Source organism: Thalassospira sp. NFXS8, from assembly GCF_040148805.1.
GTDB lineage: Bacteria > Pseudomonadota > Alphaproteobacteria > Rhodospirillales > Thalassospiraceae > Thalassospira.
Window position 1 is genome coordinate 288,358 of record NZ_JAGEMF010000003.1, and the last position, 230,686, is coordinate 519,043.

A 230,686-nucleotide genomic window follows, 5' to 3' on the forward strand; every position below is an offset into this window, starting at 1 on the left:
GGCGGCAAAATTACGTTCTGCTGCCAGGGCAGATTTAAGACGCGCCAACAGGTTGTTAACGGCTGTCACAATCGGGTGTAATTCGTCGGGTAGTTCGGGGCGGTCAATCGGGGCCATATTGCCACTGCCGCGATTGCGGATGTCATCCTGAAGCAGGGTCACAGGGCGCAATCCGCGCCGGACACTCCACCAGATGCCAATGATGCCAAGCGGGATGAGAACAAGCAGCGGGGCAAGGATCGCGGATGTGCTTTCGCGCAGGGCTTCGCGGCGATGGGCAAGCGGTTCTGCAACCTGAATATACAGGCTGTTGCGCAGGGTTGATTCTGTATAATAGCGAAACCTGTCATCTTCGGAAAAACCCGGTTTTAACGGGGCAGAGAACGCATCTGTCCCCCCTTCATAGGATTGCACCAGAACTTTGCCGTCAGGGTCGCGGATTTGATAGGCGACAAATTCGTCCGCTGTTACGCGGCTTCCGGTTGGCATGCGGTGCGGGGCGTTTGCATCGCTATGTTCGAATAAATAATCAACGGCAAGGGGTAAAATACGGTGCGCTGTTTGCTGCAATCCGCTGTCAAAGGCTTCGCCCATTTCATCTTGCATCACCAGCAAGGCAAGGACACATCCCAAAAGCCAGGCCAGCGTCATTACCACTGTAACCCGCGTGACAATGGCAATGATCAGGCTGTTTTTCATTTTTAGCAATGCCATCCGCTTTTATCCCTCTAGGCGGTAGCCGACACCGCGCACAGTTCGGATGGGTTCAGGACCGATTTTTTTGCGCAGGCGGCTGATATATACCTCGACTGTGTTGCTTTCGATCTCGGCACCGAATTCATACAGGGCATCTTCGAGCTGGCGCTTGGACAGGATAGCACCGGGGCGTCGCAAAAGCTGGTCAAATACAGCCCATTCGCGTGCGGTCAGATCAATCTGACGGCCCGAAACAAACACAAGGCGACTGGCCTGGTCAATTGCAAGGTTACCGATTTCGATTAAAGGATTTGGATTGCCCGAATATCGCCGCGAAACCGCCCCCAGCCGTGCGATCATTTCCCCCAGATCAAAAGGTTTGACCAAATAATCATCCGCCCCGGCATTCAGCCCGGCGATACGATCGGAAATCTGGTCTTGTGCTGTGAGGATAACGCACGGGGTGACATCGCCGCGTTTGCGAATATTCTGTAGAAATGTGATTCCATTGCCGTCCGGCAGGTTCAGATCCAGCAGGATAATATCGTAACGGGTGCTGCGCAGGGTATCTTCGGCATCAAGAAGGGCTGGCAACCAGTCCACAGCTTCGCCCTGGGCCATTAAATGATCCTTGATCGCCTGTGCCAGCGATGGTTCATCTTCTATCAGCAATATGCGCATGTTACCTGACGGGCTTCTGTTTTACCTGTTTGTACAGTGCCACAAGGAACAGAGAAAATCGTGCAAACAATTTGTCAGGGCTTCAGTTAGTTGTCAGCTTTCCCTGCCAGAAGCCCTGCCACCCTAATCATATCAGACCAAGAGTTTCCTTGCGGTACGGGTCGGAAAATATTATCAACACCGCTAACGGCAATGCGGGACGACGTCGTTATTTTCACATCAGATCGTAATACAATGGCCAACTGGCCCTTATTGCAGGACCATTCGTGAAAATGGCGAATTTGTTACTGTATTTGTGAATAGTTGTTTGTGCATAAATATTTGACGTTTCAACAGAATAAGGACATTGGCGCATCTGTAGGCGCGGTAGCCCCGATCGGGGGCGCGATACAGAAAATGCGTTGATCGCCACGACGGTTCATCAGAATGACATTTAAAAAAAACGCACTGCCCGAAGACCCGGCCCTGTCACAGGCGGCGGTTGCCAACCAGGCTGAAACGATGGACGGTTCTGTACCGGAACTTTCGGTTGTGGTGCCGGTTAAAAACGAGGCTGAAAATATTGAGCCGCTGGTGAACGAAATTGTCGCAGCGTTGCGTGGCAATGTTGCGTTTGAAATTATCTATGTTGATGATGGCAGCACCGACGAAACCACGACCATTGTGCGCAAATTGCGCGCATCGGTGCCGGAATTGCATTTGATTTGCCACGAGAAAAGCTGTGGCCAGTCGATTGCGGTTTTGACCGGGGTTAAAAATGCCCAGGGCGATTTGATTGTGACACTTGATGGTGATGGTCAGAATGACCCGGCCGATATTCCGCAAATGCTGGAACGGTATCGTGCCGAGGGTGTTAATGCCCGTGCGCTGATTGCCGGTTGGCGGGCCAATCGTCATGATACGGCAATGAAACGTGTTCAGTCCCGTATTGCCAACAAGGTACGTGGTGGTTTGTTAAAAGATGAAACACCTGATACCGGATGTGGCATCAAGCTGTTTCGTCGGGATGACTTTTTGGCATTTCCGCGCTTTAATCACATGCACCGTTTTTTGCCGGCCCTGATGTTACGCGATGGCGGCAAGGTGTATTCGGTTGCGGTTAATCACCGGCCCCGGTTGCGAGGAACGTCAAACTACAGCATGATGAACCGGCTTTGGGTTGGTATCGTTGATATTATGGGTGTGATGTGGCTGCAGGCACGCGCCAAAACACCTGTTGTGAAATCAAAGGAATAGGGGGCGGCAATGCATGAATGGTTTGCACGTTTGTTCGCCCATATGGATGCCTGGTTTGTGCTGGGCATTGTGGGTCAGGTCATGTTTTCCGGGCGGTTCCTGGTGCAGTGGCTGGTAAGTGAAAAACATGCCAAAAGCATCGTTCCGGTTGCATTCTGGTATCTCAGCATCCTTGGCGGTATCTGCCTGATGGTCTATGGTCTGAAAAGGGCAGAACCGATCATTATTCTGGGGCAGTCTTTTGGGCTGATTGTTTATGCGCGGAATCTGTATTTTATTCACCGCGAAAAACGTAACGCCCAGACGGAAACCATTTCGACGATCGTGGCAGAATAACCCCGCAATCAAATTTACGGATTTTACATGACCCTGAACAATCGTAGCGGCGCAAAAACGGCTTCGTTTGGCGTGATCCTGATATTGTGGGTTCTGATCGCGGTGGTAGGGGTTAGTGCCCGGCCGTTATTACCCGTTGATGAAACCCGTTACCTGTCGGTGGCGTGGGAAATGTGGGTGCATCATAACTGGCTGGTGCCGCATCTGAATGGTGAACCATATGCGCATAAACCGCCTTTGCTGTTTTGGTTAATCAATGCCAGCTGGGTGGTTTTCGGCGTCAATGATTTTACGGCCCGCCTGATTGCCCCGTTATTTGCCGGGCTTAACCTGATCATGGTGGCAGTACTTGCCAAACGTATCTGGCCTGACAAAACAACGATTGCACATGTGGCACCGATGTTTCTGGTCGGGGGGACATATTATGCCGGGTATGGCACGCTAACCTATTTTGACATGTTGCAATGCTTTTTTGCCTTGCTGGGGTGGTATGGCGTTTTTGTTGCCCGTGATGGCGATGCAAAAAAAGGCTGGATTATAGCGGGCATCGCAATAGGCCTTGGCGTTTTGGCCAAGGGGCCGGTGATTTTGCTTTATGTTTTGCCTGCGGCTGTTTTTGCGCCGCTCTGGCACAAAAGCTGGTCTGGTTTATCGTTTGGCGGGCAAAAAGCAGCCCGGGTCGGGGGTGGCAGCAAGACTGCTTCTTCGTCCGGCCCTGTTACAAATAACGTGTCGGGCACGGATCGTGGTGGTAACACATTCACCGGGCGTGGTGCCTATAAGCGTTGGTATGCGGGGATGGGGCTTTCGGTCCTGCTTGGTGCGGTTATTGCCCTTTTATGGGCGGTGCCTGCTGCCGTTTTTGGCGGCGATGTTTACCGTAATGCCATTTTCTGGGGGCAAACAGCGGGCCGTATGGTCGATAGCTTTGCCCATGTTGAACCATTTTATTATTACCTGGTTGCTTTACCGGCCATGTTGCTGCCGTGGATGTTCTGGGGCGGGCTGTGGCGGTCGGTAATCGGGTTTGGCTGGCGTAAAGATTTGGATGCCGGGTTACGGTTCTGTCTTTTGGTAGCGGTCTTTTTGCTGGTGGCCTTTAGCCTGATCTCAGGTAAGCGCGTTCATTATATTTTGCCGGTTTTACCGTTGGTGTCGCTGATTTTTGCCCGCGTTATTGCCGATTTGCCAACCCGGCGAATTGATCAGATTCCGTTGGCGGTATTCGTGATCATACTGGGTGTGGCAGGCCTGGCTGCACCGTTCCTGCCGGGCTTTTTTGACAAGATCCCTGCATGGGTTGGTACACTGGATGGCTGGTGGGGGGCATTCTTGCTGGCAGCCGGTATTGCTTTGGTGCTGTTGCAGGCACGGCGCGTTGCCACCGTCGGTGTTATTGCCGGGGTTAATTTGTTGCTGGTGGCGATGGTGTTTATGATTGCCGCACCCCGTTTGCAAACCGATTACAATATGCGCCCGATGGCCGTGTATTTGAAAAGCCAGCAGCAGGCAGGGCATGATGTTGCCTATTGGGGCAAGTATCATGCACAGTTCCAGTTTTTAGGGCGGCTTGAGAAGCCAATTCCGGTGTTGCTGGCGGCTGATGAAGTACGTGACTGGGTTGATGCCCATTCGAATGGCGAAATTATTGCCCGGCGTGATAACCCCATAACGGGTTCCAAACAGCCCCTCGCACGGTTTGATTACAAAAATGACCATCTGGTGATTTGGGACGCGGGCACCGTTAAAAGTGACCCGGAAGGTGTCTTGGCGCGTTAGGATTTTAATTTCGCAACCGTCAGATCCATTTGTAAACAGGCAGTGCCAGGGTGTGCTGCCTGTTTTATTTTGGGACCATTTCAAATGTGATGTGCCGAAAATGTGAAATTTCGGCACGGTACTGGCGCATCCGGTTTTACTGACCTACCTCAAAGGCAATCGCGTATCGGCCGCGCCGTCATTTGCGGCGAATGATCTGGAAAACCCGGATCTTTGATCGTTGCACTAACGATAATGCCGAAAACAACAAGGAGGCCCTATGAGCCAGAATCTTAATATTGAAACACCTGATGGTACATTTAATGCCTATGTGGCCAAACCGGCAACATTGCCAGCCCCGGTTGTTGTGGTCATTCAGGAAATATTCGGTGTGAACGCGGTGATGCGCGGCGTTGCCGATGAATATGCCAAATTGGGCTATATTGCCGTTTGCCCTGATTTGTTCTGGCGGATTGAACCGGGTATTGAACTGACCGATAAAACCGATGATGAATGGCAAAAGGCATTTGGCTATTTGCAGAAATTTGATGCTGACAAGGGCGCAGAAGATATTCAGGCAACCTTGACAGCAGCACGCGCCTTGCCTGACGCCACCGAAAAAGCGGCGGTTGTTGGTTATTGCATGGGCGGGATGATGACATATCTGGCCGCTACGCGTACCGATGGTGATGCCTTTGCATCCTATTATGGTGCCGGAATTGATAATTATCTGGGTGAAGTCGGAAATATTAAAAAGCCGCTGATCATGCATCTGGCCGGGCAGGATGAATTTATTCCGACCGAGGCGCAGGATAAAATCAAAGCCGCCGTTAAAGATAAAACCGACGCTACGATTTATCAGTACCCCGATCGTAACCATGCTTTTTGCCGCAAGGGCGGCAACCATTATGACGAAAAAGATGCAGCAACAGCAAATGCCCGCACAGCAGAGTTTTTGAAACAAAACCTTGCCTGAGCGGATTTGATATTACCGTTTAATGTAATACCCCCCGTCCAGTTGGGACGGGGGGTATTTGGTTTCTGCTATGGGTTATTTTCTTTGCTTAACCTTCGCTCAGTGCGTCAAGTTCCTGGCGATGGGCATGTAATTTGTGGAAAATGGCATAGCGGCGGTCGTGGTCTGCCTTGGCGGTGGTATCGGGTGTTTTAACCGTGTCAGCCGCCGCCATTGATTTTGAAGCTGCCTTAAGCCCGCCTTCCGGGTCAAGTGCTGCTGCCGCTAGCATGGCCGAACCCAAAAGTACCGGTTCAGGGCATTCGGACATAACAACTTCGCAGCCAGTGACATCGGCGTAAAGTTTGACCAGAACCGGGCTTGCCGTGTGGCCGCCACTAAGATGGATATAACGAATGTCATAGCCGGTTGCATTAAGCGCATCGATGATATGGCGGGTGCCATAGGCAATAGCACAGGCAGTTGCCCAATACAGGTCGAGAAAGCTGTCTTCACTCTGGTCAAGTGACAGACCGCTAATTACCCCCAGTGCTTCGGGGTCGGCAAGGGGCGAACGATTACCGTGGAAATCGGGTAACATATGCAGGCGCGGGGCCAGGTCAGCCTTTTCCATCATGCGTGGCAACAGTTTTTCGCCTGCCAGGCGGTGGGCATCGCGGCCCATGTCGCGGGCAAAGGGATGCATGGCACAAATATGGTCCAGCAAGGCCCCCGTGGCCGATTGCCCACCTTCGTTCAGCCACAGGCCCGGGGCAACCGCACCAAAATAAGGCCCCCAAACGCCTTTGATAAAGCGAGGTTCAGCCGACAATGCCATATGGCAGGTCGATGTCCCCGCAATCATGGCGAAGCGTTGATCAAGATTGCCACCCAAATGCGCGCCAAGCGTGCCCAGCGCACCGGCGTGGGCGTCAATCAGGCCGGCACCAACCATGCAATCGGTATTTAAGCCCAGTTCCGTTGCTGCCTTGGCCGACAGTTTGCCAACCGGTGTGCCGACAGCAACCGCAGGGCCGTCTATGCCGACTTTTTCAATGAAATCGTCAAGCCCGACGGATGACAGGAAATCCTGGTTCCACGGGCTATCTTCATGGGCAAGGTGCGTCCATTTGCATGTGACGGTGCAGCAGGACCGGGCATTGTCGCCGGTTGCGCGGAAGGCCAGAAAATCGGCCAGGTCGTAGGCCGCGGTCATTTTGCTCCAGACGGCAGGACTATGGCGTTTTAGCCACATCAGTTTGGGAATTTCCATTTCCGGTGACATGGTGCCACCGATATATTCCAGAACTTTTGATCCGGTGGCGGTGCATTGTTCGGCTTCGCGGGTGGCGCGATGGTCCATCCATACAATGACATCCCAGTTTGCCGGTCCATCGGGGGAAACCGGCAAGGGTTGATCATTGGCACCGCGAATAACCAATGAACAGGTGGCATCAAAACCGATTGCCGATACTTTGCTGCCATCGACGCCGGATTTTATCAGGGCATCCTGAACCGATTTACAAACCGATTGCCAGATATTTTCAGAATCCTGTTCAACAAAATCAGGGCGCGGGCGATTCATTGCGATCGGGTGGGATGCGCTGCCCAAAAGTTTGCCAGTGCCATCAAACACGCCAGCACGCGCACTGCCGGTTCCCACATCGACACCAATAATTGCTTTATCTTTCAGGGTCATGGCGATTATATCCTCCCGCCTTTTGACGTTGTTTTCCCGAACCACGCTTATACCCGATCCGGTGCGCCCAACAGAAGGATAGTCTGCCTTCTTGCGCTGTTATCGGGCAAATTGAACAAAAGACCATCAATTGGTCAAATGTTCATTTTTGTTGACGCGAATATTCTCGATTGGATAGGGTTTAAGAATTAAAAAAATAACGTCCGAGAAACAAATGCAAAGCAAACCCGTGACCCCTGCGTCGCGCATTGAACTGCCCGCCGCGATCAAGGCGGTCCTGTTTGATTGCGATGGTGTGCTGGTGAATAGCGAACCCATTTCGTTATCGACCCTGGTTGATGTTCTGGCCCATTTTGGGGCGCCGTTATCAGGCGAGGAAGTTGCCCGCCGATTTACCGGCCGTTCCAGTGCTGCGCCGATTGAACATATCCATATTGAAACAGGCCGCGATGTAAGCGCGGAATTCAAACCGTATTTTTATGATCGGCTGTTTGTGCGCTATGAAACCGAACTGCACAAAATTACCGATATTGATAATGTTTTGGCAGCCTTGAAAAAGCGCGGTATTCCCTTTTGCATTTCGTCAAGCAGTTCAGTCCAGCGCCTTGAAACCACCATGCGTATTACCGGTTTGGGGCACTGGTTTGGCAGTCGCATCTATAGTGCCGATTTTGTCCAAAATGGCAAACCCGCACCGGACCTGTTTTTACATGCCGCCAATGATATGGGGTTTGATCCGGCAGGGTGCCTGGTGATTGAGGATTCCGTTGCAGGTGTTCAGGCTGCAATTGCAGCGGGAATGACATGCTGGGGCTTTGTTGGCGGAGGGCATTATGAGGGAACCCGCGATGTTGCCACGCAACGCCTGATCGAGGCAGGTGCCCATCAGGTATTTGAAAATATGGCTGATATTGCTGTGGCTATTGCCCGTTAACGGTTTTGTATTGTGGGACGCGTGTTCTGGCGTTACGGGTGGGTGTCATATTAACGATGCTGCGTGTCATAGCGATAGACGGCAGTCATTAATAATGGCGTTTGTTTCGTTTATGCCAGAAAATCAGCGATCAACTGTCCCCAGTTGCGCACATCATTTACATGTTTGGCGATATGCAGTTTTGCACCGGGAATGATGCTGGAAAGGCGTTCGGCCGAGGCAATGGGGTGGGTGGGATCACTTTCCCAGGCCAGTATCAATACGGGCAGGGCCAATTTGGCAATAGCGTCGGCAGATGGCAGGTCGGATTGCCCCGCGCCGCGCAGGATGGAAGGTAACAGATTTCTGTTAACTTCAACCGGAAATTCGGGCAGGTCGGTGAAAATGGGGGGCGGGGCCATATTGGTAACCAACGCATCAACGGCGGGTTGTCCGTCGCGTTCAATTGTGGCTGCCGATGTTTCATATACCGATGCCTGCGCCTTGCGGGTTTCCCATGCGGTTGGCGGTGCCGTTAAAATCAGTTTGGAAAATCGTGAAGGCGTCGTTGTTGCAGCATGAAGAATGGTCGCTGTGCCCATTGAACAGCCGATTGCACAAACCGGTTGATCCGGTGACGCCTGATTAGCAACAGCGAGAAAATCACCCGCCAGGTGGCGCCAGGTAAAATGGGCAGCAATGGCTTCGGCCACAGAGCGCCCATGTCCGCGCGCATCATAACGTACCAGCCGCGATCCAGCGGCAGTAATCGGCGCGAAATTGTATATGCCTTTTTGTTCCAGTGAATAACTGTTCGACATAAGACCATGCGCCCAGATCACGGCGCGCCCGGTGCCTTCTTCCGTCCAGGCAAGGGTTGCGTCATCGCGGGCAAGGTGATGTTCGGCAAGACGTTTTACTGTCATCAAGGCGGGTTCCGTGGCGGGCAATGGGATGCCCATGACTATGGGCCAATAAAGATTAATCTTTATTATAATCGATGATTGGTAAAGATATGACAACGCCCGTTACAGGGTGCTGATTGTTGTTTCCGGGCGGCCAAAACAAAACCCGCCCATATGGTGATGTGGCGGGTTTTGCCGGGTTAAGAAGCGTGAAAGGTGCCGTTGGTCACAACGTAACGATAAACTTATCTGTTCCGCAGCAGGCTTTGATAACGGGCCTGACTTTGGCTAAGATGTTCGCGCATGGCTTCCCGGGCCCCTTCGGCATCACGCAGCGATATGGCATCGTAAATGCGATGGTGTTCAGCCAGAATTTTTTCCATATAGGCTTTCTGGTCTTCGGCCTCGGTCGGTTTGCGGCGTAACTGCGCGCGCGGAATGGTTTTATCACCGAGATATTCCAGAAACTCGCCATAGCGGCGGTTATTGGTCGCATCGGCAATCGCGCGATGAAATTCATAATCAGCTTTTTCTGCCGGGCTGCCGGACTGAACCTGAAATTCCATTTCGCGTAGTGCTTCGTAAATTTTGGCCTGTTGCGCAACCGAGCTTCGTGCGCAGGCAAGGCCCGCGGCCTCGATTTCGACGGCCATGCGTAATTCCAGAATTTCCAGAACATCGGAAATCTGCGCAAAATCAACATCAAAAATCGATCCGGTATTTTTACGCGGTGCCGGGGCCAGCACAAAAACGCCTGCGCCCTGGCGCGGTTCAAGCAAACCGTCGGCCTTAAGGGCTGCAATAGCTTCGCGGACCACGGTTCGGCTTACGCCAAATTGTTCGGTCAGGGCCGGTTCAGTCGGCAGTTTCGAGCCTGGCGTCAGATTGCCACTTTCAATTTCGCGACGCAGGCTGGAAATAACCTTTTCGGTCAGTGAAACTTTACGTTGTGCTTTTTGCGGGGCGTTATTGTTCATGGAATCTCTTTAACTGACGTTTGCATGCCATATAATCGACAGGCGGCCTTTTGCTTAAACGCGATAAATCGTTTATGGCTAAAGTCATAGTATGATTTAACGATATATGGGACTGATTACCATGCAAAAAAAGCCAATACAGGAAATGTTTTGGGAAAGTGGTGATTTTCGACTGGGTTTTCTGCCATTTGGCGGGGCAATTACCCGGTTGGAATGGTGCCGCCCTGATGGGGCCGGTTACGCGCATTTGTTGCGCCCGTCTGATCAATCTGCATTGGAATCGGGTAATCCATCATATCTTGGCTGTTTTCCAATGGTGCCGTTTGCCAACCGTATGGCCTTTTCGCAGTTCGAGTTTGATAACCGTGTTATTGGCGTACCGGCAAATCGTCCGCCGGGGCCACACGCCATTCACGGTTTTTCATCGCGCGAGGAATGGGTGGTTGGCAAAAGCGACGAAACGACCTTGCGGTTGGAAACCCGCCATGCCGACATCCACAATAACGGATTTGATTATGCGGCCTGGCAGGAATTTCGGGTCCGGGATGGTTTCCTGGAATGGGAACTGGGCGTGCAGCATTTGGGGCAAGGTGCGATGCCCTATGGGATTGGCTTGCATCCATGGTTTTATGCGACGGAAGATGTCGAAATCGAATTTATTGCCGAAGGGTGCTTTAACACTGATGACGATATGCTGCCGGTTGCGGCCACTGTTGTTGATTTAAGTCGTGACTTTTCTGCGCCCAGGGTCGCCCGTCGCCATCGGGGGCTGGATTGTCATTATAGTGGTTGGGACGGGGCCGCGCGAATTTTGTGGCCCGAAGCTGGTATGGTTTTGTCGCTTGGCGCGTCAACAACGCTGCGCAATATGCAGCTTTATTTACCCAGGGATGGCGGGGCTGTGTGCCTGGAGCCGGTCTCGCATGTGCCAAATGTTCATAACCGGGTGGATTTTAAAGAGTTTGGCGATGTTCTGGTGCTGGCAAAAGGCCAAAACCTGATCGGAACCGTAACGTTGGCACCTGAATTGCTGGCGCGTGTGTGAAGGTGCCCGATAAGTGCTGGCTAATTGGTTTGAAATGATAAACGGGCCCGTATCAATGGGCCCGTTTGCTGTTTCGGGGCGGATAAAATCTGTGCCGTAACGCTTATCGGGTGGCAGCACAGGGTTAGTGAATTTCAGGGTCTTCAATCGGGGCAGTCCCGGTCAGGAAATCAAAGTCGCACCCTTCATCGGCCTGGGTGATATGGTTGGCATACATACGGCCATAACCCCTGCCATAATCGCGGCTGGGCGGGTTCCACTGTGTCAGCCGTGATTTGATTTCATCATCGCTTAATTCGACATGGATGCTGCGATTTTCAATGTCGACCGAAATCATGTCGCCAGTTTGAACCGCAGCCAACGGTCCGCCAATATAGCTTTCAGGGGCGACATGAAGGATGCAGGCACCATAGCTGGTGCCGCTCATGCGGGCGTCGGATATGCGCAGCATATCGCGAACACCCTCTTTCAACAGTTTTTTGGGAATGGGTAACATACCCCATTCGGGCATCCCTGGCCCGCCAACGGGCCCGGCATTTTGCAATACCAGAATATGCTCTGCGGTAACGTCCAGGTCATCACGGTTGATTTGGGCATTCATATCGTTGTAATCGCGAAAAACCAGGGCCGGGCCGGTGTGTTTTAACAGGCGCGGATCGGCGGCACTGGGTTTCATCACACAGCCACGTGGGGCGATGTTGCCATATAAAACGGCAGTGGCACCGGCACTGTAAATGGCGTTTTCAGTACCCCGGATGACATCAGCATTATAAATCGGGGCCCCTGCAATATTATCGCCCAGGGTTTTGCCATTGACCGTCATGCAATCGGTATCAAGGTGGGGTCTGATGTTTTCAAGCAAACCGATCAGCCCGCCGGCATAAAAGAAATCCTCCATCAGAAATTCGCCAGATGGGCGCAAATTGGCAATTACGCCCATGCGCCGCGATGCGGCTTCAAAATCTTTCAGGCCAATATCAAGACCTGCCCGTTTTGACATGGCAATCAGATGCGGGATGGCATTGGTTGACCCGCCCAGTGCCATTTGCACCGTCAGGGCATTTTCAAATGAACCCCGGGTTAAGACGTCCGATGGTTTGCGGTCCTGCCAGATCATTTCAACAATCTGTTTGCCGGTATTGGCCGCCATCCGGGGATGGCCGGAATCCGGTGCCGGGATAGAGGATGCATTGGGCAGGGTAAAGCCCAGTGTTTCGGCAAGAGATGTCAGGGTGGAGGCGGTGCCCATTGTCATGCAGTGGCCATAAGACCGGGCAATACCGGCTTCCATTTCTTCCCACTGCGCCTGGCTGATATTGCCAGCTTCTTTTTCCGCCCAGTATTTCCAGACGTCAGATCCGCTGCCAAGGGTTTTACCGCCCCAGTTGCCGCGCAACATTGGCCCGGCAGGCATCAGGATGGCGGGTAAATTCATGCTGATGGCGCCCATGAGCAGGGCGGGGGTGGTTTTATCGCAACCACCCATCAAAACAACACCGTCCACCGGGTGGGATCGCAACAGCTCCTCTGTTTCCATTGCCAGCAGGTTGCGGTAAAACATGGTGGTGGGTTTAACATAGGTTTCGGCAAGTGAAATTGCCGGAAGTTCGACCGGGAAACCACCTGCTTGCAAGATGCCGCGTTTAACATCTTCAACCCGGTTTTTAAAATGGGCGTGGCAGGGGTTTATGTCGCTCCAGGTATTGACGATGGCGACAATCGGCTTGCCTTTGAAGTCGTCAATCGAATATCCCATTTGCAACATGCGTGACCGATGGCCAAAGGCGCGCAGGTCCTCCACACCAAACCAGCGATGGCTTCTCAGCTGCTCGGGCGTTTTTTTCCTCTCCATGATCCCTCTCGATTCTTGTAAAATTTTATAACAGGATGGTGATCGTCAATGCGGTATGGTTCAAGCAGAACCCGCTATGTGCGGGCAAAATTAATTTAAATCCGTGTATTTGATGATGTTGTTCTGATTGTCGGGCTTTACCCGCCTGTCATTTGGCGTTAACTTCCTGCAACGATAATTTACAAGATGACAAGTTGGTTCAGGGGCACGCCATGGCGGGATTGAAACTTAAAATTCAGAAACGCGAAAAGCTGGCAGATCAGCTTTACGGGCAAATTCTTGAACAGATTGTATCGGGCAACCTTGCCGAAGGGGCAAAGTTGCCATCGGAGAACGAAATTTGCGCATCGTTTGGGGTTTCGCGCCCGGTTGTGCGCGAGGCCCTGCGCAAATTGCAAACTGATGGTCTGGTATTTGCCCGTCAGGGGGTTGGTTCGTTTGTTAAAAAGCGTCCACCCCAGGGATTGATAGAGTTTGCCCAGGCCAGTGACGTTGCGGGTTTGTTGCGCTGTTTTGAAGCCCGAATTGCCATTGAAGGGGAAACGGCGCGCCTTGCTGCTGAACGTGCCGGAACGCGCCACCATAAGGAAATCGAATATGCCCTGCGTACGCTGGAACAGGGCATTGGCAGTGGCGGTATTGCCAACGAGGCCGACTTTGACTTTCACCTTGCTATTGCCCGGGCCAGTGGCAACGATATTTTTGTTACCATGCTGAATTCGCTTCATACCATCATCGCCAGTTCAATGGGGGTCGCCCTGAGCATTACGCGCACGGGCTCAAAAGAACGGATGCAAAAAGTGTTTAGTGAACATCAGCAAATTTTCGACGCCATTCTAAGTCGGGATTCTGCCGCGGCAGATTTGCTGATGCGGTATCATTTGATGCAGGCCCGTCAACGCGTTACCGATCATGCACGGGACCGTTAATTTACAGGTTGCGCTTAAAGCCGGTCGTTACTCCGGTGCTTGCCCGAAGGGGCGGTCATCGGGTTTTATTGGTAACGCCATTTTGTCGCCGTGCATAAAGTCATGTTAAACGCCTGGTAAACATGGCGTGCCAGATAAAGTAGTCTGGCACGCCTGCATTTTGCTCAGGCAGCGTTATTTGCAGCAAGAAGTTCTTTTGACGCAACTTCAAGGTCTGCCAATACCTTGGGATCGTCAATGTTTGACAGATACGGGTACATTGGCCCTGTATCAGCAATACCAGCCAGGCGGACAGCTTCGTGCAGGATGCGCAAGGGCGAAAATCCGTCGCGTAGATCCTCCAGTGCAATAAATTTATCGCGAATGCTGGCGGCTGTGGTGATGTCACCGGCCTGAAGAGCTTTTAGCATTGCGGTTGACAGTGCTGGCGCGACACAAACCGAACCGGATGTGAAGCCGGTTAATTTAAATTCCATCAAATGTTCAATCGCCGGGCGTTCGCCAATGCCCGAAATAATGCGATCTGTACCGGCATAGCCAACCAGTTCGGTCAGGAAAGCGTCAATTGACGGGTTTTCACGCACAGCGGCGTATTTTACCGCACAGGCAACACCATCGGCCAAAAGATCGGCCACCAGACGCGGTGTCAGGTAATTGTCGGATTTTACATATACAATCAGCGGTTTGCCATACGCATCGGCAAGGCGGCGGATACCTTCGTTTACACCTTTTGGTGTCGACGGGAAATTTAAAGGTAGTGCCATGGCTGTTGGAAAGTCACGATGTTTCAGGATGTTAACCTGGTCCAGTGCCTTGCCGTAATCGGCACCAATGGATGGGATAACCCAGTCATCCTCGCCAACCCAGCTTTCTAGCTGGGTCAGAACTCCATCGTATTCGCCAACCGATATGTTGTAAAAATTGGCGTTGCCGCCATACATGAAGGTACTGACACCGCCTTTTTTCAAGTGGTTGACCAGTTTTTTGTTTTCTCCGTCCGGCACACTCAAATCCGCAGCGCGCGCCAGTGGTGGGACGGAAAGGATCGATTTCCCCAGATCTGCCGAGGTGACGGCACTTGTTTTCATTGTTACCTCCGTGATGTCTAGTTGTATTTTTAAATTACAAGTTTGCGCTTGGCAATCTCTTTTCCCCGGGGGGACGGCATATGCCGAAAGAACGAGTGTTATATTGTTGATTTTGTTTAAGATAAAAATGAAGGATCGTTGTCGGGAACGTGACGTTTGTAAGGGTGATACCCGGTTGTGAACCGGAACGTTGTTTCAAATAAACTAACAACATTGACAAGTTTCGGTGCGGGGGGCATGACAGAAGCAAATATATTGTAATGACATGTGATGAAAACAGGAGCGCGGAATGGCAGCACATAAACAGCAGCAACTACCCGATGTGGATATTGCTGTGCGCGAACGTTTTGTCCTGGGGGAATGCCCGAACTGGGATGCGGAAAATAACCGTTTGTTGTGGGCTGATATTATGGGTCAAAAAATCCATGCTTTGTCGTTGGCCGATGGTGCGCGGCAAAGTTGGGGTTTTGAAAGTGAAGTCGGGTGTTTTGGCCTGACTGACAAGGGACGTTGGGTGGTGGCGCTGAAAAGCGACGTTATCCTGTTTGATCCCGAAACAGGGGCGCGCGACAAGATTGCTTCGGTTGATGGGAATAACCCGATGAGCCGGACAAACGATGGAAAAATCGGGCCAGACGGGGCATTCTGGATCGGCACGATGGATCAGAATGCAGAAAAGAAACCTGTGGCCGGGGTGTACCGGGTGACGGGCGATGGCACCGTCGAGCATAAAGTTGGCGGTGTTAAAATATCCAACGGGTTGGCGTGGTCGCCCGATGGGCGTGCGATGTATCATTCCGATTCGCGCGGGCCGTGGGTTAACCGATGGGAGTTTGACCCGCAAACAGGGGATATTGCCAAATGTGCCCGGTTTCTCGACCTTGATGACACATTGGGGCGGCCAGATGGGGCGGCAACCGACATAGAGGGATGTTATTGGAGTGCAGGGGTTTCCGCCGGAAACCTGAACCGCTTTTCCCCTGACGGTACATTGTTGATGTCTATACCTGTTCCGGCACCCAGCCCGACAATGCCGTGTTTTGGCGGGCCGGATATGAAGACAATCTTTCTGACCAGCCTGACGGAAAATTATGATCAGCAAAAGCTGGACGCTTATCCCGAAGCAGGCATGGTGTTTTCATTACGTGTCGACGTGGCAGGTGTGCCAGTCACTAAATTTCGCGAAGCATAATCTTTGAAACAGGTGTGCCTATCCAGACCCGGTTTTGCCGGGAATGCAGGGCGGATTTGCAATGGGAATGGCCAGCAACCGGACAAAAATTGTCGGGTTGCTGGCTTTTTTTGTGCGGAAGTTGCCCCCTTCTTGAGGGCAGTTCGATTGCGGGGACTTATCACGCATGATTCAATGCGGTCGGACAGTGTGGTTTGTGTGGTGTAATCGGCTTTTTGGTGTGGATTTATGCGGGTAATGCCTGGGATGAAAAAACGTAGGCCGGGTAGTTGTTAATGATTCATCATCATACTATTTAACAAGATGAAATCTTAATGCAGGGTCCTTTCAAAGCATAAACTCCATTTAACTAATTGATATAAAGTTATTTTATGTGAAATTCGTCAGGTTATGGAAAGATCGTTCTATAATATAACAATTGACATAAAGATATGATGAGTTGTTAAATTTCCCTACAAGAATACGAAACAAGAAATTTGGGGATGGAAATGGATTTTTCCGAATTAAAGTCAGCGATCGGGCAGGGGCTGTTGTCCTTTCCAGTTACGCCGTTTGACGCGGAACAACGCCTGGATATTGAAGGGTATCGCACCCATGTTTCATGGTTGGCGCAGTACCCTGCGGCGGCGTTGTTTGCGGCAGGGGGCACTGGCGAGTTTTTTTCGTTAACCCATCGCGAAGTGGTTGAGACCGTAAAGGCAGCAAAAGATGTTGCCGGTAAAACGCCGATCATTGCCGGGTGTGGATATGGAACGGCAATGGCGGTTGAACTGGCGCGGGAGTGTCAGGCTGCCGGCGCGGACGGCTTGCTGCTGCTACCACAATATTTGGTTGGGGCAGAGCAGGCCGGGCTTTATGACCGGGTGAAAAAGGTTTGTCAGTCGGTTGATATTGGCGTGATTGTTTATAACCGCGACAATTCGATCCTGAGTGCGGAAACGCTGGCAAAATTGTGCGAGGAATGCCCAAACCTTGTCGGTTTTAAAGACGGGCATGGGAATGTGGAACTTGTAACCCGTATTTGCACCCTGATGGGGGATCGGCTTAGTTACATTGGCGGGATGCCAACGGCAGAAGTTTATGCCAAGGCCTATAAGGCGGCTGGTGTGACGACGTATTCATCTGCAATTTTCAATTTCTTACCGGCACAGGCCCTGACCTTTTACGATGCGCTATGTGCCGACGACGATGCAACGATGAACAGAATGTTGCGCGAGTTTTTCTATCCATATCTGGCCATCCGCGATCGCGGCAAAGGATATGCTGTTTCGATTGTGAAGGCAGGAATGAAAGTTATCGGCCGCGATACCGGGCCAGTACGATCCCCTTTAACAGACTTAAGTGCGCAAGAAGTAGCCATGCTGACTGATGTTATCGCGACAGCCTTTGGCACAGAGGTGGTGAACTAACGGGCTGCCAGATTGGTTAAATGGCTGTTTTGCTGCCGTTTGACCCCCGACGGCGCCACAATAAAAACCCGGCCCGTCATTTGTTTTGAAAACGTATAAACACTGTCTTGTAATTACAAGTTACAAGTTGTACGCTTTTCTCACAACAAGAAGGCCCCGAACACGGGGAAGGTTTATCCGACGATTAACGTCACGGGAGGATTCCTATAATGAATAAATTCTTGAAGACCACGACCCTGACCCTTGCTGCTTGCGCATTTAGCGCATCACTTGCTGCTGGTTCGGCCTATGCCGGTGAATGGCGCGGCTGGAATATCCACCCGCCGGGATACCCGGTAACCATCGGCATGGAAAAATTTGCTGAAATTATCAAGGAAAAGTCGGGCGGGGAACTGTCGGCAAAGGTATATAACAACGGCGTTCTGGGCGATCAGCCCGATGCGATTCAGCAGGTTCGTCTTGGGGGGCTGGACTGGGCGGAATTTAACCTTGGGCCACTTGGCGAAGTTGCACCGGAAGCAAACGTCGTTTCGCTGCCGTTTATTTTTAACAATATGGATTCCATGCATAAGGTGATGGATGGACCGGTTGGTGAAAAAATTTCGGCGGGCCTTGAAAAGGTCGGCTTGCAGCCACTGGCATATTATGACTCAGGTGCGCGGTCATTTTATAATACCAAACATCCGATCGAAACTCCGGCGGATATGAAGGGCCTGAAGTTTCGGGTCATGAGCAACGATCTTTATGTGCAGATGGTTGATGCCCTGGGCGGCAACGCAACACCGATGCCGTATGGGGAAGTGTTTCAATCCCTGAAACTTGGTGTGATCGACGGTGCGGAAAACAACTATCCGTCTTATGATTCCTCGGGGCATTATGAGGCGGCCAAATATTATTCGGTCACCCAGCATCTGATCTTGCCGGAATGCCTGTGCATGAACAAAAAGCTGTATGATGGTCTGTCGGATAAAGACAAGAAAATCGTCAATGATGCCGCTATGGAATCAGCAAAAGTTCAGCGCGTTGCATGGGCGGAAGGGGCTGAAAAGTCCCGCAAGGAAGTTGAAGCTTCGGGCGTGAAAATCAACGAGATCAAGGATAAATCGGCTTTTCAGGCGGCAATGAAGCCGATCTATGACAAGTTCATGGAAGAAAATCCCGATGTGGCTCCGCTGGTCAAGGCGATCCAGGACGCCCAGAAATAAGATGGTCTGATTAACCGGGGCGGCGAAATATTCGCCGCCCCTTTTGTTCCTTCCCTGATTAATTATCATTTCCAGATGGCGGCGCAATGCTGACGCAATGTACCCGAATGCTTGATCGCCTTGGCGCGGTTCTGGCAAAAATTCTTAATCTGATCGGCGGTATCGCGCTGGTTTTGCTGATCCCCAGTTTTGCCTGGCTTGTGTTCGGGCGTTATGTCCTGAATTCAACGCCAACCTGGGTTGAGCAGGTTTCCCTGTTATTGATGGTGTTTATTACCTTTCCTGTGGCGGCTGCCGGGGTTCGGGCAAACAACCATCTTGCTGTTTCCTATGTTCGGGATTCAATGCCGCCGCGGGTTTCGGCTGTTTTGGCCATCATCAGTTATATCGGTATGGCGGTGTTTGGGTATTTCATGGTGGATAGCGGCCTTTTACTGGCCAGTTTCAACTGGACCAAAAGCATTCCAATTATCCATATCTCGGACGGTTGGCGCTTTACCCCGATGGTTTTATGCGGCTGCGGCATGGTGTTTTTTTCAATTGTCCATATCCTGCGCATTTTGTGTGGCTGGCAGAAAATTTCCGAAAGTACCTTTTACAGTGACGACCTGCTTGACGAGGATGCGAATTAAATGGGCATGACACTTCTTTTGGGGCTGTTTGCGCTGGGTATTGTCATCGGTATGCCGGTGGCCTTTGCGCTCGGTCTGGCGGCCCTTTCGGCGTTCTTTTACGAAGGTTTGCCGCATTTTGTCGCCTTCCAGCGCCTGTCATCCGGCGTTGGTACTTTTTCATTGCTCGCTATTCCGTTTTTCATTTTTGCCGGTGAATTGATGCTGCACGGGGGCATAGCCAACCGTCTGGTGCAATTTGCCACGGCCCTTGTCGGTAGTCGCCGTGGCGGGCTTGGCATTGTGAACGTGTTTTCCTCAATGCTGTTTGGCGGTATATCGGGCTCGGCTGTTGCAGATACCTCGGCGCTGGGATCGATCCTTATTCCGATCATGAAAAAAGAAGGCTACCGTGCTGATTATGCAGTGAATGTCACTGTAACATCGTCAATCGCAGGCATCATGATCCCGCCTAGTCACAATATGATTTTGTATGCCGTGGCGGCTGGTGGCGGTATTTCGATATCCAGGCTATTTATGGCCGGGGTTGTGCCTGGCGTGCTGATGTGCGTGTTGCTGGGGTTTGCCGCCTGGATTGTTGCGGTGCGCCACGGGTATCCATCAGTGCCGTTTCCCGGCTGGAAAGTGGTCGGCCAAACCGCCATTCGCGCATTGCCGGGCTTTTTTACCGCCGTCATTATTGTTGGCGGTGTGTTAAGCGGTATTTTCACGGTAACAGAATCAGGTGCGATTGGCGTGGCCTATGCCATGGTTGTTACCGGGCTTGTCTATCGGGAACTCACCTGGGAAGGCTTTGTTACTGCGGTTCGCCAGGCATCGAAAACAACCGCGCTGGTTATGATCCTGGTGGGGTGTGCCGCCGCCTATGGTTATATGCTGGCATTTTATCAGGTGCCCGAGGCATTGGCCGGTTTTATCACCAGCTATACCCAGAACCCGACCATGATCCTGCTTTTGATCAACGTTATGTTGCTGGTGGCAGGTATGGTCATGGATATGGCGGCCCTGATCCTGATTTGTACGCCGATCTTTTTGCCTTTGGCGGTGCAGTTTGGTATGGATCCGATCCAGTTCGGCATGGTTTTAATGATGAATTTGGGGCTTGGTCTGTGTACACCACCTGTTGGATCGTGCCTGTTTGTGGGCTGCGCCATTGGCGGAGTTAAAATTGAAAAAGCGGTTTTAACGATCTGGCCGTTTTATCTGGCAATTCTCGTGGCGCTGGCATTGACGACATATGTTCCTGCTGTGTCGATGACATTGCCCAATCTGGTTTTTGGTAACTGATTGTTGCCGATATTTGACTGAAATTTACGAACAGGGGATCGTTATGAAACGGCTTCTCATCACCGGTGCAGCCGGTAATTTGGGTAAAATTTTGCGCGACGGCCTTAAGGGCTATGCCGATGTGCTGCGTCTGTCTGATATTGTTGATATGGGCGATGCCGGGCCAAATGAAGAAATCGTCAAATGTGATTTGTCAGACCGTGCTGCTGTGCATGAGTTGGTCAGGGATTGCGATGGTATTGTGCATTTGGGTGGCATTTCAATTGAAGCTGCATTTGATGATTTGCTTCAGGCCAATTTCCTTGGCACCTATAATATTTACGAAGCGGCACGCAAACACAGTGTAAAACGCATTATGTTTGCCAGTTCCAACCATGCTATCGGGTTTCACAAGCGTACAGAAATGCTCGATGAAAAGGCTGAATTGCGGCCAGACAGCCTGTATGGCGTAACCAAATGTTATGGCGAGGCCCTCGCGAGTTATTATTACGACAAGTTTGATGTTGAAACGGTCAGCGTGCGCATCGGTTCGTGCTTTCCTGAACCCAAAGACCGTAGAATGCTGTCCACCTGGATGAGCCCGCGTGATTTTATTTCGTTGATTGAAGCAATTTTTAATGCGCCGATGACCGGCCATACTGTGATGTACGGCGTTTCGCCCAATAAAACCGTGTGGTGGAAAAATGATCATGCAGCATTTATCGGCTGGCAACCGCAAGATAGCTCGGAAGCATTCCGCGCCGATGTCGAGGCCAAATTCCCCGAAGAAGACCGCCACGATGCCGCTGTGATTTATCAGGGCGGGGGCTTTGCCGCCCGTGGCCATTTCGAGGACTGATCACCACTGGGTTTGCACCTGGCGTGCGTGTTAAATGCCAAAACAAATCGGGGCCTGCCTTAATCCATGGCAGGCCCCAAGCTGTATGTGTCCCAAATATTTCATAGCGGGTGTGATTTATTCGGGTTTTGTATCTGTCACCAGACGGAAACCGAGGTGGGCAGGCGGCGCACCAACAGCACATCCACCCCGTGCCGGGTCCCTGACAAGATAGGGAATAACGGCGATATGTTCCCCGGCCACAATATAGGCGGGGCATCGGTCATTATTTGTTGGGGCGTTGTTGCCTGCATAACAATCGTTGGTCCATTCCCATACACTGCCATCAAGGTCGACAATGCCTTCGGCAGTTGTTGAAAAGCTGCCCTGATCGCGTAAAACGCGCGGCGTTAACCCCTCAGTGAGATAGGCTGAAGCCCACCTTAAATCAGGATTGGTAAAAATCGGGTCGTGCTTTTTTGGCAGGGCGTTGCTTGCCATAAATTCCCATTCCGGTTTTGTCGGCAGGCGAAAAATGTGCCGGGAACTGGTATTCACCCAATCAAGATATTGTGCGATATCAAGGTGGTTCAAACCGGTTGCAGGCACTTTTTCCGGGTCGCGCCCGGCAGGTGGACGCAGGCTTTCGCTGCAGGCACCATCGCTGTGACAGGTATTCCATTCAGCGATGGTTATTTCGTATTTCTGAACATAAATTTTATGTCCGTCGGGCAAGGTTACCGGGTGTTCAGCCATTTGCGGAACATATCGTAAATCGATGCTGTGATCTTTACAGGCGGCGCCAACCAACATGAAGGCCGCCAGCACCCCGGCAATGCCGATGCGTTTTGCAAGGAAACCAGGTGGGCTGGCGGCGGTTTTCATCTGTGATACCGTTCTGTTTTTCAGGCCTTAATCGGGCGTGGCGCGATAACCTGTTCCATCAAATTGTTGTTCCATTCACCTTCGACAACAAAATGTGCGGTTGCACCCAGAAGGGCGGCTTCGATCAGGTTGTGGTTGACATAGGCGTAGACGCCGGGCTGTTTGAACGTATACATGGCCGCCCCGGCACTGCCGCCGCGGACGAACCATGTTTCAAGCCCGGTTTGCGGGGCATCGCCAAACGCGCCGGTTTCCCAAACATAATCACCATGCCCGCCAATCATGTGCGGCCGGGTGTCGCGGTTTGCCTGGTTATGAATGATCAAAACCGTTTCGCCGACCTTGGCACGCAAGGCATGATCGCCCGTCAATGCCCCAACCGCCCCGTTGAAAACAGAATGGGTTGGCGTCAGGGTGCGCATCGCATCAATGCTGTCCGCATAATCATCGCCTGCGGCCTTATAGGTTTTATAATCACCGTTTTCGTCGCGCGGCAGATAAAAATCCTGTTCGCCGACATAGGCAATGCTGTCATAGCGAAGTGCCTTGCCATCGCGGTCCTTTAAGCCGGCGCGCGGTAAAATCATCACGGCACCGTTCATGCCATGTGTAACGTGATAGGGGATCATCGCACCGCCGGGTGCGCAGTGATAAGTGAAAACACCGGGTTTTGTTGCCTTAAAGCGCAAAACGGTTTCTTCGCCGGGGTAAACATGGGTCAGCCCGCCGCCGCCAAGGGCACCAGTTGAGGCATGGAAATCAATGTTATGTTCCATTGCGCTGCTGGCAGGGTTGCGCAGCGTCAGTTCGATATAATCCCCTTCATGGGCAATGATGATGGGGCCGGGGACCGATCCGTTATAGGTTAGGGCCCAAATGCTGGCCCCGGTGTCTTCGTCAACAGTCAGCAGTCTTTCATCAATCGTCATCGTGACTTCAATGATTTTCGGGTTCCCGGTTGCGACCTGTTCGTGTTTGGGGGCAAAGGGCGGGGCGACAAGTTCCTGTTTGACGCGGGTATAGCCGGTCAGGTCGGCAGGTTTTGCTTTCGCCTGGCTGTTGGCTTCGGCCTTTGCCAGATGCAGAGGCACATTGCGCGGGGTTACCAGTTTGGGACGGGCGGCGATGGGTTGGGCGTTGGCACTTGTCACAAGTGTGGCAGCAGCGGCCCCTGCCAGAAACCCGCCTCGCAGCATGTTGCGACGGTTGATTTTCAGGACTTCAGGATCAAACAGTTTACGCATTGGTGCCTCCAGTAATTCAATTTTGCAGCGCGAGTGCAACGTGATGGTGGTATGTGAAAGGGGCCGTATCAGAATTTTGCAAGTTGGGCTTCGAACCGTGCCTTCGCCTTGGGCGGAATACGACCAGCCAGGAAATCTTCGGGGGCGTTTGCGACGTCGCCGACAACAACTGTCATCACCATGCCCATTGCATAGTGGGGTTTGCATTCGATGCCATAGACCCCGCTAGTATCAAATGTAACGTCAAGTTCCTTGCCCAGGCGTCCTGCAAACGGCTCTGCGCCAGCCGGGGTCATGTTTTTGATGCTCTGGGCGTTATGGCCTTTGTCGGTCGGGACAAACTTAACTGTGTCGCCAGGCGCAACCCGCAAAAAGTCGGGTTCGAAAACCATGGTTTGGTCGCCGTTTTTATTCAGCATTTTGACCTCAAAGGTGTCGGCCAGTGCGGTTCCACCCATGAATGCGGTAAAAAGAACTGCTGCGGTAATTGTTCGAAGCATTTTCAGACCCTTTCGGAGTTATTTTTCGTTTCCTGGGGTGAAAATACGCTGTGGACGGATATAAACTTTGCGCTAGCACAACCTTTGTTGCGAAATTTGTGGCGACAGTTACAACAGCTTATGAGAGTTTCCATTTCGCAAGGGGGCGATGGACAGGTCATGGACGATTATATTGCGCAGAGGTCACTGACCCGGCTTGATGAAAGCCTGCTTACCCATATTCCGCCGTTTTCGCTGCTTTCACATGAGCAGATTCGCGAAATCCTTGATCAGGCCACGGTGCGTCGTTACGGCGAAGGCACAACCGTTTTTAACGAGGGAGACCCCGCTGACCGTTTTTTTATGGTGCTGGATGGTTATATTCGGGTTGTGCGGGTAACACCGGCGGGTGAACAGATTATTTCGCTGCATATTCCCAGTGGGCAGTTGTTCGGCATTGCCCGGGCGATTGGCCGTGAAACCTATCCGGCAACAGCCATTACCGCGTCGGAAGCAATTATTCTAAGCTGGCCCACAACCGTCTGGGACCATTTTGTCGTCAGTTATCCCGGATTTTCATCCGAGACCTATAAAATTTTGGGTCTGCGGATGGGCGAGTTGAATATGCGCGTGGTTGAAATGGCAACACAACAGGTTGAACAACGCGTGGCCAACACGCTGTTGCGGCTGGTGAACCAGACCGGGCGCAAGGTGGCAGACGGAATTGAAGTTGATTTTTCCATTACCCGCCAGGATCTATCGGAAATGACGGCAACCACCTTGCATACGATCAGCCGGTTGTTAAGTGCCTGGGAAAAGCACGGTCTGGTGAAAAGCCGTCGTAAACATATTGTTGTTAGTAACCCCCAAGGCCTGGTCGCGTTGGCGCGCGATCACGGGTAAATCGGATCAGGCATTAGGGGCCGTGGCCGTGCGCATGGGCATTTGGCCTGTGTTATTGGCGGCGGGCAGATAAAATCAGGAAATAGGCCGTGCCAATCAATGCGGCAATAAGCCCGGTGGGCAATTGCTGGGGGTACAGCATGTTGCGGGCCAGCCATTCAGCCACCATCATGACATTAGCCCCGATCAGGATAGCACCAATCAAATGTGCGCCCGCCAGCCTGAAACCGGCAATACGGGCCAAATGTGGTGCCATTAACCCGACAAAGCTTAGCGGCCCGACCAGCAAGGTTGATACTGCTGCCAATATGGCCGCTGCCATCATCATGGCCAGACGGAATAACGATATTCCAAGCCCTAGCGACATCGCCTGATCAGCCCCCATCGATGCCAGTTCCAGCGGGCGGCGCGCCAGTAAGGTTAACAGCGTAAGGATTGCGGTAATCAAGGCAACAGCGATTACTTCGTCCATTCGCGTAAAATAGGTTGTGCCAGCCAGCCAGGAAATCAGCATGGTGGCCTTTGTGCCACTATGGGTTAAGGCAATGCGTACGACTGAACCCAGAATGGCGGTAATCGCCAGGCCATTAAGCAGCAGATAATGGGGGGCATGGGTAAAATTGCGGCAAAGACCCAATAATACAAGCAGGGCAATAATTCCGCCAATGGCGCCGATCATCATTAAATCGGTTCGCCCTTCAAACCCGAAGTAAACCATCGCGATAATCATCGCCAATGCCGTTGCTGAACTGACACCGGTTATTTCGGGGCTGGCCATGGGATTATGCCCCACCCGTTGAATAAGCGTACCTGATACAGCAAGTGCGGCCCCGCAGACAATGGCCGCCAGGGTGCGCTGGGCGCGGTCGCCAAGGGTGCTGTTTAAAGTGAACAAATCCGATATCGGGGTGAAGATAACCTGGCTTTGCTCGTTTAGTGAAACCATCAACGACAGCGCCAGCCCAATTAGCAGCACCGCAAACAGAACGGCCATTAACATGTGTTTGGGGGCCAGACTATAATCTGCCGGGTGATCCTGTCTGTTGGCATTGCCATCGGGCATGATGCGGGCTTTGCGCAGGATAACAATTACAAATGGCGCGCCAATCAGGGCGGTTGCAGCCCCGGTTGGAAAAATATCGCCACCAGTGCCGGAAAACTGGCGCAGAACATAATCAATCAGCAACAGGCTGCATCCACCAATCAGCAGCGACATTGCCAGTAATGATTTTGACCGGTTAAAACCCAGAAAACGCAAGGTGGCGGGAACAGCAAGGCCGATAAAACCAATCATGCCGACGGCCGAAATGATGCTGGTGGTAACAAACACTGCCAGGGTTAAAATCGCCAACCGAAGCCATTTTACCGGCGCGCCTAACGAATTGGCGGTATCATCCCCCAGGGCCAGAATATCAAGCGGCCGTACAAGCGCGAAAATGGCGATGATGCCCAACACCAGCCGCGGAGCCAGATAAAAGGTTGAATCCCAACCGTTTTGGGCCAGGTCGCCCGCCCCCCACATAAAAATTGAATCCAGATATTGCTGGTGAAACAGCATGAAAATTTGCGTTGCCGAATGCAGCAGCAAATTGACAATCATACCCGCCAGGATCAGCCACAGGGTGGCATTGCTGCGCCCTGATGCAATGAGATAGACCACGCCGAGCGCCACCATGCCACCGGTAAGGGTGAATATATCCTGATACGGGGCAAGGCTTGCCGGGGCCATCACCAGAAAAATGGTTAAAGCCAGTTCAACCCCGGCACCCACGCCCAATGTCGTTGGTGATGCCAGCGGATTGCGGAAAATGGTCTGGATTGCGCCGCCGGCAACAGCCAGGCCCGCCCCGCACATAAAGGCCATAACGGTGCGGGGCAGGGTGCTGAAATGGAAAAATATTTGATCAAACCGGGTTTCGTCGGGTTTAAACAGGGCTTGCCATGCGGTGCTGTTTTGTAAAAAAGGCAGCAGATCGGCGAAGATGCTGGCCACTGCCAATACAATAAACAGGGCAGAAACCACAATTGTGACATGGGCCGGGCGCATGATCATTTATAGGGGCCATTTTCAATTTGTGTTGCCAGCAAATCGGCAAAGCGCATGGCCGAATAAAGGCCGCCGTATGTCCAGACAGACGGTATTTGATAAACCCTGTTATTGCGGGCAAAACCCTGCATCTTCCACAGTGGCGATGTCAGAATGCGTTGGCGTACCGGGTCCGGTGTTGGTTCGATAAAGGCAATGGTGTCTTTGGCAAAAGGTGCCAAAAGCTCCAGTCCGCCGCGGGCGAAACCCCAGCCTGTGGTTTCGCCATTATATGCGGTGGGAATGTTCATGGCCGCCATGACCGTATTGGGAAGAGACGGGGGGCCAAAAACATTGATTTGCGCGTCGGAATTGATGCGGATAACAGCGATCCGCTGGTCAGGGCCAAGAACCGCGCGGATGCGCGCGCCATCATGGGCCAACGTGGCATCCACCTGTTTCAGAATTTCTTCGGCGCGCTGTTCACGGCCGGTTATGGCGGCAATTGTGCGCGTTGCCTTGCGGATACTGTCAAGGGCGGGCTGGTTGTTGTTATAGGTCGAAATTACAATGGTCGGGGCAATTTCCGATAACGCCTCATAGGCTGCCGCAAGTTCGCCACTGATGAGAATCAGGTCGGGTTTTGCGTCCCGCAGGGCTTCCATGTTTGGAGACTGACGCTGGCCGATATTTACAAAATTGGCGGGCAGATCCGGTTTGACTACCCACTGGCGGTAATCGTCAGGGTCGGCAATTGCGACCGGGTTTATGCCCAGTGCGATGACGGTTTCTGTCAGGGACCAGTTGGTAACAGCGATCCGGGTCGGGGGTGTTTCAAATGTAACGCTGCCCATTTCATGCGTGTAGGTTTTGGCTTGTGCCAGGGCGGACAAAGGATGGAACGCCACAGCGCATATGGCAAAAATGGCAATTAGAAACGAACGGCGCATTGTGGCCCTCTATGCGATATAGCTTATGGAAATATTGGATTGCGGGACGGTGATAACGCCGATATCCGCGTTATAAATTTTTTGCAAGGTGCCTGCTTGCATGAAATTTCGGGCATCGCCTTGCCAACAGGTTTGGCCGTGACGCAATGCAAGAATATGGTCGGCAAAGCGTCCCACCATGTCGATATCGTGCAAAACGGCAATAACCGTTAATCCAATGGTGTTTTTCAGGTCTGACACCAGATGTAAAATGTCGCGTTGATGACCCACATCAAGTGCGCTTGTCGGTTCATCAAGCAGCAGGATCGGCGCATCCTGCGCCAACAACATAGCCAGCCATACCCGTTGGCGTTCCCCGCCCGACAAACTTGCGACCAGCCGGTCGGCGAAGTTTTCAATATGCGTCAGGGTCATTGCCCGGTCGATCTTTTCGAAATCGACCGGGCGGTAACGGCCAAAGGCACCGCGCCATGGATAGCGGCCAAACCCCACAAGTTCCCGAACGCTAAGATGTGGCGGGACCGTCGGGTTTTGCGGCAAATAGGCAACTTTGCGGGCGAAATCGCGAATGGAATGATCTGTCAGTGCCTTTTCGCCCATATGAATATCGCCGCTAAACTGGCGGTATTTCCGGGCGAGAATTTTAAGAAGGGTGCTTTTCCCCGATCCATTATGCCCGACAATGGCCGAAAATGCCTGCGTTGGAAACGACACAGAAATATCCGACAGCAAGGTTTTTGCGGCTTTGCCTTCGGTCCGGAAGCCAACATCTTTCAGATCAAACATCGCATATTAAACTCGGTTGGGCATGGCGGTATCGCGGGAAACCGGCGCATGGGCGCTATCAGCTGTATTTGTGAGAATGCTTATCAATAACGCAAGTTAATTGCAACCGAGTTGCGATTGCAGCAATGAGAAGGTGGCAATCCGCCCTTTATCTTATTTTATGTCTTTTATAAATCCGGAGGCCGCGCTAGCAATGGATTGACGGTATGGTGATGTGCCGTAACGTGCGGCCGCACCTCATGGTAGCGGGCATGTTGTTTAAAACCAAAAAACCAAAAAATCAGGGAAACGCGATGACGCAAATCCATACCCCGTTACAGGATATTCGTTGCCAGCTGGGCGAAGGCCCATTTTGGAACCAGCAAAATGCGACTTTATATTGGGTGGATATTATTGGCAAAACGGCCTTTGGCTGGCAACCGGCCAGTAATGATCTGCAAAGCTGGCACTTTGACAGCGTTATTTCGGCAATTGTGCCGCGCCAACAAGGTGGATTTCTGGTTGCCTTGCGTGACAAGCTGGCGTTTTTCAATCCGGCAGACGAAACAGTAATGCCTTTTGTCGCTCCGGATGGCGATCACCGTCAGAACCGTTCCAACGAGGCCCGGGTAGATCCGATGGGCCGGTTTTGGCATGCAACGATGCAAAACAATATTGGGCCGAATGGTGAAGACGTGGCCATAACCGAGCATACCGGTACATTAAACCGCGTTGACGTCGATGGCACGGTAACCCGGTTTGGCGAAAATATCGGTATCTCCAATACATTGTTGTGGTCTGCCGACGGTACAAAAATGTTTTTTGGCGATACATTGGCAAATCGTATGGATGTCTATGATTTTGACATGGCAACCGGTGACGCTACCAACCCACGCCTGTTTTGTTCGGTCGAGGGATATGGCGGTATGGATGGCTCTGCGATGGATAGCGAAGGGTATATCTGGAATGCCCGATATGGTGCGTCCTGCCTGATCCGGTTTAATCCGGCGGGGGAAGTTGATCGTATTATCGATTTACCAGTGACCAATCCTACAAGTTGTGTTTTTGGCGGACCGGATATGACCACATTGTATATTACGTCGGCCGCAGCTGGTACATCGGCTGAACGGCCCCTTGAAGGGGCGTTGCTGGCAATTGAAACCGGTATTGTTGGTATGCCGTGCCATGCTTTTGCCGGCTAGGGGCCAGGTGCGATCATTGTTAACAGCAGGTTAAGAAATGTTGGCGGGAAGTACTATTTTTCACGTGGCAGTTTTGTAATGTTTTAGAAAAGAAGCAATTTTACTGTTTTTTGGTCTTGGTTTTCTTGTCTTTTGCGATCACCATTAGAGGCGGGTCTAAAAGAACGAGCAAATCCGAGGACAAAAATGAAGATCTCACCTTTCCGATGGGACAAGGTGCGCGCTGTTATGGCGCTGGTTGCGGTTTTAATGATTGCAGCTTGCGGTTTTTCAGTGCCACGAACAGATACAATTGCCGGGACGGTTTCCTATCGCGAACGTATTGCGATGACCCCGTCAAATATCCTGACGGTAAGGTTGCTTGATGTTTCACGGGCGGATGCTCCCGCGCGGGTGGTTGCATCCCGGTCGCAACCGGCAACAAACCCGCCGATGTCTTTTGCGCTACCATATCAGACAGCAGACATTGACCCGGCACATCGCTATGCGGTTGAGGCGATTGTAACAGACGGGGCGGGGAATAACCTGTTTCGGAATGAAACATCCTATCCGGTTTTGACGGGGGGAAACCCCGATGCGGTAAACATTGATGTTATGTTGCTGCGCCAGCAGCCCGGTGTGGACAAATCGCATGACGAAAAAAAATCAGCGACAGATAAACTGACAACCCAGATCGACAAAAGTCTGTCGAAATATCGCAAACTTGTCGGGCAACATGCGGGGAACGATGGCGAAGGCAGTTTTGAAGCGTATGTTACTGAAAACGGAACACCGGTTCTGATCCGCCAAACCCGTGATCTGGGGGATTACGGAAAATCCGATGTTGCGTTTTATTTCCGCAAGGGGGCTTTGTTGCGGTTTGACGAGCGCGCGACACGGGCCAATTTTGGAAGTACCGTCGCAAATGCCGGTGCCAGTGCCGACGGACTTGAATATGAATTGCAGCTTGATTTTGCCAAAGGCAACTATCAGACCGGTGAAAAGCGTATTAACGGGCAGATCACGGCACCGGATAAACACGAAATCAGCGGTGCGCAAACCCAGGCAAAACTGGTGCAAACTCGGCTAAAAGCAGAACTGGCCGCCACTGAAATGTCGGAACCTGATGGACGGCAAACCTTTGTTTGTGACAATCAATCGCGGTTTTATGCCACCTTTGACCAGGAAAAACATCAGGTCCGGATCGAGTTTTTAGGGCGAGATCCCCTGTATTTGCCGCAAAAGCGCACGGCATCGGGCTTTCTGTACGGCAATGACGATTATACATTGCAGGGCAAAGGCCAAAACGCGACATGGTCTTCGTTGGCAAATGAAAGCAAAACCGGGTGCAGTGTCTCGGCTGAAATTGCAGGATTGATCCTGGCGCCCGGTGATTTCCCCGTTGTCAGCGTTGCTTCCTTGATGCAGGCGGACAACACGGAATGGACCCGTTATTTCGATGATATGATGCCCGCGATCAAGGCATGCCTGCAACGCCCGGTGGGCGATTTGCCATCTGTGCTAAAGGCATGGCCGATGAGCCACGGCACTATCGGGGTGCGAACAGTTAATATTAATGGTGGGCGCTATGACTGTCTTGCTCCCTCGACAGGGTTGGGGGACATCCATGTTGAAGCCGTCGAGGGGCCAACCAACATTTTACCTGGCGAACGCGATGTTCTGTTTACACCAGCATCGGGCGCGTATCCGGCGGATGATTGTTATCAACATAAAAAGCTCGAAAAAGACGGCGTTTTTATCGGCTGGTTGTCACGCAATGCCTGCGGTAGCTGATAAACACGGCGATTAACTGTGCGGCATTAAGACGCGGTTGCGACGAAACTCACCCCCGAAAGTTGGATATCAACCTTCGGGGGTTTTTATTTTTAATAACGATTGGGTTGTGTGCGTCTGTTGCGCAGGAAAGATGTTGGCTAAATCATAAGGCCGGCATGTCACTTGCCCTTGCTTTTGCCAAGTGGCCGAAACCATTGTCGCGACACGGAAAATTGGCGTTATTGTTTTGCTTGGTCCCGATTTCCTTAAGGTGTATCGGGATTAAATTGTGACTTCATTTTTTGCACAACGACATGCGAAATTTCCGCTTCAGCATTTCAGCATCAGGGGCGGTTTCCGAATGGAAAGGGTGGGGCAGCCCTTGCGTTGATGTTTTTATGAATACTGCCTTGTGCGGCCCCCGTAAGTGGCAGGGCCTGATTATCCGGTGTGAAAAATTACCATGTCATTCATGACACCCTTGGAAAAGACATAAAAATCAGATGCTTGTTTTCCCTGATCTCATCCTGAATGGTGCACATCGATGTGAATTTATTATAAAAGGTCAAGCTGCCTGGCTGGAAGCCCCTTGTTAAACGTTCCCGTTTGGCTTGATGTTGCAAAGCGGTTCGCAAAAGTTTGTGTGATGTTGTTATGGTTTTGCGATGCTGCAGCAGGCATCTTTGAAAGCTGCGATGATGTCGGCGGGGTAAGTTTATATTCTGCGATCCGTCCCTTGGCAGGGGTGCCGTAATATTCACCCTGGGCATCAACATATCGTGCCGACAACATACCGGCCCGGATAAATTCGTTAATTACCCGCGATACATTGGCAAGGGTCGGGGACCGGACCTCTTTTAAAAAACTGTCTATGGCACGTTCGCGGGCCTGTTTCATTTCACCATAGGTCAAGCGACCTTTGGTATGGCTCGTTTCAAGCTGCAACAGATATTGGTCAAGCTCTTTTTGCCGGTTTACAAGGCGTTCTGCCCGCGCCTGATTGCGGGCGGGGTAAGCATGGCTTCGGTCTACCGCAGCGGCCAGTTCGGCCCGGCTGGCATCGATCTGGCCGTTTTCACGAGCATGGGCCAGTAATACTAGAATAAGGGCGCTGGCAAAGCGGGGGCGGGTACTTTGTTGTGCTGCGGCCTGAAGCCGGTCGAGATAAGGATTTTGCATGTTCTCACCTTGAAAACCTAGCTGAATCCTAGAGTCGGGCCATCTGCAATGCAAGACAAATCATGAACATTTTAGGGTGTCATACCCGGCATCGTTACGGTACAGGCGTGACATGGATGCAAAATGTTTGTTCTGAAATGCTTGTGCCGATTGTGTCGGGGCCGGGTAAGATGCGTGATTTATGCCATTTCTAACGGACAATCAATTTTACTTGCCAGTTCCGGGGCGCACTGCTGGTCGGTGCAAATCATGTCAAACTGGTCCAGTTTGGCGAAAAGCATGGGTTTGATGACGTTAAACTTGGTTGAATCAACAACAAGTATCTTGTTCGCCGCCGTTTCTAAAACAGCCTGTTTGATATCAACCTCATGCGGGTTGGAACAACTCACCCCACGTGTGATGTTGACCCCGCCCGCCGACATAAACGCTGTATTGATATTCAGGTTTAAAATGGCATTTACACTGTTGCTATCGGCGAAGGATGCAGACGAAGCATGGTACATGCCGCCCAGCATGATCACCCGCAATCCGGTTTTTTTGCACAGTATTTCGGCCACATTAATTGAATAACAAACCACTGTAATATCGCGATTTTCCGGCAGGGCATTGGCCAGATAGGGGATCGTCGTGCCACAGTCGAGAAAAAGGGTGTCGCCGGGCTTAACATGACGTGCTGCGATCTGGCACGCTGCCCGCTTAAGGTCGGTATGTTCCCCCCGTTCCCGGTCCATAATATAACCAAGGCCGCCCGCTGCCGGCGACTTAAGGGTTATGTAACCGCCGAGATAGGTAAAGGTATTGTCGCACGCGGCAACATCACGGCGCACGGTCATTTCCGACACGCCAAGCAGATCGGCGGCATCCTTTAACCGGATAACATTGCTGACCTCAAGGCTGCGGGTCAGTGTTTCTATTCGGTCCAGCGATTTGGTCGACATTCAGTCTCCGTTCATGGCAGTACCAGGCAATGGTTCATATGATCTTATTGGCACCTTGCAGGCACGCATAAAATCAAATTGGCACAAAACAATTTGTGCCAGCGGTGTGGTCTACCAACAAAGCAGCGTGACCTGGCAGGAAATTAAATGGTTAGGTTCTACCAAAGTATGTTTTTGGCTTGACCTGATGTTAGCCGGATGACAGGATCATTTCAACAAATGTTATAAAGTTAACAAAATGGTTGCGAACATTGTTCAAAACCAAGGGAACCGTCGAAATGTCAAATGGTCAGAATCCACTCGCTGCACGTGACCTTGCAGCTTATATTGATCACACTCTTCTGGCCGCAGATGCGACGCCTGAGCAAATAATTTCCTTATGTGCCGATGCGCGCACTCATTCGTTTAAGGCTGTGTGCGTTAATCCGATTTACGTGCCGCTGGTTGTGCGTGAACTGGCAGAAACCAGCGTTTTGACCTGTTCGGTTGTTTGTTTTCCCTTTGGCGCAGACCCGGTGTCGGCCAAAGTTTCTGAAACCCGCTGGGTTGTTGAACAGGGCGCTGGCGAAATGGACATGGTTATTGCCCTTGGCCTGCTTAAAAGTGGTGATACCGATGCCGTACGTGCCGACATTGCGGCAGTTAAGGAAGCCTGTGGTGATGCTGTTCTTAAGGTTATCATTGAAACGGCCCTTTTGACTGATGAGCAAAAGGTGTTGGCATGCGAGCTTTCCAAACAGGCCGGTGCCGATTTTGTTAAAACATCAACCGGTTTTGCCGGTGGCGGTGCCACGGCGGAAGATATTGCTTTAATGCGTAAAACCGTTGGCCCGGATATTGGGGTTAAGGCATCGGGTGGCGTTCGTACCACGGAAGATGCCTTTAAAATGATCGCCGCAGGTGCATCGCGCATCGGCGCCAGTGCCAGTATCAAAATCATCGGTCAGTAAATAGGTTAACAGGCAGGGGTTCCGTTCAACCTGCCGGGTTATTTACCTGTCTTTTTAACGGATTGCATAAATCGCATCCTTGCGGTCTGTGCCAATAAGATGCAGAAAACTGCCAGACAAAAAACTGATTTAATTTGGAGGTAACAATGAACAAGTTTCTTTCGTCGCTTCTCATCGCGGGGGCCCTGTTTACGGGGGCTGCACACGCCGATGAAGCGGTAAAAACGCCGGACATCATCCAGAAATTCACATCGGAAGCCACTGGCAAGGAATATTCCATTGCCACCGTGGTCAAGGTTGATGGTATCGCCTGGTTTGACCGTATGCGCGAAGGCGTTAAACAGTTTGGCGCAGATACCGGCCACGACACCTGGATGGTTGGACCAAGCCAGGCTGACGCAGCCGCACAGGTTCAGTTGATCGAAAATCTGATCGCCCAGGGCGTTGATGCGATTAACATCGTGCCGTTTTCTGTCGAAGCTGTTGAGCCGGTTTTGAAAAAAGCCCGTGATCGTGGCATCGTCGTTATTGCACACGAAGCATCGAACCTGAAAAATGCTGATTACATCCTTGAAGCATTCGACAACAAGGCCTATGGCGCCAAGTTGATGGAAGTTCTGGGAAAATCCATGGGTGGCAAGGGCAAATATGCTGCGACCGTTGGCAGCCTGACCTCCAAATCCCAGAACGAATGGATTGATGGTGCCGTTGAGTACCAGAAAGAACATTTCCCGGATATGGAACTGGTGACCAAGCGTCTGGAAACCTATGACGACGCCAACACCGATTATACCAAACTTAAAGAAACCCTGACCACTTACCCGGATCTTGCCGGTATTGTTGGCGGGCCGATGCCGACTTCTGCCGGTGCAGGCCGTCTGATTGCTGAACGCGGTTTGCAGGGTAAACTGCACTTTGCCGGTACGGGCCTTGTTTCGGTTGCCGGTGAATATCTGGCAAATGGTGACATTCAGTACATCCAGTTCTGGGATCCGGCCGTTGCCGGTTATGCCATGAACATGCTGGCTGTTATGGCGCTTGATGGCAAAGGTGATCAGATCAAGGCTGGTCTGGATCTTGGCCTGCCGGGTTACACCAAACTCAGCACTCCTGAAGGTGGCAATGCCAACCTTGTTTATGGTCAGGGCTGGGTTGGCGTGACCAAGGAAAACATGGACAAGTATAACTTCTGATTTCATCAGATGATGAAGGCGTCCTTTTGGGCGCCTTCATTTTATTTTTGAAATCGGGCCCTTTGTTTCACGTTGACGGGCTTGTCATGTCTGAAAATTTTATTGAATTGCGAAACGTCCGTAAGGAATTTGCTGGCGTTGTTGCACTTAACGATCTTTCGCTGACGATACGCAAAGGCGAAATTCATTGTTTGGCCGGCGAAAACGGGTCGGGGAAATCCACCTTGATCAAGGTGATGTCGGGTGTATATCAGCCTGATTCCGGCGAAATTTCCATAGATGGAAAAGCAGTCAGCCAGTTGTCGCCAATGGCCTCGATCGAGCATGGCGTTCAGGTTATTTACCAGGATTTCTCGCTGTTCGGCAATTTGACAGTTGCTGAAAATCTGGCGATGAACGTGCAATTACGCGAACAGCGCCATATCTTGAACTGGCGGCGAATGCGCGAAATCGCCAGGGAAGCGGTAAGCCGTCTTGGTGTTGAGCTCGACCTTGATACTGACGTTGAAAAACTTTCCACTGCCGGAAAACAGCTGGTCGCGATTGCCCGTGCGCTGATGTCCGATGCCCGTCTGATTATTATGGACGAGCCGACAACGGCCCTGACCGGCAAGGAAATTGAAACGCTTTTTCGTATCGTCAAGGATATCCAGTCGCGCGGTATTGCCATTTTGTTTGTTAGCCACAAAATGCGCGAAATGCTGGAAATCAGTGATCATATCACGGTTATTCGCAATGGTGAAAAAGTGGCCGATGGCCCGACGCGCGATTTTGACGAAGCCCTGATTACGCGCCATATGACCGGCCTGGACATTGTTTCCGAACCCTATATTTGGGATCGTGAAAAATACGGGCTGATGCCGGCACGTGTTGAAACCAGAAATCTGTCATTCGGGACGGACCTTGACGACATTAACCTGGCGATCAAACCCGGTGAAATTGTTGGTCTTTCCGGCTTGCTTGGGTCGGGTCGTACAGAATTGGCGTTGTCATTGTTTGGTATGATGCCGGGTTATCGTGGTTCGATCATGCTGAACGGGCAGGAAACATCGCTTGATACACCACAGGATGCGATCAAGGCAGGTGTTGCCTATGTGCCTGAAGACCGGTTAAGCGAAGGTTTGTTTCTGACTCAGGGGATTGACCGCAACATGCTGTCGACCAGCTATGAAAAGCTGGCGCCGGGCTTGCTGATTGACCGTAAAAAGGCCGAAGATTGGGTTGATACCATGATCCGCGATATGCAGATCGCAACGCCCACCGGCAAAAAACTGGTTAAGGAACTTTCCGGCGGGAATCAGCAGCGCGTGGTCATTGCCCGCTGGCTTTTAACCCATGCCAAGTTCTTGATCCTTAACGGTCCCACTGTTGGCGTTGATGTGGGGTCAAAGGCGGAAATCCATCGTATCATTCGTGAACTGGCCCAAAAAGAAGGGTTGGCCGTGTTGATGATTTCCGATGACGTACCGGAACTGGTCCATAACTGTAACCGTATTGTCCTGATGCACCGTGGGGCCTTTGTCGAGGAAATGGCGTCTGTCGATACCTCCGAAGACCAGATCAGTGACAAGCTCAAGAACTTAACGTGAGGAAAAACTCGATGGCCTGGTTTCAAAAATCAGAGGTGGTCATCGCGGGCATTCTTGTGCTTGCCATGGTCATTATCGGGCTGGTCAATCCCGCCTTCTGGAGCCTGGACAATATGTTCAGCCTTCTGCGCAGCAATGTCATTATCGGCATTATGGCGCTGGGGGTTTTGCTGGTGATGATATCGGGCGGGATCGATGTTTCTTTCCCCGCCTTTGCCGTTGCGGCAATGTATCTGACCGTCAAAGGCATGATCTATTTCAACTATGACGGCGTGGTTCTGCCTTTTGTTGCGGCTGCGACAATGGGAGCGCTGTTTGGCTGCCTGAATGCGTTTTTTGTTTATAAATTCCGCATGATTCCGCTGATCGTAACATTGGGTACGGGCAGTATGGTCCGTGGTTTTCTGTTGGGCATTGTTGGTACCAGCATGATCAACATTAACAAAATGCCTGATGCGCTGATCGATTTTGGTAAATCCGACATCGTTAATATGGTCAAAGCCGACGGAACCACTTATGGCTTGACCGCCATGATCCTGGTTTATTTTGGACTGGCCGTCGCCCTGCATCTGGTGCTGCGCCATACCATGATTGGCCGTGGGGTTTATGCCCTTGGCGGCGACCCGGAAGCAGCAAGCCGGGTTGGTTTTAACATTCGTAAAATCACGTTTTTCATTTATTGCGTTGCCGGGGCATTGGCAGGTTTTGCCGGCCTGCTTCACAGCGGCATGATCTGGCTTGCCAATCCCCGCGATTTTGTCGGGCTGGAACTTGACGTGATTGCGGCTGTCGTTCTGGGCGGGGCTTCCATCTTTGGCGGGCGCGGTTCGGTTCTGGGCACCATGCTGGGCGTATTTATGCTGGTGATGGTTAAAAACAGCCTGATCATTATGAAAATCGACACGACCTGGCAGCGCGTTGTTGTCGGTGTCATCATTGTTATTGCCACTGCCATCACGGCTTGGCGTGACCGCCGTGCGAACGCGTGAGGAGGCCGATATGAAACGTCAAATGGATTTTCGCAGCCTGCTCAACCGGGACAATAACATTGTTCAACTGATAGCAATGACGATCCTGATCTTTGTTGTCATGACAGCACTTAGCCCGGACAAGTTCCTGCGGTATTATAACTTTGAATCCATCACCTACATTTTTCCCGAACTGGGCCTGTTGTCGATAGCGATGATGATCGCAATGTTGACCGGCGGTATCGATTTGTCCGTCATTGGCATTGCCAATCTGTCGGGTATTTTTGCCGGGGTGATGTTTAAAAAGTTTGCCACCGATGCCGGTGTTGCCGATACCGGTTTTGGTATTGTGCTTCTGGGGGCGGTTATTGCGCTGGGCACAGGGCTTGTTGCCGGTGCATTAAACGGGCTTTTGATTACGCGGCTTAAAATTACCCCAATTCTGGCAACCCTTGGCACCGGGCAAATCTTTACCGGCCTTGCCATTGTCATGACCGGTGGTCCTGCCATTGTGGGTTTTCCCAATGCCTGGGCCTTTATTGGCAACGGCAAAATTCTGGGTCTGGCAACACCGTTTGTACTGTTTATCGTTCTCGCCTGCCTGATCGCCTTCATTTTGCGTCGTACCACTTTTGGCATCAACCTGATGCTGATCGGGACCAATCCCAAGGCGGCATTGTTCGCCGGTTTGAAACGCGAAAAAATGGTCCTGATGAGCTATATGCTGACCGGGGTTATGGCCTCTATTGCCGGGATCATCCTTTCGGGGCGGACCAATGCAGCAAAGTCTGATTATGGTACGTCCTATCTGTTGCAGGCCGTGCTGATTGCCGTTTTGGGCGGGACAAACCCGGCTGGTGGCCGTGGCACCGTTCTGGGTGTGTCAATTGCGGTTGCGGCCTTGATGCTGTTATCCAGCGGATTTCAGATTTTACGGTTTTCCAACCATTTGATCGATTTTATCTGGGGCCTGTTCCTGCTGCTGGTTATTGCCATTAACGCCTATAAAAACCGTACACGTTAAGGGATGCAGAAAAGATGAGTGTTTCGACCCAAATCAATCTGCGCAAAGACTATTTCGGTGATGCCGAACAGGTCATTGCGGCCCATGGCAACATGTCGGCAAGCCTGTTTCGGTATGAAAGCGGGATAGAGGCTGTTCGTTTGAAAAACGGGCGCGGTCATCTGGTGATTTTGCCCTATATGGGGCAAATGATCTGGGATGCTGTGTTTGATGGCGTTGATCTGACGATGCAAAACATGTTTCGCATGCCGCGCCCGGCGGAGGTGATTGTTGGCACCTATGGCTGTTTTGCGTTTCATTCCGGTCTTTTGACCAATGGGTGCCCCGGGCCAACCGATACCCATCCGTTACACGGTGAAATGCCCTGCGCCCCAATGGATCGTGCGGCTATCGAATTTGGGTCTGATGACGAAGGGGCCTATATGGCCATCACCGGCACGCGGGAATATGTCATGGGCTTTGGTGCTCATTATGTCGCCCGTCCTCGTGTGGTTTTGCGGCCGGATGCCACCCTTTTTGATATTCAGATGAATGTTGAAAATCTGTCGGGTGCGGCCATGGACCTGATGTATATGTGTCACGTCAATTTCGCGTTCTGCGAAGGTGGCCGTATCATTCAACCGGCAAAATTCACGCCCGATGAAACCATCGTCCGTACCGAGGTTCCGGCCCATGTGCCGCGGAACCCCGATTACGATGCCTTCTTGCAAACGCTGGCCGAAAACCCGGCTGCAATGGAAACCATGAGCGAACCGCACCGTTACGATCCAGAACAGGTGTTTTACATTCGCAATGGCAGGGCCGCTGCCAACGGCGACACATCCTATATGATGCGTCGAACCGAAGGAGATGCCTTCCATATTACCTATAATACCAACGATTTCCCCAAAACTGTGCGTTGGGTTATGGCCAATCAGGACCAGAAGGTATGCGCGTTTGCCCTGCCGTCAACCTGTGAACCCGAAGGTTTTACCGCCGAGCAGGGCAAGGGCAATGTGATTTCGTTGCCAGGTGGCGAAAGCAGGCATTATTCCGTACGTCTTGGCTATCTTACCCGTGCCGATAGCGACGCGGCCGAACAGGCGATCCGTTCGCTGTAAATCAGGAGAACTATCATGGCAGGCAAAATTGCCATTGTCGGCAGCAATATGGTCGATCTGATCACCTATACCGATCGGATGCCGTTGCCGGGCGAAACCATCGAGGCCCCGCGTTTTGAAATGGGCTGCGGCGGAAAAGGGGCCAATCAGGCCATTGCAGCGGCCCGCCTTGGTGCCGATGTGATGATGGTGACCAAGGTTGGTGATGATATTTTCGCCGATAACACCATCCGTAACTTTGAAACATCTGGCATCGATACCCGGTTTGTAGATCGCGTTCCCGGCACTTCCAGCGGTGTTGCCCCTATTTTTGTCGATCCGTCGGGCGAAAATTGCATCCTGATTGTTAAGGGGGCTAATGCCGAATTGTCCCCCGCTGATGTGGATCGCGCTGCCGATGCATTGAAGGAATGCGACCTAATTCTGATGCAACTCGAAGTGCCGCTGGAAACGATTTATTACACCATCGCTTTCGGCGCGAAACACGGCATTAAAACACTGGTCAACCCGGCTCCGGCCCCCGCCGATCTTGATAGTACCAAGATTGAACAGGCAACGTTTTTGGTGCCGAACCAGACGGAACTTGCAACGATTTCGGGCATGGAGGTCAATTCGCTGGCTGATGCCGAAGCCGCAGCACGCAGCCTGATCGCACGCGGTGTTAAAACCGTGATTGTGACTTTGGGCGGTGATGGCGCGCTTTTGATTGATGGTAATAACGAAGCCGTTCATGTTGATCCGGTATCAGTCAAACCGGTTGATACAACCGGTGCAGGCGATGCCTTTATCGGTAGTTTTGCGCGCTATTATGTCGAAAGCCACGATATCAAGGCTGCCCTTAATATGGCTGTGCGCTATGCTGCCGACAGCATCACCCGCCCGGGTACGCAAAAGTCCTATGCGACTGTCGATGAATTTTCAAAATTCTGTGATGCTCTTTAATCGTCACGTTTAAATATTAAAAACGGGTTCTGCATGGCAGGGCCCGTTTTTTAATTTTGTTAACTCGTCAGCATGTTTTCGACCATTTCCGATAGCCAGCGGGTAATTTGGCGACGTGCAGCTTCATTGTTAAAGGCCAGTTCGTGGTCAAACGAATATCCGCCTTCACTTTCAACATTTGCATTATTGATATGCCCTGCAGACGCAGGAACCGTTCCGTCACCGTTGGCTTTGGCAGGCTGTATTTCTGCGACATGGCTTGACCGGGCACCGTTTTTAAAAACGATTTTTCCCCGGTAATTGTCTTGATACGTCACCCCGGTTCGCAAGACCTCCTGTGGGGGGCGTCGCCATTGTCAGGCAGGGTGAACCGTGGATCGCGGACTTTCCAGTTTACATCGTGCCAGCTTTTATGCTGCTTGGAATCTCCGTAAAACATCTTTGTCTGAGAATGAAAGCCGGACTGTCCCAATTCCCCGGCGAAACTTTGCGCAACAGCAAGATGCGATCCATAAGCATTTAACGCCGCATTCTTGTCGCCTTCGGGGTTGATTAGTTCCGGCTTTACCAACCGCCACCAGTTTCCGATGTCGCGGTAAATTTCGTCAAACGGGTTGGCAGATGGCAGCTGTTTTAATGTGCCGCCATTTTCATCGGTGATTTTTAACCAGTTGGCGCCGTAAAACTGGTTCGGAAGTAGTTCAAGTCCGCCAGGCATGTTCGCTAAAAGGGCTGTCACTTGTGGTGCATTCCGGCCAAGGATAAAGGATGAAACGCCTTCAAAACCTCCTTTCAACCGTTTATAGGCCGCTGCAGCACCGTATGTTGGCATTGCACCGTGAATAATGGCGTGGCAGTTGGTATCCCCACCAAATGACAAAGCATAGGATCGACCGACAAGGCCCCCCATTGAGTGTGTGATGATTATAGGGTCGAGGATTTTTTTATCGCTATTGGCCCATGCCTGCCGGGTGCTTGTTTTGGCCTGTGTTACCGTTTTTGCCAGTTTTTGGGCGGCATTTTTATTGTCGTCGCTCCAGTTATAAGGATGCGCCCAAACCTCGGTTGTTAGGTCGCTGCATTCCGCAGGCAAGGGAATTATGCCCGGCAGGTTATATTCCAGCCAGCGCAAGAACCCTCCATATGACCCCCAGGCAACACCACCCCAGCCCCGATTCAGTTTTTCGTCCACCAAATGCTCGACGACGCGATCCTCAAGGTCATCACGGGTACCAAAATGCACCGAAAGAAAACGGGACGAAAATTGTTTGCCAGGGGGGCCGATCATGCGATTTCGGCGCTCTGCTGCATTGGAAAAACCCCAGTTCCAGGCGGTCGATGCGATATGCTTAACCGACCGAATATCTTCCATTCGGGCCAACCTGTGCCGTGCTGCACTTTCGGTATGCGGGCCAGGGCCGCCGGTGTAACCAAAACGCCTTATGTCTTCGTCATCTAGTTTCGGGTCACTGGCGCGGGACCGTTCGGCTTTGTTCGGTGAAGTTGACGGTGGATCCCATACAATTTTGTTACTTGATGTAACTTTCAGGCGCGACCCCATGATACCGGGTACAAAAACGATCGGTAACACGCAGGAACGCGGGCATTGCCGGGGATTGGTCGGGGCCATGTTATTGCTCCGTAATAGGGCGGACACTTTCAACAATGGTGTTCCAGAATGCCAGGTTGCGTTCCAGCGTGTAGGGTTCCGAATTTGGAAAGTCATTTTGCTTGAAAAGCTGCAGATTCACATGAAGGGCAGGATCGTTTGCCGACGGAGCTTTGACCGTTTCCAACCAGAAAAAGGTTCCGCTGTCGCGGGCGTGGTCGTTTGTCACTTCTTCCAGCGATTCTTGTGCTTTCATGCCTAGGAACGGGCGTTCCTTGGCGTGTTGTGGGTCCAGTGCCATTTCAGGTGCTTGTTCGGTATAGGAAAATTGCAGGCTGATGCCATAGGGGACGTCCTGATCGGGCAGGTTAAAACCTGCGGTAAAATCGGACCCTGCCATTGGTGGCATGGCAACAAATGCATCCGCAAGGCACGAACCGTCTATATCGGGAATGGACCCTTCTGCGCGGTATTGTGTTTTGGTAATGATGTTTTGAAGATGATGGCTGGCTTCATCAAAGTTGACATTGATGGCGCTGTAATCAAATTGAAAAACATGGTCATCGATACGGCTAAATGCACGCATCTCCCACGACGTAATATCGCCAATCGTATTATATTTTTGACCGGAAATGATGACGTTCCGGTTCTCTTTTTCCCGATTTTCCAGTGGTGTCAGGCCTGTTTTGGCCGGTATCTGATTTTGACGGGCTATCGTTTCAAGATTAGTGTCGCCGGCAGGGTCAAGTAATCTGATCTCGACACCGTTTATGATGTCATCTCTGCCCTTAATGGTGAAGTCATTGGGTATGTCGATTAAATATCGACCAATACAATAGGTTTTGACGGAAACATTGTTTGAATTTTCTGCCATTTCTGTCCTCGCCTTGTGGAGCCGGGCATCCATGAAGAGTGTAACAACGATGAACCCGGTAACGATGAACCCGGTAACGATGAAAACGGATAAAACGATTTTTTTGGCTGTCATCATGCGCTAACGGTCTTTTCAAGTTGGCGGATTTTGGTGGGCGCGTTGTTTCGCTTGTGCATCAGAATGTCGCGCTGCTCCGGGGATAACTTCCCCCCGGTAAGATCGTTACGGATTAAGAAGACAAGAACATCATGAAGATATTGTGTTTTTGAAATGCCGCAGGTTTTTAGAAACGGGATTTCATTTTTCAGTAACTCCATACTGGCATCATCTGGCCCCGGGGCAGTGAACAATGCTTCACGGTGTGCTTCAATTATCAGGCGTTTTTCGGTTGAAACCTGTGTTTCTGTTTCTAGTTGCACAGTGTCAATCAGCGCGGCTGGTGTGACCGGTTGTTTTTTTGCGCCGGCAAGCCGTTTTTGATCGATGATAAATCTGTTTGCTGTGTCGGTCAGTGGGTCAATAGTTATGAAAGTAAGGGTTTTCGGGCATTGGGTAAATGTTGCCACATGGCTGGGTTTGCTTTTCATGCCGCGTAAAAGAGCGTTTAAAACCGGACCATCCCAAAAACGGAAATATACCCAGTCGTTTTTGCCACGGTTAATACGGGTAAACTTGCGTAAATGTTTGCGTAATTCGGTTAAGGTTGCCGCTGTGCGGATAAATATTCCTCCGGCGCGATCCCACAAAAACCATGGTTCTTTGCCACGGCTAAAAAGCTGTCGGGTAAAGCTGTTGTTATCTTCAAGTTTAACCAGATAGGGCGCAACCTCCGCAAGCTCACTGGCCGTTTTCCCGTTGAAAAGGCATTGATATTCCAACCCGGATGATGACAATAATTCGCCAAGGTTGGGGATTTTGCCTGCATCAAGTACGGCATAGAGACGGGATGGGTTGTCATCTGTGTTGCCCGTGTCAGCCCGGTTGGCAAAAATGTTGGGGGTGGCTGGGCCAAAGAACCATTCGGTTAAGGCCTCTGGCAGGGTTTTGCGGGGAAATACGCCAAACTGTGCATCTAGCGGCTCAACACGATGCAATGTGGTTGTTACAATAACCTTCAGGGTTTTGTCGTCCCCCACGTTGTCATCCTGTGAGATCGGATTATTCTCAATCAGATCCAGGGCGAAGGGGAATTCTGCAGAAACCTGTCGCGCCAAAACAGGGCCGGTACGGTTGCGGGCTTTTAAAACCATCCATGCCGGTGCGGGCATAATGTCGTCGACCTGAATAATGCCGTATCCGTAACGCTCCATGCGAAGCGATAGCACGTTTAAATATTGTTCTTCACTATCCGCCCAGATCGCAACCACGGCTTTACATTCTGTCGGGACTGCTTGTGAACCGAACACGGTTTCACCATTGTCGGCCGGTTTTGAAAAACGGCATGTGCCCAACCATGATCGAAATTCTTTTTGATCTGACTGTAATGTCACACGCGTCCCCTTTTTAGCAGGTCGGAGTGAAATTTGTTTAATTCAAAAAGTCATTTTCAGTCTGTCAGAACTGTTGAGCAGAATAATATTTGTTTTAAGACAAAATAAAGACAGCATGAATTTTGCCAAGTAATTATTTTTCAATGTTTTTAAATATTTAGTTGAATATTAAAGCTTTATTTTTCAGGCGACATTTCGCCCGATCAGGCGGAATGTCGCCTGGTCGGGCAAAAACAGGGCGACAGGCGTTATTACAAATCAACAGATTTTCTGATCATTCCTGCCTTGAAGTTGCGGGTAAATAATGATGTGGTGTTTGGCATGTTTGATATGAATTTCAAGGAGCCACAATGTCATTTCCCCTGTTTGATCTGACCGGACGCCGCGCCCTTATTACCGGATCGGGGCAGGGGATTGGGTATGCGCTGGCGCGGGGGTTGGCACAGCATGGGGCCAGCGTTGTTATTAATGGACGCAACGAAGAACGAACCAATGCCGCAGCCGATGAACTGCGGGCGGAAGGGGCTGATATTGGGGTTTCCGTTTTTGATGTAACCAGTTCCGATGCCGTTTCTGATGCCATTGACCGGATTGAAACCGATCAGGGGCCAATAGACATCCTGATTAATAATGCCGGTATGCAGTTCCGAACCCCGTTGGAGGACTTCCCGCTTGATCAGTGGGAAAAGCTGATGCAAACCAATATTTCCAGCCTGTTTTATGTTGGACAGGCGGTCGCCAGAAAAATGATTCCACGGGGTGCCGGGCGTATTATCAATATGGCATCGGTGCAAAGTGCTTTGGCGCGCCCCGGGATTGCACCCTATACCGCGACCAAGGGCGCTGTTCGCAATTTGACCAGTGGTATGGCAACTGACTGGGCCAAATATGGCTTGCGGGTTAATGCCATTGCGCCGGGCTATTTTAAAACACCGTTAAACGAAGCCCTTGTGAATGATGCCGAATTTACCACCTGGCTTGAAAAGCGGACCCCGGCCGGGCGTTGGGGCAATGTAGATGAACTTGTTGGCGCCGCCGTATTTTTAAGTGGCGATGCTTCAAGTTTTGTAAATGGTCATACATTGTTTGTAGATGGCGGAATTAGTATTTCGTTATAATTGATGTTCAATTTTCAAATTCCCGGCAACAGGCATAAGGGTTGCCGGGCGTTTTGGTCTTTACACTGGCAATCGTGAAACGACATCAAGAACCGGGCGCAAATGGCGTGAAATAATGCCCAGTGCGGCTTCTTCATCAAAATTTTCCAGCGCAACAAGCAGATCGTGATGTTCCTGGTCAATTGTTTCAGCCCGCGCCGGTTGCACGCGCATTGCGGCAATTGCCACCCGTTGTTGACGCACTTGCAATGAACCATAAAGTTCCACCAGAACGGCATTGTTGATGGTCGCTACAATATTGCGGTGAAAAGCCTGATCATATTCCGCACGCTGGACAAAATCCTGACTTTTGCTGGTAATGCACATTTTTTCGTACAGGTCGCGCAATATCGCCGGGATTGGCAGCCGTTCCTGACAAATCCGTTGCATTGCATGGCTTTCAATCAGACGGCGACTTTCATAAACTTCAATCAGTTCCTGTGCCGTAATTTGCCGCACAACCGCGCCACGACGTGGTGTAAGGCTGATATAATGGTCGCTTTGCAAACGGTGCAGGGCTTCGCGCACCGGTGTTCGCGATACACCAACCGCGTCGGAAACGATTTTTTCTTCGATGAAATCACCGCCACGCCATTCGCCATTTAAAATTTTCCCCCGAACATAGTCATAGACAAGGTCCTTGGCCGGTCTTTTGGGGCCGTCGTCCGTGGTTTTTGTCTTGCGGGCTGTCTGCGTCATGTTTCCTCGTTCGGGTTCGTTTTTGTCCCAAAGCAGAATTACACCACACAGACGGGGTAGACAACGAAATATTTTTTTTGTACATGTCATGTATACACGGTGAATAACGTTTGTCGAAAAGGACAGGAAATGCGCGTTGCAATCTGCCAGCTGAACTCTCAGGACGATAAGGAACTAAACCTTGCCACCGCTGAAAAGCTGGTGCGCGAGGCGGCGGCTGATAAGGTCGACTTGGTTGCTTTGCCCGAATACACCGATTACCAGGGACCAAAAGAAGGTGCGCTGGCATCCGCCGAGCCTGAAAATGGCCCCACCACCCAGCGGTTTTCGGCCCTGTCGGCTGAATTGGGTGTGAATATCTTGCTGGGTTCGATCCGCATTCAAACAGATGATGCCGCACGCTGTAACAACCGCAGTTTCCTGTTCGGCCGCGATGGCAAAGTTGTTGCGCAATATAACAAGCTGCATCTTTATGATGTCGATCTGCCGGGCCGTATCACATACCGTGAATCAGATACCGTTATGCCAGGCCAGGATATTGTGATGGGCGAGGTCGATGGTCACAAGGCGGGCCTGTCGATTTGTTATGACGTTCGTTTCCCGGAGCTGTTCCGTTTACAGGCCCTTCAGGGGGCAAAAATTCTGTTCGTTCCGGCGGCCTTTGCCCTTTATACCGGGCGCGATCATTGGGATGTTCTGTTGCGGGCCCGCGCCATTGAAAACCAGTGTTTTGTGATTGCGCCGGGGCAGTTTGGCCCGTATCCGCCCGCCGGGGCGTGCAATGGCCGCAGCATCATCATCGACCCATGGGGCAATGTTTTGACCCGCATGGCCGATAAGGTGGGTTACGCCATCGCCGATCTGGATTTTTCCATGCAAACCAAAACCCGCGAAGAATTGCCGTCACTGGGCAATCGCCGGGCTGATATTTACGATTTGAAAACAGCGTAAACACCCCACCGGTGCGTCCGGTACGGGCGCACCGCTAGGTATTTCAAACGCCCTCACGTCACCACTTGAATATATAAAAAGGTCCCTGCAATGAACGCTTCCAAATACGGTTTCTGGATGTCATCGCCCAGTTTTGCTGCCGCCGAAATGGCGCGGCTTGCCGGGTACGAGTTTATTATTCTTGATATCGAACATGGCTCGTTCGATTTGCAGGACCTTGAACGTCTCATTCCGTTTTTAAAAGCTCTCGGGTTTGAAGTGCTAGCAAAGGTGCTTGGCCCCGAACGGGGGCCGATCCAGCAGGCCCTTGATTTTGGCGCTGACGCCGTTGTCATCCCGCATATTCTTAGCAAGGCCCATGCCGAAGAGATTTGTGCCTTTGCCAAATTTCCGCCGTTGGGCGACAGAAGCTTTGCAGGGGGTCGCACATCTTCTTATGCCGGGTTTAACGACGAATGGGTTGCCACTCAGGATACCAAAACCCGTTGTTACCCCATGATCGAAGATCACGGCGCAATTGAAGAAATCGAAGGCATTTTGTCTTTGCCAACTGTTGATGGCGTTTTTGTCGGCCCGTCGGATTTATCATTGCGTCGCGAACGCGGAGCCTATTCACGCAAACAAGGCGATTTCGATGATCTCGCCCGGGTTGCTGCCGCGGCCAAAGCCAGTGGAAAAGTCTGGGCGTTACCGGCATGGAGCCCCGAAGAAAAAGCATTTGCCCATAAGAACGGAGCTGCATATTCCGTTTTGATAATGGAGCATGGCGCGATATTTCAGGGGCTGAAAACAGCCATGAACGACATGAACGAGATATCGGGAAAATGACGGAACAAAGCACGTCTTTCATTGCGCGCCTGGATGGGGGTATGACCCGGTTGGGGCGCTGGTTATCGTGGGTTTCGGCGGCGCTGATTGTTTATATGCTGTGCCATATAACGTTGGAAATTGTGCTGCGGGCCTTCTTTGATACATCGACCTTCGTTTTGGAGGAATTTGTGGGTTATGCGTTAGGGGCGATGATTTTTCTCGCCCTTGCCGCAAGCCACACAGAAGACCGGTTGATCCGCGTGAACCTGTTAAAAAACATTCTGGGTCCACGCGGACGTGAAATTGCCGATGCCTTTGCCAATCTGGCGGCATTGGCGGCGTGTCTTTTGTTATTTGGCGCGCTTTACAACATTTTCACGCGCAATTTGCGCTTTGGAATTACCAGTTCCAGCTTTTCCGAAACGCCGCTGTGGATACCGCAATCGCTGATCATTCTTGGCCTGGGGTTTTATATCCTGCGTCTGGCGGTCAATGTGCTGCGGCACGCCGAAAAATCACTAAAGGCTTAAAAAAGCCAATGCTTCAGGTGAGGTTAAATTGGACCCGTTAACATCTGCTGCGGTTGTTCTGGCCGCCATTCTACTGGTTCTTGCATCGGGCATCTGGATTTATGTCGGCCTTATTCTGGTCGCGGCCGGTTCATTGATGTTTCTGGGCCACATGCCGCTTGACCGGGTCATGAATATCTTTGGCTCGATCATTTTGCGCAGTGCCGGGTCGTGGGAGCTTTCCGCCATTCCATTGTTCATCTGGATTGGTGAACTGATCCTGAAAACCGATATTTCGATGCGCATTTTTCGCGGTCTGGCCCCCATTGTCAGGCGGTTGCCGGGCGGGTTAATCCATTCCAATGTCTTTGGCTGTACCCTGTTTTCCGCCATTTGCGGGTCCAGTGCTGCCACCACGGCGACGGTTGGTAAAATCACCATTACCGAGCTGGGCAATAAAAACTACCGTGAAAGTCTGGTGCTGGGATCTTTGGCCGGATCGGGCAGCCTGGGTCTGCTTATTCCCCCATCCATTGTCATGATTGTTTATGGTGTTCTGGCCGAGGTGCCGATTGACCGGCTGTTTGCGGCCGGTATCCTGCCCGGTATTTTCATTGCGCTGGTATTTTCGGCTTATGTCGGTATTCGGTGTTTGATTTCGGGGGATCAGAACGCACCCGGTTCAGCGCAATATCGCGAAGTTGCCCCGGTCGAGGACCCTGCCGAGCGTTACACACTCTGGAACAGCGTTCAGGACCTGGCGCCGATCATGCTGATTGTCGGTCTGGTTCTTGGGTCGATCTATACCGGTGTGGCCACCCCGTCCGAGGCCGCAGGGATTGGTATGATCTGTGTGCTGGTGTTAACCGCTGCCACCCGTGCATTGACATGGGAAGTGTTTCAGTCGTCCCTGATGAGCACCCTTCACACCAGCATCATGATTTTTACCGTGGTGATTGCGGCGTCGCTGATCTCAACTGCTCTTGGTTATCTGCATATCCCGATTGAACTTGCCAATTACATTGTCGGATCAGACATGTCGCCCGGCCAGTTCATCTTGCTGACTTCGGTGTTTTTCCTGTTCCTTGGCATGATCCTGGATGGTGTTTCCATTATTGTGATGACCCTGCCGATCCTGTTTTCCATCGTGCAGGGCCTGGGCATCGATCCGATCTGGTTCGGGATTTATCTCGTGATCATGGTCGAGGTTGGGCAAATCACCCCGCCAGTTGGCTTCAACCTTATGATTATCCACTCAATTTCCGGTGTGCCTATTTCGCGCATGGCGCTTTATGCCTTGCCGTTCTGTTTTCTGATGTGCCTATGCGTGGCGATTTTCTACTTCATCCCTGAAATCGTCATGTATTTGCCAAATACACTGTTCAACTAAAAAAATGGAGGCTTCAAAAATGATCAAATCAATGTTGTTCGCTGCTGTTGCGTTTGTCCCGTTATGTCTGGGGCAGGCACAGGCCGCCGAATATAACTGGGACCAGTCCACCGAATATGGCCCCAATTCGATCAACACCAAAACCGACGTTTTCTTTGCCGACCGGCTTAAGGAACTGTCGGATGGTAAAATCGCCATCACCATCCATTCGGGCGCGGCGCTCGGCTTTCGTGAAAAAGATCATCTTTTTGCTGTCGCCGATGGTGCTTTGCCGATTGCCACCACGGTTAGCGGTACGCTTGCCGGTGTTGATCCGATCTTTTTGCTAAGCTCGCTTCCGTTCGTCGCCAAGGATTTTGACGATGTTCGTAAATTGTGGGATATCGCACGGCCGTATTACGAAAAAGTATTCGAAAAATACGACCAGAAACTGATCCACGCCGGCTGGATCGATCCGTCAGGCATCTGGGCGGAAAACGAAATCAAATCACAGGCCGATTTGAAAAACCTGCGCATCCGCACTTATGATGCCACCGGCACCCGGGTACTGGATGCTTTGGGGGCATCGCCGCTGCAAATTTCGTGGTCGGACGTGGTGCCGCAGCTCGCAACCGGTTCTATCTCGGCTGTGTTGACCGGGGTTGATGGTGGGGCGGCTGCCAATTTCTGGGATTACACCAGTGTTTTCACCCAGATCAATTATGCCATGCCGCTGACCTTTGTTCACATGAACATGGATGCCTATAATTCCCTGCCACCGGAATTGCAAAAAGCAGTGATGCAGGCCGGTGAAGAGGCCACCGAATGGCGCGCCGAGCAGATCCGCCAAAATCAGGCTGCTAAATATGACGAATTACGTTCGCACGGCATGACCGTGGTTGAAAAGGTTGATCCCGAATTTGCCAAGGCCTTGTCGGAAGCCGCCCAGCCTGTAATTGAAGACTGGAAAGCAAAAACCGGTTCACGGGCTGACGAAATTCTCACCAAATTCGCAGCAGAATAAAACGGTTCTGGTCCCGGCTTGGCGGTATTTGCCATTGCCGGGACTGCCTTTTAAAAGGCATGCCTATTTTATAGTCATTTATTTCTTGTTGTTTCAAACTGCTGAAATTTTAACACAGGTGTTTGCACCAGATCGCGCATTCCGGCATGGGGTAAATGTCGGCATCATCGTTTGATAAAATTGAAATCTTTATGTCTGCGGCATTCCTGACTGTGCCGCAAAACGTCTGATAGCATCAGGGGGCTGTATTTTGCATTCTGCATCTGGCACCGGTTTTAACCGGTTTACATTTCCTGATTTGAAAACAGTGCTGGCCAAAGCAAGCCCGCTGCGTTCGGGCGATTTGCTGGCGGGGCTGGCCGCCGAAACAGACGAAGAACGGGTCGCGGCGCGCTACGCTCTGGCCGATATCCCGTTAAAACGCTTTCTGTCCGAAGCGCTGGTGCCCTATGAGCGTGACGAAGTGACCCGCCTGATTATGGATAGCCATGATTATACTGCGTTCATGGCTGTATCGTCGCTAACGGTGGGCGATTTTCGTAACTGGTTATTATCGGATGATGCAACCCCCGCCGCGCTAAAGGCGCTGGCACCTGGGCTGACCCCGGAAATGGTCGCCGCTGTTAGCAAACTGATGCGCAATCAGGATTTGATCGCCGTTGCCCGCAAATGCCGGGTTGTTACCTCGTTTCGCAATACCATTGGCCTGGAAGGGCATTTGGGCGTGCGCCTGCAGCCCAATCACCCGACGGATGATCCTGCCGGGGTTGCGGCCTCCATTCTTGATGGTTTGATGCACGGGGCAGGGGATGCCGTTATTGGCATTAACCCGGCAACCGACAGCCCCGATGCCATGATTGAACTTTTAAAATTGATCGATGATGTGCGCGACCGGCTGCAAATCCCCACCCAGTCGTGTGTTTTATCCCATGTTACCACCGCGATCGAGGCAATGAACCGCAATGCCCCGGTTGATCTGGTGTTTCAGTCCATCGCGGGGACCCAGGCCGCCAATGACAGCTTTGGTATTAATTTGGCCATATTGGCCGAAGCCCAACAGGCGGCGCTGTCTCTTAACCGGGGTACGGTGGGCACAGACGTAATGTATTTTGAAACCGGGCAGGGGGCCGCATTATCGGCCGATGCGCATGAAGGGCTGGATCAGCAAACCGTTGAAACACGGGCCTATGCGGTTGCCCGCGCGTTTTCGCCCTTGCTGGTTAATACGGTGGTGGGCTTTATCGGCCCGGAATATCTGTTTGATGGCAAACAAATTACCCGTGCCGGTCTGGAAGACCATTTTTGTGCCAAGCTGTTAGGCGTGCCGATGGGGGTTGATGTTTGTTACACCAACCACGCCGAAGCCGATCAGGATGATATGGATAATCTGCTAACCCTTCTCGGTGTGGCGGGTACCAACTTTGTTATTGGCGTGCCTGGCGCAGATGACATCATGCTGAATTATCAAAGCACCAGTTTTCACGATGCCATGTATCTGCGATCTGCCCTTAATTTGCAGCCAGCACCGGAATTTGCCCAGTGGCTGCGTAAAATGGAAATCTTTGATCAAAGCGGACGTACCCGCCCCAAACTTGATAGCAGTTTGACGCAGGATTTACTGGCATGGTCGGGGGCCGCGTAATGAGTTTATCTGATAATCCCAACGTTCCCCGGCTGGACCCGTGGTCGCGTCTTCGCGTGCATACCAGTGCGCGGATCGGCCTTGGCCGGGTGGGTGATGGCTTGCCCACCAGCCAGTTGCTGGAATTTCAAATGGCCCACGCACGCGCACGCGATTCCGTTCATATGCCGTTTGATGCACCCGCAGTTGCGACTAGTCTGATGCCGCTGAAGTTGCCGGTTATCACGGTTCAGTCCGCTGCCGCCAACCGGTCCGAATTTTTGCAACGTCCCGATTATGGTCGGACACTGGCCCCGCAAAGCGAAGCTGATCTTGTGAATGCGGCAAATAGTGCAGATGCCAATCCTTCATTCGATGTTGTCTTTATCCTTGCTGATGGCCTCTCTGCCCGTGCCGTTCATGAAAATGGTGCCGATATGCTACGCCAGACAATTGCGTGTTTGGGGGATGACTGGTCCATCGGCCCACTCGTTCTGGCCCATCAGGCCCGCGTGGCACTAGGCGACGAAATTGCCACCCGGTTGAAGGCTAAAATTAGTGTGGTTTTAATCGGCGAACGTCCCGGTCTTTCCAGTGCGGATAGTTTGGGTGCATATCTTACCTTTGCGCCCAAACCGGGGTGCAGCAACGCGCAGCGTAATTGTATTTCAAACATCCGTCCTGCCGGCTTTCCGGTTGGCGATGCGGCGCACAAGCTGGCTTACCTGATGAACGAGGCGCGCAAAAACAGCATTTCCGGTGTCAAGCTGAAGGACAATTTTACCGCCCGTAATCTGGTCGAAACCATGCGTGCCTTACCGAAATAAAACAAAACCCCGGCAGGGTACCAAATTGCCGGGGTTTTATTTGTGGGGTAAGGTGCGCCTAAAATGCTTCGCGGTACAGCGCCAGCGCATCTTCTTCGGTAATCTCAACCGGGTTGTTAACCAGCAGGCGCGATTGTTTCATCGCATCTTTTGCCAGCATCGACAGGCTGTTGTCTGTCACTTTGACATCGCGTAATCGTCGCGGTGCGCCACTTTCATCCATTAACGTCAGCATATGGGCGACAAACGCATCTGATCGCGCTGTAACATTGCCCGTTCCGGGTACTGCCATCACATCGGCCAGTTCGGCGTAAAGCGGGGCGGCGACTTTGGCGTTATAGCGTAATACCGGTCCCAGCATCAGCGCATTGGTCAGCCCGTGGGGCAAATGGTAATGCCCGCCCAGCGGATAGGCCAGTGCATGGACCGCCGCCACGGGCGAATTGGCAAATGCCTGCCCCGCCAGCATCGCACCCAGCAACATTTTTTCGCGCGCTGCACGGTTTGTGCCGTCCTTGCAAGCCGCGATCAGATTGTCGCTTAACAACCGAAGGGCTTCGCGGGCCAGCGCGTCGGATAACGGGTTCTTTTTGAATTTGGATGTATAGGCTTCAATGGCATGTACCATGGCATCAATGCCGGTGGCCGCGGTGTGAATTTGCGGCAAGCCCACGGTCAATTCCGCATCTAGCAAAACAAAATCACCGTAAAGCTGCCGGGAAACAACACCCATCTTGGTCGTTTCTCCGGTGGTGATAATGGAAATATTTGTTACCTCTGACCCGGTACCCGCAGTGGTCGGTACCAAAGCCAGCGGTAATCGGTTTCCCTTAACATTGCCAATGCCATACATTTCAGTCAGCGGTTGGTCATTGGCAATTAGAACCGCGACCAGTTTGGCAATATCAAGCGACGATCCTCCGCCCAGGCCAATCACAATATCGATCTGTTTTGTTTTCGCCATATCGGCACAGCCCAGCACGACTGATTCGGGCGGGTCTGCCACCACTTGATCAAAAAGGGTAACGTTAAACCCTGCCGCGACGAGCGATTTTTCTACCGGTGCAATCAGGCCCGCGTCAATCAGGCCACGATCCGTTATCAGCAAGGCCCGGCGCACGTCAAAACGGCTTGCAAGCAACGCACCCAGTTGTTTTGATCCGCCCCATTCCACAAAAATGTCGGCCACAGTGGTAAAACCAAACGCGTTGCTGGTCATTATTCCCTCCTGATATTTATATGTTTTGGGCAGCAGGCTTTGCCGACGGCCATTTTGCGCTATTTGACCCTAAACCATTATATGTTGCAACAAATGCCGGGTTATACTTTGTGGCGGTTTGATCGTGATCGCTATGAAGATAAAGGCTGATAAATGACTGTTGCCGATAACCTGAAATCTGATCACGCAGATACACCCGGCGATGATGAATGCCGCCATTTGATTGGCATGGCGATGCCCGGTGTATCCCTGCCATCCACTGACGGTACCGGGTTTGATCTTGCTGTGGCCCGCCCCGGCTGGTTGATTGTTTATTGTTATCCGCGCACCAGTTCACCCGACACACCTGCACCGACGGACTGGGATGTTATCCCCGGCGCGCGCGGTTGTACCCCGCAAAGCTGCGCCTTTCGCGATCATTACCGCGAATTACAGCAAAAGGGGGCCGATGTTGTTGGCCTTAGCACACAGTCAACCGGCTACCAGGTTGAAATGGTCAATCGTCTGCACTTACCGTTTGTGGTTTTAAGTGACGAAAACCTTGAACTGGCCACCGCACTGCGATTGCCGGTTTTCCAGGTTGATGGCATGACGTTGCTGCGCCGTTTAACGCTGGCGATCAGGGATGGCATTATTCGCCATGTATTTTATCCGGTTACGGTGCCCGAAAACCATGCCGATGAAATTCTTTTATGGCTGGATCAGAATTAGGTCATGCCGGGGTGGCATAACCGGTGCGAATGGCATGGGCCCAATCCTCTCGTCCGTTATCGGCTGCTCGCCGGGCGGCCCCTTCATGGTCATAAGGCACCGCAATGAAGTCTACGTTTGGCATAGAGGTCTTTTCCGACAAGGCGATAATGGCATAACGTGCGTGGGGGCTGCAGCTTTCTGATACATGGGCCGGGGCGTCGTCGTTGTAGGCCGGGCACCCGACAGAGCCGGGATTAATAATCGTTATATCGCCTTTGGTCCGCAATAGGTCCGGGCGATGACTATGACCGGTTAGCACAATATTGGCACCGTTAACCGGCCCCAGGCGTTGCGACACTGCCGGTTCGTGATCACGTACCAATCCGCCATTTTCAATGCGTTCCAGCAAATAGGTGGCATCATTGTTCGGTGTGGCATGGCAGGCAAAAATGCCGGGCACGGGCATTACGGTTTGTGGCAATGCACCCAGCCAGTTTTTGTCCACCGTTGTTATTTCCTGCACGGCATAGCTGTCAGATGCGATCATTGTTTCCAGGGGCAGGGTGGCAACCTGCCGGTCATGGTTGCCGCGCACGGTAATAGCGCCAAGCCGGTGTAAAATTTCCATGGTTTCGCGCGGCCATAACGGGCCAGATACACAATCACCCAGGTTCACCACAATGTCGGCGCCGCCCCGGTGCTTTATGTCCGCAATGACAGTTTCCAGCGCCAGGGCATTTCCATGAATATCGGCAATTACAGCTATTTTCATTTTATTCCTGTCGGTCAGTTACATTGTCTTGCGCCACTTTTATGCCCAGAAAAGCGCTGCCGTCAGCGCTGCAATTCCGGCCATTGTCCGGTTAATCAGACGCAGTTTTTTGCGGTCATGTAAAATGCTTTTCAATGCGGATCCAAATATAGCCCAAACCGCCATGCTGGGAACGCCGGTTATTGTAAAAACCAGGCATCCTAACGCAATTTGCAGCCAGTAATGATCCCCTGGTGAAATAAATGTGGCAATAACTGTAATCGCGATCAGCCATGCTTTGGGATTGATAAATTGAAATGCAGCCGCCTGTAAAAACGAAATCGGTCGGGCGGCTCCGGGTTCTTTTAAATCGCCCGCACGCCAAAGTTTAACGGCCAGCCACAATAAATACAGGGTGCCGCAAATTTTTAAAACCAGCTGCAATCGTGGTTCAACGGCAAAGACAGCGCCAAGTCCTGCGCCTGTCAGACAAAGTTGCAGGGTAACGCCAAATGGAATACCCAAAATATGCGGAACCGTGCGCCGAATACCAAATAACAGGCCCGATGATGTCAACATGACATTGTTTGGCCCCGGCGTTATGGACATCACGAAAGCATATAGTGCCAGGGAAAAAATGGTGGCAATGTCCATGTTGTTCCTTGCAGAATGAACCGGCAATGCGGATCGCATTTTAAAAATTTATCTGATCTGGAACAGCAGATTGACAGCACATTTTTGTTTTGGCGAATGAGAATTCATCAGCAAAACGTGAAAACATTTCAGGGCCTGGCGGGGAACATGCCGGTTTGATGTTACCTTGCAGGCAATCTTAAAAACCATTGATGTCGATAGTTTGTATATCGCGCACCGGTCAGTTCCCTGTCAATTTCGTGCAGCAGTTCGTCGGGGGCAAGTGTATCATTTTCTGCCAATGCCAGCAGGGCCGCCCCATGGCTGGTCCCGCCACTGCCCGATGCAATATGCACCGGTTGTTCGGCCCGAAATAACGCCAGAATTTGGCATAACAGGGCATTTTGGGCAAAGGGACCATCCAGTATCAGCGGGCCACCCGCCCCGATCATGCCCAGGCAATAATCGATCATTAATGCACTATAAAGCGTTGCAAGTGCCGCATGGTGGGCCGGTGTTGTAAGGAGGTCGTGATTTTCAATTTTGCCATGATGCCCGGCAAAAGGCCCGCCTGCCGTTGCAAAGGATGGAATGGCAAAAACACATTGATCAATCACATGGTCGATATCATCGATGTTAAAGTCGGTTCTTGCATCCGCGCACAGGGTTTCATATTCGCGCCCGCCCATAAATCGCGCACTGGGCACGGCATGCCCGTCCAGGTCAACATTGCATAATGTATCGCGATCTTCGCGCAAATTGCGGGTAGCGGTACTCCCCACGCCAAAACAGATTACCCAGGTGCCACTTGATACCAGCGTAAAGGGTTTGGGCATTGTTTGAATATAGGGCACAAGCGATGCGTTGCTGTCGTGGATACCGCATAAAATTTCGCATTGAGGTGATATGCCGGTTTGTGCCGCAATGTCGGGCAAAAGGGTGCCTATCACGGCATCTGCCCGTTTGACGTCGGGAAATTTTCTGTGCCAGCCCTGTTTTTTTGCCAGGTTGGACCATTCCCCCGTTTCCGGGTGCCACAAATCGCTATGGCACCCCAATGACGTGCACTCGCTGGCTTTTACCCCGCATAACCGCCACGCCCAATATTGCGGATACAGCAAAAAATCGCTGGCGGTATCAAACACATCACCTTGCGTTTGGCTTAATGCATAAATTTGCCGCCCGATATTAAGCCCGGCGGGCAAATCGGGGCTTAGGCTTTGCACAAACGGGTCTCGCAGGGCGGCGTAACGGGCGTTAATGGCGGCCGGTATTTCATTTTCATAATCAACTACCGGCATAACAACTGTATCGTCGTGCAAAACAACAACCGTTGCCCCATGTGTGGTTACAACAATGCGGGTAATGTTAAATTCGTTTGCTGCTTTTTGTAATTGTGCCAGGCAAAACTGCCATAATCCATCAATGTCATGATGGCGATAGGGCGGGCCGGGCAGGGGTGTATTAGCCTGCTTTTCTTCCCAAAACAGCTGCGCATTTCGCGCATCATGGATGCTGATTTTGGCGTTGGTTTTGCCAATATCAAAAACGGCAATGGCATCGGGTCTTGTATGTTTCATGGCGATTACGGCATATGAAATACGGGTAAAAGCGGGCGGCTGACAGGGCTGTCATCGGCATTGGTTGCCATAATGTCCCCCATATAGGCCCACCATTTTTGCATGATGGCAGTATCAGGCAGGGTATCCATGCCATGATCCGCCTTGCGCCTTAAAACAGCAAACAGAACATATGTTTCTTCGTCAATGAAAATGCTATAATCGCAAATTCCGGCGTCTTTTAAAACCGTAACAAGTTCGGGCCAGATATCGTCGTGGCGGCGTTTATATTCGGTTGCCTGGCCGGGGTTCAACTGCATCTTAAAGGCAATCTGTTCCATTTATCCGCCTCGCATTTTTGAACGCATTTTTTGAGCTTGCACAACCCGTCGCCATATAATGGGTGTGCCAATGACTGCGATCAGCAAAATGCCGGTAAAAATGGACATAACGATACCTGGCACATTCAAAAGTCCCATGCCAAATGTCACCAGTCCCATCAAAAAGACAGCAATAAATACGCCGGCAATGCTGCCCGCCCCGCCCATGATGCTGACCCCGCCCAAAACCACCATCGTGATCACTTCCAGTTCCCAGCCCATGGCGATGGACGGGCGGGTGGAACCAATGCGTGATGTGAGCAAGATGGCGGCAATCCCGGAAAAAAGCCCCACCAGTGTAAACAGTACCATGCGATGCCGTTTTACATTGATGCCCGAAAACAACGCCGCTGTCGGGTTGTTGCCAATGGCAAAAACGCGGCGCCCAAAGGTTGTCTTATGCAGAATCACGGCGAAAATCACCGCGAGCAACAGAAACAGGGTAAATTCAAACGAAATCACCCCGTAAACATAACCCTGGCCGAAAAAGGCAAAACCTTGCGGATAATCGCGATACACCCCGTCGCCCAGCACGATATAGGCGATGCCGCGATACAGGCTCATGGTGCCGATGGTCACAACAATGGCAGGAATGTCAAAGCGGGTGATGATATAGCCATTAAAAAGCCCGGCGAGTAATCCTACGCCTGCGCCAATTGCTACCATTCCCGCAGGGTCGATACCGGCGCTGTTGGCCGCCCCCATTGCAACGGATGACAAGGCAATGGTCGATGCCACCGACAAATCAATGTCGCGGGCAATAATCAGCAACGCCATTGGCAAGGCGATGATTGCTTTTTCCGTGAAGTTAAATGTCGCATCCGACAGGCTCCACGGGTCAAGGAAATAGGGGGATAATTGTGTGTTGGCGAAAAATGCCAGCGCCACAAATACCAGCAATAATGTTTCCCAGCGCAGCAAACGGCTGCGCCAGGCCCCGTTCAGATTGTCGGGTAAAAATCGCTGGTTTCCGGTTTGGTGTTGTGTCGTGTGCGGTGCGGTTTGTTGCAGGGTTTGACGGTTCATTGGTGCACCTCTCGCAAAATGCGGCGTCCCACCTGTTTTTCACTGCGCGAATTAATAATAACGGCCAGCACAATCACGCCCCCGGAAATTGCCATTTGCCAGAACGGTGAAATACCTAAAACCGGCAGGGCGTTTTTGATCAGGCCCAAAAAAATCGCGCCCAATGCCGCCCCCCACACAGAACCAATACCCCCGGCAATGGAAATACCGCCAATTACACAGGCGGCAACCACCTGCAATTCAAACGCCAGGGCCACCTCGGTATAGGCAACTGCAAACCGTGATACCCACAAATACCCGCACAAACCCGCCATCGCGCCAGAAATGCAAAATGTAATGAACTGGTATTTACCCACATTCAGTCCGGCATACACGGCGGCCTTGGGGTTGCCGCCAATGGCAAAAATGGCGCGGCCAGTGGCGCTATAGCGGCAAAACAGCGCAACCAGCACAATCATGATGATTGCCAACCACGACAGTGTTGTCAGGCCCAATGTCACTTCACGGGGAAACGCCAAAAATTGCGGTGTCATTTCATGGGCATTTACCCATTCGCCACCGCTTAGCAAAAAGACCATGCCGCGATAAATGCTCATGGTGCCAAGGGTTACAACGATGGATGGAATGCCGACCATCCATACCAATATGCCATTGAAGGCGCCCAAAACTGCACCAATACCAATTGACATCACAAGGGTGACAAGGGCAGGGGTTTCGGGGTGCGCCACATTGATCAGCGCAACAATCATCCCGGTCAATGCCAGATTGGACGCAACCGATAAATCAATGCAACGTGTTACAATCACCAGCATCTGGACCATTGCCAGCATGATCAGAATGGCCGTGTCATCTAACAGTTCAGACAGGTTATCGGGGCTTATAAAAAATGCTTCCTGTGTGCCAATTCCGACGGTCATTAAGACAATAATCACCGCGAGGATCCATTCGCGATGGGCCAGAATTCTGGCAAGGGGTGTTGGGGTGTTTGTCATTTATGCAGCCCCCGTTGCAGCGGTTACGATTGCTTCAGCGCTGGCCGTGTCGCGGTCAAACCGGGCGGCAATGCGGCCTTCATGCATCACTATAATCCGGTCGGACATGCCCATAATTTCGGGCAATTCAGATGACACCATAATCACCGACAATCCCTGTGCCACCAGATCACCCATAAACTGGTGAACGGCGGCCTTCGACCCGATATCAATACCCTTGGTCGGTTCATCAACGACAATGACATTGGGGTTGGTCGCCAGCCATTTGCCAATCACCACCTTTTGCTGGTTCCCGCCCGACAGGTTTTCAACATTCTCGCTTAGGCTGGCGGCCTTTAGATTCAGGCTTTGTGCATAATGGCGGGCAACGTCATATTCGCGTGCCATGTCAATAAACCCGTGGCGCGACAGGCCGCCTAACCGGGGCAGGGTAATGTTTTGAAAAATGGGCAGGCTCAGGATCGCGCCTTGATGCTGGCGATCTTCGGGCACATATACCAGCCCGCTTGAGATGGCCTGGCTGGTATTGGCCGGGGCATAGGGTTTGTTCTGCAGTGTCATGCTACCGGTACTGGTTTTTGTCAGCCCAAACAGGGCCTGCATCACTTCGCTGCGCCCGGCCCCCACCAGCCCGTAAAAGCCCAAAATCTCGCCTTTGCGCAAATCAAACGAAATATCGTTAAATTCAGTCGGGTGTGACAGGCCCTGCACTGTCATTACAACCGGGCCAATCTCGGCGTCGGTTTTGGGGTAAACCTGCTCAACTGTGCGGCCAACCATCATGGCAACCAGGTCATTCTGGGTTACGTCGCCGATCATGCCCGATCCCACAAGTTGCCCGTCGCGAAACACGGTATAGCGGTCGCAAATTTCAAAAATTTCATCAAACTTATGGCTGATAAACAGGATCGCCTTGCCTTCTTCTTTCAGGCGGTGCACCAGTTTGTATAGATCGTTGATTTCCTGATGCGACAGCGATGCTGTCGGTTCATCCATGATCACGATATTGGAATTGTGCGAAATGGCCGATGCAAACGACACCATGTGCTTGTGCGCAACACTCAGGTTTTTAAGGGGTGTTTGCGGGTCAACCGGCACATCAAGATATTCCAGTAATTGCCGGGCGCGTTTGCGCATCAAGGGCCAATCCAGCATCCCCAGCCAGTTGCGGTCCTGATTGTTGATAAAAATGTTTTCAGTGACGCTAAGTTCATCGAACATCACCGCTTCCTGATGAATGGCTGAAATGCCCGATTTTACGGCATCGGTGGCGGCATGAAATTCAACCACAGTGTCACCCACCCGTATTTCGCCGCCGTCCGGGGTGTAAATACCGGTTAAAACCTTAACCAGCGTGGATTTTCCAGCACCGTTTTCCCCAATCAGCGCGGTGACCTGGCCGGGAAACAGCCGCAGGCCAACACCGTCCAGTGCCTTAACCCCGGGAAAGGTCTTGGAAACGTTTTTAAGTTCTAAAACAGGCGTGTCCATGAAACGGACCCTTGTCGCTGTCACTATCGAAAAATGTGGAAATGGTGCGTATGGCGCAGTTGTGCCGTTGGCTGTGTCTGCGCGACATATGTTTACGCCACCAAAAACCGTTGCAGGAAAAAATGGAAACCGGCACAGGGAGGCAAAAACCGGTTTCCATCAACCCTTGCGGGATCAGAAAATTTTGGCGAATTTTTCAACATTGCTGGCGTCGTAAACAAACGGTTCCGACATGGCGCCATCACCATTTTCGTCAAACGAAATAGTCCCCATACGACCCGCTTCAATCCTGGAATTCGGGCCACCTTCGGCACCGGTTGCCAGTTTGTACGAAATCATCATGGCGCTGTAACCCAAATCAATCGGGTTCCAGATGGCAAAACTTTTCACCGATCCTTTTTCAACATGACCCGCCAGTTCAGATGGCAACCCAAGGCCGGTGACAAATACTTTGCCCACCATGTTCTGGTCTTCAACTGCTTGCGCGGCGGCGACAATACCCACCGATGTCGGGGCAACAATTGCTTTAAGGTCCGGGTATTTCTTTAAAAGAGCCACGGTTTCGCGATAGCTTTTATCGGCCAAATCATCGCCGTAAACTGTATCAACCAGCTTTAAACCGCTATAATCGGGCAGGGCCTTTTTCATCTCGCCAATCCAGATATTCTGGTTGGTTGATGTTGGGGTTGCACTCAAAATGGCGATGTCACCGCCGCCATCACCTACAACATCGGCGGCCAGTTTAACGCAGGTTTTACCGATAAGTTCATTATTGGACGGGTTAAGATGCACAATGCGGGCATCCTGAGCCACGCCACTATCCCACGAAATAACCTTGATGCCACGTTGCATGGCGCGCTTCAAAATCGGGGCCAGTGCGTCGGGGTCATTGGCTGATACGGCAATGGCATCCACATGCTGGGCCATCAGGGCATTGATGCTTTCAATCTGGCCTTCTGCCGTGGTCGATGTCGGGCCGGTATAAATAACCTCGGCATTGCCAACTTCCTTGGCGGCTTCCATCGCGCCATCGCGCGCGGCTTCAAAAAACCCGTTCCCCAGCGATTTCACCACCAGGCCAACACGAACGGTGTCTGCCGCCTGGGCCGATACGGTTGCCAGGCCAAGAACAAGGGCAGCAGCCGCCAAAAGGGACTTCCTGAATTTCATAGCGTTTCCTCCATGATATGATGTTTGTTTTCATTATCCGGCGTCACGCACAGGCTCTGGCGGCCCTTATGTTATGCGCTTGCCGTTTCTTCCGTGGCGTCTTCTTCACACTCCGCAATCACAACATTCACACCCGCCTTATCCAGCATTGTGCGATCTTCGTCGCGAATGCCATCATCGGTAATCAGGGTGTCAATGCGGTCCAGCCGGCACAAAAACATGTTGCTGCGCTGGCTGAATTTCGAACTGTCAATCATCACCACCAGCTTTTCGGCCTGCTCGATCAGGCGTTGCTCGGACTGAATGATTAACGGGTCACTTTCCATAAGCCCCATCGCGTTGATCCCTTGTGCGCCGACAAAGGCCTTAGACGCATAAAAATTGTGGATCACATCGCTTTCAAACGGGCTTAAAATAATATTTTGCTCGCGGTAAATGGTGCCGCCGGGCAACACAACATTGTTTTCGCTATGCTTGATCAAAAATTCGGCCAGCAAAAACGAATTGGTCAAAATTTGCATTTTGCGCGATTTTAACAAAGGCGCCATCTGATAGGTCGTTGATCCACCGTGGATCACAATGGAATCACCAGCACTGCACATCTCAACCGCTTTGGCAGCAATGGCCGATTTTTGCATCACCTTCATGGTTTTGCTGACAAAAAACGGACGCCCCAGAAGCGACTGGTTCGATACCGGATGCAAGGCTTCCGCCCCCCCGCGAATACGGCGCAGCTTGCCATCCTGATCAAGCGCATTGATATCCCGGCGGATGGTTGCCTCGGACACATCAAGCATATCGACAAGCTGCGTCACGGTAACTACCGGGCGCTCGCCAACTGCGCGCAAAATCAATCTGTGTCGTTCACGTTCGTGCATTCTGTCTCTCCATTTGCCAGATATCCGTGCAAAATCTGTCATTGTCAATCGTAAAATTGTCACAATCCGTCATATTGCGGTGCAATATTGAAAGTTTATGATCGTTATTGATTGACTGTGATCGGAAACGGCGTTAGGCATTTTAAAAAATCGGCTGGCATTTAACGCTGGCCCTCATGGTGTAACGTCCAAACAACAGGTTATCAGGTCATGGCTTCTGTTTCGTCTGATGTGCTTCTTCCGAATAAATGGGATGCCGCCCACGCGGCGAAACTAAGCGAACCTGAACGGCTTTTATACCGTTCCAATCTATTGGGTTCTGATTTGAGAATTACCAACTTTGGCGGCGGAAATACATCGGCAAAGGTCTTTCAAAAAGACCCGCTTACCGGCGCCGAGGTCGAAGTATTATGGGTCAAAGGTTCAGGCGGCGATGTTGGCAGCATGAAACTGGACGGTTTTTCGACCCTGTATATGGAAAAACTGCGCGCGCTAAAGGGCATTTATCGCGGACCGGACTATGAAGACGAAATGGTCGGCTATCTGCCTCATTGCACGTTTAACCTGAACCCCCGTGCTGCAAGCATTGATACCCCGCTTCATGCCTATATCAACAAACCCCATGTGGACCATATGCACCCCGATGCGGTTATTGCCATAGCCGCATCCAAGGACAGCAAGGCCATAACGCAAGAAGTTTTTGGCAGCGATATTGGCTGGTTACCGTGGAAGCGCCCTGGTTATGAACTGGGCCTGATGCTGGAAAAATTCTTTACTGATAACCCCGATACCAAGGGTGTTGTTCTTGAATCGCACGGCCTGTTTACCTGGGGTGACAGTGCGGAGGAATGCTATACCACCACCATCAACATCATTAACAAGGCCATTGCCTGGTTTGCGACCAAAACTGACGGGGTAACGGTGTTTGGCGGGGCAAAACATCACAGTCTGGACGCCTCACAGCGTCGCGCCATTGCCTCAACTTTAATGCCCCGTATTCGCAGCTTCATTGATCGTGATGAACGTAAAATCGGCCATTTCAATGATGATCCGGCGGTACTGGAATTCGTTAATTCGCAAAAACTTAAAGATCTGGCTGCCCTTGGCACATCCTGCCCGGACCACTTCCTGCGCACCAAAATTCGCCCGATCATCATTGATCTGGACCCGGCACAGCCTGATGTGGACGGTATTATTGCTGGTCTATCCGATGCCTTTGCGGCCTATCGCGAAGATTATAAAGGCTATTATGATCGCTGCAAACGCCCCAACAGCCCGGCGATGCGCGACCCCAACCCGGTAATTTATCTGATCCCGGGTGTCGGCATGTTGTCGTTTGCCAAGGATAAGGCAACGGCGCGCATTGCTGGCGAGTTTTATGTCAATGCCATCAATGTGATGCGCGGTGCCGATACTGTTAGCACCTATATGGGGCTGGACGAACAGGAAGCCTTTGACATTGAATACTGGCTGTTGGAAGAAGCCAAATTGCAGCGCATGCCCAAACCCAAAAGCCTGGCCGGACAGATTGCCGTGGTCACGGGCGGGGCAGGCGGCATTGGCCGCGCTACCTGTGCACGATTGTTGCGCGAAGGAGCCTGTGTCGTTGCGTGCGATATTGATGCCGACGGTCTTGCAACGGCGGTTTCCGATTTGCAATCGGCCTTTGGCAAGGATGTTGTGCGTGGTTTGCCGGTAAATGTGACCGACGAACAATCGGTGATCAAGCTGATGCATGATAGCTGCGCGGAATTTGGCGGCATTGATATTCTGGTTTCCAATGCTGGTATTTCATCTGCCGCACCGATTGATGAAACATCCTTGGCGGTTTGGCAGCGCAATATGGATATTCTGTCCACCGGGTATTTCCTGGTATCGCGCGAAGCCTTTAAAATTATGAAATTGCAGGACCGCGCGGCCAGCATGGTTTTTGTTGCCAGTAAAAACGGCCTTGTGGCCTCGCCGGGTGCATCGGCCTATTGCACGGCAAAGGCATCGGAAATTCATTTGGCCCGGTGTTTGGCCCTGGAAGGCGCGCCCTATGGTATTCGTGTTAACGTTGTTAACCCTGATGCCGTGTTGCGCGGGTCCAAAATCTGGACGGGCGAATGGCGCGAACAGCGTGCCAAAGCCTATGACATGGAACCTGACCAACTTGAAGAACATTATCGCAAACGCAGCATGTTAAAGCTCAACGTTCTGCCCGAAGACATTGCCGAAGCCATCTATTTCCTTGCATCTGATATGGCGGCAAAATCAACCGGTAATATCCTCAATGTTGATGCCGGGCACGCCCCGTCCTTTACGCGCTAAACCCATATAATGGCCCGAAAAAGATAATAACGGGCCAGGGAGGAAAAACAAATGGCGACCAAACAGATTGATCCGGCGCTGATTGCCGATCACAACCAAAACGCTGTTGGCGATATGCAGGCGGATTACGATGCATTGGGCGCAAAACTTGCCCGCCAGAATGTTGATATTGAACAATTAACGCAAAAGGCGGTTGATTTTGGCGTTGCCATACCGTCATGGGGTGTTGGCACGGGCGGCACGCGCTTTGCCCGTTTCCCCGGCATTGGCGAACCGCGCAATATTTATGAGAAACTGGCTGATTGCGCGGTGATTGCGCAATTATCGCAGGCAACCCCCACAGTGTCGCTGCATATTCCGTGGGACCGCCCCGATGACCCGGCCGAGCTTCGCGATATGGCGGCATCGTGGGGTCTTGGCATTGATGCCATGAATTCCAATACCTTTCAGGATCATGACGACATGCCATTGTCATTCAAATTTGGCAGCTTGTCTCATGCTGACGAGGCCGTGCGCGAACAGGCCATAGCACATAATATTGAATGTATTGAAATCGGCCAAAAGCTGGGGTCAAAGGCGTTAACCGTCTGGATCGGGGATGGCACCAATTTCCCCGGTCAGCAAAGTTTTACCCGCAGTTTTGAACGCTATCTGGATGCGATGAAAAAGGTATATGCCGCCTTGCCCGATGATTGGCGGGTTTTCATCGAACATAAAATCTATGAACCGGCCTTTTATTCTACCGTTATACAGGATTGGGGCAGCAACTATCTGGCGGCAAGGGAACTGGGCGACAAGGCGCAATGCCTGGTCGATCTGGGCCATCACGCGCCCAGTGTAAATATTGAAATGATCGTCGCCCGCCTGTTCCAGTTTGGCAAACTTGGGGGATTTCATTTTAACGACAGCAAATACGGCGATGACGACCTTGATGCAGGGTCGATCAATCCGTATCAGTTGTTTTTGGTGTTTAACGAACTGGTTGATGCCGAGCTTGCAAATCCGTCCGGCTTCAATCCGGCCTATATGCTTGATCAATCCCACAATGTAACGGACCCGATCGAAAGCCTGATCATAAGTGCGATCGAAGTGCAGCGCGCCTATGTTCAGGCGTTGCTGGTGGACCGCGCCAAACTGGCCGATTATCAGGATGCCAACGACGTGATGATGGCAAACCGGACCCTGAAATCAGCCTACATTACCGATGTATCGCCCATTTTGGCTATGGCACGGCACCGGGCAGGGGGCGCAATCGACCCGCTTGCAACTTATCGCGCCACCGGGTATCGCGAAAAGGTGGGTAAACAACGCCCGGTCAGCAAAGGCAGTGGCGGCGGGATCGTCTCATAATTGTGTCTATTCGCCGGGTTGATGTCGGCATATTGCGTGGGCTGTTGAATGATGCTTGTTTTCAAAACGGGCGCGCCGTTTTGAATTGTAAGGTTCTGCTTTGGGCGCATCATTATAACTAAGAACACATCAAAATAGCAGCATGCAGACTTGAAATGGAACTTTATGTCATCTCGTCGCGTTTAAATATTGGCGCCTTGTTGCGTCATTTTTTGGACGAAAATAAGGAGATGGTTATGGCTCCAGCTCAAACCGTTTCATCTCGATATCCGCATGGGATTGGGCACTGGCTGACAGTTGCGCTAGGTGTCGTGGTTCTGATCTTTGGTCTTCCCATTTTAGCAGGGGGTCTCTGGCTCATTTCGCTGGGCGGTTCCTGGTATTATCTGTTTGCAGGTATCGGGCTTGTTGCAAGTGGGGTTTTTCTGCTTCGAACGTCGCTTTTTGGTTTCTGGATTTATCTTGCAACCTATCTTGGTACCGTCGTGTGGGCCTTCTGGGAGGCCGGCTTTGACTGGTGGGCCCAGGTCCCCCGTTTGGTCGCGCCAAGTGTCATTATGGTGCTGGTCCTGTTGTGTTTGCCACAACTGCTGCATCGCGGTTCAAAGCACCAGCCAGTTCAAAAGCAAAATACCGATCCCCACTCGCAAGCAGCCTGAACAGACAATTCCATATTGGCAAATGCTCAATGCAGGAATTGTGTGAGGCTGAAAGGACAATCATGTATTCGAGACATCTTTTCAGGGCATGTGCCGCAATGGCGGGTGCAGCCCTATTCTCGATTGCCGTTTTCCCTGACGTACAGGCGCAGGAAATTGACAGTCAAAATTCTCAAAATCAGTCACCACCCGACACAAATGTAACTCAGCCCAAAAATTCCGGTTCGGCTGTTCATAAACTTCCTCCGGTTGGCAAAGATTGGCCGTTTTACGGGGGCGGCGGTAATGCGGCGCGCTATTCGCCGCTTGATCAGATCAATGCCGGGAATGTTGGCAATTTAAAAAAAGTCTGGTCGTATCGCACTGGTGATATGCCAAATGAAAAAACAGAAGGTAAGTATTCGCCAGAAAACACGCCGCTAAAGGTTGGCGATAGCCTGTATGTCTGTTCTGCGATGGACATTCTGATATCGCTAAATGCCAAAACAGGTAAGGAACAGTGGCGGTTTGACCCAAAAGTGTCTGATCAGTCTATTCCCTATGGCGCGACATGTCGTGGTGTTGCATTTTATAAAAATTCCGATGCAAATGACGGCGATTTATGCGCCTCACGCATTGTTGCGGGTACCCTTGATGCCCGGCTGATTGCTGTTGACGCCCAAAACGGTAAACCCTGCCCCGAATTTGGTGATGATGGGAATGTTGATCTGACCAAAGGCATTGGTCAGACAGTGCCGGGCTGGTTATCGGTTACTGCCCCGCCAACGATCGTTCGAAACATCATTGTAACCGGCACCCAGGTAAAAGATGGTCAGGCGGAAGACGCTCCGTCCGGAGTGATCAGGGGGTATAATGTCCTTACCGGTGATCTGGTATGGGCATGGGATCTGGCCAAACCTGACATGAACGGTATGCCGCCCGAAGGCGAACATTACACCCGTGGCACCCCCAATATGTGGACCGCGGCAGTCGGGGATGAAAAGCTGGGTTACGTTTATTTGCCGCTTGGTAATTCAGCGGTAGATTATTATGGCGGTAACCGCAGCAAGGCTGAAAACGAATATAGCAGTTCACTTGTCGCCTTGGATGTCACCACAGGTAAACCGGCCTGGCATTTTCAGACAGTCCACTATGACTTGTGGGATTATGATCTGGGGTCGCAACCGACCTTGATCGATTTTCCCGGTGAAAATGGTTCGATACCGGCATTGGTTCTGCCAACAAAACAGGGTGATATTTTTATTCTTAATCGGGAAACCGGGGAAAGTCTGTTTCCGGTGGAAAATGTCGATGCGCCCACCGGGGGTGTTGAACCCGAAAATCTATCGCATGTACAACCCGTGTCCACCTATCACAACCTGCGTAAACCGCGCCTGACGGAACGCGACATGTGGGGGGCAACCCCGCTTGATCAATTGTGGTGCCGCATTCAGTTTCGCCGGGCTTCCTACGAAGGACGCTTTACACCGCCAACCACGAAAACGCCCTGGATTGAATATCCGGGTTATAACGGCGGCTCTGACTGGGGTAGCGTCGCGGTTGATACCAAACGGGGTATTTTGGTTGCCAATTATAATGACACGCCAAATTTCAACCGTTTGATCACGCGTGACGAAGTTGACAAACGCGGGTTAAAAGCAATTAACGAACAGCCTGGCACCGAAAGCGGTAGCAACGCCGAAGGTGATGGCGACCCTCAGGTTGGATCTCCTTATGGGATTGACGTTAACGCGGGCTGGCGTGTGCCTTTTACGGGTTTGTTATGTAAAGAACCCCCATATGGCTGGATCACAGCAATTGACCTTAAAACCGGTAAAACCCTGTGGGATCATCCTCTTGGCGAAGCGCGTAAAAACGGTCCATTCGGGATCCCGTCTCACTTACCGGTTCAAATCGGCACGCCAAATAACGGCGGACCGCTTGTTACGGCGGGCGGCTTGATTTTCATTGCTGCGGCAACAGATGATTTGATTCGGGCAATCGATATCGAAACAGGTGAAGTCGTCTGGAGCGATGAATTACCTGCCGGTGGGCAGGCTAATCCAATGACGTATGAAGTTGATGGTCAGCAATATATCGGTTTTATGGCTGGCGGCCATCATTTCATGGAAACGGATATTGGTGATTATGTTATGGCGTATGCCCTTCCCACGGGCGAGGGAACGAAATAAACCACGAAATAATCACTGCCAGGATTATCAATATCTTACGCAGTGCCTAGCAGACTGGGCGTCGATGTTGCCGTTTTGGCAACATCGACAGATCTGGTAACCTTGATGCCGCAAATGTTTTTCATATTTGCGGCATCAAGGACCAACTGCAAAAATTTGCCCGTATCTGGAAAATGCAGGGATTATGTACACCCGGCAAAACAACATCCTCGAAAAGATCGCTGACATTTCATCAAACATATAGGTGATGAGGATGTCTGTAACGACCATCAAGCCGTTGATTTGCTAGGAATTAAGCTGCATTTTCCATGATCGTCCCGTTTTAATGGGACATTTCGTCAGCAAAGGCAAAATGAACCTTAACCGCCTTGCTGCGATCCCGTGCCATATCAAATGCGGCAACGGCACCTTCCAAATCAAAGCTTGTCGTAATGATCGGGCGGACATCAATCTTGCCGCTGTCGATGGCATGAACAGCATCGGCATATTCGGTATGGAAACGATGGGTGCCAATAATCATCAATTCCTTGGCAACAACCGGGTTGAACGAAACCGGAATGTCGCCTGCAACGCCAACCTGTACCAAAATACCTTGCGGCCGTAGCATTTTAATGGCCGATTGAATGGCCGGGGCCGCAGCCGAGCATTCAAAGCACACATCAATCTGGCCTTTGCCGTCTTCATATATGGCAAGGTCCCTGGCGTGGGTGGCAATATTTACGGTTTTGGTGGCACCCATTTGGCGGGCCACACCCAATGCGTAATCTTGCAAATCGGTTACAATAATTTCGGCAGCCCCTGCCTGTTTTGCCGCCGCCGCGCATAATGCGCCAATCGGCCCGGCACCTGTAACCAAAACACGCTTGCCCGTCAAATCGCCAGCCCGGCTAACTGCATGAAGGCAAACAGCCAACGGTTCGGCGCAGGCGGCCTGGGCCAAACTGGTGCCTTGGGAAACCGGCACGCATTGTTTAGCATCCAGCGTAATCACATCGCGAAACGCACCTTGCATATGCGGCAACCGAATGGCAGAGCCAAAGAACCGCATATTCAGGCAATGCTGTTGCAAATCCTTCTTACAATATTCGCATTCACCGCAAGGATGACTGGGGTTAAGGGCAACCTTCTGACCAATGGCAAGGTCGGTAACGCCATTGGCAACGGCAATCACGGTTCCGGCAACTTCATGACCCAGAATAATTGGTTCACGCACACGGATCTGGCCGATACCGCCTTCATAAAAATAGTGAATGTCCGAACCGCAAATGCCACCGGCACCTACGCGTACAGTGACCTGTCCATTTTCAGGTGTTGCGACGGTATCGGTTTCAATTCGAACATCTTGCTGCCCATACAGGCGGCAAACACGGGTTTCCATAATTTGATTACTCCATCAAAGACGGCAGCCAGGTCGAAAAGAACGGCACGTAAGACACCAAAAACAGGATAATGATGTTTGTGATCAGATAGGGCACAAGGGCCTTGATCACGGGGCCGAGCGGCGATCTGGCAATATTGGCGCAGATAAACAGGCAGATACCAACTGGCGGGGTTGTCAGACCGATCATAAGGTTCAACACCGCAAATACGGCAAAATGGATCGGGTCAATGCCGACATTCTGGGCCAGCGTCAGGAGCGGCACGAACAGAATGATCAGGGCGGCAATGGTTTCCATGAACATGCCGACAATCAGCAACACCAGATTGATCAACAGGATCACAACATATTTGTTGTCGGTGATGGACAGTACGCCGTCTGAAATCATGGTCGGGATGCGTTCGGAAACCAAAATCCAGCCAAAGACATTGGCAAAGCCAACCAGGGCTAAAATTGCTGCCGCTGTAATGGCACTGTCTATCAAAATTCCCGGAACCGCGCGAATGGGCAGGTCGCGATAGACAAATGCGCCAACGACAAAGGCATACAGGCTGGCAATAACCGCCGTTTCGGTCGGGGTGGCAATGCCGCTGAGCAATCCGCCAATGATCAGGGCGGTCATGGCAAGTGCCCAAAAAGCCCCTAAAAAGGATTTTCCAAGTTCGCCAACACCCTGCCAGGGCTGATGGGGAAAATCGTTTTTAACGGCGATGATATAGGTGGTTACCATCATCGCCAGGCCCATCATCATACCGGGCAAGGCCCCGGCGATAAACATTTTACCCACCGAAATGCCCGATAGGGCACCAACAATAATCATGGGCATCGAGGGCGGAATAATGGGGCCAACGGTGGATGACGCAGCAGTAACCGCGGCCGAAAACGGCGCAGGATAACCTGCACGTTTCATGCCGGGGATCATCATGCCGCCAATGGATGCTGCATCGGCAACGGCGGTGCCCGAAATACCCCCAAACAGCATGGAGCCGGCCACGTTGGTGAGGCCAAGGCCGCCGCGCATCCAGCCAACCATGGCATTGGCAAACCGCACAATACGCGGTGTAATGCCACCACCATTCATCAGGTTGCCCGCCAGGATAAACCCGGGAATACACAGCAAAACGAACACATCCATCCCGGCAAACATTTTTTGCGGAATGATCACAAGTGGCATGCCCTGCATAAGCAGATAACACATTGAAGACAGGCCAAGCGTAACGGCAACAGGCAGGCCGATGATCAGGCCAAGAATAAATACACCCAGCAAAACAGCAAGGCTCATGGCAATTCTCCGGTCTGGCCTTCGGGTTTGCCATTCGAAACCCCGGCAATCATACGCACGACACGCAACGCAGCAAATAACGACAAAAGAATAAGTAAAACAAAAACCGAGGCATGAACAAAATCCATGCGAACCCCAAGGGCAGGGGACGTTTGCCATTTACCAATCGAGACAAACTGCCATGCCGGCATCACCAGTAGCCCGGCAAAAACAGTGGTCAGAACAGCGGATGCAAACAACAGTGTTTTCTGGATCGGGGCTGGCAGAATATCTGTTACCAGTTCCACATTGACCAGTTCGCCATTGCGGTAAGACAGGCCCACACCAAAGGCTGCCATATACAGCAGGCACTGACGGGTAAATTCCTCGGTCCATACCGGTGATTCAGGCAGAAAAGTACGGGCAAAAACCTGGATCAGCACGGTCGCAAAAAGCAATCCAAAGGCAACGCCGGTCATAATCCGGCACAGGGCAATCAACAGGGCATATAAACGGGTGGCGATCACGATAACTCCCCTATGTCGGGAATAGCCCGGTTGCGCCTGGCAACCGGGCTGTTTGGGTCTTATTTCTTTTTGGCAAACAGGTCTTCGACAATCGGGCGAATGTCGTCAGACACGTTTTTCAAAACCGCAGCTTCGGCTTGCTTGGCGAAGGCTGCCTGGTCCACATCAACAAAGGTCATGCCTTTGTCCTGCAATTCCTTGGTCAGGCGTTTTTCGTCATCCAGGAACAGGCCACGTTCAAATTTCTGGGCCCGGTTGGCAGCTTCCATCACGGCTTTTTTGTCCTCATCAGACAGTTTCTGCCAGGTGATTTCCGAAATGGTCAGATAGATCCAGGACCGGACATGTTCGGTCTTGTTCACATATTTCTGCACTTCGTTAAAGCTGGCCGATTCAATAAGGGCCAGCGGGTTTTCCTGTGCATCAATGGTACCAGCCTGAAGAGATGTGAACACTTCGGAGAATGCCATCGGGGTCGGGCGGGCACCAAGGGTTTTCCATACGTCCACAAACAGCGGAACGTTCGGGACGCGCAGTTTCAAACCGTCAAGGTCGGCCGGTGTTTTGATCGGGCGGTTTGATGTCAGGTCACGCGGGCCACGGGCAAAATAGGCAATCGGGCGGATGCGCGCACGTTCAATAATCTGTTCTTCAATTTTCTTGCCAATGTCGCCACTGGCAACTTCGTCCATTTCCTCAAGCGAGGAATAGGCATAAGGTACCGCCAAAAGGGCAGCCATCGGCGCCCAGTTTTGCAGGCTTTCACCGGTAATGGTCATATCGACCGATCCCAGTTGCATGCCGTTGATCAAATCGATTTCCTTGCCCAAAGTTTCGTTCGGGAAAACCTGCACATCAATACGACCATCGGTCAGCTTGGACAGTTCTTCACCAAATTTAACAGCGGCTTTGTGCCAGGCGTTCTGTTCGTTGGCAAGGTGCCCCAGTTTCAGGGTCATTTCGGCGGCCATTGCACTGTGCGTCATCAGCAGTGCCGCAGCCCCGGCCATAAGCATGGTTTTTGTTTTCTTGAACGTAAGCATCATTTTTCCTCCCGTTATGTGGTGATGCCTCAGGGGGACAATACCGGATCGGCATTGTCGAATAGTTCGGATCTTGATTTGGCAATGTCAGGCAGGGTCAGCAGGATTTCGCGGGTATGGCGGCGCATGGCAGCACCGGCCTGTTCCGGGTTTCCTGCCTCGATGGCGGTTAAAATGGCCTCGTGCTGGGCCACAATGTCTTCCATCGAAAACTGAAAATAACTCAGGAAACGAACGCGATCCAATTGCGCACGCACGTCTTCAACCACTTTCCACGCATATGTTTTGCCCGCAGATTCCGCAAGGCAACGGTGAAAATCGTGATCCAGACTTAGAAATGATTTGGCGTCGTTTTTCATGGCGTTGCGCTGGGCCGCGATCAGCTCGCGCAGGCGGTCAATTGCACCGTCGGCCGGGTTGCTGGCAACGTAACTTGCAATGTCGGCCTCAATTGCTTCGCGTACAAAGCGCGCATCAAGCACAGATGAAACCGAAATTTTGCGCACATAAGTGCCGCGTTGCGGGCGAATTTCCAGCAATCCCTCATCGGCCAGCTTGATAAAGGCTTCGCGGACCGGCTGGCGGCTCACATCATAGGATCGTGCCAGTTCAGCTTCGGAAATACGAGCGCCGGGCAAAAGATCGGCGCAGACAATCCGCTCGCGAATAATGCGATGGATCTGCGGGCCAACCGCCTGATCCGGGGAAACGGACCAGTTATATTCGCCGGGATCGGTCATATTTTAACTCCTTGCGTTTTTTGCTTATGATGCATACTACCATACTAGTCAACCATAATCTGTCATGTTATGATGACCATCAGACTTATAGACCGTGGACATGCAGCCACGCCAACACAGAGAGAACAGCATGAAACAAACCTGGAGATGGTTCGGCCCGCACGATTTGGTCAGCATTGACGATATTTGTCAGGCAGGGGCCGAAGGGGTGGTTTCCGCCTTGCATCATATTCCCAGTGGTGCCGTCTGGAGCCCGGCCGAAATCACCAAACGTCAGGCCGAAATTGCCACTATGAAAGACGGTGTGGCGTCCGGTTTGAAGTGGGATGTGGTTGAAAGTCTGCCGGTTTCCGAGGCCATCAAAAAGCAGGAAGGCCCGTGGCGCGACCATATCGAGGCGTATAAACAAAGTTTGCGCCACCTTGCCGCTGCCGGGATCGACATTGTCTGTTATAATTTCATGCCGGTTCTGGACTGGACCCGCACGCACCTGAACTGGCGGTTGCCCAATGGCGCGACCTGCATGCGGTTTGATCTGATCGATTTTGTTGCCTTTGACTGCTTTATTCTGGCCCGTCCGGGGGCGGATGAAGGTTATGAAGCGGCCTTGCTGGCTCAGGCCAAAGAACGCTTTGCCAATATGGATGATGCGCGTCGCGAACAATTAACCCGCACGGTGGCCTTTGGCCTGCCCGGGTCGGTCGAAAAACTGACACTGGATGATTTGCGCGGCTTATTGGCCAGCTATGCCGGTATTGATGCCGAACAACTGCGCCGCAACCTGATCGATTTTCTGGCCGAAGTGGTGCCGGTTGCCCGCGAAGTGGGCATTCGTATGTGCTGTCACCCCGATGATCCGCCCTTCGAACTTTTGGGCCTGCCACGCATCATGTCGACCGAGGACGACTATCGCCGCGTTATTGAAGCGGTTGATTTGCCCGAAAACGGCATTACCCTGTGTTCAGGCTCGCTTGGTGTTCGCGCTGAAAATGATTTGCCAGGCATGATGAAACGTTTGGGCCATCGTGTGCATTTCATTCATTTGCGCAATACCTTGCGTGAAACCGAAGGTCTGCCATGTTCGTTCCATGAAGCCGACCATCTGGGTGGTGACACCGATATGGTGGATCTGATCGAAGCCATTTTGGACGAAGAAACCGCCCGTAAGGCTGCAGGGCGTGCGGACTGGAACATTCCGTTCCGCCCCGATCACGGGCATGACATTTTAGATGACCTCAACCGTCAGGGGCAGCCGGGGTATCCGGCAATTGGTCGCCTGAAAGGTCTGGCCGAATTGCGCGGTATCATGACGGCCCTTATGGCGCGCCCCAATCGCAAACCGGCAGGCTGATGATGACAGTTTCTTCATTAACTCAACAGGATGGCTGGCCGGAAAATTCGCTTTCCAATCGGGGCAACGGCATTGTTCATATCGGGGTAGGGGCTTTCCATCGGGCGCATCAGGCCGTTTATACCCAGCAGGCAATGCTGGCGGCTGGGGGTGATTGGCGCATTATTGGCGTTTCACCGCGCAGCACCGATATTGCCGATCAGCTAAATGCGCAAAACGGCGCTTATTGTGTTGTCGTGCGCAACCCGGCCGGGGATGAATGCCAAACCATTCATGCCATTTCCCATGTTCTGGCCGCTGCGCGCGATGGCGATGCCGTTATGGCCGCCTTGTGCGACCCGGCAATCCGGATTGTGACCTTGACGGTGACCGAAAAGGCTTATGGCATTAACCGTCACACCATGACGATGACAACAGACCATGCCGCCATCGCCCATGATCTTGCCGATCCGCATCATCCAACAGGTGTTTTGGGATTGCTGACCGAAGCCTTGCGCCGTCGCCGGGATGCTGACGTGGCCCCGTTTACCTGTCTGTGCTGCGATAACTTGCCGGAAAACGGCGTTGTGCTGCGCGCCGGAGTGATGGATTTTGCCCGTCATATCGACCCGGACCTTGCGGGCTGGATCGAACAGCACGTCCATTTCCCAAGCGCGATGGTCGACCGTATTACACCAGCTTCAACTGCGCACACTTTTGAAACCGTGCGCGCCATGACCGGGCATGACGATGCCTGTGCTGTTGAAACCGAACCTTTTTCGCAATGGGTGATCGAGGATGATTTCCCAACCGGCCGTCCGGCGTGGGAACAGGCCGGGGTGTTGATGGTCGACGACGTGCGCCCGTTTGAGCATATGAAACTAAGAATGCTAAATGGTAGCCATTCACTGATTGCCTATTTAGGCCAGCTTGCCGGTTTTAAATATGTACGCGATGTCATGGCGGATGACGATTGTGTTGCAATCGTGCGCCGTCATATGGCCGCAGCGGCCAAAACACTTACACCAGTTGCCGAACTGGATTTTGCCGTTTACAGCGACGATCTGATCGCCCGGTTTAAAAACCCGGCCATAGCCCATGAAACCCGGCAAATCGCGATGGATGGTACTGAAAAACTACCCCAACGTTTGCTTGCGCCGGCACACGATGCCTTGTCACAGTCCGACGATATCGCGACGTTTGCTTTCGCGGTTGCCATGTGGATGGCTTATGTTCACAAACTGGTGGCAACGGGCCGTGGCGATGAAATATCCGATCCGAAAAAGGATGCGATCATATCGGCGCTAACGGGTAAGGATAATGCCGCTGCGATTTACGCCGCACTTGTGGCTTTACCCGCGCTGTTTGACCCGCAACTTTTGGCTGTTCCACAATGGCAGCAGGCTGTCATTGCCAGGTTGCATATCATTATCGAAGACGGTGTCATATCAACGCTACAGGCAGAGTTGGCAGGTAAAATCGCCTAGTTCTGGCCTGTTAACGTTGTTGTATTTTTCCATGCCCGCCCGGTTTTGCCTGGCGGGCATGTTGTTTTGTGCAGGCAGGCATATGTACCGATCTGACAGGCCAAGTTGCAAAGGGGGGCTAAAAACACTATTTGCACGCATCAGGCCCTGGTGGTGTATCACGGACAGGCACCTGTGATTATATTGAACTGGAACGAAATTGATGGCACAGCCTTCGCCGCAAATTTTTACGCAGTCCGACGATGCTGTTGCGTTCAAGGCGCAAAAACTGGCGCGTAAAAAACGGCTTGCCTTGTTAACGTTGCTTCTGGCTTGTGGCTGTTTTATTGGTCTGACCATTTATGATCCGGGACATCATAATGTGTGGGTCGGCCTGTTTGTTGCGATGGCCGAGGCTGCGATGGTGGGGGGCCTGGCCGACTGGTTTGCCATTGTTGCCCTGTTTCGCCATCCATTGGGGTTGAAAATTCCCCATACGGCCATCATTCCGCGCAGCAAGGATAAAATCGCCCGCAACCTTGCCGATTTTATTTGCGATCATTTCCTTGGTAAAGACCATGTAATTGATAAAATTCGCGAATTTGATCCGGCGGACCGGTTGGCAAAATATTGTGCTGCGCCCGAAACATCGGCACAAATCGCCGATCTGGTGGTAAAATTTGCTCCGCGGCTGATGTATTTGCTCGACAGTGCCGAATTACAGGAATTTGTTCGGACAACCACGCGCGAAAAACTGCGTGATATGGATGGCGGAAGGCTTTCGGCCCGGTTTTTAACGATCCTGACCCAGGATGGTCGTCATCACGAATTAATTGACAGCTTGTTAAATGACATTGCTGATTTTACCAACAGCGACGAAACCCGCAATATGCTGGCCGATAAAATTGCGGGCGAACTATGGTCGGTTTTGCGCTGGGTTAATCTTGATAAAGCTGTGGCCGATAACATTACCGAAAAGGTGGCCGTCGGCCTGCGCGAACTTATTCAGGATCTGGCCGAAAACAAGGATCACGAACTGCGCCGGAAATTTGAAAGCAAAATACCGCTTTTCATCGATCGTCTTAATACCGATCCGGTCTTACGGAACCGGATAGACCAGTTTCGCGACCGGATGCTGGAAAATCAGGAATTATCCGATTATATCGGCCATATCTGGCGCAAAACCCTTAACTGGATCAAGCAGGATTTTGCCAACCCCAATTCCGAAATTCGCAGGGCGGTGATGGGGGCATCGCGCAATATCGGCACCAAACTTGATGCCGATCCCGACATGAAAATGTGGCTCAATACCTGGATTGTCGGAACAATTGATCCTTATATCGAAGAATATCGCGAAAAAATCCGCAGTTTCATTATGGAGCGGGTAAAGGCCTGGAGCGCGGACGAACTGACAAGCCAGCTGGAACTGGCAATGGGAAGCGACCTTCAGTCGATCCGCCTGAACGGGACCCTTGTTGGTGCCCTTATTGGGGGTATTCTATTTGGGTTGATGCAGTTTATCGGCTGGGCAGCGGGGCAAATGTAACGCCCGAATGCAGGTTTTGCATCCGGGCGTTTGCAACGATGATCAGCCAGATTGAATTAAGCTATATCGTCGTCCCATCGGGGCCAAAAACATGGCAATGCGCAATGTCAAAAAAGGCGGGGACCGTGCTGCCATTAAAGATAACCTGTTGCCCTGCCAGCGACATATTAATGGTCTGTCCGTCCGGGCTTCGGGCGTAAAGCAAGGTTTCATCGCCCAGGTTTTCCACCAGGTCAACTTGCAGGTCCGCCAGTTTGATTCCGCCGGTTTCCTCGCGGTTCAAATGTTCAGGACGAAGGCCCAATGTCACTGGCATGTCGCTTTCAACCGCACGCAAGGCACGCGGCAATTTTATGCTGGCACCACAGGCACGAATAACGGTGGCATCCGCGCTGGTGCTTTCAATAACACCTTCTAAAAAGTTCATTTTCGGGCTGCCGATAAACCCGGCCACAAACCGGTTGACCGGATGATTATATAAATCAAGCGGTCGTCCCACCTGTTCAATCCGCCCGGCATTTAAAACCACAATTTTATCCGCCATGGTCATGGCTTCCACCTGGTCGTGGGTAACATAAATCATGGTGTTGCCCAGCTGGCGGTGCAGGCGGGCAATTTCAACCCGCATTTGCACGCGCAATTCGGCATCCAGGTTCGATAATGGTTCATCAAACAAAAACAGCTTTGGTTCGCGCACAATCGCACGGCCAATGGCAACCCGCTGGCGCTGCCCGCCCGATAATGCCTTTGGCTTGCGCTGTAATAACGGTTCAATTTGCAATACGCGGGCGGCCTGTTGCACACGGGGTTCAATCTCGGCTTTTTTATAGCCCGCCGTTTCCAAACCGAATGCCAGGTTTTTATAAACCGACATATGCGGATACAGTGCATAGGACTGAAAAACCATGGCAATGCCGCGTTCGGATGACACAACCTCGTTCATCCGTTCGCCGTCCATCATCAGGGCGCCGCCGCTGATTTCCTCCAATCCGGCAATCATGCGCAGCAGGGTCGATTTGCCACAGCCCGACGGGCCAACAAAAACGGCAAATTCACCTGGGTCGATTTGCAAATCTATGCCATGGATAACGTCAAATACGCCGTACCGCTTTTCAACTTTTTCCAGAACCACGCTGGTCGTCATGATAGGCCTCCTCCCGAAGGGCTGGTCGTTTTGACCAGTGTTATTTGGTTTTTGCGCGCCATGACGCGTATTTGGGGCTATCGGCATTTACCGGTAATGCGACCTGCGCCCCACTGTCCGATGACTGATAAATGGCCGTTACAAGTTCCAGCGCACGCCTTGCATCAATGCTGCTAACGGGCAGGGGGCCATTGCCGCATAAATAGCGATGGAAATGTTCCATTTGCGTTGTAAAACGCGGGCTAACCGGTTGCCAGTCGCCAATAACCTCGTCAATCTGGCGCTGAACGGCATCATTCGCAGCCAAAATTTTCCACGGGTCCTTGCCCGGGGCATACGGTTCGTGGCTGCTTTCAAATGTCACATTTTCAAAATGTAACCGTAACCGGCTGATCTGTTCCTGTGATCCAAGGGTGCAAGACAACGAAACAAACGCGCCATTGGCCATTTCAAGGCTGGCGCTGGCGCAATCTTCAACCTCAATATCATTAACCCGTGTTGCCACCCGGCCAAAAACCTTGGTAATCGGGCCCATCAGGTGCATCATCATATCGTGCAAATGCAAAGCGTGCGTAACCAGTACGCCGCCCAGTTCCGTATCCCATTTGCCCCGCCATGGCACGGCATAATAATCCGCTGTGCGCAGCCAAAATGTCTCGACCGAACCCATATAGGCTTTACCGGCAATGCCGGCATCGATAATGCGCTTGGCTTTTTCAATGCCATCGCCGTACCGATATTGAAAAATTGGCATCAGGGTGCCTTTGGCGGTTTTCTCGGCTGCTATAATTGCATCCACATCGGCGAGCGACCCGGTCAGCGGCTTTTCGCAAATCACGTGTTTGCCACTGGCAAGGGCCGCAACCACCTGTTCGCGGTGAATGCCCGGCGGGGTGCAAATGTCGATAATATCAATATCGTCGTTTTGCAAACATTCCTCGAACGATGTGGTCCGAACGGGAATGTCAAATTCATCGGCAACAGCGTTCAGGCGGTCTTCATTTAAATCGCAAATGGCAGCAACTTTGAATTTGTCGGGGTGGGGCACATATCCTTCAATAATGTGCGATTTACCAATGCCACAGCCAATAACGGCAACGTTTTTACGGGTCATGTTATTTATCCTCCGAACTGGCAATGTCTTCGGCCATTTTTTGCGCGCTTAAGGCCAGTTCCATGGCATTAAAAACCCGGCTTTGCGGAATGGCGGTTTCGGTGCGGTCGCGAATGTCGGCTAAAAACTGTTTGCCAAACGGCAATTCGATATCGTTGCAATCAATATGGCGCACACCTTTCCTGTCGGTCAGGAACAAATGGTTTGGCCCCTCGCGCCCGCCAATATCTATGTTTTTGCGAATTTCAATTGCCCCATAGGTGCCGGTAATCATCAATCGGCCGTCACCCCAGCTTGGCAATCCTTCGGGGGTAAACCAGTCCACATGGATCAGGCCATTGGCATTGTCCGTCGCCATGTGAATATCGCCAGTATCCTGTAATCCGGGCGTGTCGCTATTGGCGCGGTTGCTAACGCTGGCAGACAGTATTTTGGCGCTGTTGCGGTTGGCAAAAAACAGAAACTGTTCACATTGATGCGATGCAATGTCTGTTAAAATGCCACCATAAAGCGAGCGGTCAAAAAACCAGCCCGGGCGGGTGGGTTTGCGTAAACGATGCGGGCCAATGCCCACGGTATGAATGACTTCGCCAATGGCCCCATCCGCCACCAGTTGCCCGGCCTTTACCGTGGCGCGGTTCTCAAAATGTTCGGAATATAAAATGTTATATATTCGCCCGGTTTCGGCCTGTACGCGCTTGACATCGGCCAGTTGATCAAAGCTGATCATGCCGGGTTTGTCGCTTAAAACGTCTTTGCCATGCTGCATTGCTTTAATTGAAATACCGGCACGTTCGGTCGAAATTGCCGCAGTGACAACAATGTCAATGCTGCCATCTTCCAATATTGCGGCGGGGTCCGTAACACGTTTGGCATCGGGGTATTTTTCACCAAATTCCCTGGCAAAAGCCTCGTCTGTTTCAAAAAAAGAAACCAGTTTTGCGCCAGCCCGGATCAGGCAGTTGCACTGTCCGTAAATATGGTCGTGCTGAATGCCAATGGCGGCAAATTTTATGTCAGTCATGATTACTCCACATCGATTGTGGTTACATCAAAGATGTATGAGGGGTCAGCGTTTCAGGCCGGTTGTGGCAATGCCTTCAATCAGCAGGCGCTGGAAAAACAGAAAGAAGAAAAACACCGGCACCAGCGACAGGGTCGACATGGCAAACAAACCGCCCCACTGTGATGATCCCGAGCTATCGACAAAGGATCGCAAGCCAAGCTGCACCGTGTAATTGTTCATATCGTTCAGATAGATCAGCGGGCCAAAGAAATCGTCCCAGGTCCACAGAAAGGAAAATATCGCCGCTGTTGCCAAAACCGGTGTCGAAAGCGGCAGCATGATTTTCCAGTAAATGCGCCAGGCACTACATCCATCCATGCGGGCGGCTTCGTCCAGTTCACGGGGAATACCGCGAAAAAATTGCACCATCAGGAAAATGAAAAACGCATCGACAGCCAAAAATTTTGGCACCACCAGCGGCAATATCGTGTCGACCCATCCCAGTTTTAAAAACAGCACATATTGCGGAATCAGCGTTACATGATACGGGATCATCAACGTGCCCAGCATGATCGCAAACCAGAAATTGCGGCCGGCAAATTTTAACCGGGCAAAGGCATAGGCGGCTAACGAACAGGCAATCACATTACCGGCAACCGACAACACCGAAATCACCAGCGAATTCCAGAAAAACTGCCCAAATTCAACGCGTAACCCGGTCCATCCCTTCCAGTAGGATGAAAGGTCAATCGCGGATGGCAAAAGCGACGTTGAACTGAAAATCTCGGCTTCGGGCCGAATGGAGGCCGACAGCATCCATAACAGCGGATAAAGCATGATGATGGAAACCACCATCAGCAACGTATGGAAAAGCAGGCTGACAAACCGGCTGCGGCGCGGCGAAATGCTGTCATCCTTGCTGAAAATAGCCAGACTAGTCATCGTAATGCACCCAGAAACGCGCGGTCAAAAACGAGAAAGCGGTAAACAGCGCAATGATCACCACCAGCACCCATGCCAGGGCGGAGGCATAACCCATACGGAAAAACCCGAACGCTTCCTGATACAGATACAGGGTATAAAACAGCGTCGAATTGATCGGGCCCCCGGTGCCGCCTGAAATGATGAAAGCTGGTGTAAAGGCCTTGAAGGCATCAATCGTTTGTACAACCGCGTTAAAGAAAATCACCGGCGTTAGCAGGGGCAGGGTAATTTTGAAAAACTGCCGCCATTTTGAAGCGCCATCAAGGCTGGCTGCTTCATACATGTCGCCTGGTATCTGGCGTAAACCCGCCAGAAAAATAATCATCGGCGATCCAAACTGCCAAATGCTCAGGATAATCAACGTCCAGATTGAATAACTGGGATGGCTGATCCAGCTTGGCCCCTCGATCCCGAATTCAGCCAGAATGCTGTTAACCAGGCCGTCGCTGGCAAAAAGCTGCCGCCATAAAACGGCAATCGCAACGCTGGTTCCCAACAGGGACGGCAGGTAAAATACGGCCCGGTATACCGGTAATCCGCGAATGCCCCGGTTTAAAACCACGGCCACACCCAATGCAAATGCCAGTTTCAACGGAACTGAAAACAGCACGAAAAACAGTGTGACACCCATCGATGCCGCAAATTTTGGATCAGAAGTTGCGATCCGTACGTAATTTGCCATGCCGACCCAGTTTGGTGCGCGCAACAAATCAAAATCGGTGAAAGAAAGATAAAGCGATACAATCGCCGGGCCCAGCGTCAGCCCGAAAAAACCAATGAACCACGGCAATAAAAACATATATCCCGGCCCGCTGCCTTGCCATGCCCGGCCAAGCCAGCTGGTCGGCTGTGGTTTGCGTTGCGGGTGGTGCGGGATGTGCGTTTTCTGGTGTGGCGGTCCTGCTGCGGCGATATTTGCCGCAGCAGGACCTGTCATCTTGTTACCCATAATGCCTAGCTCCGCTCAAGGATCGCCGCTGCATCTGAAACAAAGGCGGCACCGGCATCTTCGGGAGACGTTGTATCAAAGCCGACTTCTTCGTTTTTACGTTTGATCATAAGCTGGATTTCGCCCGCACCCTTTGGCGGGGGTGGGGGCAACGGCCCGGCAAATTTGTCGCCCAGCGACCCGATATATTCAATCTGGATACGGTCAGCTTCCTGTGACTCTTTCTTAAGAACCTCACGCATTTTCGATGATTCCGGTACGCCGCGCTCGACATCAAGCACACGGGCCGCATCCGGGTTATTCACAAAAAAGCTGATGAATTTGGCCGCCGCCTCTGGGTTTTCGGTGTCGCCCGCAACACTGAACAACATGGATGGCTTGCGATATTGCCCCGGTCGGGAATCCCCTGATTTAACCGGGTAGGGGCCCATGGTTAGCGGGTCCTTGTTAATTGCCTGATAGCCAACCAACTGGTTCGAATGGGCAAAACATGCACCCGCACGGCCCTGTGACAATGGGCTGGTTTCAATCGTCAACTGGTCAAGTGATTGCACATCGGCCGGTACGCACGCTTTGCGCTCGCGCATATCAACCCAAAATGAAAACCATTCACTGGCGTCTTTCTCATCAAAACCCAGCTTGCCGTCGGCGGTATAAAGCTGCTTGCCGCGCTGGCGCAACCATGTCTCGAAGGCTGGTTCAAGCCCGCCCTGATCTGCACAGCCGTAAAAACGGCTACGTTTGGTGGTATTGGTCAGTTTTTCACACTGGTCACCAAATTCTTCCCATGTCTGGCCAGGCTGGGGCATATCCATGCCCGCTTCTTCCCAGGCAGCCTTGTTAATCATCATGGCAACCGAATTTGCCCCCAGGCTAATGCCATAGGTTTTGCCATTCACCTGGCCGCCAGCAACGCTGTCCTTGCTGAAATTCGACACATCAAGGGTGCCGTCCGCCATGTATTTATCAAGTGGCAGCAAAACATCCCGGCGGGCATATTCAAAAATGTAGCGGTAATCCATTTGCATCACATCGGGCGCATTGCCGCCGGATGTCTGGGTTGCAAGGCGCGACCAGTAATTGTCCCAGCCTGCACTTTCACCATCTACCTCGATATCGGGGTTGGCGTCCTGAAAAAGGTCCACTACCTTATATGTCCGCTCGGACCGGGCCTGGGACCCCCACCATAATAACCGCAAGCGAACATCCCGGGCAAAGGCGATCCGGGGGTTTATCACGCCAAGGGCAAGGGCACCCGCCCCACCGGTCAGAAATGCACGCCTGTTTATCGAAAACGTCATCGTCATCCTCCCTGCTGGTTCGCCATTCAAGTGGCGTTTTTGTGGGTATGGTTGTTCTAAATAACTATTTAGTTACAATTAGGGCAATTGAGATCCGAAGTGTCAACTGTTTCTTGCAAGTAATTTGGCAAACAAAACCTACGTATAGGTTCCGGGTTTATTTGTTCGGACAGACTCTGCCAAATACTGAAAATATCATTGTCAGTATGCAGATTTGGCATTCTCTATGGCGGCGCAGCATTGTTTTGTGCGCTGCAAATGATCACGGCATTTCGGCCTCGATAAAATGCCGTGATTTGATTGTTTGTTTTGGAACGTTTAGTTTCGGTCCAAAATTTGCGAGGCTTCCTCAACAAGTCGCGCACCGGCTTCGGCGGGGCTTAAAACGTCAAAACCCACCTGTTCGTTAACCTGTTTGAACAGTACCTCAATTTCACCCGCACCCAGCGGCGGTGCCGGAGGCAATGGCCCAACCAGATCATCGCCAAGCGAAGCGATATATTCGACCTGCATTTTGTCGCCATCCCCTAGCTCGGATTGCACGCTTTTACGGACAGCAGCCGACACCGGCACACCCCGTTCAACGCCTAAAACCTTGGTCGCGACCGGGTCGTTAACAAAAAAGCTGATAAATTCGGCTGCTTCCTTGCCATGGTCTGAGCTGTTCGCAATCGAGAAAAATTGCGATGGCTTCAGATATTGTCCTGGGCGGGATTTGCCCGCCTTGACTGGATAGCACGTCATTGCCAGTGGATCCTTATTGATCGCAATATATCCAACAATCTGATTTGAATGAACAAAACAGGTTGCCGCGTGCCCGGTCGAAAGCGGATTGGTATCAATGGTGTCTTTTGACAGGGATTGAATATCGGCGGGAACACATGCCTGTCGTTTTCGCATATCCGCCCAGAACTCAAACCATTCGGTAATTTCCTTTTCACCGAAATCAAGTTTGCCGTCATCAGTATAAAGTTCTTTACCGTTCTGGCGCTGCCAGCACTCAAATGCCTTGTCCTGGCCGCCTTCATCGGTACAGCCATAAAAATTACGACGTTGGGTTTTGCGGGTCAGTTTTTCGCATTGCTCGCCATAATCTTCCCAGGTCATTCCTGCATGGGGAATATCCAGGCCGGCTTCCTGCCACGCGGCTTTGTTAATAACAACAGTGGCCGAATTTTGCCCTAAATTGACACCATAAAGTTTATTATCAACCCGTCCGCCATCCAGGCCGATCTTGCTGAAATCCGTAACATCAAGTGCGCCCGATTCAATAAACGGGTCCATCGGGGCTAATACACCACGCCGGGCATATTCAAATATATAGCGGTAATCCATCTGAATAATATCTGGTGAATTGCCGCCGGATGTCTGGGTTGCCAGCCGGGGCCAGTAATTGCTCCAGCCCGTACTTTCGCCTTCAATTGCAATGTCGGGGTGCGACCTGGTGTATAGGTCAATCACTTTAAATGTGCGTTCAGCGCGGCTTTGTGACCCCCACCATAATAAACGCAAGGCGGTTTTATCCTGGGCAAAGGCACGCCGCCCGCCCAGCATGGCAAGGGACGTAGCACACATCCCACCGGCTATAAATTGCCGTCGATTAATGGTTAAATTCATTGGTTATCCTCCCTGATTAGCCGTTTTTTGTTGTGAGGCCTGCGGTAGAACTTGAATTAAATAACCAATTGGTTACAATTAAAGGGAAGGGCCAAACGCCTGTCAAGAAGATGTTTGAAATTCAGCCATGTGTTGTTGATTTTTTTTACAAGTGTGCTGTTTTCTGGGGCAATCACAATCTGTGGCAGCTGTTTTTCTCAAAAATATTTATCAACCGGGGGATGAATGACCGACTCGCAATCCAGGCCGAAGCCAGCCAAAACCAAATCAAAAACAGGCCAGCGTGACCCTGAAAGAACCCGTGCCCTGATCCTTGAGGCTGCGACCAGTGAATTTGCCGAAAAAGGTATTGGCGGGGCGCGAGTCGATGCCATTGCCGCCCGCGCCGGTACCAACAAAAGAATGCTCTACCATTATTTCGGCGATAAGGATCAGCTCTATACAGCGGTTTTGGGCAACGCCTATGCCGGTATTCGAAATGCCGAAAAAAAACTTAATCTTTCCGGGCGCACACCAGAGGACGGAATCCGCGAACTTGCTTTATTTACATGGCATTACTTCGTTGATCATCCCGAATTTCTAAGTCTTTTGGGCACCGAAAACCTGCACCGCGCCGAATACCTCAAACAGCTTTCCTACATTCCCGAAATGCATTCGCATTTTATAACCGAGCTGGCACAGGTTCTGAAACGAGGCGAAGCCGACGGCGTTTTTCATGCGGGCATAGATCCGCTGAATGTTTATCTGACAATGGCCTCGATGACCTGTTTTTACCTGAATAATCACTACACGCTTTCAACGATTTTTGGCCGCGACCTTATGTCCGGCGACAATCTGGACGCGTGGATGCAGCAAATCGTCTCTGTCACCCTGGCATCTATTCGCGCGCGTTAAAATTGTCGCGCTGTTGTTTTTCTGTTGACAAGGGCGTCGTCGCTTGGCCTTCTTGTAACCAGTTAGTTACGTCGCGATGGTGATGGTGAAAATTGCTCATCTGCCAAAAACAAGCGACCGGACGGGAGGAAAAAATGACACGTATCGGGATTATCCTGCACGGTGTAACCGGGCGCATGGGCTATAACCAGCATCTGGTGCGCTCCATTCTCGCCATTCGCGATCAGGGGGGGATTGATCTGCCATCGGGTAAACGCCTTGTCGTCGATCCGATTATTGTTGGTCGTAATGCCGACAAAATAGAATCTCTTGCCAAAAAACACGGTATCGAACGCTGGACTACCGATCTGGACGCCGCCCTTGCCAACCCCGAAGACAGTATCTTTTTTGATGCCGGTACGACGCTGATGCGTGCGGAATTACTGTCAAAGGCGCTTGATGCAGGCAAGCATGTTTATTGTGAAAAACCGATATCCGATGATTTGCAAGTTGCCATAGATCTCGCAACCAAAGCTCGAAATTCCGGTCTGAAACATGGTGTAGTACAGGATAAATTGTTCCTGCCCGGTTTGCGGAAACTCGCTCTTTTGCGGGATTCCGGTTTTTTTGGGGAAATCCTCTCGGTCCGTGGTGAATTTGGTTATTGGGTTTTTGAAGGGGACTGGGGTGTTCCTGCCCAGCGACCGTCCTGGAATTATCGCAAGGGGGATGGTGGTGGCATCATTCTCGATATGCTGTGTCATTGGCGCTATGTCCTCGATAACCTGTTTGGCAATGTCAAATCGCTGTCGTGCATCGGGGCAACCCATATTCCCAAACGTATTGACGAAAATGGTCAGCCTTACCCCTGCGACACCGATGACGCGGCCTATGCCACGTTCGAACTCGAAGGCGGCGTCATCGCGCAAATCAATTCATCCTGGGCGGTGCGGGTGCGCCGGGATGATCTGGTAACGTTTCAGGTCGATGGCACCCATGGTTCTGCCGTTGCCGGGCTTACCAAATGCTGGACCCAGCACCGGGTAAATACGCCCAAGCCGGTCTGGAACCCCGATCAGCCGCAAACGATTGATTTTTACAAAACCTGGGACGAAGTGCCCGATACCCAAAATTTTGATAACGGGTTCAAGGCCCAGTGGGAAATGTTCCTGCGTCATGTCGCCGAAGATACACCATGGCCCTATGGCCTGGAAGCCGGGGCCAAGGGCGTGCAACTGGCTGAACTGGGCCTTAAATCCTGGGCCGAACGTCGCTGGCTTGATGTTCCCGATCTGGAGTTTTAAGCCATGCTTGCACTTGATCTTCCCCGGGATGGTAAACTGGTTTCCTACCAGCTGACGGGTGACCCAATAGTCGTTAAAAAACGCGAGGCCGCGGATTTTCCCCGCATTGCCTATGCGGCGGCTCACATCGTTGCCGATCCGATGGTGGCGCATGATCCATGGCTGGAACCTGCCATCGACTGGGACCGAACGCTGGCTTTTCGGCATCGTTTGTGGGATCTGGGCCTTGGTGTGGCGGAATCAATGGATACCGCCCAGCGCGGTATGGGCCTTGGCTGGAATGAAGCCCGCGAACTGATTATCCGCTCGCTGGCCGAAGCCAAAAATCGTCCGGGCGCCCGTATTGCCTGTGGCGCCGGGACAGACCATTTGGCACTGGACCCCAGGGTGACAATTGAAGATGTCATCGCCGCTTACGAACATCAAATTGAAGCCATCGAAGCCCATAACGGGCAGATCATTTTAATGGCCAGCCGCGCCCTTGCCGCGATCGCCAAAGGGCCGGAGGATTATGCCCGCGTTTATGGGCGTATTCTGTCGCAAGTCAAACAACCCGTCATTATTCACTGGCTTGGCGAAATGTTTGATCCTGCCTTGCAAGGATATTGGGGCGGTGATGACCATATGGCGGCAATGGAAAACTGTCTGGCGATCCTGGCGGACAATGCGGCGAAAATTGACGGCATCAAAATTTCCCTTCTTTCAAAAGAAAAGGAAATCGTCATGCGCCGCAAACTGCCCGCCGGGGTGCGCATGTATACGGGCGATGACTTTAATTATGCCGAACTGATTGCCGGTGACGAACAGGGCCATTCCGATGCGTTGCTGGGCATTTTTGATGCAATTGCGCCAGCGGCATCCATGGCACTTGCCGCTTTAGGTCGTGGCGATAACGACCAGTTCTTTGATGTGTTAAATCCGACTGTGCCGTTATCACGCCATATCTTTCGTGCGCCCACACGGTTTTATAAAACCGGCGTTGTTTTTCTGGCCTATCTCAATGGGTTGCAAAACCATTTCACCATGATCGGTGGTCAGCAATCCACGCGCTCTATCCTGCATTTGGCCGAACTTTTCCGTCTTGCCGATCAGGCCCGTGTTTTGGCCGATCCGGAAATGGCCGTTGCCCGAATGAAACCGGTTTTAGCCCTGCACGGCATTGAAAGCGGGCGTTAGGGGGTAATCATGGCCGACTATCCAGACATTCGTGTCATTAACATTGCCGCATTTGAACGCACAACACCGTTCCGCTTTCCTTTCCGGTTTGGTGTGGCAAAGGTAACGCAGGCGCCGCAACTTTTTGTTCGTGTCGTCATCGAAGACGGGCAGGGGCGATCCGCCATGGGTCAGTCGGCCGAAATGATGATGCCCAAATGGTTTGATAAATCCGCCGATCTGACAACGGATGATAACATCAACCAGCTACGCCGGTCTGTCACACTGGCGATGGAGGCCGTTCAAACTGCGGGGCAGTCAACGCCTTTTGGTTTGCATGCACGGATTCTGGCCGATCATGGCGAGGCCTGCCGTCAGCATAACCTGCCGGGGCTGGTTGCATCCTATGGTCTGGCACTGGTTGACCGCGCCATTATTGACGGGTTCTGTCGGTTGCACGGTTTAACTATTGCCCGTGCTGTGCAAACAAATGCCCTTGGCATCACCAGCGAGACGACGCCGGATCTATCCGGTTTTGATCTTTCCGGCTTTTTGGCAAAACGGGTGCTTCGCCCGTCAATTGCCATTCGCCATACCGTTGGTTTGGGCGATGTTCTCTGGAACCGCGACCTTGCCAAGGCAGACCAGCTTAACGATGGCCTGCCACAAACGCTGGAAGATGTCATTGCCACCTACGGTCATCGTTTTTTCAAACTAAAGGCATCGGGTCATATTGATCAGGACATTTCCCGCCTGCTTGCCATTGCCAATGTGCTGGACCAAAAGGTCGGGCAGTATCAATTAACCATTGATGGCAATGAACAGTTTGAAAATGACGACCATGTTGCCAACCTGATTGGCCGGATCGAGGGCGAAGGCGGGCTTAAAAATCTGTGGCAATCCACGCTGTTTCTGGAACAACCCGTTGCCCGTGCTGCCGCATTGTCACAGCCCCTGGGGGATTTACGCACAAAAATTCCGTTCGAGATTGACGAAAGCGATGATGCAATCGGGGCTTTTCTTGCTGCAAGGGATTTGGGATATCGCGGCATTTCGTCAAAATCCTGCAAGGGGTTTTATCGTGCCATTCTAAATTGTGCCCGTGTTGCCAGCTGGAACAATACAGCCGGTTCGGATCAATACTTCATGTCCGCCGAAGATCTGACAACCCAGGGCGGCCTTGCCCTGCAACAGGACCTTGTTTTGGCAAATCTGATCGGGGCGCGCCATATCGAACGCAACGGCCATCATTATGTCGCCGGGATGGCTGGCGCATCACCCGCCGAGCAGGCGGAATATTTAAACCTTCATCCCGATCTTTATCACGCCACAGCCAACGGCCAGGCACGGTTATCGATCCAGAACGGGCAGGTTTCCCTAGCCAGCAGCAACGATGCCATTGGTCTGGGCTGCGCCGTTACGCCGGACTGGAAAGCAATGGCACCGCTGGCATTTTGACACATTAAAAACCAACAAAAATGCCCGGCCAAACCGGGCAATAAGGGAGGATAACAATGTCTGCCGATGGGTTATCGATTAATCTTGCAACCGTGCGCGAACAATGGGGTTTTGCCGAGGCCGTCGATGGCTGTTTACGCCACGGCATCACCGCCATTGCCCCGTGGCGCGAACAAATCGCCAAAATTGGCCTCGCTGAAGCCTCACGCATTGTGCATCAAAACAACTTGCATTTAACCGGTTTGTGCCGGGGCGGTTTTTTCCCCGCCGCCACAGCCGATAAACGCGCCGCCGCAATAGATGATAACCGCCATGCCGTGGATGAAGCCGCCGAACTGGGGGCGGATTGTCTGGTTTTGGTGGTTGGCGGTCTTCCTGAAAATTCCCGTGATATTGTTGCTGCCCGGCAAATGGTGGTTGATGGCCTTGATGCCCTGTTGCCCCACGCCCGGGCCTGCAATGTCCCCCTGGCAATAGAACCCTTGCACCCGATGTATGCCGGCGATCGTGCCTGTGTAAACACGCTGGGCCAGGCCCTTGATATGTGTGAAATATTGGGCCCGGGAATTGGCGTTGCCATAGATGTGTATCACGTCTGGTGGGATCCAAGCCTGGCCACCCAAATCGCGCGTGCCGGAAAGATGAATGCCATTCTCGCCCATCATATTTGCGACTGGCTGGTGCCCACCCGCGATATGCTGACCGATCGGGGCATGATGGGCGACGGCGTCATCGACCTTCCCGCCATTCGCCGCATGGTCGAGGCCGCAGGGGTAAAACCAAAACAGGAAGTCGAAATCTTTTCCGCACAAAACTGGTGGTTAAAACCCGGTGACGAGGTTTTGAAAACCTGCATTGAACGTTACGAAAACAACTGTCAGGCCGATAGCCCCGCCTAGTTCATATGTGAATATAAACAAAATCCATGCCGTTGCCTGGCGCGCATGAAAAAACAGAATTTCCGGCCCGCACCCTGACCGCATCTTTTGGCAACGGGGTGTATTTACGTCGCCCCCAAAAGCGGCGACCTGTCAGAGAGGATCAACGTCATGGCCCAAACCGAAACAACATCCAAAACAGAAAGAAGAAGTTACGTTTTAATTGGCACGGGCAACCGGGGCACAACCATGTGGGGGCGCGATTTGCTGGCCGGTTGGTCCGAGCATGTTGATCTGGTTGCGATCATAGATAAAAATGAACTGCGTGCCCGGCGGGCCCGCCATATGATCAAAAGCAACGCGCCAATATTTTCCAGCGTCGAAGAGATGCAAAAAGCTGGCATTGCCCCGCAAATGGCAATGGTCTGCACACCGGACGATACCCACGACGAAATCGTTGTGCAAATGCTTCAGGCCGGTGCCGATATCATTACCGAAAAGCCGATGACAACAACGGTCGAAAAAATTCGCCGGATGCTCGAGGCCGAAGCACGCAGCGGCAAACGTATTGATGTGTCTTTTAACTATCGTTATTCGCCAACGGCCGCCCGTATCAAGGAATTGCTGATGCAAGGTGCCATTGGTAAGGTGACATCGGTTGATTTCCACTGGTATCTTGATACCGCGCACGGGGCCGATTATTTCCGCCGCTGGCATGCTTACATTCGCCATTCCGGCAGCCTGTTTGTCCATAAGGCGACACATCACTTTGACCTGCTAAACTGGTACCTCGACAGTACCCCGCAAACAGTTTCGGCCTTTGGCAAATTGTTGAATTACGGCAAAAACGGCCCGTTTCGCGGCGACCGCTGCCAAACCTGCCCCCATACGGTGGATTGCAATTATTTCTTCGATATTTCCAGCGATCCGTTTCTGGATGCCCTTTATGAAGACCCGGCAAAAGAAGACGGTTATTTCCGTGATCGCTGTGTGTTTCGCGAAGATATCGATATCCCCGATACAATGGTCGCCAATATCGGATATGCCAATGATGTGCAGGTGTCCTATTCGCTAAATACTTTCCAGCCCATCGAAGGGCATCATATTGCTTTTAACGGCACCAGGGGCCGGATTGAACTGCGCCAACACGAAGATCAGCCATGGGATATGCCCGATCAGGACGAAATCCTGTTAATTCGCAATTTCCCTAATGATGGTGAAGAAAAACTGGAACGCATTATTGTCCCCCATGCGGAAGGCGGCCATTACGGCGGTGATAACCGGATGCGCGATATGATTTTCAAGCCCGGCCAAACCGACAAATTGCACCAGCGCGCCGGGGCCAGGGCAGGGGCCTATTCGGTATTATGCGGTATTGCCGCACTCAAAAGCGCAAAAACCGGTGAAGTCGTAAAAATTGACGACCTCATGCCCGATATCGCCACGTCATAAGGCATTCAAACAGGGGCATATCAAAGGGTATGTTCCTGTTTTTCCAGGCTGGAACGCGGCACGCCAAAATCATCGGCAAGAACGGCAAGCTGATCATGGATTTCTTCCAGCAAATCCATCTTGGCCGATGAAACCCGCTGAACAATGCCAATCTGACGAAATACCTGTGGTTCGCCAAATGGCCGGATCAGAAATTTTTCCGGGCTTTCACGCACGGCAATATTTGGCACAATCGTTGCCCCCAATCCTGCCGCAACACATTCAACAATTGCCGAAATCGTATCAATTTCGGCGGTGTCGTTGGTCACGATGCCCATTCGGGCCAGTTCCATATCAATCAGGTGTGCAAGTGGCACATTGCTGCGAAACCGTACCATCGGCAATGTTTCCAGCATTTGGCGCGCCGACATTTCCGGGGTGCCTTGCGGTGCAATCACCACAAGCGGTTCGCGAATAAAGGGCCGCCACACCAGATTTTGCGGAATTCCCAGTTGCTCGGCAACAATCGCCATGTCAAGCCGCCCGGCCTGTACATCGCTGATCAATGTGCTTGAAAGCCCCACCCGTAAATTAATCCGCAATCCCGGATATGTATTGCGTAACGCCACAATCGCGCGCGGTAAAAGACCAATTGTACTGGTCCGAACCGACCCGATGCTTAACGTGCCGGTTTTACGCTGGCCTTGCAGGGCGCTTTTTGTATCCTCCACCATATGTAAAATGGAATGCGCTGTTTCCAGTAATTGAAGGCCATGTGTGTTCAAGGTCGGCGGGCGGGTTTCCCGGTTAAAAAGTTCCACCGCAAGCTCGGTTTCCAGGGCATGCATTTGCTGGCTCACGGCCGATGGCGTTAAATATACCACCTCTGCCGCCCGGGCAAATGTGCCATGTTCGGCAATTGCAACCAGGGTCCGAAGCTGGCGTGTATCCATTTTAACTCCAGATAAACTTAATCTATTCGGAAATATTATTCGCTTTCATAAAATATATCTACCGCTAATCTCTGATCTCATAATCAACATGTCAATCAGACAAAAATACTGGGAGGAACGATGTCGGGTTTTTTACACCGCATCAAAACCGCTGGGGCCATTCATGACTAAAAATGGAACCATCGTTGTCACCGGCCCCTTTCTTGACGAAGCCGCATCCGCCCTGATTTCCCAGGCAGATTTCAGTGTAGTGCATACACCGGCCTATCCGTCCGACGAGGTGCTGGTAAAATTCATGAAAGACCACGCCCCCAAGGGGATTATTTCGCGGATGGGTCAGTTTGGGCATGTCGCAATGGACGCGGCCCCAAATTTACAGGTCATTTCCAAACATGGTGCCGGTGTCGATAATATCGACGTTGCTGCCGCCAGCGAACGGGGCATACTGGTGTTGCGTGCCCCCGGTGCCAATGCCCTGTCTGTTGCTGAACACACACTTGCCCTGTTACTGGCAACGGTTAAACAGATCGTCCCCCTGGATCAAAGCCTTCGGGCAAACCGCTGGGACAAACCAGGTTTTGTTGGTCGCGAAATTGCCGGTATGTGTCTGGGGCTTGTCGGTTTCGGGGCCATTGCACAACATACGGCCCGGCTCGCTCGTGGTTTTGGGCTAAACGTTTTGGCCTACGACCCGCTTCCCCACGACGAGATGTTTGCCAATGCGGGCGTTACCCGCTGTCATACGCTGGAAAACCTGTTTGAAACAGCCGATATTGTTAGCCTGCATTGCCCGCTTTTGCCTGCCACCCGTTATTTGATAAATGCCGAAACCATCGCCACGATGAAACCGGGCAGTTATCTGATTAACACCGCACGGGGCGGGCTGGTAAACGAAGCCGATTTGTTGCTGGCTTTGCAAAGCGGGCATATCGCTGGTGCAGGGCTCGATACGTTTGAACACGAACCCCCCGTTGCCGATAACGCGCTTTTGCAGCATCGCGCAATTGTTGTCACCCCGCATGTTGCCGGTGTTACCGCAAGTGCAGGGCAGCGTGTCGGTATCGCGGCGGTTTCCGGTGTTATCGCGCTGTTGTCGGGGGGCGATGTAACGCCTGATCGAATTGTGAACCCTGAAATCCTGAAAAACGGCTCTGCCCGCCTGCAACGCAGCACAGCAGCCGAATAAATAATTACGCAATAAAGGGAAGAACCATGCCAGTTGGAAACCGGATTTTGCCGCGCACGCGCAAGGTTGCCGATACTATTGTCGCCGATTTTCGGCAATTGCCTGTCGCAAATATCAGCGACTGTATGGGGCGTGTTTTTGCCGGCGGCAGTCGCCTGCGCCCCATGCATCGCGACGGGGTGCTGGCAGGTCCGGCCTTAACCGTTCGCAGTCGCCCGGGCGATAATCTGATGTTGCACAAGGCCATCGACCTGGCCGAACCGGGCGACGTTATTGTGGTTGATGCCGGTGGCGATGTCACCAATGCCCTGATCGGCGAACTGATGCTGGCCCATGCCATTAACCGGGGGGTTGCCGGGTTTGTTCTTTACGGTGCCTTGCGGGACCTGGACGCCTTTCGTCGCGTTAACCTTCCAACCTATGCCCTGGGTGTTACCCATCGGGGGCCTTACAAACATGGCCCCGGTGAAATCAACACCGCCATCGCAATTGAAGGCATGGTAATCGAACCGGGTGATCTGATTGTGGGGGATGCCGACGGTGTTGTGTCGGTTCCCTATCATGATACGGCATATGTGTTACAGGCTACGCGTGAAAAACAGGCAGCCGAACATCGGCAAATGGCCAATATTGAAAACCGTACCAACGACCGTAGCTGGGTGGATAAAGCACTTCTTGCCGCCGGGTGCGAGATTGTCTCGGCGTGACCATTCGTGAAACGTTGCGCCCTTTGTCAAATACCGGTTTTGCCTGGTATCTGGCGGGGAATACCGGCTCAATTGTCGGCACCTGGGCGCAGCGGGTGGCCCTGTTATGGATTGCATGGGAGCTAACACAATCAACAACGGTGCTGGGCCTACTTGCCATGGCCGATCTGTTGCCTTCAGTTGCCATTGCGCCGCTTGCCGGTACCATTGCCGATCGTTACGACAGGCTCTCGCTGGCAAAAATGCTGCAATGGGTGTCGGTTTTGCCGCCGATGTTATTGCTCGGCCTGTCATTATCCGGGCAGCTTGGGATTGAATGGATCGTTGCTGTTGCGGTTGCAACAGGGGTGATCAACGGGTTTGATCATCCAATACGGATGGTTCTTGTGGGCAGTCTGGTTGAACGCGCGCGTGTTGGCGGGGCTGTTGCCCTTAATTCGATGACGTTCAATCTGGCGCGCATGATCGGGCCGGTTTTTGGCGGGCTGGCGATCGCAGAAAAGCTGTTCTGGCCGCTTTTTTTGTTCAATTGCCTTAGTTATATCGGTTTTGCGATTATTTTGGCGCGGTTGAAATCAAGTACCGTGCCCCAAAAGGCAACGGAACATATGGTTGCTACGGGAAACTGGTCGGCAGTTTTTTGCAGCCTCAAATCTGTGCAGAAATATCTGCTGGCATATTTCCTATTAATTGCCTTGTGCTTTCGCCCGGCATTTGAATTGTTGCCTGCATTGGCCGAAAAACTGAATGTTTACGGGGTTACGGCTGCCGATGGTTTTTCAATCCTGACTTTTTTTCAGGGGTTTGGCGCCACGATCGGGGCGATCTCGGTGTCATTTCTTCTGACCCGGTTTTCGCCCCTCTATCTGATCATTGCCAGTGGTGGCGGGGCAGTGGTCGGGATGACCCTGTTCCTGTCATTTGACGGTTTGTACATGGCCGCAATCTGCCTTGCCATGTTGTCCGGGGCCATTTTGGCTAACGGTATTGTCACGCAGGTCGTTTTGCAAACCGGGGTCCCTGATCATGTCCGGGGGCGGGTTCTGTCCCTCTATACCATGATTTTCCGGGGGATCCCTGCGCTTGGGGCGCTGGCTATAGGTATTCTTGCCGATGCGGTATCGCTCCATGTTCTGTTCCTGGCAGGATGCCCGCTTGTCCTTGCGATGACCTTTGTTATCGCTCGCTTAAATCCGCAATCTTTGACTGAAAGAGAGGTGTAAATAAGAAATTCTAATTTAAAGATGAATTTATATTCTCTTTCATAAATAAAAACTGCTGTTATAGGCTTATACCTGAAAAAAGGGAGGAACAAATGAAACTAAAAACACTCATCGTTTCCGTATGTCTGGTCGCGGGATTTGCCACCAGTGCAATGGCTGAATACCCGGAAAAGAAAATCGAAATCATTGTCGGTTATTCGGCTGGCGGCGGAACAGATGTTATGGCGCGCACAGTTGCCCCGTTTCTTGAACGTTATTTGGGAAATGACGCCACTGTCGTCGTCAAAAACATGCCCGGTGCCAGTGGCCAGATCGGGGTAACCGAAGTTGCAAATGCCAAACCCGACGGTTACACAATTGGCACCTATAACCTGCCGGGCATGATGGCCCGCACACTGGACCGCAAGGCAGGTTATTCGGCAGACAGCTTCACGTATCTTGCCAATGTGGTTGATGACCCCAACGTCATTGTAACGCCCAAAGGCAGCGATATTACATCAATGGACAAACTGGTTGCTGCCGCGCGTAAAGAACCGGGCGGGATGACGGTTGGAATGTCCAGTCTGGGCGGGGATGACCATTTTTTCCTCATCCGCTTGCAAAAGGAATCCGGGGCGGAATATACAATTGTTCCGTTCAAAGGGTCGGCACCCGCCCGCACTGCGGTCATGGGCGGGCATGTCAATATGGGTATTTTCAACCTTTCCGAAGTTCTTGGGTTTCGCGATGACCTTAACATTGTTGGTGTTGCCCGCCCGGAACGGTCTGATCTGGCCCCAAATGTTCCGACATTTGCCGAACAGGGTTTTAACGTTGTAAATGGCTCGATGCGGGGTTTCGTCGCACCCGCCAATTTGCCAAAGGATGTCGAGGACAAACTGGTCGACGCCTTTAAAAAAGCCTATCAGGACCCGGAATTTACCAAGGCGATGGTCGCGTCGGGCAACCCGGTAAGTCTGGCTGCCGGTGCCGACTTCAAGGCATTGAACCAGGAACAGTTTGAATTTGCCAAAAAGGTTTGGGAAACCACTCCCTGGAAATAGGAAACAATGATCTGAACGGGGCCTTCGGGCCCCGTTTAAACCCCGTATTGTCTTTGGGTTTTCTCCCATTGTTTCTGTTTGCTACCCCATCTCACCACATATGGTTGCTTTTGATGCCGTCAGTTGGCACCAGGCCGTTTTAATACTGCAGCAATGTAATGTTGGGTGTATGGGCTGTTTTCCCTAAACCGAAAGACTAGCAATATGAAGAACCCTGCCGGTTCCCGTATTTTGCAGGCTGACATCATCGCCGGCCTTGTAATTGTTGCATGTAGTGTCTGGTTGCTTACCGAAACCCGCGACATGCCCCCCATGAGTGCGCTTTTACCTGTCGTTATGTTATGTGCGATGGCGTTGATGGGCATCATTTTGATCGGGCGTACTTTTTTGAAACCCGATCTCAGGTCTGATCGTGCGGTTTTTGTCGCACCACGGCGTTTTTTCCTGGTCGTTTTTGCTATTGGGGCCTACGCGCTCGGCGTTGCCACGTTAGGTTTTTATACGTCAACCACCCTGATGGTGCCCTCGGTTGCATGGTGTTTTGGCTATCGCAAACCGTTTGGTCTGGCCCTTGCCACTGTCATTTTCGTCGGCGGAATTGCGCTGATTTTTCTGGTGTTGATGAACCAGGATTTGCCAACCGAATTTTTTGCCAGCTAACCCGGGAGACTATGGATGTATGGAAATCTGATCGATGCCCTGCCCAGTGTTCTGGGGTGGGCCAATCTGGCCGCTGTTGTCGTGGGGGTTCTGGCCGGTATTTGCGTCGGTGCTTTGCCCGGGCTTAGTGCCACGATGGCAATTTCAGTGTTAATACCGTTTACATTTGGGCTGGACCCGCTTGTGGCACTTGGCATGATGGCCGGTATTTATAATGGTGCCATGTATGGAGGGGCCATTCCCGCGGTTCTTTTGCGTATTCCAGGTACACCAGCGGCTGTTGCCACCAGCTTTGACGGTTATCCAATGGCGCAATCGGGGCGGGGTGGTTATGCCTTGCAAGTGGCTGTGGTTTCCTCGGCCATTGGTGGCATTGTCTCGGCGGTTGTTCTGATGCTGCTAGCACCACCCCTGGCAAAGGTAACCCTGCTTTTTGGCCCCGCCGAAATTTTCTGGGTCGCTGTCTTTGGCTTGTCGTCGATTGTCTTTTTACTGGGCGGGGATCCGCTAAAAGGGCTTATTAGTGCTGCTTTTGGCGTCACGGTTTCGTTAATCGGATCAGACACCATAACCGGCTATGATCGTTTGACATTCGGGCATCTTGAATTGCTCGATGGGATTAATATTGTTGTTTTGCTTGTTGGCCTTTACGCCTTGCCACCGGCAATTGACTTGCTTGAAGATCCGTCCTTTGAAGGAACCGGTAAGCGTTTTACACTTGGCACTGGAAGTATCTGGAAAGCCATTCCCAGCATGTTGCGGTTCTGGAAAACCTGGATCCGTTCCAGTTTTATTGGTGTTCTTGTCGGCATTTTGCCTGGTGCCGGTGGTTCGATGGCTGCTTTCCTTAGTTATAACGAAGCCCGCCGTGCCGCCAAAAACCCCGATGACTGGGGGAAAGGCGAACCTGAAGGCGTTGCCGCAGCTGAAACAGCCAACAATGCCGATACCGCATCAGCCATGATTCCGGCCCTGACACTGGGGATTCCCGGCACATCTGTGGCGGCGGTCATGCTGGGTGGGCTTTTGATTCATGGTCTACAACCTGGTCCGCTTTTGTTTCGCGATAATCCCGATCTGGTGTTCGGGTTTATGTGGCAGTTTTTGTTTGGCGCCATCCTGCTTATTTTCCTTGGCGGGTCGCTTGCGACCAACAGTTTTGCCCAGGTTCTGCGCATCCCGCGCCCGTTACTTGGGGCGATTATTATCGCGTTGGTTTTTATCGGTGTTTATTCGATCAATGGACGAATGTTTGATGTTTATCTGACATTGGGGTTTGGTCTGGTTGGCTATTTTATGGATAAACTTCGCTTTCCGCTGCCGCCCGTTGTGCTGGGTCTTATTCTGGGTAGTTTCGCCGAGGAAAACCTGCGTCTGGCTTTGCGCATTGGCCGTGGCGACTGGTCTACATTGTGGCATAACACCACCAGTCAGGTGATTATTGCCATCACGATTGCGGTTGTCGTTGGCCCCATGATTTTACGTGTTATCCGTTCCCGAAAATCCGACACGGAAGCCTAACCATGGGGCGGGCATTATCTGTCGAGGATTTCGAAGTCGTTGCGCGCCGTCGCTTGCCGCGTCCCTTGTATGTTTATATCGCCAGCGCTGCCGAAACCGGGGCATCGCTGGCAGATAACCGCAATGCCTTGGCCGAATGGGGCTTTATACCACGTGTCCTTGCCGGTGTTTCCGGGCGAACAACCGAAACATCCCTGTTGGGTCATCGCTATGATGCCCCCATCGGGATTGCCCCGATGGGGATATCGGCACTAATGGCACTTGATGGTGATGTGGCATTGGCCCGGGCCGCCTTTCAGCACAATATTCCCATGGTCCTTAGCGGGTCGTCGCTGACCCCGATGGAAGAAGTCTTCAACGCCAACCCTGATTGCTGGTTTCAGGCCTATGTCCCCGGCGAGGAGGCAAAAATCCTTGGCCTTCTTGACCGGGTCAGGGCAACAGGCTTTAAAACACTGGTTACAACGGTTGATACTGCCGTATTGGCAAACCGCGAAAACAATATTCGTAGCGGGTTTTCAACACCATTGCGGATGACGCCGCGTCTGGCATGGGATTTTGCCAGCCATCCTGGCTGGTTGCTCGGAACCATGGCCCGAACCATTTTACGGCGCGGAATGCCTCATTTTGAGAATTCCTATGCCGAACGGGGCGCGCCGATCATGTCGCGGAATGTTATGCGCGATTTTGGCCGCAAGGATCATCTAACCTGGGAACATTTGCGGTTAATCCGGTCACGCTGGCCGGGCAAACTGGTGGTCAAAGGCGTTTTGGCACCGGAAGATGTGCAAAGGGTTGTTTTGCTAGGCGGCGACGGGGTCATTTTGTCCAATCATGGTGGGCGCCAACTTGATGGTGCCATATCGCCCCTTCGCATATTACCGCGCGTTGTCGAGGTCGCCGGCGCCATGCCTGTTATGATTGATGGTGGTTTTCGTCGCGGAACCGACATACTCAAGGCTCTGGCATTGGGGGCTTCTTTTGTTTTTGTCGGTCGCCCGTTTTTATATGCGGCTGTGGCGGGTGGCAGCAGTGCCGTAGAACAGGCAATCGCAATTTTAAAAACCGAACTGCATCGTGATCTTGGTCTGATGGGCCGGTCATGCTTGTCTGAACTGGACGCATCGGCTCTTTATCGGCTTTAATTTCAGTCTGGTTTTATTATTTTTCCGCAATTGGCTGTTTATGCGACAGCATCACCCTATATAGGGCAATCTTCCTTTATCTGGCCCTGTCTTGTCCGTGCCGTCTTTGGCCTATTAAAAGAATTTCACAAGATTATTTCCTAACGAACTGGCAAGAAAAGGTTTTCTTAGGGGGAATAGTTTCAGGCACCACTGCTTTATGGGGGTGCCGATGCTCTATCTTTGGTGTGATGTTTCATATTGTTGTTGCGCGTCATACCCAAAACCGCAGGAAATAATATTATGACCGACAAACCTGTTCTTATCCCCGGCCCGGATCATCCTATTGATATCGCCCCTGCCACAACCCGCATAACCGTAACATTTGCCGGTCGTGTCATTGCCGATAGTGCGGCAACCCTGGTTTTGCATGAAGCCCGATATCCGCCGGTTTATTATTTTCCGCGTGGCGATGTTGATGCCACCATTCTCGTATCGTCCGATAAAACCACCTATTGTCCCTATAAGGGTACAGCTGGCTACTTTACGATCCAGGCTGACGAAAAAACGTCAGTTGATGCGATATGGACATACGAAAACCCCCACGATGCCGTTATCGCCATTAAGGATCACGTTGCATTTTATCCGGATCGTGTGACGATTACGCCAGTCGCATAAGGTGGCAATAAACGCATAAAACCAGGAAAATTTGCTCGAAAATGGCGGATTTCTGCCTGTAATGGGACGTTACGCAGGCTGTCTGAAACCTCCTGACATAACGGTGGCAGTTTTGCATCGATGCTGTGAAAATCTTGCACGATCCTGCAATCAGCTTAGTTCCTGCTTTGTACTTTTTACCGTCTCGGGCATTCTCGCCCTCTAACCTGATCGGCGGAGGACTGTTTGAACCAATCTGAATCCCTTGCAGAAATTGTCCGTATCATTGAACGCTTCGTTAACGAAGATGGCCAAATCCCGACAGCGATCGACAATCTTATGATCGGTCGCAAAACAGCAACCAATCAACCCGTTCATACCGCTCAGTGGCCCTGTTTCGCCATGATTGTACAGGGGTCAAAACAGGCGACAGTGGGCACACAAAAATTATCCTATGGGCCGGGCGATTATGTGGTGGTCTCGCTTGATATGCCGGTTGAGTCATGGGTTGTCCAGGCAAGCCCCGAAAAACCGATGTATGGTTTGGGCATGGCAATTAACCATGATGCCCTGAAAACCGTGATGACGCGGATCGCCTTTGATAAACGGCATCTCGATAAAAATCCCGGTTTTGGCATTGCCGTGCACAAAGCCCCTGATGCCTTGCTTGATGCGGTGTTGCGGATGATGCGTTTGCTTGAACGCCCCGACGATGTCGCAGGTCTGGCCTGCCTGATAGAGGAAGAAATTCTTTATCATTTGTTGCGCGGGCCGTTTGGGGGCACGTTATTACAAATTGCCACCGCACAAAGCCCGGCCAATCGCATCGCCGGCGCAATTGCCTGGCTGCGCGAAAATTTCAAGCAACCCCTGCGTATTGAAGACCTTGCGAAACATGTTGGTATGAGCGCATCATCCCTGCATCACCACTTTAAAGCAATCACCGCGATGACGCCAATGCAGTATCAAAAGCAGTTGCGTTTGCGAGAGGCACGCCGGTTGATGCTGGTGGAAAAACAGGATGTCGGCATGGCCGGGTTTTTGGTGGGGTATGACAGCCCGTCACAATTCAGCCGGGAATATAGCCGGTTGTTCGGCCTGTCGCCGTCGCGCGATATTGCCGCCCAGCACCGCCCTGCGCACACGTAACGCGGCATCCTGCACAAACCGTTTTGCAGGATCGTGCAAGAAAAACAGCCCAAAAAGGGCGAAAAAACCTCAATTAAGCTTGAATTTGTGTCTTTTTAGACCCCGGTTAGTTTGTAAACTGGCCGGGGTCTGTCATTGGGGCTGTCTCGTTTTCCTCGGTCCAGCGTTTTACGACGGGCAGGTGAATGTCGAGCAGGTCCAGGGCGCGGCCGGTGGTTTGAGTGACCATTTCATCGATGGTTTGTGGGCGGCTGTAAAAGGCCGGAACCGGAGGCATGATGATGGCACCGTTTTGGGTGGCTTGCTGCATAAGGTTTATATGCCCGGCATGAAGCGGGGTTTCGCGCAGCATAAGGACAACCCGGCGCCGTTCTTTCAGGCAGACATCGGCAGCACGGACAATCAGTTCGTCGTTATAGGAATTGGCGATACCGCTAAGCGTTTTGATCGAGCAGGGGGCAACCAGCATTCCGGCGGTGCGAAATGAACCTGATGACACAGCGGCCCCGATATCGCGGTAATTATAGACCACATCGGCATAGGAACGGATTTCGTCGGCATCCATGTCGATTTCGGCAAGGGCGGTGCGCAGGGCCGAGGGGGAAATAATGGCATGGGTTTCGATATCGGGGACATCACGTAAAAGCTGAAGGGCGCGCACGCCATAGATAACGCCCGAGGCCCCGGTAATGGCGATGATAACCCGCTTCATGTGATGCTCTTTTCAACTGTGATCCTGTATTTACCGACGGGCGGTAGACAGGTGGTATCCTTGTTACGCGCAATCTTGTCGCAGATGGCACCGGTTTCAACCATTTTCTTGTTCAATGTGAAAATGATGGCCGTTCATTACCCGGTGAATGAACCACATTATGGCCAGAAATACGACAGGTTACAGATACGACAAGGCCGCCGCCCTGCGAAGGGCGACGGCCAGAAGTGTTTTTTGGGTAGCACTGCTACAGGATAGCCCCGTCCGGATCAGGACGTTGAGGCGACCATAACAGGTTTGCCTTTGAGGGTGCCGTTAGCGAAATCATTAAAGACAGCGATGCTATCGGCAAGGGCGAATGTTGTGATATTTGGTACGGCAAGGGGCGAGGCAAGCGCCGTATTGGCAAGGTTTGCCAGAATGGCGGGATCTGTTTGCAGGAAAACAAAGCCTGTTTTAAGTGCCTTGGCGGTTGCCGTGGCTTCATCAATCGGGACGGAGACAGTGGCAATATGGGTGCCGGGCTGCACGTGATTTAAAACAGCTTTTTGCAAATGCCCACCGGCTGTATCAAGCACATGGGCGGTTTTTGCCATGATGTCGGCAAGGGCGGGGTCGGTTGGTGATACTGGCGTAGCACCAAGATTTGCAACACGGTCCAGACCATCGCCCAAAACATAAATTAGACCCGGACCTTGAGACCGTGCCAGCAAGATTGCCGCACGGGCCACGGCCCCTGTGCCTGTAATCAGCAAAGGTGTATTTGGCCCGGAATTTAACGTATTAAGAGCCAATTGCGCAACGCCGGCCGGGGTCGGCAGGCAGGCCGCCGTGGCGGGCGCCAGCCCGGACGGGCACAGCGCGATTAGAGTGTGGTCGAGACAGATTATGTCGGCCATTGCGCCGCCTGCCGTGGGATCAGCACGGCCCAAAACAGTATCACCAATGGCAAAGTTTTTGACCTTGCCGCCCACTGCGATAATTTCACCGGCGAAATCGGTGCCAGGAATGTAGGGGAAGGTGAGCGGGAAAAAGGCCTGCATGACGCCTTGGGACAGTTTGGCGTCAAGCGGATTGAAAGCCGCCGCCTGAACCCGCACGAGAACGTCGTTTTCGCCGGGTGTCGGGTCGGGCAAGGTAACAAGTTGGGCAGACGAAGCCGGTTGGTAGTTTACGACCTGAAGGGCCTTCATTATGCGTCTCCCTGTCCGAGGTTGGGCCATGTACCGATTTGGGCGAACAGGCCAAGCAGGTCTTCGAGGTGCCAGGTGCGTGACAGGCGGTCGCCGGTAAATTCGTGAAATTCATGAATAACGATATCGATGGGCTTGCCAGTCGGGGCGATGCCCATAAGCGGGCCATTATGGGTGCCGGTCATGCGCAGGCGCACTGCGGCGCGGTCGGCCTCGGCGATGATGTTTTCGATGGTCAGGGCCAGGTCGGGAAGGGCAGTGCGAAACATGCGAAAGACGGGTTTGATACCGTCGCGGCCCGGTTGCTGGCCGGGGCCCAGCGGGATGTCATCCCAGTTTTCGGTCAAGGCATGGTCAACAAGATCGACATCGTCGGTTGCAAGGGCCGCATACAGATTTTCCAGGGCGCGTTTTTGGCCGTTGGTAAGTGCCATTGCTTGGGACGAGGGAACGGTTGGAAGGGTTGGAAGGGTCATTTCAGGCTCCGGTTCAAATTATGATGACCTGAAGGTAGGGAATGAATTACCATAATTGAAATCAATAATAGTTATTTGGAATTATCAATTTTATGAATTATGCGGGATTTGATTTAAACCTGATTGTTGCGTTTGATGCCTTGATGGCGGAACGCCATGTGACACGGGCCGCCCAGCGGATTGGACTGACGCAACCCGCCCTTAGCGCCGCCCTGAACCGGTTGCGTCATATTACCGGCGACGAGCTTTTTATTCGGGCACCAAAAGGGTTAATGCCCACGCCCCGCGCGATGGACCTGGCACCGGCCTTTCGCACCATACTGGCAACGGTGGATGGTGCCTTGTCCTTGCAAACCGATTTTCAGCCTGCGGTGTCACAGCAGGTGTTTTCGCTGGCTTTGGCGGAACATCCTGCGCAGTTATTGCTGGTGCCACTGGAAAAGATGTTGCGTGACGTGGCCCCCGGTGTGGATTTGCGTATTCGCGCCTTGCGTAATCGTCAGGATGCCATTCGGATGCTTGATGAAGGGCAGGCTGATTTGGCGATTGGGGTATCGCCGGGCAATGAAGCCCGTATTTTATCGCGACATTTATGGTCTGAGGAATTTGTTGGCATTGCCCGCAAGGGAACCGATGTTTCGCGTTTTGCCCGGTCGATGCGGGAGTATGCCGAAGGGCGGCATGTGCTGTTTTCGCCCGAAGCCGAAGATCGCGGCCTTGTGGATGCAGCCCTTGCCAAAGAGGGGCTTAAGCGCCGCCTTGCTGTAACAGTGGCTTATACATATGCGGTGCCGTCGCTGGTGGCGCAAAGTGACATGCTGGCAACTGTTTTAAGCGGAATTGTGCATGCCAGCGGGTTTTCTGATCGGTTAACTGTTTTTAAGCCACCCTTTGAATTGCCGGGTATTTCCTATCAGTTGCTTTGGCATCGCCGTACCGATGCCCACCCGGCACATTGCTGGTTCAGGGACGTGATTGGACAGCTATGCAGCAATTTTTAGGAAAACCGGCGGGGACGGGTGTTATACCCGCGGTTATGCCGATGGCCAGGTAGACAGGGCCTGTTCCACGATTGTTTCCAGTTTTTCGCGGCTGAACCCGGCCTTTGCTTGCACGGCCATGCCATGTGTTACCGTCATCAGGAATGCGGCCAGGGCGGCGGGTTTCGCTGTTTGAGGCAAATCGCCTTCGGCCTGGGCCTGCTCAAACCGTTTGCGAACTTTTTCTTCGCCATCGGTGCGGGCGTCGATCAGGGCCTGACGCACGGGTTCGGCGTCGTCCGAACCGGCAAGAACACCATTAATGCCCAGGCAACCGGGATGTTCGGGATAGCGGGTATTGAGATCGATTGTTTTATAGAGCAGGTGGGTGGCAACTGCGCGTGCGGTTGGCAATTGTAATGCTTCGGGGATGAAATCCAGATAACGGTCATAATAACGCGTCAGAGCGAGGCGAAACAGTTGTTCCTTGTTGCCAAATGCGGAATACAGCGCCGGGCGTTCAACGCCGGCAGCTTTTGTCAGGTCGGCATAAGACGTGCCTTCATAGCCTTTGCGCCAGAATACGCACACGACGGCATCAAGTGCTTTTTCTTCGTCTATCTTGCGAGGACGTCCCATTAATTCGCACCAATCATTTTCATAAGGACCATTATTAAACTGCTTGACAGCCTATGTCCAGTTTCGTAACAGTCATTATATTAATGATCGTTACGAAACTAAATCCCGGATTTTTCCCGTCAGGAACGCCGGGATTTTACAGATTAAGGATTGGCTATGACCAAATCTCTGAACGGAAAAGTTGCTGTTGTTACCGGTGGATCACGCGGGCTGGGTGCTGTGATTGCCGAACAGCTGGCCGAGCGCGGGGCCGCTGTTGCCATTACATATGCGACATCGGCGGACAAGGCAGAAGCCGTGGTGGCAAAGCTGAAAGCTAAAGGGGCGCGGGCCATTGCGATTAAAAGTGATCAATCGGACCTGGCATCGGCAAAGCCGTTAATTGATGCTGTAATCGCCGAGTTTGGCCAGCTTGATATTCTTGTTAACAATGCCGGTATCGCCATTCAGGGCCACAAGGTTGATGATCCGGCATTGGACGGTGATGCCTATAACCGCCAGTGGCAGGTCAATGTACTGGGCGCCATCGCCAATACCCGGGCTGCTGCCCCAAAAATGAATGATGGCGGGCGTATTATTTTTATCGGATCGCTTTTGGGGGCATATGTGCCATTTCCCGGTGTGGCTGATTACGCGGGAACAAAAACCGCCCTTGTTGGTTATGCCCGCGGGATTGCCCGTGATCTTGGCCCGCGCAACATTACCGTGAATGTTATTCAGCCCGGCATTATGCCCACCGACATGGCAGCCGACGTTGCCGGTGAACTGCCCAACCGGGATGCCATCCTTGATATGCACCCGATCCGGCGCATTGCCACCCTGGAAGAAGTGGCCGATGCCGTTTGCTTTATGGCCGGGCCATCGGCCGGTTATATTACCGGTGAAACCCTGAATATGGCGGGTGGCTTGGGCATTTAAGGGCCACTGATACCCTTATTTCCTGAAAATAACATGACTGAAAAATGCGATGCAACGTTAAGCGCGCACGCGGGCTGGCCCCGAGGTGCCTGACCTGGAAAATGCCGAATTGTCGGTGCCGAAGGCCGAGGCGATGATCAAGGTAACAGACTGGTTTCAGGCAATCAGGGTTAGTTGATGTAAAACAGTCAGACTTTAATAACCTTGTGTTGGAAGCGGCAGAAACCCAATGGTTTCTGCCGCTTTTTTGTATCTGGAAACCGGCGTGAAAGCGCTTTCACCTTGTTAATCGGTATGGATGATACCGTGACGTTTACGATAGTCAGCCGGGGTGATGCCGACCCGCCGGACAAACGCGCGTCGGAACGTATCGATATCGCCAAATCCACACAGGGATGCGACCTGTTTGGGGGCAAGATTACCATCGTGGAACAGGGTTTTGGCATGTTCGATCCGCACATTTTCAATCCAGTCGGCCGGGGTGAGGCCCACTTCATCATGAAACAGCCGGGAGAAATGGCGCGGGCTTAAGCCGCTGCGTTCGGCGAGGGAGGCGACGGTGTGTTTTTGGTCTGGCCGGGTGCTGACCCAGCGCTGTACTTCCTGCAAGGCGGCGCGACCGGTTGGTGCGAGAGTGCGGTTGCGGCGAAACTGCATTTGCCCGCCCGGACGTTTGAAAAACATTACCAGTTGAGCCGCGATATCCTGGGCGAGGGCGGGGCCCAAATCCTCGGTTACCAGCGCAAGGGCCAGATCCATGCCAGCGGTTACACCGGCAGCTGTGCGTAACCGTCCGTCGCGGGTATGGATGGCATCAATATCGAGAATGATATCGGGAAAGTGCAGCTTTAAGGTGTCGGCGACGGCCCAGTGCGTTGTAACCCGGCGATGGTTGAGCACCCCGGCATGGGCCAGAAAAAATGCCCCGCTGCACACCGACCCGTAACGACGTGTTGTTTTTGACATATGCGTTAGCCAGTTTTTAAGTGCCAGCGAGGGTGTGATCTGATCAGCATGCGGGGCGCCTGCTACCAGCAGGGTATCAATGCCGGTGCATAGAGTATCGGCAATGGTTAAATCCGGCAGGATTTTTGTGCCTGATGACGTAGTAAGTGGCCCCGTATTTTCGGTGATGATTTTCAGGTCATAATAAACCCTGCCACGTTGGCGGTTGGCTTCGGCAAAGACATCCAGCGGGCCTGAAATATCAAGCATCTGGGCACCATTTGCAGCAAAAATGGCCACGGTTCTGGCTGACGGGGGCATGGCGACCGTATTTATCCTGTTTTGGCGGAAATCGTCGTATTACGATAATTGAGGACAGATTAGGCAAGGCGATACACTTTGGCAATTCACAATTAACGGAGTTGACCATGACCGCTTCACTTGCCGAAATCGCCATTCCTGATAGCGCCCTGACGCGCGAGATTACGGAATTTGTGCGCGACACCGAAACCGATCTTTTGTTTCACCATTCCAGCAGGGTTTATTATTTCGCCGCCGCGACGGGCCAGCGAAAGGGTATGACATTTGATGCCGAACTGCTTTATGCCGGGGCGATGTTTCATGATATGGGCCTGATGCCCGGTCACAGTAGTGCTGATCAGCGATTTGAGGTTGACGGGGCCAATGCCGCGCGACAGTTTTTAAAGGCGCGCGGCATTTCGCAGCAGGATATTGATATTGTTTGGACATCCATTGCCCTGCATACCACGCCGGGCATTCCGGAACATATGCACCCGGTTGTTGCGCTGGTCACAGCCGGTGTCGAGATGGACGTGCTGGGTATGGAATATGAAAAATTCCCCGATGATCAGCGTCGCGCCATTGTAAAGGCCCATCCACGCCAATCCCGTTTCAAGGAAGAGATTATTCAGGCGTTTTACGATGGCATTTGCCACAAACCGCATACCACCTTTGGCAATGTCAAAGCGGACGTGATCGCCGATAAGGAGCCCCATTTCCACCGGCATAATTTTTGCCAGGTTATTCGTAATTCACACTGGGCAGGCTGAACATGATACGGCCCCGCAACCGGGTAGTTGCGGGGCCGAGCAGGCACGTTTGGCCAATTTGTTTTACCGCGTTGCGGGTATCAGCGCGGTAAAACAAGCCCTTCGGTTTTTGTGGCTTTTGCGTGTTCGGCGGCCTTGATCAGGCGATCAAATGTAAAGGCATCCACGGGTAAGTCGGTGCCGCCTTTGGTGGCCTGGTCGGCCAGAATTTCGCCGATGACGCTGGTAAATTTAAAGCCATGGCCGGAGCAGGGGGACGCGACGATAACGCGGTTTTCGCCGGGGAGATGGTCCAGCAGGAAATCTTCGCCCGGTAACATGGTGTAGCGGCAGGTGGTTTCGTTTACCCGCCGACCGTTCATGCCGGGCAGGCTTTTGGCGGCAAAGGTGTCAAGAAGGGCGCGGTCAGCGTCGTTGACGGCGGGGTTCGGGGCATCGGGGTTGATGCTTTCCATGAAATGGGCATGGCGGCCAATTTTTACACCATCCGGGCCGATTTCGGGAAAGCCGAAGAACGAACCGTTTTCGCCTTCATCGCGCAAGAACGCGGGCATACGGACCGGGTCGGTGGCGAAACCGTTGGCCGGACGATACCATGCCACCACCTGGCGGATTGGATTGGCGATGTTTTGCAAGGCTGGAATTAATTGCGAGATCCACGACCCGGTGGCAACAATGACCTTGCCGGCACGATAGGTATGTTCGCCCGCAACAATGTTAACGCCATTATCATCGGGGTCGATCTGATCAACCTTTGTACCCATGTGCAAGGCGGCACCATCGGCAGCGGCCATGCGCAGATAACCCCAGATGGCGGCTTCGGGTTTCAACCAGCCACCTTGGGGGTCAAGTAAAGCAATTTCATCGTCTTCCAGCCCGAAAACCGGAAATCGTTTGCGCATTTGATCTGCGCTAAGTTCATCGCAGGATAAATTGTGCATGCTGCAAGAGGCGCGCGTGCCGGTGATGATTTTGCTGTCGGGTTTGCCGATTTGCAACACGCCGGTAACGTGCAAAATGCGTTCGCGCAGGCGGGTTTCAAGGCTGCGCCAGTTTTCATAGGCACGGTGTAGCAAGGGGACGTAGCTGGGGTCTTCGAAATAACCAAGGCGGATCAGGCGGCTGTCGCCATGCGACGAGCCAAGGCCATGAGCGGGGCTGGCCGCCTCGAACCCGATAACCCGGACACCGCGGGCTGCCAGAAACGAGAGAGCGGCACTGCCCATGGCACCAAGGCCAATTACGGCAACATCATAGCGGGTAGTCATGGGGCAATCCTTTTGGTTTTACCGGTTATACCCGGTTTGATGGCAGCAGGTTTTGATGACCCGGATTTTATAACTTTGCCAGTGATAACAGCCAGTTTTAATTAAGCAGGCACAGCAAACAGGGAAGCGTCGGCTTTGCCCTGCTTGCACGGCACATACGATTTAGGCTGGCGCCGGTATGGGGGCCGGTTCGCTGGTTGCAATAAGGTGGCGCAAGGTTTCGAGGTCGTTACCAAGGGCGTGGTCGTCGCCATAGCTTGGCAACAGATTGCGGACCTGATCATAGATGGCGTTCGTACCTGGCGCGCGCATTTCGGCCCCGTTTTTAACATCGGCAGCAACCAGATCGGCGGCCTGAACGGCAGCGAGCAATTCGATTGCCAGAACCTGTTCGGTATTATCAAGCACCTGAAGCAATTTGTTGGCCGCCGCCGTGGGATGGGCAAGGTAATCTTCCTGAAGGGCGGAGGTAATGCCGCCATCAAGGCTGGCGGGGGCGCCCAGACGGCGGTTTTCGGCGGCAAGGGCGGCCGCGGTATATTGCGCGATCATAAGGCCGGAGCCAACACCGGGATCGTTGGTAAGAAAGGCGGGAAGGCCGCTGACCAACGGATTTACAAGCCGGTCCAGACGCCGTTCAGACAACATGGAAAGCTGGGAAATGGCAATGGCCAGACCATCAAGCGCCAGAGCAAGGGCCGGGGCAACGGCGTGGGCCTCGGAGGCGACCTTGGGGTCGTCCGGGGTGCCATGAACGATGGGGTTGTCGGTAACGGACGCCAGTTCCTGATCGACGATTTGGGCGGTGTTGGCAAAAACATCGCGGACAGCGCCGTGGGCGTGAGGGGTGGCACGCAGGCTGAGCGCATCCTGGGTGCGTTTGCCCAGGGAAAGATCGATCCGGCGGCTATGTGCCAGGCGCGCCCGCAGGGTTTTACCAACATGCTGAATGCCAGTTGATTTGCGCAAGGCAAGGATATTTTCATCAAACGCGGCCATTTGCGCACCTGATGATTCAAGTGTGATGGCCGCAACCGCATCGGCCCAGTCAGCCAGACGATAGGCGCGTGCAAGTGCAAACGAGCCCAGACCGGCAGAACAGGATGTGCCATTTACCAGACTGAGCCCTTCCTTGGCTTGCAAGGTAAGGGGGGCAAGGCCGATTTTTGCCAATGCGTCGGCACCCGGCATGGTTTCGCCGTTCAGGGTGGCCTGACCGTGCCCGATTAATACCAGGGCGATATGGGCCATATGCACCAGATACCCGGCCGACCCTTTGGACGGCACCGAGGGAATGCAATTGTAATTTAGCAAGGCCTGAAGGGCGGCAACCGTGGCCGGGCAAACCCCGGAATAGCCATGCGAGAAATTGTTGATTTGAGCGGCAATAATGGCGCGAACGGCAGGGGCGGGCAGCAACGGCCCGGTGCCACAGGCATGGCTGAGGATGATATTGCGTGAAAGCTGTGCCTGTGCGCTGCGGTCCACCACGTTATCGGCCAGCGCGCCAACGCCGGTGGTAATGCCATAGGCGCGAATACCACGACTGACCAGCGCATCGACAATCTGGCGACCGTTGGTGATGCGATCGGCCGGGGCGCGGGCAATTTCAAGCGGGGCGCCATGGGCAATGGCGGAAACATCGTGCCAGGTCAGGCCAGTGTCGAGAACAACATTATGCAGCGTCATTTTCGGTTTCCATATGCCGGATGAATTGCTGGAAATAAGGGGAGCCTTTGCCGCCAAACATATCTTGCGGGGTGCCGTCGCAATCGATCTGGCCTTCGCGCATGAAAATGACACGGTTGGACACATTGCGGGCAAAGCCCATTTCGTGGGTGACGACAAGCATGGTCATTTTTTCGGCTGCCAGGTCGCGCATCACGCGCAAAACTTCGCCCACCAGTTCGGGGTCCAATGCCGATGTCGGTTCGTCAAACAGGATGACTTTTGGTTTCATCGCAAGGGAGCGGGCAATGGCGGCGCGCTGTTTTTGCCCCCCTGAAAGATGGGCGGGGTAATAATCCTTGCGATCGGCAATGCCGACTTTTTCCAAAAGGGCCTCGGCCTCGGCAACACATTCGGCGCGGGGGCGTTTTTGCACATGAACCGGGCCTTCGATGATGTTTTCAAGAATGGTCATATGTGACCATAAATTAAACGATTGAAACACCATGCCGAGGTTGGTGCGGATGCGGTCCAGCTGTTTGCGGCTGGCGGCACTGCGACCGTGCGAGGTGGTTTTCATGGTGATTTCTTCGCCGTTTACCACAATGTCGCCGTCATCAGCGGTTTCAAGCAGGTTAATGCACCGCAGGAAGGTGGATTTACCCGACCCGCTGGCCCCGAGCACACTGATAACATCGCCGTCATGGGCATCAAGCGAGATGCCGCGCAGAACTTCGTGGGCACCAAAACTTTTGCGGATGTTGCGAACGGAAAGCCTGGGAGTGGCAGACATGGGTCGATCCTTTTGAAGAATGGCCGATTTTGGTGGAGGCCGGTTACATCCGGGACTGATGACGGGGCATGGCGGGATGAAACCGGCATTGACGGGTTAAAGGCAGTTGTGGCGTTTTTAAGCGCGTGAGCCGAAAAAAGCCGATAGCACATATGGTTTGCGTTCTGCCGGGCGGCGGTCATGGCGGTTTAGCCGGTGTTCGATCAAAGCCAGGACCTGCAAGATCAGGAAATTAAGGATCAGATACAGGGCGGCGGCGCACATGAAAACTTCCATTGTGCGGTAGGTTTGCGAGATAAGCCGCTGGGCGACACCGGTGATTTCCCAAACCGTAACCAGGCTTGCCAGCGCGGTTGATTTCACCATCAGGACGATTTCGGTGGAATAGGCGGGCAGGGCATGGCGAAAGGCGATGGGCGCAATGATACGGCGCAACAACAAAAAGCCCGACATACCCGCAGCCCGTGCCGCTTCGACTTCGCCTGGCGGAACAGCGCGCAGGCCGCTTCGGAAAATTTCGGCGGAATAGCCACCGGTACAAAGGGCCAGGGACAGGACCGCACAAACAAATGGTTCACGAAGGGCTGGCCAGACAAAGCTGTGACGAATGACACCAAATTGACCAAGGCCATAAAAGACCAGAAACATCTGGATCAATAGCGGAGAGCCGCGAAAGACAAAAATGTAACCCTTGGCGAAATTGCGGGCGACGATGTTATTGCTAACACGCATGGTGACAATCAGCAGGGCCAGCAAACCACCAAAGAAAATGGACAGCGAAAACAACCCAAGCGTGGTGGGCGTTGCCGCAAGCAGGGCCTTCATCGTGGAAAGAAGAAATGGAAAATCCATGACCGGCCCCTATACCTGACCCATGCCGCGCGGCATGGATTTGTTGCTGCGACGTTCGGCGGAATTAAACACCCGTTCGGAGAAGCTGGTCAGTACCAGATAAAGCAGGCCACCAACGATATAGAACATGAAATATTGCCGGGTAGAGCCAGCAGCGACCTGTGTGGTGCGCATAAGCTCGGCAAGGCCGGTAACCGATATAAGGGCGGAATCCTTAAGCGAAAGCTGCCAGACATTGTTTAGCCCCGGAATGGCAAAGCGCAGGATTTGGGGTAAAATAATGCGGCGAAGACAGCGCATCGGGGGCATGCCAATGGAAGATGCGGCCTCGATCTCGCCTTTGGGAATGGCGCGATAGGCGCCCCGATAGACCTCGGCCTGATAGGCCGCCGAAATAAGGCCAACGGCAAGCGCACCGGCCAGGAAGGACGGCATACCAAGGAAGCCCTGAATGCCCATGGCCTGACCAATGGCGGTAACGGCACTGGAGCCGCCAAAATAGATCAGATAAATGATCAGCAGTTCGGGAACGCCACGAAAGATTGTTGTATAGGCGGTACCAAGGGCGCGCGCCCACCAGCGATTTGAAAGTTTGGCCGCGGCAATGATGGCACCAATAACGGCCCCGATTGCCAGCGATGCCAGGGTCACACAAAGGGTTAGTGCCATGCCGGTCAGGATGAGTACGCCCCAGCCTTTTTCGCCAAAGCCAAGTAAAGTGAAGATTTCCATGTGCCAGGCCTTCATGTTTCAGGACGGCTTGGGGGCGATACTGCGGACATGGCAGTAACGGGGAAGAACAAGGGCAGAAAGCGCGGTGTTAGGGCAAGGGAGGGGCGCGCTTTCTGCTTTTTGGATATGCGCGGAATTATTCCGGGCTGACGTCGGTGCCAAACCACTTCATCGAGAGTTTTTCAAGGGTGCCGTCGGCAATGGCGGCCTTGATTGCCTCATCGAACATGGCTTTCAGTTCGGTATCTTCCTTGCGCAGGCCCAGGCCTTCGCCGGTGCCAAAAACGTTACCGGCGATTTCGGGGCCGGTGATGGCCATTTCTTCGTCGGCAGTTTTAAAGGATGCCAGAAGATTGGTGGTGTCATCGAAGCCAAGGTCGATACGGCCTGTTTGCAGGTCGAGGTCGCGTTCGGCACCGTTTTTGTATTCGCGGATGGTGGCGACATCCTTGAAATTGTCATAGATGAATTTGGCATAGACCGTACCGGCCTGAATGCCGATGGTTGCGCCGTCAAATGCCTTGCGCATGGCCGCAATCTGGTCTTTGCCACCGGAATAATCCGGGGCCATTTTGACAACATCACCAGTGCCGACAGCTTTGGCATAATCGCTTTCGACCGGGGCGGCAAAGGCGGCGTGGGTGTTGGCATAGGGAATGGAGAAAGCGATGACTTCCTGACGTTCCGGGGTGATCGACAGGGCATCCATGACCACGTCAAATTTGCCCGCATTCAGGCTGGTGATCATGCTGTCCCAGTCAGATGCGACCAGGGTGCATTCCACTTTCATGTGGTCGCACAGATAGTCGGCCAGTTCGGGTTCAAACCCGCCCAGTGATCCGTCGGGGTTGGTGCTGTTCCAGGGGGCATAGGCCCCTTCGAGCGTGATCGTCACATTTTTCCATTCTTTGGCCTGTGACGGCGTAACACCGGCAACCGCGCACAAAGCACAAGCTGCCAAAAGAACTTTTTTGAACATCATTGGTGAAGTCTCCTTCGAACGACTGAAGCGAATTGGCCCTGATAAGATTCCGGCATACTCTGATATGTTTTTTATAACGGCTTGTCAGCGTCAGAGGTGAGGCCGAAACATTTTCGTCTGTAGTTGTATATGTAACATATGACACTTTTTTGCGCGCATCAAACAAAAAGTGTATTATATGTGCAGTGCAAAAACTACGCAGGAACGGGTTAAAATGACAAAAATCAACGGACAGCGGCCAACCCGACAGAAAAAAGCAACTTCGTTGTTTGCTGGCGAGACTTTGCGCGAGGGGAAAGACGGCGGCGGACCTTTGTATCTGGAGGTCAAACAGATGATTCTGGGGCGAATCCATCGCGGAGAATGGCCGCCCAATCATCGGATTCCATCCGAAAATGAACTGGTTTCCGAACTGGGTATTAGCAAGATGACGGCCAACCGGGCTTTACGCGAACTGGCCCATGAAGGCGAACTGGTGCGGGTGCAGGGGGTGGGGTCTTTTGTGGCCCAGAAAAAGGGTTATTCCGCCCTGTTTGAAGTACGTAATATTGCCGAGGAAATCGCAGAGCGCGGCCATATTCATGCGGCATCGGTGGTGGTTTTGGCCGACCAGGCTGCGTCGCCCGATGTTGCCGATGCCCTGGATATCGAGATAGGTGCGCCGGTGTTGCATTCGCTGATTGTGCACCGTGAAAATGATGTGCCGGTGCAGATAGAGGACCGGTTTGTGAACCCCGAACTGGTGCCCGATTATTTGGCGCAGGATTTTTCGGTAATTACGCCGAATGTGTATTTATCGCAGATCGCGCCATTGACCGGATCGGAGCATGTGGTTGAGTCCATTCTGGCCCAGCCATGGGAGGCAAAATTGCTGGTTATTTTGCATAATGAGCCGTGTTTGATGATCCGGCGGCGGACATGGTCGGCAAATGGAATCGTTTCGGCAGCCCGGTTAATTTATCCTGGTACGCGTTATCGGCTTGAAAGCCGGCAGGGCAAAACAACTTCCAGCTAAGATTTGTGCAAAATATTGGCTTAGTTGTATATGGAACTAAAAACCCGAGGATTTTCCTGTGGGGTCGGTGGGGGTAAATCGGGCAACCAGGGCATGGCGGTCGCCCGGATATGTAAGGCGCACATGAGTGACGGGGCCATTGTGGCTCCAGGTGCGACGTTCAATCACCAGGCAGGATGTGCCAGGGGTAACGCCCAATGCGTCACTATACCAGGTATCGGCCCCAACCGATTTGATCAGATGTTCGGCCGTGGTCCAGGGAATGTGACTGGTTAACCATGGGCCGGGCGCATCGGCAACGAAGTCTTCCTGTTTTGCTTCGGGCACAACGGCAAGGTTGATCAGCCGTTCTTCAAGGCAGAAAACACGGGGGCCTGCATAATGCTTGCCAACCACTTCAACAATATCGGCTGCGTCGGGCAGATCGAGGTTTTTCATGTCCCCGGGGCTGCTGATACGCTGGACGCGGCTGGTGCGTGAATAGCGGTAGGGCAGGCCAAGCGACTGGACCTCGGATTTGATATCGTGAATCTCGAGGATGGCGGATTGTGCCTGGGGCTGGGTAACAAAGCTGCCCGATTTTTTGCGCCGTTCAATCAGATTGGCCTTGGCAAGCTGACTTAGGGCCTTGTTCACGGTCATGCGCGAGCAATTATATTGTTGGGCCAGATCCATTTCATTGGCGATACGGTGGCCCGGCGGCCACGCGCCGGAAAGTATGCATCCTTCGATATCACTGATGATCTGCTGATGCAGGGTGGGGGTTTTTGGTGCCCGCATGGATCCTGTTTCATTCCCGTCTGGTGTGCCTGCACCCCTTTTAGCTGATCGGAAAGAGCAAGGGAAAACAAACTCGTAAAAAAGCGGCTGGGCCGGGGTGGGCGTTATGACGCAAGCAAGTTGCGCATGGTTGTTTGAAAACGCGGTGCAATATGATTGCGGGCAACATGGCGACCATTTTGCACCACTTTTTTACCGCGTACCCACACATCGCCAACTGTTATGGTTTCGGCAAAAATCCAGGCGTCAAGTATGTGATCTTCGCTGAGATAAGATGCCTCGTCAGTATTTAGCGAAATGAAATTGGCGGTTTTTCCTGCTGAAATGCCGGTATCGGCTGCCAATGCAGTGGCCCCACCAACAAGGGCATGATCAAACAAGGTGCGCCCGGTAGACGAGGATACATTGGCAATGGCATTGCGCGAATGGTGATGCAGACGCTGTGAATATTCCAGCTGGCGCAATTCGGACGGAATGCTGATTTGCACGTTTGAATCCGAGCCAATGCCAAATTTACCGTTTTGCGCCAAAAAGGTTTCGGCGGGGAAAGTGCCATCGCCAAGGTTGCCCTCGGTAATCGGGCATAACCCGGCAATGGCACCGGTTTGGGCCATGCGGGCTGTTTCATCATCGGTCATGTGGGTGGCATGGATCAGGCACCATTGCGAGGACAGATCGGCGTGGTTTAGCAGCCATTCAACCGGGCGCTGACCGGACCAGGAAATGCAGTCGTTTACTTCAAGAAGCTGCTCAGCAATGTGGATATGAATTGGGTTGGCGCCGACCATTTGCGAGACAGCGGCAAGTTCATCGGGGGTGACAGCACGCAGGCTGTGCGGGGCAACGCCAACGACCATACCATCGTGATTTTTCGCCGTATTGTTGCAACCGTTAATCAGCTTTTCAAACTGATCGAGGGAATTGATAAAGCGGCGCTGCCCGTCGGTTGGGGCGGTGCCACCAAAACCGGCATGGGCGTAAAACACCGGCAGCAAGGTTAAATCGATGCCGGTGGCGACCGCGGCGCAGGCAACACGGTCGGCCATTTCGGCAATATTGGCAAACGGGCTTCCGTTTTTATCGTGATACAAATAGTGAAATTCGCCGACGCGGGAAAAACCGGCTTCAAGCATTTCCATATATAACTGGCTGGCGACGGCCTCGACATCATCGGGCGTCATTGACAGGGCAAAGTGATACATGTTGGTGCGCCAGCTCCAGAAGCTGTCGCTGCCGGTGCCGCGCATTTCGGCAAGACCAGCCATTGCGCGCTGAAAGGCGTGACTGTGCAGGTTGGGCATGGCCGGGACAATAACGTTATGGTGTTCGTCGCCTGGCCGGGCGGCGCAACCGGTTTCAAGGCTGGCGATTTTACCGTTAGTCACGGTCAGGCGGACATCCTTTAGCCAGCCATTTTGCCCCAAAAGCGATTTTACATGCAGCGTGACTGTACCCATAGCCGTGTCCCTGATCTTTTGTTAAGGCCCGATTTTTGCGGAGCGCAAGAAATATGTTGTTTTGCTTTCTATTATGTATATACATAAAAACAAGTAAGGAAAAGACTCAATTCCAATCAGGTGATCGCAATTTTTTTAATCGTCGTTATAGCCGGGCTTTAAAAGTCGGTATTTTAGATGGTTAAGGACACGCAAACGAGGCGGGAGACATTCCATCATGAGTGTTTTTGACGTTAAATCCGGTTCGTCGCCGGTGATACTGGCATTTCCCCATACCGGCACTGATGTGCCAGAGGATGTGTGGGCAAAGCTGAACGATAATGGCAAGATCCTTGCCGATACCGACTGGCACATTCACGAGATGTATGGGGATTTATTGCCCGGCAGTTCGTTGGTCCGCGCCCTTTTTCATCGTTACGTGATTGATGCCAACCGCGACCCGTCGGGGCAAAGCCTGTATCCCGAGCAAAACACCACCGGGCTGGTGCCAGATACCGATTTTGACGGTAAACCGATTTGGCGGGACGGGGCAGAACCCGATGAAGCCGAGATCAAACGCCGTTATGAGCTGTTTCATGTGCCCTATCATCAGGCGTTAAAAGCCGAGATTGACCGGGTGAAAGCACAGCATGGCGTGGTGGTACTTTATGATTGCCATTCGATCCGATCGCATATTTCGTTTTTGTTTGAGGGCAAGCTGCCTGATTTTAACATTGGCACGAATAACGGCACCACATGTGACCCCCGTATCGAACAGGCCGTTGTGGATGTGTGCGAACATGCCAACGGGTTTACATCGGTGTTAAATGGCCGGTTTCGAGGGGGCTGGACGACGCGGCATTATTCGGACAAAGCCAATAATATTCACACCATTCAAATGGAACTGGCGCAATCATCGCATTTGGTGAGCGAAACACCACCATTTGATTATGACCCAGCCCATGCTGCGCCGTTGCGCGCACATTTGAAAACCATTTTGCAAAACATTGAAAAGATCGCCTTTGATCTTGCCAAGGGGAACTGAACCATGAGCAATCCGCGCCACAATATCCGTGAAATCATCGCGCCGCATGGCAGTGAAATTACTGCCAAGTCCTGGCTGACAGAAGCACCGATGCGTATGTTGATGAACAATTTGCACCCCGATGTTGCCGAAAACCCCCATGAACTGGTGGTTTATGGCGGCATTGGCCGGGCGGCACGGACCTGGGAAGATTATGATCGTATCATTGCGTCGTTAAAATCGCTGGAAGATGACGAAACATTGCTGGTGCAGTCGGGCAAGCCGGTCGGCATTTTCCGCACCCACAAGGATGCCCCGCGTGTTCTGATTGCAAACTCCAACCTGGTGCCGCATTGGGCAAATTGGGACCATTTCAACGAACTCGATAAAAAGGGTTTGATGATGTATGGCCAGATGACCGCCGGTTCCTGGATTTATATTGGCAGCCAGGGCATTGTACAGGGGACGTATGAAACCTTTGTCGAGGTCGGACGCCAGCATTACAATGGCGATTTGAAAGGCAAATGGGTTTTAACCGCCGGTTTGGGCGGCATGGGCGGCGCACAGCCCTTGGCCGCTGTGATGGCCGGTGCTTGCTGCCTTGCGATTGAATGTAATCCTGACAGCATCGATTTCCGCCTGCGTACCGGCTATGTCGATGCCAAAACCGACAGCCTTGATGAAGCCCTGGAAATGATTGACCGCTGGACCAAGGCAGGCGAAGCCAAATCGGTTGGCCTGTTGGGCAATGCGGCGGATATTGTGCCCGAGCTGGTGCGCCGTGGCGTGAAACCGGACCTTGTGACCGACCAGACATCGGCCCATGACCCGGTAAACGGATACCTGCCCAAGGGCTGGAGCATGGGCGAATGGAAAGCCAAGCGCGAAAGCGACCCGAAAGCAGTTGAAAAGGCCGCCCGTGCATCGATGCGGGTGCATGTTGAGGCAATGCTGGCCTTCCACGAACAGGGCATTCCGACCATCGATTACGGCAATAATATCCGTCAGATGGCGAAGGAAGAAGGGCTGGAAAACGCCTTTGATTTCCCCGGTTTTGTCCCGGCCTGCATTCGTCCGCTGTTCTGCCGTGGTGTTGGTCCGTTCCGCTGGGTGGCCCTTTCAGGTGACCCGGAAGACATTTATAAAACCGACGCCAAGGTGAAGGAAATCCTGCCCGATAACCATCATTTGCATAACTGGCTGGATATGGCGCGTGAACGCATTTCCTTCCAGGGTTTGCCCGCGCGTATTTGCTGGGTTGGTTTGGGCGACCGTCACCGGTTGGCGCTGGCCTTTAACGAAATGGTGGCCTCGGGCGAGTTGAAGGCGCCGATCGTGATTGGCCGTGACCATCTTGACAGTGGATCGGTTGCATCCCCGAACCGCGAAACCGAAGCCATGCAGGATGGATCGGACGCGGTTTCGGATTGGCCGCTTTTGAACGCCCTTCTGAACACCGCATCGGGTGCAACCTGGGTCAGCCTGCATCACGGGGGTGGTGTTGGCATGGGCTTTTCGCAGCATGCCGGTATGGTGATTTGTGCTGACGGCAGCGAAGATGCCGCCCGTCGCCTGGAACGTGTTTTGTGGAACGACCCGGCAACAGGTGTGATGCGCCATGCCGATGCCGGTTATGATATTGCGCTGGATTGCGCCCGTGAACATGGCCTGCGTTTGCCCGGTATTTTGGGTAACTGATCATGAATGATCGTTCGGCCATCCGCGTTTTGCGGGCAAATAACTATCGCCGAATGCCGTGGAAGAACGGCGGCGGGGAAACGGTGGAAATCGCCGTTTTCCCCGCCAATGCCGGGTTGGATGATTTTGCCTGGCGGGTCAGCATGGCAAGCGTTGCCAGTGACGGCCCGTTTTCCAGCTTTCCCGGCATCGACCGCACCTTGTCAATTTTGCAAGGGGCGGGGATGATGTTGACAATTGGGAATGAAGGGCCGGTAACCCTGACACCGGGCGCACAGCCATTTGCATTTCCGGCAGATGTTGCAACATCGGCAGTTTTGATTAAGGGCCCGATTACCGATTTGAACGTAATGACCCGGCGCGGCACATGCAATCACCGCGTAACCCGGCATGAATTTGACGGCAAATGCCAACTTGAAACGCCTGGCAGGAGTGTTCGTATACTCGTTTGCCAAAGCCCGGTCACCATTGCCTGCGGTGATACCGGCCATTATGATATGGGGGCCGACGACGCCCTGATCAGCGAGGATGGGTCCTTGCCAGTTCTGATTGAGAGTTCCGGGTTATCAGTTGTTTACGAGACTGTTTTAACATATCACGACTGACAGATTTAGCGATAAATCACCAGACACTGCACCCGAAACAGGTTGTGCTATATGGTGTGACAGGCTGGAATTCACCGTCATTCAAGCGCGGCGATTGCGACCTGTAATGATTTGTGGCAGTTGTTAAAAGCTGCAACAAATTGCGGCGCCAAATGCGCAGCCGAATAGACAGTGCCCGGGCCGAAATGCCCGTGACTGCCGACATTTCGGCCCGGTTGTAAAACCAATTTTACCCGCGTTACCACGGAACCGTGCGCCCCTGATAATCCAGATATTCCAGCCCCGGTTTGCCATGTTTCTCCAGCAAAACATTAACAAGGCCGGGGATACTTTCATCAATTGACAGGCGACCTTCCGGTCCGCCCAGATCGGTGCGGACCCAGCCTGGTGCCATTGTGACCAGGGCGCATGATGTATCGGCGTTGGCGGCCTCGCGGGCGGCAAAGCTGCGCATGAACATGTTAAGGGCGGCCTTGGTGCCGCGATAAAGTTCGCGCAGGCCGGTTTCATTATTACTGATGCTGCCTTGCCCCGATGACATAACCCCGATGGTGCCGGTGGGGGTGACACAGGCTTTTAGTGTTTCAATTACCCGCATCGGGCTTAGGGCGTTAGTGATCATAAGGTCGGTGAAGTCTTTGGTCGATATTTCGCCGATTGTCTGGCTGGGGTCCGGGTTAGCCGTGCCCGCATTCACAAACAGAATGTCGAATTTGCGATCAGACAGGCGCTGATGCAAAGTGCTGAGCTGGTCAGGTTTGCAAATATCAAGAATTTCGATTTCAAGCTGGCTTTGATATTCCAATTGTAAATCGTGCAGCAATGTATGGCCGCTGCCTTCACGGACTGTACCAACGACGTTCCAGCCTTTTTTCAGAAATTCTGCTGCCATGGCATGACCGAGGCCGCGTGATGCGCCAATGAGAAGAATTGTTTGTGCAGGGGTGTTGGGGGTGGTGTCTGGCATAAAACAATGTCCTTTGCGAGTGGGGTATAGCGCAAATATAGACAATGATAGAATGGGCGCCAGACGCCTTGAAGTCATAATATAGTTGCATCAAACGCTATGTCATACATCACAGATAAGATAGGCTGAGGACATGAAGAATGTTGATATTGATTTGAACCTTCTTGTCGCGCTGGATGTGTTGCTGGCCGAAGGCAGTGTGACGGCGGCGGCGCAGCGCCTTGGCCTGAGTATTTCGGCGATGAGCCGCACCCTTGCACGATTGCGCGCTGCAACCGGTGATCCGTTGCTGGTGCGTGCCGGTAGGGGGATGGTGCCAACACCGCGTGCAAAGGAGTTGCGCGAACATGTTCATATCCTGACGCGGGATGCGCAGGCTGTGTTGCGCCCGCAAATCGACGAACTCGATGTCGGCGCCCTTGACCTGACATTTACGATACGGGTCAGCGAAGCGTTTATGGAGTTTCTTTCAGCCCGGGTTGTGGCGGCGGTGAGCACGGCAGCACCGGGCGTGTGCCTGCGTTTTGCACCAAAACCCGACAAGGATGCCGGACCGTTACGCGACGGAATAATAGACCTGGAAATAGGGGTGATTGGCACAACTGCACCCGAAATTCGCACCCGGTTTTTATTTAATGACCGTTTGGTCGGCCTTGTGCGAACGGGGCATTGGCTGTTGACAGGGGGCGATGGGATCCGCCCGGAAGCCTATGCCGCGTGTCACCATATTGCGGTATCAAAAGATGGTAATACGGCGGGGCCGATTGATACGGCGTTGCACGCATTGGGGCTTTCACGGTCGATCAGGGTTGTTGTTCCCGGATTTCCCGATGCAATGCGAATTGCGCGGCAATCCGATCTGGTGGCGCTGGTGCCGCAATCCTGTGTCGGGAATCATCAAACCCCGGATCATGATGCGATGGTGGGGCTAACCAGTTTTGATCTGCCCGTTGCCACACCTGATTTCAGGATATCGGCAATGTGGCACCCGCGCATGGATGCCGACCCGGCCCATAAATGGTTGCGAGATACCGTGATCGGGGTATGCCGGACGGCTTATCGGCACCGATAGTGGCGGGCCGGTTTGCATGTTGACGGCATGTTGAATAGAGAATGGAAGCACGTTGTTTTAAATTCTGTTCACATCGGAAAACCGGTTTTGTTTGATCAGATGGCCCAGACCAAGACGTTGCAGGCGACGATAGATGGTGCTGCGATTGACATTGGCATGACGGGCAACAGCGGAGATATTGCCATCGCAAGCCATGATCAGGGTGCGCAGCGTTGTGGCTTCGTTTTGATCGGTCGCGGGCGGCAACTGGTATGAGGGATGATTGCCATTGGCGGCCAGCAGCGACAATGTTGCAGTTGGCCGGGATTGCGCAACATCGGTAATATCGGCGGGTAAATCATCGGGTGTGACCATGTTGCCATCACAAAGGGCCGCACATAACGCACACAGATTGACAATTTCGCGCACATTGCCCGGCCAGGCATGGGACAACAATATTTCCATGGCATCGGGAGAAAAGCTTGGGGTGCCATCGGTTGTAGCGGCAATGCGCAGGATCAACCATTGTAAATCGGCCCGGTTGCGGACCGCCGGAATATCAAGGGTAAGGCCATTCAGGCGGTAATACAGATCCTGGCGAAATTCACCGCTTGCGACCAATTGGGGCAGATCGCGGTGAGAGGCCGAAATAACGTGGATATCAACCGGTTCGGGCCGGTGGCCGCCCACCGGCATAACTTCGCGTTCGGATAAAACGCGCAACAGTCGGGCCTGCATTGCCAGTGGCATATCGCCAATTTCATCGAGGAACAGCGTGCCGCGGTGAGATTCACGGATCAGCCCCTTTTTGCCCTTGCCACTGGCCCCGGTAAAGGCATTGGCGGTATACCCAAACAATTCGCTTTCAATCAGGCTTTCGGGCAGGGCAGCGCAATTAATGGCAATAAACGGACCACGCCGTTGGCTGGCCATATGCATGGCGCGGGCGATAAATTCTTTGCCGGTGCCGGTTTCGCCGCGCAAAATGACGCTGATTTGTCGGTCCACCAGCTTGGATGCCCGTTCGGCCAGTTTTTGCAAGGCCGGGTCGCCACCATGAATATTTTTCAACGGTGCCGGAAGCGGATTAATAACCCGCTTTTTTATCGCCGCAACCGGAGGAACCGAGCGGGCAAAGGTGATTTCGCCACTTTGGAGTTCGATCATGCCATCGCCATTACCGCGAGATCGTGACAGTTTTGGCAGGTCTTCGGGGTCAAAGGCAAAAAGATCGGAAAAGGTACGTCCCACTAAATGATCGGTGATTGAAGTATGGTTTTTGGCAACATCAGAAGAGTCGGGCAGGGATCGTAGCAAGAGTTTGTGCGCATTATGCGTCATGCCGCGAATGCGCCCGTCTGTGCCAATGGCGATGGCGGCCATGGGGTCGACATCTAAAAACTCGGCTGAGGGGTGAAGCCGCAAAATCCAGTCTTGTCGGTGGGTGCGAACCAGATTGGCCATTTCGATCCGCCGAACGCAGGATTTCATGACTTCAAGGGTCAGCGCCTGGCTCATTTTATCTTGCGGGGCCTGAAGGTGTGACAGGTCCAACACCCCGATCAGTGTTCCCTGTGTGTCATGAATGGGCACTGCGGTACAGGAAAGCGGGGTTAAGGTCATATCAAAATGATCGGTGCGGTGAACAATGATTTCACGGCCCGTCATCAAACAAGCCCCAACGCCGTTGGTTCCCACATGGCGTTCATGCCATTCGGAACCGGCGATCAGCCCGGCATGGCGTAATTCACGGTCCAGATCTGCATCGCCAATGGTATCAATCGCCACACCCTGTGCATTGGTAAGCAGCAATATATATCCCATGGCATTCACCCGGCGATAGAGATCCTCCATCCCGTGACGTGCCATGCAAAGCAATTCTTCGGATTCCTGGCGATGATGGCGCAGTTCCTGTTGGGTTACAATACGTACGCCTTCGTACCGGGTCGGATCCAACTGGTGTTCGTTTAAACAGCGCCGCCAGGAAGCCTGCACATCCTCGTCGCGTTGGGGGCTTTTTTGCCCTTCTGCTACGCGCAGAATTTCGAGGGTATGGGGCTGATTGTTATTTAGCCTTCCCATCGTTTCCTCCCATAATATGGGACGACCAAATTATCACCTTTGGTCGCCCCATAGCAAAGGTCTTGTGCGTCGCCACGGCGACGGTGTGGCAGGAAGGATCAGGAAGCCAGATCTATCAATATCTTAAGCTCGGATCCGGCAGGATCAAGCAGGGCATCGAACCCGTCACTTACCGCGCGATCGAGCGTAATTTTTTTGGTCACCACGCGCGATGCCGGCACGGCCCCTGACGAAATAAGATCAATCGTGCGCGGCCAGCTATGGGTCGGATAACACCAGGAGCCGCGAATTTCGGCATCCTTGAAAGTAAGCTGGAAGAAATCAATGCTGCCCTTGCCGGGATGCAACCCGGTCTGGACAATCACCCCCTGTTTGCGAATGGCATCGAGGCAGGATTGCAGGGCATGTTCATTGCCAACGCATTCCAGCGCAATGTCACAGCCCACACCATCCTGGCTGTGTGCGCGCACCACATCGCCGATATTGTCGGTTTTGGGGTTGATGGTGATCACACCGGGCACAATCTTGCGCGCCAGTTCCAGCCGGGTTTCATTAAGGTCGGATACAAACAGTCTGGTCGCGCCATAGGCCCGCGCACATAACAAGGCCAGCATACCGATGGGGCCGGCCCCTGTAACCAGCACACTATCGCCCGCCGTAATGCCCGCCCGGTCACAGGCATAAACACACACCGCAGTCGGTTCGACAAGGGCGGCTTCCTCGTCGCTCATGCTATCGGGGATTTTTTCGACATTATAGTCATTTAACAGGGCCATTTCCGACATGCCGCCGGAAATCCAGCTCAGCCCGACCAGCGCCAGACTGCCGGAAAGATTGAACAAACCACGGTCGGCAAAATATTCGTCACTGCGCGGCATGATCAAAGGTTGCACCGAAACACGATCGCCAATCGTCACCTTGGTCACACCGTCGCCAATGGCGATGACTTCGCCGCCAAATTCATGCCCCAGAACCTGCGGCGATGTTGCGCCGGTAAAGGGGTGGGCGTCGGTCGGGACAAAAATGGGGCCGCTGGCATATTCGTGCAAATCGGTGCCACAAATGCCAACATAGCGGTTGCGAATAACAACCTGGCCGGGGCCGGGGGCGGGTGGTTGGTCGATATTTTCAATCCGCAGGTCTTTTGCGGCGTGGAAACGTAGGGCTTTCATCCTTGTTCTCCGTTTTGCAGGGCGTCAAACAGGCTTAATGCCTTGGCGGCATAAACGGTGCCGGGGCCGCCGGCCATTTCAATGCTGACAGCCAGACTTTCGACAAGCTGTTGCCGGGTGGCACCATGCTTAAGGGCTTCACTGACATGAAACAGGATGCAATCCTCGCATCCCTTGGCGACCGCGATGGCAACCGCCATCAGTTCCTTTAGGGCAGGGGAAAGTTCGCCTTTTCGGGTGGCGGCCTGCATGACACTGCGAAAGGCGGTCATGGTTGTTTTTTCGGCGGTATAAAGGGTCATGGTGCGGGCGTTCAGGGCATTCAGCTTGTCTTGTGCGCTGATCTGGTTTTCATCTTGTGCCATCAGATCAACACCATCCCGCCGTCAATCATCAGGCTTTGGCCGGTCATGTAATCGGAACCGGACGAGGCAAGAAACATACATACCCCCACCATGTCATCGGGGCGCGAGGGCCTGCCCATTAAAATATCGGCCGAAAAGCCGTCAAAGGCTTCGTTGTCCTGTTCGGTCAGGCCTTCATCGACAAAGCCCTTGTCGATCAGTTTCCACATATCGGTGGCAACCACACCGGGGCAGATGGCATTGACATTGATTTTATGTTTGCCAAAGGCCCGTGCGGCGGCCTGGGTGAGGGCAACAACGGCAAATTTGCTGGCGGAATAATGGGCCAGGGGCTCGTATCCCTGTTTCCCGGCAATCGAGGCGGTATTGATGATTTTGCCGCCCGTGCCCTGGGCGATGAAATGCTTGGCGGCTTCCTGGGTGCCAATCAAAACACCCATCGCATTCACATCCATCACCCGGTGCCAGTCATCCTCGGTGATGTCGTTGAATTTTTTGACGTGCGCGATGCCGGCATTGTTAAACATCGCATCAAGCTTGCCATATTTCTCGACGGTCCTGGCGATCAGCTCGCGCACACTTTGGCGTTTGGTAACATCCACTGTCATGCCAATGGCCTTGCCGCCCGCCGCCGAAATGTCTTCGGCGGTTTTTTGGGCGGTATCGGCATTGATGTCGGCGACAATCACATGGGCGCCTGCCTTGGCAAGACCGGCGGCAATGGATTGGCCGATGCCCTGTCCCGCACCGGTGACGATGATGGAACGGTCTTTTACCGAATTAGTCATATCGTTTCCTCCCGCATTATGGGGTGAACCAGGTGCCCACACGGGCGGGCGACCTGGTATTTGTTTGTTTTGGGATGGTTTGGTTTGGTTTGGTTTCAGGCCGGTTTAACTGATGGCGCGTGCGATAATTTTATTAACCTCGCCGGCATGTTCCATCTGGACCATATGCCCGGCACTGCCCAGTACATGGGGTTTGACGTTTGGCAGATTTTCCGCATGGCTGGCGGGGATAATGGCATCATTTTCGCCCCAAATAACCGTGATCGGCAGGTCAAGTGCGGCGAGGTCATCGGCAATGATCCGGGCCTGTTTGCCCGCATTAAACGCCGCTGCCGACAGTTTCGTCAGGAAGTCCTGCACGCCATCAAGGCGTTTATATTTCAGAAGGTCCTGCACCATCGCACGCGACACCAGGCTTTGATTATAAAACAGGTGGGTTAGAACCGGTTTCAAATCCTTGCGCCCGGTCGCATTGACAAAGCCATCAATATAATCGGCATTGATGTCTTCGCCCAAACCGGCACTGCATATCAAGGTAAGCGAGGCGACACGGTCCGGGTGGTCAAGTGCGGTTGCCCCGGCAACCAAACCGCCCATCGAATGGCCGACCAGATGGGCGCGCGTGATGTCGCAATGGTCCATGAAATCAAGCAGGGTTTTGGTAAAAATCGCCGGGTCTTGCGGATCAACCGATTTGACCGATTGTCCGTGACCGGGCAAATCAATTGCGTATACCGGGGCATGTTCGGCCAGGGCATCAATGTTAAACAGCCAGTTATCCAGATCACCGCCAAAGCCGTGGATTAAAACAATCGGCGTTTGATCGGCATTGTCACCGGTTTGTTCGGAATAGCGGACTTTCCCAATCGGCAGATCAACAAAATGATAGGCCGGGCCGGTATCTTCGTCTTCCGTGTCATTGGCCGGCATTTCATAGGCACTGACATAGGCCTCGATATCGGCATCGGAAACCGATGATGGGGCCATAACGGCCAGCAAGGCGCGGACGGGGTAAACCTCGCCTGCCATCCCGACAATCCGGCGTACGGTGCCGCCATCGGCGGCCTCGACCACATTGGTGATTTTGTCGGTTTCCACATCCATGATTTCGTCGCCGACGGAGACCTCGTCACCTTCCTTGATGTGCCAGTCGGTTAATTTGCCTTCTTGCATGGAAAGGCCCCATTTGGGCATCAGGATCGGGGTAATTTCGGTCATACTTAACCCTCCATTGTTTTTCTGGCAGCGTCAGCAATGCTTTGCGCTGACGGGATGTAGATGTCTTCTAACGAAGGGGAGAACGGCACGGGCGAATGCGGGGCCGTGACCATCTGGATCGGGGCCTTCAAGTCGTTAAATCCGTCCTGGGCGACATTGGCGGAAATATCTGCCGCAATCGAACAACGCGGGTTGGCTTCATCCACGCAAACCAGTCGTCCGGTCATTTCGACACTTTCCAGCACGGTATCCATATCAATCGGCGACAGGGTTCTCAGGTCGATGATTTCGGCTTCGATCCCGTCTTTTTTCAATATGTCAGCGGCCTGTTCGGCGCGTTGGACCATTTGCCCATAGGTGACAATGGTCACATCGCCGCCTTCGCGTACGATATTGGCCTCGCCAAAGGGAATGGTATAGGGCTCTTCGGGCACGTCACAGGTGCTGGCATAAAGGTTTTTATGTTCCAGAAAGATCACCGGGTCGTTATCGCGAATGGACTGAATAAGCAGACCTTTGGTGTCATAGGCGTTTGACGGGCAAACAACCTTCAATCCCGGAATATGGGTGAAAAGCGGGGTCAGCATCTGGCTATGCTGGGCAGCGGCGCGAAAACCCGCCCCGCACATCGCCCGGATAACAACCGGCGTTTCTGCCTTGCCACCAAACATGTAGCGGAACTTGGCTGCCTGGTTAAAAACCTGATCCAGGCAGACGCCGATAAAATCGACAAACATCAGTTCCGCAACCGGTCGCAGGCCTGCCGTGGCCGCACCAATGGCCGCGCCGACATAGGCACTTTCCGAAAGCGGGGTATCAAGCATTTGATTGGGATGTTTATGATAAAGGCCCTTTGAAACCCCCAAAACACCGCCCCATGCGTCATCTTCGCCAGGCGCGCCCGATCCGCCCACAATATCTTCCCCCATCATGATAACCGTGGGGTCGCGGCTCATTTCCTGGTCCAGGGCTTCGTTGACCGCGTCTTTCATGCTGATGATCCGTGCCATTTTGCACTCCTGTTTTTTCTGTTTTCATTGGCCGTTCAGGGCCGTTTCCTCTGGCCGTTCGGGCCTTGGCTCAGTTCACATAGACGTCGGTGGTTAACTTGGCGGCCCCGGGTTCGGGGGCGGCAATGGCAAGTTCGACGGCTTCATCAATCAGCTTGCCGACTTCGTCATCAATGGCATCAAATTCGGCTGCACTGATGACACCGGCATCGCTGACTTTGGCGCGAAACAGTTTCAGGCAATCATTATGTTCGCGGTTATGCTCGTTTTCGCCCGGGGCCTTGTAGGTTTGGGCATCGCCTTCGAAATGGCCGAAAAACCGCACGGTTTTGCATTCCAGCAAGGTCGGACCCGCCCCTTCGCGCGCACGTTTGATGATTTCACCCGCCGCTTCAAACACGGCAAAAAAATCAATGCCATCGACGGTCATTCCGGGCATACCAAACCCGGCGGCGCGGTCGACATAGCTATCGGATGCGGTTGCGTAATCGACCGATGTGGCCTCGGCATAACCATTATTTTCGACAACAAAAATCGCTGGCAGGTTCCAGATGGCGGCTAAATTCATGCTTTCCAGCACAGTGCCCTGATTGGCGGCACCATCGCCAAAAAAGGTAATGCCAATGCCGTCATGGCCCAGTTTTTGTGCCGCAAGTGCCGCACCACAGGCCAGCGGTGCCCCGGCACCCAAAATGCCATTGGCCCCCATCATGCCCAGGCTCAGATCGGCGATGTGCATCGACCCGCCTTTGCCGCCACAACACCCGGTGGCCTTGCCGTAAATTTCGGCCATCATCGCCTTGACATCAACGCCCTTGGCAATGCAGTGACCATGCCCGCGATGGGTGGAGGCAATGCGGTCGCGGTCATGCAAATGCATCATGATGCCAACGGCAGCGGCTTCTTCACCGGCATAGAGGTGCACAAAGCCGGGGATTTCGCCACGGGCGAAATCCACATGCAAACGTTCCTCGAAATCGCGGATCGTTTTCATTTTGCGATAGGCATCCAACAGCCGTTCTTTGGGTAACGGGAATGGACTGGACATGAGGAGAACCTCCCTGTGTTTGTTTTCAGTTTCTGGTTTGAATAAAAAGCCCGGCCTGGGCGGCAAAGCGCATACATGCCGGGACATTGATGGTGCGAAAGGCATTGGCGACCAGCCGCACCGAAATGTCGTCATCCTGATCAAAGGTAACTTCGCGTTCGCCATCAAAGGCCAGTGTTCCCGCCGGGATCGACGGGGCATGAACGCTGTCAGGTGTCATTGTGGTGATGGATTGAATGCCGACTTTTTCCATTAGCCCGGGCGCAATCGGGGCGTTTAAAATCCGGTCGGCATCGGAGGATAAAACGATATGTCGGCCCTCGGGTTCACAGCGATCAACCGGGTCGGTCAAGCCGACGATAGACGACATGCCAATGGCGCCGGGCAGGCCAAAGGTGACAAAAAGATCGCGGAAACTTTGTGTTTTCCAAATCGCACGCGCGCCGACAAAACGATCATCGACCACCGCCATATCAACCAGTGCAATATGCCGGTCGCCATTCACCGAAATTTCCAGCCATTTATTGGCTTGATAAGCCTGATCGGCGGGCACCTTGCCTGTGGCGGCAAGGCCAACAGCCAGGCCGGTAATGGTAGGTTCGCGCAAATCGGGAAAGGCATTGTTGGTGCCGGTTGACACTCCGGCAACGGGAATATCGGCGCACGCCTGCAAAACGACCCGGTGGGTGCCATCGCCGCCCAATACGATAATGGCGGCAACGTCCTGTTCGGCCATGATGGTGGCGGCACGCGCACTATCACTTGCCGTCATGGTAACAGGCATGTCGATATAGGAAACGCGCGGGAACCCGTGATGGCCCATTTTGCGTTCGCGTTCGATGCTGCGCATCAAATGAAACCGGATGCCGCTATTTTCCGGCATCATCAACACATCCTCGACACCGGTTGCGCCAAGGGCAGCCAACATGCGCAATACGATATTGGCACGGTCATTGATGGGCAGGTTGCCCGCATGTGATATGACCCGTCGAATGTCCCGGGCCGAGACTGGATTGGCAATTATGCCTATTTTTTTCATGGTTTCCTCAAACTTTCCTCCCTGAGGTAAAACCATGAATTGCAACTGCTGTGCCAAACAACAATTTAATATTTTCAGATACTTATATGTTTATCCTGTTGCATGAAATGCAACAGGTGTTGCGCAATGAGTGCTGCAACACCGCCTTTGTGCGACAGGTTGCGCATATCAGGGGCGATAAAAACTGTGCCTGCATTATGGGCGGGCAAAACACATTAATGCCGCCGACACATGCCGTATTTCTTGTTTGATTATAAGGAAGGAAAAACGCCCGCCAGGTGAGCGGGCGCGTATTGCGGACATATTGCCATCCGTACGAAACATTTGGGCATAACGCTGTATCGTTATTTATTGAAAGTACGTCGCAGGGCGCGGACAGTTTTTGCAAATGCGATAAAGTTGCCCGTGCGACGGTGCTGTACTGGTATGTTTGCTGTCGTGTGCGGGCAGTTTATTGTGGTTTAACCACACAAGGGCGCCACGGTTGCCACGGTTGGTAACTGGCGAAAAAATCATGCAGGAATGTGTCGACTTTTTCGCGGTTGGTCGCGCGGGCTTCGGGTTTCATATCGGCATCAAGATGGGCGCAGTTTTTGGTAATTGCGGTGCCAATTTTTTTCCAGTCGATATTGGCGTTATGGCCGGGCAAACCCGATGCAACAGCACACCAGCCAACAGCTTTGACGCGGTCATCGGATTTTTCATAATCCTGTGCGAGGTATGCCGCGGCGTGTAATTCGCCATGTTCGGCAGCCTGGGTAAGCCATTTTTCACGCTCGACCGGGTCGGTGGTGAAACGGGTGGCGATCATGGTGGCAGCACGGGGGTCGCCGGCAGCCCAGGCGTTATCCAGGTGTTGTCGGGCGTCTTCTTTGCGGTCATTTTGCAAACTATCCAGGGCCAGCCACATCGACGCCTGGGCGCTGCCCTTGTTGGCTGCATTTTCATATAGGGTATGAATATCGTGGCGGGACCCTTGCAATGCCTCAAGGCGGCGAGCCTGCAAAATCTCGGCATCGGGGTGGCCCGCCTGTGCGGCATGGTCCAGCATTTCCCAACCGGAATCCTGATCGGCGGGGATACCAATGCCATTGATCATTTGGCAGGACAGCAGATATTGCGCTGTTGCATTGCCATTCCTGGCCAAAGGTGTAAAAACGCTGGCTGATTTTTTGAAATCGCCATTGCGATAGGCATTTACCCCGTCATCAAGCGGGGAGGCGGCGATTGCAACGCCGGAAAAAGTCAAAAGCAGGACACCCGCAAAAGCCGTTTTGCCAAGGGTTGCTGTAAAAGTACGTTTCATGGTGTTTCCTGCGGGGTCATGGTGGCTGGGATCATGTGTTGTGGCCGGGCGTGGAAATGCTGTGTTCGGCGCGAATGGAATTTAAAAATTCGCGCACCCGGGCCGACAGATCGTCGGACTGATGGCGCAAGCGGGTTGTTGCCAGTTGCAAACCATCCATAGCGGCAAGGTTATCGTCGGCAGAACTGCTGACCTGGGCGATTGTAGCGTTCATTTCCTGTGCTGCAAGGGCTGATTGTTCAACATTCGTGGCGATTTCGGTAACGAAATTTTGTTGTTCGCCCACGGCCTGCGACATTTCGCTGACGGTATCGTGGATGCCCGAAATGCTTTGGCCGATGGTGGCAATGGCTTGTACTGCCACACTGGTGGTGGATTGAATATCGCTGATACGCCGCGCAATGCGGTCGGTGGCGGCACCGGTTTGACTGGCAAGGTTTTTAACCTCGCTTGCGACCACGGCAAAACCCTTGCCGGCATCGCCCGCACGGGCCGCCTCGATAGTGGCATTAAGGGCAAGAAGATTGGTTTGGGCCGCGATATCCTGAATGAGACTAAGGATTTCGCCGATTTCATTGGCACCGGTTTCAAGTTCACGCATGGTTTCGTTGGTTTGGCCGGCCGTATCAACCGCATTTTGCGCCGCATTTAACGATTGGCGGGCGCGTTCGCCGGTGTCGCGGACCCGATCTGACAGGGATTGAGTGGCATGGGAAACCGAGGCCATATTGATGGATATTTCTTCGGATGCCCCGGCCACCCCGGTGGCATTCCCCGATGCAATTTCAGCGCGATCCCGAACATGATTTGACGTTGCTTGAATGTCCTCGGCTTCAGTCGAGACATGTTTGGCGACACTTGATATGGAAGCCTCGAACGCATCGGCGAGGGCCAGCATGGCCGCGCGTTTTTCGTCTTCGGCGGCGGCACGTTCACGGGCAACCTGTTGTTCGGCCGCGCGTGCGGAAAGGGCGGTTGCGCGAAACTGGCGCAAAATTTCGGCCATAATGCCAATTTCATCGCGGCCATTATCGTTAACTTCGGCATCGAGATTGCCATTGGCAACCTGGCGCAACCCCGCAATGACGCGCAATAACCGTTTAATAAGGTTACCGCGTACATAAAAAACTAGCACCAGTAACGAGACAACAATGACAGCAACGCCGATAAGGGCGATGATGCGTTGATCCCGGGCGACCTTTTGCAGGGTATTGGCGGCTTTGGCATCAATTTCGGCCCGTTTGGCACCGACAAGTTCGGCAATGCTGGCACCTAGTTGTTCGGAACTGGCAAGGGTTGCGTTCAGGGTTTGCTGGGTTTGGGACTGATTTGACCATTCGGTTTCACGCAGGGCAAAAACACCATCATCGCCTTTGCCAAAAGCCAGCAGGGTTTTGGCAAGATCGCGGATTTTGTTGCCGTCGTCATTGTCGGGCAGTTTGGCCAGCGCATCGGTAATGCGTAATTCGGCCCAGTTCCATTTGTTGCGAACCTCGTCCATTGCGTCCCCTTCGGGAACGGCAATGGCAGCGGTAAGCATGCCAAAGGCAAGGTTTACATTCGCACGGATATCGGCGAGCAATTGTGAAAAGGCGATGGTTTCTTTCAGGGCGTTGGCGGCATTGCCATCGGCACTCGCAACCCGGCTGATACCCCGTGATACATCAATATCTGTAACCTCGATCAGCGGGCTTAGATAATCGGACAGGTCGGCATAGGCGTAAACCATATCCAGGGTTAAATCGCCACGTTGTTTTTCAAGGGCAAGGCGGGTTTCGGTAAGGTTTTGCAGGGTTTGACGCCGGGCAACAATATCGTCAAGGCGGGTTTTAAGATCGTCCAGGGAGGGTGTATTGCGGATTTCTGCATTGGGCGCAGCTGCAATGTCGGCCAGGCGGGCACGCGCACTTTCGATTAACGCATCAAGGCGTTGTTCGGTGGCGGCCAGGTCATCGGCATTGCGCGAAGCCGCCAGAACCGGCGCCTGTGCGGCCAGACCGGTGCCATCCATTGCCAGTTCCATTTGTTTGATAATGGCAGGCAAACTGTTGGTGGCAATTTCGCCAACCAGTTGGCGCGTATTGCCAAAAGACACCCATGCGACAACCGATGAAATGCTGGCAAGGATCAGAATGACGGCAAACGAGGCCATCAGGCGGCCCTGAATACCAAGGGCAATCCCCTTGCGCCGGGGTTTTGGCCCCCGCGACGATTTTTTCGACATGCTGGAAGGCAGGTTTGTGGTAACCGCACCCGACGGGCGCAGCGCAGATGTGGCTGTTTTCATGAATTCCTCCCTGTCGAGCCCGCATATTTGATATGGCGGTGATCGGCTTTCCCTGGTCTTTCAGGTACGGTGCATCCGGTTTGCCGAATGTCTTGGGTGGTGCCTGCCAAAGCAGGGCTGCGTAATAGCCAGATTATGAATATGTTACGCGATCGGGACGGATGACGGTGTGATGTCGGAATATTGATAAGGCGGTTAAGCCGAAGGATGTTTTCTTCGGCTTAACCTGTAGATGTTTCGGGCTGTTAGTTTGCCCGACCTTCACGCCAGGCCTGGATCAGATCGTCATATTTGACGGTCTCGCCCTGGGGCTTTTCGTTATCGATTTTCGGTTTCGGCGCACCGGGCTGGTCAAACCAGTACTGGGCGTCTTTTTCCTCGTTCAGTTTCGGGGCGCAATCGCCACCGATACCGGCACGACCAAGACGTTCCATCACGCGGTCCATCGAATTGGCAAGGTTGTCCATTGCTTCCTGCGGGGTCCGTTCGCCGGTAACGGCTTCGGCCACGTTCTGCCACCAAAGCTGTGCCAGTTTCGGATAGTCAGGCACGTTGGTACCGGTCGGCGACCAGGCAACACGCGCGGGGCTGCGATAGAATTCAACCAGACCACCCCATTTCGGGGCGATGTCGGTCATGGCCTGGGTGTCCAGGTCAGACTGACGGATCGGAGTCAGACCGGTCAGGGTCTTTTTCAGCGAAACCGATTTGGAGGTTACGAACTGGGCATAAAGCCAGGCAGCCTTGCGGCGTTCAAGCGGGGTGGACTTCATCAGCGTCCAGGAACCCACATCCTGATAACCCAGTTTCATGCCTTTTTCCCAATACGGGCCGTGCGGCGAGGGGGCCATACGCCATTTCGGGTTACCTTCGTCATCGACAACAGGCAGGCCTTTTTTGGTCATATCCGCGGTGAAGGCGGTGTACCAGAAAATCTGCTGGGCGATGTTGCCCTGTGCCGGAACCGGGCCGGCTTCGCCAAAGGTCATACCGGCAGCTTCAGGCGGCGCATAAGCCTTGAGCCAATCGATATATTTGGTCAAAGCATAAACAGATGCCGGGCTGTTGGTGGCACCACCACGGGTGACACTGGCACCAACCGGTGCGCAACCGTCAACGCGGATACCCCATTCATCCACCGGCAGGCCGTTCGGCAGGCCCTTGTCGCCTTCGCCAGCCATTGACAGCCACGCATCGGTAAAGCGCCAGCCAAGGGACGGGTCTTTTTTGCCATAATCCATATGACCATAGACTTTATGGCCGTCGATTTCCTTGACGTCATTGGTAAAGAATTCGGCGATATCCTGATAGGCAGACCAGTTAACCGGCACGCCCAGATCGTAGCCGTATTTTTCCTTGAACTGCTTTTGCAGGTCTTCGCGCTGGAACCAGTCGTAGCGGAACCAGTAAAGGTTGGCGAACTGCTGGTCGGGAAGCTGGTAGAGTTTGCCATCCGGGCCAGTGGTGAAGGACAGACCGATAAAGTCCTTCAGATCCAGCGTTGGCGAGGTGACATCCTTGCCTTCGCCATCCATGAAATCGCTGAGCGGTACAACAGCATTATAGCGGAAATGCGTGCCGATCAGATCAGAGTCATTGATATAGGCATCATAGATATTGCGGCCAGATTGCATCTGGGTTTGCAATTTTTCAATGACGTCGCCTTCGCCGATCAGATCATGGGTCAGCTTGATCCCGGTGATTTCGGAAAAGGCCTTTGCCAGCGTTTTGGATTCATATTCATGCGTGGTCAGGGTTTCTGACACCACATTGATTTCCATACCGCGAAATGGTTCGGCTGCTTTAATCAGCCATTCCATTTCTTTCATTTGATCTTCTTTACTAAGGCTTGAGGGTTGAAATTCACTATCGACCCACTTTTTTGCCGCATCGGTATACTGGTCGGCCATCGCCGGGTTGGCAAGAACTGCCAAACCCAGTGCGATTGCAACTGCGCTACCCCTGATAACGGCAGAGGAGCCTTTGGCTGTAACGATCATGTCGTTCCTCCCTGTTGGTCTTCCATTAAATTGCCAGCTTTGAATCCGGCACACCAGAACGGGGGAAGACCGATGCCCGCCATGGTGAAGACTGAAAGGTGTTTGCGCTGGTGTAGGACACAGCGCAAACACCCGATGATTAACCCCAGCGCATCACGACAAGCAGCCAGACGATCGCAATACCCGATGCGACCAGGACCGTTATGTCGGTAACAGCAAGCCAGGCAAGATGAATATAAGCCGCGCCAAGAAGGCTAATGAAAAGGCGGTCGCCCCGTGTGGTAACCAGCGGCAAAAAGCCCCGGCGTGGAATGGTAGGCGAAACTGCCTGCCAAATTCCCATGCCAATCAGCATTAGGGCGATACAGATGAAGAAACCCGCTGTAACCGGTGTCCAGGCCATCCATGACATTGTTTTAATTCCTTTCTTTACCGATCAGACCCGGCCCATCGCAAAGCCTTTGGCGATGTAATTACGCACAAACCAGATCACCAGCGCCCCTGGAACAATCGTCAACACGCCAGCGGCCGCAAGCACGCCCCAATCCAGCCCCGATGCCGAAACCGTGCGGGTCATGGTCGCAACAATCGGTTTGGCGTTAACCGAGGTGAGGGTGCGCGCCAGCAGCAATTCCACCCAGCTGAACATGAAGCAGAAGAAGGCCGTTACCCCGATGCCCGACCGAATGAGCGGAATGAAGATGGTGGCAAAGAAACGCGGGAAAGAATAACCGTCAATATAGGCGGTTTCGTCGATTTCCTTGGGAATGCCCGACATGAAACCTTCGAGGATCCAGACGGCAAGTGGCACGTTAAACAGACAATGTGCGAGGGCAACCGCAATGTGCGTGTCAAACAGCCCGACCGATGAATACAACTGGAAAAATGGCAACAGAAATACAGCAGGCGGTGCCATGCGGTTGGTCAAAAGCCAGAAAAACAGGTGTTTATCGCCGGTAAAATTATAGCGCGAAAACGCATAGGCTGCAGGTAATGCCACCACCAGCGAAATCACCACGTTGATTGCAACATAGATCATCGAATTGATATAGCCCGAATACCATGCCGGATCGGTCAGGATGGTGGCGTAGTTTGCCAAAGTCGGGTTATCGGGAAACAGGGTCATGGACCCGAGAATTTCGGTATTGGTTTTGATCGACATGTTGAACAGCCAGTAAATTGGCAGCAACAGGAACAGAATGTAAACCAAAAGGGCGATGTGACGTTTCTGGAACTTCATTTTATTGTTCCTCCCGCTGTCCGGCGTTCATAACGACGGTATAGAAAACCCAGCAAACCAGTAGAATGATCAGGAAATAGATCAGCGAGAATGCCGCCGCCGGACCAAGATCAAACTGGCCCACAGCCATGCGTGTTAAATACTGGCTTAGGAAAGTGGTAGCATTACCCGGACCGCCGCCTGTTAAAACAAAGGGTTCGGTGTAAATCATGAAGCTGTCCATGAAGCGTAACAGCACGCCAATCACCAGAACCGACTGCATTTTTGGCAATTGAATGAACCGGAAAACCGCCCAGCGTGATGCACCATCAATTTTGGCAGCCTGATAATAGGCATCGGGAATAGAGCGCAAACCGGCATAACACAGCAGCACAACCAGGCTGGTCCAGTGCCAGACATCCATCACCAGAACCGTCAACCAGGCATCAACCGAGCTTTGGGTGTAGTTATAACTTACGCCCAGCATGTTGAGGATATAGCCACCCAGGCCGATATCGGCGCGACCAAAGATTTGCCAGATCGTGCCCACGACATTCCAGGGAATAAGAAGCGGCAATGCCAGCAGAACCATACAGGCCGATACGCCCCAGCCCTTGCGTGGCAAGGTTAAGGCAACACCAATGCCCAGTGGAATTTCGATTAAAAGAACGCTGAAGGTATAGCCGATCTGGCGCAGCAGGGCTTCGTGCAGGCGGCTGTCATCAAGAACCTGCTGGAACCATTCAGTGCCGACAAAGAACCGGCTGTCTGGCCCGAAAATGTCCTGTACCGAATAGTTTACCACCGTCATTAGCGGAATGATCGCGCTAATCGCGACGATGCAAAATACCGGCAGCACCAGAAACCAGGCTTTGTTATTGGTGATTTTATTCATTTTCCAAGCCCCCCTTACGCGACCAGCTGACTGTCGGCATAGATTTTGGTCCATTCTTGCGGCAATCGCAGAACACCGCTTTGCCCGACAACTTGCTGGTCTTCACCAACCTTTACCTTTAGCTCGGCGTTGCCAAACCGGGTGGTGGCGATTTTATACTGCCCGAGGTCTTCGACCTTGACGATATTGACGGGAATGCCGTCGTCGCCGACGGTGGCGTTTTCGCTTTCAAGGCGAACAAATTCGGGGCGGATGCCAAGTTCAAGTTTGCCCGATGCGTTGCCTAGCGCGGCCAGTTGCGTATCGGACAGGGCAATGCGCTGCCCATCGATCCAGGCGGCACCGGCATCTATATTGCAGGGCATGATGTTCATGCCGGGGCTGCCGATGAAATAACCGACAAAGGTGTGGGCCGGGTTTTCAAACAGTTCCTGCGGGGTGCCAAGCTGCACGACCTTGCCGCCATACATGACGACAACCTTGTCGGCAAATGTCAGGGCCTCGATCTGGTCGTGGGTGACATAAACCATCGTCGGGCGCAGTTTATTATGAATTTCCTTAAGTTTGCGGCGCAGCACCCATTTCAGGTGCGGGTCGATCACGGTAAGCGGTTCGTCAAACAGGATGGCTGAGACATCATCGCGCACCAGGCCACGGCCCAGCGAAATGGTCTGTTTTTCATCGGCCCCAAGACCACGCGCCTTTTGTTTCAGCTTGCCGGTTAAATCGAGCATATCGGCAATTTCGTGAACGCGGGTTTTAACCTGTGTTTCGGCAATACCACGATTGCGCAACGGGAATGCAAGGTTTTCAAAGACTGTCATTGTGTCATAAATGACTGGAAACTGAAAAACCTGGGCAATGTTGCGCTGTTCCGGGGCCAGATTGGTAACATCTTTGCCATCAAACAGAACTTTGCCGTGGGATGGTGTGAGCAGGCCGGAAATAATGTTGAGCAATGTTGTTTTGCCACACCCCGACGGGCCAAGCAAAGCATAGGCGCCACCATCTTCCCAAACATGCTCCATACGGCGCAGGGCATAATCCTCGTCGCCTTTCGGGTCCGGGAAATAGGAATGGGCCAGGTTATTAAGATCAATACGTGCCATTTTACGTCTCCGGGCTCAGGCGGCCTTGCCGTTTGCGATTTCAACAGGTGGGGCGGCCTTCAGCCGGTTATCGGCATCAAAAACAAACAGGCGTGACGGATCGAGATAGAAAGTGGATGTTTCGCCCAGGCGCGGATTGTGGACGCCTTCTTCCTGAATAACCCAGGAAACGTCGCTAAAATGCACATGAACAAAGGTTTCCGACCCGGTGATTTCAGCCAGTTCAACATGTCCTTGCAAGGCAACGGCATGTGCGCCGGGATTAACCACGGATAAATGATTGGCCCGGACGCCAACAGTGCAGTTGCCGGTGTTTAAACCCGACAAATGCCCGGAAAGTGGAATGGTATGACCGCTGGCAAGCGACAATGTGTCGTTGCTGATATGGGCCGGGATAAGGTTGATGGGGGGGTCGGAAAAAATCAGACCGGTTTCAACCGTGGCCGGATTATGAAAAACACTGGTGGTGGGGCCAAACTGGGTGACACGGCCTTCATGCATAACAGCGCATTTGCCGCCCAAAAGCAGGGCTTCCATCGGTTCGGTTGTGGCATAAACCACAATGGTGTCGCGTTCGGCCAACAGGTTGGGGATTTCTTCACGCAGTTCTTCGCGCAATTTATAATCCAGGTTAACCAGTGGTTCGTCGAGCAAAAGAAGCGTGCAATCCTTGACCATGGCGCGGGCCATGGCGGTGCGCTGTTGTTGCCCGCCCGAGAGTTCCTGTGGCAAACGGTCCAGCAGATGTTCGATATGCATTAATGCAGCTGTCGAACGCACCCGGCGGTCAATTTCAGCCTTGTCAGTGCCCTGCAATTTTAACGGCGATGCGATGTTGTCATACAGATTCATCGACGGGTAATTGATAAATTGCTGATAGACCATCGCAATATTGCGTTTTTGCACACGCTGGCCGGTCACATCGGCACCATTCACCAGAATACGTCCGCTGCTGGGCGGTTCCAGCCCGGCCATGATCCGCATCAATGTGGTTTTCCCCGCCAGGGTTCGGCCCAGCAAAACATTGAACGAACCCGGTTCCAGCGTCATCGACACATCGTCGATATGGGTGACACCTCCCATGGTTTTGGTAATATTTTCAAGTGTTAGGGTCATTTGTCTTCATTTCCTTCGCCCATTGGGGCGGTTAGGATGGAGGGGGCGGTTTTAACAAACCAGTTGGCAATGGCGGATGCGGTATCCCCTGAAACATGCAAGCCGAGTTTGGAACGCCGCCACAAAACGTCTTCCGCGCAGCGAGCCCATTCGTGTTGAACCAGATAGCGCAGTTCGTTTTCGTAAACGTCATTCCCCAGATGCAGGCCCAGACCGGAAATATCTGATGCATCAGCGATTATTCTGTTGGTCAGTGTGCCGTAATTTCGCACGTAACGGTAGAGCTGTGCAGCAGGAAGCCAGGAAAATCGTTGCTGCATTGCGGCAAAATAGGCATCAAAATTGCCATCCGGCATATCGCCGCCCGGAAGCGGGGTGCCGCTTGTCCAGGGGCCCCGGGAATTGCCCAGATAGGGTGACAGGCGGGCAAGGGCGGATTCTGCCAGTTTGCGATAGGTGGTTATTTTGCCACCATAAATGTTAAGCAGCGGGGCTTCATCGTTTTTCTGGTCAATTTCCAGAACGTAATCGCGGGTAACGGCAGAGGCGTCTTCGTCGGCATTGCCATAAAGCGGGCGCACCCCGGAATAGGACCAGACAACATTGGCAGGCGTTATCTTATGGGCGAAATAGGTGTTTGCCAGTTCGCACAGATAGGAAATTTCACCATCGCTGATGGCAACTTTTGCGGGATCACCCTTATAATCGCGATCGGTAGTGCCGATCAGGGTGAAATCCTGTTCATAGGGAATAGCAAAAACAATGCGCCCGTCGGGATTTTGGAAAATATAGCAATAATCGTGATCAAACAGTTTGGGTACAACAATGTGGCTGCCCTGCACCAGACGAATGCCCTGTTTTTTATGGGCATCGACCTTGTTTTCCAGCAATTCGGCACACCATGGCCCGGCGGCATTAACCAGGGACCTGGCCCGAATTTGCCGTTCTGTTCCGTTTTGACGCACGGTGACAATCCATAAGTCACCGTCGCGCCGGGCAGAAAGGCATTCGGTGCCAACATTGATTTCAGCACCGCGTTCCTGTGCATCGATTGCATTTAGAACAACAAGGCGGGCATCCTGTACCCAGCAATCGGAATAAACAAAGGCCTTGTTCATGCCCGGCGCCAGTGGTGCCCCGGCTGGGTGGGCGGCCAAACGTACACCTTGTGACGCAGGCAGTTTTTTGCGGCCCCCGAGATGGTCATAAAGAAACAGACCAAGACGGATCATCCATGCCGGCCGCAAGCCTTTGACATGCGGCAGAACAAAGCGCAACGGCCAGATGATGTGCGGGGCAGCGTTTAGCAGAACTTCGCGTTCGATCAGGGCTTCGCGCACCAGCCGGAATTCATAATATTCCAGATAGCGCAAACCACCATGAATGAGCTTGGTGCTGGCCGAAGACGTGGCGGAAGCAAGGTCGTTCTTTTCGCACAGAAAAACCTTAAGCCCGCGTCCTGCTGCATCCCGCGCAATACCTGCGCCATTGATGCCGCCGCCAATAATGGCCACGTCATATGTGTCTGAAGTGAGCAACCTGTTCCTCCCTGATTGCCCGGATTGTTGACAGCTGGTGTTAGCTGTCGTTCTTTATTTTCACAAACGTTACAAACAAGACAAATTAAACGCAAGTGAAAATATTTCATTCGCGAAATTTTCAGCTTTGCCATGCTTTTTTGTCCTTTCAACGTATTGTTCCTGAACTATTTTTTGATTCGGAAATTTATGCGTTTTTCCGGCATAACGGACGTGAGACGGTGTGTAATCGGCCGAATTTTCACTGGAATCGTTGGAAAGTGAAAATAACAGACCGCGCCGATATTTCATTTTTGGACCCTGCCGAGGGTGTGTGTTTTTGTAAGTTTGTTGCAGAAAATTGATCCGCAAGCACGGCATTGTCGAAATCTCAGTTTTATAAATAATCATATTTTTCAATTATTTATGTTAGTTTCATGATGTGAAATGAACCAGGATTTCGTGGATTTTGTGCAATAAAACCCCTTCTGACCATGTGCGACCAGCAAACGAACGTTCATCAGGACGTTGCTGCCTGAACACGGGAAAACAGAGGTAATCGCGACATGTTAAGGGGTAGGGCAGGTCATATTTACGTCGTCGAGGATACCTGGCCGCGTATTCACCATTCGCCGGGGATGTTGAACATTCGGGGCGGGATGCGAATTTCGTATAAGAAAGCACTGAAAAATTTTCATAAACGAAATTTTATGCGTAATTTTCCTGACGAAACGATTGCCGGGGTTGAACTCGTTCTCATCATGTTGATGAAGGGGGGATCATTTAACGGTGTAATTTCTTTTGGTTGAATGTTTTTGGTTGTATTTTAAACTGACGCGCCAAGAAGGTGTGCTGTTAACTGTTGGTCTGTCTGGCCCGTAAATTTGCGTGCAGATGTATTGATTTACGAAGTGGAGAATGCATTTGCAGCCGATATTCGTGCCATGCCGCCTGAAACCCATTGCGGTGACAATGCCGGAGCAGGCTGGCGGCTGGATCAAAAATATCGTTAAAAATTCCGCATTTATGCTTCTTGTGCTGGCGTTTTTGCTAGCTGTTCTGGATGTTGCAAATGCGGCGGCTTACGAGCGCACGGCACGTTATGTCAATGATTACGCGTCTCTTCTTACACAACAGAAAGCGGGTGCCCTTACGGCGTCCCTGAAGACATTTGAAGATAAAGAACTGATCGAAATTTCGGTGCTGACGGTTGAAAAGTTCCCGGAGAACGAGGAGGGCATTGATGCATTGCTTGACGATACTTACCGGGACTGGAACATGGGTAAAACGGAAACAGAATCCAGTTCGTATAAACAAAGGGTTCAGGCATTTGCCAAAGAACAGAACCTTGCGGAACAGGTCAGAACCAAATCACTGGAAGAAGTCATTAAGAAATACGCCGGAGTGATGCCGGAGGAACGCCCAGGTGGTCGTGCTGTTTTGGTCATATTTTCAAAAGAAGACAAAGCGGTTCGGGTCATAAATGGTAACGGATTTGGTTTGGCCAAAGGCGAGTGGCGGGAACTTGGCATTTATCAGTTCAGCCCGATTTTGACGCACAACGATATGGCCAAAGCAATCGAATTGATTGTCGATATCGTACAGCGTCGTTCCCTGAACATGTTGGAAACAGCAGATAATTTTTCTGCCGATTATCCGGGGTTTCGTGCGCCGCTTCACCGCTTTTCGTTAAAACGATATGACCGGTATGTAAATGATTTTGCCGGGTTATTGTCGCCTGCAGTAACAGCCAGCCTTACCAGGGACCTGCAAGACTACGAACAAGAAAGCGGCACGGAGATATCGGTGCTGACGGTTCATTCCTATCAGGCGGTTTCGTCTCAGAAAAGTTGGGAAGGTTTTGCCACCGAGGTTTTTCGCGATTTTGATATTGGCGGGAAGAACATTTCTCATTCCGAAAACAAGGGTGTGTTGTTTATCGTTTCGGATGAAGACCGCAAAGTTCGGATTGAAATGGGTGCGGGTTATTCAGGCTTATACGACACCGTTATGAAGCAGGTGGTCGATAACGTTACGCCGATCCTGAGTGATGCAAATTACATTGGGGGAATTACCTATGGCGTCGCGCAAATAATTGACGCAACCCGGGCTAATGTCACCTATTGGCAGTGGTATAAGTGGCCAATTTTCGCAGGCAGTGTTGTTTTTCTATCGCTTGTTGTCGCAATTCGAAATCGCTTGCAAGAATATGTCGCAATTCATTGGCTAATTGCTGGCTGTATTGGCTCGGTTGTCATTGTTGTCTGCCAAGTGCTTTTTAAGGTCTTGAAGGCAATTCCGCATGGAAACCGTAATCGCAATTATCATTATCACGGCGGCATTGATGGTGGTTTTAACGGCGGCGGCGGAAGCGGCGGAAGTAGCGGCGGCGGTGCATCCGGCAATTTTTAACTGTCAAAATGCCGTCATTTGCCAGGTGCGATTTGGGGGCCGCAACAAATTCGTTGCAGGTATGCTTCACTTCCTAACGCCCCGGCATTTCAATTTCCAGCATGGCCGATGCCAGGCATTTGCCATGCGCATCAAGTGCCAGAGACCGTGTAACGCCACCGCCAAGGGCGTTATGCAAAACGAAGTTCAAAGCCCCTAATTGTGGCAATTCGTAGCGTTCTACTGCACCATTGGCGATGCCCACGAGACACTGTTTGACATATGCCGGTGTCAGCAGATCTGCCAGCATTGCGAAATCACGATTGTCATAGGCAATGACGGAAATGTTGGAGATATTGCCCTTATCACCGGTGCGGCAATGGGCGATCTGGTGCAGACGCATGGTTAAACCTCCAGCATTGTAATGGTGGGCATGATCAGGGTTTCGTCGATCAGGCCTGATACAATGCCAACAATTTGCCGGGCGGACCGGGTGACGCCGCCGCCTGCCGCCGGGCCATTCAGATACAGGCTTTCGACCTCTTCGCCGATCCGTTGGGCATTAGCCAACGAAGATGTGCGGGCGGTAAAGCGGGCGCGGATTTCGGGGATGGTGGCTATATCGCCGGTATAGGCCCCCAAAACGGCATCGAGCCCTATCAGATCGCAGCGTATTTCCTGACAGTCGACTGCGGTGATTTTCAGGCGTTCGCGCACGATATCGAGCGCGAGACGACCGCGCGCAACACAGCCCACACCGGCATAGGATATTTGCCCTTCGCCAATGAATGAATCGACATAGCCAACCGAAACTTTCAGTGTGCCGGTACGGGCATGACCAGATCCGCCGGTAATGGCAATGCGGTTTGGCGCGACCTGTTTAATCATCACACCGGAAAAATCGGCAATGACGTCGGGTTGTAAATAGCTGGCCGGGTTGTGGACTTCGTATAATAGTTGTTCGGTGCAGGTCGCAACACTGACAATGCCGCCCGTGCCGGGGGTTTTGGTGATGATGGCATCGCCATTTTCAGATACTTCGGCAAGGGGAAAGCCCAAACGGGCGATGTCGGGCACATCCTTTACCCCGGGGTCGGCGAAATAGCCGCCGGTAATTTGTCCGCCACATTCCAGCAAATGCCCAACCAATGTGCCACGCCCGAGTTTTTGCCAGTCATCCATCGACCAGCCGAATTCGTAAATTTGCGGGGCGAGAAACATGGCCGGGTCAGCCACGCGGCCAGTCAGAACAATATCGGCACCGTTTGCCAAAGCGTCAACAATTGGTCCTGCGCCAAGATAGGCATTGGCCGAGATAACCGGTTTGTTAAAGGCCGCCAGTGTTTCGCCGGTTTCCATCAGGGTGAAAGTGTTGGCATCAAGCTGGTTGTGAACATCGTCCCCGCAGACCACGGCAATGCGCAGGCCGGTTAACCCCAGTTCACGGGCGATTTCCAGTGTCCGTTGACCGGCCATAACCGGATTGGCCGCCCCCATATTGGAAATGATACGGGTTTTGTTGCGATGACAAATGGGTAAAACCGCCCGCATCCGGCGTTCCAGCAAGGGATCATAACCCGCGTTCGGGTCGGCCATCCGGGCCTGTTGGGCCAGGGCGATGGTACGTTCGGCCAGGCATTCAAATACCAGATAATCAAGATTACCATTTTGCGCCAGTTCGACGGCAGGTTCAATGCGGTCACCGGCAAAACCGGCCCCGGTACCAATGCGCAGGGTTTTCATGACCGGGCCTCCTGTGCCGGTTTATGGGCGCGGGACCAGTAATAACACCCCGCCAACACGGCAACGGCAATGACGGGTGCCAGCACAAATGACCAAATGGCAAGAGCGATGCATACCAGCAAAATCGCGCGATCCAGCCAGACATGCCCCAGCAACCGCTGCCCGCCCAAAAGGGCCGGAATGGCGAAGACCAGCACCAGCCCCGAGATGCAGGCATTGCCAATTTCAAGGGCACCACCACGCCCTGTCATGCCGGGATAAATCAGCAACAGGAACGGCACGATATAGGTGACGGCACCCAGGCGAACCGCCTCGACCGCTGCAGGCAACCAATTGGTATTGGCAATGCCGGAACCGACAAAAACCGCCACGCAAACCGGCGGAGTGATCACGGAAATGGTGGCGAAATAAAACACGAACAGATGCGCTGTTAACGGATCAACCCCAACATTGATCATGGCGGGGGCCAAAACCGCGGCAACCAGAACATAAGCCGCTGTGGTTGGCAGCCCCATGCCCATGATCAGACAGACAAGGGCAACAATTAACGCAACCAGCACAATGGAATTACCGGCAATGGCAACGATCATGGAACTCAGCGAGACGCCAATCCCGGTCATGTTGATCATGGAAACCAGAATTTGTGCCCCCGCCAGCAACACCCCGATAATGACCATGCCCTTACCGGCATCGGCGATGCCATCGATCACGCGTTGGGCCATGTCAGCCGCGGTGAGTTTGCCAAGTGATGTGACAACAAAGGCTATAAGCAGGCCGACAATGCCATAAAAGGCAGATGTAGCAACCGACCGGCCCATAAAAATGCCAATACCCAGCCCGGTAAGCGCAGCAATGATGGGCAGAACGCGACGCCATTGCAAAATATGCGACCAAGCGGGTAATTCATCATCGGGGACAAGGCGCAAGCCGCGCCGTACCGAAATGATATGTACAGTCACAAAAACCGACAAATAAAACAGCAGCGCCGGGATAACGGCTGCGACCATGATGTCGACATAGGAAACACCCAAAATTTCGGCCATCACAAAGGCGGCAGCGCCCATAATCGGCGGGGCAATTTGCCCGCCGGTGGAGGCAACGGCCTCGACCGCGGCCGCGAACGGGGCAGGGTAGCCAAGACGTTTCATCATCGGGATGGTGAAATTGCCGGTGGTGGCGACGTTGGCAACGGCAGAACCGGAAATCATGCCAAACAGGCCGCTGGCGATGGTGGCGATTTTGGCAGCACCGCCTGGTTGGCGACCGCCCATGCGCATGGCAAGGTCCATAAAACTTTGCCCGCCGCCGGTATGAAGCAAAAGCGCGCCAAACAGCACAAACGCAGCAATGACCGTGGCGGCAACGCCGGTTAGCATGCCCCAGATACCCAGATCGCCGAGAAAAATGGTTTCGGTGACAAAGGCACTGTCAAATCCGCGATGGCCCAGAATGCCCGGCAGGTTTTGACCAAACAGGGCATAGGCAAGACCAATGACCACCAGCAATGGAAAAATGATACCAACCGCCCGGCGACCAATTTCAAGAACCGAAATGACAAGGCAGGTTGTTAGCACCATGTCATAGGATGTGGCCCAGGGCAGGGTGGTCATGATTTTATCGTAGTTAATAACGATATAGCCACAGGCGGTGATCGTAAGGGCAGCAATGAGGATGTCAATCAACAGCCCCATTGGCCGCCATTTTGTATCCTTGCCCAGCGGATAGATCGCCAGACCAAGACAGACCACCAGGGCGAGGAAAATCGCACGCTGTATCAGACTTTCAAATGGGCCAGAGGCGGCAGTATAAAAGACAAAAGCCCCCACAAGCACAGCAAGCCCGTTTTGCACACGCAACAGCATGGCGAATTTCCTCCCGGTTGGTCGTTATTTTTATTGTTATGATTATTGTTGGTTATGCACGATCAGCTTTTGGCAGGGTCCAGACGGGCTGGAATATCGTACCCGTGTTCGCGGAACCATTTGGCCGCCCCGGGATGAAACGGGATGGTGCCGTATTGTAACGTCAGTTTTGCCAGATCGGCCCCCTTGACGCTGGCCATGGCTTCGCCCTGAACAGTTTTGTCGGACATGATCGCATCAACAATTTTATAGGCGGCATCTTCGGACAGTTTCATGCCCGCAGCGACACCGACACCAAAGCTCCAGGTGGAATAGGCCGGGATGCCATCGGATGCGCCAGCAGGAATATCGACCAGCGAAATGTCGGGCATTTTTTCCGTCAGCGTTTTCTTTTGATCGTCGGTCAGGCTGAGAACACGGATCGGAGTGAAGGTGGCAATATCGATGGTGGAACTATCGAGTTTTTCGCCAGCACCGGATTTTACATAACCCGCCAGACGGTTATCCTTGATCATGTCGACAACATCGGTGGTAGAGCCACGAACATAATCGGCCGTCAGACCCAGGGTCTTAAAGACGGCTTCGGTGGTGCTTTCGGTGGCAGACCCCTTGATGCCGGGGTTAAAGCGGACTTTCGCCAGATCGGTCAGGGATTTGACACCGGAATCTTCGCGAACAATAACGTTTTGCGGCGCACCGGTATAAACCCACAACAACCCGATATCGAGCGGATGGCCCTCAAATTTGTTGGTTCCGGCCACTGCGTGCTGTGCCACATTGGTGGTGACAAGGCCAAGGTCGATCTGGTTGCGTTCAATGCGACGTAAATTATCCATCGTGGCGCCGGTTTCAACAACCGAGGCTTCCAGACCATCGGCCTTTTCGTTGATCAGTTTGGAAACGGCAACGAAATAACCATAGTGGCTGGACGAGGCAGAGGTGGAGCCAACAAGCAGTTTTTGCTGGGCCATGGCGGGAAAAGACAGGCCAATGGCCAACGCGCCCGCAAGCGCAAGTGATTTGAGTTTCATAATTATTCCTCCCGAGTGCCCGGCTGGCGGGCTTTTCTGTTTATTACGACAGATTATTGGTTTTGTTATTCGTAATGTTCAAAAGTGTGCCTGATATATTTTATTGCCTGAAGTGAAAAAAACGCGATAATTGATGCATGAAACGCATTAATGCCGATATTGACGAAATGCGGGCCTTTCGGGCCCTGGTGGACATGGGCAGTTTTCGAACGGCCGCCGAAGATGTTGGCATGTCGCCATCGGCGTTAAGCCGACAGATTACCCGATTGGAAAACCGTGTAGGTAGCCGCCTGTTTGACCGCGATACCCGCAATGTCGCACTGACCCCGCAAGGGCAGGTTTTTTTGCGATTGGCAGAACGCATTTTAAACACTACCGAAAATGCCATGCTTGAATTTGCAGCTTATCAGGCGGCACGACGAGGACGGTTAACCATTGCCGGGTTGCCATCGGTAACGGCAGGGTTATTGCCCAAACTGGTGCAGCAGTTTCTGGATGCGCACCCGGATATCGATGTACAGATTAATGATGTGCTTTCGAATGGTATTATTCGGGAAGTTGAACTGGGCGAAGCCGACCTTGGATTTACCGCCGGTGCGGTTGAGGTTTCGGAACGGTTATCGTTTCAAAAACTGTTAACCGACCGCTTTGTTGCCGTGGGGGCAGCGGGCGGACCGCTGGAGGAACGCCGGACATATGGCTGGCATGAACTGGTGAATCAGCCTTTTGTGGCGATGGCGACGGGCACCAGTGTGCGAACATTGACCGATGCGGCCTGCGCCCAGCAGGGATTGCTGTTTCGGCCCCGGTTTGAAGTATCGCATCTGGCAACAGCAGGGGCATTTGTATCGCAAGGGTTGGGGGTAACCGCATTACCCGCCCTGACCTTGCCGGTATTAGGGCGCGAGCCGCTTATATTTCGGCCGCTGGGCCAACCGGAATTATTACGTGATATCGGCCTTATCTGGCGGTCTGGCAGGACATTGTCGCCTGCGGCGGTTGCCTTTCTGGAGCTGGTGCGCAAAAGCGACCTTGCGGCACAGATCCCGGACCCGTTCGCGCACTAGATTAATTTACAAACCAGCATGCCGTAACGGCAACAGGTGTTTCAACGGGAAGGACATGTTTGAAGTTCATGGCGTTTTCGTTGCAGGGCGACGTTCAACCGCAAGTGCCGCCAATTTGTAAAATTTATCAGAAGGGCGAAAAGATGTTGAACAAATGGGGTAATTTAGACCATCTTCGCGCAGGATTGGAATTGATTGTAATTAAAAAACTCAGAGGGCGTTCATCATGAAAAAAATTGCCATGGTCGCTGCCTTGATGGCAGCGGTAGGAGTGAGCGGGGCAGCACAGGCCGCCGATGTTACCTTGCGGATTGCATCGCAGCTTCCGCCGAAAAGCCACATTGTTCAGAACCTTGAGCTGTTTAAAAAAGAAGTAGAAGAAAAATCGAACGGCGATATTTCTGTCGAAATTTATGATTCAGCGACCCTGTATAAAGACAAGGAAATTCCCAGCGCGGTTGGTTCCGGGTCTATCGAAATGGGTTCGGCCTCGCTAACACGTTATGCTGGTGATGTGCCCGCTGTTGACGTTTTTTATCAGCCGTTCCTGATTGATTCCGAGGCAAAGGTGCGTGCCGCAGTCGCGCCGGACTCACCGGTACGTGGCCCGCTTGACAAAGCCATTGCCGATACCGGATCGACGGTTTTGTGGTGGCAGGCATATGGCGGCACTGTGATGCTGTCCAAAGGTGCGCCGATCCACACACCGAAAGACCTTGAAGGTAAAAAAGTACGCGTATTTGGCAAATCGCTGGGCCAGTTTGTTGAAGCGGCCAATGGCGCACCGACCCTTATTTCAGGTTCGGAACAGTATCTGGCCTATCAGCGTGGCACGGTTGATGTGGGCATGACCGGCATTTCCGGCGTGAAATCGCGGAAATTGTGGGAAGTGATGGACACGGTTACCGTTACCAACATGGCCGATGTCGAGTTTCTGGTCATGATCAATACCGATTTCTGGAAGGGCCTGACCGAAGATCAGCGTGGTATTATTACTGCTGCGGCGCGCGATGCCGAAAAGGACGTTCGCGACCGGATGAGCGCGATTGAAGCCGAAGCTTTCAAGGAATCTGAAGAAGCCGGAATGACAATTTACACGCCAACCGAAGAAGAAGTGAAACAGTGGCGTGCTGTTTCCCAGCCGGTATATGATTCCTTCCTGAAAGAAGCCGGCCCGCTGGGCAAGGAAGTATTTGACGCGGCGAAAAAACTTTAAGCCTTAATCATTTGGCTAGATGATGATGAAGGGAACACCGCCCATGCCATCGGGCTGGCGGTGTTCCTGTCTGTTTCGTTCCGTATATTCACCATAGGAAAGGTGAGGGTGGCGTTTTGGGCCGCCCGTCACGCATTGTCCCACGATGTATAAAAGATTTATTGTTTCGCTGGCCTGGATCGGAGCGCTGCTGTTTGTGGCATCTGGACTGATGCTGAGCTGGGAAGTGGTTGCCCGATATTTCTTTGTCAAGCCGACCATCTGGGCGGCGGAGCTATCGCAGCTTTGTCTGATTTGGGGCGCGCTGATCGGGATGCCGTGGGCGTTGGCGACACGGCGTCATATCGCAGTAGATGCCATAACCCGCCTGTGCAGCCCAACGATGCAGCGTGTGCTGGAAATTCTGGCGATGACGATCATTGCGCTTTTTTCAATTATGGTGATGTGGAAAGGCTTTGGCATTTTCTTTGAAAGCCTGGAACGGGGACGGACAACCGGGTCTATGCTGGATTTGCCCACCTGGATTTCGGAGTTACCGGTTGTGATCGGTTTTGCCTTGCTTGCTGTTCAGGCCGTGATTGAAATTGTGAATGTCCTGCGGGGCAGGGAAATTCCGCAAGGGGCGCACGAATGACCATTATTCTGACGCTGATTGCGCTTTTTGCGATTTTGCTGATCCGTGTACCGGTGGCGTTTGCCCTGGGCGGATTAGGCCTGGTGATGTTGATGCTGGGCGGGTTTTCGCCCTTGATGGCGCCCCAGGCGATTTTATCGACGCTGGACGGCTTTATTTTGCTGGCTGTGCCGTTATTTTTGCTGATGTCGAATGTGCTGCTGCAAGCCGGGGTTGGCAAGGATTTGTTCGCCGCCGTTAGTGCATGGGTTGGACATTGGCCGGGCGGGCTGGCTGTGGCGACAATTTTGTCGTGCGGCGTGTTTGCGGCTATTTCCGGGTCATCGGTGGCAACGGCGGCGACCATTGGCACGGTGGCGATCCCGGAAATGATTAACCGGGGTTATAACAAACGCTTTGTTTATGGCTTGCTGGCAGCCGGTGGCACATTGGGCATTTTGATTCCGCCGTCCATTCCATTAATTATTTACGGGTTTGTTACCGAAGAATCTGTGATTTCGCTGTTTTTGGCCGGGATTGGACCGGGCATTGCCCTGTTGGTATTGTTTATCATTTTTTCAATGATATATGCCCGTTTTGGCGGCCAGACGCCGGAGCCGAGAAAAAGCTGGAACGAGCGCTGGACAGCCACATTCAAGGCCTTTCCGGCAATTTTGCTGGCTGTGTTGATTATTGCCGGCATTTACGGCGGGGCCTTTACCCCGACTGAGGCCGCCGCAATCGGCTTTTCGGCGTCACTTGCGATTACGGTACCGATTTTACGCCTGCCTGCAACCATGCTGGTGGCGGATGCGGTTTATTATCTGGTTTTTGGCGGGCAGGGGCCGGTTATTGGCTATTTTATCGTGCCGGTGCTTGTTTTTGGCCTGTTCCGGGCCTTTGGCGGGTTGACCACCCGCATGAATATCCGCGTGACCATGCCTGCGCTTGACTGGGAGGGCATTAAACGGGCCGCGTTTGAAAGCATGGCGACGACGGTGGCGGTGATTTTGATCATTGCGGGGGCCAAGGTATTTGGCAAGGCGATTACCCTGTATCGTATACCGCAGGATATTTCGGTTTTGATCAGCCACAATGTTGATACCCAGCTGGGCTTTGTGCTGGTGGTATCGGTTGTGTTGTTGTTGATGGGGCTGGTGTTTGAAGCCCTGTCAATGGTGTTGATCATGACGCCGGTATTGTTGCCTGCGGCCATGGCACTGGGCATCGATCCGATCTGGTTTGGTGTTTATATGGTGATCATGGTTGAATGCGCCCTGATAACGCCGCCCGTCGGGATGAATTTATATGTTATTCAGTCCGTGGCAAAAACAGCATTGGGTGAAGTGTCAAAAGGGGTGTTTCCGTTCATCCTGTTGATGTTTTTTACTGCTTTCCTTTTGTATGTCTGGCCTGATCTGGCCCTGTATATTCCGTTTAAAATGTGATGAAAATGACACCTGCAAATACCCTGCGTGCGATGCTTGCACGCGATGAACTGATTACCATGCCGTGCTGCTTTGATGCGCTTTCGGCCAAACTGGTTGAACAGGAAGGTTTTGGCCTGACATTTATGTCCGGCTTTTCGGCTGCGGCAGCGCGCATTGGCGAACCGGACCTTGGATTGATGTCCTATGGTGAAGTGCTGGACCAGGCACGCAACATTACCGATGCAGTTTCGATCCCGGTAATTGGCGATGGCGACACCGGATATGGCAATGCAATGAATGTGATGCGCACCGTTAAGGGTTTTGCCAAGGCGGGATGTGCAGCAGTGATGATTGAAGACCAGGTTGCCCCCAAACGTTGCGGGCATACCAAGGGCAAGGAAGTGGTGGGGCGCGATGAAGCGTTTGACCGCATTCGCGCCGCCGTTGATGCCCGCGACGCCGGGGCCGATATTCTGATTTTGGCGCGGACGGATGCCCGCCATGAACATGGCTTGAGCGAAGCCATTGACCGGGCCGCCAAATTTGCCGAACTGGGCGCGGACATTCTGTTTGTCGAGGCCCCCAAATCGGTTGATGAAATGCGCACCATTTGCGATGCCCTGCCGGGGGCAAAAATGGCGAATATTTTAGAAGGTGGTGAAACGCCGGATCTATCGCCAGTCGAACTTCAGGAAATCGGTTTTAAAATTGCCGCATATCCATTGTCCCTGATGGCCGCAGCTATGAAAGCAATGGTGCAAACCCTGCAACTGTTAAAAGCCGGGTCACCGCGCGACCAGATGTTGATGCAATGGCCGGAATTGCGCCAGCGGATCGGGTTTGATGACTATTATGACCGATCGGCCCCTTATGCAACGTCGCGACGCGATAAATAGGCCAAGATAAATTTTAAAAAAATCCCCGTATGGCAATTGTCTGCGGGGATTTTTTTATGCATTGCATCAGATGCAGCGCGGCTATTTGGAAACTGCCGGATTTCCATGACATTGGCATTTGCAAGTGATTATCATTACTGATATTGTCCGATGCAAATTGAATTGATTTATGCCTTAATGCCGTGGATTTGAAATGAAACTGGCGATAACGTTCTGGCGCAAAAACCTTGCGCGGCTGTTTGAAGACCATCGTCGCCAACTGGTATCGATGGCGGTGCGGCGGGTGCGGGACCGTGACGTTGCTGCGGAACTGGTTCAGGATGTTTATGTCCGTCTGATGCAGGCAGGCAGTGCCGGTGCCAATGACGCCGACACCAAAATGCTATATGCGTCGGTTCGCAATGCCGTGATTGACCATCATCGCAGTACGGCCACGCGTAACCGGGTTATGGACCATTTAATGCCCAGCCAAATGTGGGTGCGCGAAACCAGTTCACCCCAAGACCATGCCGAAGCGCGCCAGGCCTTAAGCGCACTTGATACCGCCTTAAAGGAAATTACCCCACAGGCCCGCGACATGTTTATTGCGCACCGGATTGAGGGCATTTCTAACGCCGAACTTGCCAAAAAATATGGCATTACGGTAAGTGCAGTTGAAAAACAGCTGGCCCGGACGATGCGCCATTGTCAGGAAAAACTGGCGGACCATCTGGATAGGTCGTGATGCCAGATTGCGTTGATCGACGCCGATCGACCGGACACATGATGAGCAAACGAGCTTTTTTAACACCGGCCAGATGCGTCGCAGGTTACCGGGTAACATATCCGGGACGTTATTTTGCAACCAGTTCCTATGGCACGGATGCGGTTATTTTCTCGTCATTCGTTTTCGGTTATAGAAGAACAATCGGAGACAGGTTGCGGATACGACCCTCACCGATTTTCAGTGTTGTTTGACCGGAAGCCCATGCGAAGCGATTGCCAGCCGAGTGAAGACCAGAAGGACGAAGCAGCACTATGGCATGCCAAACGTGCGGGCGGGTCCATGTCTGAACAGGATGAAGCCGATTTTGATGCATGGATGAATGCCGATAAAGCCAATCGGCTTGCGTTTGACCAAATGCGGGTTTTGTGGGCCCGGATCGAACAACCGGCACAGCGTGCGGCACAAAGCCGCAAACGGTTTGGCTTATCGGGTTTGAAACGTGTTTTCACGAAACGACGGTCGCTTGCGGGTGTTGCTGCCATCGCAATGGTGTGCGGGGTGATATGGGCGGCCAACCCGAACATGATCGTAAACTGGCAGGCCGATATTGTGGCCGGGACAAATGATATTACCACAATAACCCTGCCAGACGGGTCGACGGCGTTACTAGGTGCAAACAGCGCCCTTGCCACTGATTTCACCGGTAATCATCGCGAAGTTCGCCTGTTACGCGGGCAGGTACTGTTTGATGTTGTTCATCGGGACGGAGACGCCTTTCGCGTGCATACCCCTGATACCGACATCGAAGTGGTTGGAACGCGGTTTAACGTGGATAGCCTGAGCGATAAAACGGTTGTGACAGTTGAACGCGGCGCGGTGCGTGTAAGCAACCAAAAAGACAGGCACGGTGTGCTGCTAGGCCCGGACCAACAGGCACGCAGCAATGGCACCCGTGTGGTAATGACCGACCATGTTGACAGCACGCTGGCCCTGTCATGGATGAAGGGACGGTTAAGCGTTCAAAACAGCCCTGTTCGGGATGTTGTCGCCAAGCTGCAAAATTACAGCACAGCCCGTTTAATTGTATTGGGAGATGCGGGAAATAGCCGGGTTTCCGGCAGCTTTCCAACCCGCGATGTTGATGGATCGTTAAAAACTGTGGCGGATGCGGTTGGGGCAAAAGTGATAGAAACATCGCCTTGGGTCACCATTTTATATTGAGATTGCGAAAAATTCGCAAAAAGTGATTTTTCGATGTGTGGGTTTGCAAGCCCCGCTCGTTTGTCTTGTTAGAAGCAGGGGATCTGCTTGGGAAGACAGATATTGAGGAGTGGGAAATTGCGATCCGCACAAGAAATAAAAAAATCACGTTCCGTTATTGCAGCCCTGTTAATGTCAAGTGCACTGGTTATTCCTGTGCTGGTGGCACCGGCCAGTGCCGACGCCCAGCAACAGAACCAAACAGCAACCTACCATTTTGATATTACGGCACGGTCATTGGCAGGGGGAATTGCCGGGATCGGTGCGGCATCGGGCTGGCGTATTGCCTATACAATTGACCTGCCAGCGATTGAAAACGCGCGGGTCATTCGTGGCGACATGAGTGTGCCAGCCGCAATCGATACGTTGTTAAATGGTACGGGCCTTGGTTATCGCATGACCGGCGAAAATGCCCTGATCCTGATTGATCCCGCCGACGGGGCAATACCGGGCGAGGGTGCCATGCTGGACCCGATCCGGGTGGAAGCCGATGCACAAACAACCGATTTACCGGCTGTTTATGCCGGTGGGCAGGTGGCAACGGGCGGCCAGATGGGCCTGTTGGGCAATACCGATTTTATGGACGCCCCGGTGAGCATTACCAGCTATACCAGTGAAAAAATTGCGGATCAGCAGGCAACAACCATTGCGGACGTTTTAAAAAATGACCCGTCAGTCCGTACGCTTAGCAGCAGTGGCGGTATGCTGGATGCGTATTCCATTCGCGGATTTGCGATCAATACCGGTAATTCAGGTGAAGTTGCGTTTAACGGATCTTACGGGGTGGCGCCGACATATCGGGCGTTGTCAGGTTTTGCCGAACGGATAGAGGTACTTAAAGGCCCGGCAGCCCTGTTAAATGGCATGGCACCCAATAGCGGTGTTGGCGGTGTGATTAACATTGTGCCCAAGCGCGCGGGTGACACCGATTTAAACCGCGTAACGGCCGATTATGGCCCTGGCGAACAGGCAGGCGGACGTGTTGATTTTAGCCGCCGATATGGGGACAACAAGGAATTTGGTGTGCGATTTAATGGCGGGTACCAGGGCGGTGATACGGCACTGGATCATCAGCACCGCGAAAGCACGCTTGGGGCTTTGGCCCTTGATTACCGGGGGGATGATTTTCGCGCCACATTGGACCTGATTGATCAGCGTGAAGATTTAAATGCACCGTCGCGGGAATTTCTGGTTGCCAGCGGCATTTCCATGCCAAACGCGCCCGATGGTGCCAAAAACGTAAGCCATGCCTGGGAATGGTCCGAAGCGGTTGATCAATCGGTGGCGCTGGGGGCTGAATATGATGTGAACAACGAAATCACCCTGTTTGGCCATGTTGGCGGCGGCAAAACCCAGGTTGATCGCCTGTTCGGTTACCCGAAAATTCAAAATTCGGCAGGGGATACACTTGACAGTGTATCCTATATGAAATTCCAGACCGAACGGTGGTCGGCCGATGGCGGCGTGCGCAGCAAGTTTGAAACCGGCGCAATTGACCATACGGCGACCTTTCAGGTCAGCCGGTATCAGGATATTTTCCGCCGCGGGGCGGTTTATGACAATACCAGCCTGGCATCTAACATTTATGCCCCGGTGGCAAACCCTGCTGTCAATATCAGCGGGCCATCCTCGAAACCGAAATTATCGGAATCCTCGCTAACCGGGATAGCCATTGCCGATACGATGGGCGTGTTTGACGACCGCGTGTTGCTAACCCTTGGCGCACGGCATCAGCGTGTTGAATCTGACAATTATACATCCGGTGTGGTTTCGTCGTCTTATGACGAAAGCGAAATTACGCCGATGGTGGGTGTGGTGGTCAAGCCATGGGAACATGTCTCGCTTTACGCCAACTATATTGAAGGGCTTAGCAAGGGCGACATTGCACCAAACACGGCATCGAATGCCGGTGAAGCGATGGCGCCTTACGTTGCCAAACAATATGAAACCGGTGTGAAGCTGGATTTCGGCACCATTGGCGGCAGTTTGTCAGCCTTTCAGATTACCAAGCCGTCGGGCCAGACCACCAACAACGTTTATAACAGTGATGCCGAACAGCGAAATCGCGGGTTGGAACTTAGCCTGTTTGGTCAGGTTACCGACGATGTTCGATTATTGGGCGGGGTTATGTTGCTTGATGCGGAACTAACCAAAAGCAGCACGGCGGCAAACAAAGGCAATCGTCCGGTGGGTGTACCCAAAATACAGGCGAATTTAACTGCCGAATGGGATACGCCTTTTGTTGACGGCATGACGGTTAGCGGCACGGTGAACCATACATCAAGCCAGTATATCGACAGTGCGAACACACAGGAAATTCCCGACTGGACCACGCTTGACATCGGTGTGCGTTATAAAACCGTTGTTTCACAAACACCGATTACGGTACGCGCCACTGTGCAGAACGTTACCAACGAACATTACTGGTCCAGTGTGAACAGCTATAGCATGGTGTCGCTTGGTGCACCGCGCACGGCGTTATTTTCCATCACGGCGGATTTTTAACCGGTCACATACAGGATGATTTTTAAACCTGATATGTGGTTGTCAGTACGATGGCAAATACATGTGTTATTTGCCATCCAGCTGACCTCGATGGGTGCCATGGAAATGAGCGGGCCTTTTTGGCCCGTTCATTTGCGCTCGCTCGCCACATCTGACAGCCAGTTTACCCTTGCCAGTATCGCGGTTTATATCGGCCCGATGCTGGGCATTATGCTGACCAGTACCTTCTGGGGGCGGCTGGGTGACCTATATGGTCATAAAGCCATGATGATGCGGGCGTTGTTTGGTCTGGCGGCAACGCAATTTGCCCTGGCTTATGCCAATGATGTACCAACAATTTTGGCCCTACGGTTTTTACAAGGGGCATGTGCGGGCTACATTGCCCCCGCGCAGGCTTATGGTGTTAGCATCGAAGCCCCGGCGCGTCGGGCAAAACTGTTTGCCTATTTGCAGGTTTCAACCAATTTGGGATCGCTTGCGGGGGCCGTGATTGGCGGTGTTATCCTTGATCATGCGGCGTTTTTCTGGATCAATTTTTCCGCAGCTATAATGTGTCTGGCCTGCTTGGCGGCCGTTTGGCGAATTTTACCTGCCGTTGCGCCACAACATGCAAAAACCGGCGCAAAGGCACAAAAACCAGCCCTAACCCCCGATAAACGAACAACAAGCGTTTTAAAATCACCGCAAATTTTCTCGCTTTTGGCGATTTTGGGCCTGTTATTGCTATCGCGCATGGTGACCCAATCGCCGTTTTCGATTTATGTGCTGTCGATTTTCAAGGTCGAAAACTGGCTTGTCGGCTTTTGTTATGGCGTGCTGGCATTGGGGTTTGTTTTTTCGGCATCCTTATGGGCGCGCTATTTTGAAGGCAAAAACAGGCAAGCCATTTTAACCCGGTTATGTGTCATCATTGCAGGCTGCATTGTGGTCACGGTGCTCGCGGGGTTAACCCGGTCTATCGTGGTTTTTGCCAGCCTGTATTTTGTCTGGGGGGTGTTGCTGGGTGCAACAACTCCGGTTTTAACCACCTTAATATCACGCGCAACACCCTACGACCGACAGGGGCGTATTTTAGGCTTCACACAAAGCCTGTCGCAATTTTCGTCCATTGGCGGCATTGCCATTGGGGGCTGGTTTGCCCAGGTGGCAGGATTTTCCAATTTGTATTTTCTGGTGGCAGTTTTTTACGCCCTTGGTCTGGCAGTAACCATACTGGCACGTGCTAAGGCTGCCATAACAGCCCCAGGACAGGAGGCGATACATGATCGTTAAATTAACCAAGCGCCTGATCGTTACGGCAGGTTTTATGCTGATCGGCGCAGGCATGGTATGTGCCAAGCCAATAACCATCACCGATATTGCCGGGCGCACGATGACGGTTGATGCACCGGTACAACGGGTGGTTTTAGGGGAAGGTCGGCAGCTTTATATTATTGCGGCACTGGACCGTGAAAATCCGGCCAAACGCATTGTTGGCTGGCGTAATGACATGATCGAGGCAGACCCGGGAACCTATCGACAATATCGCAAGAAATTCCCTGATTTTGATAAAATACCGACCTTTTCCGGGCTTGAACAAAGTCTGATCGATATTGAAACCACCATCGCGCAAAAACCGGATGTGGTTTTTCTAAACCTTGAAACGCAAAAGGCGGTCGAAGAAGCCCGTTATGTTGAGAAGCTCGGCGCATTAGGTATTCCTGTGGTTTATGTCGATTTTCGCCATGACCCGGAAAAAAACACCAACGCGTCCATCCGCCTCTTTGGTGAATTATTTGGTCAACAAAAGCGGGCCGAGGCATTTATTGCGTTCAGGACTGAACAGATCCGTCGCGTAACCGACAGGTTAGCGACAGGCACATTCACCCGCCCCAATGTGTTTACCGACCGCGCAGGCGGTTTTTATGACGATTGCTGCCATTCATTTGGCAAGGGCAATTTCGGGGCCATGGTAGAAATGGCGGGCGGCCATAATGTTGCCAGTGATATTATTCCGGGTACATTCGGGCAGGTAAATGCCGAACAGGTGCTGGTTTCAAACCCGGACCACGTGATTGTTACCAGTGCCAACTGGGAAGCCTATGTTCCTGGCGGGCACTGGGTACCCGTCGGGCCGGGGGCCAATTGGGATGAGGTGCAAAAAAAACTGGCTTTTTATCCAACCCGCGCCGCCTATCGCGGGATTAATGCACAAAAACAGCATGGTTTTCACGCCATCTGGCATCAGTTTTACAACAGCCCCTATCAATTTGTGGCCCTTCAACAACTGGCGAAATGGTTTCACCCCGACCTGTTTGCCGACATTGATGCCAATGAAACGTTTCGTATGCTGCATGAACGATTTTTACCGATTGATTACCAACCGGGATATTTCGCCACCTTGCAGGTTTCGCCATGACCGGAATGAAAACAGAAGCAATGACTATGGTTGGTGGCGGCAATTACCGTAAATCGGTGCGTCGCCGGGTGTGGTTGCTGGCCGGTTTGGGCATGTTGCTGTTTATATCAATGTGCCTGGATTTATCGCTGGGACCAGCGCGGTTTGCCCTGGCGGATGTGATCCGTGCCGTTATCACGCCGTCGGAGGTTTCTGATCAGCTTGCCGTGGTGATATGGGATATTCGGATGCCCATTGCGGCAATGGCCGTTGTGGTGGGGGCCGCATTGGCGATTGCCGGTGCCCAAATGCAAACGATATTGAACAATCCCCTTGCCAGTCCCTTTACACTGGGTATTTCAGCCGCCGCCAGCTTTGGTGCCGCCCTTGTTTTGGCATTCGGGGTGTCGATATTGCCGGTTGCCAGCGCCTTTATGGTGCCGCTAAACGCATTTTTTATGGCGATGCTGGCGGCTTTGCTGATTCATGTTTTAAGCATGCGCCAAGGTGTTAGTGTGCAAACCATTGTGCTGTTGGGCATCGCACTGGTGTTCAGCTTTAACGCCTTATTGGCACTGGTGCAGTTTTTAGCATCGGCCGAAGCCCTTAGCGCTGTTGTCTTTTGGACCATGGGTAGCCTGACCAAGGCAACATGGCCGAAGTTTTTTATGACATCGGGTTTATTGATTGTCATTTTACCGTTTTTTGTGCGCCGTGCATGGGCCTTAACCGCCATGCGGCTGGGCGATGACAAGGCAGCCAGTTTTGGCATTAATGTTGGTCGATTGCGACTTGAAACCTTGTTATTGGTCAGTCTGTTATCGGCCATTCCGGTTGCATTTGTTGGCACAATTGGCTTTGTCGGGCTGGTAGGGCCGCATATTGCGCGCCTGATGATTGGGGAAGACCAACGGTTTTTCCTACCGGCATCGGCGTTATCGGGGGCGTTGTTATTATCGGTCAGCTCGGTTGCCAGCAAAATGATTATTCCAGGTGCGATATTACCGATTGGCATTGTCACATCACTGGTGGGCATTCCGTTCTTTATTTCCCTTATTCTGTCGAATTCGAAAAAATCATGGTGACATTGCAACTACACAAACTGGGCGCCACATTTGGCAAACGCAGTATTTTGACCGATATTTCGGCGGGACCGTTTCAGAGTGGCGATGTTGTTGCCGTGATCGGACCCAATGCAGCGGGGAAATCGACCCTGTTTAAACGCATTGCCGGTTTAACCGCAGGGACCGGCACGGTAAAGCACACCATTGAGAATATAACAGACCGCCAAACCGGCACCCCACAGCCAGGCAGCATTTGTTATATGCCACAAAACCTGACAGCAAATGCGGTTTTATCGGTTTACGAAGCGGTTTTGCTTGCCCGCAAACAGGGGGCGTCGTGGCGGGTTAACGACGGCGATATTGCAATCGTTGATACAACACTGGCCGCCCTTGGGATCCTTGAGTTATCGGAACGCAATATTGGCGCATTAAGTGGCGGGCAACAGCAACTGGTCGGGATTGCACAGGCACTGGTACGTGAACCTGATATTTTGCTGATGGATGAGCCGACATCGGCACTAGACTTGTCACGCAGCCTTGAAGTGCTGGAATTTGTGCGCGATTTGGCCAAACAACGGGGCATGATCATTTTTGTCGCCATCCATGATTTGAACCATGTTTTGCGCTATGCCGATAAAACCATGATCATTGCCGATGGCAAACTGGTGGCAAGTGGTAATACCCATGATGTTATTACCGACACGATGCTTGCGGATGTTTATGGCGTACGGGCCAGGCTTGAGGAGTGCCGATTAGGCATTCGCCATGTGATGGTTGACGGAACCTTGAAATCCCGGATCGGGTTTCGAGGTTAACTCGATGTGGAGGGAGTGGGCGGCAGTATATGCTGCCTGGTACTGCCGCCCGCCGTAGTTAGCTTGTTTCAAATCGTCGCAAGGTTACTTTTTAAAGCAGAATGGGGGCTGATCGACGTGGTCGTTGCGGGTGTTAACGCGACAGCCAGGCAGAAGCGTGATGTATCGTCCCTGTTTTTTTGCGGATCGGTCGCGCAGGAAACAAGGATCGTTTCGCCGGAATGAAGCCTGATCCAGTTTGGTGATGAAGACGGATCAAACACCAGTGGGGCATCAGGGCGTAATCCGGCTTTTATCAGGGCTTCGCGCAGGGACCAAACACGGGTCGCGGCAACATTTAAAGGTTCGAAAAAGGTTTTCTGGATGAATTTGGCCTGTGCCATACCGGTTTCACCCAAAAGAGTATGCCAGTCGGTTTCGGTTTTTTGCAGGACGTTTTGCAAATCGCAACCTGCCGATTGTGCGCTATCAATAACGCATTTCCAGCCATTACAATAAGACGACGACCTGAAGCGGGTATCGATGGAAACATCCGGTTTACCATCCGGGCGCTGGTTATGTGCCTTAGGATTTTGGCGTTTGTTCCAACGATCATGAAACGGGAATATGGAGACGCGCAGGTCGGCTTGCGGCAGTTCATCCGCAATTTTGCGTTCAATATAAGGAGCCATCAAGGGCAGGGCGGTTAGTTTCAAACTGGCCGGGGTGCCCATGGTACGAAGTTTGAGACCACGCCAATGTTCGACAATTTTGCCATCCTGATTAAAAATAACCATATCGTAGACCAGTTCGGCACCGAGATCGGCGATTTCAGTTGCGAACATGCGATAGGCTTGGTCCGGGTCCAGGGCAGAGAGGGCAATTTCGTCGACGGACACCGGAATAACAGTTTGATGCGGAATGCAGGCCTGAATGGCATGAAGTGATGCGTCCCGCGCACCGGCATCACCCAGCACCAGATTTGTTGGTAAATTATTATCAAACCAGCCAGTTTTATCGCCCGGCGACAAAGACACAAGACAGCGGCGTGCCGCAATCAAATTATAGCCCTGTATGCGTTGAAAGCGCCCCTTCTGAAATAGAATATTCTGGTAAAGGTCGAATTCCGGGTCAAATGGCTGGATCAATTTTGTCGCTGCGAGAGACTGAATTTCACGATCAATCGCGGCAAGTGCCGGTGTTTTGGTAAAGCGGCAGTAAGCAGTGATGTGGTTTACCTGGAAATCTGTTGTCGAGCAGCGAAGAGCGAGTGAAAATTCATCATTCGCCACGGCCTGTGCCACAATACGGATCGTAACCGGGGCATCTGATTGCGTTACAATCGCCTTGGAAAAAATAACATCCCTGAAGATTGGCGACAGGTTTTGGGTTTTGTCGTGATGCAAGGCAAGGGCCGCCTGGCTCATGGCTTCAAGCGCCATGACAGCAGGGAAAATCTGTTCCCCGTTCAGGCAGTGATCGGCAAGATAAAGGTCAGATCCGGACGAAATTTCAACATCGCTGATCAGTTCTACTTCGGGGTAACGGACCCGGATATTTTGAAGAAAACGGTATTGATATGTGGGCAAGGCGGGATGATCGAGCGTTTTTGCCGTACCATAGCGCCCTGAAACGACGATGCTATCTAGTAAGTTAACATCGTTTACAATATGCAAAAATTCGCGCACACCATCATCAATGGTAATGGGCGCAATACCCTGTGCCATCAGCGCATCGAGGCTGCCGACACGTTGACCCATACCAACCCCGGCCCAAACCGACCATTCGATGGTTTTGCAATGGCAGGCAGGATGACGCGCCTGAAAATCGGCAATTTTTTGGCTTAGCCATTCATTGCACAACGCATAATCAGCCTCGCCGTGCAAGCCCATACGCCCAATGATTGAGCCAAACCCGACCAGCATTTTTAACTGTTTAGGGTCTACAGCAGTTAATATATTTTCAAGACCCTTGATTTTAGGGGCAAGGGTGGCCTGAATAGCGGACAGGGTGAGGTTCGCAACCGTTTGGGGAGTATTAACACCAGCCCCATGCAAAATAGCGGTTACCGGCCCGCCCAAATCCGCTGTGCCATGGGCAATTGCAGCTTCGATATCGGCCTTTTGGGTAATGTCGGCACACTGATAACTGGTTTTAAGACCGGCATTGGCGAAACGTTGCAGATTAGCAGCCAGTTCGACGTTGTCCGCCACCGATGACCGACCCAACACCAGCAGGGCACAGCCGGATTTCCGGGCCAGTTGAAAGGCGCATTCGGCGCTAATCCCTTTGCCACCCCCGGTTACCAGCAGAACATCATTTTGGTTCAATATATGATGTTTTGGTGCTGGCCCCGGTTGAACCAGGTTCAAATGCGGAACAAGACGCTGGTTGCCGGTTTGTAAAAATACCTCGGCAAAACCGGGTTTGGCGCAACTGATTTCGTCAAGAATACGCGCAGGCATATTTGACGATGTGGGCGATGGCAGGTTTAGAACAAGCGTATCGATCGTGGTGTTTTCAAGAAAAAACGATTTCACGAAACCACTGGCCGACCAGCCTTTTTGCAAGACAACCAGTTGAACAGGAGAGTTGGCAGCGTTGTTTTGAATGATAGCATTTTGCGCAGCCGCAAGCAGGGCGGCGATATCGTCATCGCCGGGATGATCACTGATTACACCTAAAACACCATTGCCATAAGAACCGCTGTTGAGCTGTGCCAGGATGGTATTTTCCAATGGCCCCAAATGACCAAACCCGGTCCATTCGCCGGAAATGGCCGCAGCGCGAAGCGGGGGTATCGGGGCCGCATGATTTTGAAATTGAAAATAGCGTACCCAATTGGAAATGCCCGCCGGGGCTGCTTGATGTGACTTACGATCATTATTGGCGGAATTGGCCATTTCGGTAATAGCCGTCGCAATATCGCCAATTTTACCATCGGCAAATTCGGTTGGGTCAACAAGCAGCGATACGCCGATAGTGGAACTTAACCGCGTTACGATTTCACCAACGGTGATAGAATTTAAATGTAGATCGGAAAGCATCCGGCTGCTTTCTTCCAGCGACCAGGACGGCAAGCCGGTCCGATCGGCAATGATGGTGCGCAAATGTGCAAGGATGCCGTCGCGGTCCCGCGTGGTAGATAAAACGTCGTCAACCGGGGAAGGGGGTGTCGCTGGTTCCGCTTCGTCATCAATGGGGGGCTGGGAGGCAGCGGGAACTGTTTCACAAGGATTTGCGATAAAAACAGGGTTCCAGTCCCAGTCAAATTTTTTGGTGAAGCGGTTTTGATAAAGGTTGCCAATATTAGGCGCACAACCAAGAATATAGGCCGCCGCAGCGGCGCACAGATATGGTTCAAAACCGGCCCCGCCCACATCTATCGAAATTGCCGGAAGGTTACAAAAACTGCCGGTTATTTTTTCAAGCAGGGCACCTGGGCCAACCTCGATTAAAAGGTCCAGATTGGGGGCTGCGTGTTTTACTGCATCCATAAAACGGACCGGCGATGATATTTGCTGGCACAGATAGTTGGGAATGTTTGTGTCGGCAGGCATGATTGTGCCCGAAACAGTTGACACAATTTGCCGGTTCGCCGGTACAAAGGCAAGTGTACGGAGCATGTTTGCCAACGACTTTGCCACCGGTGCCATTGCCGGTGTGTGGAAAGCCTGACGAACCCCTAAAATGGTGCAAGCCGTTCCCTGGGTGCGAAGATCTTTGACAAAATCATGAATGGCATCGTGATCGCCTGAAATAATGGTTTGGCGTGGCCCGTTAAGGTTGGCAACAAAGATATCTTTACGTGAGCCAATGGCGTTCAGGGTTGTTTTGTCGTCGGCGGCAACCGCAGCCATTGCGCCCGATGCATGAATATCGGCCGCCATTGTCTGGCCGCGTAAAGTTGCAATTTCAAGCAGTGTTTGACCATCATAATGCCCGGCCCAATGCAGGGCTGCGAGTTCGCCAAGACTGTGACCAATGGCAACATCACCAACGATGCCAACATGTTTTAGCATCTCCAACCCCGCAAGTGAGGCCGCCGCAATAGCAGGCTGGGCAAAATCGGTGTTGCTGCGATCCCTGAAACCTTCAAGTTTGGCGAGGTCAAAAGCCTGCCGGATAATGGGAAAACGACGTTCGTAAATGCCCCCATGGCAGCGGGCCGGGGCCCCCTGACCTGAAAACAGCAAACCAATTTTACCCGTTTCCCGTTTGCTGGAGACAAAAATGCCATCGGCGACGAAAAAATGAAGACAATTATCGTCCATCGCCAGCACGGTTTCGCCAAGTGTTTTTAACTTTTGCGCCAAGGCGTCTGGCGTACTGGCAACAAGGGCGGCCTTCCAGATGAATTGGGAATTAAGCGATGCACGATGGGCCAATTCGGCCGCTAGGTCGATAAGCTCGGCGCGCGAGCATTTATCAGCAAATGCAGCAACGTGATTAATCGTCCATAACAAGTCCGACTGCCGGGCAGCAGCAAAAACAAAAACTTCGCTGTTCTGAAAAGCTGCCAGATTTGTACGTTTTGGGCCAGGTGCCTTATAAACTGACGGTCGGGCCTGATTTGGGGCCTCGGCCAGGGTAATGTGGGTGTTAATACCGCCAAACCCCATAGCACTGACCCCGGCACGGCGTTCAACGCCATCAGATTGCCAATCCATGATTTGGGTAGACGGGGAAAGATGGGCGGCATTGTTTTCAAACAGGGCGTGAGGACGGTTACAGGCCGTGGTGGGCGGCAGAATGTTTTCGCTTAAACATTTGCTGGCACGCAGCAACCCGGCGATACCTGCGGCGGCCTTGGTATGGCCGATATTGGCCTTGATCGAACTGATGATGGCGGGTTGCAACGGGGTATCATATTTTTCCCGCGCGGTCATAAGTGCCCTAAGTTCGGCCGTATCGCCCACTTTGGTGCCTGTACCGTGACCTTCAAAATAGCCGACACTGCCAATATGATACCCCGCCCGGTGATAGGCGCGGTGCAAGGCCAGCATTTGTCCCGCGGCTTCGGGCCGGGTCAGCCCGCCATTGCCATCAGAAGATACCCCCCAACCCCGGATCACAGCATGGATATGTTCACATTGTTCAAGGGCATCGTCATAACGCATCAGGGCAAGGAAACCACACCCTTCGCCGGGCCAGAAACCCTGTGAACCTTCGTCATAAACCAGCATGTCGTCACGGGCCAATGCCGATGTGCGTGAAAAGCCGGTTAGCTCAAACGGATCCAGGCTGAGATCCACGCCGCCGGCAAGGACCATATCGGCATCCCCCATGGTGAGGGCTGTGCAGGCATCAATGACCGAAATAAGGGATGAAGAACAGGCACCGTCAACGGTGTAACCGCCACCTTTAAAGTCAAAATGGTTGCAAATTCGCCCGGCAATAGTATTGGCAAGGCCACCAGCGAGGGTATCTTCGTTTGGCGTTGGAAAGGGGGCTTTGTAATTGCCTTCAAGATCACGCAGAAAACGGGTGAGTGTATCGTCGGTGATGTCGGGATATTCGGAGCGCATTTGCCGTTCGATCACACCACGCACATAGGGCCAGCGCAAACGCATAAGATTGGCGCGGGAAAATTCACCGGTCAGGGTATTGCCAATGATGACGCGGATACCTTCATTCGCAACAGTGGCGCGGCCCTTGCGAAAACGGATGCTGTCGATGGTTTCGCGTGCCACACCAAGTGCCAGCCAGTGGGTCAGGTCTGTTGTTTCGTAGCTTTGATTTGAAACGCGAAACCAGTTGCGATCAAACTCGAAACCTTTAAGCACAGCGGCCTGATTGGTGTAGGCCCGGTCAAGTGCCTTGCCGGTATCATCAAAATAACCGGCTGCGAGGCGCTGGGCGGGCAGGGTGCGAAAGGATCGCCGCTGGGCAAGGGAGTTTTCAAACAACTGATCGGCATTGTCGGCATCAGGATAACGGCATGCCATACCGACAATGGCAATCGGGCAGTTCCTGGCGGTATTTTGCATGGCTTTGATCCTGTGCGCTGAGAAGATAACCGGGAAAAAAAAAGGGTAAGTGAGATTTGAAAGCCGATTTTCAGGGGAAACATGCCCGTGGCTGACCCATCTGGCGGGGGCGTATAACCAGATGGGTCAGCACCGTTCAGGCCGATTTTATTTCATGGTTACCGGCGAGGATGGTGCATTGCCAATCGGGGTGTCGGTCGTGACAAGAACCTGGGTCAGGGCCTTGCCAGCAGCCGAGAACCATTCGTACTGGGCAGTTTTTGCATTTAGCGCCATAACGCGCGAGATCAGCGTGCCCTGATACACGAATGCCTTTTTGCCCGGCGGGCAGGAAAACGACATGGACTGGGTGCGAGTGGTGTTCCATTGTTCGCTGAATGACAGGGCAAATGTCGTTTCAACGGAAGCACTTACAACTTCGATGGAGACACCAACCGACGTTTTCACACTGAAACTTTGTTCGGTGGTGAAAGTGAAACCATTGGTTACCGACGCGCTGTAGTCGCTGGTAACTGTTGATTTGGTATTGTCGAGCGATGCAATGATTTCGAGGTTCGGGCTGTAGAGAATGATCGACAGCATTTCGTTGGTGGTGCTTTGGGCCGGAACACCCGCATTAAAGCTGGTTTCGTTGGGCACCGGCATGAAATCAAAGATTTTAAGTTCAGGTGTGGAAGGAGGGCCGAATGGCATGTGAAGTCTCCTGGGACAAATGCGCGAACGCAAAATTCAAGATGGTGAAAGGATGGGCGGGGAATATCAGATGCGACAGGTAGGAGCGGTCGCGATGTTGATGGCGAAATGCTGCAAGACAGAGCTGTATTGCTGGCACAAAACGCCCGGATCGCTGTAAAGCACCGACCACGCATCCATTTTCAGATAGGTGGCATGGGTATCCCCGCCGTCCTTGGTTTTGCGTTTGTAATCTTCGATGGTCAGGTGCCACGAAATGGTTAGCACCCCGATCCCGTCTGCCATGCCGGTTGCCGGGTCGTAATTGTCAACAAGGTCGATGACACGACTGTCGCTGACGTCATAGTTCGCAATGTTTGAATCATTCAACGGCTGGATCACATTTGAAAGTGTTGCCAGCATGGTGGGCTGATCCAGACCTTTGACCAGGGTGGAAGATGCTGTCAGGCCAACCTGAATGAACAGTTTCTGGATGGCTTCGGCGTTCGGGTAATTGCCCTGGGTTGCCGGGGGCGAATTTTTAACCCCGGTAAAGCCATTGGTTGCCTTGTTATCAAACAACCAGTTGAAATGATCCTTGTACTGGATGATCTCAAGGTTCGGGCCGTATCCTTCGGCATTGTTATTATCGGGAATGGACCAGTTACCCGTTGCCGCCGATGTCATTTGCGGCACATCGTTTGCCGCAGAAAACAGCATAACCGGGGCCGCCGCTGCCTTGAGATTGGCATTCAGCGGGCTCGTATGCGGTGCCTTGATCGCCATTGACTGAACAGCACCCTGGGGCAATTGTGATTTGACCGTTGTGATGTAGCTATCAAGGTTTTTGTCGTTTAACTGCGCACAGTTAAGGCCAATATTTTCAAGGCTTGTTTTCAGGGTTGCCTTGTCAAACGGGGTCGGCGTTGCGGCATCAAGTTTGCCGATATTCATTTTATTAGGGGGACCAAAAGGCATTTGAAAGCTCCTGTTGATTAAAATGGTTCTGGTATTGCGGGCATCAGAAAAAATGTTGATATGAATGCCCAAACAAAATTTATTTTGTTAAATCAATGAGATGGGATCCCCGGACCAATGCCGTAACGGCCATCGGGCTATGGCGTTTATTTTGACGCACCTGTCCCGATCACCCGATTAAGCGGTGCTGTGGGCAGGTTTGGTCATGACGTGCGAAATCAGCCCTGAACGGGTCAGGATGTGGTTTTCAAACCTGTTGAAAGGCGGAACAAAGCATTTGATCTGAAGGATTTAGCGGCGGCGGGTGTGCCCCATCCATCAGCCCTAATCTGACGGGTTCGTTCAGGCTTTGTGACAAAGGCTGTGCCGAAAATATCGCTGGGAACGCAATATGGGCATCTGACGGGGTGTTTTTGGGCGCATTCCGGGTGGGATTTCAAATGAATTTCGCTGGAAAGACGGCCTGATAAATGGATATAAAATTTACGATTTCAGATAGTTAGGTCTGAGTTTCAATTTCGGTGCATACCCTGAAAGCTCATTTTAAAAAAATCGCTTTTAAAAGGGGTAACCTGCGCCTTGCAGGGGCAGGGCGGATTAATTGACCGTTGAAATATCCGACCTGTGCAGGATGTGGCCGATAGAAAACAATTTATTGCTGAAAGCCACTTTCGGCGTCGTTGATCGCGCAATGAATCAGATTGCGCATGGCATTTTCAGCGCCGGTCGCATCTTTTTGGATAAAGGCACGATAAACGCGTTCATGCATTTCATAACTGCCATCCATACCGATCAGGCGGTTGCTGCGACCCAACGCCTCTAACTGATGATCAAATTGAAGGTCCAGCGCCGAACTGATGACAGAAAATACCTGGTCAAGCATTTCAGAACTGACAGCTTCGACAAAGGCCTGATGGAACGCAATATCGGCTTCAATGAAGGCGGCACGCCAGTCATGCTCGTTCAAGGTTGTGTCGTTATGGATGAATTTTTTGGCGTCCCATGCTGCATCTATTTTTTCACGGGCAGCATCATCAGCCATGACAGTGGCGCTATAGGCAATACCTGGTTCAAGAACCAGCCGAAGTTTTAACAGATCACGCAGCAACCCTTCACGGTCGCCGGCCTGAATTCGCCAATCCATAACGTCCGGATCAAGCAGGCGCCATTCAGCGCGAGGCTGAACGCGGGTGCCATCCGATGTCCGGCTGCGGATCAGCCCTTTGGCCCCTAAAATACGGCAGGCTTCGCGAATGACAGAACGGCTGACATCAAGTTCGGTAACAAGATCCGCTTCTTTGGCAATAACCGAACCAATCGGCCATTCCCCGCCAACAATACGAACGCCAAGATTAGCGACAGCAGCACCCAGAATTCCCCGGACTTCGATTGTGCCTGCAATTGGTGTTAGCCGTCGAAGGTTTCCGGTTTTACCCATGTTCACTGTTATCCTGTTGCCTGGTATGATCATCTTATAAACGATCACGGGTTAAGCACCATGGCGAATGTACATGCCAATAAAGCATGATGCAGCATTGGTTGCCCAAAAGTAACAAACAGGCAGAAAATCGAAACTCCCGCACAAAAGCAAATATCACGACAAGGAATAGTCAGTAGAAAGCAAACCACCCGCCGTATGTTTAACGCGCGGATAGTTAGCTTTCTGATTTTTATAGGCATTCGGCGGGGACAGGCTTACTGAATGCGATCACCTGTCCGCCCGAATTGAACTAAATTCCATATCTTCACGGTTCAATGCGTCGGCATGCAATTTCGTATGTACGAATGACAGAACGAACCATTTCGATAATCAAATCCCGCGCATCCGGTTTTTGTTTTGCTGCGGCAAACAGCGGGTAGACGGTTGGTAAATACTGACTGACAAGCGGTTCGGGCAATTCATATTTCGAAAGACGGTCAAGCAGGTTTTCGACCGCAGCGGTCGCGTCGTCTGTTGGCCAGTAATAACGAATACGGTCGCTATAGGAAAAATGACGTTGCAGGCGCTGGGCATTTTCGTCGCCGTGATAGTATTTTTCCCAATGTTTCGGTTTTGCCAGCATCAATTGTTCAAGCTTGTGCGGCAGCGATTCCGACGTTGGGAGTTGTTCGAGAAAACAAGCAATGTTATCCAGGCCATAAAATGCTTCGCGCATGGCAAATGTAACGCCCGGGCCGACTTTCAGGATGGCGAAGCCGTCTTTTACCAGAGAGGACAGCGCGCTTAATGGTTGGTAATCGGTTGAATGAGCCTCAAATACAATGCCGGGAATTTGTGTGAGCGTGGCGCTAAGTTCGGTTGCAGCGGCCGGGTCATAATAGACAACATTTTCGTTCCCAAATTCGACACCGGGCTGCACCACCAGGCCAATTACACGCGAAAATGCGTCATCCAGGCCGAGTTTGGCAAAGGCCTGACGATGGGCTTCGTAAGTGGCCATCGCGGCCACAGGCGATGTCACTTCGAGGGTGTCGATGGCCTCCATTGCGCCACCGGGGATCGGCACTTCGGTACCAATGATATATACCGGCTTTTGCCCTGAAACGGCGCTTTCGGCCACCGCTGCCAAACGGGCGGAACGCGCCGCAATTGTTGTATCGGAAAGCGGGGTTGCGTCATCTGCGCACGGCATTGATGCATCAAGATGGATTTTGACAAATCCGGCGTCAACATACCGGGAAATCAGGATCTCAGCCTTTGCCATCGCGTCGTTGGCGGGCAGATCTTTCCAGGGGTTAGGGCCAAGATGATCTCCGCCCAGAAAAAGCTGGTGCAGATCAAAACCAACCTTTGCTGCAATCTGTTCGACATATTGGCGAAAATCCTGCGGTGTCATACCGGTATAACCGCCATCCTGATTAACCTGATTGCACGTTGCTTCAATCAGGACCGGTGTTTTGTTGGCTTTGCCTTCCAGCAAGGCGGCCTCGATGACCAAGGGATGCGAAGAGCAGATTGAAGGGATCCCCGTAATTTCACCACCAGCCCGTGATCGCAGCATTTCCACAAACGGATTATACGTCATCTTGCTCTCTTTCAGTTGGTTCGATCAAAAAACGTCGTTTATCTGACGTTCAGTGATTATATTCGATCATAAAAATGCTTGACAATGATTTTATTTGATCGGAATGTAGGTGTCATAAAGTGAAAACGGGAGGCAGGATTTAGATGAAGGGCGACCGGCTATCAGCCATTCGGCAGTATCTTTACAATCACGGGTTTAGCCATATTCAGGCGATTGCCGATGAAGTTGGTGCATCACTGGCAACGGTACGGCGCGATCTTTTGGCGCTTGAGGCACAGGGCGCAATTGTCAGAACCCACGGCGGCGCACGCATTGCTGATGCTGTTGGGATCGAGGTTGGTTTTGAGCAACGTGAACGGTCAAGCCTTGCGGAAAAACGCGCCATTGCCGACGCGGCCTATGAGCTTCTGATTCCCAAAAGCAGTGTGTTTCTGGATGCCGGAACGACGGTTTTGCAAATTGCGCGCAGGTTGCGCCTGGGCCCGATGCCGATTTCGGTTTTCACCAATTGCGTAACGGTTGCACAAGTCCTGATGGATGTGAGCGATATCCGCGTCACCCTGATTGGTGGGCAGCTGCGCCCTGAAAATGCATCCATGGTGGGTCCAATTGCCGAGCAGACACTGGAACGATTATGGTTTGATCAGCTGTTTTTAGGTGCCGGGGCCATTGCTGATGACGGCTGTATTTATAGCCTTGATGACCATGAAGCCCGCGTAAACGAACTTATGATTGCACGTTCTTCGCAAAAGGCCTTGCTGGTTGATTCATCGAAATTCGGACATCGCCTGACCTATCGTGTTGCCCCGATCAGCAAGGATTTGCACGTTATTACCGACGAAGCCATTTCCGATGAATGGCAAACCCGCCTAAGCGACATTGGCGCCCCTGTTAGTGCCGTCGCGATCAAGGATGCGGAATAACATGGCGTTCGTCCTTGCCCTTGATGCTGGTGGAACCAAAACCCTGATGGCACTGGCGAACCCGCAGGGCACCGTTACGATGCTTAGATCCGGACCAAGCCTTGACCCGACATCGGGTGTGAACTGGCAGGGGTTGCTAAAACAAATTATCGCACCGGCCATAGGGCAGGCGGGATTATGCGAAGCCGTTATTGGCCTGCCGTTTCACGATGAGCTTAAAGCCCTGTCACGTGAACAAAACACCGCGGCCAGCCAGTGCATACCGTGCCCGGTACTGGTTCAAAACGATGTCAGGATCGCCTTTGACGGCGCGTTTGCGGGCAGCGGAGGTGTCCTTGTGCTGGCAGGAACCGGGTCTATGGCGTGGGCCAGCACAAACGGCACAAACGATCCGCATTTTCGCATCGGCGGGTGGGGAGACAGCTTTGGGGATGAAGGTAGTGCTTACTGGATTGGCCGGGAAAGCCTTGCCTTGACGGGACGCGGTATTGATGGCCGCATCCCCACAAGCGACTTCGCCACTGCCTTGCTGTTGGAAATGGGCATTGCCCCCGATGATCTGATCGACTGGGTATATGCGCTTGAAAATAAAAGGTCTTCTATTGCGGCCATTGCCCGCATAACCGGGAAACTGGCCGATACGGGAAACAAAGATGCACAGGCCATTCTCGATCGTGCCTGCGATTGTTTGGCTGAACATGTAAACGCGGCACAAAAGTTACTAAACACCGGCCTGCAAGTGCCATGGAGCTATGCCGGTGGCGTATTTGATAATTCCTATGTTTTGAACGGTGTTCGCGACCGTATCGGGTCCGAGCCACAGCGCCCTGCCTTGCCACCAATCGGGGGTGGCTTGCTGCGTGCGGCACAGCTGGCGGGCTGGAACACCGACCATGCCTTCATCGAAGGTTTATCCGTGTCCCTGAATACAGCTTTTCAATCAATATAATAAGGAGGCAAATATCATGAAAAGACGGACATTTATGGCAGCACTCGCGGCAACAGCCATGTTGCAGGTCGGGGTTTCGGGCGCTGCGCTGGCAGATGATGCCAAACCACTGGACGGACAGCACCTGTCGGTTCTGTTGCCGCCCTGGGGAACTTTTCCCAAGGAGATGACAGACCAGTTCACTGCTGAAACCGGTGTTGCACTTGAAAGCCAGACACTTGGCTGGGACGAAATTCATACCAAAATCGTCACCTCCATGATCGCCAATACCGCCCCCGCCAGTGCCACGGAAGTTGACTGGTCCTGGGTTGGGCAATTTGGTGCAGCAGGGTGGTACAGCCCCCTGAATGACGATTTTTCCGAAGACGTCGTTAAAGATGTGCCGACATCAAAAATTTTTAATTACAACGGCAAGCTGCTTGCCCTTCCTTACAACAACGATTTTCGCGTGCTGATTTACAACAAGGCACAGCTTGAAAAAGCCGGGGTAGCGCAGCCGCCAAAAACGCCCGACGAACTGCTTGAAGCTGCAAAAGCGATCAAGGCCGCCAAAATTGTGGATTATCCGATTGGCCTGCCGCTGTCGGCAACCGAGGGCACATCAACCACCTGGTACCTGCTGACCAAGGCATTTGGTGGCGACCTGTTTGACAAGGATTTCAATCCTTTGTTTCTCGACCCGAATTCGGGTGGGTACAAAGCCCTGAATTTTGAAGTTCAGGCGCTGAAAGACGGATTGATTGATCCTTCTGCGACCGGGCTTAAGGATGTTGATGTTCAGGAACTGTTTAAAAGCGGCAAGGTAACCTTTGATGTTGCCGGCTGGGCCGGGAACCTGTCGGTTTATGCCGATCCTTCAAAATCCCAGGTGGCTGATGATGTTTCGGCAGCATTAATGCCATCAACCACGGGAACAACCCGGACCATCGGCCTTCCTGAAGCCATTGGTATTCCGGTTTCGGCGGAAAATGCAGACGCGGCCAAAGCCTTTATCAAATGGATGCTGAAGCCCGAGACCCAGATTAACAGCTACAACTCGCTTGGTAATCTGCCGCCGCGCCTGAGTGTCCTCAAGCAGCTTGAAGAAGAAGGCAAACTGACAAACGGCAAGGTTTTGCTGGAACAGGCAGCCAGTGTTGAACCGCTGTTTGCCGATGGCACCCCGGGTTGGTATCCCGAATTTTCGTCGGCTGTTTCTGCTGCCATTAATCAGGCTGCCAAAGGGCAAGTGAGCGTCGAGGATGCCCTTCAGCAGATTGCGGATGCCGCCCAATCAGCGTCCCAGCAATAACGGAACGCAGAGGATCACCAGGAATGGCTTCCGCACTAACACGTGAAAAAACTCGCCGCTTTGGCGGCGAGGCCTCGCTGGGCATTGCCTTTGTCATCCCCATGGTAGTGATCATGGGGGGGCTGGTGTTGCTGCCATTGCTGTCGACAATGATTGACAGCGTTTACAATGTCAGCCCCATGCGGGCAGGGACACCTTTTGTCGGTTTCAAAAACTATATCGATCTGTTTAGCAATACGACGGTCAACCAGTCCTGGCGCAATACATTTTATTATGTAGTGCTGGCTGTGGTGCTGGAAACGGCCGGAGGCCTGGCAACGGCCCTGTTGCTTAACAAGGTGAAAATCGGTCGTCGCTGGTTGCTTGCTGCCGTGGTGTTACCATGGTGCCTGCCGCCGGTTGTGAATGCCGTAGTATGGATGTGGATTTATAATCCGAGCTATGGCCTGTTGACGGGGGTTTTGCATTCGACCGGTTTGATGACGGGACCGTCCCTGTTTTTCAATGACCGATACGTGATGCTGTTCCTGGTAACCCTGGTCCATGTTTGGCGGATGATGCCGCTAACCGCGATTATCCTTCTGGCTGCGTTACAAAGTATTCCCAAAGACCTGTATCAGGCCGCCAGGCTTGACGGGGCCAGTTCGTTCAAATGTTTTCGCCTGATTACTTTACCGCTGATTTCGGGCGGATTGGCGATTGCGCTCAGCCAGTCAACCGTTTTTGCTTTTAATCTGTTTGACGAAGCCTGGATCCTTAATCGCGCCAGTCTCGATACCCGAACGGTCATTATCCAGGTCTATCTGGATGCATTCCAGAACCTCAAATTTTCGCTCGGCATGGCACTGTCGCTTTTGGCGATGCTTGCATCGTTACTGGTGTCGCTGTTTTACGTTCTAAAAGTTTACCGTGAAACGAGATTTGATTGATGACACACCGTAATTTTGCACTCGCTGGCGGTAAAATCGGAACAATCATCGCGGTTCTGGTGCTGCTTGTCTGGTCTGTTGGCCCGATTTACTGGTCACTGGCAACAAGTTTCACATCACCGACCGATCTGATTTCGGCCGAGCCGCATTTCTGGCCTGCAGACATGACGCTGGAACATTATGCCAAACTGTTTGGCAGCACCAGCATGTCGCAAGGCAACAAGGTTGCATCCGTCTGGCCGCAGTTTTCCCGCGCCATTATAAACAGCGTTATCACATCGGTCGCAGCCACCTTTATCACTGTGGCAATTGCTGCCTTTGCCGCCTATGCCTTTGCCCGAATGAAATTTCCGGGCCGCAATGTGTTGTTTTTTGTTGTTGTCGGTACCCTTGCCATCCCGGCCTATACCGTGATGATCCCGCTTTATCGCCTTATGATCGCATTGCATCTGGTTGATACCTATGTGGGCGTAACACTGATTTATGTGTCGGCATTTTTGCCGCTGGCCTTGTGGCTGATGCGCAGTGTTTACCAGTCCATGCCGTTATCGCTTGAAGAAGCGGCGTGGATGGACGGGGCAGGGCGTGTTTATACGCTGGTACGGATCATTATGCCGCTGGCGGCCCCCGGCCTGATTGCGGCGGCGATTATCACCTTTCTCAATGCGTGGGGGCAATTTTTAGTGCCGCTGGTGTTTTCGCCGACCTTAACAACCAAGCCACTAACCGTTTTAATCCCGGAATTTGTCAGTCGCAATTATGTCGATTACGGCCTGATTAATGCCGCCGGGATCATCGCAATCATACCGCCTGTTCTGGTGGTGCTTTTCCTCAATCGCTTTCTGGTCAGCGGCCTGATGGCCGGCGCAACCAAGTAGCGACCCTTAGCCTGTACAAAAAGGATGTTAAAATGAATGTGACCGAGCGTGTCATTGTAGAACAGTTCGCCTATTGGGAGGGCGCAACAACAGCAGGTTTGCCGACAATTAACGAAGCTATTACCGTCGTTGTTGGTTGTGGAACGTCCTATTATCTTGCACAGGCGATTGCATCGGCCTTTAATTTGTGTGGGCGAAATGCACTGGCAGTGCCGGGCGGCGAATGGGCGCGTCGGGCGGGTGCCTATCTGGCAAAGCGGGATGATATTTGCGTTGTCGCGTTGTCGCGCAGTGGCGAATCAACCGAAACAGTGCAGGCGGTTGATTATAGCAAAAAACATGGTATTCGCACCATTGCGCTGACCTGCGAAAAGGACAGTTCGATTGTTGCGGCCGCTAACGAAACGGTTTACCTGCCGACACATGGCGATGAAGGTGTTGTCATGACATCGTCAGCATCCCTGATGCTGATTGCCGGTTTACGACTGGCGGGTACTGAAATTTCGCCGTCCATCGCTGAAAAAGCACAAAAACCGCTAGCACAGCTAAGCGCAATTGACACAGGCTTTATCACCGGACGCGAACATTTCGTTTATCTGGGTGCAGGCCCGCTTTACGGCATTGCATCCGAAGGCGCGTTAAAACTTCAGGAAATGAGCCTGAGCTATGCGCAAACCTTTCATCCGATGGAATATCGTCACGGCCCGATCAGCCTGATCGACGAAAAATCGTTGGTGGTTTTATTATACAGCGACGATACCGCAAGCGAAGAGGCCATGCTGGCGCAGGAAATTCAGGATAAGGGCGGCAAGGTTATCGGGCTTGGCGGGCCAGGGGATATTTCCATTCCATTGGATGAAACCGGGTTGGCCCGGGTTGTCGAGGTACTGCCCGCGTTGCAGATATTTGGCGAACGAATTGCCGAATTCAAAAAACTCGATACGACCGCTCCGCGTCACCTGTCCAAGGTGGTTGTTCTTTCCTAAGCCTTTCTGGTTCGGGAACCTGCATTGAGCAGGTTCCCCTGTTCGGAGTTCTTCAATGGCCAATCTGACCATTTCACAATTGAAAAAAAACTATGGCAATGTGGAGGTTCTCCACGGGCTGGATTTAACCGTTAATGACGGCGAGTTTGTCTCGCTGATTGGTGAGTCCGGATGTGGAAAATCCACCTTGTTGCGCATGATTGCCGGCCTTGAGGAAATTACCGACGGTACCATTGCCGTGGATGGCCGCGTCATTAATGACGTGGCCCCCAAGGATCGTGATATGGCCATGGTATTTCAAAACTATGCCCTTTATCCGCATTTGACCGTGGCCGAAAATATGGGTTTCAGCCTTCGGTTACGAAATGTCCCCAAAGCCGAAATTCGCCCTGCTGTCGAGGATGTAGCCGAACTTCTTAATTTGAGCCCTTATCTGGATCGATTGCCAAAAGCCCTTTCGGGCGGACAGCGCCAACGTGTCGCGATGGGGCGGGCGATTGTGCGTCGGCCACAGGTGTTTTTGTTTGACGAACCCCTGTCAAACCTTGACGCCAAATTGCGGGTTCAAATGCGGGTGGAAATCAAGGCTTTGCAACGCCGTCTTGGCACGACATCCATCTATGTGACGCACGACCAGATGGAAGCCATGACGATGTCAGACCGCATTGTCATTATGAACCACGGAAAGATCGAACAGATTGGTGCCCCGCTGGAGGTTTATGACCGGCCAGCCAATGTCTTTGTGGCAACCTTCATCGGCTCGCCTTCCATGAATTTACTTGATGGTGTTCTTGAGCGAAATGCCGACGGCATTTTTATCAGGACAGAAACCGCTGTTATACGTGTTGCCGGAGAAATATCGGGTCAGTCGGGAAGCGACGTGATTGTTGGCGTACGGCCAGAACATTTAAAAATTGTAGCGGATGCAACAGAAGGTTCCATTCCGTTTGATCTGGACCTGATTGAACCAACCGGCGCTGAAACTCATCTTTATGGTCAAACGGGTAAGGTTTTAATGACTGTAGCCCTGAATGATCGTTTTAACGCTCCGCTTGGTTCAAGCTTATATCTTGGTATTCAGGAAAAACATGTTCATGTGTTTGACAAGGAAAACGGCCAGCGATTGAATTAATGGTGTTCTTTCAATTGTCAGAAAGCGTCCCGTGTGCGCGATGATTAGGATATTCGTTTTTCCTTGAGAGATATGACAGTTGACTTTGCTGCGTCCTGTGTTGAAGGCGCAATATGGCGATTTTCCAAATCAGAACTTCCTGTGTCATCGGCAATTGACGCAGTATCAAAATAACGTGCCGGGGTGGTGCCAAGCAAACGACGAAACATAGCAATGAACGCGCTGGTACTTTCATAGCCAAGATCCCCCGCAATGGTCGTGACCGAGGCACCTGTCGCGAGGCGCTGCAGGGCAAGACCAATATGAAGTTGCTGGCGCCAGCGCATGAAAGACAAGCCTGTTTCACGTTTAAAAAGACGGCTAAGAGTGCGCGAGCTGGCACCAACCCGGACGCCCCATTCATTAACGGTAAAGCGTAACTGCGGAGAGTTGATCATTGCTTCTGTCAAGCGCCGCAAACGCCGATCTGTTGGCATTGGCAGATGGATAGGTTCGAGCGGCGCAGCTGCAAGTTCATCAAGTAATACCGAGAGCAACCGTGCTTCGCGGGCTTTATCCTGCATTTGAAAGACAGACGAACGATCAAAGCGCAAAAGAAGCTCGCGTAGCAGAGGAGCCACAAAAATGATCCCGCAATTCTTTGGCAGTTGGGTTGTTAATGTCGGGTCAATATACAAATTGCCAATATTGATATGCCCTGAAATACGACCGGCATGCAAAACCCCACCTGGTATCCATAATCCACATTGAGGTGGAATAGTCCAAATGCCCCCAACGGCCTCGACGGTCAGAACACCGCTAATCACGTATAGGAATTGTGCCTTGTTATGGGCATGAGGTTCAATTTCGCCGATAAAAGTGGTTTCGGTAAACAGTGAAAAAACCGGGCGCGCAATATTGTCGATCTGGTCGCTACCCGAAATTGATGAAAACACCATTGTAACGGCTTCCCGTAAAATTTCAAACTGGCTCATAACCGGCGTTTGTCGGAATACTCCTTTACATTACAGTCCCCGCAATCATCTTCTGCGCTAGAAAAATTGCATCCTGTTCTGAGTGAGCAAAAGCAATTTTAAAACCAAAGGCTTTACTTGCGGTATTTGCTGTTAAGCGGATTGCTGCGGGTATCGGCTTGTCCCCTTCAACCATAATCATGGCGATACATAACGCCCGCATCTGGTCCCTGGTGCTTTTCATAAACAATGTACGCTGCTTGCGTTCTTCGGGGGTTTCAGTGTCATGATCATTGACTGCGTGGTCCGAAATTAGAACAAACTTTTCCCCACGATCAAGGACCTGCTGAAATTGCGTTTCAAAAGTTTCGGTTGAAAATTGTTTGGTACGGGCAAAGACGAGGGGCATTTGGGACATATCAATGCGCATCACGGCCTCCATGCTGGTGTTTTCACAAAACTACCAACCTTGTTTGAACATATGATTGGATGGCATGTGATATATCACCGGAAAGAAAGGCCGGCTCGTGCGTGAAGGTCAAAAAATATAAAGATACGGCCAAATTTGACAAACCGGATACGACAGCCCTGGAACGAGTACCGTAAAAATCGGAATATCGAGATTAGGCGTAATCGCGCAAACGTTTGACATCTTTTTGCGGCGGTAAACCAAACAGGCGGCTATATTCGCGACTGAACTGAGACGCACTTTCATACCCGACCTGAAGGGCAGCACTTCCGGCGTCCAGGCCACCAGTGATCATTAAGTGCCGGGCTTCCTGAAGGCGAAGCTGTTTTAGGTACTGAAGCGGGCTCATTCCGGAGACAGCGCGAAAGTGCTGACGAAAGGTTGACGGGCTCATATGGGCCATTGCGGCCAAATCTTCCATGCTGTGGCGTTCGCAAAAGTTCTGTTTAAGGGCAGCCATCACCCGTAAAATCTGCCGACTGGGGCTTCCAACCGATACAAGATGACGCAGCATGGGCCCATGGTTGCCACTAAACAGGCGGATGACGATTTCCTGTGTGACCAGCGGAGCGAGCCGCGTAACGAGTTCCGGTTCTTCTTTCAGGTCCATTAACCGCTGCATCGAACGCAACAGGCCGCTTTCCAGAGGAACAACATGCATTGCCCGGCGGCAGGATTCAGCAGGTTCATCGGAAAAATCAAGGTTGGTGGCAATTTCGGTCAGCATCCGCGCGTCAAGCTGAAGATATAACGCCATAAAAGGCGCATCGGTACTGGCGCAGGTAATATGGGTAACAACAGGCAGATCAACTGCCGTTACCAGTGACTGACCAGGGCCGTATTCAAATATTTCGTCGCCAAGGGCGACACGCTTGCTGCCCTGGACAGCGATGGCAAGGCCAAGGCCATACATGCAGGGTTGTGGTGCAGTTTGCCGATCACAACGAAAAATGCGCAAGCCCGGCACGGATATATCAAAGCTGCCGTTGGTTTGGGCAATGCGAGATACCAGATCTTTCAGGTCATTGTGATGTTGAAATAACGGCTCGGACATGGAGGTTTCTTCGTTTCCGGGAGTTGCACCTGTCTACGCCATACGGCGATGTCGTATGTTTTACAAATGTTTCGACGTGGTTTTCCGATAGTTCGTTGGATTAGGCAAGATCTAGCTTGAATCTGGCAATCTCAACTTTGAAATCTTTGTTAGAATTTGTGTAATCCCAGCATGGCATGCCCGAATGCGTTGCCGGTTTTCATCGAGGGACAGAATGAAAGACATCGCAGCATTGTTTGGGCGGCACGACCTGGCAACATGTTTTTTGGCAAATAGCCGCCCGTTGCCGGGTTTGGCAGGTTTACAAACCACAATTTACCAGACAGGTGCCCCGCAAGCACGCGCAAGAACAAAAAAACGCAACGATAATTAAGAACACCCCACCGGATTTCCGGGTTGGGATTTGGTTTTCCGGCAACGGAACCCTGCATATTTCGGCATTGATGGAGAGAGCAGTGCAGTATCAGCTTAAAATAAACGGAGAAACCCGGACCGTTGACGCGGAACCCGGTACCCCCCTGTTATGGGTTTTGCGTGACGGCCTTGAAATGACCGGCACCAAGTTTGGTTGTGGTGTTGCCTATTGCGGTGCCTGCACCGTTCATGTCGATGGCACGCCGACCCGGTCCTGCCAGACATTTATCGAAGATTTGGCCGACAGCGAAATTACCACCATCGAAGGGGCGCAGGACAAGGTGGCACAGGCCGTGCAGGCCGCATGGCGCGAAAAGGATGTGGTACAATGTGGCTGGTGCCAGTCCGGCCAAATTATGTCGGCCATTGGGTTGTTGAGCGAAAACCCTAAGCCGAGTGATGACGAAATAAAGGATTACATGCAAGGCAATGCCTGCCGCTGCGTCACTTATGTTCGTATCAACGAAGCCGTTAAACTTGCATCGCAAAAGCTGGAGGCCTAAGCCATGAACATTAATGTTTCACGTCGCGGGTTTTTGGCCGGGTCGGCAGCAACGGCTGGTGCCTTGCTGGTCGGTCTGAATGCAACGGGTGTTTTGGCCGCAACAGCGCAGGCATCGCAAGTCACCGATTTCAACCCGTTCGTTAAAATTGATGCCGATGGCACGTTAACTGTCGTTATCAAGCATTTTGAAATGGGGCAGGGCACAACCACCGGCCTGACCACCCTGGTCGCCGAAGAACTTGATGCCGATTGGAACCGGGTTACCACCGAATTTGCCCCCGCCAATAACAGCAAGTATGCCAACCTGTTTTTCAGCATGCAGGGAACGGGCGGGTCAACATCCATTGCCAATTCCTATATGCAGTATCGCGAAGCTGGTGCTGCGGCACGTGATCTTCTGATCAGGGCTGCCGCCCGGAGCTGGGGCGTTGACCCGGCCAGTATTCGTGTTGAAAAAAGTGTTCTGACATCGGGCGACAAATCGGGCCATTTTGGTGAATTTGTTGCGATTGCCAGCACCCTGACACCGGTTGAAAAGCCCACCGTAAAAACCCCTGACCAGTTTCGTCTGATTGGCGATGCCACCTTGCACCGCAAGGATAACACCAGCAAGACCAACGGCACGGCACAATTTGCCATGGATGTGAATTTACCTGGTATGGTTTACGCTGCCATCCAGCGAAGCCCGAAATTTGGCGGAACGGTTACCAGTTTTGACGATAGTGCGGCAAAGAACGTGGCCGGTTTTGTTGCAGCACAGGTTTTACCCAACAAGGCAGGTGTGGTTGCCTATGCCAAAAATACCTGGGCTGCTTTTCAGGCGCGTGATGCCCTGAACGTAGAGTGGGATTTTTCCAAGGCGGAAACCCGCAATACCGATACATTGATCGAAGATCACAAAGCGTTGCTCGACAAGCCGCAATTTAACGCCAACCCCGAAATCACCCTGGAAGAGGTTGCGCCGGTTTTGGCCGGAGCCGCCAAAACAATTGATGCAGAATTTACGTTTCCGTTTTTGGCACATGCACCGTTGGAAGCCTTAAATTGCACGATTGAGCCAATTGAAAATGGCGTGCGTGTACATGATGGTTGCCAAATGCCGGCCCTGACCCGGCCTACCGTTGCCAAAATTCTGGGTTTGGAACCTGAACAGGTTGAAATTAAAACCCTGTATGCTGGTGGATCGTTTGGCCGCCGCGCCAACCCCGATGCCGATTATAATGCCGAGGCCGCACTGGCATTTGCCGTGTCGGGCCGTAAGGTGCCGGTTAAGCTGGTCTGGAGCCGTGAAGATGACATGCGCGGCGGTTATTATCGGCCCATGGCGGCACACCGGGCCAAAATTGGCCTTGATGCGGATGGCAAGGTGATCGGCTGGGACCATCGTGTGGCGGTTAAATCGATCATGAAGGGCAGCCTTTTTCAGGGCATGATCAAAAATGATATCGATCCGACATCGGTGGAGGGGGTTACCGAAAGTCTTTATTCGGTGCCGAATTTTGGCATTGGGTTAAGCGATTTTCAAACCCCGGTGCCGATTTTATGGTGGCGGTCGGTGGGCAACACCCACACAGCCTTTGCCATGGAAACACTGATGGACATGCTGGCCAATGAAACCGGGCAGGATCCGATTGAGATGCGCCTGGCGATGCTTGACCCGAACGGCCCCAATCAAGCCCGCATGATCAATGCCATTAAACTGGTGCGCGACATGTCGGGCTGGAAAAAAGGCGACAAGCGCGGTTTTGCCTGCCATTTTTCGTTTAATACCTGCGTCGCCGTTGTTGCCGATATCACGGTAACGGATGACACCAGCGTGCATGTGAACAAACTGTTTATGGCAGTTGAGTGTGGCGTGGCGATTAACCCTGACGTGATCAAGGCACAAATGGAAGGGGGCGCCGGTTTTGCCTTAACCGCCATTATGCGTAACGAAATTACGCTGGCTGACGGGGAAGTCGAACAGCAGAATTTCCCGGATTATGAGTTATTGCGTAACGGGGAAATGCCCGCTGTTGAAGTGGCAATTGTCAAATCGAACAATGCCCCGACTGGCGTCGGTGAACCGGGTGTTCCGCCAACCGGCCCGGCACTGGCGAATGCCATTTTTGCCCAAACCGGAAAACGTATTTTTGACCTGCCAATGACCAAAGCAGGTTTCGAATTCGTATAACGAACGATCTGCCCGAAGGAAAAACCATAATAAATGGCCCCTTCGGGCGGTTCCCCCTTTGCGGGAGCATTTGATGAGCAACCAGTTATCGGCCATGCTCAAAGCATGGCATAAAGACCGCGCCAGCACGGAATGGGTTTTAGGCACGGTTTATAAAACCGAAGGATCTGCCTATCGCAAGGCCGGGGCGATGATGATGATCAATGGCCTTGGACAACAATTCGGGTTGTTAAGTGGCGGTTGCCTGGAAGCAGATATTATCCGCAATGCGCGGCGCGCGATGGTAACCGAAAAGACCGTTAAGCTGGTTTACGACGGCAATGACGAAGATGATTTGTCTTTTCGACTAGGTGTTGGTTGCGGCGGCACGGTTTATATTATGCTGCAACCGGTAACCGCGCAAAATGACCTTGGCCTGGCAGACCTTTATGAGGCCTTGCAACAGCGCCAAAGCGGCTTTTATATCCAGAATATCAACCGGCCAGACGGCCATTTTAGTGAAAATCGAAACGTTATTGGCCATCGCGCCCACATTAACCCTGTTGGCAATGATGACTGGTTGATAACCCCGATCCGACCTGAACCGCATATTTTGCTGGTTGGTGGCGGGCTTGATGCACGGCCCGTTATGCGGATTGCCCGGGAAATGGGATGGCAGGTTAGCCTGGCGGACCCGCGACCAGCCAATGCGCGGACCGAACATTTTTCAGGTGCCCGGGCGATTTTTCGTAATCTTGATCATGACCTTGCCGATCATGTTAATCGCACCCGGGTTGATGCTGCAATTTTGATGTCGCACAGCATTTCGATTGATGGCACGGCACTGGCCGTATTGGCACATAGCACCGTTCGTCATGTATCGGCCCTGGGCCCGGCCCACCGGTTTGATCAGGTTCTAAGCGAAGCGGGCCTTTGTCGACAGGATTTGCCATTTATGGTGCAAAGCCCGGCCGGTTTGCCTTTAGGGGGTGAATTGCCCGAAAGTATTGCACTATCAATGCTGGCCGGTATTCATCAGTCCCTTCATGCTTTGGCGCAGGCCCCGGCCGCCGCAATGGTACAGGCCGCCGAATAATGAAACTGGCAGGACTGATCCTTGCAGCAGGCGAGAGCAAACGGTTTGGCGGGCGCAAACAACTGGCAAAACTGAACGGCAAGCCAATGTTGCAACATACAGTTGACCATTTGGAACCCCTATTTGGCAAAGACCTGTTTGTGGTTTTAGGTGCCTTTCATGATGAAATACGCCCCCACATTAAACATCCCGTCAACATTGTGATTAATCCGGACTGGCCAGCAGGTATGGGAACATCTATTGCTGCGGGGATTGGCGAAATTTGCCGTTACGGGGCCTATGACGGCATTCTTATTGCGTTGGCCGATCAAATGAAAATTGGCACCGCACAATACCTTTCGCTGATTAATCAGTTTGAAAAGAACCGGATCGTTGCAAGCCGTTATGGCAACAAAAATGCTGTACCTGCCATTTTTCCTGCGTCCCTGTTCACGCAATTAGCCAGCTTGAATACCCAAACAGGCGCGCGCGAATTGCTCGTACAACAGCAGCAAAATACAATTTCTGTTCCAATCGACGATGCAAGTTTCGATGTTGATTTTAAATCTGATCTTGCAGCATTGCAAAATGATAAGATATTAAATTGATATAAATTATATACTTACAGAACCATTGAAATGCATCACCTCAATAAAGATTAGTTCCCTATACAACTGTGCGAGGGGAATGGCGTGACGCCGAAGGCGTTAGCAGGCGTGCCAAAAGCCCCAACCCATTTTCCAGAATTTCGCGATCCGGCGTTACACCAAGCGAAATTCTAACCGCATTAACGGTGCAAGGCCCAACCGCAAAAGACGATGCCGGAACAACAGCCACCCCCGCCCACTCAGCTTGCTGGGCAAAGCTATCGGCTTGCCAATGGGTTGGTAATTGCAACCAGACATGATGCCCGCTTGCGACGGCAGTTATTTGTGGCCCTAACCTGGATGCCGCAAGTGATTGACGCAGGCGATTTTCTGCGACAATTTTTAAGGTAAATTCAGCAAGCTGGCCTTCCGCGATCCATCGGCTGGCAAGTGCCGCCATCAAAGGGGGAGGCATCAAAATGGTGGTGCGTAATATTGCGGCCAATTGTTGCGCCTGTGTTGTATCCGGGGCAACCACATAAGCTACCCGTAATGCGGGTGTCGCACATTTCGACAGGGTGGCTATATGCCACGTGATGTCGCTGGCAAGAGCGGCAAGAGCCGTTGTTTTGGTTTCCAGTAACGACCAATAAGGATCATCTTCGATAATCAGGACGTTGTATTTACGTGCGATCTGCACAATTTTTTGACGACGATCATGCGGCAAGGTTGCCGTTGTCGGGTTATCAATATTGGGGATCAGATAAACTGCCTTTGGAGCTTGTTCAACACAGGCTTTTTCAAAGGCATCAGGAATAATGCTGTTACGATCCATTTTTATCCCCGCAAGAACCAGGCCTTGCCGGGCCGCCACCGCCTTTAACCCCGGATAGGTCATTTCCCCGGCGACCAGAACATCCCCGCGTTTTAGCAACAAATCACATATGGCATAAAGCGCACTTTGCGCACCGGCCGTTAACAAAACCCTGTCTGAATCAATTTGCTCTATGCGGGGTTTTAGCCAGTCTACTGCAACGTCACGGTCAAAATCGGTGCCGTGGCTATCCTGATACTGAAGGTTCAACATGCCGCCAGCATTAGACAGAACGTCGGACACACCCTGGGCAAAATGTTTGCGAAAATTCATGCTTTCAAGTTGGGGTGGGGTGTTCATGCTCAGATCGACAAATGGCTGGCGCTGACTTACCACACCGCCCACCTCGAACCCTTTGCGAATGAATGTTCCACGCCCCGGGCTGGCATCCACCAGGTTACGCTTGCGGGCCTCGTTAAAGGCGCGGGTTACTGTGGTAAGATCAACGCCCACGGCATCGGCGATAATGCGCTGCGAGGGCAGGCGCTCCCCAAGCGTGACAAGGCCGTTTTTAATGTCGTCCTCAAGAGCATCGACAATGCCGATATATTTAAGACGGGCATTTTCCTTGATCCAGGGCTTCCACATACACATCCCCATTGTATGGCTTTAATATATACATCACTTGTGTTATTGATGCATACAATTAGCAGATTAAGTGTTGGATGGCGTGCATTTTTTATTGTTAACACAGCAAAAATGACGTGAGAAATTATACATAACCAGCTGTTATTAATAATAAAAGATGTTTTCTTGTGTTGATGTTTCAATCCATTTTCGCCGTCAACCATCAAGGCTGTTTTTCTTAATGATGAAAACCATACATTATCCATACAATGATGGCAATATCCTGGAGAACCCGACATGTTAAATGATGATGAATGGCCCGCTATACCGCCGACGCGGGTAGGTATTTTAGGCAAGTGTCCACGTTGCGGACAGGGACATATGTTTGACGGTTTCCTGAAAATCGCCAAGGAATGCGACCATTGCGGACTGGATTTTTCCTTTGCGGACCCGGCGGATGGTCCGGCGTTTTTCGTGATATGCTTTGCCTGTATTCCATCGCTGGTGATGGGGCTTTGGATAGAGCTTGCCTATCAGGCACCTTACTGGGTGCATCTGGTAACAACATTACCGTTCTTGCTGCTTACCTGCATTCCGCCGCTGCGCCCTATGAAGGGGTGGCTTATTGCCAGCCAATATTACTATAAGGCAACCGAAGGCAAACGCGTGACAGAGGAAACCGGGTCGCAGCCATAACATATCGAAACGGCGGCATTGGGCCGGGCAGGCGGGAAAAATGAGGGCATTGGCATTAATGCGGTTTCTGTGCGCCGGGTGCCATATGTTACAGCGGCATTTTATCCGTTTGTGCGAGGGGAAAACATGCTTTCATCGTGTCGCAGCAGGCTTTGGCCAATGGCCCCCTGCATAGCGATGTCCTTGTCCCACGGAAGATGAATGATTTTTGGGCCTCTGCGTAATTCTGGCACTTGTGCATTTTGCAGGCTGCGGTGAATTTCCGGCTCCATCAGGTCGTATGCCCTGGCACCAGAACCTGTAATGAAAATGCGCTCCGGCCCTAAAAGCGCTATCAGGTTTGCAATGCCATAACCTAACACTGTGCCAGCATGACGAAACAGATCAGCAAAGTCTTCCTGCCCGGTGCGCGCCTTGCTTACCAGATCCATCATCTGGTCTTCACTGGGATGTAACCTGTTGACGGTCTGGTTATCGCTGTCTGCCGGAAGATCAATCAGGGTGCTGGCATCGCGAAGAATGGCGTAGTCGCCAATATAGGCCTCGAGACACCCCCGTTTGCCGCAATTGCACAGCGGGCCATCGGGTTGATATTTCATATGACCGAATTCAGCGGCAGCCCCAAAATGGCCGTTATAGACAGCCCCATTTAAAACCAGCCCCATGCCAATGCCATATCCCAGCATAATAACGGCAAAATCACCATTGCCGCGAATGTTTGTATTTTGGGTGATGGCCGTGGCAATGCAGTTAGCATCGTTTGACATGAGAACATTATCGCCATAACGACGGCGCAGGGGTTCGCTAACAGCCATTTGGCGATGGCGCAATGCCGGTGACCACATGATTTCACCGCTGTTACTATCAGCAACACCCTGAACGGCAATGCCAATGCCCACCGGGCTTTGCCCGGTTACATCCCGATGTTTTTCGATAAAGGCATCAATCAGCGTACACAAGGTTGTAATCAGCGACGTTTCGTCCAGATCGCGGGTATTAATACGATGCTGACTGCTGTGTTCGATGTCGCCCTTGAAATTGCCCAGCGCAAGTTCGATCAGGTTAATAGTGATTTTAACACCGATCACGCACGCGGCCGACGGCACCAGATCAAGCAACACCTTTGGCCGCCCCCGGGTGGAGCCATGCCCATTTGCAGCCGCACTCGATCCGTTTGAAACCCCTTGAATTTCCTTCACCAAGCCCTGCGTCATCAATTCTGCAGTCAGCGACGTGACGGTAGCAGGGCTCAGACCGGTAGCTGTGCCAATATCAATACGGGCAGCAGGGCCATGAATACGCAAATATCGCAAGATGGCAATTTGGGAGGGCTGGCGTGGAATGTCGGCGGTACGACGGCTCATGCAGGGGCCTGTTGTGATGTAAAATGATATTAAAGGGCATAAATGCGCAGTGGTGTCTTTTTTGATATGGGCATTTTTCGGACTGCCTTGGCAAGGGGGATCGAGCAAAGATGTTGGTTAATGCGCTGCATTAGTATTGAGGGAGCATGTGCCTGTTGCAACAGAAACAAATCTATCCTGACACATTAACTATAAACAGTAATATCCTGTTATATAAAATTTTACCTTAAATTTTCATCCAAGAAAAACACAACCTGACCAGTTGCTGACACCAGGTATCAGGCAATTAATTCAGTTGGTAAATTATTGTCTGTCAATCACGATACATGCGTGGAAAGGTTGGTTGCACCGGGGCCTGCCAAATGCAAAAGGTGTTCGGGCATTTTGCCCAGAATGATCATTCCCAGAACATCATCATGGGTTACATCTTCTGTGCGCACGGTCCCTACCAGCTTTCCATTTTTCATCACATGCAAGCGATCAGACAGATCAAACACATCGTGCAAATCGTGGCTGATCAGCAAAATACCCAATCCATCCTTTTTTAGCTGGTCAATCAGTTCGCCCACCATCCGGGTTTCCTGAACACCAAGTGCGGCACAGGGTTCGTCCATGATCAGGATGCGGGCTTCGAACAACAAGGCGCGCGCAATGGCAACTGCCTGGCGTTGCCCGCCCGACAATGCCGAAACCGGTGAATTGAATTTTTTGAAATTCGGGTTCAACCGATGCAGCACTTCGCGCGCTTTATGCTCCATTGCGCCATCATCTAAAAATCCGGCTTTGGTAACAATTTCGCGGCCTAAAAACAGGTTCTGTGCAGCATCAAGGTTATCGGCAAGGGCAAGGTTCTGATAGATGGTTTCGATCTTGTTATCCCGGGCGGCGCGGGCATTTTCAATTTTGGCTTCACGCCCATCAACAATGATCTGCCCGCTTTCGGGGGTATAGGCCCCCGACAAAACCTTGATCAGGGTAGATTTCCCGGCCCCGTTATGACCAAGTACGCCAACAACTTCGCCGGGGTAAAGATCAATTGAAACACCGTCGACGGCCTTGACCCCACCAAAGCTGATATGAATATCGCGCATTTCGACCAGCGGCTGCGTGCCTGCATTACGATCTGACATGTTTTTGCCCCTTATGCCGTCGGGTCGCTATAGCGACGGTGGAAATATTTGTCACTAAACACGGCCAGTACCAGAACCAGCCCAATAACGATACTTTGCAAGGATGTATCAACGCCCAGCAACGCCATGCCACTTTGCAGACTTTGCATCACCAGCGCCCCGATCAGCGCGCCATAAATGGTGCCAAGCCCGCCCGCAAGCGAAGTGCCGCCAATAACAACCGCGGCAATAACGCGCAATTCGTCAAGTGTGCCCAGATCATTGCCTGCCGATTGCAAACGTGCCGATGAAATGGCGGCACTGATGGCGCACAAAACCCCCATCAAAGCAAAAACCGCAACGGTCATTCGCTTAACATTGATACCGGCCAGTTCTGCTGCTTGCGGGTTGCCGCCAATGGCAAAAACATAGCGGCCAAAGCGGGTGCGTTTTGCCGCAAGAGTCAACACAATCGCGACCAGAGCGACAATCAACAGCGGAATGGCAATGCCATGTGAAATTTCAAGGTTTTCGGGCGTAGCGGGAATTCCACGTTGCGCCAGAACTTTTTCCGCTGCGCGTGTCGGCAGGTAATAGGCGTTTAACGTTAGTACAGCGGCCAGAACCAGCCCGGCCTTGATGATGGCGTTGGTATATTCCGCCCATATAGGTTTAACGGGAAATTCAAATGACAACCGGCGTCGCCGGTCCTTGATTGCAGCATAAATGATCGCCGCAATGGCAATTGCAGCAACAATCCAGCTCCATGTTGCGCCGATGGTGCCGTTAATACCGCCGCCCAGCAAAATGAAATTGGCGTCGAGCGGGGCAACCGTGCGCCCCTGCGTTACCCACCATGCCGCCCCGCGCCATACCAGCAAACCGCCCAGTGTAACGATAAAGGCAGGCACACCAAGATAACCAACAGCAACCCCCTGAATACCGCCAATTAACGCCCCGATGACAATGCCAACCAGCAAGGTAATGATCCAGGTCATCGGATGGTTATAGGCCAGGAATTGCGGCAGGATGTCGGTTTGCACGACCCCCATGATCATGGCGAGCACGCCAAGGATGGAGCCAACGGACAAATCAATGTGGCGGGTCACAATAATTAAAACCATGCCACAGGCCATAACGGCCACAGATGCTGTTTGTACCGACAGGTTGAATATATTGCGCGGGGTAATAAAGCGCCCGCCGGAGGCCAGGTCAAAGCCGATCCATATGATCAGCAATACGGCGGCCAATCCGACCAGACGGCGATCGACTTCCATTTTGGCAAGTATCTTGGTCATGTAATGTGCTCGTCAGGCAGCGGGGCCGGTGCTGTTGGCGTCCGGCCCCGTGGTTTCGCAAGATTGCGAGAAGGAATAAACGGGCAAAAGCTGTGCTTTAGTTGCAGGCAGCAACCGTGCCGCTTTTAACGCCTTTGCAGACGACATCCTTGCTTACCCATCCGGCATCGATCACCTCATTAAGGTTATCCCGGGTAATGGCAACCGGAGTAAGGAAATAGGATTTCATGACGGTGCCGTTCGGGCTGGTCCAGTCCTGTGTGCCTTTGACATCCCCCAGTTTGGTGCCTTTGGCGAGCTCGACGGCAATTTCAGCGGCGCGTTGCCCTAAAACGCGGGCGTCTTTCCAGACCGAAACGGTCTGTGTTCCCAGGGCAACCCGGTTAAGGGCGGCATGGTCGCCATCCTGCCCGGAAACGGGAATGCCCTGCATGCCCTGTGCGGCGAGGGCCGCAATTGCGCCACCTGCGGTACCATCGTTCGAGGCAACAACCGCATCAACCTTGTTATCATTTGCGGTCAAAAACTGTTCCATGTTGCGCTGGGCAATGGCTGGCTGCCAGCTTTCGGTATAGGCTTCGCCAACGACCTTGATGTCGCCACTGTCAATGGCGCTTTGCAACACTTCCAGTTGGCCCTGATGCAAAATGTTGGCGTTGGGATCAGTCGGGGCACCCTTGATGAAGACGTAATTGCCCTTGGGCTGTTTGGCATAAACCGCTTCCGCCTGAAGGTAGCCGACTTTTTTATTATCAAAGGTAATGTAATAGGCGTTCGGGTTTTCGATCAGCCGGTCATAACCAACAATCGGAATGCCTTCATTAATGGCCTGGGTAACGGCAGCACCGATGGAGGATGAATCCTGGGCCAGAACAATAAGGGCATTGGCCCCACGCGAAATCAGGCTTTCGATATCGCTTAGCTGTTTGCTGGGCGAGCTTTGAGCATCGGCACTGATATATTCAGCACCGGCCGCATCCAGCGCCTTGACGATGGCGGCTTCGTCGGTTTTCCAGCGTTCTTCCTGAAAATTGGACCAGCTGACACCAACAACAAGATCGGCGGCAAATGCGTTCATCGATAGCAATACGGCGCCGGTGAAAGCAGCCGATGATAGAAGCTTTTTCATTTGTTTCTTCCCTGAGTGAAATTGCCTTGGATCGACATTTATTTTTGTTATCGAAAAAATGTTGACGCGTCCGACGTGTCCTGTCAAATTTTTTTTGGTGATTGACCTAAAAAATGTGCGCAATGGTTTTGCAAATGCACAAATTGCGGCTCAAAAATTGAATTTTTCTGCCAATTTCTTATTGCGGCGCAAAATTTAATTCACCGAATAAAAATAAACATTATGGCGGGAAACAAAATGTCAGCGACCTATCACGATATAGACGGTAAATCGGTTTTGGTGACCGGCGGTGCCTCGGGAATTGGGGCATCGATTGTGCGTGCATTTTGCAACCAGGGTGCCAAGGTCGGGTTTTTCGATATTGATGATGCCGCTGGCCATGCCCTGTGTGACAACATCGAAAACGATTTGGGCATTCGCCCGATTTTTAAATCAATTGATTTGCGCGACCAGCACCAGATACCAGAAGCCGTTACGCAAATGGCAGCACAAATTGGCCCCATCACAGTACTGGTTAACAACGCCGCCCGCGATGACCGCCATAGCCCTGCGGAAACCGGCCCCGACGAATGGCGCGACCGGCTGGACGTTAATTTATCCCATCAGTTTTTTTGCGCACGTGCCGTGGCACCGGGCATGGCGAAACAGGGGCAGGGCAGCATCATTAATTTCAGTTCTGTCAGTTATTTACTTGGTTTGCCCGATTTGGTGGCTTATGAAACGGCCAAGGCCGGTATTGTCGGCATGACCCGGGCGCTGGCACGTGACTGGGGGGGCGATGGCATTCGGGTAAACACTGTCACGCCGGGCTGCATCATAACCCAACGCCAACTTGATTTATGGATTACCCCGGCAGATGAAGCACGCATTCAGGACCAGCAATGTGTAAAACGTCGCCTGATTAGCGAGGATGTGGCCCAAATGGTGCTTTTTCTCGCATCCGATGTTTCCTCGGCATGCTCTTCGCAAAATTTTATCGTTGATGGCGGGCTGGTATAATCCGTATCTTGCGCCCAACGTGATTATCAGACCTGCACCGAACAGCATATAATGCTGTTTACCCACCTTTGCCCTCAAACGTCCGAGCCAACAGCCATGTCCCGCCCTGCTGCCGCAAATGAACCGATCATCATCAATGAAAAGGCAAATCCTTATCGTGATTGTATTCAGGGGTTGGCAAATCAGCCGATTACGGTTGTTCGCCTGCTGCGTGATGCCATAAATGAAAACCCCGCAGTTGCGAGGGACCGCACGTTTAATGTGCCGGAAATACATGATGTTGTTGGACGTCTGGTTGAAAACCGGCCCCGTGTCGCAATTATTGCCGGCGCACCGGACCATCCCGCCCATTTGCTGGATCGCCCACAGGCCCTGATGGCGGCAATCCGTATATGGGAAGCGGGCGGGGTACCTTTTTTGTTCCATGTCCCCGTGATTTGCGACGGCACAGCACAAAACAATATCGGCCAAAGTTATTCGTTGGTATCTCGCAATAACACAGCCGCCGCGGTTAATATTACCTTTGAAGGCCACAGCTACCACGCCGCCTATGTCATTGCGGGATGCGACAAATCGCCCGCAGCCGTCGTGGCCGGACTGGCCGCCGCCGATCTGGCGCGTGCTCATCGCGGTGACCAGGCACCGGTCTGGGCGGTTTTTGCCCCCTCACATGTGCTGAAAGGCGGCGAAATACCCGATGGCACCAGGCGGTTACTTGACAAAATTGCCGCCGATGCCGACCACGCCGGGCATGATGATCTGGGGGGGGATATTCGCGAAAACATGCGTTACATCCTGCAATGCACATCTGACGAGGCCTTTGCCGGTTTGCTGGAACGTGCCCGTTTGATTGGGCTGATTGACGGTGCAATGGAACGCCGCGTGCTTGACGAACTGGCCGCTGCCACCTGTGATTCCAAGGGCGGCATTTGCGCCTTTAATGGCACAGGCAATTCATCGCGTACCATGCTGGCGGCCTTCGGGTTAACCCCGCCCGAACTTGAACTGTTAACGGATGTGCCACCCTTTGCTGCGGTTGCCGCCGGCATTGATGCGCTGTTTGCCGCCTTTAACAAGCCGGAATATGCGATTGGCAATTTGTTAAAGCGCAACTTTGCCAATTTTGTTCGTATTCATAACGCTACCGGGTCCAGCAGCAACATGTTGCTGCATCTGCCATTTATGATGCGTTATGCCGGGTTTGACATTACGATTGACGATTATCAGGATGTACGCACGAAAACACCCGTTCCCGAAATTTTTGCCCATAGCCTGACCGAAAACCGCGACACCTTTGTTTTGGCCCAGCAAATGGCCGAAGGCAAAAACCGGGGCATGGAAAGCATTTATCGGGTGCTAAGCGACCTTGGGGTGCCGATGGATCTTGATGCCCCCACCATTTTAGGAAAAACCTGGGCCGAACGGATTGCAAACCTTGATAACCCGGTGGATCTTTCACTGGGTGATAAATCGGTTATCCGGGCAACGCCGGTACGGGCGCGGTCCGGTGTTGATGTGATCACCGGCAGCTTTTTTGAAAACTGTGCCGTCAAGACATCGGGGATGAGCGACCATTTGCTCAACCACTTTAACGATCATGTGTTTATCGTGCGTTATTACGAAAATGAACATCTGTGCAACGCCGATTTTTCCGCCCCCGACATGGTTGATCGCCTGATGAAAACCGAAGGTGTGGACCATGACCTGATTGCCGCAATTGTTAAACGGAATGGCGGCGGCGAGATTCATGGCCAGGACATTGACCTTGCGACATCACGCGACTTGCTGGCACAGGGGCATTTGTCCTTTGCATTTGTAATTGGCGGGCAGGGGCCGGAAGCATATGGCATGCCCGAGATGTTTTCACCATCGCAGAACTTGCGTCATCACCGCATTCTGGAAGCATCGAGCATGCTGATTACCGACGGACGGTATTCGGGCGTCACCAAAGGTGCCTGTATCGGGCATATGGTGCCAGAAGCCTTTGTTGGTGGCGGCATTGGTTATTTGCAAAACGGCGATGTGCTGCGCCTTGATTTGACCAGACTGACGTTGGATTGGCTGGAACGCGAAGCCTTTATCAACGGTAGCGAAATGTGCGCAAACCCGGTTGACCGGCCCGAGCGTCAACCGCTATTTGCCGCAAGACAAACCCGCATGATCAACCGCCAGCAGGATATTGCCGCCAGCAACGTTATGGACCATGTATCGAACGCCGCACGTGGTATTGTGCCAGGTGTGGTTGACCGGCGTGCTGTCAAACCCTGGCGGTAATTCTCGTTTTCCAAGGCAACGGAAAAACGTCTTTACGATTTTTCCGTTGCCTTGTTTCCCTGTATCTAACGCCAGAGGAAGGTTTCATTTCCTGAAAAAGATATGAAATGTATCATCATTGGGCGCATAGAAATCGCATTCTACGCGGAAAACATTTTGCAGTAAGTCAGGCGTCAAAACATCAGTCGGCTTACCATTAGCGATAACTTTTCCCCGATCAAGCACGAGCAAATGATCGCAAAACATCGCAGCATGGTTCAGGTCGTGCAGCGCAACGATGCTGGTTAACCCCAGTTGGGTAATCAGTCGTAAAATTCCCAATTGATGTTGAATATCAAGATGATTGGTTGGCTCATCAAGAAATAACTCGCGGGGTTGCTGTGCCAGCGCACGCGCTATGTGAACGCGTTGCCTTTCACCGCCCGACAAACTCTGCCAACTAACCTGCCGGAACTCACTCATACCCACTTGCTCTAAAGCAATGTCGACAGCGTTCGTATCAAAATGGCTCCATCCGGCTAACGGATTTCGATGGGGGGTACGTCCCAATCGAACAACATCTTCAACAGCAACATTTATCTCGGTTGTGGCATGTTGCTGTACCAACGCAACACGTCGTGCCAAATCACGCCGGGGGATGTTGATTATGTCGTTGCCTTCCAGTGTCACTTTACCGGAAACAGGACGTCGTAACCCTGCCAGCAATCGTAATAATGAAGATTTTCCAGACCCGTTAGGGCCAATCAAACCCAGGACTGTCCCGGGGGCTACATTGAGTGATACATTATCAACAATCGTCTTGCGACCAATACGCCACACCAGATTTTCTGCCTGAATGCTCATGCGGCTTGTCTCGCACGATAAAGTATTAGCGAAAAGCACGGCACACCAACCAACGCGGTCACAATGCCGATGGGGAGGGTCTGTTGCGCCAAAACACTGCGCGATACAATGTCAGCCAATACCATAAATACGGCCCCCACCAGCGCACATGCGGGTAGCAGGCGCATATGGCCCGGTCCGATCAAAAAACGCACCGCGTGGGGCACAACCAGTCCGACAAAACCAATCGAGCCGACCATGCTAACGATTGTTGCCGTTATTAAGGCTGTTACACCAAAAAGTATGATCCGGACGCGCGCGATATGAATTCCCAGTGATGCGGCCGCGTCATCCCCAAATGTAAATGCGTCAAGTGCTTGCGCATGCCAAATGCAAATTGCCAACCCGATAATGATGATAATAATTAAAAGCTGAAACTCGGGCCAGCGTACGCCACCAAAACTACCTAATAGCCAAAACATGACGTCGCGTGCTTGCTGCGCGTTACCCGATGTTGTTACGATATAGGCAGTCAAGGCGTTAAAGAGTTGCGCGGCAGCCACACCTGCCAAAATGGTTCTGTCCGGCCCGCCTCGTCCGCTGTTCGAGAGTACCGCGACAAAGATGAAAGCAGCCATTGCCCCGGCAAAAGCCCCCATCGACAACGACACGGTGCCAGCACCGACCCCCATGATCACGATTGCGACAGCACCGGTTGATGCCCCGGCCGAAACGCCAAGAACATATGGTTCGGCAAGCGGGTTTCGCAACAAAGATTGTAAAATAGCCCCGCACATCGCCAGGCCGGCCCCGCAAAGCGCCGCCACAAGGGATCGACTTAAGCGCAGGTTCCAGATGACGCTGTCCTGTATCTGACTGATATTGACGGAACTAAATCCCAAATGATTGCTAATCGACAAAGCAACTGTGCGTAAGGGAATCCGCATTTCGCCAATCCCGACCGCCATCGCAATTGCAAAAACCAGAATAACGACCGAAACCAGAAGCAACAGTTCAAACCGGAAGGTTCTTTTTGATATTATAGACGCCGGATTCACTTATCGAGCCCAAGTTCTTCAAGTTGTACCGCAATTTCTTCCGCGCCATAGATTGTGCGGACGGTGGGGTTCATTGCGGCACCATTCATGATGACGATATGATTATTGCGTACCGCATCCATCAATCGAACCGACGGGTCATTCTTCAAAAACGCGATTTTGTTTTCTGCCTTGTCCAGATCCCAGCGATTGCGATCCAGCGAAGCGGCAACAATTACCGTGGGTTTGGCAGAAATTATGCCTTCCCAGCTTACAGTTGGCCATTCTGCCTCGGTGGTAATGGCATTGTGCCCCCCTAACACATCGGCAATAAAACCTGATGCCCCGTTTTTGCCGCCGAGATAAGCATTATCGGCAGCAGATGCGCTGGAAAACCAGAACAAAAAGCTTAAATCCGGGTTTGATTTGAACCGTTCGCGCAGAGCCGCTTCACGCCGTTTAAATTTTGAAATAAGGTGTTGGCCACGATCAGAAACATCAAAAATGCGCGAAAGCTCATCGATCTCCTGATAAAGAAGATCCATATTCCATAGTTTTTCCCGACTTCCGTAAATGTCACTCGTATCCTTGCGGGTATTACAGACACCGGGCGACAGATAAGCGGGAATGCCAAGAGATGAGAAATCTTCACGCTTGGCAACCTTGCTGTCGGGACCAAGCAACAATGGCAATTGGGCCGCCACAAAATCCGGCTCTTCTGCGAGAATAGATTCAAGCGTCGGTTTCTCGACCGTCAGTAATTTAACCTTTTCATTCTCCTTGGCCAATTCGGGCAGAACCTGCGTGGGCCAGAAAGCGGATGCCTTTACCCGATCAGAAAGCCCTAGCATAAGAAGAATTTCAGCGCTGTTCTGCCCAAGAGCGACAGCCCGTTCAGGAGCTTTGTGAAAAGTTACCTTGACGCCGCAATTCTCTAATGAAAACGGATATTTAGTCGGTTCTGCTTTTGCCGCCGGGATAGCCAGAAAAAATGTCATAAAGCAAAAAAGAACGAGCAAAGATTGATCGCGCGTCATGTACCACTACCTCGTGGGAGAATGAATTTTGACAGTAGTATCTTGCGCAAGATGAAAAACACAAGCAAATTACGCGAATAAATCTTAATTTCATTCGCAAATAAAGATTGAAAAGATCAACTAATGATTTAGCCAGATGCACGCCGGTCGCGCGGAGATGCCCGCGACGCGCTAAAACGTGTGCAGCTATTGAAGTTTTCTGTCCGTGCAGTGAAGATTTGACAAAATACTATAAATTTAGCGCTGATTAACGGCGCAAGATAAAATATGCAATTTCAGATAGGTTGGAGATCAAAGACGTTATAGCGCAGATAGTCTTTTGTTTGTAAAGGGCGTGCTGTGGGGGCTTTTCCCGGTCACAAAAACCGGAACCAACCTGCGCGCTGAAGACAGGCCCATAAGCCTTATCTGGTTACGAACGATAGAAATGCTGCCAAAAACCAACATTAAGACAAATGAACTGATGCGTTATTTTCAACCCGTTCCGCCGTGGGAAAACAAAGCAGAACAGGTCCATAACAGGTCGCGATCGGCGGCAATGGACACTATCAGACGTAAATAGGACAATGTTGGGATAGAGCCCCTAAAACCCGTGCAAGGCACCGCCATCAACGACCAGAATTTCGCCGGTTACATATTTTGCCGCCCGCGATGCCAAATATGTCATGGCCCAGCCGATATCTTCGGGGTCGCCGAAACAATCCATCGGGATGCGGGCGCGGATTTTGGCGAAGCGGGCCGGGTCGGTTTGGGTGGCTTTTTCAAAAAGGTCGGTTCTGATCCAGCCCGGCGCCACACCGTTTACCCGGATTCCATCTGGTGCCAGTTCGGTTGCCAGGGCACGAACCAGCCCGACATAGGCTGCCTTTGCCGCCGAATAGCCAATGACATGGGGAATACCCAAAAAGGATGCCATTGATGCGGTAAACAGTATCGATCCTTTTCCGTTTGCCTGGCGAATTTGTGGCAAAAAAGCCTGACTGAGCGAGAAGGCACCGGTCACATGGGTATTCATGACATTGGTAAAATCATCCACCCCCATATCATCGACCGGTTTTTTCACGGTATTTCCAGCATTGTTGACCAACACGGATATCCTGCCAAATCGGCTTTCAACGGTTTTTGCGAAATCACGGCTGTTACTGGTATCTGTTACATCAAAACAAATGATTTGAACTTTGCCGTCCAGTTCCTTGCGAACAGTTTCCAGTTTGGTTTCGCTTGTGCCGGTTAAAATGACCTCGGCACCGGATTGCAAAAAGCATTTGCCAATTGCCTTGCCCAAACCGCCACTGCCACCCGTAATCAGAGCGCGATGGCCTGAAAGCGAAAAAGGAGTTTCTATCATTTTTTGTCCCCGTTTTCGGCGTTTGCATTGCCAAGACGAACCAGAATTTTGGTAATACCGCCGGGATTGGCAGCCCATTCGCGCATTGCGCTATCGGCCTGTTCAATAGAAACTGTCCGCGAAATGATAATATCGGCGCAGGCAGGATTATCGTGAAGAAACCAGATGACTTTTTCAAAATCCTGCCGGGTTGCGCCACGTGACCCCAGAATTTCGATTTCCTTGGACACAAACAGCCGGGTTTCAAACTCGACCGGGACTTTGGTGTAGCCCACATAAACAACCCGGGCACATTGCGAGGCGACATCTACTGCCTGCCGAAAGGTATGGGGGCTTCCGGCTGCTTCAAGAATAACCGACGGACCTTCGCCGTTTGTCAGGGAAAGCAAACGGGTGATAACATCTTCGGTACTGGCATTGATAATTTCAACCGCACCAAGCTGACGGGCAATTTCAAGCTTTTTCGCCGAAAGATCGACAGCGATAACATGAGCACCTTTGCGCAAAGCCGCCAAAAGGATACCCAAACCGATCATGCCGACGCCTAAAACAACAACTTTTTCACCCGGTTGAATACGAGCGCGTTCAACAGCATGAAAACCCACTGCCAGCGGCTCGACAAGGGCGGTGTCACGTTGACAAAGGGTATCAACCGGGATGATGTGGCGATATGGCACACAGGTATATTCGGAAAGCGCACCTTCGCGTTGTACCCCCATTGTCTGATTATTCCGGCACGCATTGGGCCGGTTGTTGCGGCACGCAATACAGGTTCCACAGTTAAAATAGGGCAGGATGGTAACCTGCTGGCCTGTCACATAATCATGCGGTACCGCCGTGCCAATGTCATCGATGACACCCGAAAGTTCGTGGCCTGGAACACGTGGAAAATCAACCATCGGGTTGCGACCCTGAAAACTGCTAAGGTCTGATCCACAATAACCAACATAACGCAAGGCGACCCGCACCTCGCCCGGACCGGGAACCGGTACGGGACGGGTGGTTAGACTGATATTATCAGGACTGGTGATGCAAATGGATTTCATATGTTCAGTCATGACAAATTTCCTTATGCCACACCGAAGCGATCCAGGGCATCGTCCCGCAAGGTGGTACCGGCGCCGGGTTGTTGCGGAACAAGAAAATAACCATCCTCGACTGTTGCCGGGTCGGTAAAGCATTCGCGCAACCACGGGATATATTCCAACATCGTATTTGACGGATGACCAATGGCGGTATGAATGTGGGTTTGCATCATGTCGCCAACATGTGACACCACCGGCAAACCATAATTCAGGGCCATATCGGCAACCTGGATCCACGGCGTTACCCCGCCCAGGCGCGCGACATCGGGTTGGGCATAATGCAGGGCACCGGCCTCGATGAAACTTGCAAAATTGTGCGGCAGGTAAAGCTGTTCGCCAAGTGCGATTGGCGTGGTAATGCTTTCAGCAAGGCGTTTATGGCTAATGACGTCATCGTACCATAACGGTTCTTCAAACCACATCACATCGGTATCGGCCAGATATTTGCCAAAGCGCATTGCTGTTGGCAAATCCATCAATCCATTGGCATCAACCGCCAGGGTAACATCGGGACCAATGGCCTTGCGCACGGCTTCCAGTCGTTTGATATCAGTACTCAGGTTGGGGCTGCCAACCTTGATTTTAACACCGGTATAACCATCCTCCTGAACAAGACGGCGGCAATCATCAACCAGGGTTTCCATCGACCAGTTCAACCAGCCACCATCAGTATTATAAGCGCGAATTTTGCGTGCCTTGCCACCCATTTCCTGCCAAAGCGGCATATTGCTGGCCTTGGATTTGATATCCCACAGCGCAACGTCAATTGCGCCCAGTGCCAAATGAGTAATGCCGCCACGGCCAACCCATTGTACCGGCGGGAACCGTTCCATTTCGCGCCACAGGGCCGTTACCTCCAGCGGGTTACGACCGATAACAAGATCGGCAAAGCAGGTTTCAATACACTGCGTGATCAAACGGTCGCTTGGCAAATGGGCGTGAGTACCGGAATACCCGTACCCGGTAATTCCGGCATCGGTTTCAATAATCACACCGGGCGCGCCCCAATGGGTGAGGGAGTGGGTGCTGTCCGATACCCCGTTCCGGGTGACCGGAACATGGAGAATGAAGGTTTTAACGGCGGTGATTTTCAATTTACCAGGTCCTTTAAAGCGACAGTGGATTTAACGGTAAAGCAGGGATGGCAGGCCAAGGCTGAGTTGTGGAATGAAAGCCAGCAGCATCAACACAACAACAAGGGGCACCAGAAACGGCGCGGTTGCCCTGACACATTCTTCAAAGCGCACGCCCGATACCCGCGACAGCACATAAAGCACCATCCCGACGGGCGGTGTTAACAGCCCTAACATCAGGTTTAGAATAACGATGATTCCCAGATGCACCGGGTCGATTCCGACAGTGTGCGCGATGGGCAACAGAACCGGCACCAGGATGGTGATGGCAGCGATGGTTTCCATAAAACAGCCCACAACCAGCACCAGAACCATCATTAAAAAAATGATCATGTATTTGTTATCGGTAAAGCCGAGAACAAAGTTTGCCAAATGCTGGGCGGACTGGTTGGCGGTCAAAATCCAGGCAAAAACGGCGGCAGAACCCACAATCAGCATAATTGCCGCTGTTGTTTCGACAGTATCCATAGTGACGCGCAATAAATGCTGCATGGTCAAAGTGCGATAAACCGCAAGCCCCAGAACCAGTGAATAGGCGACGGCGGCAACGGCGGCCTCGGTTGGGGTGAACAGACCGGTTGAAATACCGCCGATAATAATGACCGGGGTCATTAGCGGTAAAAAGGCGGCCTTGCTGGCCGTTCCGAGACCAGACAGGGAAAAGGCCCGATCGCGCGGATAATTGCGGCGATGAGAATACCACGCCACCATCGCCATCAAGGCAACTGCCATTAAAAGGCCCGGCACCACACCGGCCAAAAACAATTGCCCGATCGAAACCTGGGCAATTACGCCATACAAAACCAGCGGCAGGGATGGCGGGATAATAGGCCCGATGGTTGAGGATGCCGCCGTAATACCAACGGCAAACCCGGTTTCATAACCTGCATCGCGCATGGCCTTGATTTCGACATTACCAAGCCCGCCGGCGTCGGCCACAGCGGCCCCCGACATCCCGGCAAAAATCACGCTGGCGCCAACATTAACATGGCCCAGCCCGCCAGGTAGCCAACCGACAAGCGCACGGGCAAAGTTAAAAATGCGCACCGTAATACCGCCGGTATTCATCAAATGACCGGCCATGATGAAAAACGGCACCGCAAGCAATGGAAAGCTGTTTACACCATTAATCATGTTATGGAGCATGCTGATCGGCGGCATGCCCGCAATGATCAGATAAACCAGCGATGACCCGGCAAGGGCCACGGCAACCGGCGCACCACAGACCAGCAAAACAGCCAACAGAATAAACATGATAGCAAGGGTCATGCACCGGACCTCCGCAAGGTATGAAAACCGCGTATCAATGTGACAATGGCGGTGATTGCCAGACAAACCACGACCGTCCAGAACAGGTAGGCACGTGGCACATCAATGCTGATCATGCGCTGGTGGCCCATACGATTTGCCAACGCCACCCCGGACCAGGCCGCGTAACCAAAAAACACTGCCGTCACCATATCCATCAGGAAAAACAGGGCGCGTGATGCAGCCTTGGGAATGTAAAGATGGAAAAAGTCCAGATAGATGTGGCTTTTCTTGCGTGCACAAATAAAGGCACCCGAAAACGTAACCACGATTAACAGATACCGGGCCACTTCTTCGGTCCAGGGGATGGAACTGTTCAATGCGTAACGTGAAAAAAATTGAAGGAAAACGACAAGAACAAGTCCCCAAAACAGCACAAAAACCGGCGCATCCCACCAGGAAATATCGCTAATGTCGCTTTGTCGGGAATCAATTTGCGAGGTGATTTCCCCGGCAATTCTCTGGTCGTCGGAAAGGTTGTTCATTATTGACCTTCACCATACCTGGCCACAGGAGGGGGCGAACGATTAAACAATCATCCGCCCCGAAATAACCGGATACTTACTTGCCGATGGCTTCCAGACGCTTAAATGTCTCGGGGGACCAAGGCATGTCGGCCTTTTGCAAAAGTGGCTGAACGATATCCATAAATGGCTGACGATCAACGTCATGAACGTTCACGCCCTTGTCCTTGAACCACGCAACAAGGCTGTTTTCCTGATCGCGTACATCCTGGGTGGCTTTGGTGGCGGCATCTTTCAATATTTTGAAAATGATGGTGCGATCTTCTGGTGACAAATCACCATATGTCACACCTGACATCACTGTGGTCAGCGTAGCAGTGGTATGGCTGGTCAGGCTGATATCGCTTTGCACTTCATAGAATTGGCCGGCTTTAATGGTCGGCAACGGGTTTTCCTGCGCATCAACCACCCCCTGTTGCAAACCAAGATAGACTTCCGAAAATGCCATCGGGGTGGGATTGGCCCCAACCGCTGTCGGAAACAACGTATAAGCAGGGGCATTGGGCACGCGTATTTTAAGGCCCTTCATATCGGACGGCTTCAGAATTGGCTTGTTCGATGTAACCTGGCGCGTACCGTAATAGGTGTGCGTTACCAGAACATTGCCTGTCGCATCCTGATAGCCCTTTGCCATTTCATCGCGAAGGTCGCTGTTCCAGAAGGCCTGCCAATGATCAAAATCACGAAAAACAAACGGATAATCGAGAATACCGATTTCGGGATAGCTTTGCGCCATGAAGGCCGGGCCCGTGTAAATCAGGTCAATGGTGCCCAACGACAAACCTTCATTGATGGCTTCTTCATTGCCGAGCGATGAGGACGGGAAAACCTGCATTTCATAACGGTCATCCGTCTGTTTTTTAATCGCCTCGGCGGCATCAAGCAGCACCTTATGATAGGGCGTTGATTGATCATAAACATGGGCGAATTTCAGGATCGTGGTGGCATGTGCCGCAGAAAACAGACCCAGCGTAAGCGTGGTAGCCACTGTGACAGCCGGGATCACTTTACGAAGTGAAAAAGACATCGGGTTTCCTCCCTTGGAATATATCGAAGCGGTGTGTTTTTGCTTTTGTTGGATACGAGATCTAGCAAAAACGTATATTGAGCGCAATATCCATTTTTAAATGAATTGACGAAATGTAGCTCTACAGGGGATAAATCGTGGAAAAAGAGGCCCCGGATGAAAACCGAACCACCGCGCATCAACGATGCGGTTTATAAAATTTTGAAATCGAATATTGAACAAAACCGGATTCCCTGTGGTGTGCGTATTCGGGAAACCGATGTGGCACGCCTGCTTGATGTAGGGCGGGTGCCGGTGCGTGCTGCCCTTGCGCGCCTGGAAGGCGAGGCGATACTTGTGAACGCGCCAGGGCAGGGATATGTCCGCACGGGTAAGGCCCCATCGGCCGTCGTGCGATTTGCCGATCTCGAACTTGATATTGACCCGGAACTTCTTGAAATACTGGGTAATCGCAACTGGCGTATGCGCATTTTCGACGAAGCTGAACTAACCGTTGCCTCGGCACTGGTTTTTGGTGCCTACAGCATCAGCGAAGCGCGGCTTGCGGGCCATTATGGCGTAAGCCGCACCATTGCCCGTGAATTTCTAAGCCGGATTGAACGGGTAGGGCTGGTAGCACAATTGCCAAATGGGCGCTGGCAGGCAGGCCCCATGACCGACAAGGACATTCGTGACCATTACGCCATGCGGTGCGCCCTCGAACCGCTTGCGCTACGCGAAGTTGCTGCGACCCTGGAAAAAACGCTCGTTGGTAAAATGATTGACCGACTTGAAAAAGCGCAGCACGAAATTGAAACAGTCACAACAGACGATATCTTGCGGCTGGAAAAGGATTTACACGTTGATATCGTTTTAGGGGGCACTAACCGGCCAATGAATGATGCGATCCATCGTAGCCAGTTACCGCTGATTTCCACCCATATTTCCTTTGTCGCCACCCAGTCATATGACATCGTTGAAAATACGATTAACGAACATCTGGCGATAGCCTTTGAACTGAAAGCAGGCAATGGCATTGCCGCATCTCAACTGCTGGAACAGCATTTAATACGGGCCCGCGAAACCACCTTGCGCCGACTATCGGATTTGCAAGACAGCCATTTGCCAAACCGTCCTGATTTTCTGGTACCGTTATAACGACAGATCAGAATATGCTTTATTCAGCCGCCCTGACGCCAATGATTTGACGATCCCGATCTTTACCCGGGGGCAGGCCAAACATACGGCGATATTCGCGTGTAAATTGTGAAACACTTTCATATCCAACGGCATATGCCACGCTGCTTGTGGTAATGGTTTCAGACATGAACCGGCGGCGGGCTTCGATAAGACGTAACTGTTTTTGAAATTGCAGTGGTGACAGCGACGTTACCGCACGAAAGTGATGATAAAACGATGACGGGCTCATCCCGGCAACAGCGGCGAGATCATCAACCGGAATGGTCTGGTCAAATTTCGCCTGTAAAAATTCAATCGCACGGGCGATGCGCTGGCTGTGGCTGTCGGGCCATCCCAATTGGCGAATTGCCGCCCCATGCGCACTGGTTAAAAGCCAGTAATGCAGTTCACGAACCAATTGTGAGTAAAGCAACTTAACTGATTGTGGATTATTGCATAATCGTACCAGACGCAAAGCAGCATCGGCCACGTCTGCTTCGGTTTTTGCGCACCGCGCCGCGATATCGTTGGTATCTGCAGGAACGTCCATCTGCACTGCAAGTTCAGCGACAATCGCAAGATCAAGATCCATCACCAGCGACATATAGGGCGCATTCGGGCTAGCCACAGTGATTTGGCTGGCCGTGGGAACATCGGCCGTAATTAACAGGGTATCGCCTGCAGTAAGCGTTAAATTGCTGGTACCCATTGCCACTTGTTTTTCACCTTGCAGCACGAAACAAACCAGCGGTCGTGAAATCGCATAATCAAGGCCACCTGGCTTTGTCGCGCAAATGGCGGTTAGGCCGGGAATGGGGGTTTGGGCAATTCCGGTCTTTTCAGGCAAAGACGCAAGAAAGGATTGCACGTGTTCCATAAGCTGATGTGTCATGACCTGATATTACGTCAAACACCGGGGTGGCGTAAACAGGAATTGGAGGATTAGGCTAAGCATATAGAGGTTTCGGCAACGACGCGGGAGGCGGCTGGATTGTAAAAGACACAACCCAAAAGACAAAAGGAGTTGTCGATGACCAAAATTGCAATCGTAACCGGTGGTAGCCGTGGCCTTGGCCGCAACACAGCCATTAACATTGCCCGCAAGGGCAGTGACGTGATCATCACCTATCAAAATAACCACGCCGCCGCACTCGATGTTGTTGCCGAAATTCAGTCGATGGGCCGCAAAGCAGCAGCCTTGCAGCTTGATATTGGCGATGTCGCCGGTTTTGCCTCTTTTGCCGAAAACCTGTCAACCCGGTTAAAGGATGACTGGCAACGTGAAACTTTTGATCATTTGGTAAACAATGCCGGACATGGCGATATGGCACCGTTTGCCGAAACCACCGAAGACCAGTTTGACAAGCTGGTTGATGTTCACTTCAAAGGCGTATTCTTTTTAACCCAGACATTGCTGCCGCTTATTACCGATGGCGGGCGCATTGTTAACCTTTCGTCCGGGTTAACGCGGGTTTCTTATCCGGGTTTTGGCGCCTATTCGGCAGTGAAAGCCGCTGTCGAGGTTTTAAGTGTTTATATGGCGAAAGAACTGGGCGCACGTGGCATTGCCGTTAATACCGTGGCACCCGGGGCAATTGAGACCGATTTTCTGGGCGGAGCAGTGCGCGACATGCCCGACCTGAACAAGGTTTTTGCCGATATGACCGCCCTTGGCCGCGTTGGCGTGCCCGACGACATTGGGCCGATGATTGCAAGCCTGCTTTTGGAAGACAACCGCTGGATTAACGGCCAACGCATCGAGGTATCTGGCGGCCAGACCATTTGATAACATAAATTAAATTCCTGAATTCCCCGAACCGTCAGGCTACTTGTCTGGCGGTTCGGGTTAAATAACTAAATAGCACTTTACCCAATAACATCTGGGGGAGGGGGCGCCCATATGGCATTCCCGACAGCTGAAGCATTTATATATAGCACTCAATAAACATTCACACACTTGATAGTTAATGTTGACATAGAACCATCATTAGGTCATTGATATCGACGCGACGTGGCGCAGCTGTGTTTAGAATCAAGTACCTACAGGGATTACGGTAAGAGTGGAAAACAGCATAGGAGCAATGCTGTGTTTTACCCGAACCGCACTTTAAAGCCCATTTTGGTTCAGGGATCGTCACCACTTGGGGCCGTAACCGGGGCAACAATTGCCCCTTTCCCGGCGAAACAACCGCTAGCGTTCGCAGAAATTGAATGTCGGCCAAGGCATGATTGCCGCGCCACCAGAGATATCGGAGTTCGAATGATAGACGGTGCCATGCAGCGATATGCGCTGACGCTCGATAAGTTTCTGGATCATGCAGCCAAGTGGCACCCTGATGTTGAGGTGGTCAGCGCGCGCCCTGATGGCGTACTGGAACGGGTGGGCTATGCCGATCTAAAAGACCGTGCGCAACGATTGTCGCAGATATTGGTCGACCGCGGGATCGGGCTGGGCGATCGCGTGGCGACACTGGTATGGAACAGCCAGGCCCACGTCGAAGCATGGTACGGAATTATGGGGATCGGGGCAGCGTGCCATACGTTAAATCCCCGGCTAACGGTTGAGCAAACGGCAAGCATTCTTGCGCAGTCCGAAGCGCGTATTTTGATTGTCAGTGCCGACCTGGTGCCGCTTGCACGCCAGATTGTTGCCCATACCCCGTTGCAACATATTCTGGTGGTGGATGGCGAGGCCGACCTTGACGCTGCGCAGGCCGAAGGACTTGCCATCACCGCGATGGCGCCGTTAATTGCGGCGGCGTCAAACGACATTGCCTGGGGCGGGTTTGATGAAATAACCGCGTCCGGGCTGTGTTTCACCTCGGGCACCACCGGCGCGCCCAAGGGGGTGAGCTATACCCATCGTTCAAGTTACCTTCATACATCGCGTTTGCTTCAGGCGGACGTAATTGGCATTACCGCAGCCGACACCGTGCTGGCAATGGTGCCGATGTTTCATGCCAATGCCTGGGGTTTGCCGTTTGCAGCCCCGGCCGTGGGCGCAAAACTGGTATTGCCGGGGCGTTTGGCCGACGGGGCCAGTCTGGCAAAACTGATCACCTCGGAAGGGGTCACGGTTGCGGCAGGGGTGCCCACAGTCTGGCTGGGGCTGGTCGAGCATCTTGAAGCCTGCGGCGGTGAAGTGCCGACCTTAAAGCGCATTTTAATGGGCGGCGCCCCCATGCCACCCGCCCTGATGGCGCGCCTTGAAGAGCGACTTGGCGTAGCAGTACAAACCAGTTGGGGCATGACCGAGCTTTCCCCGTTAGGTGCAATGTCATCGCCCTGTGATAGTGAAAGAACCGCCTCGGTTTCCGGCCGTCCATCGGTTGGAATAGATATGTTATTGACCGATGCCAACGGCAAAGCCCTGGCAGAGCAACGTAATGTCGAGGGACATTTGCGGGTGCGCGGTTGCTCGGTGGTTGAGCGGTATCTGGGCGACGATAAAAGTGCGACCGATGCCGATGGCTGGTTTGATACCGGCGACCTTGCCCGGATTGATGATCGTGGCAACCTGATGATTACCGGGCGCGCCAAGGAACTGATCAAATCGGGCGGCGAATGGATTAACCCCGCCGAAATCGAAGCCATTGTTAGCGCCCTGCCGCAAGTATCACTGGCCGCCGTCATTGCCCGACCCGATGAAAAATGGGGTGAACGGCCGGTGCTGCTGGTTGAAATGCGCAAAAATCAAACCATCAGCGACGATGACCTTCGTGCGTCTTTGCGTGGACGCGTGGCATCGTGGTGGATACCCGATGTTGTGGTGCGCGTGCCCAGCATGCCCCGGGCATCGACCGGAAAAATAGACAAACTGCGCCTTCGCAGCGAATACGGCATCGCCTGAACCATAACAGATGGCAGCACGCAGCGTGATTATGACGTTGCGAATGTAAAGCCAGCGGATTGAAAACGGGAGAATACGCATGAGAGAAGCCGTCATCGTCAGCACTGCGCGCACCGGTATCGGGCGCGCCTATCGCGGAAGCCTGAATGCCATTAAATCGCCGACGCTGGCCGGCCATGTTTTACAACACGCTGTGGCGCGAGCCAAAATTGATGCCGCCGAGATCGAGGATTTTATTCTGGGTACGGTTTTGGCTGCCGGAACCGCGGGCATGAACCTGGCGCGCAATGCGGTCTTTGCGGCTGGCCTTCCGGTAACGGTGCCGGGCCAGACCATGGACCGACAATGTGCATCGGGCCTGATGGCGATTGCAACCGCCGCCAAACAGATCATGGTTGATGGTATGGATATTGTTGCCGCCGGCGGGCAGGATAATATTTCGGCGGTGCAGGACCGTTATTTTTCCTGGATACAGGAAGATGCCGACGAAAATGTTAGTGCCGGTGCGCCCCACGCCTATATGCCGATGTTAAAAACGGCTGAATTTGTTGCCAACAAATACGGCATCAGCCGCGAGGCACAGGATGAATACGGCCTGCAATCGCAGTTACGCACCGCAAACGCGCAGGCCAATGGCTTGTTTAACGACGAAATCGTGCCGATTTCAACCCGTATGAAAGTGCAGGACAAGGAAACCGGTGTGGTGTCAGAACGTGAGGTCACCCTTGATCGCGATGAAGGCAACCGCCCCTCGACCACTTTAGATGGCTTGGCCGGGCTAAAGCCGGTTATCGACGGCGGCGTGATTACGGCCGGGAATGCCAGCCAGCTTTCCGACGGCGCATCGGCCTGTATTTTGATGGATGCAAAACGGGCGGAAAAACGCGGATTGTCTCCGCTGGGAATATATCGCGGCATGGCGGTAGCTGGCTGCCCGCCCGAAGAAATGGGCATCGGCCCGATATATGCCATTCCCAAATTGTTAAAACAACACGGGCTTGGCGTTAAGGATATCGGGCTGTGGGAGCTAAACGAAGCCTTTGCCGTGCAAGCACTTTATTGCCGGGACCATTTGGGGATTGATCCCGCCATTTACAATGTGAATGGTGGCGGCATTTCGATAGGCCATCCTTATGGTATGACTGGCGCGCGTCTTGTCGGCCATGCGCTGTTAGAAGGACGTCGTCGTGGTGTGAAATATGTTGTGGTGACCATGTGTGTCGGCGGCGGCATGGGGGCTGCCGGGCTGTTTGAAGTGAATAATGCCTAACGCCAGGATCCAGATTATGAATACCGGGCGGGTAGCGCAAAAGCGAAGCATACCCGGTTATCAGCCTGTCAAATCGTTTGGATATCACAAGCCTTCGCGGTTATGTTGATAGCGGTTTTTAGTGGCCCTGTACGGTGAAGCCGGTGTGATCCTGCCCCCGGCAATGCCGCACAGGCCTTTGATCTTGCGTGAGACCTTAAATGACACGGTGCCGTTATCCGGACCGCGTCGCCCTGATCTGGCAAAGGCTGCGGGGAAGGTGCCGTGCGCAAGGTACAACGATTTGTCCGATGGTGGATCATAATTTGGAAAGGTATCAAACTTGTCTGTAGAGAAGAAATCGCGGCCCAGAAGTTCGACCAAGGCAGAACAGCGTGCCGAGATGATTGAGAAGATACTCGATGCTGCTGAATATCTTTTTTCCAGACATGGTCTGTATGGCGTGACCTTAAAGGATGTCGCCAAATATGTTGGCGTGCATCACACATTGATCAATTACTATTTCGAGGACAAGAAACAGCTGTTCGATGCCGTGTTTGAACGCCGGGCCGTTATTACAAGCGAGCGACGTCTGCGCGTCCTTAAGGAATACGAGCTTGAATGTGACGGCAAGCCAACGGTGGAAGGCGCGCTTCGGGCCTTTCTTGATACCGACCTTGATTTATATATCGAAGGCGGGGATGGCTGGAAAAACTACGCTGCCCTCGGCGCGCAAGTAGCCAATACTCCGGAATGGGGCGCGGACATGATGGACAAGCATTTTGACCCGGTTGTTTTGCGCCTGATTGACCTTCTTAAGGCTGCGTTGCCTGATAGTGCGGAGGAAGATATTTTTTGGGGATATCACTTTGTCACCGGGGCATTAATGCTGACCCTGGCGCGCACCGGACGTATCGACAAGTTGTCGGGGGGTTTGTGCAAATCGGGCGATTTCGTCGCAGTTAAGGAGCGCATGGCAACCTTCATGACAGCTGGTTTTCTTGCAGTTTGCAAGGAACGTTCTGCGCCGAAGATGCCGTAAGACAAAGCGACCAAATTTGAGGCTGACAGTGCGTTTGCGGTAACGGTTTCCCTTCGTACTGCCAGGGAATATGACACGAAATTATGGGGCCCCGAACCGGGGCCGCAGCAAAAGAAACTCTTGCGTTTTTATTATTAATTCACTAGTGAGTTAATAAGTTGCCGATGACAATAAGGGATACAAAAATGGAGCTTCGGGATCGTACTGCAATTGTGACCGGTGCGGGCGGGGGATTGGGCCGGTGCCATGCACTTTTGCTGGCCAGCCTTGGCGCACGGGTTGTTGTCAATGATATGGACGGCGACAGTGCAACACGTGTTGCTAGCGAAATTAACGCCAATGGTGGCGAGGCAATTGCCTTTGCAGCATCGGTAACCGATGAAGCCCGGATTGGCGAGATGGTTGAACACACCATGTCGGCATGGGGCCGTATTGACATTCTGGTCAATAACGCCGGTATCCTGCGCGACAAAAGCTTTGCCAAGATGGACCTGGCCGATTTCCGTCTGGTCGTTGATGTTCATCTGATGGGTGCGGCCATTTGCACCAAGGCCGTATGGGAAATCATGCGCCAGCAAGGCTATGGCCGCATTGTGATGACCACCTCGTCCTCGGGTCTTTATGGAAATTTCGGCCAAGCCAATTACGGGGCGGCGAAAATGGCATTGGTCGGCCTGATGCAAACACTGGCGCTGGAAGGCGAGAAATACAACATTCGCGTTAACTGCCTTGCCCCGACCGCTGCCACGCAAATGACCGATGGCCTGCTGGCCCCCGATGCCCTTGCCAAACTTGCCCCGGACCTTGTTAGCCCCGGCCTTTTGGCGCTGGTGGGCGAAAAGGCACCGACACGGGCAATAATGTGCGCCGGAGCGGGGCATTTTGCCTGTGCAAATGTCACCCTGACCCCGGGTGTGCAAATTGGCGACGGTGAAAATGCTCCTGCGCGTGTGGTCGCACAGTGGGACCAGATCAGCGACCGCCAGGGCGAAATTGTTCCGGGATATGGCTTTACCCAGGCGGAACGCGAACTGGCCGGAGCAGGTGCAGAACCCGAGACCCTGTTTTCGAAAGCCTGATTGTTAATTTTGTTAAAGTGCGCGGCCTTATGCCGGGCCGCGCATTACGACAAAGAACACAAGAAAATACGCAGAAGATACCAAGGGCCGACGTCAATACCGACGGAACGGTCTGTGTAAAAAGGCAGTAATAACTGCAACAAAGGGGCGGATGACCCGCTTCTCAATCAGGGAGGAACCTATGAAGAAACTAGTTGCTTCGACGGTGCTTGCGCTGTCTGTGATCGGGGCATCCGTTGTGCCCGCCGCCGCCGATAATATTAAAATCGGCTATGTCGACCCACTTTCCGGTGGCGCTGCCAGCATTGGCCAGATCGGCCTTAACCAGCTTAACTTCATCGCTGACGCCGCCAATAAAAATGGTGGCATTAATGGCGAACAGGTCGAGGTTATCGGTTACGACAACCAGATTAACCCGCAGACCAGCCTTGTTCAGGTACAAAAGGCCATTGATGAAGGTGTTCGCATCATCATTCAGGGTAACGGGTCTTCGGTCGGCTCTGCCATCGAAGGGTTCGTTGCCAAATATAATCGCCGGAACCCCGACGCACATATCGTTTATCTTAATTACGGCGCGATCGACCCGGTTATGACCAATGATAATTGCAGCTATTGGCATTTTGGGTTCGATGCCAATACCAATGTCAAAATGGCCGCTTTGACCAACTTTATCAAACAGCGTGCTGAAATCAAAAAAGTCTATCTGATCAATCAGGATTATTCGTTTGGTCACGCAGTCGCCGATACCGCCGTCAGCATGCTTAAGGAAAAGCGCCCCGACATCGAAATTGTCGGTAACGAATTCCATCCGCTGGTAAAAATCACCGACTTTTCCCCTTATATCGCCAAAATCAAGGCTTCAGGTGCTGATACCGTGATCACCAGCAACTGGGGACAGGACTTTTCCCTGTTGATCAAGGCTGCCGGTCAGTCCGGGCTGGATGTGAACTGGTATACCTATTATGCCGGTGCCGCTGGTGGCCCCACCGCGATTAAACAGGCTGACATGGCGGGCCGGGTTTTCCAGATTAACGAAGGTATCAGCAATCTTGGCTATGAGCCGGCCGAAAATACGGCCCGCGAATATGGCGCACGTTACAAGGATGCGCCGGTATTGTTCCCGCGTATTTTCAATACAACTGCCATGCTGTTCAAGGCCATTGAAGCTGCCGGCTCGCAAGACCCGGCCGATTTCATCCCCAAGCTTGAAGGTATGAAATATGCCAGCTTCTCGGCCGGGGGGGACAGCTTTATGCGTAAAGACGACCATCAGCTGTTCCAGCCGCTTTATATTTCTTCGTTCAGGCCTCTTGCCAGCGACAAGGCATTTGACGAGGAACACACCGGATGGGGTTGGAACAAGGTAGGCGAAATTGCTGCCAAAGATACCGTTGTTCCGACCACTTGCGAAATGAAGCGTCCTGGCTGACGAATGATCAAGCGGCGTTCGGACATAAACGAACGCCGCCATCTCTCAGCCGGTAACGGCCTCATGACGATGCTCGGAAGCGAGGAAACGCGATCGTGTTCGAAATCCTTTTTATTTCAACTATTAACGGCGTCCTTTACGGAATGCTGCTGTTTCTTATGGCCAGCGGCCTGACCGTCATTTTCAGTATGATGGGCGTTCTGAACCTGGCCCATGCCAGCTTTTATATGCTGGGCGCCTTTTTTGGGTTTGAAATTACCCTGCATATGGGCTTTTGGGCCGGTCTGGTATTTGCGCCGCTTATCGTTGCCGGTATCGGCATGGTGGTGGAGCGTTATGGCCTGCGCCATGTTCATCGTCACGGCCACGTCGCCGAACTGCTTTTCACCTTTGGTTTGACCTTTGTCATTCAGGAAGTGGTGGAAATGGTATGGGGCAAACTGCCTGTCGACTATCGCGTGCCCGCATCGCTCGATTTTTCCGCCTTTACAGTTTTTGCCACCACCTATCCGGCCTTTAAAATTTTTGCGTTACTGATATCGGTCGTCATTTTTCTGGCGTTGTTGGTGGTCATCCGACGTACACGCATCGGGCTGATCGTTCAGGCAGCCTTGTCCCATCCCGATATGGTCGGGATGCTGGGCCACAATGTTGATCGCGTCTTTATGCTGGTTTTTGGCGTCGGGGTTGCGCTGGCCGCTGTTGCGGGCGTTATCGCCGGTCCGGTACTGGTGACGCAATCAAACATGGCCGGTCTTTTGGGGCCGATCCTGTTTGTAGTGGTTGTAGTTGGCGGCCTTGGCTCGCTCGGCGGGGCATTTGTGGCTTCCTTACTGATCGGTCTGGTCCAGACCTATGCGGTTGCTTTCAATATTTCCCTGGCCGATGTCTTTGGCAGTTCCCCGCTGACCGGCGATGTCGCCTTTTATCTCGACGATCTGTGGAACGTGACGGTCGCCCAGGTTGCACCAATTTTGCCTTATCTGCTGTTGGTGCTGATCCTGATCTTTCGACCGCGCGGATTGATGGGGACAAACAACCGATGAGTCAGAAAACCGATATGAAAATCCCTGCGTTGCCGTCGGATAAACGCAGCAGCTTTCTGGCACGTTTTGGTATCTGGATTGTTGCCGCCATCGTACTGGCAGGCTTGCCCTATGTTTTCAGCTCGGGGCTGGCTGTGTCCACCATGTGCATGATGGGCACCATGATCATCTTTGCGCTGTCCTATAACATGCTATTGGGACAAACCGGTTTGCTATCGTTTGGCCATGCGGTGTTTTTTGGTCTTGGCGGTTTTCTGACCGCATGGGCCATGAACGCCGTGGCCGGCACCAGCAGCCCGGTGCCACTGTTTTTATTTCCCATAATGGGCGGGTTTACCGGGCTTGTTTTCGGTATCATTTTTGGCGCAGTTTCAACCAAACGTTCCGGAACTGCCTTTGCCATGATCACGCTTGGCATTGCCGAACTGGTATCGTCAAGTGCGCTGATCCTGCGCCATTTTTTTGGCGGCGAAGAAGGCATCACGCTTGACCGTACCGATATGGTCCAGGTTCTGGGGTTAAGTTTTGGTCCGCAAGTTCAGGTTTATTATCTGATTGCCGTCTGGTGCCTGATTTCGGTTGCGGCAATGTATGCCATAACCTGCACACCGTTTGGCCGGATATGCAATGCCGTGCGCGATAACCCCGAACGCGTACATTTCATTGGTTACAACACCCAAACCGTACGGTTTATGGCATTTAGCCTGTCGGGCCTGTTTGCCGGTATTGGTGGTGGTTTGGCCGCGATCAATTTCGAAATCATGAACTCGGCCCAGATGGGTGTCGGGGAATCCGGTGCGGTTATTTTAATGACCTATATCGGCGGGATCGGTAATTTTGCCGGGCCTATTATTGGTGCCATTGTTGTGACCTATCTGCAATTGATGCTCAGCGATGTTACCGATGTGTGGCAACTGTATTTCGGGTTGTTGTTTATTGGCATGGTTATGTATGCTCCGCGCGGCCTGGCAGGTTTATTGGCCCTGCAACAACCCCTGTTGCAAACCCGGCAGCTTCACCGCGTCGCCCCCTATTATATTTTGGCCCTTCTGCCAGGTCTGGTCGCCATTTCGGGGCTTAGCATGGTCATCGAAATGACCTATCAGCTTGCGGTTAAAACAGCTGCCGGTCCGGCCATGGCGTTCTTCTATATTCCGTTTAATGCCAATTCTCCGCTGCCCTGGATCATCGCCGTTATTTTGTTTGCGGTAGGCACATGGTTGTTTTTACGCGCGGCCCGGCTGGCCGGGGACGCCTATAGCCAAGCCCTTGCATGGAGAAAATTGCCATGACGCAGACAAAACCCCCCGTGCCCGCCCTTCGCTTGTCCGGGCTGGAAAAAAGCTTTGGTCCGATGAAAATCATTCGGGGCATCGACCTGGATATTCCCGCAGGCGAACGCCACGCCGTGATTGGCCCGAACGGGGCCGGAAAGTCGACGTTATTTCATCTGATCAGCGGTCACTATCAGCCAAGTGGCGGATCGGTGCGTTTGCATGGCGATGACATTACCGGCATACCGCCGCAATTGATTGCACGGCGCGGCCTGTCACGTAGTTTTCAGGTGACCAACCTGTTTCCCCAGCTAACAGTTTGGGAAAATGTACGTTGTGCAACCCTGTGGGCGCTGGGACACAAATATTCGTTCTGGCGCAATGTGGAACGTTTGGCCGATGCCCGCCAGCGCACCGAAGAAATTCTCCGCGAAATTAACCTGATTGAGCGCTGGAACATGCCCGCCGGGGTACTGGCCTATGCCGAGCAACGGGCGCTGGAAATTGGCCTTGCCATTGCCAGTAACGCCAACACCCTTTTGCTCGACGAACCCATGGCCGGGATGAGCCACGGCGAAACCGAACATATGGTCGAACTGATCCGCAAGGTTAGTGAAAACAGGACCCTGTTAATGATTGAACACGATATGGGGGTGGTTTTTGATCTCGCTGACCGTATTTCGGTTCTGGTTTATGGCGAAGTTATTGCATCTGATACCCCCGAACGTATCAAGGCTAACGCTTCTGTCCAGCAGGCCTATCTTGGAACGGAGGTGGCATGACGATGTTAAATGTGGGCGATCTTCATGCCTATTACGGTAAAAGCCATATTCTTCAAGGTGTTAACATGTCTGTTGGCGCCAATGAAATTGTCAGCATTCTAGGCCGCAACGGGGTAGGGCGCTCTACCACGTTAAAGGCCATTATGGGTAACCCGGTTCCACGCGGGGATGTCGAATTCAAACAGCAAAAAATTGCCGGACGCAAATCCCATGAGATTGCCAGGCTTGGTATTGGCTATGTTCCCGAGGAACGCGCCATTTTCCCGATGTTAACCGTGGAACAAAACCTGCTGCTTGGCATTAAATCAGGTCAGAAAGAAGCCCGCTGGAGCATCGAGGAAACCTGGAAACTGTTCCCCCAGTTGCGCGAACGGGCCAACGCACCGGGCGGTGCCCTTTCGGGTGGCGAGCAACAAATGCTGACCATTTGCCGCACCCTGATGGGAAATCCCGATCTGATCATGATTGACGAACCAACCGAAGGCCTGGCCCCGCAGATGGTTGAACGTATTGGCGACCTGTTGCAGGAAGTTGCCCGGCGCGGCATTTCCATTTTGCTGGTCGAACAACGCCTGGCCATTGCCATGCGTATTTCGCACCGTCTGTATGTTATGGGGCATGGGCAGATGGTGTTTGAAGGAACCCCGGACGACCTAACGGCAAATCAGGACATTCGCCGCGAGTGGCTGGAAGTTTGAAACCATTTTGCCTTTAAACTGCAAAGCTGCCTTTTGTGCCCAACCTGAATGGGAATGAAAGGCAGCTTTTTTATTACCCATAATACCCCGAGGAATGAAGAAACGGGGTGGGGGCGCAATCATACAATGAAAGTGTCGCATTCTTCCAGTTCGGGCCAATTCCCCCTTGATACAGTTGTAAAATCAAAAAAATTTGGGGGACTGGCTTCACATGACCCACTTCTCAGGGCTATCGCTTTTGAAGAATGCGCTTACCGGGCATAAAAACTGGGAACCGCAATGGCCTGACAGCCAGCCAAAAGCCGAATATGACGTCATCATTGTTGGTGCCGGTGGGCATGGTTTGGGGGCGGCCTATTATCTGGCCAAGGAACACGGCATTACCAATGTTGCCGTCATCGACAAAGGTTGGCTGGGCGGCGGCAATACCGGGCGTAACACCACGATCATCCGATCCAACTATCTTTATGATGAAAGTGCACGGCTTTTTGACCATGCACTCGACCTGTGGGATGGCCTGAGCCAGGATTTGAATTACAACGTTATGTATTCCAAGCGCGGCGTTTTGATGCTGGCACATAACGTACATGATGTTCAAAGTTTCAAACGCCATATTCATTCCAACCGGTTAAACGGGGTGGATAACCGCTGGCTAACGCCGCAAGAAGCCAAGGCATTTTGCCCGCCGCTAGACATTTCGCCCAATGCACGTTTCCCGGTTATGGGGGCTGCATTGCAAAGCCGGGCAGGGACAGCCCGCCATGATGCGGTTGCCTGGGGATATGCGCGCGGCGCATCAATGCGCGGTGTTGATATTATTCAGAATTGCCCGGTAACCGCCATTCGCCGTGGGCCGGACGGGCGTGTCACCGGTGTTGAAACCGCACGCGGATTTATCGGAGCGAAAAAAGTTGCCGTATCGGCAGCGGGCCATACATCGGTTGTTATGGATACGGCTGGCGTACGTTTACCGCTGGAAAGTTACCCGTTACAAGCCCTGGTATCTGAACCGGTGAAACCGATTTTCCCCTGTGTTGTTATGTCCAATACGGTGCATGCCTATATCAGCCAGTCGGACAAAGGCGAGTTGGTGATTGGATCGGGCACAGACCAATATACCAGTTATTCCCAACGTGGGGGTTTGCCGCTGATTGAGCATACGGTTGCGGCGATTTGCGAAATTTTTCCGATCTTCAACCGCATGCGGATGTTGCGCAAATGGGGTGGCATCGTTGATGTAACGCCGGACCGTTCGGCCATTTTGGGTAAAACACCCGTGCCCGGTTTATATGTGAATTGCGGTTGGGGAACGGGCGGGTTCAAGGCGACGCCAGGGGCAGCACATACGCTGGCCTGGACTGTTGCGAAAGACGAACCCCATGTCATTAATGCCCCTTTCACCCTGGAACGATTTAGCACCGGACGTCTGATTGACGAAGCCGCTGCCGCCGCCGTTGCGCACTAAGGAGAACGGATATGTTGCTGGTCCATTGCCCCTATTGTGAGCAAACCCTGCCGGAACTGGAATTTACCTATGCCGGTGAAGCCCATGTTGCGCGGCCCGATGCTGCCACGCCGGTAAGTGACGAAGAATGGCGTAATTTTTTGTTTATACGCAACAATGTTAAAGGCCCTCATTATGAACGCTGGCGCCATTTCCATGGCTGCGGCCGGTACTTTAACGCCGTGCGCGATACCGTAAGTGACCGTTTCCTGATTACCTACAAGGTCGGTGAAGCACGCCCGGAATTATCTGATTTGCTGGAGAAATCGAAATGAGCAACTTCCGTGTTGCCGGGCGGGGTCGGATTGATCCGCAAACGCCGGTTAAGTTCACTTTCGATGGCAAAAGCATTTCGGGCTATAAAGGCGACACCGTGGCCTCGGCCCTGTTGGCCAATGGCATTCATTTGATGGGGCGGTCGTTTAAATATCACCGTCCGCGCGGGGCAATTTGTGCCGGATCGGAAGAGCCAAACGCCCTGGTGGGCACACGGCGCGGCACCGGGCAGTTTGAGCCCAACACCCGTGCAACCGTCCAGGAAATCTGGGACGGGTTAGAGGTTACCAGCCAAAACCGGTATCCGAACCTGTCCTTTGACATTGGCGCGGTGAATGATCGCGCCTATATGCTGTTTTCAGCCGGGTTTTATTATAAAACCTTCATGTGGCCGAAATCGTTCTGGGACAAGGTTTATGAACCCTTTATCCGCGCGGCAGCCGGACTTGGTGTTTCACCAACCGAAAATGACCCGGACAAATACGCATCGCGTTATTTGCATACCGATGTGCTTGTGGTGGGTGCAGGCCCGGCAGGTCTGGCATCGGCCTTGACAGCGGCGCGCGCCGGCTTGCGGGTAACACTGGTAGATGAAAATGCCGAAACAGGCGGCACGCTGACCAGTGAACCACAGGCGGTTATTGACGGACAACCCGCCCTGGCGTGGGCAGAGGCCGCAACAGCCGAACTTAAAACACTGGGTGCGCGCGTGATGACGCGAACCACCGCAATCGGGTATTATCACCAGAACATGGTGGGTCTGTGCCAGAAACTGACCGATCATTTACCCAAACCTGACGTAAATACACCGCGTGAACGCCTGTGGCGGGTACGCGCAACTCAGGTTGTTCTGGCGCAGGGTGCGCTTGAAAAACCGTTGGTATTTGATGGCAATGACCGGCCCGGTGTGATGCTGGCCGGGTCGGCACAAACCTATTTGCACAAATATGGTGTAAGGGTAGGGGACAGCGCCGTCATTCTTACCAGCCACGATAGTGCGTGGTATGCGGCCTTTGATCTTGCCGATGCAGGCACAAAAATTGTGGCAATTGTTGATACGCGCCCGGCCCCTGCTGCCGAACTGCTGGCGCAGGCGCAAAAACGTTCTATCCGGGTTT

At 52.5% G+C, this 230,686-nt stretch carries 205 protein-coding genes and 1 pseudogene (2 of these 206 running past the window's edge); 105 read left to right on the forward strand and 101 right to left on the reverse strand.

Features of this window, described 5'->3' with window-relative positions; genetic code table 11:
• Positions 1 to 714: the 5' portion of a histidine kinase dimerization/phospho-acceptor domain-containing protein gene (locus J4E05_RS17670; protein WP_349598270.1), read on the reverse strand. The gene continues 708 nt to the left of window position 1, outside the view; the window shows 714 of its 1,422 coding nt (coding positions 1-714); its start codon is at positions 712 to 714; its stop codon lies off the left edge, out of view.
• Positions 715 to 720: 6 nt separating this feature from the next.
• Positions 721 to 1,377 (reverse strand): response regulator, encoded by a 657-nt coding sequence (locus tag J4E05_RS17675; RefSeq protein WP_085591048.1) that lies wholly within the window; start codon positions 1,375 to 1,377, stop codon positions 721 to 723.
• Positions 1,378 to 1,803: 426 nt separating this feature from the next.
• Here J4E05_RS17675 and J4E05_RS17680 point away from each other — a divergent pair, with 426 nt between their 5' ends.
• From J4E05_RS17680 to J4E05_RS17695, 4 genes are all read left to right on the forward strand, one after another.
• A complete protein-coding gene (locus J4E05_RS17680; protein ID WP_349598274.1) occupies positions 1,804 to 2,613 on the forward strand; it encodes a glycosyltransferase family 2 protein in 810 nt (269 codons plus the stop codon).
• Between the two features lie 9 nt (positions 2,614 to 2,622).
• A complete protein-coding gene (locus J4E05_RS17685) occupies positions 2,623 to 2,949 on the forward strand; it encodes a lipid-A-disaccharide synthase N-terminal domain-containing protein (RefSeq protein WP_349598277.1) in 327 nt (108 codons plus the stop codon).
• A 27-nt stretch (positions 2,950 to 2,976) separates the two neighbouring features.
• Entirely contained in the window at positions 2,977 to 4,728 is a 1,752-nt protein-coding gene (locus J4E05_RS17690) for an ArnT family glycosyltransferase (protein ID WP_349598280.1), read from the forward strand.
• A gap of 259 nt (positions 4,729 to 4,987) precedes the next feature.
• On the forward strand, positions 4,988 to 5,683 hold the full coding sequence (locus J4E05_RS17695; protein ID WP_349598283.1) for a dienelactone hydrolase family protein: 696 nt from the start codon (positions 4,988 to 4,990) through the stop codon (positions 5,681 to 5,683).
• Between the two features lie 88 nt (positions 5,684 to 5,771).
• On the opposite strand, the gene J4E05_RS17700 is transcribed toward J4E05_RS17695, so the two are convergent.
• Positions 5,772 to 7,361 carry an FGGY-family carbohydrate kinase gene (locus J4E05_RS17700; RefSeq protein WP_349598286.1) on the reverse strand — a complete coding sequence of 530 codons (1,590 nt, stop codon included), beginning with the start codon at positions 7,359 to 7,361 and terminating at the stop codon, positions 5,772 to 5,774.
• 214 nt (positions 7,362 to 7,575) lie between these two features.
• On the opposite strand from J4E05_RS17700, the gene J4E05_RS17705 reads away from it, so the two are divergent.
• Positions 7,576 to 8,295 carry an HAD family hydrolase gene (locus tag J4E05_RS17705; protein ID WP_349598289.1) on the forward strand — a complete coding sequence of 240 codons (720 nt, stop codon included), beginning with the start codon at positions 7,576 to 7,578 and terminating at the stop codon, positions 8,293 to 8,295.
• 110 nt (positions 8,296 to 8,405) lie between these two features.
• Here J4E05_RS17705 and J4E05_RS17710 read toward each other — a convergent pair whose 3' ends face one another.
• On the reverse strand, positions 8,406 to 9,200 hold the full coding sequence (locus J4E05_RS17710; RefSeq protein ID WP_349598292.1) for an alpha/beta fold hydrolase: 795 nt from the start codon (positions 9,198 to 9,200) through the stop codon (positions 8,406 to 8,408).
• 224 nt (positions 9,201 to 9,424) lie between these two features.
• A complete protein-coding gene (locus tag J4E05_RS17715) occupies positions 9,425 to 10,156 on the reverse strand; it encodes a FadR/GntR family transcriptional regulator (RefSeq protein WP_349598295.1) in 732 nt (243 codons plus the stop codon).
• A 121-nt stretch (positions 10,157 to 10,277) separates the two neighbouring features.
• On the opposite strand from J4E05_RS17715, the gene J4E05_RS17720 reads away from it, so the two are divergent.
• Positions 10,278 to 11,201, forward strand: a complete 924-nt coding sequence (locus tag J4E05_RS17720; RefSeq protein WP_349598298.1) for an aldose epimerase family protein — start codon at positions 10,278 to 10,280, stop codon at positions 11,199 to 11,201.
• Between the two features lie 124 nt (positions 11,202 to 11,325).
• Here J4E05_RS17720 and araD read toward each other — a convergent pair whose 3' ends face one another.
• Positions 11,326 to 13,053 carry an L-arabinonate dehydratase gene (gene araD, locus J4E05_RS17725; protein ID WP_349598301.1) on the reverse strand — a complete coding sequence of 576 codons (1,728 nt, stop codon included), beginning with the start codon at positions 13,051 to 13,053 and terminating at the stop codon, positions 11,326 to 11,328.
• A gap of 212 nt (positions 13,054 to 13,265) precedes the next feature.
• Between araD and J4E05_RS17730 the strand changes: the two genes are divergently transcribed.
• Positions 13,266 to 13,982 carry a FadR/GntR family transcriptional regulator gene (locus tag J4E05_RS17730; protein WP_085591068.1) on the forward strand — a complete coding sequence of 239 codons (717 nt, stop codon included), beginning with the start codon at positions 13,266 to 13,268 and terminating at the stop codon, positions 13,980 to 13,982.
• A 164-nt stretch (positions 13,983 to 14,146) separates the two neighbouring features.
• Here the strand turns inward: J4E05_RS17730 and J4E05_RS17735 are convergent, their stop codons facing one another.
• Positions 14,147 to 15,070 (reverse strand): dihydrodipicolinate synthase family protein, encoded by a 924-nt coding sequence (locus J4E05_RS17735; RefSeq protein WP_349598303.1) that lies wholly within the window; start codon positions 15,068 to 15,070, stop codon positions 14,147 to 14,149.
• Positions 15,071 to 15,359: 289 nt separating this feature from the next.
• On the opposite strand from J4E05_RS17735, the gene J4E05_RS17740 reads away from it, so the two are divergent.
• The 6 genes from J4E05_RS17740 to J4E05_RS17765 all read left to right on the forward strand — a co-directional run bounded on the left by J4E05_RS17740 (position 15,360) and on the right by J4E05_RS17765 (position 21,633).
• Complete coding sequence (locus J4E05_RS17740; RefSeq protein WP_349598306.1) at positions 15,360 to 16,262, forward strand: SMP-30/gluconolactonase/LRE family protein; 903 nt, start codon at positions 15,360 to 15,362, stop codon at positions 16,260 to 16,262.
• A gap of 488 nt (positions 16,263 to 16,750) precedes the next feature.
• Entirely contained in the window at positions 16,751 to 17,671 is a 921-nt protein-coding gene (gene kdgD, locus J4E05_RS17745) for a 5-dehydro-4-deoxyglucarate dehydratase (protein WP_349598309.1), read from the forward strand.
• A 209-nt stretch (positions 17,672 to 17,880) separates the two neighbouring features.
• Positions 17,881 to 18,876 (forward strand): TRAP transporter substrate-binding protein, encoded by a 996-nt coding sequence (locus J4E05_RS17750; RefSeq protein ID WP_085591074.1) that lies wholly within the window; start codon positions 17,881 to 17,883, stop codon positions 18,874 to 18,876.
• Positions 18,877 to 18,962: 86 nt separating this feature from the next.
• Entirely contained in the window at positions 18,963 to 19,508 is a 546-nt protein-coding gene (locus J4E05_RS17755; RefSeq protein WP_085591076.1) for a TRAP transporter small permease, read from the forward strand.
• A complete protein-coding gene (locus J4E05_RS17760; RefSeq protein ID WP_085591077.1) occupies positions 19,509 to 20,795 on the forward strand; it encodes a TRAP transporter large permease in 1,287 nt (428 codons plus the stop codon).
• Positions 20,796 to 20,838: 43 nt separating this feature from the next.
• Positions 20,839 to 21,633 carry an NAD-dependent epimerase/dehydratase family protein gene (locus J4E05_RS17765; RefSeq protein ID WP_085591079.1) on the forward strand — a complete coding sequence of 265 codons (795 nt, stop codon included), beginning with the start codon at positions 20,839 to 20,841 and terminating at the stop codon, positions 21,631 to 21,633.
• Between the two features lie 117 nt (positions 21,634 to 21,750).
• On the opposite strand, the gene J4E05_RS17770 is transcribed toward J4E05_RS17765, so the two are convergent.
• From J4E05_RS17770 to J4E05_RS17780, 3 genes are all read right to left on the reverse strand, one after another.
• Positions 21,751 to 22,497 (reverse strand): formylglycine-generating enzyme family protein, encoded by a 747-nt coding sequence (locus J4E05_RS17770; protein WP_349598314.1) that lies wholly within the window; start codon positions 22,495 to 22,497, stop codon positions 21,751 to 21,753.
• Between the two features lie 20 nt (positions 22,498 to 22,517).
• Complete coding sequence (gene nirK, locus J4E05_RS17775; RefSeq protein WP_349598317.1) at positions 22,518 to 23,741, reverse strand: copper-containing nitrite reductase; 1,224 nt, start codon at positions 23,739 to 23,741, stop codon at positions 22,518 to 22,520.
• A 68-nt stretch (positions 23,742 to 23,809) separates the two neighbouring features.
• Positions 23,810 to 24,241, reverse strand: coding sequence for a pseudoazurin (locus tag J4E05_RS17780; protein WP_349598320.1), 432 nt, complete (start codon positions 24,239 to 24,241; stop codon positions 23,810 to 23,812).
• 159 nt (positions 24,242 to 24,400) lie between these two features.
• On the opposite strand from J4E05_RS17780, the gene J4E05_RS17785 reads away from it, so the two are divergent.
• Positions 24,401 to 25,123 carry a Crp/Fnr family transcriptional regulator gene (locus J4E05_RS17785; RefSeq protein WP_349598323.1) on the forward strand — a complete coding sequence of 241 codons (723 nt, stop codon included), beginning with the start codon at positions 24,401 to 24,403 and terminating at the stop codon, positions 25,121 to 25,123.
• Between the two features lie 52 nt (positions 25,124 to 25,175).
• Here J4E05_RS17785 and fhuB read toward each other — a convergent pair whose 3' ends face one another.
• The 3 genes from fhuB to J4E05_RS17800 are packed head-to-tail and all read right to left on the reverse strand — an operon-like array spanning position 25,176 to position 28,885.
• Positions 25,176 to 27,176: a Fe(3+)-hydroxamate ABC transporter permease FhuB gene (gene fhuB, locus J4E05_RS17790; RefSeq protein WP_349598327.1), complete on the reverse strand. Its 2,001-nt coding sequence runs from the start codon at positions 27,174 to 27,176 to the stop codon at positions 25,176 to 25,178.
• Positions 27,173 to 28,099, reverse strand: a complete 927-nt coding sequence (locus tag J4E05_RS17795; protein WP_349598330.1) for an ABC transporter substrate-binding protein — start codon at positions 28,097 to 28,099, stop codon at positions 27,173 to 27,175. Before J4E05_RS17795 ends, fhuB begins: the two co-directional genes overlap by 4 nt.
• 9 nt (positions 28,100 to 28,108) lie before the next feature.
• Positions 28,109 to 28,885, reverse strand: a complete 777-nt coding sequence (locus J4E05_RS17800) for an ABC transporter ATP-binding protein (RefSeq protein ID WP_349598333.1) — start codon at positions 28,883 to 28,885, stop codon at positions 28,109 to 28,111.
• 293 nt (positions 28,886 to 29,178) lie between these two features.
• On the opposite strand from J4E05_RS17800, the gene J4E05_RS17805 reads away from it, so the two are divergent.
• Both J4E05_RS17805 and J4E05_RS17810 read left to right on the forward strand, forming a co-directional pair.
• Complete coding sequence (locus tag J4E05_RS17805; protein ID WP_349598336.1) at positions 29,179 to 30,066, forward strand: SMP-30/gluconolactonase/LRE family protein; 888 nt, start codon at positions 29,179 to 29,181, stop codon at positions 30,064 to 30,066.
• Positions 30,067 to 30,252: 186 nt separating this feature from the next.
• Positions 30,253 to 31,839, forward strand: a complete 1,587-nt coding sequence (locus J4E05_RS17810) for a YbaY family lipoprotein (RefSeq protein WP_349598339.1) — start codon at positions 30,253 to 30,255, stop codon at positions 31,837 to 31,839.
• Positions 31,840 to 32,376: 537 nt separating this feature from the next.
• Here the strand turns inward: J4E05_RS17810 and J4E05_RS17815 are convergent.
• Positions 32,377 to 33,000 carry a hypothetical protein gene (locus J4E05_RS17815; RefSeq protein ID WP_349598341.1) on the reverse strand — a complete coding sequence of 208 codons (624 nt, stop codon included), beginning with the start codon at positions 32,998 to 33,000 and terminating at the stop codon, positions 32,377 to 32,379.
• Between the two features lie 179 nt (positions 33,001 to 33,179).
• Positions 33,180 to 33,938 (reverse strand): DeoR/GlpR family DNA-binding transcription regulator, encoded by a 759-nt coding sequence (locus J4E05_RS17820; RefSeq protein WP_085591095.1) that lies wholly within the window; start codon positions 33,936 to 33,938, stop codon positions 33,180 to 33,182.
• Positions 33,939 to 34,216: 278 nt separating this feature from the next.
• Between J4E05_RS17820 and deoC the strand changes: the two genes are divergently transcribed.
• From deoC to rbsK, 7 genes are all read left to right on the forward strand, one after another.
• On the forward strand, positions 34,217 to 34,888 hold the full coding sequence (deoC, locus tag J4E05_RS17825; RefSeq protein ID WP_349598344.1) for a deoxyribose-phosphate aldolase: 672 nt from the start codon (positions 34,217 to 34,219) through the stop codon (positions 34,886 to 34,888).
• Positions 34,889 to 35,034: 146 nt separating this feature from the next.
• Positions 35,035 to 36,081 carry an autoinducer 2 ABC transporter substrate-binding protein gene (locus J4E05_RS17830; RefSeq protein WP_349598347.1) on the forward strand — a complete coding sequence of 349 codons (1,047 nt, stop codon included), beginning with the start codon at positions 35,035 to 35,037 and terminating at the stop codon, positions 36,079 to 36,081.
• Positions 36,082 to 36,167: 86 nt separating this feature from the next.
• Entirely contained in the window at positions 36,168 to 37,670 is a 1,503-nt protein-coding gene (locus J4E05_RS17835; protein ID WP_085591243.1) for a sugar ABC transporter ATP-binding protein, read from the forward strand.
• Between the two features lie 11 nt (positions 37,671 to 37,681).
• Positions 37,682 to 38,659, forward strand: a complete 978-nt coding sequence (locus J4E05_RS17840; RefSeq protein ID WP_349598350.1) for an ABC transporter permease — start codon at positions 37,682 to 37,684, stop codon at positions 38,657 to 38,659.
• 10 nt (positions 38,660 to 38,669) lie between these two features.
• Entirely contained in the window at positions 38,670 to 39,662 is a 993-nt protein-coding gene (locus J4E05_RS17845) for an ABC transporter permease (protein WP_085591103.1), read from the forward strand.
• Between the two features lie 14 nt (positions 39,663 to 39,676).
• On the forward strand, positions 39,677 to 40,762 hold the full coding sequence (locus tag J4E05_RS17850; protein ID WP_349598355.1) for an aldose 1-epimerase family protein: 1,086 nt from the start codon (positions 39,677 to 39,679) through the stop codon (positions 40,760 to 40,762).
• 15 nt (positions 40,763 to 40,777) lie between these two features.
• Complete coding sequence (gene rbsK, locus J4E05_RS17855) at positions 40,778 to 41,704, forward strand: ribokinase (protein WP_085591107.1); 927 nt, start codon at positions 40,778 to 40,780, stop codon at positions 41,702 to 41,704.
• A gap of 59 nt (positions 41,705 to 41,763) precedes the next feature.
• Here the strand turns inward: rbsK and J4E05_RS17860 are convergent, their stop codons facing one another.
• From J4E05_RS17860 to J4E05_RS17875, 4 genes are read right to left on the reverse strand one after another with little or no spacing between them, the layout of a single operon-like run.
• Positions 41,764 to 42,021: a hypothetical protein gene (locus tag J4E05_RS17860; protein WP_349598358.1), complete on the reverse strand. Its 258-nt coding sequence runs from the start codon at positions 42,019 to 42,021 to the stop codon at positions 41,764 to 41,766.
• The gene (locus J4E05_RS17865; protein WP_349598361.1) at positions 42,018 to 43,334 is read right to left on the reverse strand and encodes an esterase/lipase family protein; all 1,317 of its coding nucleotides are present in this window, start codon (positions 43,332 to 43,334) and stop codon (positions 42,018 to 42,020) included. Before J4E05_RS17865 ends, J4E05_RS17860 begins: the two co-directional genes overlap by 4 nt.
• A gap of 1 nt (position 43,335) precedes the next feature.
• Positions 43,336 to 44,304 (reverse strand): T6SS immunity protein Tli4 family protein, encoded by a 969-nt coding sequence (locus J4E05_RS17870; RefSeq protein WP_349598363.1) that lies wholly within the window; start codon positions 44,302 to 44,304, stop codon positions 43,336 to 43,338.
• Positions 44,301 to 45,677, reverse strand: coding sequence for a DUF4123 domain-containing protein (locus J4E05_RS17875; protein ID WP_349598366.1), 1,377 nt, complete (start codon positions 45,675 to 45,677; stop codon positions 44,301 to 44,303). Before J4E05_RS17875 ends, J4E05_RS17870 begins: the two co-directional genes overlap by 4 nt.
• 350 nt (positions 45,678 to 46,027) lie before the next feature.
• On the opposite strand from J4E05_RS17875, the gene J4E05_RS17880 reads away from it, so the two are divergent.
• Entirely contained in the window at positions 46,028 to 46,795 is a 768-nt protein-coding gene (locus J4E05_RS17880; protein WP_349598368.1) for an SDR family oxidoreductase, read from the forward strand.
• Positions 46,796 to 46,855: 60 nt separating this feature from the next.
• Here J4E05_RS17880 and J4E05_RS17885 read toward each other — a convergent pair whose 3' ends face one another.
• A complete protein-coding gene (locus tag J4E05_RS17885; protein ID WP_168184878.1) occupies positions 46,856 to 47,533 on the reverse strand; it encodes a GntR family transcriptional regulator in 678 nt (225 codons plus the stop codon).
• Positions 47,534 to 47,662: 129 nt separating this feature from the next.
• Here J4E05_RS17885 and J4E05_RS17890 point away from each other — a divergent pair, with 129 nt between their 5' ends.
• From J4E05_RS17890 to eutC, 7 genes are all read left to right on the forward strand, one after another.
• On the forward strand, positions 47,663 to 48,484 hold the full coding sequence (locus J4E05_RS17890; protein ID WP_349598373.1) for a carbon-nitrogen hydrolase family protein: 822 nt from the start codon (positions 47,663 to 47,665) through the stop codon (positions 48,482 to 48,484).
• Positions 48,485 to 48,574: 90 nt separating this feature from the next.
• On the forward strand, positions 48,575 to 49,312 hold the full coding sequence (locus J4E05_RS17895) for an HpcH/HpaI aldolase family protein (protein WP_349598376.1): 738 nt from the start codon (positions 48,575 to 48,577) through the stop codon (positions 49,310 to 49,312).
• Positions 49,309 to 49,824 (forward strand): TRAP transporter small permease subunit, encoded by a 516-nt coding sequence (locus J4E05_RS17900; protein WP_085591121.1) that lies wholly within the window; start codon positions 49,309 to 49,311, stop codon positions 49,822 to 49,824. The genes J4E05_RS17895 and J4E05_RS17900 overlap by 4 nt, the downstream gene beginning before the upstream one ends.
• Before the next feature lie 28 nt (positions 49,825 to 49,852).
• Positions 49,853 to 51,193: a TRAP transporter large permease gene (locus J4E05_RS17905; RefSeq protein ID WP_349598380.1), complete on the forward strand. Its 1,341-nt coding sequence runs from the start codon at positions 49,853 to 49,855 to the stop codon at positions 51,191 to 51,193.
• 19 nt (positions 51,194 to 51,212) lie between these two features.
• The gene (locus J4E05_RS17910; RefSeq protein ID WP_168184879.1) at positions 51,213 to 52,196 is read left to right on the forward strand and encodes a TRAP transporter substrate-binding protein; all 984 of its coding nucleotides are present in this window, start codon (positions 51,213 to 51,215) and stop codon (positions 52,194 to 52,196) included.
• A gap of 250 nt (positions 52,197 to 52,446) precedes the next feature.
• The gene (locus J4E05_RS17915; RefSeq protein WP_349598383.1) at positions 52,447 to 53,838 is read left to right on the forward strand and encodes an ethanolamine ammonia-lyase subunit EutB; all 1,392 of its coding nucleotides are present in this window, start codon (positions 52,447 to 52,449) and stop codon (positions 53,836 to 53,838) included.
• The gene (gene eutC / locus J4E05_RS17920; RefSeq protein WP_349598386.1) at positions 53,838 to 54,644 is read left to right on the forward strand and encodes an ethanolamine ammonia-lyase subunit EutC; all 807 of its coding nucleotides are present in this window, start codon (positions 53,838 to 53,840) and stop codon (positions 54,642 to 54,644) included. Before J4E05_RS17915 ends, eutC begins: the two co-directional genes overlap by 1 nt.
• Positions 54,645 to 54,702: 58 nt before the next feature.
• Here eutC and J4E05_RS17925 read toward each other — a convergent pair whose 3' ends face one another.
• Complete coding sequence (locus tag J4E05_RS17925) at positions 54,703 to 55,863, reverse strand: iron-containing alcohol dehydrogenase (protein WP_349598389.1); 1,161 nt, start codon at positions 55,861 to 55,863, stop codon at positions 54,703 to 54,705.
• Positions 55,864 to 56,016: 153 nt separating this feature from the next.
• On the opposite strand from J4E05_RS17925, the gene J4E05_RS17930 reads away from it, so the two are divergent.
• Entirely contained in the window at positions 56,017 to 56,574 is a 558-nt protein-coding gene (locus J4E05_RS17930) for a peroxiredoxin (protein ID WP_349598391.1), read from the forward strand.
• Position 56,575: 1 nt separating this feature from the next.
• On the opposite strand, the gene J4E05_RS17935 is transcribed toward J4E05_RS17930, so the two are convergent.
• The 9 genes from J4E05_RS17935 to J4E05_RS17975 form a co-directional block, all read right to left on the reverse strand.
• Positions 56,576 to 57,328, reverse strand: coding sequence for a metallophosphoesterase family protein (locus tag J4E05_RS17935; RefSeq protein WP_349598393.1), 753 nt, complete (start codon positions 57,326 to 57,328; stop codon positions 56,576 to 56,578).
• 39 nt (positions 57,329 to 57,367) lie between these two features.
• Positions 57,368 to 57,961, reverse strand: a complete 594-nt coding sequence (locus J4E05_RS17940; RefSeq protein WP_349598396.1) for a LysE family translocator — start codon at positions 57,959 to 57,961, stop codon at positions 57,368 to 57,370.
• A gap of 161 nt (positions 57,962 to 58,122) precedes the next feature.
• Positions 58,123 to 59,520 carry an FGGY-family carbohydrate kinase gene (locus tag J4E05_RS17945; RefSeq protein ID WP_349598399.1) on the reverse strand — a complete coding sequence of 466 codons (1,398 nt, stop codon included), beginning with the start codon at positions 59,518 to 59,520 and terminating at the stop codon, positions 58,123 to 58,125.
• 5 nt (positions 59,521 to 59,525) lie between these two features.
• Positions 59,526 to 59,840: an L-rhamnose mutarotase gene (rhaM, locus tag J4E05_RS17950; RefSeq protein WP_349598402.1), complete on the reverse strand. Its 315-nt coding sequence runs from the start codon at positions 59,838 to 59,840 to the stop codon at positions 59,526 to 59,528.
• Complete coding sequence (locus tag J4E05_RS17955; RefSeq protein ID WP_349598404.1) at positions 59,841 to 60,905, reverse strand: ABC transporter permease; 1,065 nt, start codon at positions 60,903 to 60,905, stop codon at positions 59,841 to 59,843.
• Positions 60,902 to 61,897, reverse strand: a complete 996-nt coding sequence (locus tag J4E05_RS17960; protein ID WP_349598406.1) for an ABC transporter permease — start codon at positions 61,895 to 61,897, stop codon at positions 60,902 to 60,904. Before J4E05_RS17960 ends, J4E05_RS17955 begins: the two co-directional genes overlap by 4 nt.
• Positions 61,898 to 63,388, reverse strand: coding sequence for a sugar ABC transporter ATP-binding protein (locus J4E05_RS17965; RefSeq protein ID WP_349598409.1), 1,491 nt, complete (start codon positions 63,386 to 63,388; stop codon positions 61,898 to 61,900). It abuts the gene before it with no gap.
• A gap of 174 nt (positions 63,389 to 63,562) precedes the next feature.
• Positions 63,563 to 64,558, reverse strand: a complete 996-nt coding sequence (gene rhaS, locus J4E05_RS17970; RefSeq protein ID WP_349598412.1) for a rhamnose ABC transporter substrate-binding protein — start codon at positions 64,556 to 64,558, stop codon at positions 63,563 to 63,565.
• A 71-nt stretch (positions 64,559 to 64,629) separates the two neighbouring features.
• Positions 64,630 to 65,436 (reverse strand): DeoR/GlpR family DNA-binding transcription regulator, encoded by an 807-nt coding sequence (locus J4E05_RS17975; protein WP_085591150.1) that lies wholly within the window; start codon positions 65,434 to 65,436, stop codon positions 64,630 to 64,632.
• Positions 65,437 to 65,646: 210 nt separating this feature from the next.
• On the opposite strand from J4E05_RS17975, the gene J4E05_RS17980 reads away from it, so the two are divergent.
• The 4 genes from J4E05_RS17980 to J4E05_RS17995 all read left to right on the forward strand — a co-directional run bounded on the left by J4E05_RS17980 (position 65,647) and on the right by J4E05_RS17995 (position 71,929).
• Positions 65,647 to 67,749: a bifunctional rhamnulose-1-phosphate aldolase/short-chain dehydrogenase gene (locus J4E05_RS17980; RefSeq protein WP_349598415.1), complete on the forward strand. Its 2,103-nt coding sequence runs from the start codon at positions 65,647 to 65,649 to the stop codon at positions 67,747 to 67,749.
• A 51-nt stretch (positions 67,750 to 67,800) separates the two neighbouring features.
• Positions 67,801 to 69,099, forward strand: coding sequence for an L-rhamnose catabolism isomerase (gene rhaI / locus J4E05_RS17985; RefSeq protein WP_349598418.1), 1,299 nt, complete (start codon positions 67,801 to 67,803; stop codon positions 69,097 to 69,099).
• A 155-nt stretch (positions 69,100 to 69,254) separates the two neighbouring features.
• A complete protein-coding gene (locus J4E05_RS17990; protein ID WP_349598421.1) occupies positions 69,255 to 69,758 on the forward strand; it encodes a hypothetical protein in 504 nt (167 codons plus the stop codon).
• 98 nt (positions 69,759 to 69,856) lie between these two features.
• Entirely contained in the window at positions 69,857 to 71,929 is a 2,073-nt protein-coding gene (locus J4E05_RS17995; RefSeq protein ID WP_349598424.1) for a pyrroloquinoline quinone-dependent dehydrogenase, read from the forward strand.
• A gap of 322 nt (positions 71,930 to 72,251) precedes the next feature.
• On the opposite strand, the gene J4E05_RS18000 is transcribed toward J4E05_RS17995, so the two are convergent.
• From J4E05_RS18000 to J4E05_RS18020, 5 genes are read right to left on the reverse strand one after another with little or no spacing between them, the layout of a single operon-like run.
• Entirely contained in the window at positions 72,252 to 73,307 is a 1,056-nt protein-coding gene (locus J4E05_RS18000; RefSeq protein ID WP_349598426.1) for an L-idonate 5-dehydrogenase, read from the reverse strand.
• A 7-nt stretch (positions 73,308 to 73,314) separates the two neighbouring features.
• Positions 73,315 to 74,589, reverse strand: coding sequence for a TRAP transporter large permease (locus J4E05_RS18005; protein ID WP_349598428.1), 1,275 nt, complete (start codon positions 74,587 to 74,589; stop codon positions 73,315 to 73,317).
• The gene (locus tag J4E05_RS18010) at positions 74,586 to 75,095 is read right to left on the reverse strand and encodes a TRAP transporter small permease (protein ID WP_349598431.1); all 510 of its coding nucleotides are present in this window, start codon (positions 75,093 to 75,095) and stop codon (positions 74,586 to 74,588) included. The genes J4E05_RS18005 and J4E05_RS18010 overlap by 4 nt, the downstream gene beginning before the upstream one ends.
• Positions 75,096 to 75,154: 59 nt before the next feature.
• Complete coding sequence (locus J4E05_RS18015) at positions 75,155 to 76,141, reverse strand: TRAP transporter substrate-binding protein (protein WP_349598433.1); 987 nt, start codon at positions 76,139 to 76,141, stop codon at positions 75,155 to 75,157.
• 26 nt (positions 76,142 to 76,167) lie between these two features.
• Positions 76,168 to 76,878 (reverse strand): GntR family transcriptional regulator, encoded by a 711-nt coding sequence (locus J4E05_RS18020; protein WP_349598436.1) that lies wholly within the window; start codon positions 76,876 to 76,878, stop codon positions 76,168 to 76,170.
• A gap of 130 nt (positions 76,879 to 77,008) precedes the next feature.
• Here J4E05_RS18020 and uxuA point away from each other — a divergent pair, with 130 nt between their 5' ends.
• From uxuA to J4E05_RS18035, 3 genes are all read left to right on the forward strand, one after another.
• Positions 77,009 to 78,229 carry a mannonate dehydratase gene (gene uxuA, locus J4E05_RS18025; RefSeq protein WP_349598439.1) on the forward strand — a complete coding sequence of 407 codons (1,221 nt, stop codon included), beginning with the start codon at positions 77,009 to 77,011 and terminating at the stop codon, positions 78,227 to 78,229.
• Positions 78,229 to 79,695 (forward strand): mannitol dehydrogenase family protein, encoded by a 1,467-nt coding sequence (locus J4E05_RS18030; RefSeq protein ID WP_349598442.1) that lies wholly within the window; start codon positions 78,229 to 78,231, stop codon positions 79,693 to 79,695. Before uxuA ends, J4E05_RS18030 begins: the two co-directional genes overlap by 1 nt.
• 202 nt (positions 79,696 to 79,897) lie before the next feature.
• The gene (locus tag J4E05_RS18035; RefSeq protein ID WP_349598445.1) at positions 79,898 to 81,220 is read left to right on the forward strand and encodes a DUF445 domain-containing protein; all 1,323 of its coding nucleotides are present in this window, start codon (positions 79,898 to 79,900) and stop codon (positions 81,218 to 81,220) included.
• A 61-nt stretch (positions 81,221 to 81,281) separates the two neighbouring features.
• On the opposite strand, the gene J4E05_RS18040 is transcribed toward J4E05_RS18035, so the two are convergent.
• The 7 genes from J4E05_RS18040 to J4E05_RS18070 form a co-directional block, all read right to left on the reverse strand.
• Positions 81,282 to 82,364, reverse strand: a complete 1,083-nt coding sequence (locus tag J4E05_RS18040; protein WP_349598448.1) for an ABC transporter ATP-binding protein — start codon at positions 82,362 to 82,364, stop codon at positions 81,282 to 81,284.
• A 40-nt stretch (positions 82,365 to 82,404) separates the two neighbouring features.
• Positions 82,405 to 83,478: a Gfo/Idh/MocA family protein gene (locus J4E05_RS18045; protein WP_349598450.1), complete on the reverse strand. Its 1,074-nt coding sequence runs from the start codon at positions 83,476 to 83,478 to the stop codon at positions 82,405 to 82,407.
• Position 83,479: 1 nt separating this feature from the next.
• On the reverse strand, positions 83,480 to 84,502 hold the full coding sequence (locus J4E05_RS18050) for a Gfo/Idh/MocA family protein (protein WP_349598452.1): 1,023 nt from the start codon (positions 84,500 to 84,502) through the stop codon (positions 83,480 to 83,482).
• Between the two features lie 45 nt (positions 84,503 to 84,547).
• Positions 84,548 to 85,426, reverse strand: a complete 879-nt coding sequence (locus tag J4E05_RS18055) for a carbohydrate ABC transporter permease (RefSeq protein WP_085591199.1) — start codon at positions 85,424 to 85,426, stop codon at positions 84,548 to 84,550.
• The gene (locus J4E05_RS18060) at positions 85,419 to 86,417 is read right to left on the reverse strand and encodes a carbohydrate ABC transporter permease (RefSeq protein ID WP_349598455.1); all 999 of its coding nucleotides are present in this window, start codon (positions 86,415 to 86,417) and stop codon (positions 85,419 to 85,421) included. The genes J4E05_RS18055 and J4E05_RS18060 overlap by 8 nt, the downstream gene beginning before the upstream one ends.
• A gap of 5 nt (positions 86,418 to 86,422) precedes the next feature.
• On the reverse strand, positions 86,423 to 87,718 hold the full coding sequence (locus J4E05_RS18065) for an ABC transporter substrate-binding protein (RefSeq protein ID WP_085591201.1): 1,296 nt from the start codon (positions 87,716 to 87,718) through the stop codon (positions 86,423 to 86,425).
• A 318-nt stretch (positions 87,719 to 88,036) separates the two neighbouring features.
• Positions 88,037 to 89,335 (reverse strand): ABC transporter substrate-binding protein, encoded by a 1,299-nt coding sequence (locus tag J4E05_RS18070; RefSeq protein WP_349598458.1) that lies wholly within the window; start codon positions 89,333 to 89,335, stop codon positions 88,037 to 88,039.
• A gap of 225 nt (positions 89,336 to 89,560) precedes the next feature.
• On the opposite strand from J4E05_RS18070, the gene J4E05_RS18075 reads away from it, so the two are divergent.
• The 6 genes from J4E05_RS18075 (at position 89,561) to J4E05_RS18100 (ending at position 96,455) form a co-directional block, all read left to right on the forward strand.
• Entirely contained in the window at positions 89,561 to 90,229 is a 669-nt protein-coding gene (locus tag J4E05_RS18075; protein ID WP_349598461.1) for a TetR/AcrR family transcriptional regulator, read from the forward strand.
• 134 nt (positions 90,230 to 90,363) lie between these two features.
• Complete coding sequence (locus J4E05_RS18080) at positions 90,364 to 91,512, forward strand: Gfo/Idh/MocA family protein (protein ID WP_349598464.1); 1,149 nt, start codon at positions 90,364 to 90,366, stop codon at positions 91,510 to 91,512.
• Between the two features lie 3 nt (positions 91,513 to 91,515).
• Positions 91,516 to 92,688: a dihydrodipicolinate synthase family protein gene (locus J4E05_RS18085; RefSeq protein ID WP_349598467.1), complete on the forward strand. Its 1,173-nt coding sequence runs from the start codon at positions 91,516 to 91,518 to the stop codon at positions 92,686 to 92,688.
• 9 nt (positions 92,689 to 92,697) lie between these two features.
• On the forward strand, positions 92,698 to 94,125 hold the full coding sequence (locus tag J4E05_RS18090) for an enolase-like domain-containing protein (protein ID WP_349598470.1): 1,428 nt from the start codon (positions 92,698 to 92,700) through the stop codon (positions 94,123 to 94,125).
• Between the two features lie 56 nt (positions 94,126 to 94,181).
• A complete protein-coding gene (locus J4E05_RS18095) occupies positions 94,182 to 95,024 on the forward strand; it encodes a sugar phosphate isomerase/epimerase family protein (RefSeq protein WP_349598472.1) in 843 nt (280 codons plus the stop codon).
• A 150-nt stretch (positions 95,025 to 95,174) separates the two neighbouring features.
• Positions 95,175 to 96,455 (forward strand): Gfo/Idh/MocA family protein, encoded by a 1,281-nt coding sequence (locus J4E05_RS18100; protein WP_349598475.1) that lies wholly within the window; start codon positions 95,175 to 95,177, stop codon positions 96,453 to 96,455.
• 20 nt (positions 96,456 to 96,475) lie between these two features.
• Here J4E05_RS18100 and J4E05_RS18105 read toward each other — a convergent pair whose 3' ends face one another.
• Positions 96,476 to 97,387: a LysR family transcriptional regulator gene (locus J4E05_RS18105; RefSeq protein ID WP_085591215.1), complete on the reverse strand. Its 912-nt coding sequence runs from the start codon at positions 97,385 to 97,387 to the stop codon at positions 96,476 to 96,478.
• Between the two features lie 163 nt (positions 97,388 to 97,550).
• Between J4E05_RS18105 and J4E05_RS18110 the strand changes: the two genes are divergently transcribed.
• From J4E05_RS18110 to J4E05_RS18150, 9 genes are all read left to right on the forward strand, one after another.
• Positions 97,551 to 98,573: a hydroxyacid dehydrogenase gene (locus tag J4E05_RS18110; RefSeq protein WP_349598478.1), complete on the forward strand. Its 1,023-nt coding sequence runs from the start codon at positions 97,551 to 97,553 to the stop codon at positions 98,571 to 98,573.
• A gap of 26 nt (positions 98,574 to 98,599) precedes the next feature.
• Positions 98,600 to 99,280, forward strand: coding sequence for an RraA family protein (locus J4E05_RS18115; protein ID WP_085591219.1), 681 nt, complete (start codon positions 98,600 to 98,602; stop codon positions 99,278 to 99,280).
• Positions 99,277 to 100,503: an MFS transporter gene (locus tag J4E05_RS18120; RefSeq protein ID WP_349598481.1), complete on the forward strand. Its 1,227-nt coding sequence runs from the start codon at positions 99,277 to 99,279 to the stop codon at positions 100,501 to 100,503. The genes J4E05_RS18115 and J4E05_RS18120 overlap by 4 nt, the downstream gene beginning before the upstream one ends.
• Before the next feature lie 92 nt (positions 100,504 to 100,595).
• The gene (locus J4E05_RS18125; protein WP_349598484.1) at positions 100,596 to 101,546 is read left to right on the forward strand and encodes a Bug family tripartite tricarboxylate transporter substrate binding protein; all 951 of its coding nucleotides are present in this window, start codon (positions 100,596 to 100,598) and stop codon (positions 101,544 to 101,546) included.
• A gap of 204 nt (positions 101,547 to 101,750) precedes the next feature.
• Positions 101,751 to 102,206, forward strand: coding sequence for a tripartite tricarboxylate transporter TctB family protein (locus J4E05_RS18130; protein ID WP_349598487.1), 456 nt, complete (start codon positions 101,751 to 101,753; stop codon positions 102,204 to 102,206).
• A gap of 15 nt (positions 102,207 to 102,221) precedes the next feature.
• On the forward strand, positions 102,222 to 103,727 hold the full coding sequence (locus J4E05_RS18135; RefSeq protein ID WP_349598489.1) for a tripartite tricarboxylate transporter permease: 1,506 nt from the start codon (positions 102,222 to 102,224) through the stop codon (positions 103,725 to 103,727).
• Between the two features lie 2 nt (positions 103,728 to 103,729).
• Entirely contained in the window at positions 103,730 to 104,872 is a 1,143-nt protein-coding gene (locus J4E05_RS18140) for an alpha-hydroxy acid oxidase (RefSeq protein WP_349598492.1), read from the forward strand.
• A gap of 282 nt (positions 104,873 to 105,154) precedes the next feature.
• Positions 105,155 to 105,529: a DUF427 domain-containing protein gene (locus J4E05_RS18145; RefSeq protein WP_349598495.1), complete on the forward strand. Its 375-nt coding sequence runs from the start codon at positions 105,155 to 105,157 to the stop codon at positions 105,527 to 105,529.
• Positions 105,530 to 105,754: 225 nt separating this feature from the next.
• Complete coding sequence (locus tag J4E05_RS18150) at positions 105,755 to 106,657, forward strand: AraC family transcriptional regulator (protein WP_349598498.1); 903 nt, start codon at positions 105,755 to 105,757, stop codon at positions 106,655 to 106,657.
• A gap of 106 nt (positions 106,658 to 106,763) precedes the next feature.
• On the opposite strand, the gene J4E05_RS18155 is transcribed toward J4E05_RS18150, so the two are convergent.
• The 3 genes from J4E05_RS18155 to J4E05_RS18165 form a co-directional block, all read right to left on the reverse strand.
• Positions 106,764 to 107,369 (reverse strand): UbiX family flavin prenyltransferase, encoded by a 606-nt coding sequence (locus J4E05_RS18155; protein ID WP_085590425.1) that lies wholly within the window; start codon positions 107,367 to 107,369, stop codon positions 106,764 to 106,766.
• Between the two features lie 269 nt (positions 107,370 to 107,638).
• Entirely contained in the window at positions 107,639 to 108,562 is a 924-nt protein-coding gene (locus J4E05_RS18160) for an NADP-dependent oxidoreductase (RefSeq protein ID WP_349598502.1), read from the reverse strand.
• Complete coding sequence (locus J4E05_RS18165; RefSeq protein WP_349598505.1) at positions 108,562 to 109,038, reverse strand: ester cyclase; 477 nt, start codon at positions 109,036 to 109,038, stop codon at positions 108,562 to 108,564. The genes J4E05_RS18160 and J4E05_RS18165 overlap by 1 nt, the downstream gene beginning before the upstream one ends.
• A 92-nt stretch (positions 109,039 to 109,130) precedes the next feature.
• Between J4E05_RS18165 and J4E05_RS18170 the strand changes: the two genes are divergently transcribed.
• Positions 109,131 to 110,039, forward strand: a complete 909-nt coding sequence (locus tag J4E05_RS18170; RefSeq protein WP_349598506.1) for a LysR family transcriptional regulator — start codon at positions 109,131 to 109,133, stop codon at positions 110,037 to 110,039.
• 33 nt (positions 110,040 to 110,072) lie between these two features.
• Here J4E05_RS18170 and J4E05_RS18175 read toward each other — a convergent pair whose 3' ends face one another.
• Positions 110,073 to 110,657 (reverse strand): TetR/AcrR family transcriptional regulator, encoded by a 585-nt coding sequence (locus J4E05_RS18175; RefSeq protein ID WP_349598509.1) that lies wholly within the window; start codon positions 110,655 to 110,657, stop codon positions 110,073 to 110,075.
• Between the two features lie 156 nt (positions 110,658 to 110,813).
• Here J4E05_RS18175 and J4E05_RS18180 point away from each other — a divergent pair, with 156 nt between their 5' ends.
• On the forward strand, positions 110,814 to 111,575 hold the full coding sequence (locus tag J4E05_RS18180) for an SDR family NAD(P)-dependent oxidoreductase (RefSeq protein ID WP_349598512.1): 762 nt from the start codon (positions 110,814 to 110,816) through the stop codon (positions 111,573 to 111,575).
• Between the two features lie 285 nt (positions 111,576 to 111,860).
• Here the strand turns inward: J4E05_RS18180 and J4E05_RS18185 are convergent, their stop codons facing one another.
• Positions 111,861 to 112,841: a GlxA family transcriptional regulator gene (locus J4E05_RS18185; protein ID WP_349598514.1), complete on the reverse strand. Its 981-nt coding sequence runs from the start codon at positions 112,839 to 112,841 to the stop codon at positions 111,861 to 111,863.
• 107 nt (positions 112,842 to 112,948) lie between these two features.
• Here J4E05_RS18185 and J4E05_RS18190 point away from each other — a divergent pair, with 107 nt between their 5' ends.
• A complete protein-coding gene (locus tag J4E05_RS18190; protein WP_349598516.1) occupies positions 112,949 to 113,590 on the forward strand; it encodes an HD domain-containing protein in 642 nt (213 codons plus the stop codon).
• Between the two features lie 80 nt (positions 113,591 to 113,670).
• On the opposite strand, the gene solA is transcribed toward J4E05_RS18190, so the two are convergent.
• From solA to J4E05_RS18220, 6 genes are all read right to left on the reverse strand, one after another.
• Positions 113,671 to 114,858, reverse strand: coding sequence for an N-methyl-L-tryptophan oxidase (gene solA, locus J4E05_RS18195; protein ID WP_349598518.1), 1,188 nt, complete (start codon positions 114,856 to 114,858; stop codon positions 113,671 to 113,673).
• Positions 114,859 to 115,020: 162 nt separating this feature from the next.
• Positions 115,021 to 116,547 carry an HAL/PAL/TAL family ammonia-lyase gene (locus J4E05_RS18200; RefSeq protein WP_349598521.1) on the reverse strand — a complete coding sequence of 509 codons (1,527 nt, stop codon included), beginning with the start codon at positions 116,545 to 116,547 and terminating at the stop codon, positions 115,021 to 115,023.
• Entirely contained in the window at positions 116,534 to 117,319 is a 786-nt protein-coding gene (locus tag J4E05_RS18205; protein WP_085590405.1) for an ABC transporter ATP-binding protein, read from the reverse strand. The genes J4E05_RS18200 and J4E05_RS18205 overlap by 14 nt, the downstream gene beginning before the upstream one ends.
• 117 nt (positions 117,320 to 117,436) lie before the next feature.
• Positions 117,437 to 118,171 carry an ABC transporter permease gene (locus J4E05_RS18210; RefSeq protein ID WP_349598524.1) on the reverse strand — a complete coding sequence of 245 codons (735 nt, stop codon included), beginning with the start codon at positions 118,169 to 118,171 and terminating at the stop codon, positions 117,437 to 117,439.
• Positions 118,172 to 118,180: 9 nt separating this feature from the next.
• A complete protein-coding gene (locus J4E05_RS18215; RefSeq protein ID WP_085590401.1) occupies positions 118,181 to 118,903 on the reverse strand; it encodes an ABC transporter permease in 723 nt (240 codons plus the stop codon).
• A 136-nt stretch (positions 118,904 to 119,039) separates the two neighbouring features.
• Positions 119,040 to 119,885 carry a transporter substrate-binding domain-containing protein gene (locus J4E05_RS18220; protein WP_085590399.1) on the reverse strand — a complete coding sequence of 282 codons (846 nt, stop codon included), beginning with the start codon at positions 119,883 to 119,885 and terminating at the stop codon, positions 119,040 to 119,042.
• Positions 119,886 to 120,099: 214 nt separating this feature from the next.
• On the opposite strand from J4E05_RS18220, the gene hutC (J4E05_RS18225) reads away from it, so the two are divergent.
• A complete protein-coding gene (hutC, locus tag J4E05_RS18225) occupies positions 120,100 to 120,900 on the forward strand; it encodes a histidine utilization transcriptional repressor HutC (RefSeq protein WP_085590397.1) in 801 nt (266 codons plus the stop codon).
• Positions 120,901 to 120,936: 36 nt separating this feature from the next.
• Here the strand turns inward: hutC (J4E05_RS18225) and hutC (J4E05_RS18230) are convergent, their stop codons facing one another.
• Both hutC (J4E05_RS18230) and J4E05_RS18235 read right to left on the reverse strand, forming a co-directional pair.
• Positions 120,937 to 121,680 carry a histidine utilization transcriptional repressor HutC gene (gene hutC / locus J4E05_RS18230; protein ID WP_349598528.1) on the reverse strand — a complete coding sequence of 248 codons (744 nt, stop codon included), beginning with the start codon at positions 121,678 to 121,680 and terminating at the stop codon, positions 120,937 to 120,939.
• Between the two features lie 104 nt (positions 121,681 to 121,784).
• Positions 121,785 to 123,137, reverse strand: a complete 1,353-nt coding sequence (locus J4E05_RS18235) for a formimidoylglutamate deiminase (protein ID WP_349598531.1) — start codon at positions 123,135 to 123,137, stop codon at positions 121,785 to 121,787.
• A gap of 217 nt (positions 123,138 to 123,354) precedes the next feature.
• On the opposite strand from J4E05_RS18235, the gene hutG reads away from it, so the two are divergent.
• Genes hutG through J4E05_RS18250 form a run of 3 tightly spaced genes read left to right on the forward strand, consistent with a single transcriptional unit; the run spans position 123,355 to position 126,443 of the window.
• On the forward strand, positions 123,355 to 124,161 hold the full coding sequence (hutG, locus tag J4E05_RS18240; protein ID WP_349598534.1) for an N-formylglutamate deformylase: 807 nt from the start codon (positions 123,355 to 123,357) through the stop codon (positions 124,159 to 124,161).
• Positions 124,162 to 124,164: 3 nt separating this feature from the next.
• Positions 124,165 to 125,838: a urocanate hydratase gene (gene hutU, locus J4E05_RS18245; RefSeq protein ID WP_349598537.1), complete on the forward strand. Its 1,674-nt coding sequence runs from the start codon at positions 124,165 to 124,167 to the stop codon at positions 125,836 to 125,838.
• Between the two features lie 2 nt (positions 125,839 to 125,840).
• Positions 125,841 to 126,443 carry a HutD/Ves family protein gene (locus tag J4E05_RS18250; protein ID WP_349598540.1) on the forward strand — a complete coding sequence of 201 codons (603 nt, stop codon included), beginning with the start codon at positions 125,841 to 125,843 and terminating at the stop codon, positions 126,441 to 126,443.
• A 238-nt stretch (positions 126,444 to 126,681) separates the two neighbouring features.
• On the opposite strand, the gene J4E05_RS18255 is transcribed toward J4E05_RS18250, so the two are convergent.
• The gene (locus tag J4E05_RS18255) at positions 126,682 to 127,410 is read right to left on the reverse strand and encodes an SDR family NAD(P)-dependent oxidoreductase (RefSeq protein ID WP_349598543.1); all 729 of its coding nucleotides are present in this window, start codon (positions 127,408 to 127,410) and stop codon (positions 126,682 to 126,684) included.
• A 133-nt stretch (positions 127,411 to 127,543) separates the two neighbouring features.
• Between J4E05_RS18255 and J4E05_RS18260 the strand changes: the two genes are divergently transcribed.
• A complete protein-coding gene (locus tag J4E05_RS18260; RefSeq protein ID WP_349598546.1) occupies positions 127,544 to 128,482 on the forward strand; it encodes a LysR family transcriptional regulator in 939 nt (312 codons plus the stop codon).
• A 57-nt stretch (positions 128,483 to 128,539) separates the two neighbouring features.
• Here the strand turns inward: J4E05_RS18260 and J4E05_RS18265 are convergent, their stop codons facing one another.
• The 17 genes from J4E05_RS18265 to glpD all read right to left on the reverse strand — a co-directional run bounded on the left by J4E05_RS18265 (position 128,540) and on the right by glpD (position 148,653).
• Positions 128,540 to 130,543 (reverse strand): sigma-54-dependent Fis family transcriptional regulator, encoded by a 2,004-nt coding sequence (locus J4E05_RS18265; RefSeq protein ID WP_349598549.1) that lies wholly within the window; start codon positions 130,541 to 130,543, stop codon positions 128,540 to 128,542.
• 98 nt (positions 130,544 to 130,641) lie between these two features.
• The gene (locus J4E05_RS18270) at positions 130,642 to 131,715 is read right to left on the reverse strand and encodes a 2,3-butanediol dehydrogenase (protein ID WP_349598552.1); all 1,074 of its coding nucleotides are present in this window, start codon (positions 131,713 to 131,715) and stop codon (positions 130,642 to 130,644) included.
• On the reverse strand, positions 131,712 to 132,080 hold the full coding sequence (locus J4E05_RS18275; RefSeq protein ID WP_349598554.1) for a carboxymuconolactone decarboxylase family protein: 369 nt from the start codon (positions 132,078 to 132,080) through the stop codon (positions 131,712 to 131,714). Before J4E05_RS18275 ends, J4E05_RS18270 begins: the two co-directional genes overlap by 4 nt.
• Positions 132,080 to 132,868, reverse strand: coding sequence for an SDR family NAD(P)-dependent oxidoreductase (locus J4E05_RS18280; protein WP_349598557.1), 789 nt, complete (start codon positions 132,866 to 132,868; stop codon positions 132,080 to 132,082). The genes J4E05_RS18275 and J4E05_RS18280 overlap by 1 nt, the downstream gene beginning before the upstream one ends.
• 105 nt (positions 132,869 to 132,973) lie before the next feature.
• A complete protein-coding gene (locus J4E05_RS18285; protein WP_349598560.1) occupies positions 132,974 to 134,086 on the reverse strand; it encodes an acetoin dehydrogenase dihydrolipoyllysine-residue acetyltransferase subunit in 1,113 nt (370 codons plus the stop codon).
• Positions 134,087 to 134,088: 2 nt separating this feature from the next.
• Positions 134,089 to 135,096, reverse strand: coding sequence for an alpha-ketoacid dehydrogenase subunit beta (locus tag J4E05_RS18290; protein WP_349598562.1), 1,008 nt, complete (start codon positions 135,094 to 135,096; stop codon positions 134,089 to 134,091).
• A 70-nt stretch (positions 135,097 to 135,166) separates the two neighbouring features.
• Positions 135,167 to 136,144: a thiamine pyrophosphate-dependent dehydrogenase E1 component subunit alpha gene (locus tag J4E05_RS18295; RefSeq protein ID WP_349598565.1), complete on the reverse strand. Its 978-nt coding sequence runs from the start codon at positions 136,142 to 136,144 to the stop codon at positions 135,167 to 135,169.
• A gap of 25 nt (positions 136,145 to 136,169) precedes the next feature.
• Positions 136,170 to 137,183 (reverse strand): ATP-NAD kinase family protein, encoded by a 1,014-nt coding sequence (locus J4E05_RS18300; RefSeq protein ID WP_349598568.1) that lies wholly within the window; start codon positions 137,181 to 137,183, stop codon positions 136,170 to 136,172.
• 451 nt (positions 137,184 to 137,634) lie between these two features.
• Positions 137,635 to 138,489, reverse strand: coding sequence for a tetratricopeptide repeat protein (locus J4E05_RS18305; protein ID WP_349598571.1), 855 nt, complete (start codon positions 138,487 to 138,489; stop codon positions 137,635 to 137,637).
• Positions 138,490 to 138,520: 31 nt separating this feature from the next.
• The gene (locus J4E05_RS18310) at positions 138,521 to 140,776 is read right to left on the reverse strand and encodes a methyl-accepting chemotaxis protein (protein ID WP_349598574.1); all 2,256 of its coding nucleotides are present in this window, start codon (positions 140,774 to 140,776) and stop codon (positions 138,521 to 138,523) included.
• Between the two features lie 245 nt (positions 140,777 to 141,021).
• Complete coding sequence (locus tag J4E05_RS18315; RefSeq protein WP_349598577.1) at positions 141,022 to 142,776, reverse strand: ABC transporter substrate-binding protein; 1,755 nt, start codon at positions 142,774 to 142,776, stop codon at positions 141,022 to 141,024.
• A gap of 139 nt (positions 142,777 to 142,915) precedes the next feature.
• The gene (locus J4E05_RS18320) at positions 142,916 to 143,188 is read right to left on the reverse strand and encodes a DUF2160 domain-containing protein (protein ID WP_349598580.1); all 273 of its coding nucleotides are present in this window, start codon (positions 143,186 to 143,188) and stop codon (positions 142,916 to 142,918) included.
• A 24-nt stretch (positions 143,189 to 143,212) separates the two neighbouring features.
• Positions 143,213 to 144,016 carry a carbohydrate ABC transporter permease gene (locus J4E05_RS18325; protein ID WP_085590363.1) on the reverse strand — a complete coding sequence of 268 codons (804 nt, stop codon included), beginning with the start codon at positions 144,014 to 144,016 and terminating at the stop codon, positions 143,213 to 143,215.
• Between the two features lies 1 nt (position 144,017).
• Positions 144,018 to 144,890 carry a carbohydrate ABC transporter permease gene (locus J4E05_RS18330; RefSeq protein ID WP_085590362.1) on the reverse strand — a complete coding sequence of 291 codons (873 nt, stop codon included), beginning with the start codon at positions 144,888 to 144,890 and terminating at the stop codon, positions 144,018 to 144,020.
• Between the two features lie 14 nt (positions 144,891 to 144,904).
• Entirely contained in the window at positions 144,905 to 145,999 is a 1,095-nt protein-coding gene (locus J4E05_RS18335; protein WP_085590360.1) for an ABC transporter ATP-binding protein, read from the reverse strand.
• Between the two features lie 15 nt (positions 146,000 to 146,014).
• A complete protein-coding gene (locus J4E05_RS18340; protein ID WP_349598585.1) occupies positions 146,015 to 147,115 on the reverse strand; it encodes an ABC transporter ATP-binding protein in 1,101 nt (366 codons plus the stop codon).
• Entirely contained in the window at positions 147,112 to 148,653 is a 1,542-nt protein-coding gene (gene glpD / locus J4E05_RS18345; protein ID WP_349598588.1) for a glycerol-3-phosphate dehydrogenase, read from the reverse strand. Before glpD ends, J4E05_RS18340 begins: the two co-directional genes overlap by 4 nt.
• 863 nt (positions 148,654 to 149,516) lie before the next feature.
• Between glpD and J4E05_RS18350 the strand changes: the two genes are divergently transcribed.
• On the forward strand, positions 149,517 to 149,645 hold the full coding sequence (locus J4E05_RS18350; protein WP_256376780.1) for a hypothetical protein: 129 nt from the start codon (positions 149,517 to 149,519) through the stop codon (positions 149,643 to 149,645).
• 22 nt (positions 149,646 to 149,667) lie between these two features.
• A complete protein-coding gene (locus tag J4E05_RS18355; RefSeq protein ID WP_349598592.1) occupies positions 149,668 to 151,044 on the forward strand; it encodes a TPM domain-containing protein in 1,377 nt (458 codons plus the stop codon).
• Between the two features lie 73 nt (positions 151,045 to 151,117).
• On the opposite strand, the gene J4E05_RS18360 is transcribed toward J4E05_RS18355, so the two are convergent.
• From J4E05_RS18360 to J4E05_RS18375, 4 genes are all read right to left on the reverse strand, one after another.
• Entirely contained in the window at positions 151,118 to 151,426 is a 309-nt protein-coding gene (locus tag J4E05_RS18360) for an AtuA-related protein (protein ID WP_085590351.1), read from the reverse strand.
• A gap of 2 nt (positions 151,427 to 151,428) precedes the next feature.
• Positions 151,429 to 152,766 (reverse strand): acyclic terpene utilization AtuA family protein, encoded by a 1,338-nt coding sequence (locus J4E05_RS18365; RefSeq protein WP_349598595.1) that lies wholly within the window; start codon positions 152,764 to 152,766, stop codon positions 151,429 to 151,431.
• Complete coding sequence (locus J4E05_RS18370; RefSeq protein ID WP_349598598.1) at positions 152,763 to 154,628, reverse strand: TRAP transporter permease; 1,866 nt, start codon at positions 154,626 to 154,628, stop codon at positions 152,763 to 152,765. Before J4E05_RS18370 ends, J4E05_RS18365 begins: the two co-directional genes overlap by 4 nt.
• A 62-nt stretch (positions 154,629 to 154,690) precedes the next feature.
• The gene (locus J4E05_RS18375) at positions 154,691 to 155,659 is read right to left on the reverse strand and encodes a TAXI family TRAP transporter solute-binding subunit (protein ID WP_085590346.1); all 969 of its coding nucleotides are present in this window, start codon (positions 155,657 to 155,659) and stop codon (positions 154,691 to 154,693) included.
• 137 nt (positions 155,660 to 155,796) lie between these two features.
• On the opposite strand from J4E05_RS18375, the gene J4E05_RS18380 reads away from it, so the two are divergent.
• The 12 genes from J4E05_RS18380 (at position 155,797) to J4E05_RS18435 (ending at position 169,608) form a co-directional block, all read left to right on the forward strand.
• Positions 155,797 to 156,726 carry a LysR family transcriptional regulator gene (locus tag J4E05_RS18380; protein ID WP_349598601.1) on the forward strand — a complete coding sequence of 310 codons (930 nt, stop codon included), beginning with the start codon at positions 155,797 to 155,799 and terminating at the stop codon, positions 156,724 to 156,726.
• A 226-nt stretch (positions 156,727 to 156,952) separates the two neighbouring features.
• Entirely contained in the window at positions 156,953 to 157,942 is a 990-nt protein-coding gene (locus J4E05_RS18385) for a TRAP transporter substrate-binding protein (protein ID WP_349598604.1), read from the forward strand.
• A gap of 196 nt (positions 157,943 to 158,138) precedes the next feature.
• Positions 158,139 to 158,576, forward strand: coding sequence for a TRAP transporter small permease (locus J4E05_RS18390; RefSeq protein ID WP_349598607.1), 438 nt, complete (start codon positions 158,139 to 158,141; stop codon positions 158,574 to 158,576).
• A complete protein-coding gene (locus J4E05_RS18395; RefSeq protein WP_349598609.1) occupies positions 158,573 to 160,003 on the forward strand; it encodes a TRAP transporter large permease in 1,431 nt (476 codons plus the stop codon). The genes J4E05_RS18390 and J4E05_RS18395 overlap by 4 nt, the downstream gene beginning before the upstream one ends.
• A gap of 5 nt (positions 160,004 to 160,008) precedes the next feature.
• Positions 160,009 to 160,881: an isocitrate lyase/PEP mutase family protein gene (locus J4E05_RS18400; RefSeq protein ID WP_085590452.1), complete on the forward strand. Its 873-nt coding sequence runs from the start codon at positions 160,009 to 160,011 to the stop codon at positions 160,879 to 160,881.
• A gap of 193 nt (positions 160,882 to 161,074) precedes the next feature.
• Positions 161,075 to 161,605 (forward strand): RNA polymerase sigma factor, encoded by a 531-nt coding sequence (locus J4E05_RS18405; RefSeq protein ID WP_246832917.1) that lies wholly within the window; start codon positions 161,075 to 161,077, stop codon positions 161,603 to 161,605.
• Positions 161,606 to 161,848: 243 nt separating this feature from the next.
• Entirely contained in the window at positions 161,849 to 162,808 is a 960-nt protein-coding gene (locus J4E05_RS18410; RefSeq protein WP_349598614.1) for a FecR family protein, read from the forward strand.
• A 171-nt stretch (positions 162,809 to 162,979) separates the two neighbouring features.
• Positions 162,980 to 165,352 (forward strand): TonB-dependent siderophore receptor, encoded by a 2,373-nt coding sequence (locus J4E05_RS18415; RefSeq protein WP_349598617.1) that lies wholly within the window; start codon positions 162,980 to 162,982, stop codon positions 165,350 to 165,352.
• Between the two features lie 105 nt (positions 165,353 to 165,457).
• Positions 165,458 to 166,624: an MFS transporter gene (locus tag J4E05_RS18420; RefSeq protein ID WP_503012354.1), complete on the forward strand. Its 1,167-nt coding sequence runs from the start codon at positions 165,458 to 165,460 to the stop codon at positions 166,622 to 166,624.
• Positions 166,614 to 167,750, forward strand: coding sequence for an ABC transporter substrate-binding protein (locus tag J4E05_RS18425; RefSeq protein ID WP_349598620.1), 1,137 nt, complete (start codon positions 166,614 to 166,616; stop codon positions 167,748 to 167,750). The genes J4E05_RS18420 and J4E05_RS18425 overlap by 11 nt, the downstream gene beginning before the upstream one ends.
• On the forward strand, positions 167,747 to 168,814 hold the full coding sequence (locus tag J4E05_RS18430; RefSeq protein WP_349598623.1) for a FecCD family ABC transporter permease: 1,068 nt from the start codon (positions 167,747 to 167,749) through the stop codon (positions 168,812 to 168,814). Before J4E05_RS18425 ends, J4E05_RS18430 begins: the two co-directional genes overlap by 4 nt.
• Complete coding sequence (locus J4E05_RS18435) at positions 168,808 to 169,608, forward strand: ABC transporter ATP-binding protein (RefSeq protein WP_349598626.1); 801 nt, start codon at positions 168,808 to 168,810, stop codon at positions 169,606 to 169,608. The genes J4E05_RS18430 and J4E05_RS18435 overlap by 7 nt, the downstream gene beginning before the upstream one ends.
• A gap of 68 nt (positions 169,609 to 169,676) precedes the next feature.
• Here J4E05_RS18435 and J4E05_RS18440 read toward each other — a convergent pair whose 3' ends face one another.
• The 5 genes from J4E05_RS18440 to J4E05_RS18460 form a co-directional block, all read right to left on the reverse strand.
• On the reverse strand, positions 169,677 to 175,577 hold the full coding sequence (locus J4E05_RS18440; RefSeq protein WP_349598629.1) for an SDR family NAD(P)-dependent oxidoreductase: 5,901 nt from the start codon (positions 175,575 to 175,577) through the stop codon (positions 169,677 to 169,679).
• Positions 175,578 to 175,724: 147 nt separating this feature from the next.
• The gene (locus J4E05_RS18445) at positions 175,725 to 176,270 is read right to left on the reverse strand and encodes a hypothetical protein (protein ID WP_085590326.1); all 546 of its coding nucleotides are present in this window, start codon (positions 176,268 to 176,270) and stop codon (positions 175,725 to 175,727) included.
• Positions 176,271 to 176,336: 66 nt separating this feature from the next.
• Positions 176,337 to 177,227: a hypothetical protein gene (locus J4E05_RS18450; protein WP_085590324.1), complete on the reverse strand. Its 891-nt coding sequence runs from the start codon at positions 177,225 to 177,227 to the stop codon at positions 176,337 to 176,339.
• Positions 177,228 to 177,879: 652 nt separating this feature from the next.
• Complete coding sequence (locus J4E05_RS18455; RefSeq protein ID WP_349598633.1) at positions 177,880 to 178,665, reverse strand: FadR/GntR family transcriptional regulator; 786 nt, start codon at positions 178,663 to 178,665, stop codon at positions 177,880 to 177,882.
• A 307-nt stretch (positions 178,666 to 178,972) separates the two neighbouring features.
• The gene (locus J4E05_RS18460) at positions 178,973 to 180,253 is read right to left on the reverse strand and encodes a D-tagatose-bisphosphate aldolase, class II, non-catalytic subunit (RefSeq protein ID WP_349598636.1); all 1,281 of its coding nucleotides are present in this window, start codon (positions 180,251 to 180,253) and stop codon (positions 178,973 to 178,975) included.
• 143 nt (positions 180,254 to 180,396) lie between these two features.
• On the opposite strand from J4E05_RS18460, the gene J4E05_RS18465 reads away from it, so the two are divergent.
• The 7 genes from J4E05_RS18465 to J4E05_RS18495 are packed head-to-tail and all read left to right on the forward strand — an operon-like array spanning position 180,397 to position 187,341.
• The gene (locus J4E05_RS18465) at positions 180,397 to 181,176 is read left to right on the forward strand and encodes a DeoR/GlpR family DNA-binding transcription regulator (RefSeq protein ID WP_349598639.1); all 780 of its coding nucleotides are present in this window, start codon (positions 180,397 to 180,399) and stop codon (positions 181,174 to 181,176) included.
• Position 181,177: 1 nt separating this feature from the next.
• Entirely contained in the window at positions 181,178 to 182,125 is a 948-nt protein-coding gene (locus J4E05_RS18470; RefSeq protein WP_349598642.1) for an N-acetylglucosamine kinase, read from the forward strand.
• Between the two features lie 16 nt (positions 182,126 to 182,141).
• Positions 182,142 to 183,416 carry an ABC transporter substrate-binding protein gene (locus J4E05_RS18475; RefSeq protein ID WP_349598645.1) on the forward strand — a complete coding sequence of 425 codons (1,275 nt, stop codon included), beginning with the start codon at positions 182,142 to 182,144 and terminating at the stop codon, positions 183,414 to 183,416.
• 23 nt (positions 183,417 to 183,439) lie between these two features.
• Positions 183,440 to 184,345: a carbohydrate ABC transporter permease gene (locus J4E05_RS18480; protein WP_085590312.1), complete on the forward strand. Its 906-nt coding sequence runs from the start codon at positions 183,440 to 183,442 to the stop codon at positions 184,343 to 184,345.
• Positions 184,345 to 185,223 (forward strand): carbohydrate ABC transporter permease, encoded by an 879-nt coding sequence (locus J4E05_RS18485; RefSeq protein ID WP_085590310.1) that lies wholly within the window; start codon positions 184,345 to 184,347, stop codon positions 185,221 to 185,223. Before J4E05_RS18480 ends, J4E05_RS18485 begins: the two co-directional genes overlap by 1 nt.
• A gap of 32 nt (positions 185,224 to 185,255) precedes the next feature.
• The gene (locus J4E05_RS18490) at positions 185,256 to 186,209 is read left to right on the forward strand and encodes an SIS domain-containing protein (protein ID WP_349598649.1); all 954 of its coding nucleotides are present in this window, start codon (positions 185,256 to 185,258) and stop codon (positions 186,207 to 186,209) included.
• Positions 186,210 to 186,264: 55 nt separating this feature from the next.
• Complete coding sequence (locus J4E05_RS18495; RefSeq protein ID WP_349598652.1) at positions 186,265 to 187,341, forward strand: ABC transporter ATP-binding protein; 1,077 nt, start codon at positions 186,265 to 186,267, stop codon at positions 187,339 to 187,341.
• Positions 187,342 to 187,385: 44 nt separating this feature from the next.
• Here the strand turns inward: J4E05_RS18495 and J4E05_RS18500 are convergent, their stop codons facing one another.
• The 3 genes from J4E05_RS18500 to J4E05_RS18510 all read right to left on the reverse strand — a co-directional run bounded on the left by J4E05_RS18500 (position 187,386) and on the right by J4E05_RS18510 (position 189,817).
• Complete coding sequence (locus J4E05_RS18500) at positions 187,386 to 188,315, reverse strand: AraC family transcriptional regulator (protein ID WP_349598655.1); 930 nt, start codon at positions 188,313 to 188,315, stop codon at positions 187,386 to 187,388.
• A gap of 25 nt (positions 188,316 to 188,340) precedes the next feature.
• Positions 188,341 to 188,724, reverse strand: a complete 384-nt coding sequence (locus tag J4E05_RS18505) for a hypothetical protein (protein ID WP_085590305.1) — start codon at positions 188,722 to 188,724, stop codon at positions 188,341 to 188,343.
• A 193-nt stretch (positions 188,725 to 188,917) separates the two neighbouring features.
• Entirely contained in the window at positions 188,918 to 189,817 is a 900-nt protein-coding gene (locus tag J4E05_RS18510) for an AraC family transcriptional regulator (RefSeq protein WP_349598659.1), read from the reverse strand.
• Between the two features lie 455 nt (positions 189,818 to 190,272).
• Here J4E05_RS18510 and J4E05_RS18515 point away from each other — a divergent pair, with 455 nt between their 5' ends.
• The 4 genes from J4E05_RS18515 (at position 190,273) to J4E05_RS18530 (ending at position 194,571) form a co-directional block, all read left to right on the forward strand.
• Positions 190,273 to 190,734 carry a (2Fe-2S)-binding protein gene (locus J4E05_RS18515; protein ID WP_349598662.1) on the forward strand — a complete coding sequence of 154 codons (462 nt, stop codon included), beginning with the start codon at positions 190,273 to 190,275 and terminating at the stop codon, positions 190,732 to 190,734.
• Positions 190,735 to 190,737: 3 nt separating this feature from the next.
• Positions 190,738 to 192,909: a xanthine dehydrogenase family protein molybdopterin-binding subunit gene (locus tag J4E05_RS18520; RefSeq protein WP_349598665.1), complete on the forward strand. Its 2,172-nt coding sequence runs from the start codon at positions 190,738 to 190,740 to the stop codon at positions 192,907 to 192,909.
• A gap of 73 nt (positions 192,910 to 192,982) precedes the next feature.
• Positions 192,983 to 193,984 carry an XdhC family protein gene (locus J4E05_RS18525; RefSeq protein WP_349598668.1) on the forward strand — a complete coding sequence of 334 codons (1,002 nt, stop codon included), beginning with the start codon at positions 192,983 to 192,985 and terminating at the stop codon, positions 193,982 to 193,984.
• Positions 193,984 to 194,571, forward strand: a complete 588-nt coding sequence (locus tag J4E05_RS18530; RefSeq protein WP_349598671.1) for a nucleotidyltransferase family protein — start codon at positions 193,984 to 193,986, stop codon at positions 194,569 to 194,571. Before J4E05_RS18525 ends, J4E05_RS18530 begins: the two co-directional genes overlap by 1 nt.
• Positions 194,572 to 194,629: 58 nt before the next feature.
• Here J4E05_RS18530 and J4E05_RS18535 read toward each other — a convergent pair whose 3' ends face one another.
• The gene (locus J4E05_RS18535) at positions 194,630 to 196,012 is read right to left on the reverse strand and encodes an aminotransferase-like domain-containing protein (protein ID WP_349598674.1); all 1,383 of its coding nucleotides are present in this window, start codon (positions 196,010 to 196,012) and stop codon (positions 194,630 to 194,632) included.
• A 360-nt stretch (positions 196,013 to 196,372) separates the two neighbouring features.
• Here J4E05_RS18535 and J4E05_RS18540 point away from each other — a divergent pair, with 360 nt between their 5' ends.
• Positions 196,373 to 196,687 carry a DUF983 domain-containing protein gene (locus J4E05_RS18540; RefSeq protein ID WP_256376776.1) on the forward strand — a complete coding sequence of 105 codons (315 nt, stop codon included), beginning with the start codon at positions 196,373 to 196,375 and terminating at the stop codon, positions 196,685 to 196,687.
• A 101-nt stretch (positions 196,688 to 196,788) separates the two neighbouring features.
• Here J4E05_RS18540 and J4E05_RS18545 read toward each other — a convergent pair whose 3' ends face one another.
• The 4 genes from J4E05_RS18545 to xylF all read right to left on the reverse strand — a co-directional run bounded on the left by J4E05_RS18545 (position 196,789) and on the right by xylF (position 201,587).
• The gene (locus tag J4E05_RS18545; RefSeq protein ID WP_349598677.1) at positions 196,789 to 198,051 is read right to left on the reverse strand and encodes an ROK family transcriptional regulator; all 1,263 of its coding nucleotides are present in this window, start codon (positions 198,049 to 198,051) and stop codon (positions 196,789 to 196,791) included.
• A gap of 317 nt (positions 198,052 to 198,368) precedes the next feature.
• On the reverse strand, positions 198,369 to 199,181 hold the full coding sequence (locus J4E05_RS18550; RefSeq protein ID WP_085590290.1) for an ATP-binding cassette domain-containing protein: 813 nt from the start codon (positions 199,179 to 199,181) through the stop codon (positions 198,369 to 198,371).
• A gap of 11 nt (positions 199,182 to 199,192) precedes the next feature.
• Complete coding sequence (locus J4E05_RS18555) at positions 199,193 to 200,458, reverse strand: sugar ABC transporter permease (protein WP_349598681.1); 1,266 nt, start codon at positions 200,456 to 200,458, stop codon at positions 199,193 to 199,195.
• Between the two features lie 97 nt (positions 200,459 to 200,555).
• Positions 200,556 to 201,587, reverse strand: coding sequence for a D-xylose ABC transporter substrate-binding protein (gene xylF / locus J4E05_RS18560; protein ID WP_349598684.1), 1,032 nt, complete (start codon positions 201,585 to 201,587; stop codon positions 200,556 to 200,558).
• A gap of 237 nt (positions 201,588 to 201,824) precedes the next feature.
• Between xylF and J4E05_RS18565 the strand changes: the two genes are divergently transcribed.
• Complete coding sequence (locus J4E05_RS18565; RefSeq protein WP_349598688.1) at positions 201,825 to 202,586, forward strand: SDR family NAD(P)-dependent oxidoreductase; 762 nt, start codon at positions 201,825 to 201,827, stop codon at positions 202,584 to 202,586.
• A gap of 96 nt (positions 202,587 to 202,682) precedes the next feature.
• Positions 202,683 to 204,860: a dihydroxy-acid dehydratase domain-containing protein gene (locus tag J4E05_RS18570; protein WP_349598691.1), complete on the forward strand. Its 2,178-nt coding sequence runs from the start codon at positions 202,683 to 202,685 to the stop codon at positions 204,858 to 204,860.
• A gap of 84 nt (positions 204,861 to 204,944) precedes the next feature.
• Here J4E05_RS18570 and J4E05_RS18575 read toward each other — a convergent pair whose 3' ends face one another.
• The 9 genes from J4E05_RS18575 to J4E05_RS18615 all read right to left on the reverse strand — a co-directional run bounded on the left by J4E05_RS18575 (position 204,945) and on the right by J4E05_RS18615 (position 214,181).
• Complete coding sequence (locus J4E05_RS18575) at positions 204,945 to 205,703, reverse strand: ABC transporter ATP-binding protein (protein WP_349598694.1); 759 nt, start codon at positions 205,701 to 205,703, stop codon at positions 204,945 to 204,947.
• Positions 205,700 to 206,692, reverse strand: a complete 993-nt coding sequence (locus J4E05_RS18580; RefSeq protein ID WP_349598697.1) for a FecCD family ABC transporter permease — start codon at positions 206,690 to 206,692, stop codon at positions 205,700 to 205,702. Before J4E05_RS18580 ends, J4E05_RS18575 begins: the two co-directional genes overlap by 4 nt.
• 44 nt (positions 206,693 to 206,736) lie before the next feature.
• On the reverse strand, positions 206,737 to 207,756 hold the full coding sequence (locus tag J4E05_RS18585; protein WP_349598700.1) for an ABC transporter substrate-binding protein: 1,020 nt from the start codon (positions 207,754 to 207,756) through the stop codon (positions 206,737 to 206,739).
• 583 nt (positions 207,757 to 208,339) lie between these two features.
• A complete protein-coding gene (locus tag J4E05_RS18590; protein ID WP_349598703.1) occupies positions 208,340 to 209,104 on the reverse strand; it encodes an SDR family NAD(P)-dependent oxidoreductase in 765 nt (254 codons plus the stop codon).
• Positions 209,101 to 210,162: a zinc-binding alcohol dehydrogenase family protein gene (locus J4E05_RS18595; protein ID WP_349598706.1), complete on the reverse strand. Its 1,062-nt coding sequence runs from the start codon at positions 210,160 to 210,162 to the stop codon at positions 209,101 to 209,103. The genes J4E05_RS18590 and J4E05_RS18595 overlap by 4 nt, the downstream gene beginning before the upstream one ends.
• An 11-nt stretch (positions 210,163 to 210,173) precedes the next feature.
• Positions 210,174 to 211,283, reverse strand: a complete 1,110-nt coding sequence (locus J4E05_RS18600) for a mandelate racemase/muconate lactonizing enzyme family protein (protein ID WP_349598708.1) — start codon at positions 211,281 to 211,283, stop codon at positions 210,174 to 210,176.
• Positions 211,284 to 211,313: 30 nt separating this feature from the next.
• Positions 211,314 to 212,591, reverse strand: a complete 1,278-nt coding sequence (locus J4E05_RS18605) for a TRAP transporter large permease (protein ID WP_349598710.1) — start codon at positions 212,589 to 212,591, stop codon at positions 211,314 to 211,316.
• Positions 212,588 to 213,115, reverse strand: a complete 528-nt coding sequence (locus J4E05_RS18610) for a TRAP transporter small permease (protein WP_349598713.1) — start codon at positions 213,113 to 213,115, stop codon at positions 212,588 to 212,590. Before J4E05_RS18610 ends, J4E05_RS18605 begins: the two co-directional genes overlap by 4 nt.
• 76 nt (positions 213,116 to 213,191) lie before the next feature.
• Positions 213,192 to 214,181: a sialic acid TRAP transporter substrate-binding protein SiaP gene (locus tag J4E05_RS18615; RefSeq protein WP_349598715.1), complete on the reverse strand. Its 990-nt coding sequence runs from the start codon at positions 214,179 to 214,181 to the stop codon at positions 213,192 to 213,194.
• Between the two features lie 156 nt (positions 214,182 to 214,337).
• Between J4E05_RS18615 and J4E05_RS18620 the strand changes: the two genes are divergently transcribed.
• Complete coding sequence (locus J4E05_RS18620; RefSeq protein WP_349598717.1) at positions 214,338 to 215,318, forward strand: GntR family transcriptional regulator; 981 nt, start codon at positions 214,338 to 214,340, stop codon at positions 215,316 to 215,318.
• Between the two features lie 19 nt (positions 215,319 to 215,337).
• Here the strand turns inward: J4E05_RS18620 and J4E05_RS18625 are convergent, their stop codons facing one another.
• Positions 215,338 to 216,231: an AraC family transcriptional regulator gene (locus tag J4E05_RS18625; RefSeq protein ID WP_349598720.1), complete on the reverse strand. Its 894-nt coding sequence runs from the start codon at positions 216,229 to 216,231 to the stop codon at positions 215,338 to 215,340.
• A gap of 138 nt (positions 216,232 to 216,369) precedes the next feature.
• Here J4E05_RS18625 and J4E05_RS18630 point away from each other — a divergent pair, with 138 nt between their 5' ends.
• The 14 genes and pseudogenes from J4E05_RS18630 to J4E05_RS18690 all read left to right on the forward strand — a co-directional run.
• Positions 216,370 to 217,125 carry an SDR family oxidoreductase gene (locus J4E05_RS18630; protein ID WP_085590265.1) on the forward strand — a complete coding sequence of 252 codons (756 nt, stop codon included), beginning with the start codon at positions 216,370 to 216,372 and terminating at the stop codon, positions 217,123 to 217,125.
• 474 nt (positions 217,126 to 217,599) lie between these two features.
• On the forward strand, positions 217,600 to 219,189 hold the full coding sequence (locus J4E05_RS18635) for an AMP-binding protein (protein WP_349598723.1): 1,590 nt from the start codon (positions 217,600 to 217,602) through the stop codon (positions 219,187 to 219,189).
• A 79-nt stretch (positions 219,190 to 219,268) separates the two neighbouring features.
• Positions 219,269 to 220,459, forward strand: a complete 1,191-nt coding sequence (locus tag J4E05_RS18640) for an acetyl-CoA C-acyltransferase (protein ID WP_349598726.1) — start codon at positions 219,269 to 219,271, stop codon at positions 220,457 to 220,459.
• A gap of 322 nt (positions 220,460 to 220,781) precedes the next feature.
• On the forward strand, positions 220,782 to 221,480 hold the full coding sequence (locus J4E05_RS18645; protein WP_210402869.1) for a TetR/AcrR family transcriptional regulator: 699 nt from the start codon (positions 220,782 to 220,784) through the stop codon (positions 221,478 to 221,480).
• A gap of 185 nt (positions 221,481 to 221,665) precedes the next feature.
• Positions 221,666 to 222,559 (forward strand): SDR family NAD(P)-dependent oxidoreductase, encoded by an 894-nt coding sequence (locus tag J4E05_RS18650; RefSeq protein WP_349598730.1) that lies wholly within the window; start codon positions 221,666 to 221,668, stop codon positions 222,557 to 222,559.
• A gap of 181 nt (positions 222,560 to 222,740) precedes the next feature.
• On the forward strand, positions 222,741 to 223,988 hold the full coding sequence (locus J4E05_RS18655; RefSeq protein ID WP_349598733.1) for a branched-chain amino acid ABC transporter substrate-binding protein: 1,248 nt from the start codon (positions 222,741 to 222,743) through the stop codon (positions 223,986 to 223,988).
• A 95-nt stretch (positions 223,989 to 224,083) separates the two neighbouring features.
• Entirely contained in the window at positions 224,084 to 225,034 is a 951-nt protein-coding gene (locus tag J4E05_RS18660; protein ID WP_349598736.1) for a branched-chain amino acid ABC transporter permease, read from the forward strand.
• Positions 225,031 to 226,326 (forward strand): branched-chain amino acid ABC transporter permease, encoded by a 1,296-nt coding sequence (locus tag J4E05_RS18665; RefSeq protein ID WP_349598739.1) that lies wholly within the window; start codon positions 225,031 to 225,033, stop codon positions 226,324 to 226,326. The genes J4E05_RS18660 and J4E05_RS18665 overlap by 4 nt, the downstream gene beginning before the upstream one ends.
• Before the next feature lie 86 nt (positions 226,327 to 226,412).
• Positions 226,413 to 226,856, forward strand: a pseudogene (locus J4E05_RS24135) (ATP-binding cassette domain-containing protein); the annotation flags it as partial.
• A gap of 99 nt (positions 226,857 to 226,955) precedes the next feature.
• Entirely contained in the window at positions 226,956 to 227,090 is a 135-nt protein-coding gene (locus tag J4E05_RS24140) for an ABC transporter ATP-binding protein C-terminal domain-containing protein (protein WP_503012359.1), read from the forward strand.
• A complete protein-coding gene (locus J4E05_RS18675) occupies positions 227,087 to 227,788 on the forward strand; it encodes an ABC transporter ATP-binding protein (RefSeq protein ID WP_349598745.1) in 702 nt (233 codons plus the stop codon). The genes J4E05_RS24140 and J4E05_RS18675 overlap by 4 nt, the downstream gene beginning before the upstream one ends.
• Positions 227,789 to 227,999: 211 nt before the next feature.
• Positions 228,000 to 229,253 (forward strand): sarcosine oxidase subunit beta family protein, encoded by a 1,254-nt coding sequence (locus J4E05_RS18680; RefSeq protein ID WP_349598747.1) that lies wholly within the window; start codon positions 228,000 to 228,002, stop codon positions 229,251 to 229,253.
• A gap of 11 nt (positions 229,254 to 229,264) precedes the next feature.
• Complete coding sequence (locus J4E05_RS18685) at positions 229,265 to 229,567, forward strand: sarcosine oxidase subunit delta (RefSeq protein WP_349598750.1); 303 nt, start codon at positions 229,265 to 229,267, stop codon at positions 229,565 to 229,567.
• Positions 229,564 to 230,686: the 5' portion of a sarcosine oxidase subunit alpha gene (locus J4E05_RS18690; protein ID WP_349598752.1), read on the forward strand. It continues 1,871 nt past the right edge of the window; the window shows 1,123 of its 2,994 coding nt (coding positions 1-1,123); the start codon lies at positions 229,564 to 229,566; the stop codon falls past the right edge of the window. Before J4E05_RS18685 ends, J4E05_RS18690 begins: the two co-directional genes overlap by 4 nt.

Coding starts and splice junctions, on each gene's coding strand:
- J4E05_RS18165 (WP_349598505.1), bottom strand. CDS start 109,038: ATGACCCTTCCAACCCTTCCAACCGTTCCCTCGTCCCAAGCAATGGCA.
- J4E05_RS17990 (WP_349598421.1), top strand. CDS start 69,255: ATGGAACTTTATGTCATCTCGTCGCGTTTAAATATTGGCGCCTTGTTG.
- J4E05_RS17685 (WP_349598277.1), top strand. CDS start 2,623: ATGCATGAATGGTTTGCACGTTTGTTCGCCCATATGGATGCCTGGTTT.
- solA (WP_349598518.1), bottom strand. CDS start 114,858: ATGACTACCCGCTATGATGTTGCCGTAATTGGCCTTGGTGCCATGGGC.
- J4E05_RS18460 (WP_349598636.1), bottom strand. CDS start 180,253: ATGACGTATAATCCGTTTGTGGAAATGCTGCGATCACGGGCTGGTGGT.
- J4E05_RS18305 (WP_349598571.1), bottom strand. CDS start 138,489: ATGAAACGTACTTTTACAGCAACCCTTGGCAAAACGGCTTTTGCGGGT.
- J4E05_RS18430 (WP_349598623.1), top strand. CDS start 167,747: ATGACCGGAATGAAAACAGAAGCAATGACTATGGTTGGTGGCGGCAAT.
- J4E05_RS18545 (WP_349598677.1), bottom strand. CDS start 198,051: ATGAGCCGTCGTACCGCCGACATTCCACGCCAGCCCTCCCAAATTGCC.
- J4E05_RS18285 (WP_349598560.1), bottom strand. CDS start 134,086: ATGACCGAAATTACCCCGATCCTGATGCCCAAATGGGGCCTTTCCATG.
- J4E05_RS18290 (WP_349598562.1), bottom strand. CDS start 135,096: ATGGCACGGATCATCAGCATGAAAGACGCGGTCAACGAAGCCCTGGAC.
- J4E05_RS24140 (WP_503012359.1), top strand. CDS start 226,956: ATGGGGGTGGTTTTTGATCTCGCTGACCGTATTTCGGTTCTGGTTTAT.
- J4E05_RS17675 (WP_085591048.1), bottom strand. CDS start 1,377: ATGCGCATATTGCTGATAGAAGATGAACCATCGCTGGCACAGGCGATC.
- J4E05_RS18190 (WP_349598516.1), top strand. CDS start 112,949: ATGACCGCTTCACTTGCCGAAATCGCCATTCCTGATAGCGCCCTGACG.
- J4E05_RS17805 (WP_349598336.1), top strand. CDS start 29,179: ATGACGCAAATCCATACCCCGTTACAGGATATTCGTTGCCAGCTGGGC.
- J4E05_RS17785 (WP_349598323.1), top strand. CDS start 24,401: ATGGACGATTATATTGCGCAGAGGTCACTGACCCGGCTTGATGAAAGC.
- J4E05_RS18575 (WP_349598694.1), bottom strand. CDS start 205,703: ATGAGCATTCAGGCAGAAAATCTGGTGTGGCGTATTGGTCGCAAGACG.
- eutC (WP_349598386.1), top strand. CDS start 53,838: ATGAGTTTATCTGATAATCCCAACGTTCCCCGGCTGGACCCGTGGTCG.
- J4E05_RS18140 (WP_349598492.1), top strand. CDS start 103,730: ATGGGGCGGGCATTATCTGTCGAGGATTTCGAAGTCGTTGCGCGCCGT.
- J4E05_RS17890 (WP_349598373.1), top strand. CDS start 47,663: ATGCGCGTTGCAATCTGCCAGCTGAACTCTCAGGACGATAAGGAACTA.
- J4E05_RS18550 (WP_085590290.1), bottom strand. CDS start 199,181: ATGTCAGATCGTAATGCAGGCACGCAGCCGCTGGTCGAAATGCGCGAT.
- J4E05_RS18625 (WP_349598720.1), bottom strand. CDS start 216,231: ATGACACATCAGCTTATGGAACACGTGCAATCCTTTCTTGCGTCTTTG.
- J4E05_RS18080 (WP_349598464.1), top strand. CDS start 90,364: ATGACACGTATCGGGATTATCCTGCACGGTGTAACCGGGCGCATGGGC.
- J4E05_RS18060 (WP_349598455.1), bottom strand. CDS start 86,417: ATGGGTAACAAGATGACAGGTCCTGCTGCGGCAAATATCGCCGCAGCA.
- J4E05_RS17680 (WP_349598274.1), top strand. CDS start 1,804: ATGACATTTAAAAAAAACGCACTGCCCGAAGACCCGGCCCTGTCACAG.
- J4E05_RS17695 (WP_349598283.1), top strand. CDS start 4,988: ATGAGCCAGAATCTTAATATTGAAACACCTGATGGTACATTTAATGCC.
- J4E05_RS17720 (WP_349598298.1), top strand. CDS start 10,278: ATGCAAAAAAAGCCAATACAGGAAATGTTTTGGGAAAGTGGTGATTTT.
- J4E05_RS18185 (WP_349598514.1), bottom strand. CDS start 112,841: ATGCCCCCGTCAGCCAGAACCGTGGCCATTTTTGCTGCAAATGGTGCC.
- J4E05_RS18520 (WP_349598665.1), top strand. CDS start 190,738: ATGAACATTAATGTTTCACGTCGCGGGTTTTTGGCCGGGTCGGCAGCA.
- araD (WP_349598301.1), bottom strand. CDS start 13,053: ATGGAGAGGAAAAAAACGCCCGAGCAGCTGAGAAGCCATCGCTGGTTT.
- J4E05_RS18340 (WP_349598585.1), bottom strand. CDS start 147,115: ATGACCCTAACACTTGAAAATATTACCAAAACCATGGGAGGTGTCACC.
- J4E05_RS18040 (WP_349598448.1), bottom strand. CDS start 82,364: ATGACGACCAGCGTGGTTCTGGAAAAAGTTGAAAAGCGGTACGGCGTA.
- J4E05_RS18525 (WP_349598668.1), top strand. CDS start 192,983: ATGAGCAACCAGTTATCGGCCATGCTCAAAGCATGGCATAAAGACCGC.
- nirK (WP_349598317.1), bottom strand. CDS start 23,741: ATGCGTAAACTGTTTGATCCTGAAGTCCTGAAAATCAACCGTCGCAAC.
- J4E05_RS18180 (WP_349598512.1), top strand. CDS start 110,814: ATGACCAAATCTCTGAACGGAAAAGTTGCTGTTGTTACCGGTGGATCA.
- J4E05_RS18100 (WP_349598475.1), top strand. CDS start 95,175: ATGGCCCAAACCGAAACAACATCCAAAACAGAAAGAAGAAGTTACGTT.
- J4E05_RS17940 (WP_349598396.1), bottom strand. CDS start 57,961: ATGGACATTGCCACCATTTTTTCCCTGGCACTATATGCTTTCGTGATG.
- J4E05_RS18590 (WP_349598703.1), bottom strand. CDS start 209,104: ATGATAGAAACTCCTTTTTCGCTTTCAGGCCATCGCGCTCTGATTACG.
- J4E05_RS17705 (WP_349598289.1), top strand. CDS start 7,576: ATGCAAAGCAAACCCGTGACCCCTGCGTCGCGCATTGAACTGCCCGCC.
- J4E05_RS18665 (WP_349598739.1), top strand. CDS start 225,031: ATGAGTCAGAAAACCGATATGAAAATCCCTGCGTTGCCGTCGGATAAA.
- J4E05_RS18045 (WP_349598450.1), bottom strand. CDS start 83,478: ATGACCCGTAAAAACGTTGCCGTTATTGGCTGTGGCATTGGTAAATCG.
- J4E05_RS18035 (WP_349598445.1), top strand. CDS start 79,898: ATGGCACAGCCTTCGCCGCAAATTTTTACGCAGTCCGACGATGCTGTT.
- J4E05_RS17765 (WP_085591079.1), top strand. CDS start 20,839: ATGAAACGGCTTCTCATCACCGGTGCAGCCGGTAATTTGGGTAAAATT.
- rbsK (WP_085591107.1), top strand. CDS start 40,778: ATGGCAGGCAAAATTGCCATTGTCGGCAGCAATATGGTCGATCTGATC.
- J4E05_RS18620 (WP_349598717.1), top strand. CDS start 214,338: ATGAAAACCGAACCACCGCGCATCAACGATGCGGTTTATAAAATTTTG.
- J4E05_RS18005 (WP_349598428.1), bottom strand. CDS start 74,589: ATGAGCCTTGCTGTTTTGCTGGGTGTATTTATTCTTGGCCTGATCATC.
- J4E05_RS18105 (WP_085591215.1), bottom strand. CDS start 97,387: ATGGATACACGCCAGCTTCGGACCCTGGTTGCAATTGCCGAACATGGC.
- J4E05_RS18260 (WP_349598546.1), top strand. CDS start 127,544: ATGAAGAATGTTGATATTGATTTGAACCTTCTTGTCGCGCTGGATGTG.
- J4E05_RS17980 (WP_349598415.1), top strand. CDS start 65,647: ATGGCTTCTGTTTCGTCTGATGTGCTTCTTCCGAATAAATGGGATGCC.
- J4E05_RS18585 (WP_349598700.1), bottom strand. CDS start 207,756: ATGACGCGCGATCAATCTTTGCTCGTTCTTTTTTGCTTTATGACATTT.
- deoC (WP_349598344.1), top strand. CDS start 34,217: ATGTCAAATGGTCAGAATCCACTCGCTGCACGTGACCTTGCAGCTTAT.
- J4E05_RS18155 (WP_085590425.1), bottom strand. CDS start 107,369: ATGAAGCGGGTTATCATCGCCATTACCGGGGCCTCGGGCGTTATCTAT.
- J4E05_RS18295 (WP_349598565.1), bottom strand. CDS start 136,144: ATGTCCAGTCCATTCCCGTTACCCAAAGAACGGCTGTTGGATGCCTAT.
- J4E05_RS18380 (WP_349598601.1), top strand. CDS start 155,797: ATGAAACGCATTAATGCCGATATTGACGAAATGCGGGCCTTTCGGGCC.
- J4E05_RS18250 (WP_349598540.1), top strand. CDS start 125,841: ATGAATGATCGTTCGGCCATCCGCGTTTTGCGGGCAAATAACTATCGC.
- J4E05_RS18030 (WP_349598442.1), top strand. CDS start 78,229: ATGATGACAGTTTCTTCATTAACTCAACAGGATGGCTGGCCGGAAAAT.
- J4E05_RS18480 (WP_085590312.1), top strand. CDS start 183,440: ATGGCTTCCGCACTAACACGTGAAAAAACTCGCCGCTTTGGCGGCGAG.
- J4E05_RS17945 (WP_349598399.1), bottom strand. CDS start 59,520: ATGAAACATACAAGACCCGATGCCATTGCCGTTTTTGATATTGGCAAA.
- J4E05_RS18085 (WP_349598467.1), top strand. CDS start 91,516: ATGCTTGCACTTGATCTTCCCCGGGATGGTAAACTGGTTTCCTACCAG.
- J4E05_RS18485 (WP_085590310.1), top strand. CDS start 184,345: ATGACACACCGTAATTTTGCACTCGCTGGCGGTAAAATCGGAACAATC.
- J4E05_RS18175 (WP_349598509.1), bottom strand. CDS start 110,657: ATGGGACGTCCTCGCAAGATAGACGAAGAAAAAGCACTTGATGCCGTC.
- hutU (WP_349598537.1), top strand. CDS start 124,165: ATGAGCAATCCGCGCCACAATATCCGTGAAATCATCGCGCCGCATGGC.
- J4E05_RS17995 (WP_349598424.1), top strand. CDS start 69,857: ATGGCGGGTGCAGCCCTATTCTCGATTGCCGTTTTCCCTGACGTACAG.
- J4E05_RS17730 (WP_085591068.1), top strand. CDS start 13,266: ATGGCGGGATTGAAACTTAAAATTCAGAAACGCGAAAAGCTGGCAGAT.
- J4E05_RS18680 (WP_349598747.1), top strand. CDS start 228,000: ATGACCCACTTCTCAGGGCTATCGCTTTTGAAGAATGCGCTTACCGGG.
- J4E05_RS18540 (WP_256376776.1), top strand. CDS start 196,373: ATGTTTGACGGTTTCCTGAAAATCGCCAAGGAATGCGACCATTGCGGA.
- rhaI (WP_349598418.1), top strand. CDS start 67,801: ATGGCGACCAAACAGATTGATCCGGCGCTGATTGCCGATCACAACCAA.
- J4E05_RS18095 (WP_349598472.1), top strand. CDS start 94,182: ATGTCTGCCGATGGGTTATCGATTAATCTTGCAACCGTGCGCGAACAA.
- J4E05_RS18445 (WP_085590326.1), bottom strand. CDS start 176,270: ATGCCATTCGGCCCTCCTTCCACACCTGAACTTAAAATCTTTGATTTC.
- uxuA (WP_349598439.1), top strand. CDS start 77,009: ATGAAACAAACCTGGAGATGGTTCGGCCCGCACGATTTGGTCAGCATT.
- J4E05_RS18235 (WP_349598531.1), bottom strand. CDS start 123,137: ATGGGTACAGTCACGCTGCATGTAAAATCGCTTTTGGGGCAAAATGGC.
- J4E05_RS18415 (WP_349598617.1), top strand. CDS start 162,980: ATGTCAAGTGCACTGGTTATTCCTGTGCTGGTGGCACCGGCCAGTGCC.
- fhuB (WP_349598327.1), bottom strand. CDS start 27,176: ATGATCATGCGCCCGGCCCATGTCACAATTGTGGTTTCTGCCCTGTTT.
- J4E05_RS17755 (WP_085591076.1), top strand. CDS start 18,963: ATGCTGACGCAATGTACCCGAATGCTTGATCGCCTTGGCGCGGTTCTG.
- J4E05_RS18685 (WP_349598750.1), top strand. CDS start 229,265: ATGTTGCTGGTCCATTGCCCCTATTGTGAGCAAACCCTGCCGGAACTG.
- J4E05_RS18170 (WP_349598506.1), top strand. CDS start 109,131: ATGAATTATGCGGGATTTGATTTAAACCTGATTGTTGCGTTTGATGCC.
- J4E05_RS17770 (WP_349598314.1), bottom strand. CDS start 22,497: ATGAAAACCGCCGCCAGCCCACCTGGTTTCCTTGCAAAACGCATCGGC.
- J4E05_RS18440 (WP_349598629.1), bottom strand. CDS start 175,577: ATGCAAAATACCGCCAGGAACTGCCCGATTGCCATTGTCGGTATGGCA.
- J4E05_RS17910 (WP_168184879.1), top strand. CDS start 51,213: ATGATCAAATCAATGTTGTTCGCTGCTGTTGCGTTTGTCCCGTTATGT.
- J4E05_RS17800 (WP_349598333.1), bottom strand. CDS start 28,885: ATGTTTGATCTGAAAGATGTTGGCTTCCGGACCGAAGGCAAAGCCGCA.
- J4E05_RS18675 (WP_349598745.1), top strand. CDS start 227,087: ATGACGATGTTAAATGTGGGCGATCTTCATGCCTATTACGGTAAAAGC.
- J4E05_RS18360 (WP_085590351.1), bottom strand. CDS start 151,426: ATGCGTCTGCACCAGATCGCCCATTGCCGCACCGGTGATAAGGGCAAT.
- J4E05_RS18475 (WP_349598645.1), top strand. CDS start 182,142: ATGAAAAGACGGACATTTATGGCAGCACTCGCGGCAACAGCCATGTTG.
- J4E05_RS17710 (WP_349598292.1), bottom strand. CDS start 9,200: ATGACAGTAAAACGTCTTGCCGAACATCACCTTGCCCGCGATGACGCA.
- J4E05_RS18405 (WP_246832917.1), top strand. CDS start 161,075: ATGAAACTGGCGATAACGTTCTGGCGCAAAAACCTTGCGCGGCTGTTT.
- rhaS (WP_349598412.1), bottom strand. CDS start 64,558: ATGAAATTCAGGAAGTCCCTTTTGGCGGCTGCTGCCCTTGTTCTTGGC.
- J4E05_RS18370 (WP_349598598.1), bottom strand. CDS start 154,628: ATGCTGTTGCGTGTGCAAAACGGGCTTGCTGTGCTTGTGGGGGCTTTT.
- J4E05_RS17900 (WP_085591121.1), top strand. CDS start 49,309: ATGACGGAACAAAGCACGTCTTTCATTGCGCGCCTGGATGGGGGTATG.
- J4E05_RS18605 (WP_349598710.1), bottom strand. CDS start 212,591: ATGACCCTTGCTATCATGTTTATTCTGTTGGCTGTTTTGCTGGTCTGT.
- J4E05_RS18130 (WP_349598487.1), top strand. CDS start 101,751: ATGAAGAACCCTGCCGGTTCCCGTATTTTGCAGGCTGACATCATCGCC.
- J4E05_RS18265 (WP_349598549.1), bottom strand. CDS start 130,543: ATGGGAAGGCTAAATAACAATCAGCCCCATACCCTCGAAATTCTGCGC.
- J4E05_RS18420 (WP_503012354.1), top strand. CDS start 165,458: ATGAGCGGGCCTTTTTGGCCCGTTCATTTGCGCTCGCTCGCCACATCT.
- kdgD (WP_349598309.1), top strand. CDS start 16,751: ATGGATTTTTCCGAATTAAAGTCAGCGATCGGGCAGGGGCTGTTGTCC.
- J4E05_RS18455 (WP_349598633.1), bottom strand. CDS start 178,665: ATGGGTAAAACCGGAAACCTTCGACGGCTAACACCAATTGCAGGCACA.
- J4E05_RS17870 (WP_349598363.1), bottom strand. CDS start 44,304: ATGATGACAGCCAAAAAAATCGTTTTATCCGTTTTCATCGTTACCGGG.
- J4E05_RS18320 (WP_349598580.1), bottom strand. CDS start 143,188: ATGTCATGGATGGCCTGGACACCGGTTACAGCGGGTTTCTTCATCTGT.
- J4E05_RS17965 (WP_349598409.1), bottom strand. CDS start 63,388: ATGGACACGCCTGTTTTAGAACTTAAAAACGTTTCCAAGACCTTTCCC.
- J4E05_RS18410 (WP_349598614.1), top strand. CDS start 161,849: ATGCGAAGCGATTGCCAGCCGAGTGAAGACCAGAAGGACGAAGCAGCA.
- J4E05_RS17845 (WP_085591103.1), top strand. CDS start 38,670: ATGAAACGTCAAATGGATTTTCGCAGCCTGCTCAACCGGGACAATAAC.
- J4E05_RS18500 (WP_349598655.1), bottom strand. CDS start 188,315: ATGAGCCAGTTTGAAATTTTACGGGAAGCCGTTACAATGGTGTTTTCA.
- J4E05_RS18425 (WP_349598620.1), top strand. CDS start 166,614: ATGATCGTTAAATTAACCAAGCGCCTGATCGTTACGGCAGGTTTTATG.
- J4E05_RS17835 (WP_085591243.1), top strand. CDS start 36,168: ATGTCTGAAAATTTTATTGAATTGCGAAACGTCCGTAAGGAATTTGCT.
- J4E05_RS17690 (WP_349598280.1), top strand. CDS start 2,977: ATGACCCTGAACAATCGTAGCGGCGCAAAAACGGCTTCGTTTGGCGTG.
- J4E05_RS18275 (WP_349598554.1), bottom strand. CDS start 132,080: ATGGCACAAGATGAAAACCAGATCAGCGCACAAGACAAGCTGAATGCC.
- J4E05_RS17715 (WP_349598295.1), bottom strand. CDS start 10,156: ATGAACAATAACGCCCCGCAAAAAGCACAACGTAAAGTTTCACTGACC.
- J4E05_RS18490 (WP_349598649.1), top strand. CDS start 185,256: ATGAATGTGACCGAGCGTGTCATTGTAGAACAGTTCGCCTATTGGGAG.
- J4E05_RS18200 (WP_349598521.1), bottom strand. CDS start 116,547: ATGACGCTGCATAATGTTGTTCTCGACACTGGCCTGACCTGGCACGAT.
- J4E05_RS18535 (WP_349598674.1), bottom strand. CDS start 196,012: ATGTGGAAGCCCTGGATCAAGGAAAATGCCCGTCTTAAATATATCGGC.
- J4E05_RS17930 (WP_349598391.1), top strand. CDS start 56,017: ATGACTGTTGCCGATAACCTGAAATCTGATCACGCAGATACACCCGGC.
- J4E05_RS18375 (WP_085590346.1), bottom strand. CDS start 155,659: ATGAAACTCAAATCACTTGCGCTTGCGGGCGCGTTGGCCATTGGCCTG.
- J4E05_RS18125 (WP_349598484.1), top strand. CDS start 100,596: ATGAAACTAAAAACACTCATCGTTTCCGTATGTCTGGTCGCGGGATTT.
- J4E05_RS18635 (WP_349598723.1), top strand. CDS start 217,600: ATGATAGACGGTGCCATGCAGCGATATGCGCTGACGCTCGATAAGTTT.
- J4E05_RS18135 (WP_349598489.1), top strand. CDS start 102,222: ATGTATGGAAATCTGATCGATGCCCTGCCCAGTGTTCTGGGGTGGGCC.
- hutC (WP_085590397.1), top strand. CDS start 120,100: ATGACAAAAATCAACGGACAGCGGCCAACCCGACAGAAAAAAGCAACT.
- J4E05_RS18015 (WP_349598433.1), bottom strand. CDS start 76,141: ATGATGCTTACGTTCAAGAAAACAAAAACCATGCTTATGGCCGGGGCT.
- J4E05_RS18055 (WP_085591199.1), bottom strand. CDS start 85,426: ATGACTAGTCTGGCTATTTTCAGCAAGGATGACAGCATTTCGCCGCGC.
- J4E05_RS18610 (WP_349598713.1), bottom strand. CDS start 213,115: ATGAACAACCTTTCCGACGACCAGAGAATTGCCGGGGAAATCACCTCG.
- J4E05_RS18270 (WP_349598552.1), bottom strand. CDS start 131,715: ATGAAAGCCCTACGTTTCCACGCCGCAAAAGACCTGCGGATTGAAAAT.
- J4E05_RS18020 (WP_349598436.1), bottom strand. CDS start 76,878: ATGACCGATCCCGGCGAATATAACTGGTCCGTTTCCCCGGATCAGGCG.
- J4E05_RS18470 (WP_349598642.1), top strand. CDS start 181,178: ATGGCGTTCGTCCTTGCCCTTGATGCTGGTGGAACCAAAACCCTGATG.
- J4E05_RS17820 (WP_085591095.1), bottom strand. CDS start 33,938: ATGTCGACCAAATCGCTGGACCGAATAGAAACACTGACCCGCAGCCTT.
- J4E05_RS17815 (WP_349598341.1), bottom strand. CDS start 33,000: ATGCAAAATCCTTATCTCGACCGGCTTCAGGCCGCAGCACAACAAAGT.
- J4E05_RS18000 (WP_349598426.1), bottom strand. CDS start 73,307: ATGGAAACCCGTGTTTGCCGCCTGTATGGGCAGCAAGATGTTCGAATT.
- xylF (WP_349598684.1), bottom strand. CDS start 201,587: ATGAAAAAGCTTCTATCATCGGCTGCTTTCACCGGCGCCGTATTGCTA.
- J4E05_RS18280 (WP_349598557.1), bottom strand. CDS start 132,868: ATGACTAATTCGGTAAAAGACCGTTCCATCATCGTCACCGGTGCGGGA.
- J4E05_RS17865 (WP_349598361.1), bottom strand. CDS start 43,334: ATGGCCCCGACCAATCCCCGGCAATGCCCGCGTTCCTGCGTGTTACCG.
- J4E05_RS17935 (WP_349598393.1), bottom strand. CDS start 57,328: ATGAAAATAGCTGTAATTGCCGATATTCATGGAAATGCCCTGGCGCTG.
- J4E05_RS17810 (WP_349598339.1), top strand. CDS start 30,253: ATGAAGATCTCACCTTTCCGATGGGACAAGGTGCGCGCTGTTATGGCG.
- J4E05_RS18395 (WP_349598609.1), top strand. CDS start 158,573: ATGACCATTATTCTGACGCTGATTGCGCTTTTTGCGATTTTGCTGATC.
- J4E05_RS17955 (WP_349598404.1), bottom strand. CDS start 60,905: ATGAACCGTCAAACCCTGCAACAAACCGCACCGCACACGACACAACAC.
- J4E05_RS18565 (WP_349598688.1), top strand. CDS start 201,825: ATGTCAGCGACCTATCACGATATAGACGGTAAATCGGTTTTGGTGACC.
- J4E05_RS18065 (WP_085591201.1), bottom strand. CDS start 87,718: ATGACGTTTTCGATAAACAGGCGTGCATTTCTGACCGGTGGGGCGGGT.
- J4E05_RS18555 (WP_349598681.1), bottom strand. CDS start 200,458: ATGACCAAGATACTTGCCAAAATGGAAGTCGATCGCCGTCTGGTCGGA.
- J4E05_RS18595 (WP_349598706.1), bottom strand. CDS start 210,162: ATGACTGAACATATGAAATCCATTTGCATCACCAGTCCTGATAATATC.
- J4E05_RS18090 (WP_349598470.1), top strand. CDS start 92,698: ATGGCCGACTATCCAGACATTCGTGTCATTAACATTGCCGCATTTGAA.
- J4E05_RS18465 (WP_349598639.1), top strand. CDS start 180,397: ATGAAGGGCGACCGGCTATCAGCCATTCGGCAGTATCTTTACAATCAC.
- J4E05_RS17925 (WP_349598389.1), bottom strand. CDS start 55,863: ATGACCAGCAACGCGTTTGGTTTTACCACTGTGGCCGACATTTTTGTG.
- J4E05_RS18435 (WP_349598626.1), top strand. CDS start 168,808: ATGGTGACATTGCAACTACACAAACTGGGCGCCACATTTGGCAAACGC.
- J4E05_RS17960 (WP_349598406.1), bottom strand. CDS start 61,897: ATGACAAACACCCCAACACCCCTTGCCAGAATTCTGGCCCATCGCGAA.
- J4E05_RS18210 (WP_349598524.1), bottom strand. CDS start 118,171: ATGGATTTTCCATTTCTTCTTTCCACGATGAAGGCCCTGCTTGCGGCA.
- J4E05_RS17880 (WP_349598368.1), top strand. CDS start 46,028: ATGTCATTTCCCCTGTTTGATCTGACCGGACGCCGCGCCCTTATTACC.
- J4E05_RS18510 (WP_349598659.1), bottom strand. CDS start 189,817: ATGTCCGAGCCGTTATTTCAACATCACAATGACCTGAAAGATCTGGTA.
- J4E05_RS18640 (WP_349598726.1), top strand. CDS start 219,269: ATGAGAGAAGCCGTCATCGTCAGCACTGCGCGCACCGGTATCGGGCGC.
- J4E05_RS17885 (WP_168184878.1), bottom strand. CDS start 47,533: ATGACGCAGACAGCCCGCAAGACAAAAACCACGGACGACGGCCCCAAA.
- J4E05_RS17795 (WP_349598330.1), bottom strand. CDS start 28,099: ATGCGCCGTTCGTTTCTAATTGCCATTTTTGCCATATGCGCTGTGGCG.
- J4E05_RS18505 (WP_085590305.1), bottom strand. CDS start 188,724: ATGCGCATTGATATGTCCCAAATGCCCCTCGTCTTTGCCCGTACCAAA.
- J4E05_RS18075 (WP_349598461.1), top strand. CDS start 89,561: ATGACCGACTCGCAATCCAGGCCGAAGCCAGCCAAAACCAAATCAAAA.
- J4E05_RS18450 (WP_085590324.1), bottom strand. CDS start 177,227: ATGCCTTTTGGTCCCCCTAATAAAATGAATATCGGCAAACTTGATGCC.
- hutG (WP_349598534.1), top strand. CDS start 123,355: ATGAGTGTTTTTGACGTTAAATCCGGTTCGTCGCCGGTGATACTGGCA.
- rhaM (WP_349598402.1), bottom strand. CDS start 59,840: ATGGAACAGATTGCCTTTAAGATGCAGTTGAACCCCGGCCAGGCAACC.
- J4E05_RS18385 (WP_349598604.1), top strand. CDS start 156,953: ATGAAAAAAATTGCCATGGTCGCTGCCTTGATGGCAGCGGTAGGAGTG.
- J4E05_RS17780 (WP_349598320.1), bottom strand. CDS start 24,241: ATGCTTCGAACAATTACCGCAGCAGTTCTTTTTACCGCATTCATGGGT.
- J4E05_RS18160 (WP_349598502.1), bottom strand. CDS start 108,562: ATGAAGGCCCTTCAGGTCGTAAACTACCAACCGGCTTCGTCTGCCCAA.
- J4E05_RS18050 (WP_349598452.1), bottom strand. CDS start 84,502: ATGACTGACATAAAATTTGCCGCCATTGGCATTCAGCACGACCATATT.
- J4E05_RS18495 (WP_349598652.1), top strand. CDS start 186,265: ATGGCCAATCTGACCATTTCACAATTGAAAAAAAACTATGGCAATGTG.
- J4E05_RS18205 (WP_085590405.1), bottom strand. CDS start 117,319: ATGTCTGCCACTCCCAGGCTTTCCGTTCGCAACATCCGCAAAAGTTTT.
- J4E05_RS17760 (WP_085591077.1), top strand. CDS start 19,509: ATGGGCATGACACTTCTTTTGGGGCTGTTTGCGCTGGGTATTGTCATC.
- J4E05_RS17975 (WP_085591150.1), bottom strand. CDS start 65,436: ATGCACGAACGTGAACGACACAGATTGATTTTGCGCGCAGTTGGCGAG.
- J4E05_RS17895 (WP_349598376.1), top strand. CDS start 48,575: ATGAACGCTTCCAAATACGGTTTCTGGATGTCATCGCCCAGTTTTGCT.
- J4E05_RS17840 (WP_349598350.1), top strand. CDS start 37,682: ATGGCCTGGTTTCAAAAATCAGAGGTGGTCATCGCGGGCATTCTTGTG.
- J4E05_RS18110 (WP_349598478.1), top strand. CDS start 97,551: ATGACTAAAAATGGAACCATCGTTGTCACCGGCCCCTTTCTTGACGAA.
- J4E05_RS17700 (WP_349598286.1), bottom strand. CDS start 7,361: ATGACCCTGAAAGATAAAGCAATTATTGGTGTCGATGTGGGAACCGGC.
- J4E05_RS18070 (WP_349598458.1), bottom strand. CDS start 89,335: ATGAATTTAACCATTAATCGACGGCAATTTATAGCCGGTGGGATGTGT.
- J4E05_RS18655 (WP_349598733.1), top strand. CDS start 222,741: ATGAAGAAACTAGTTGCTTCGACGGTGCTTGCGCTGTCTGTGATCGGG.
- J4E05_RS18255 (WP_349598543.1), bottom strand. CDS start 127,410: ATGCCAGACACCACCCCCAACACCCCTGCACAAACAATTCTTCTCATT.
- J4E05_RS18115 (WP_085591219.1), top strand. CDS start 98,600: ATGCCAGTTGGAAACCGGATTTTGCCGCGCACGCGCAAGGTTGCCGAT.
- J4E05_RS18365 (WP_349598595.1), bottom strand. CDS start 152,766: ATGAAAACCCTGCGCATTGGTACCGGGGCCGGTTTTGCCGGTGACCGC.
- J4E05_RS18315 (WP_349598577.1), bottom strand. CDS start 142,776: ATGATCGTTACAGCCAAAGGCTCCTCTGCCGTTATCAGGGGTAGCGCA.
- J4E05_RS17850 (WP_349598355.1), top strand. CDS start 39,677: ATGAGTGTTTCGACCCAAATCAATCTGCGCAAAGACTATTTCGGTGAT.
- J4E05_RS18335 (WP_085590360.1), bottom strand. CDS start 145,999: ATGGCACGTATTGATCTTAATAACCTGGCCCATTCCTATTTCCCGGAC.
- J4E05_RS18615 (WP_349598715.1), bottom strand. CDS start 214,181: ATGTCTTTTTCACTTCGTAAAGTGATCCCGGCTGTCACAGTGGCTACC.
- J4E05_RS18220 (WP_085590399.1), bottom strand. CDS start 119,885: ATGATGTTCAAAAAAGTTCTTTTGGCAGCTTGTGCTTTGTGCGCGGTT.
- J4E05_RS18300 (WP_349598568.1), bottom strand. CDS start 137,183: ATGAAAAAAATAGGCATAATTGCCAATCCAGTCTCGGCCCGGGACATT.
- J4E05_RS18530 (WP_349598671.1), top strand. CDS start 193,984: ATGAAACTGGCAGGACTGATCCTTGCAGCAGGCGAGAGCAAACGGTTT.
- J4E05_RS18310 (WP_349598574.1), bottom strand. CDS start 140,776: ATGAAAACAGCCACATCTGCGCTGCGCCCGTCGGGTGCGGTTACCACA.
- J4E05_RS17750 (WP_085591074.1), top strand. CDS start 17,881: ATGAATAAATTCTTGAAGACCACGACCCTGACCCTTGCTGCTTGCGCA.
- J4E05_RS18325 (WP_085590363.1), bottom strand. CDS start 144,016: ATGAAGTTCCAGAAACGTCACATCGCCCTTTTGGTTTACATTCTGTTC.
- J4E05_RS18215 (WP_085590401.1), bottom strand. CDS start 118,903: ATGGAAATCTTCACTTTACTTGGCTTTGGCGAAAAAGGCTGGGGCGTA.
- J4E05_RS18630 (WP_085590265.1), top strand. CDS start 216,370: ATGACCAAAATTGCAATCGTAACCGGTGGTAGCCGTGGCCTTGGCCGC.
- J4E05_RS18330 (WP_085590362.1), bottom strand. CDS start 144,890: ATGAATAAAATCACCAATAACAAAGCCTGGTTTCTGGTGCTGCCGGTA.
- J4E05_RS17830 (WP_349598347.1), top strand. CDS start 35,035: ATGAACAAGTTTCTTTCGTCGCTTCTCATCGCGGGGGCCCTGTTTACG.
- J4E05_RS18650 (WP_349598730.1), top strand. CDS start 221,666: ATGGAGCTTCGGGATCGTACTGCAATTGTGACCGGTGCGGGCGGGGGA.
- J4E05_RS17735 (WP_349598303.1), bottom strand. CDS start 15,070: ATGAAAACAAGTGCCGTCACCTCGGCAGATCTGGGGAAATCGATCCTT.
- J4E05_RS18145 (WP_349598495.1), top strand. CDS start 105,155: ATGACCGACAAACCTGTTCTTATCCCCGGCCCGGATCATCCTATTGAT.
- hutC (WP_349598528.1), bottom strand. CDS start 121,680: ATGCGGGCACCAAAAACCCCCACCCTGCATCAGCAGATCATCAGTGAT.
- J4E05_RS18570 (WP_349598691.1), top strand. CDS start 202,683: ATGTCCCGCCCTGCTGCCGCAAATGAACCGATCATCATCAATGAAAAG.
- J4E05_RS18400 (WP_085590452.1), top strand. CDS start 160,009: ATGACACCTGCAAATACCCTGCGTGCGATGCTTGCACGCGATGAACTG.
- J4E05_RS17740 (WP_349598306.1), top strand. CDS start 15,360: ATGGCAGCACATAAACAGCAGCAACTACCCGATGTGGATATTGCTGTG.